The following is a 230,686-nucleotide window of genomic DNA, read 5'->3' on the forward strand; positions in this document are numbered from 1 at the left end:
GATTGCTTTCGCTGCTGTTGCGGCTGGGGGCGTAAATGCAACCTTTGCGATTATTTTGCTGCTGGTAATGGCTGTTCTTCAGGTCATTGTGCAGATGGGCTTCTGGATGCATCTAAAAGATAAAGGGCATCTTCTGCCGATTCTCTTCATGCTGGGCGGCTTCTTTATCGCTGGGACCTGTATTGTTATGTCGCTGTATTGGGTTTGGTGGAATTAACGGACGATAATGAAAGAGGTGGGCTGCGATGCCCCCTCTTTTTGATGTTTAGATATATGAATTCCTGCGCTAGGAGGTTGGGATTATGCTGGGATTAGAATACTTTAACTTTGCTGAACTATGGAGTCCGCTTTTTCTAGCGGTAATGCTGCTGCTGACAGCAGGTTATTTTGTGTGGATTGGTCCGATTGCTGGGCGTTATGCCGATTCATTACCGGTGCCATTTTGGCGTAGAGCGTTATTTGTCTGTGGGATGCTTGCCCTTTACCTGGCACAAGGAGGACCCATTAGCCTTTTAGGGCATATGATGTTTTCCTTCCACATGGTCAGTATGGCCTTGTCTTATCTGGTAGCGGTGCCGCTGATTATGCTTGGAATTCCAGATTTTATCTGGCGCAGGATACTAAAGGTGAATCCGCTTCGGCGGTTATCTTTTTTAGCTCATCCGGTAGTAGCTGCTCTATTGTTTAACGGACTTTTTTCCTTGTACCATATTCCTGTTATTCATGATTATGTGATGCTGCATTTTACTGTTCATCGTATTTATTACATTGTTTTGTTCCTGACCTCTGCTTTAATGTGGTGGACACTGATTAATCCGCTGCCGGAACATCGTATGGCGAGTGGGCTTGGGAAGATTGGATTTATTTTTCTGAACATGGTATTGCTGACGCCGGCTTGCGGGCTGATTATATTTGCCGATCATCCGCTCTACGCCACTTACAGTGATCCAGAGACTTGGGCGCGTGCTATGGGCTATTGTATCTCGGGAGACCCCTCTGTTTTACTTCAGAATTTTGGAGGTCCTGCATTCTTTGAAGTGATGTCGCCGAAGGTGGATCAACAGGTGGGAGGCATCGCGATGAAGTTCATTCAGGAATTTATTTTTGCCTCTATGCTTGCTTATGTGTTCTATCATTGGTATAAAAAAGAGAACGGACAAGACGACGATGAATTGTCGACGCCATCCTCAACACTTCAGGAGAGCAACTTGAACCGTGCATAACTGGTAGACTGCCGAGGGGGAGAATCATGGATATTTTCACAGTGTTTCCGACTATTAGTACGTCATTCATCGTGATCAGCGCGGTGCTGGTGGCTATAGGTTGGTGGCTCATTATCAAGGGCAAACGCGAGGCGCATAAGAAAACGATGATTGCTGCCGCTATCGCTGCGCTGCTGTTTTTTATTGTTTACGTATCGAGAACGTTGTTTGTGGGAAATACCTCATGGGGTGGACCGGATGAACTGAAGACAATTTATCAAGTGTTTTTGATCTTCCATATCGTTCTGGCAACCGTAGCTGCGGTATTCGGACTTACTACGTTAACACTTGGTTTCAAGGCGAAGTATTCCAAGCACCGTAAGTGGGGCAGAGTGACATCGATAATTTGGTTTATCACAGCGATTACAGGCGTTATGGTGTACGTGCTGTTGTATGTTTTGTATCCAGGTGGACATACCAAGCCGGTGTGGGAAGTTATTTTGGGAGCGTAAAATAAGTGCTTGAATAGAGCACAGAGTTTAGTGCGTTGAGCGAATGAACAGCACTAGAGTAGCAGAGTCGTAAATAGTTATGAAATAAGCCTATATATCTGCATGTTCCTGAGTAGGGATTGCGGGTGATGGGCTTATTTTGGTTTGTAGAGCTTCGGGATCTGTCCTGAAATTGAACGAAGTTAGCACGAAAAAGATGTAATTGGGGAAAACCTCCCTGAAAATGAACGAAAATAGCTTAAAAAGGCCATAATTAGGGAAATGCTCCCTGAAATTGAATGGAATTAATCCAATAACAGCGTAATAGCTGAAATTTTGGGGAGGATTTCCCTAAAAACTAATAATCTAAGCTCGGTTGGGCAGATTTTAGGGAGTTTTTCCCTAATGTTAATCCGCTCGGCAGTCGCCCATATCCCATACCTGAAACTGCACTAGCAGCCGAAACGGTATCCCACACCCGAAACCTGAACCAGTCAGCAGTCGAATCAGCACCCCACCCCCGATACCGCACCATCCGCCATACCCGCCTCCCTCAACACACATCACACCAACACGTTGCATAGAAGCAAGAGTGAGCAGTTACTACTTCATTTCCAGAATGAATTATCTAATAAACTCAATTATCCCAGTTACATTCGCCCCGTAGCATTCTGCCTCAATTCCCCCTCATTGTAGTTAATCTCAATTAATAAGCGTTACCTAACGTCTGAGAGTGTCTTCATAAGCTTGAAGTATGAGGTTGCCCAAACCTCCTATTTCTTTAGAATAATTTCCAGTTACAGGATTGACAATGAAAAACCAAGGTCATATACTGTGTATATAGATATATACAGTAAGCACAGGGATATGAACACCTGCTTCTGCTAGACGCTGAAGACATTGTAAAGCGAGGTTAGCATTAATGAGAACATTAAAAGATTCATGGTTTATGTTGCGCTCTGATTTTCGCGGAGACAAATTAAAAATATTAGGGACCCTCGTGATAACAGTTGTTTTTATGAGTTATCTTGGTGGACTGACTAGCCTGATAGCAAATGATGTACTAGGTGAGCAGGATCGGACGATGCTAGCGGATTTCTTATTTCTTTCCTTTATCCCCTTATTGGGATTAACATTCTCTCGCCGTTCCATGAAATATTGGAGTGAAGACTCATACACAAAAATGTTGGTTTACTTACGAACTTTACCGATTCCAGCTTCAGTAATATTATTGCGGAGAAAACTTCAGGGTGTGATCTCCTTTACTCTAAATGGCACGTTATTCTTCGGTATTATTTACTTGTTAGGAGAGAATTTCCGGGCAGAGCTGGCGGTTCCTTCGTACATAGCTTTTGCGATTACTTGGCTCGGCTTCGGATTCATGGTCTCAGGTCTATATATTTTTATTGAATATCTTTTTAGCGGCAAAGCTTATCTATGGCTAACATTGCTTATCGTAGTTTTATCGTGGGCAACATCGTTCTTAGTTACACTGGGCGGAGGCAGTTTGTTCTTATACAGTATCTCCTATTCGAAGGAGTGGGGGCTGTTATCTCCGATCATGTGGGGGTCACTTCTGCTGGGAACAATATCTGTGCAGTTATTCTCTAAATGGACTATACATCGGCTGAAAAGTCGCAATCTCATATAAAAAATCGGAAATGGCAAGGACTGCGCTCTAGCACGCTAGAGTGGAAGGCGAGGTGTAAATAATGTGGATACCGGTACAAATCAACGAAAATAGTGCAGAGCCCCTCTATCATCAAATAGAGACTCAGCTTAGATCATTAATCATTAGCGGAGTCATTACAGAAGGTACGCTGCTGCCCTCGATTCGTGAGTTCGCAGGAGATCTGAAATGCAGTGTAATTACCGTGCGGCGGGTATATCAGGATCTGGAGAACGAAGGTTTGCTGCGAACGCGACAAGGAACGGGTACCTTTGTATCCCATGTAGGTGACGGAGCCATGGAAGAATATAAACGTGAAACGGTTGGCAAAGCACTTGAGAGTGCAGTGGATATCGGCCGATCGGTACATTGCAGCAAGGATGAAATTGAACAGATTTTTATGGAGATTATAGAACGCAAGTATAGAGAAAAGGATTGAGAGGGGGCGCTTACTCATATGGTACAGATGGCTATAGAATTGCGGAATGTACTTAAACGGCGGCGAAACAAGACGATAGGACCGCTGACCCTGAATCTGCCTAAAGGATATATTACAGCTTTGGTAGGTCAGAATGGATCCGGCAAAAGTACGCTGCTGAATCTGCTGATGCAGCTGACTAATCCAGAGGAAGGCGAGATATATTGGTTCGAGAACAGGTATGATAGCGGGTTGTCTCTGGAGCTTCGCCAGACCATTGCCTATGTTCCTGAAACGTCAATTACTGAGGAGAACCACTGGAATGCAGAGGAGGCAGCGCGATTTCGGAAGTATTGGTATCCAAATTGGGACGATCAGTATTTTCACGAGCTGATGGATCGCTTTGAGGTTCCGTATCATACGAGACTTTCGAAGATGTCTAAAGGGGAGCGCCGGAAATTCGAAATTGCTGCAGCACTTGCGGCACGGCCAAGTCTGCTGCTATTGGATGAACCTTCATCGGGTCTTGATCCTTTTGCCTGGAAGATTATGATCGAGACACTTCGTAAATATATGGATGAGCACAACGCAACGATTATCATCTCCACACACATTGTGGATGAGGTGCGACGGCTGGCGGATTATATCGTCCTTATGCATCGGGGAGAACTGCTGGGTATGGCTGAAAAAGACAGTCTGTTCGGTGCTTGGACCGAGGTTTGGGTGAATGCTGCGGATGAAGAGGAGCTTGCGGAGTTATCGGCTGAGTTGCCAGGAGGCTTGCACTTTACCATGGATACACCGGGTGTAGCTTCTTTTATCATAGAACAATTTTCTGAAAACGAGAAACGCATTCATGACTTGGGCGTAAAGGTTATCAAGAGCCGCAGTTTGGAGCTGGACGAAATATTAAGTTTATGGACACAGGGTCATCGTCCTATTCTAATTGACCACAAGAGAGGGGACTAGAGAAATGGAAGCCTTAAAGCTGGAAAGTGTAGTTAAGCAATATGGAGAAAAAACCGCAGTAAACGGAATTAACCTAACCGTAGGTAAAGGGGAAATTTACGGATTACTGGGGGCGAACGGCGCGGGGAAAACAACCACGATGCGTATGGTGCTCGGCCTAATCTACCCTGATGAGGGCAAGATTTTGTATAACGGAAAACCTTTCAACAGTGAACTGCAGCAACTTATGGGTTATCTGCCCGAAGAACGTGGACTATATCCTAAGGTGAAGATCAGCGATCAAATCGTTTACTTGGCCCGCCTGCGTGGGATGTCAGCTAGTGATGCAGATAAGAGCTTGCGCTATTGGCTGGATCGATTCGAGGTTCCGGATTATTACAATAAAAAAATAGAAGAGCTTTCCAAAGGAAATCAGCAAAAAATGGGCTTTATCGCCGCTGTCGTTCATAAGCCGCAGATTCTGATTCTAGATGAAGCTTTCAGCGGGCTGGATCCAGTAAACGTGGAGCTGCTGAAAGATACGGTCAAAGAATTACGTGATTCGGGAACAAGTATCCTCTTCTCTACGCACCGGATGGAGCATGTGGAAGAGCTATGCCGTAACATTACGATTCTCGATCGATCCAATACGGTCGTTCAAGGGGATATCCGCACGATCAAGAATGGCTACCCGCGGGAAGAAGTATTGCTGCGTACAGCTAATGAGGTAAAAGGTCTGGAGTCCATCGCAGGTGTTACAGCAGTTAAACGGCTGGAGCGTGGGTATCTGTTATCGATCAGTGAGATCGGTGCAGCACAGCGTATTTTACAGCAGGCGATAGCACAGGGTGAAGTGGAGCATTTTGAAATCAAGGAACCTACGTTAAACCAAATCTTTATCAGAGCGGTGGGTGAATCTAATGAATAAGATGGGGACAATTATCGGCTTTACCTTTAAAAATAAAGTTAGAACGAAATCATTTATGATTACTACTTTGATTCTAGTATTATTGCTCAGCATAGGGATGAATCTTCCCTATATCATCGATCAGTTTAAGGGTGATTCGGCCAAAAGTGAAGTTACTCAAATTGCTGTGATTGCTGAAGAGGGAAATCAGGTTGCAGAATTGTTGAAGGCTTATACTGCGCCAGAGGGCATGCCACAGGCTAAGATAGTACAATATGCTTCTGCGGAGGATGCCGAGTTAAAGAAAGCATTAGATGAAGAGACCGTAGAAGGTTATGTTACTTTTGCGGAACCTACTGGTGAAGGGCTTCCACCCGTTACTTATCATAGTAATGATGGGGAACTAAACGGAGATGTGCAAGTTTATCTCCAAAATGCACTTCAGCAAGCAAACACACAATTCATCGTTGGCGACAAGCTGACCTCTGAACAGATTGCTGCAATGTCAACGCCTGTGCAGATTACTACACAACAGCTTAACGCAGGCGGTGGCAGTGAAAGCTCTCAGGAGGACACTCCGGCCATTAACTACATTATCGTATATGCCATGCTTATGTTGTTCTTTATGTCCATTATGATGACAGGCAACATGATTGCCGCAGAGATAACTTCTGAGAAAAGCTCGCGGATTATGGAGATTCTGATTACAAGTGCCTCACCTTTAGCGCAAATGTTCGGTAAAGTTATCGGTGTTTTCCTAGTAGGAATATTGCAAATTGGGATCTTTGTCGCAGCGATCGTCGTCAATTTGACGCTCCCGCATAATGCGACTGTATTGGCTGATTTTGATCTCGATTTAGGCCAGCTCAATATTAACTTGCTGCTCTATGGATTTGTCTTGTACGTATTAGGTTACTTCCTCTATGCCTTGATGTATGCGGCTGTAGGTTCGATTGTCAGCCGTACGGAGGATCTCGGTCAGGCGGTAATGCCAATCATGATGTTAGGCTTCGTAGCGTTCTATGTTCCACTGTTCAGTATCTCCAATGCAGATACTCTAGTGGTTAAGATAGCGAGTTATGTGCCTTTCACCTCACCATTGACGATGCTGCTCCGAATTGGTGTCGGCGAGGTGGCGATCTGGCAAGTCATTGTATCGCTGCTGATCCTGCTTGTGACTACCTTCATCTTCGGATGGCTGGCAGCCAAGATCTATCGTACCGGCGTACTGATGTACGGCAAACGCCCAAGTATTAAAGAAATCAGAAAAGCAATGAAAGCTTACAAGATCTAAGAAGACCTCATAATAACTTTTAAGGAGTGCTAATGATGTCTACAAGCGAACAATATACCATTATGCTTTTAATGAGTTCTGTATCGCTGGCTACAGTTAGTAGAATGCTTCCGGATGGCTCCACTTTTATGGATTTTGTTCAAGGCCTATTGACTGGTGTTGCTATAGTGGGGATGTTGGCGGGATTGTGGATGTACGGTAAGGCGCGTAAGAGTAAAGCGTAATAGTAAGCACTGAGTTTTCGGGGGTATCCCAACAACCATTTATGGTTGTTGGGATATCCCCGTTTTTGAGTTGGCAATCTCTTTGTATACGAGCTGATATAGCTAACGGACCCAGCAGCACTTAAATGCAACAATCATCGAGATTTAGCAAGATATCGGACACTATAGTCGCTATTGGCATGAAAAATGGTGAATTAGTAGCTCTTTTAACCAAATAGTTGCACTGGAGTCCGATACTATGCTCAAAAGGCGATAAACGTGTAAGTAACGTCATCTGGGTCCGTAAGCCTTGTCTTGGTGGAAGATGATTAGGGCTTGCTTTAAGACGATCCAAGACGCTCATCGCTCGAGATTTTTACTTTTGGACTCAGAAGGCGTTATTTGGCGATTTCAAGGTCTTTTGAAGGGGGTGCGGACTCCAGTGATGCTATTGAGTGGAAGTAGGCGTATATTTGGTGCTCTATAAACAATTAGTGACTCTGGAGTCCGAACGCCGACCATATTTGAGGAAAAGCTTCAATTAAAGGCTCCTGAGTCCGTTAGATGCTTCATGCGCTTAAAGATTGTCTGAATTCTAGTCAGTGACTAAATTATAGAAAGATTTGCGCTCGTTAGTATATCCGTTTGGGTGGTCATCTGCTCCCGTACAGCTCTAAGCTGTGTTTTCAGTGCGGGAACACTTTTTTGCAGAATAATGCTTATTTGAGAAAGAGGCAGCTTTAGACCGTACCACATGACCTTCACAAGCTGTTCCTCCCAAGGTAATGCCTTAGCCGATAGAAGCGAGCGCCGGGCAAAAGAATCAGCACACTGGCGAATACAAGTGCGGTAAGCGTGGATAGAGAATAACTGAGGATCGAAATCATCCTGACGATATATTTTATGAAGCTCTGTGAAGGTGCGGATAGTAATCTTGTCTGCCTCATTAGATTGTTCTAACAACATGGAACTAAGTACGTAGACTTCATTAGTATACTTTTGAACACACTCTGCAAATTTAGTACTGTAGGTGGACTCGGGAGGTAAGGGGTCAGGCATGGTGAACACGATCCTTTCAGATTGAGAGATTTGCTTGAATCTATAATATAGAAAAGTAAGAGATGGATTTATTGATGAGATCGGCGGTGTCTGGTTCCGGGCAACTGTGTTTCTGCTGGGAGGCACTGGATAAAGCTTTGGAAGGTTTGTAGTAGAGCCGTTCACTTCTGGAATTGCTCCCCCCTGCTGCAACACTGTACAGACGCCCTTGCTGAATATGCCCTGCCAAGGATTTACCCTGGAGCTTGGCCTTTAAATCCTGCAAAGCACCCTGAACTAGCTCAAGCTTAACCTGCTCCCAATCTGAACCTTCGCGACGGACCTTATCCAGCGCTTCCTCAAGACGGCAATGACAGATAGCCCGTAAAAAAGAACTCCATTTAATGAGATCGAAATTTTTGGTGTTGGCAGAGATCAGACAAGCCCCCCAACTGCAGCCTCCCTTACAGGTGAGCTTCAGAATACCATAACGGCAGCCTTCAGCCCCTTCCATTCCATAGTGAATAGGCTCGGGTTCATCCAATACAAATACTTCAATGCGGGATAGTCTGCGCTGGTCCATAGTAGGGTTCCTCCTTAGATTTCCAAAAGCTTTAAGTCAACATGATGAGTGACACTAGCCTTTTCTACACAAGCGAGCATCTCCATTTTATTCTCACAGACTGCGGTATGCTCTAGCCATAGTCGGAACTTCTCTTTTCGTATAACAGATAGATGTAAGGGAAAGGTGCTGCGGGATCTCAAGACATACCAACCGGCGCTTACATCTTTCCAAGGCTCCTTGAAGGCTGTAAACCACGGGAGCTTTTGGTGTGATGACCAATCCTGCTGCTGCTGTTGTTCTCGAATTTTTTTATATATCTCATATACAATCTTAGAGTCTAAACAGTCTTTACAAGAAGAAGGTGTGCTGAACTGGCGAAGGGCTTGGATCTGGTTCTGGCCAAATGCATAGCCTACAATGTACCTGTGATTATGTTCTTCGAACCACAAGGCCCCGAAACAAACGTAATTTAGACTTATCGGCTCAAGCAGTCCTTGATGTATCCCTAAATAATAGTGCTTCAAAACATTCACCCCATCCAGCGTGCTATCACCTAATAAGCTCAGGTAACGCAAAAACCGCAGCAAGAGGAGGACCTCTGCTGCGGTTTTGGATTACAGGCAGATATACCTGGGCCAAAGCGTGGCGGATCAAGGGTCTCTCTCTTTACGCTTACGAGGTTAGCTGTCGGATTCGGACGGTGAGAGTCGCCCTACCTATTGAGACTTATGCAGTCTCCTTTGGATTCACCCCAAGTAGGCCAGGTGGCCTGATGGTTCCCCCGTTCCCTGCGAATGCAGGAACTCAGCGTTGATTGTTTTTCATGAATTAGATTCAACCCGAATCATACTCTTTTCAAGATTTTCTGTAAAAAACGGAAAATGTTCTTTTAGAGCAATTTTAACCATATCCTGCCGACTACGACTGAAAAACGAGGTAAATAGGTATTTATGGCGTGTTATCGCGCCTCTTTCTCGCTCAGCCTCAGCTTCTTGCGTTTCTACCTATAATGGGAATTTGCAGTATTTTCGCTCTAAAAAGGTGAATAAAATCACATGGGTTATAGATAGCGATTAAACGCTCCAAACTCGAGTAAACAAGAGATATAGAGAGATTAGATATCAAGTAAGCGCTATCTAATGGGAAAATAGTTTTTAATTTGCATTATTTTGGCATCATTCAGGTTTTACAAGTCTTCGTGCATAAGAGTATGATTACTCCTGTTTCAACGACAATCGAATATTTGATCCGCTTAATTTCCGGTAAGGAAAGCGGGGGAACCAACAATCGGCAGCCGATGTGAGAGTCGGAAGCCGATTATGGGGTGAATCCTGTAGAGGGTGTGAGTGAGCTCGCATCTATACAGGTAGGGCGACTCTCACCGCCCGAATCCGACAGCTAACCTCGTAAGCGTATGGAGAGAGGATGAGTGCAATGTGACCGCTAGCGAGCCACAGAGGAGATCCTTTGTGGCTTTTTGCTGTGCTCTTAGAAGCAAAGCATTTATGGAGGCCTCCCCTAAGAGGTCGCTAAATTCATCATTAGCGGTATTTGTAAGGCAGCGTCTAATGACGTGACACAACCGAGCTTTAGGTTGTGCCCGAAAATGACGATAGGTCAACATCCTTTCGGAGATTTTCGTTGCCTCCTTGTTGTAAATGAGCAGGAGGAGAAAAAAAGATGACGGATCAGAATGAATATGTGCTTGTATGTGCGCCTACAAAGGCGGGAGAACATTTCATTAAACTTCTGAAGTTCAGGGGTATTAAGATGGCGGGATTAACCAACAATGTGGCTGAGAAAGCTTTACTTGAGGAGCTCGGGATTGAGCAGGTTATTCTAGTGGATACCCGCCATCAGAGCACTTGGTTTCGCCCATCGTTCCCGGTAGGCAGGGTATATCTGTTTGAGAGCAGCTTTCCGCTTTGCTGCCGCTATATTCAGATGTGCCGTACCTGGACGACACAGCCGATTTTTGTGATTACAAGTTCAATAAATCCTAGATTGGTCTATAAAAGACTTGGTGCGAGCTATGTAATCTATTCCCATAGTGGTGATGCTGATTTTCTAATCGATAGATCACCTCATCAAGGATAATGGAAGGAGTGCGGAAGATATGATGGATCTGTATATGGTGGCTTCGTTAGCTGTAATTTACGGGTTATTTTATGGCTTTATGCGCTGGTGCGCAGGTGTAGTTGAGGATACGGGGAGGGATAAGCTGTGATTCTAGTAATCGCTGTTACCCTACTGTTGTTTATATATCTGGTTTACGCGTTGATTCATCCTGAGAAATTTTAAGGAGGGGCATTCATGGGCATTTTGCAAATAGTCGTCGTAATTGTAATTCTCATCTTGCTGGTCAAGCCGATGGGAACGTATTTATATCATGTATTTTCTAACGAACCGAATCGTACGGATCGCTGGTTTGCAGGCACAGAGAAAGGTATTTATAAGCTGATTGGCCTGAAAAAACGGGACGGAATGTCCTGGAAGAAGTATGCACTCAGCTTTGTTTTAACTAATATCGTACTGGTTTCTTTCAGTTATATTTTTCTAAGATTACAGCGGGGATTGCCGCTGAACCCGAATGGAATTGCCGATATGGAACAGACGCTTTCATTCAATACGGTGATCAGCTTTATGACCAATACGAACCTGCAGCATTATAGCGGGGAGACGGGACTATCGTATTTTTCACAAATGGCAGTCATCACGATGATGATGTTCACGTCTGCAGCGAGCGGATTTTCTGTTGCGGTTGCTTTTGTCAGAGGGATTACAGGACAGAAATCAGTCGGGAACTTTTTCGAGGACTTCGTAAAAGCACATATTCGTGTATTCATTCCATTAGCTCTGCTAGTTTCATTGGTGCTGGTAGGATTGCATGTGCCACAAACGCTCAAGCCATCGCTTGAGGTCACTACACTCGAAGGGCAGACGCAACAAATCGCTATCGGTCCAGTCGCTTCTTTGGAATCAATTAAACACTTAGGTACGAATGGTGGCGGCTTCTTCGGAGCCAATTCAGCGCATCCTTTTGAGAACCCTAATCCACTTACGAACGTTCTGGAGATTCTCTCTATGTGGATGCTGCCAGCCTCTCTGCCATATATGTACGGATTGTTCGCTAAGAACAAACGTCAGGGCTGGGTGATTTTCACAGCAATGATGACCTTGTTCGTATTACTGCTGGGATTGAATTATTATGCGGAAACCAAAGGCAATCCAGCTATCAATGCGCTGGGGATCGAGTCTTCGCAAGGCAGCATGGAAGGTAAAGAGGTACGTTTTGGTATCCCGCAATCTTCGCTGTTCACTTCGGTAACAACGGCAGCTACGACAGGTAGTGTTAACAATATGCATGATACGCTGACACCGCTGGGTGGCATTACCCCTCTGGCCCTAATGATGCTCAACAACGTCTTCGGGGGAAAAGGTGTCGGACTAATCAATATGCTGATGTATGCCATCATGGGCGTCTTCTTATGTGGACTAATGGTCGGCAGAACACCAGAGTTTCTCGGGCGAAAGATAGAAGCCAAGGAGATGAAGCTGATTGCGATTGCTATCCTTGTGCATCCGTTCATTATCCTTGTACCAACAGCAGGTGCGTTCTTAACGGACTTGGGCAACGGTTCCATCACGAATCCCGGATTCCATGGACTTAGCCAAGTGTTATATGAATATGTCTCTTCTGCCGCGAACAATGGTTCAGGATTTGAAGGGCTTGCGGACAACACCACCTTTTGGAATGTTACAACCGGGATCGTAATGCTGCTTGGCCGTTATGTCTCTATAATCGCGATGCTGGCAGTTGCAGGCTCACTGATCCAGAAGAAGCCAGTTCCTGAGACGATTGGCACATTCCGCACAGACAATGGTCTGTTCACCGGAATTCTGATTGGTACCGTTGTAATTATCGGGGCTCTGACGTTTCTGCCGGTCATTGTGCTCGGCCCGATTGCAGAATATTTGACCTTACGGTAGGAAGAGGGAGAACAAGATGAGTACTGTAAAAAGAAAAAAGCTGCTGACGGGACCCATACTCCTAAGCGCTGTAAAGGATAGCTTTATTAAGCTTAACCCGGTGACGTTAATCAAAAATCCGGTCATGTTCGTTGTCGAAATCGGTACGATTATTGTATTACTTATGGTACTGGCCCCCGGATATTTTAATGCAGAGAAATCGGTAGGCTTCAATATCACAGTGTTGTTCATTCTGTTATTCACAGTGTTGTTTGCCAACTTCGCTGAAGCGCTGGCTGAAGGCCGCGGGAAAGCCCAGGCGGATTCACTCAAGAAAACGAAACAGGATATCACAGCTAACAAACTCGTTGGAGGGTCTGTGAAGACCGTTTCTTCTTCCGAGCTTCGTAAAGGAGATATTGTCATCGTCAGTCAGGGAGAACTTATCCCTGGCGATGGTGAAGTAATTGAAGGGCTGGCCTCCGTAGATGAATCTGCAATTACAGGTGAATCTGCACCTGTTATTAAGGAAGCCGGCGGAGATTTTGGCTCAGTCACAGGCGGCACCCGGGTAGTCAGTGATGAGATTAAAGTCAAAATTACCAGTGATCCCGGTGAGTCATTCCTGGATCGGATGATCTCCCTCGTTGAAGGGGCGAAACGTCAAAAGACACCCAATGAAATTGCACTAAATACACTCTTGATCAGTCTGACGTTGATTTTCCTGATTGTAGTAGTGACCTTGCGGCCTATTGCGACTTATCTGGGCGTTGATCTAGATATTCCTGTTATGATCGCTTTGCTGGTCTGTCTGATCCCGACCACAATCGGGGGACTGCTCTCCGCTATCGGGATAGCAGGGATGGACCGCGTCACACAGTTTAATGTCCTTGCTATGTCAGGGAAGGCCGTTGAAGCTGCCGGCGACATTAATACAATGATTCTAGATAAGACCGGTACGATTACTTTCGGAAACCGGATGGCGAGTGATTTTGTGCCAGTTGGAGATGAAACGGAAGCTGAGCTTACGGCTTGGGCAGCTATTAGTTCGCTAAAGGATGAGACTCCGGAAGGACGTTCGGTTATTGAGCTGGCTAAGAAGCTGGAACGCAGCTATGACAGCAAACTTGCTGAAGGCGGAGAGTTCGTAGAGTTTAAGGCTGAGACCCGGATGAGTGGTATAGATCTGCGTGATGGACGATCTGTTCGTAAAGGGGCAGTCGATTCCGTGAAGAAATGGGTACAGTCGAAGGGCGGAGTCATTCCCGCGAACCTCGACAGTAATTCCGATGCTATCGCTCGGATGGGGGGGACCCCGCTTGCTGTTGCGGTAGACAACCGGATTTATGGACTTATTTACTTAAAGGATACAGTTAAGCCAGGCATGAAAGAGCGGTTTGATGAGCTGCGAAAAATGGGAATCAAGACTATCATGTGTACAGGGGACAATCCGCTGACCGCAGCTACTATTGCCCGTGAAGCAGGGGTAGATGATTTTATTGCAGAGAGTACACCTGAGGATAAAATAGCGGTTATCCGCCGCGAGCAGAACGAAGGCAAGCTGGTGGCGATGACTGGTGATGGTACGAATGACGCACCTGCCCTTGCCCAAGCTGATGTGGGCTTAGCGATGAACAGTGGGACTACAGCCGCTAAGGAAGCAGCAAACATGGTTGATCTGGACTCCGATCCCTCGAAGATCATTGAGGTTGTAGCTATTGGTAAACAGCTACTGATGACGCGGGGCGCGTTGACAACGTTCAGTATTGCGAATGATATCGCTAAATACTTCGCAATTATTCCGGCAATGTTTATGCTCGCCATTCCTGAAATGGAAGCCCTGAATGTCATGGGATTGGGTTCACCTAGCTCGGCAATTATATCTGCTTTAATATTTAATGCGATTATTATTCCGCTGCTGATCCCATTGGCTATGAAAGGTGTCTCGTATAAAGCGATGAGTTCTACGAAGCTGCTGGGACGTAATATTTTTATCTATGGTTTAGGTGGAGTAGTCGTTCCTTTTGCGGGCATCAAGCTTATTGATTTGCTCGTAAGTGTATGGATATAACAACGGATTGACTAATCATTGAAAGGGTGAGAGCATCGTGAATAACAGAAAATCGATTGCGGACGCTGAAGAACAGTTGTCATCATCGAAGGGTGCTAATTTCTTTATTATATTACGGCTATGTCTAGTGTTTATTGTTCTTTGCGGAGTGATTTATCCTCTGACTACTACAGCGATTGCTCAAGTTCTGATGCCATCGCAAGCGAACGGCAGTCAGCTGAAGAATGACGCTGGAGTAGTTGTGGGCTCAGAACTCATCGGGCAAAGCTTTACGGACCCGGCAGTATTCCATGGCCGTGTATCCAGCATTGATTATAAAGCGGAAGCTTCAGGCTCCAATAACTACGGCCCATCCAACCCGGATATGCTGCAGCGGACGAAGGATTCTATCACACAGTGGCAGCTGGATAATCCGGATGTGCCTGTAAACAAGCTGCCGGTTGATTTAGTAACCAACTCGGGTTCAGGTCTTGATCCGCATATCACTCCTGCGTCGGCAATTGTGCAGATTCCCCGGATCAGTAATTTGACTGGGATTCCAGCCACGCAGCTGGAAGAGCTAGTGAATAAGCAGACCGAAGGTCGCGATCTAGGGCTGTTTGGTGAAAAGCGGGTAAATGTTCTTAAGCTGAACATGGAGCTGCAGAAATTAACGAACAAATAAATATAGCTAATATCCCTGCCCGATTGTTCAAACTGGGTCAGGGATATCTTGCTTTCTGGCATAGAAGAGTGAATGGATGAACGGGTTATTAAGGAGTGGTCTTGATGGGAACATATCGGAGGAAGACGCCGGAGGAACTGCTGCTCTCTATTTATGAGCTGCATCGTGGACGTCTGAAGATCTATATAGGTCCGGTCAGTGGATCAGGCAAGACCTATCAGATGCTGCGTGAGGGTCAGGCGCTGAAAGCACAGGGCATCGATGTTGTAATCTGTGCGGTTTCAACCAACCAAAGTCCAGAAACAAGGGATCAGCTGGGTGACTTGGAACGGATTCCAAGTATTCATTGGTTTCAGAAGGAGATCGAGAAGAAGGATCTGGACGTGGAGGCCATTGTGGCGCGTAATCCAGAGGTTGTACTGACCGATGGATTGGCTCATCATAATCGCGAGGGTGCGGAGAGATCAACTAGGCTGGAGGATATCAAATATTTATTGGGCTGTGGAATTAGTGTCATCACAACTGTAAACGTATACGAGCTGGAAGGCGCAGCAGATCTTGCTCGGAAGTGGACGGGGATTGAGGTGGAATATTCCTTGCCCGCGGAAGTGCTCACCCTTGCAGATGATATCGTTCTAATTGATGTGACTCCGGAAAAGATACTTCAACGTTTGTCCGAAGGACATTTGGGCAAGAAGCAGCGGACTTCGCTTTTTAACAAAGGGAATCTAAGCAAGCTGCGGGAGCTGGCGCTGAGAATGGTTGCGGAGGATGTTAATGGTTCGCTGGAGAAGCATCGGGAGGAGCAAGGATTGCTGGGGGCTTCGGGGATTGCCGAAAAAGTGTTGGTGTCTGCACAGTATTATTGGAATGGCTCGATTCATATCCGCCGTGGGCAGCAAATCGCTAAACGGTTAAACGGAGATCTGGCGGTGGTATCCTTCTGGAAGCAGGGCCTGACGCCCTCTAAGGAAGCAGCAACCTTCAAGCGATCCCTATGGAAGCTGACTGAGAAGATTGGGGCCTCGATGGAGGAGATTTCTTTTCGCTCGAAGAGGGAGATTCCGGGACTTCTAGTGAAATACGCTATCCAGCATAATATTACCCGTATCGTTATGGGTCACTCTAAGCAAACGGCGTGGCAGGAGCTGTGGAAGGGTTCGATTGCTAACTCATTGTTAAAGCAAATCCGCGGAGTAGATGTGTTTTTCGTGGCTGATCGTGCTGAGCGTGAGGGAGAACGTGTTCTTCCTACCCGGCAGAGCCGAAATGAGCGGAAAGCTGATGCTTATCACAGATTAAGCACTCAGGAAGTAAAGGATAAAATCGATGCGATTCGTGGGGGCACATTTAAAGTGTACATTGGTGCTGCTCCCGGGGTGGGCAAGACTTATAAGATGCTGCGAGAAGGAAATGATCTCTTAAAGAGAGGGATCGATGTTGTTATTGGACTACTAGAAACGCATGGACGTAAAGAAACGCTTGAACAGATCGGTGAGCTGGAGATCCTTCCGCGACTGAGCATTGACTATCGGGGGACTGTCCTTGAGGAAATGGATACGGCAGCTATTATTAAGCGTAATCCGGAGGTCGTACTGGTAGATGAACTGGCACATACCAATATGCCGGGCAGCAAGCATAAGAAGCGGTATATGGATGTTATGGAGTTATTGGATGCGGGGATCTCTGTAATCTCCACAGTGAATGTTCAGCATTTAGAAAGCTTGAATGATGCGGTAGAACAAATTACCGGAGTTAGAGTTAGAGAGACTTTCCCAGACAGCATTCTGCAACGGGCCGACGAAGTTGAACTTATCGATGTATCCCCCAAAACACTGCAAGAGCGGATGAAGGATGGAAAAATATATGCGATGACCAAAGTGGATCAGGCGCTGGGTGCTTTTTTCAAAATCGGCAATCTAATCGCCCTCCGTGAACTGGCGCTGCGGGAAATTGCTGATGATGTGGATGAACGTCTGGAGGCCTGGGAACGTGTCGGGTCGCTGCGGGGACCTTGGCGGCGGCAGGAAGTGATCTATGTGTGCATCACCTTAGGAGATCATGCGGAACGTCTGATTCGGCGCGGTTTTCGGATTGCCTATCGTCTAAAAGCTTGCTGGTATGTTACGTACGTACAGGAATATAAGCAGAGCGGGCCTTCTTACGATAAACGAATTAATGATTTGAAAGAATTGACGGAACGACTGGGTGGAACGTTTAAGATGATTCCTAACGTGCTCCCGGCACGAGTGTCTTCCTTGCTGCTTGAAAGGTCTCAAGCCTTACAGAGCACACAGATTATTATCGGCCAGTCCCAACGCTCATGGGTGCGCAAATGGCTACGCGGGGATGTCACTAAACAGATTTTGCGTTCGGCCAGAAATGTAGATGTACTGGTCGTGGCAAATCTTATGCGTGAGGAACCCTAAGCTTTAGAACAATGAAAAAAAGGGATTCCTTGCCGAGTGGCTGCTGGAATCCCCTTTTTTGTAAGCATATATCAAGTGCTAAATGATTAAACGGATGAATTACTGAGCAGCTTCGAGAAGTGCTTTCAGCTCGGGGAGATTGAATCCTTTGGTGGCGTGATCCCCTGCTACAGTAACAGGAACACCCATGAAACCAAGCTTTTCGACTTCCTCTTGATAGACTGTGCTAGTCATAACATCTCTTACTTCAAAAGGGATACCTTGCTCCGTAAGATATTGTTTGACCAGATTACAGTCGCTGCAGCCTGCTGTTGAATAAACAATCACTTGCTGGCTCATTGGTTCACAGCCTCTTTGATAGCATCTCTTGTGATCTTCCAGTGGGAAGTGTTCCAGCGAACCTCATTATCCTCAAGCAGGAAGAGCTGTGGAGATTCATGCTTAATCCCGAAATCCTCGGCAATTTGATTGGAAACTGGACGATCCTCGATGACTAGAACTACTGCTGCTGCAGTATCCGCATCCTTTAGATAAGCCTGGAATTCTTCATTAGCTTTAGCGCTAATCGGGCAGGTAGTGCTGTGTTTGAACAGCAGCTTCTTGCCAGGTTTAGCCACATACTGCTCAAGATCTTCCAATGTATGAAGTTGTTGAATAGACATAGATATCACCCTCCTGGGATCGTTATTTTACTAACCATTGTGTTGTTAACAACCTGTAATCATGATTGTAACATATATTAAATTTAAAACAAAAAGGATTCTGGAGCAGCTAATCCAAGGATGACCAAACCCTCATTTTAGCGCGTTGAAAAAAAGGGGATGGCATGCTAAGGTGAAAGGAAGACAACTTGCTTCAATAATTCTTACTAGGTAGGAGTGTTGATAAGAATGAACAGAGTCGCATGTGTGACTGGAGCTGATCGGGGTCTTGGATTGTCTCTTGTACACTCTCTTTTAGAGAAACAGTTCTCAGTATTTGCTGGACAATACATGAGAGACGCAGATAAATTGAAAGCGCTTAAAGAGGAGTATCCGGAACAGTTGGAACTTATTCCACTCGATATTGGTAGTAAGGATAGTGTAAAGCAGGCAGCAAGGGCTATCGCCAGCAGAACGGGGCATGTTGATATTCTTATTAATAATGCCGGAATTATTCATTTCGCAGATGATGCTACGATGCTGGTGGATATGGATGATGACGGCATGGCAGAGATTTATAATGTGAATACGCTAGGCGCGTTGAGAGTCAGCAATGCACTTATGGGACTTTTATTGCAAAGTAAGGATAAATTGATTGTTAATATTTCTTCGGAAGCGGGCAGCATTGGCAGAAATAAACGTATTAATATGTACGGCTACTGCATGTCTAAGGCGGCTCTCAATATGCAATCCTCCCTGATGCACAATCATCTAAAGACGCTTGGGGGTCAAGTGATGGTGTTTCACCCCGGCTGGATGAAGACTTATATGCATGGCGAAAAAAATGAGCAAGCGGATATTTCACCTGATGTGTCCGCAGACCAGATTATAAGTCAGGTTATGGAGTATAAAAAGCATCTAGGGGATGAGCCGGCCTATCTTGATGTGGATGGAAATACATGGCCTTGGTAGATGGTCTTCCCGTAATCAAAAAAGTACACGAAGAAAGGCGATGATAGGATGTCTACACTAAAAGCACTGGCACTCGGAAGTTATTCGGAGGTTAAATATCACCCATTTGCGGGAGTAGACCGGGAGATTGAGCGGATCCTTGCCAATGACCTGCAGGTATTCTCCTCGGAGGATTATGGGCTGCTTAATAAAGAAACATTATCTGATTACAAGCTGGTGATCTCTTATACCGAATTCTCCGATGATAAAATACCGGCGGAACAAAGCAGCGCATTGCTCTCCTATGTGGCTAACGGTGGCGGATTACTAGTGGTACATAACGGAATCTCCTTACAGCGTAATCAGGAGCTAGGCGCTATGCTGGGAGCGCATTTCACTCATCATCCAGAATTCACTTCGCTCCAGATGTCCATACCGGCACGGGAGCATCCCATTATGCAGGGGATCGAAGAATTTGTGATCGATGATGAGCCTTATTATTTTGAGCAGCATCCCTATTTCGAAACAACTGTGCTTATGGAATATCCTCATGATGGGGCAATGAGGCAGGCGGCTTGGTGCCATGAATTTGGTCTAGGCCGGGTTGTTTATTTAATGCCTGGTCATCATTTGCCGTCATTTTCCGTAGAGCCCTTTCGCCAGATGATTCTTAGAGGTGGACTTTGGGCGGCAGGATTATTATAGGATATAAGCGGATATACCTGTTGTAACATAAAACACGAGTCCAACTGCAGGTTAGCCGCGGTTGGATTTTTTTTGTTGACTCTAACATTGGTGTCAGGGTTTATACTGGGGTAGAACAATTCTCATGAACCCCGGGGAGAATGCTATGAAAATAGGTGAGCTTGCTAAACTGACGGGCGTAAGCGTCCGTTCACTTCGTTACTATGAGAGTCAAGGATTAATCTCGCCGATCCGTCAGGCCAACGGATATCGGGAGTATTCTTCACTTGCTGTAGAGACGGTAGAAACGATTAAACTATATTTGAACCTGGGTCTGTCGACAGAGCAGATCGCGGGCTTTCTACATTGTGTCTTGAAGAACAAAGAAGCTTTCTGCGCAGAAGTGATGCCACTATACCGCAGTAAATTGGAAGATATTGAACGTCAGCTTGTAGAGCTGAATCAGATCAAGAGGAATTTGGAAGAACGAATGGCATCTATTCTGCAGGAGCAGGATGAGAGCAAGTTGGGAACGTGTCCACTGGAGAACTTGGAATAGTACTGCTGGTGTTGAAAAATATGAGGAGGAATGGCAAATGTCTATTATAAATGCCGATAGTGCGGATTGGGTGCGGTCAGAAATACGTGGTGGAGGAACGGTACTGGTGGATTATGGTGCGCCATGGTGCCCCCCTTGTAAGGTGCTGCTGCCTGTTCTGGAAGATCTTCACCAGGAATATGGAGACGATGTTTCTATTGTTAAGGTGAATTGTGATGAACTGCCGGATTTGGCTGGAGAAGCGGGTGTTATGGGGATGCCTACAGTCATTGTATATAAAGAGGGGCAGCCCGTGGAAAAGCTGGTCGGTCTGCGTCCGAAAGCAGCCTACCAAGGCATACTGAACAAGGTTCTTCAAGCATAAGGCGATAATTTTAAAGATGAAATTAGGGAGACTCCATATTGTGGGGTCTTTTTTGCGTGCATGATTTACCCATCTTCGGTAAAAAATACGAACACAGTTATAAAGGAGGTGATGAGGGTGTGGAATATTATTCTAGAGATAATTCCTAAATGGAGTGTGATTTTCCAAGCTATTATGATCTTTTTCGTTCCGTTTATTCTAATCCGGATGATGAGTTGGGCTAATGTAAAGGAAGATACGATAAGTACTAGAGCAAAAAAAGCTGCCGGCAGCATAGGTGGTGGGGTTCCTTACGGAGAAGCATCTCTAGGTTCTAGCAATACGAAAAAGGTTACTAAGGCGGACGATTCCGTTGGAATCAGTGAAGAATCTCCTACAGGAGCAAGCTATAGCGGTCAATTTAGGGAGGATTTGCAAAGATTTAAAGAGATGAGCACAGATATGCATGATGTGAGTTTTCGGGAGTTGCGTATCGGAGGTATAAAGCTGCAAGCGGCCCTTATATTTGTAGATGGACTGACAGATAAAGATAAAATGGATCGCAATATTCTGAAGCCTTTAATGGATGCCTATAAGGTTTTTAAGGATCCCCATACGATACCGGAAGCAAAGGATCTAAAAGATATTCTCATTCATGAGATCGTGCTTATTTCGGAAGTTGAGTTTACGGATAATGTGAAGCTCTCCCTTCAAAAGGTATTGTTCGGCTCTGTAGTGCTGTTAGTAGAAGGGATACCGGAGGCTATTGTGCTCAGCACCCCGAAGGGGAACACAAGAGGGATAGAGGAGCCTGAATCAGAAGCTGTCTTGCGGGGATCTCGAAGCGGGTTTAATGAGACGTTAAGTGATAACACGGCATTACTGCGCCGACATGGGCAGAGCACAGAGCTAGCCATGATTTCTTTTACTGTAGGAAAGAGGATGAAGAAGGATCTGGTTCTAACTTATATCAAAGATATCGCGAATGATGAACTTGTCGAAGAAGTTAAACGAAGAATTAGGACGATTGATATAGATGATGTGCAAGAATCTGGTTATGTGGAGCAATTAATCGAAGATAATAGCTTCACTCCATTCCAGCAGATTCAGAATACGGAAAGACCTGACCGCGTAATGGCAGCGTTATTGGAAGGGAGAGTAGCTATCCTGCTGGATGGCACACCCTTTGCCTTGATCATGCCCGTGTCCTTCGGGATGCTGTTGCAATCCCCAGAGGATTATTACGATCGGTGGATGGTGGGGTCGTTGGTGCGCTTACTGCGTTTTCTCGCCGCATTGATATCAATGTTTGCACCGGCACTATATATTTCCTTCCTCTCCTTTCAGCCGGGATTGATTCCGACAAAGTTGGCCATTTCAATCATCAGCTCCCGCCAAGGTGTACCTTTTTCGGTATTAATCGAAGCTTTGATTATGGAGACCTCAATCGAAATATTACGGGAGGCTGGACTCCGGCTACCTAAACCTATCGGTCCCGCGATGGGGATTGTTGGCGGTCTAATCATCGGCCAAGCCGCAGTAGAAGCGGGAATTGTGAGTCCAATTCTAGTCATCGTTGTTTCAGTTACAGCAATCTCCTCCTTCACCATCCCTATGTATAGTGCGGGAATGACGCTGCGTATGCTCCGTTTTATAGCGATGTTTTCTGCAGCAGTCTTTGGATTATATGGAGTTGTGTTATTTTTCCTTTTCCTGAGTGCCCATTTAATCAAGCTAAAAAGCTTCGGCATGCCTTATCTTGGCATGTTTATACCGTATAAGATTAAGGATTGGAAAGATTTTATATTCCGTATGCCACTGCAATTTCTAACAGGCCGCCCTACGCTGTTGAAGCCGAAGGACCCCCGACGCAAAGGGTGAGAGATCGAAGTAAAGGAGGAAGCGAATATGAGTACCGAGGTGAAGGACCGAATTACTGCTGTTCAAGCGACGATCATACTAGCCAATTATACTATTGCGGCAGGGATACTTACACTTCCTCGGACGATTGTAGAGGCTAGTGAAACTCCAGACGTGTGGATCTCCGTTTTTTTAGGGGGAGTAATTACCTTTTTAACAGGTTTAATTATAGTGAAACTTAGCCAACGGTTTCCAGGTCAAACTATTTTTCAATTTAGCGGGAAAATCATTGGCAAACCACTTGGAGTGATGCTCTCTATATTAGTGATTGTTTATTTTCTGTGTATAGCCAGTTTTGAAGCACGTTCCGTACAGGAAGTGACCTCTTTTTTTCTGTTGGAGGGAACCCCTCCTTGGGCTATTGTTGCTGTGTTTATTTGGATAGCCTTCTATTTATGCAGAGGAGGACTTAATGCTATCACTAGCATGTGTAGGTTGATTGTTCCGATTACTTGGACAGTTTTTGTTGGAGTATGCTTGCTTAGTATTGAAGTTTTCGATATCGATAATTTGCGGCCTTTCCTTGGAGATGGTTTAGGACCGGTATGGAAGGGCATCAGGCCAACCATTCTGACTTTTACTGCTGGTGAAGCGATGCTGTTCGTTGTTGCTTTTATGGATAAGCCACAAAAAGCAGTAAAGGTAATTATTGCTGGATCATGTATATCAACGTTCTTTTATCTTTTAGCTGTTGTAATGACTATTGGTGCGTTTTCTATAGATGGAGTGGTCACAAGAACTTGGCCATTTCTTGATCTAGTGAGAAGCTTTGAGGTGAATTATCTTATTTTTGAGAGGTTTGAATCGCTGCTACTGGTAATTTGGATTATGCAAATTTTCTGCACCTTCTGCATCACTATTTATGCTGCTGCTTTGGGAGTTTCTCAAATATTTCATAAACGATTTAATAGCTGCTTATTGGCTATACTTCCAGTAGCCTATGTAGTTTCCAGAATGCCACCAAATGTGAATGCTCTATTTGCATTAGGAACAGTCGTAGGTAATTGGATGATCGTTTTATTTGGATTAATTCCATTGCCGCTGTTGATCATCGCACATTTCCGGAGGGCGGCTTCATGAAAAAATGGAGAGTGTCGATTACATTTCTTATATTATGTACTTTGTTGACTGGCTGCTGGAGCAGCACACCTGTTGAGGAGTTAAGTATGGAGATTGGTGTTGCCCTGGACAGTGCGGAGGAGACAGGGGATGAGGAGGCAACACAGCAAGGAGGTGGGGGAAATCCCATGCTTGCCCAAATAATGAGTACCTATCAGTTTACGATTCCTCAAGGCTCAGGAGGGTCAGGTATGAAGTCTGGGGCTTCCCCATCCTCAACCAGAAATTACTATAACATGAGTGAAGTAAGTGATTCGATGTTTGAAGCATTACGGGCACTTTCACTGCGTACTAGACGTACTCCAATCGGACATCACCTTAAGGTCATTGTGATCGGTGAGAAGCTTGCACGCTCTACCAAGTTTTCTGAGTTAATTGATTTCTTTAGCAGGGATAACGATATCCGTCCCAGTGTTCTACTATATGTCAGCAAGGGAAAAGCCAGAGATGTATTGGAAAATGCGCTGCCGGGCCAAACCCCGTCATTTGTATTAGAGGGGATTTTTGTGAATAGAAGTCGGAGCACGAGGATATGGGAGCCGGTTTCAATAGCTAAAGTGGCGGGTCCTTTGCATGGTAAAAGAAGTTTCATGTTGCAGAATGTAATTTCTTTAGAAAAAGAGAAGGAGACAAAGCTGGATGGAGCAGGCGTAATTAAAGGGAAAACGGGAAAGCTCGTTGGTTTTTTAGATGCATCGGAGCTGGAAGGTATGGTTTGGCTGACTGGAAAGGGAGAGGGGGGTGCTCTCAAAGCATACGACCCGTCTAACAATAAGCTCATTACCTATGAAATCAAATCTCTGGGTAGTAAGTATAAAGCTAATGTGAAGGATGGGAAGATCTCTTTTCATGTGAAAATAGAATCTACGGGGAGATATGGTGAGGCTTTTGCCAAGAGTGCAAAGAAGTTACATGACGGCATTGTAAAGGAGGATAAAGCAGTGCTAGAGAAGCATGTCTTAGACATGCTTCAGGTCACTGTGAAAAAAATGCAGAAGGAGCTGCATACAGAGGTTGCAGGTTTCGGCAACGCTTTGCGTATTCAACATCCAGCCGTATGGCGGAGCGTAGAGGATAACTGGGATGAAACCTTTAGTGAGATTCCGATTACCTATGAAGTGAAACTAAATATTGAAGAGTATGGTGCATCAGATACATCGGCTGAATAGAAAGGACCATTTGCAATTTACTTCGTTTGTGTCTGGATAGGAATGACATCATTATGATGCAGTGCATCGAGCACTTCATCCTTTAATTGCGACGTGAAGGCATTCCATGCTTTTTTACCGATGTCCAGCTCTTCACGTCCAATAGCATTCAGTGTTTCCAGCCATAGACGTTTGTCGTTAATCAGCCCAAGTTGATCTTGAATCTCCTTATAGATCTCCTCATGCGCATGAAATTTCTGATTTAACGCAAAATCGGCCGCACTCGCGGTATAACGAAGTTCCTTAGCAGCGATTCTTAGCTGGTGCAAAGCGTCGAAGGCTTCTTTAGATTCGGCATTGTCTTCATGGAAAATAGCTTTACAGGTTTTTTTCTTCTGCTCATAAGCGATCTCAAGCTCACGCATAACAACGTTAACATTCTTTTTGGCGGCTAGGGCTTCAAGCTGCTCGCTTAGGAAGGTCTTCCACTTTTCCTCGAGGTCTTCATTGATTAGTTCAGGCAGCTCCTTAGCGAGCTTCTTGCGGTAAGTTTTGCGCTTGTCCTTTTGGTAAGCAATCACTGCCTTTAACAGGTCTGCAGTTTTGGAATCTCCGTTCTCCTTCGCTTGCTTGCGCTTGTTCTTGAAAGATTCTATTAGAACATCTGCATCTCTCACTTTACCTAATCTCTTTTGCGCTTTTTTGAAAATAGGGTACAGGCCTGAAGTGTGCCGCGGATCAAGAATGGATAATAGACTTAGCAGCTTACGGCAGTTCACTCTTGCCTGGTGGATATCTTCATCCGCGAATTTATTTAATGCGTCATGGCTGTAATCCCAAAAGTTGATATAAAGGTGGTTAAGGGCTTGTTCCCATTGCTTTGTTTTGGTTAGCTGTCGTTCTTTGGTCAGCTTGTCTCCTGTCATGCAGCATCACTCCTTAACGTTTGGGATAGCATGAATTTAGGTCTTCCCCTATTATGCTCTGGGGCAAGTCCATTTACTATAAGAATAGCGTTATCATAACCTCATTTCAATTCTCTACTCACAGCATGGAGACAGATCGGTTACAATATTACTATCATTATTTATACGGATAGGCTTGGATCTTTAGCTGGTAGAGAATAGCAGGTCTCGTGGCTCATATTCGGGAAAGAGGGGCTTTGGTGGATACTCGTGAGTATGATTCAATATTTAGTAAACTTCCTTCAGAAATGGGGCTCTTTCAACATCTGAGTGCAAGGGATGAGAGCAAAGGTATAGAAGTAGATAGTTTAGAGGATATGCTGGTCCCATTCGCTTTTGAGGAAACCTTATGCCGGGATGTTGGAGCGGGACTTATACCTCCTAGCTTACATCTGTGGAGTCATTCTGGTGGTGTGGCACTTGGACTTCGGGACAGTAAGCTACCGTGTGCAGCTCAGGCGATGCTTACGCTTGAGGCGCAAGGGATTAGAACAGCGGTTAGGCATTCCGGCGGGGCTGCGGTGCCTCTGGATGCAGGGATCATTAATGTTTCTCTAGTTCTGCCCAAAGGACGTGGAAAGCTGGACTTTCATGATGACTTTAAGCTCTTGGCTGCTTTGATCACGGAAGCGGTTGCTATAAGTCATCCACAGGCTGCGGCGCAAATTGAGGCTGGTGAGATTGTTGGTTCTTACTGCCCTGGTGATTTCGATCTGGCCATTGGTGGCCGGAAGTTTTGTGGTATTGCTCAGCGTAGGCAGAACAATGCTTATTTTGTACATGCATTTGTTGTAGTTTCTGGCTCGGGACAAGAACGCGGTGAACAAATCCGCGATTTCTATGCGCGAGCCTCCGGAGGAGACTCCTCATTAGCTTATCCACGGGTTCGTCCAGAGACGATTGCTGGACTGGGTGAACTCGGTGGACCTGAAGTGGCGAAAGTGTTTGTGGAGGGGATTATTCAGGCTTTAATTCGTCGTGGGGTCTCTCTTAGAGCATCCCGCATTTTGCAGCAAGAGACAGGATACAGCTTGGACTATGATGATCCACGTGTGCTCGATGCAACGCGGGTGCTGCGCGAGCGGTATTCCTAAGGGCTGAGCATGGGTTGGAGTCTGTTAAAAAAGGACGTAACGGAAAGCTGGATAATGCCAGCCTACGTAACGTCTTTTTTAATATTCAACAATGACGCTCTTTTAATTATACAACTCAGGACGTCTGTCCGAAAAAATCGGAATTTGTTTCCTAATCTCACGCACCTGATGTAAATCGATCTCTCCGGTTAGAATTTCTTCCTCTTCAGAAGCCTCACACACAATATCTCCCCAAGGATCAATAATCATTGAATGCCCAGCAAAGATATTGGCAGGATCGCTGCCTGCACGGTTGCAGGCTACAACAAAACATTGGTTCTCGATGGCCCGGCTGATCAACAGCGCCCGCCAGTGGGACAATCTGGGCAGTGGCCATTCAGCGCAGACGAACAGGATTTCCGCCCCTTGTGCGGTATGGGCGCGAACCCATTCCGGAAACCGGATATCATAACAGATTAGCCCTGCACATAAAGTATCGTCTAATGTAAATAGTCCTTTGGCTTCTCCCGGCTGCAGATACAAATGTTCATCCATCAGCTGGAACAAATGCAGCTTGCTGTATTGTCCGACGAGCTCACCTGATCGATTAAATACATACATACGATTAGTTACACCAGTATCATTTCGGCTAGCGACAGAACCAGCGATGATATTGATGCTATATTGTTTAGCTAAGCTGGAGATGAATTCCTTGGTAATTTCTCCTTCCGGATCGCCAATATCTTCTAAGCGAGTTAGATCATAACCAGTGGTCCATAGCTCAGGGAGAATCAGACAATCGGGGGCAGCGACAGCGGCTTCTTTTATTTTCTGGGCAACAGCAGCATAATTCATAGCGGGATTGCCAAATGCTATATCCAGCTGAATCAGGGATATTCTCATAGGTATCCTCCTCTTTTGTTCAAGCGTATAGCACCGGATGAGGATAAGCAATGTTGATTTTTTAAAAATGATTTGATATATTAGTTGACGGGTCAATAATTATGCGTTAGTATAATTTCATACAAAACAATTGCATGCAATTGAATATAGAAAGGAGGTATATTTTGACGGAGTACTGTCCTGAGGAAGAACATATATTTGAACTGCTGCAGGCCTTAAACAAAGGAATCTCTCCAAAATTCGAACGTTGTGCAGGGATCAGTCCCACACGGCTTCGCCTCCTGCATGAACTGTTTCGGGTAGATGAAGTCAGCCAAATCAGTCTGCAAAAGGAAATGGATATTGATGCGGCAGCCGTCACACGTCATCTGAAGGGATTGGAAGAGAGTGGCATGATCGCTCGCCGCAATAACCCAGCCGATAACAGGGTCACATTGGTCTCATTAACCGATCAAGGTCGGGAAAGAATGGTTAAATATAGCGAAGAGAAAAGGCGGTTTATCGCTACTCTGCTAACAGGTTTTAACGATCAGGAGCGAGCAGTGCTCATTGATATGCTCAATCGTCTGCAATCTAATATCATTCTGTTGTAACTTACAAAACACACTCAAAGGAGAATTAATCATATGAACGCTACACAAACAAATGATTTTCAAGAAATTATTACAGGACGCCGCTCTATCCGCAAATATGATCCATCCGTTAAAATCAGCAAAGAAGAAATGACACAGATCCTTACCGAAGCTACACTTGCTCCATCTTCAGTGAACATGCAGCCTTGGCGTTTTCTGGTCATTGAAAGTGACGAAGCTAAAGCTACTTTAGCGCCTCTCGCTCGTTTTAATAACGTACAAGTAGAGACTTCTGCGGCTATGATTGCCATCTTTGGTGATTTGAACAACTTCGATTACGCTGAAGAAATTTACGGTACTGCTGTTGAACGTGGACTTATGCCTGCTGAAGTAAAAGAAAATCAATTAACCAGATTATCCGCTCATTTTGCTAACCTGCCACGGGAAATTAATAGAGACACCGTGCTTATCGATGGCGCACTTGTTGCTATGCAGCTGATGCTGGTTGCTCGTGCACATGGTTACGATACAAACCCAATTGGTGGATTTGAAAAAGACCAAATCGCTGAAGCGTTTGGAATGGAAAAAGATCGTTATGTTCCTGTAATGCTGCTCTCCATTGGTAAAGCTGTTGATGCAGGTTACCCCTCTGTTCGTCTGCCTATCGATAAAGTTGCTGAGTGGAAATAATTGTTAAAGTTAGTAAGCCAACACGCTACCATAAACACTAATCTTAGGAGGAATATACAATGATCATTATTCATGCTGTACTTAAAGTTAATCCAGAGCGTCGTGAACAGTTTTTGACGGAGTCTAAAGCATTACTGGCTGCTACTCATGCTGAAGAGGGTAACCTTTCTTATGAGCTATATGAGAATGCTGGAGAAGCCAACTCATTTATTATGATTGAGCAATGGCGTGATGCTGAAGCAGTATCCAGCCACAATACGAGCGCTCATTTCACTGCTTTCTCAGCTAAAGCTGGCGAATTCTTGGCTGCTCCTCTAGATGTTAAAGTATTTAGCGCAGAACAGGTAAAATAAGCTGTCTCCATTCTTAGCGAATTCTATTTAAACCTAAACAGGGATGATCCATAGCCATAAAGGCTGTGGGGCATCCCTATTTTGCATTTCACCCCGTTTATAAAAAGGAGATCTAGGGTATCTATCCTTACCTTGATTCAAAGGCATGCAATATAAACGATGGGGGACTTTACATATGAAGACACAGAGAAATATGATTGATTTCTTGAATTATTATCTATCCGGCGGATCGCTTGCCCGTATTATGGGTGTAGCAGGAGAAGAGGTGGAGCGTAAGCTTGAGGGGATAGACCTAGAGGCTGCCAGAGCCTATCGTCAGACGCTTGGCGGAGTCATTACGACAAGTCAGCAGCTATTCCAGCTTCCTGGATTTAGCCCAAGCTTACTGGAACAACTTACTGAAGTATTGGGCAGACTAGACTCAGGCAAGCTAAAGGTTCTGGCTCCGCAGACTACGTGGAATAATCAAGTAACACCTTACGTGAATGGTCCGGAGTGTCTAGGAATGATATTAGAGGAGATCAGAAAAGCGCAGCATTATATCCACCTGTCTGTCATGCTTTTTTTTAATGATCGCTCGGGCAATCTGGTTGCAGATGAACTGTTTTATGCTCTTAAGCGTGGCGTTAAGGTAAGGGTTATGGTCAATTACACATTGACGGCATTGGGGTACGGAAATAATCTGGAGTACGGCCAGTTCTCCAAGATTGCTGATCAGCTCGAGAATGCAGGCGCCAAGCTGTTGAATACCTTCAATTCGTATTATTCAGCTATTGAATGGCGGGTGAAACGAAAGGCGCTGGAGCAAGAGGGAGTGCCGGAAAGTATCCTGTTTCTGCAGGATAAAGTGCAAGAGGATGTTGAGGTCACAGGACTGAATGTCATCGATCATCGGAAGTTTATGGTCATAGATGGGGTAACCTCGATTATAGGCAGTGTAAATATTGGTGACCAATATACGTATGAGACCCCAGTGCAGGCATCCTCTGCAATGAGTATAGATGGACATCCACAGGGGATTCCTAGTAAAGAGGCTGAGTGGCATGATGGCTGCTTCCGGATTCGCGGCGCTGCAGCGCAGCCTTTGAATGCGATGTTCTATTCTCGCTGGCTGCTTCTAGGCGGAGATCATTTTGATGTGAATGATGTCTTTTATTATCCTGATGTGGATTATCATTTTGGTGAGGAAGAATGTACGCTGTTAGCAAGCTTTCCAGGTAACCCGGTTAACCTGATACAACAATATTATCTGGATTTAATTACTTACGCGGCTGAAGAGACTATCATCGTGAATCCTTATTTGATTGATCAGGATTTTTGGGATCGGCTCGGGCTGCTTGGTCCGGAATGCTCGTGTAATTTGAACATTTGTAACCCGCTGGAGGTTAATGATCATCCTACAAATCGCGCGGCGGTAAGAGGCAATATGTATATGCCGTTTATTAACGGTGTTTCCTTCTATGACTACAGTGCCACCGGTCGATTTTCCCATTGGAAAATTACCTATGATCATAGATCACAAGCCGTTTTTCATGGTTCATATAATATCAATGAAAGAAGTGCCTGCCACGATTTTGAGCTGGGAATGCTGGTAAAAGGGGAGGCCTTTGCAGAGCAGATAAAGTCTATGATCGATTATGACCTGAGTGTCTCGCGGAAGATTACCAGTAAAAGTGAGTTCTTTAAGCATCCTTGGCTACATCCTAGTACTTATCTGAATAAGGCAACCCAGAATTATACTTGATAAATTGGGCTAATTCTCATGATATAATGATCGTTATAAATCATTAGGGTGGAGTATGGGCTATGCAAATCAAAATTACAAAAAGTGGTTTGAAAAAGGACGAGGTATTTTTTCTCACAGAATTTGGGGAGGGCCGGGGAATCTGGTGTGGTGCTCCTGTGAATCCAGGGGCAGAAATGGATGTGGAATTCGAGCTTTCGGAGCTGCTTATGAGGTGGGTGGATATCCATCCTGTGCCTGCAGGTGAGTTCAACATCAGGCTCGAACAGGATAGGGTTATTTTTACGGGCGTGTTGGAGAATATTGAAGAAGATGGCACAGGATTTTTACGAATAGGTGAAGGGTTAGTGATGTTCGAGTGTCTCGGTGAACCTATGGCACTGGGTGTGTTCGTAGAATTGCAGGTCCGTGATGTGCGAATCTATCCCTTCAGTATTTGACGCTTCTTAGGGACTAAGATAACATACAAAGATAACATTAGATTCAGAAAGTTAAGCATGAGGAGTAGAAAGCTATGAACACCGAAATTCAGCAATTTAAGACCGAATTCTTCAAGGCGCTGGCTCATCCGATGCGTATTCGTATTCTGGAGCTGCTTAGCGAAGGTGAGAAGAATGTGAATGAACTGCAGGCTATTCTCGGCTCGGAAGGTTCTGCTGTATCCCAGCAGCTAGCTGTTTTACGCGCCAAAAATGTAGTAACCAGTGTGAAAGAAGGCACCACAGTCATTTATGCCTTGCGTGATCCTCTGATCAAGGACCTTCTGGTTGTGGCCAAACAAATATTTGATAACCATCTCGTGAATACCATTTCATTACTGGAAGGCATGCGCGGCGAGTGAAAATGGAATAGATTAACGTTATTTTGGCGTTGACAACAGTCGCGTCCTAGAGTAATGTTCTTCTTATATTCAAATAATCAGATATTTAAAGAAAAGAAGGTTTGAACATGACAGGGCGGGGTCGTTATAAAGGCTACAACATGAACGCTTTTCGCAAGGATTTGATATCAGGGACAATCGTCGGGGTTATTGCCATTCCTTTAGGGATGGCATTTGCTATTGCTTCTGGTGTAAAGCCGGAATATGGCATTTATACGACAATCGTTGCCGGTATATGTATTTCATTGTTCGGGGGATCGAAATTTCAGATTGGTGGACCGACAGGTGCATTTATTCCTATCTTGTTTGCCATTGGGATGCAGTATGGTTATGAGAACCTGCTGTTAGCGGGGATGATGGCGGGGGTTATTTTAGTCCTCATGGGATTGTTAAGGCTGGGTGTACTGATTAAATTTATTCCGAAGCCGGTCACGATTGGTTTCACAGCCGGAATAGCGGTTATTATCTTCACCGGACAGATTGCTAACTTCCTTGGGTTAAGGGATATTGAACGACACGAGAGCTTTGTAGATAACATGAAAGAAATTGGACTTCATCTATCGACGATCAATGGATATAGTATCCTGACCGCCGCGATTTGTCTGGCCGTTGTTATCCTAGCGATTCGCTTCGCTCCGAAGGTGCCGGGTTCATTGGTCGGTCTTCTTTGTGCGACTGTCATAGCAGCGTTATTTTTTAGCGGTAAGGTGACTACGATTGGTTTGGCCTATGGGAATATCCCTAATACACTGCCAAGCTTCCGTTTTCCGACCATTACCTGGGAGCGGATTACACTGCTGATTCGTCCGGCCTTTATCATCGCGATGTTGGGTGCTATTGAATCCTTATTGTCAGCTGTCGTAGCTGATGGGATGACGGGCAGCCGCCATAACAGCAACCGTGAACTGATTGGTCAGGGAATCGCCAATATTGCAGCTCCATTGTTTGGAGGAATTCCAGCCACAGGTGCCATTGCCAGAACCGCCACAAATATCAAAAGCGGCGCAGTTTCTCCGATCTCAGGGATCGTTCATGGGGTAGTGGTATTCCTAATTCTTCTGTTGTTTGCACCCTATGCTTCTAGTATTCCGTTGGCAGCGATGGCTCCTATCTTGATGGTAGTAGCTTGGAATATGAGTGAGCGTAAACAATTTCTTCATTTGCTTAAAATCAAAACAGGTGATTCTTTGGTATTATTCATCACCTTCTTGTTGACGATATTTGCAGATTTAACGCTGGCCGTAGAGGTGGGATTGATTCTTGCGGTGATTTTGTTTGTGAAACGGATGGGAGAGGTTCATCTGGTATCCAAAGTATTGCCTGATCCTAATTCCGTCAAGGTAGGAGCACATATGGTAACGGAGAGTCATGATTGCCCGCAGATTGGGATTTATACCGTGGAAGGGCCGCTGTTTTTTGGCGCTGCGTATAGATTTGATGACACCATGCCGGGTTATGGCTCCGATCAGCCGAAAATTATATTAATGCGGATGGGAAAAGTGCCATTCATGGATACTACGGGCGAATCCAATCTGGCGGAGCTGGTGCGGCATCTCCATGCTGTTGGAGGGAAACTGATGATCTCCGGTGTTCAGCCGCAGCCGCTTGAGCTACTTAAGAGAACCGGGCTATATGACAAAATAGGAGAGGCACAGTTCTATCATCATACCGGTGAAGCGATCAATGAAGCTCTTAGCAGTATTAATCACAATAAATGTATCGGATGCAGTCATGCGGCGTTTAGGGAGTGTACGGCATTATCCTGTCAGGAGGATGCAGGTGGACTACGAGGTCTGACAGGACGCAAGAAGCCAGCATTGCCTCTGAACTAATCAGCGGTACTTGAGCTTAATAAATAAAGTCGGCCTGGGCGCTATTCTTGCGTCTGGGCTTTTGTATTAAAATTGGACTTCGGAATTCTGAATTTGTACAATTAGGTATAAGTTTAATGTAATCAATATCGATAAGGAGAATATAAGCTCATGAAGGAATTGAATTATCCGAAGGTGTTTATGCTCTTGGCGGGATTGTCTGTCGCTACATTGGCGGTATATCGTGTAGTGTCACTTCAGACGGATTCGTTTTACGGTTTTTTAATTTGGAATTTGTTCTTAGCATGGATTCCGTTTTTATTCTCCATGGCTGCTTATGAGCTAGACAAAAGGAAGATAGGCGGTCTATTACTTCTTCCTTTGGGTGTCGCGTGGCTGCTGTTCTTTCCCAACGCGCCTTATCTCATGACTGACCTGGTGCATTTAACGGTAAGAAAAAGTAGATATATCGTGGAGGGAGCCATTCAGAATCGCTACTGGTATGACTTGGTCACTCTTTTATTGTTCACCTGGAGTGGATGGTTGACCGGTTTTTTCTCATTGTATCAGTTCCAGACGGTCATTTATCGTAAAAGCAACCTGCTGTGGTCATGGGTATTCGTGCTTGCGGCATGTATGCTCGGGGGATATGGTGTACTGCTTGGCCGAGTCTACAGACTCAATAGCTGGGACGTCCTGACGGACAGGCATCAGTTGTATCAACTTGTTCTGGATAGCCTGAATCTCCAGTCCGTATTTTTCAGCTTGTTCATTGCCTTTGTCCTGCTGGTCATTTACGCGACGATGTATTGTCTACTCAATGCTCTTGGCACAGGAGAAAGACGAAGAGTTACCAGAGGGTACTAATCGGCACACTCCGGCTCAAACTGGAATTGCTTCAGATCTACCACACCTTTTCCATTAAAACTAACTCCCTCTCCCTGTAGATAGAGCCTCTGGAGGGAGTTAGACTCATCCTCAGTTAGTGCGATCATTCCCTTAGCATTAATGACCCGATGCCAGGGCAGCTTATATTTTTTGCTCATGGAATGAAGGATGCGAACGACCTGCCTCGCTCCTCTTGGGCTGCCTGCCGCGCGGGCAACTCCTCCGTAAGTCATCACTTTACCTTCTGGTATAGACTGTATGATATGAATAACTCTCTCAGTAAATGGTGTCATAGTAAGCTCAAGCTCCTATATCTTATTTTTATCCAATGAACAACAGATAAATCAATTCTAAACGAAACGGGGGACGAACAGGAGGATTTTTTGAGAATAGCAAAAAAGGGGTTGCAAAGCAATAAATACGCGTGGTATATTTTAACTGTAAAAATAATCTAAACGTTTAACAACGTGATTAAAAGAGTTCCCATAATAAGATAGGAGAAGGTGTAATGAGGAAAACCAGCATTAAAGACATAGCCGCAAAGGCTAATGTTTCGATTGCTACAGTCTCCTATGTGCTTAATGGTACCCGCAATGTACGTTCCGATACAAGGGAACGAGTTGTTGCAGCCATTGAGGAGTTGAATTATAAGCCGAATGCTATTGCGAAGAGTCTCAAGCTCAACCGTACGAATACAATAGGTGTTATTGCAGAAGATGTGACGGTATTTAACACCCCCGATATTATCGATGGAATTAATGATTTTGGAGATCGTAATGATTTGCATATTTTACTGGTGAATCTTCGTTTGGACAAGCGTATCGGCCGTAACTTCTCGAATACGGAAGACTATCGAAAGTATGCCGCTAATGCGGTTGCCGAACTGCTCAGTAATCAAGTGGATGGGATTATTTATATCGGTGTTCATCCCCGTGATTTAACGGGTTTAATCGATACGGAAGGTAAGCCTATTGTGTATACCTACTCTTACACACAGGACGATATCTCTATCCAGTATAATGATGAGCAAGCTGCTTACCAAGCCATGTCCTACTTGGTTAACCAAGGACATAGCAGAATTGCTGTAATCAGTGGGTTGATGGATTCAATCCCTTCCAGATTAAGACTGAACGGTTATTACAAGGCCGTTACTGAATATCAATTACCGTTCGATCCACTGTTAATTAAGATGGGAGACTGGGAGAGGGAATCAGGGTATCGTCTTACCTCCGAGTTGCTCGCTTTGCCGGAGCCTCCAACCGCGATTCTTTCCATGAATGATGTAATGGTTGTAGGTATTTTGCAGGCGGCAGAGGAAAAAGGGTTTAAAATACCGGATGATCTGTCGGTTGTCGGTTTTGATAATCGTGAATTCAGTGATTACTTACGCCCGCGTATAACAACAATGGGACTTCCGCTACATGAGATGGGCTATCAAGCTATTGAGGTGTTGTTCAATTTAATCAAGGGGACGAAGATGGATTCACTGACCATGCCGGAGTGCCGGTTGATCGAACGTGATTCTGTGGCTACGTTAAAAAATGCTGTGAGACAAAAATAAGTTTCACAGCTCCTTTTTCCTCATAAATCTAAACGTTTAACTTAAAATATTGAAGAGGTGCTAGGCAATGACGATTCTAGGCAACGAAAATTTCAGGATGGAGTTAAGCGACCGCGGAGCGCTTCAGTCTCTGATATTACAGGGCGACCCTAGTGAAATGAATTGGGTAGTTGATCCGTCTTATTTGAAAGAGGCAGGTTATGCGGATACAGATAAGCTATTCGGAGAATGGACAATAGAGCTAGACGGGAATATCATAAAAAGCACTGATCTGTTGCCCAAAATCACGCCAGAAGGAAAAAACCGTGTATTTGTGGATTTTGAAGGTGCGCCGATTGCAATCAGACTTACATATTCTTTGGAAGATGAGCGACTAAGATGGACTATTGAAGCTATGAACCGCTCAACACAGTCTGTAAGAATTAATGGACTTCATGTGTGGTTTTCGCTCGCTTATGTCATGTACAGAGATGAAAATGTGCAGCGCAATATGAGTCAGTCCTGTGCAGTATTCCCCCATCTTGGTGGAGATTTCGCTAAAATTGCTGCCATTCGACGGAGCAACGAAGCACCACATCTGGGTGTTTATGGTGTTCAGGGCAGAACAGTAACCGTAGGTACTTATTGTAGTTATAAGAATCGTTTTCTTGAGCAGGTTTCCCCTTCTTTGGATGGTCTGCTGTATCATCGGCTATCGTTGGTGGAGGACGGATCATCTATGACCGAATCTGCAGCTGCCGACTGGATATATGGTGGCGCTTACAGTCCGCTGGATCTTGACGCTGGAGAGACCTCCAGCTGGGAATACATATTCCATCCCTGTCAGAATCGAGATGATTTCTATAGGCAGGGTATGGCCTATGGACATCCGCGCTGGAGCTATACGCCTGTATTAACCCGGGGAGGAAGGTTCGAAGCTGTTGTTGATCTGCCGCAGGGCCAGGCTCTACGTGAGCTGCGTTTGTATAGCACTTCAACGGCAACGGAGCTGATCCGCCAGGAGAATATTACGAACGAAGCTGTACGGTTGGAGTCAGGCAGCAGCTACACTATATCTTTACAGCGTTTGGAGCCGGGAGAACATAAGCTGGAGCTGGGGCTAGAAGATGGACGGACCGATATCCTGGTCTGGAATGTACTGGAGTCGATTGACCTGATTCTGGAAAAGAGAGCCGAGTGGTTGGTAAATAACAACTTTGGAGGGACAGGTGAGGCTGAGAGGCCATATGCCTTCCGTCCGCTATCGAATCAGGGAGAATCGCTGGGTAAGGTTGCTTTTCTTCTGATGAAGAATAGCATGGCCAAGGCTGTCCCCGAACAAGTAGCTAAGGCCGAGATTGCCGCAGTATTGGATGTGAAGGAGCATTGGTTTGAAGGCGGAGATTTCAATCATCCGCGTCCCTTGTATGGAGAATTCTACCGCATTTATGATCTGGATTATATTGGGCATGTCTTTTATCTATTGTCACGAATGGATGGTTCATTACTTAAAATTCATTCTCCTAGAGAATATCTACAATGGACTGCCGAAATCATGTGCCTTCGCCTAGACCCTGATCGGCATAGTGGGCAGCGTGAACAGGATGAGAGCCGTCTAAATGGTATATTTGTGCTCTATATTCTTGATTTATTAGAGGCACTGAAGCAGAGCGGTCTTTCAGAAGAGTATAAACGTCTACTTACCTTATGGGAGCAATTTGGCAGAAATCTGGAGACAGGGATACAGCAGTATGAGGGAGCTATAACGGAGCATTTTTACGATAATGCAGGATTTGGTCCTACCTGTGAAACATTGTGTCACCTTGGAAATAAAGAGGAGGCTCAGCGTTATGGGCAACTAATTCTGGCAAATATCGGATTCAGCAATGATTACAGAGTGCAGAATCCGGATCGTTGGTGGGAAGCTTTGTCGTATATGATTCATTCCCTTTGGGGTGGATTGGTAGCAGGTGCATCCCGGGTTGCCTATGAATTCCTTGGAGACCCTGAATATTTGGAAGCCGCTTACCGTTCTACGATGGCAGTATTCAATTGTTACGATTGGAATGTACGCTCTACTCCACGCCGTTTGTTGCCTGGAGAGGCAGCCTCTACATATAGTGTGGCAGCTCCTAACCTGAACATGCCAGAATTGTCGCGAAACCGTTTTGGGCAATCCGTATTTGTGGGGGCAAGTGATTCCTTGTTTGCTTCGCTGTTCTCGGGTGTGACAGGAGATGATTGGGATATGGGGGAGGAGCTAGTGGCCTATCTAATGGGCTTCGGGACAACCACATATTTGTACAGGGATCCACGCGGAAAGATGCGCTGTATTAACGGTTATATTGAAGAAGACTCGGAGGGCTGGATCGTAACAAGTTACGCTGCATATCCGTCAAGATATGTGCTGCTTGAGGATAAGCTCGAATATCGCACAACTGAGGGGATACTAGAGCCTCGCGTAAGACTGGCAGGCGGAGGAATATTCAGCCCTTGTCTGTAATCGCTAAGAATGACAAACCATGATGATTTTAGGCTAAAGCTTTAAATGCTTGGCTTGAAATAAATAGATATGAAAAAAAGGGAGGCAACAAACATGAAGTTTGGAAAACGTACTCTAGTTCTATCTTTAGCATCAATGATGGTTTTTTCCGCACTGGCAGGCTGTTCGGGCGATTCCAACAACGCGGCTCCAAAGGCATCTGAAGGGTCTGGAGCAGCCAACAAAGAAACTACGCCTGATAAAGATGTAACCTTGGAATTATTGTATTGGGGTGATGATGTACAGAAAAAGCTGGTAGAAGCGGCAGCAGAAAAATATACAGCCGACACCGGAGTGAAAATCAATGCACAAGTACTTCCAGCAGATGGCTCCTTTGATACATTTATTCAGACCCGGCTCGAATCCGGTGAACTTCCAGATATCAGTTATATGGGTGAAGGCGATATCCAAAAGTACAATGAGATGGGAATTATCGAAGATATCAGCGATTTATTAGCGGACGGAAGCATTCCTGAAAAACTATCAGCGATTACAATCCATTCACCTGAGCAAAAAGTGATCGGAGTCGGCCTATCCAACCAGTTGGAGCTGCTTTACTATAGCAAGTCCAAATTTGATGCAGCAGGCCTTGAATATCCACCCTCCAAAGTTGAAAATGCGTGGGATTGGGATACATTCGTAACAAACGCGAAAAAGCTAACGACAGATACTAAAGGAAAAACAGCGGCAGATGAAGGCTTTGATGCTGCTCTGACCGAGAACTACGGGCTTGGTATGACAGCGGGACGGGAGTTCCACCATTTCTGGGCAGCTTATGCCAACGGTGGCGGGATTGTTTCCCCGGATGGAAAGGAGTTTCAATGGGATTCTCCCAAAACGGTTGATGCCATCCAGAAGCTAGCTGATCTCGTTAACAAAGACAAGGTTGCATCCGCTTTCAATTACACTTGGAATTCTGGAATTGGTTCTGCGGTAGACGCTTTGAGTGGTGGTTATGCCATGGCAATCAGCGGCTCTTGGGATCTAGCTAATATCAAAGGTAATGAAGATATCGGCGTTGGCGTTCTGCCTAAGATGGAAAAGGCAGTAACGATGAACTGTGGTGCTCCGCTTGTTGTGTACAATACATCGAAGCACATTGAGGAAGCCAAGAAATTCTATGCTTACATGGTAAACCCTGAGAACAGTCTGGAGCTGCTGAAGAGTGGTGCGTGGTTGCCGAACCAGGCAGATTGGTATACCGATCCTACCTTGGTTGAAAAGTGGACCTCCGATCTTCCTGAAAGCGCAAAAGAAACTATCCTTAGTTATTCCACAACGAAAGACTCTATCGCACAATGGCCTGCATATTACGTTCCTGCCTACCTCAAGATGAATACTGAATATGAGAAATCTATTGATCAGGCGTTGGCAGGTAAGAAAAGTGTTAAAGAAGTCTATGACGCGATCATGCCAGCGATCAAGCAGTTGTTCGAGAGCGGCAAGGTTTCCTAATTAGAGCTTATATTTGAAAAGAGGGCTATTGCTTATGAACCCAGAGAGCAAAACCGAAACGGCTGCGGTCTATGTTAAAAAGCATGCCAGAGGTGTCACCAAAGAGGCGGTGGCTGGATATTTGTTTGCAGCACCGGCCATTATTGGATTTTTGGTATTGACGCTTTATCCGATGTTGGCCAGTTTGTTTTACAGCTTTCATAAAATAACGATTATGAGCGGAAGCCAAGTTATGGAGTGGATTGGACTGGATAATTTCCGGTACATATTCACCAATACCAGCTCCGAATTCAAGAAATCCATAACGGTAACCTTGATTTATGCCTTCATTAACGTGGCGCTTGTAATCACCTTTTGTCTGATTGTTGCACTCTTATTGAACCGTAAATTTATCGGCAGAAACTTGATGCGGGCTATATTCTTTCTGCCGTCTGTAGTTCCGATGCTGGCGACAACAATTGTGTGGCAGATGCTTCTACAGAACCAAGCCAAGGGTGGATTGCTTAACTGGATTTTATTGCAGATAGGAATAGCCCCTGTTGATTTCCTGACAGATCCCATCCGTATTTTTGAGACATTGTTTATCATGAGCTTGTGGACCTGTGGTGGGACGATTGTTGTGTTCATCGCTACGCTGCAGGATGTTCCGGGAGAATTGCTGGAAGCTATCGAGATGGACGGGGGAAATGCTTGGCACAAGTTCCTCAAAGTAACCTATCCGACGATCAAGCCTGTCCTCTTTTTCCAATTGATTATGTGCATGATGACCTCTATCCAGATTTATACGCAAAGTGTGGTGTTGTCCAGAAATGGTGCACCCGATCGGATGACTTATTTTATCAACGTTATGATCTATGACCATTCATTTGTTCAGGTAGGGATGCGCGGTTTGGCGTCTGCTGAGGCATGGGTCGTCTTCCTAATCACTATGGCCATTACTGGTGTGCTGTTCTACTTCCAGGGCGCATTTAAAAGGGACGATTCGATGGGCAAAAGAAAGAAGGCGAGATAATGGCGGCTACCGCAATTATGAATTATACAAGTATCCAGAAAAAAAAGAAAAGAGCTAAAGCCATCAATACCGGGCTGATTCTGCTCTCCTGTCTGCTAGCAGTGGTGTTTGCTTTTCCGCTTTATTGGCTGCTGCGAGGTGCCTTCGTGAGCCATACAGAAATACTGGCGCGGCCGCCTGTGTTTTTCCCTGAGTCACTAAATGTCGATAATTTTCGGCTTGGGTTGGAACGTATTCAGTTCCTGCGGCAGCTCTGGAATTCAGTTTCGATTGTAGTTCCTTATGTGATCGGGACGGTGCTGACGACAAGCTTTGCTGGGTATGCCTTTGCTAAGCTGAACTTTCCGCTGCGCGGGATGTGGTTCGTGCTGGTCATCAGTACGATGATGCTGCCTAGTGCCGTAACCCTGCTGCCACAATATTCTCTGTACACTTCTTTGGGACTAGCTGGCAAACCTGCTCTTATTATTCCGGCCTTTTTCTGTGCAGGCGGCAACGCGTATTTTGTCTTTTTGCTCCGGCAATTTTTCATGACGATTCCACTAGAACTCAGTGAAGCTGCCAAGATTGACGGTGCGGGTTATTTCCGTATCTACTCCCGCATCATGCTGCCGCTTATACGTCCCGCAATGATTGTTGTGGCGTTGTTCAGCTTTATCAACTGTTGGAATGAATTTTTCTACACTATGATTTATTTGAAGACTGAAGCAGATTATACGCTGCCTATGGGCTTGTATATTGTGAACGGGATGCGCATTCCGAACTATGAACAGGTCATGGCACTGGCGCTCGTCGTTACAGCTCCTTGTCTAGTATTTTTCTTGATCGGCAACAAATATTTTGTTGAGGGCATTACATTAACAGGAATCAAGGGATAAAAAGGAGGAATTCATCCAAATGACAAGTCATAAATGGCCCAGAAGAGCTTCTGTAGCGGCATTATGCGCGGCTGTGGTATTAAATGCAGGGATTGTTCCCGTATCGGCTAACTACACGACTGATTTCTATCATGAAGGTGTAGGCACCGATTACGGGCAGGCGAAGTGGAAGGATAATTCTATTGTTAAGGAAGGCGTTAATTTCAGCGATGTCACCGTCGGAGAAATGATGCAAGCGATTGAAGCTTTTGATTTTGAGGCTTTTGCAAAAGATAATTCCGATTTGCCTTGGCTTGACGCCTTGCTAGTTAACGAAGGTGTCATTCCGGATGATGTCAACGACGAAGTTAGCGCCAATACTCTGTTCAGCCGGGGAAGCGCTTTGTACATGAAGACTCAGGATAATACCAAGCTGGGTTTTGTGGGAACGGTGCATTACGCGGATACTTTGAACAAGGACACGATGTATAACATCACCCTTTCTACAGGAGACTTGGCGGAACAGAAAAATGTGCGGAAGAACTACCCGAGTCATGAGAATCAGACCTACACAAGCGGAGGCCTGGAGATTAACCAGCGGAAATTTATTTCCAGCTATAACAGTGCTGTAACGCTGCTTCAATTGAAGAATCCTACAGCCAGCGATATAACGTTGACGATGAAGGTTAAATCACCTTTCGTCTCAGCGGCTGAGGGTGATGAGCTGGTGGGTTACAGAGTGGCTGCTCCGCTAATGATAGGCAAAGCTGGGCAAAAGGTAGTTGAAGCAATGTCCTACGTGGATGTTCACCTGAGCGGAAACGGCATGAGTCCTTCCGGAAATGAACTGGTTAAAGAGATTACAGTGCCCGCCGGTGGCTCCGTTGACCAAAAGGTAGTCATGGGTTGGCTCGCGGATGAAATACCAGGCTCAAAGCTGCATTATGAGAGCTTTAAGGCTGCTGACAGCAATGATACAGCCTTTTCCGCACAGGTGCGGGAGTACAACGAGTGGTGGGCAGAGAACATTCCATATATCGATGTTCCCGATGAGAATGTGAAGAAGGTACTTTATTATCGTTGGTGGTGTAACCGCTTTAATTTGCTGGATGCCAACATTCCGGGCAATGACTGGCAGTTCCCGATGAACATGGAGGGCGTTCTTGGCTACAACAACGGGATTACGGTCAGTGTACCTTGGGCGATGCAGGATCTGAAATGGCTGCGTGATCCTTCCTACTTGTATGGAACCTGGCTGGCTCAAGGGGAATATTCCGAGAATAAGAACTATAAAAATAATCCCGGACGTCCTAACATCTGGACTTGGGATATGATGCAGAACACGTCGCAAGTAGGCTGGGATGCTTACAAGATTTACGGTGGTGGTCAGGAAATACTGAAGAAGTTCGCTGATTTTTCCGCCACTGATGTTACCGGCACACTTGAACATTTTAAAGGCACTAATCCAAATCTTGTTTATTATAACCATGGTCCGATTACAGGTAATGACGGAGATACCGTATCCATGCACTGGAATGGCAGTGGTAACTATGCCCGGCTGGATGGTTCTTCTACTACTTACGCCAATGCAGTGGCAACAGCGAAGATGTACGAGCAGCTTGGGGATACTGCGGGTGCAGCTAAAATGAACACTGTGGCGCAGAATATTAAGAATTCAATTCTGAATGAGATGTGGTACGACAAGGCTGACTTTGATGGTGACGGTGTGGCGGATACGAATGGTACAGGCAGCTTTTTGCACAAAAAAGTTGTGGGTGGTACCGATGTATTCAACCCTTGGCGGGATAATAACATGTTTGTCTTTAACTTTGGTGTAGTACCAACTGAAGGTGAAGAAGGATATGAGGCGAAATATTTATCCCAGTTGTCTGATTACGCAGATCCGAATTATTATCCGATCTTTCCCTTCTTTACAGCGGATCAGAACAGCATTATGAAGCGGGTGGAAGATTTCAAGAACGGCAAGACGGATGCCTTCGGTACAGACCAGTTCGCATGGTGTAACTTCGGCAACTATATTAATACCGTTCGTGCCTCTCTGCGCTATTATCCTATAGATAACATCAATAGTGACGTTTACAAAACACTGTTTGATTGGGGCGCTTGGTTGCATACAGTGGAGCCGGGCAATACGGACCACCTGGACTCTAATGAATTTTTCTGGCTGGAGGATTACTTCTTCGGTACGCCATGGACAAAAGACAATCCTCCTAACCCTAGTGGAGATATGGTACGGGCATGGATTCACCACGATACGCTTGGCATGATGAATTACACTGTGGTTGAAGATATGGCGGGTATTCAGCCACGGACAGATGACAAGATCGAGCTATGGCCGATTAATGTTGATTATGACTATTTTGCTGTAGATAACGTGCGTTATCATGATGCTAACTTATCTATCGTATGGCAGGATCCTGCTAAATACAGCGACAATCCTCATTATCAAGGTATTCCAGCAGGTTATTCGCTCTTCATTAATGATGAACTCGTAATGACAACTAACGAAATGTCCCATCTGATTTATGATACAGCTACTGGTAAGGTGGAAAAACCTTCAGGTGATGTAACTGGGGCTGTTGGCGATAACTCGAAGACACAGGTGTTATATGAAAAAGGCAGTGCTACGACACTTGCTGCGGCAGATCAAACATCCCTAGCTAGCAATGAGAAGACTGTCGATATGTTTAATAAAGCAGGCGTAGATATTGTTAATGAAGGTACGAATCTGGCTGTTGCTTCAGGCACTACTGTTGAATCGACTTATATCAAGAGCGGTTCGAACATCCGCAACCTGGCGGACAATTCGACAATCGCATCGATTAATCATACGTCAAACACAGCTTTATTCGGAGGTTCGCCGAATTCCGTCGATACGGTTACGTTCAAATTTGATGGAGTCCAGGCTGTGGACAATGTAAAAGTCTATTTCTATAATGACCGGCTTCTGAACGGTTATGGTACACCACAGACATTCGGTGTCGAATATCAGGATGCTGATGGAAGTTGGAAACCAGTGGAGGGGCAATTCCGCTATCCGGAGTATATTGCTTCCAACTATAACAATGTAGAGTTCCAAAAGGTTAACACTGCAGCGATTCGCATTCATGTGACGCATTCGCTGGAACTTGCGACCGCCATAAAGGAGATTCAGATCTACAACAATAATCTGGAGGTTAAGGCGGCTGCCAATCAGGCACCAAAGGTTTATCTAGAAACACCATTGAAGGTTGAGCAAAATGTGCCTCTGACGATTATGCCACAAATCGTTGATGATGGATTGCCAAGTGGCAAGCTGACTTATACCTGGGAGAAGATTTCAGGTGAAGGAGAAGTAGAGGAGACAGGGCTTGATAAGGCCATGCTGCAAGCAACCTTTAAGGCGACTGGTGAATACGAATACCGCCTGACTGTTAGCGATGGGGAACTTGAAACTGTCGTGAAGGTTCCAGTCACCGTATTTGTAGCTACTGCAGAACTGACAGAGATGATCGCGAAGTTTGCGGATCGGGATTCCGGCAGACTTGTCCGGAACAAGGATGATTTTACTGCGGCAACATGGCAAGAGCTGCAAGCTGCACTGACTGCTGCCAAGGCATTGCTGGCTCAGGGAGAATATACACTGGAAGAGATCAAAGTGGCAACGGATCAAATGCGGATGGCGGTGGATAACCTTAGATACAGAAATGCTGCCCTTTTGGCTACGCCTAGTGCCTCTTACACTTCGGCATGGGAGTCTGTGTATGGCATTAATGATGGTTATATCCCTTATACTTCAGCAAGTATTTACAATAGCGAAGCAGAAACTCAGTATGGGAACTGGGGCGGTCCCGGTGAAAGCCATTGGCTACAACTGACCTGGAAAGAGCCCGTGACTTTGTCAGGCAGCTCCGTGTACTTCTATGATGATGAAGGCGGTGTACAGGTACCGGGAGATTACAGCTTCGAATATTGGGATAAGGATGCCGGAAAATACGTACCGGTAACGGGCCTGAGCGAGAAAGGCAAAGCAAGAAATGCTTTTAACGAGGTAACCTTTGACGAGGTGAAGACGGATAAACTCCGTTTGATTCTTAATAAGCAGTCCACTAGTATTTGGACAGGCGTTAAGGAATGGCGGGCAATTTCGTCTAAGCCAGAAGGAGAAGTTCCTGCTCCCGGCGACCATGGTGCGATTGTAAGCATTGAACAGATTGCGGTGAGTACGACAGTTAACGTCGTGCCTACTCTTCCAGCTAAAGTTACGGTAACTTACGCCGATAAAACGACAGGCTTGGCAAGTGTGGTATGGGAGGAAATTCCCCTTAACAAACTCACCATTGCTACAGACTTCACTATATTTGGTAAAGTGGCGGGCACCGATATTGCTGCCAGCTGCCGCATCAGTGTGAGGTACGATAAATCTAAACTTAAAGCAGCCATTGATACAGCGGAAGATCCTTCGGTAAATGAAGAGAATTATACCGGAACGCCTGAGCAATGGGATGCACTACGCATTGCACTAGAGGCTGCTAAAGCCACTTATGCAAATGACGGTGCTACCGATGGTGATATTAATGTGGCATATTCCAATTTGAAAAATGCCTTTGAAGCCTTACAGCCTGTCGAAGCTCATGATGCAACGATCAGCGGAATCACAATTCCGGGCGGATCTATTGATCAGGTAGCCAAAGAAATTATTTTACCGGATACGACTACACTTGATGAGCTGAAGGAAGGACTTACTGTTCCGGTAGGGGTTACCTTCGCTGTGTACGAACCCGATAGCATTACTATTGCGGGAGAAATTCAAACGGGTTACAAGGTCATTGTGACGGCACTGGATAAAACAACGACCAGAACGTATACCTTAACATTAGTTTCTGTAAATCCACCTCTCATAACGGCAGCCTTGGAGGAGAAGCTTAGAGCAATAGAGGCTCTGGATAAGAGCCTTTATGTAGAGGAGAGCTGGAATACTCTTGAGAAAGAGGTAGCACGTGCAGTGATGTTGCTGGAGAGTGGAACTGCTACTCAGGCAGACATTGATGAGGCATTAAGTCAGCTTACTGCGGCGGTTGCGGGCCTGAAGTTGCTTTCAGAAGCTACGCCAACACCTACGCCACCATCAACACCTGCACCGACAACGACACCTACACCAACATCAACACCTGCACCGACAGCGACACCAACGCCAACGGCAACGCCGAAATCAACAGAGGCACCGGGTACTTATGTGCCGGTAGCCACGGCAAAACCTTCGCCTAGCGCGTCTGCGACAGCTGCCCCTGCTGTAAGCAATGGTAAAATCATTGTCCAGATGGTTATCGGAGCAGATGGAAAAGCATTGGCTGAACTCACTGCCGCAGATGTTGAAAAGGCAGCAAAGGATGCAAAGGATGGTATGCTGTCCATTGTCGTGAATCCTACCGGAAACGCGAAACAAATTGTAGTTGAGCTGCCACTGCAGTCACTGGCAGCAGCGGGGAATGTTAAATCCCTCAAGATTGATACAGGAACAGCAAGCATAATGCTGCCGGAAAGTTTCCTGAAGACTTACAAAGATGCTAAGAACAGCAAACTTAAGCTTATTGTGGGCACTGGAGATATATCCGGATTGCCACTTTCGGTAAGCAGTCAGATGAATGCAGGTACAATTAAAGACATCAGTCTTAGCGTAGATGGTGTGGTTATTCCAGGCGATGTACTGAAGACATCGGGGATCAAGCTGGCACTTCCTTATACGCTGAAGTCTGGTGAGAAAGCTCATAAAGTAGTGGTTTATTACTTGAACAGTAATCAGCAACTAGAGACCGTTAAGAACGGAAGATTTAATACAGGAACACAGATGCTTGAGTTAAATTTGCAACAGCTTGGCAGTTATGTAGTGGTTCACTCGAATGTTTCATTCAAAGATACCGCTACAGCTAATTGGGCGGTAAACAGCATTGAAGCACTCGCAGCACGAGGCGCAATCCAAGGGATGGATGCTGAACACTTTAATCCAAGTGGAAATGTGACCCGTGCAGAATTCATCAAAATATTGATGAACGCTTTTGATTTACTAGATGAGACGGCTGTAAGCACATTTACAGACGTTAAGGATGGGGCATGGTATGCCAGTCCGATTGCGAGCGCTCAAAAGCTCGGTATTGTTAAAGGCAAAGCGGATGGCAACTTTGGTGCAAGCGAGGAGATTACTCGTCAGGAAATGGCGGTCATGATTTATCGTTTGGCTCAGACGATTAATATCCCATTGACTGACGGAACAAATGCTTCTGGTGAAGCATTCTCTGATGTGAACCAGTTGTCTGCGGATGCAGCCAAAGCTGTAGAAGTGATGCGTATTAGTGGAATTATTAACGGTATGACATCCAACCAATTTGGACCAAACGGCAAGGCTACAAGAGCGCAAGCAGCGACCGTGATCTTCCGCCTGTTTGAGCAGCTTCAATAATCATGCAGCAATACAAGATATAAAAAATCGTGCAGCAATACAAGATATAAAAAAGACGCAGGTGTCCCGTAGTCATGATCATGACTGCTGGGCACCTGTGTTTTTTTGCTGCCAACCCCAAACGCCTAATCTCATGCTCGTATCCACCACGCTCTTAAAACAAACTTTGCTTCATGGTATGTAATTTGCACGCAAGAGATCGCTAACGGACCCAGGAGCCCCTAAACGTTGCATTTATCGACTTTTGGTGTGCTATCGGACCCCATAGTCGCTATTGGCATGAAAATCGCCCGATTAGAGCCACTTTTGATGAGATAGCTGCACTGGAGTCCGAAAATGTGCCCAAAAGGCGGTAATTGAGCCAATAACGCCTCCTGAGTCCGTAAGCGTCTGAGGATGCACTCGGTGTTATCGTATCTGAGTCCGTAAGCCTCAGGGGATGTGTCCGGTGTTATTGCGCTAGGTCAGTAAGCCCAAAGGATGAGTGTGATTCGGCGGTAACGGACCCAGTAGCCCCTAAACGTTGCATTTATCGACTTTTGGTGTGCTATCGGACCCCATAGTCGCTATTGGCATGAAAATCGCCCGATTAGAGCCACTTTTGATGAGATAGCTGCACTGGAGTCCGAAAATGTGCCCAAAAGGCGGTAATTGAGCCAATAACGCCTCCTGAGTCCGTAAGCGTCTGAGGATGCACTCGGTGTTATCGTGTCTGAGTCCGTAAGTTCCAAGGGATGACTGGGATGCGGCGCTAACGGACCCAGTAGCCCCTAAACGTTGCATTTATCGACTTTTGGTGTGCTATCGGACCCCATAGTCGCTATTGGCATGAAAACCGCCCGTTTAGAGCCAATTTTGATGAAATAGCTGCACTGGAGTCCGAAAATGTGCCCAAAAGGCGATAAACGAGCAAATAACGCATCCTGAGTCCGTAAGCGCCTGAGGGTTTACTCGGTGTTATCGTGTCTGAGTCCGTAAGCGTCTGAGGATGCACTCGGTTGTTATCGTGTCTGAGTCCGTAAGCGTCTGAGGATGCGTTGGGTGTTATCGTGGCCGAGTCCGTAAGCGTCTGAGGATGCACTCGGTGTTATCGTGGCCGAGTCTGTAGGCCTCAGGGGATGTGTTCGGTGTTATCGTGCTAGGTCAGTAAGCCCAAAGGATGAGTGTGACTCGGCGGCAACGGACCCAGGAGCCCCTAAACGTTGCATTTATCGACTTTTGGCGTGCTATCGGACTCCATAGTCGCTATTGGCATAAAAATCGCCCGAACAGAGCCACTTTGAATGAAATAGCTGCACTGGAGTCCGAAAATGTGCCCAAAAGGCGGTAATTGAGCCAATAACGCCTCCTGAGTCCGTAAGCGTCTGAGGATGTATGCGGTGTTGCGTGCCTGAGCCGAAAGTGTCTGAGGATGTATGCAGTGAGTCGCTATTGGCATGACCCCAAGGGCTGATTTAGTGACTTACCTGCGGAACCCAGCCTATGGAGCAGTCTCATTTTCTTTCTTGTTGATCCCTTTTCAGTATAATTTTGGCGGATAGGATTTGGAGAGACGGGGGATAATTTCTAGGAAACCTAATTCTGACAGGAGTGACTACTGTGGAGGAACGGCCAGCAGGTGGGAACAGCAATACGTCTCAAAAAAACACAAAATCTGAGCAGACTCTGAGTACGTCACTGGATGAAATGATGACTTTGTTTCGAGACATATTCAAGAACGATGGAACGCTTAGAATCAGAGTGTTTAGCAACATGTTTAGTGATAGTCTTCGCTTTGGATTAGTCTATGTTGACGGAATGGTTGACAAACATATGATCCAAGAGGGGATTATCAAGCCCGTCATGGCATTTGATTTTACCGAAAAGGATTGTGGCAATAAAGCCGAGCTGATGGAGAACATCCGGACTCAGGTCATTAGTATTAGCGATGTGGTTGCCTCTGAGAATTTTGATGAAATGATCTATGCGATTATAGCTGGCAAGACCTTACTGTTGATGGACGGTTATGCCGGTGTTCTGAACATTGGTGCACAGGGTTGGGAGACGAAAGCTCTTGCGGAACCGGTGACCGAAAAAAGTGTCAAAGGTCCAAGGGAGGGATTTACGGAATCACTGTTAGTAAATCTCACTCTTATTCGGCGCAGGGTACAAGATTCCGAGTTGAAATTTGTTTTTAGTTCACTGGGAACACGGTCCAAAACACCGATATGTATCTGTTACATGGAGGGGTTAGCATCACCGGCTATTCTCAAAGAATTACAGAATCGAATTGAACAGATTGACATAGATCTTATTCTAGATACGGCATCTCTGGCGGAATTAATTAGAGACGAGCCCTATTCGCCCTTTGAAATGACAGGAAGTACAGAGCGCCCGGATGCCGTAGTCAGTAACATGATGGAGGGCAGAGTTGCCGTGCTCATTGAAGGCAGCCCGTTTGCAATGACTGTCCCCTATGTATTTGTAGAGAATTTTCAAGCCAGCTCTGACTATTACATTAACTTTTATTTTGGTTCCTTCAATCGAATGTTGAGAGTTTTTGGAGCTTTTTTGTCGATCAGTATACCTGCTCTTTACGTAGCTTTAGTTACCTATAGCCAGGAAATGATCCCAACCATGTTGTTGCTCAGTATTTCTACAGCAAGAGTAGCAGTCCCTTTTCCTACAATAGTAGAAGCGTTATTCATGTTAACTATATTTGAAATATTAAGAGAGGCGGGTGAGCGGATACCTACCTATATAGGACAGGCTATCAGTATCGTAGGCGCTCTCGTGTTAGGACAAGCAGCAGTGGAGGCTAGAATAGTTAGTGCTCCAATGATTATTGTAGTCGGTTTAACAGGAATCATGACGCTACTTAACCCTAGGTTGACCGGTCCTTTAATTATCGTAAGAACATTGCTGCTGGGTGCGAGTTTTTTTCTAGGGATATACGGTTATTTTCTTGGAATGCTTGGTTTAGTAGTTCATTTGATGAGTCTGCGTAGTTTTGGGGTTCCATACATGCTTGGAGTAGGCTCAATCCGTCCTCAGGACATTAAAGATACAGCGATCAGGGCGCCGTGGTGGCATATGTATCTGCGTCCGGCGTTAATTGGGGCACGAAATATGAGGAGAAAAGGTTCCAATAAAATAAGGAGAAGACCATGAGCAAGCTGAAAAGGATACTTCTGATTGTTACATCCATGATGCTTCTGATCTGCAATACAGGCTGCTGGAACTACTTTGAAATTGACGATATGTCGATTGTTGCCGGGGTCGCGATTGATAAGGGGAAAAAAGACGGTCAGTTATTGGTGACAACAGAGATTGTAGATACGAAGGAAGGAATGAAATCAAGTCAGGCTGGCTTCAAAATGATCACGCTCGCGGGTGAGACCATGTTTGATATTGTGAGGGGAATGATCTCGATTACTGGAAAAAAGTTATTTTGGAGCCATTCTAAGGCGATTATCCTTAGTGAGGAGATTGCAAGGGAGGGAGTCACCAAAGTAATAGATTGGTACAACAGGGATACGGAAACCCGATCGGATGTGTATATTTTTGTCGCTAAAGAGAAGTCGGCTCAAGAAATCATAAGTCTCAGCAGTTCGACTGAGAGTATTATGTCCTATGCACTTGCACAGCAGATGAGGACTGAGAAAAATGTAAGTACAGCGCCGGTTGTGGAAATTTGGGACTTCATAGATAAGCTCGAGGCTTCTGGTGAATATGCCATCGCTCCATTAATTTATGTTCATGAACAAAATAAGACGAAGAATGCACGAGTTAGCGGAACAGCTATTTTCAGGATGGATAAAATGATCGGTATGATCAGTGGCGAAGAAACGAAATACATGTTGTTTGCCAACAATCAAATCCAGGGAGGTGTGTTAATCGTAAAGGATGAAAGTGGAGAACCTGCCTTTTCCCTCGAAATTTTATCCAATCGTACAAAAATAAAACCTGTATGGATAAACGGTAAGCTCCAAATAAAGCTTAATACACTGACACACGCAGGACTGGACGAGGTCAAATCTTCGGGGGAATTCAATAATCTGGACAGCAAGAAGACTATAGAAAGGTGGGCTGAAAAAGAACTGGAGGAGCAGATTCTCTCCGTTATTCATAAGGTTCAGAAGGATTACCATGCAGATATTTTTGGATTTGGAGAGCTTCTTCATGAGAAAATGCCACGGACCTGGGAGAAAATCGAGAAAAACTGGGGGAAGGAATTTTCCAACGTAGAGATAGTAGTGAATTCCAAGGTGATTATCGAGAGCAGTGCACAAACGTCAAGGTCTATCAAGATTCATCAAAAATAGGTGATAAAATTGGTTGTTGTGGTCATATTTATCTATGCGGTAATTGTTTTGAGTGATCCTTATGGTCTATGGAAACAGGGGATGAAGCGGGATTTTTATGTTTCTTCCGCACTATGTCTGGTATCATTCTGTATTGCTTTTGCATTGGCAATGAGATGGTCACTCCCTAGTCCTTCACCATACCTAGAACACTGGATTAAGATGCTATTTTAGGGGACAAGCCTAAGGGAGAATAGAGTATGAACAAAGAGATCGTATCAACAGGGCATGCTATTAGTATTGCTGTCTTGTTTATTATGGGGACTTCAATATTTATGGGTGTGCCGGGAGAATCCGGTAACAGTAACTGGATCGCCGTATTATTAGCCATGGTACTGGTGGTCCCACTGCTGCTGATATATGCCAGACTACACATCTTATTACCAGGCAAGGATCTATTTGATATGTTGATTACCGTGTTTGGAGGCGTCTTGGGTCGAATCATTTCTTGTCTCTATATTTGGTATACCTTTCATCTAGGGACACTAATTCTTAGGGTTTTTGGAGAATTCAGTAGATCCGTTACTTTAACCGAAACACCAATGATAGCACCTATGGCATGTCTTGGACTGTTGTGTATATGGATAGTTAAGGCTGGGATTGAAGTGCTGGGGAGAAGTTCTAAGCTTCTATTACTGTTCGCAATATTTGTTAATCTAGTCATTGTCACCTTAGCTTTTTCCAAAATGGAATATCATCACCTACTTCCGCTGTTGGATAAAGGCTGGAAGCCATTATTTAACGATACGCTGGGCACATTTTCTTTTCCATTTGCAGAGGTTGTAGTCTTTCTGGGGGTATTCGGTAATTTATCGAAGAAGAGCTCAGCGAAGAAGGTATTATTTGGTGGCGTAGCGATTGCTGGGGCAATTATTATTATGGCTACACTACGGAACCTATTGATGCTGGGTCCTGAGGTCTTGTCTAGTTTATATTTTCCGGCTTATGTGTCTGCAGGGCGTATTAATGTAGGAGATTTTTTGACCCGAATTGAAGCGTCATCGGCAGTGGCTTTTGTAATCACAACATTTATAAAAGGAAGTTTATGCCTTTACGTATCTTGCATTGGAGTAGCTAAAGTATTCAAGCTCAAGAGTTACCGCTCCGTTGTGCTTCAGATGGGACTACTCATGATCTATTTTGCGGATTTTGTGTACAAGGATATTATGGAAATGTACTATTTCTCTTACCATATTTATAAAATATACGCCTTTCCTTTCCAGGTGATTATTCCGTTGATATTATGGATTTGCGCTGAAATTGTTGTGAGCCGAGGTAAAAATAAACAGATAGCGCCGCAGTCGCAGCAATAGCTCTAAATAGGAGGATACAGGTGTCTCGTGAGCCATAAAAGGTGGCTGTTGGGATGCTTGTGTCCTTTTTGTTATGAGTAATTAGGTGAAATCCCACATTCGGAATCTTAGCGGAGCGCATAGTTGTTATTGATTAGCGTCCTCTGAGTCCGTAAGTTTCAGGAGAGGGCGATGATGCTATAATGATAGATACATAGAATAGAGGTTACTTTTTTTGAGAACAGGGGAGCTGATCCATCATTGAATACATATATTCTTATATATGATAGCTTTGTGCAGTTTGAGGTTACATTGGCAGCTTATTTTATGAAAACAAAGGGTGAGGTTTATACCTTAAGTTTGGAAGATAAGGCGTTAATCTCCTGCGAGGGTTTTTCTGTGAATCCATCCGTATTGGTTGAAAATGTGGACGTTAGCACCATAGATTTATTGATTATCCCTGGTGGGGAAACAGATAATTTAATAGGGCAGGAGGCTCTATTAGATTTAATCAGAAGCCTGAATCGAGCAGGCAAAGTCATCGCGGGCATTTGCGGTGGGGTATCCATTCTTAAGGCTGCCGGAGTACTGGATGGTAAGGTTTATGTGGACAATGAATCCGGCGTATCTAACGTCGTTGTCGATGGAACAATCATTACCGCTAAGCCGAATGGATATGTAGATTTTGCGCTTGAAATTGGGCGAGTAATGAGTATCTATAAAGATGAGGCAGATTTGCAAGAAACGATAGATTTCTTTAAACATTTTAAATCCGTCTAAGGAGTAGAAGAGGGGAAACATGTATGAACGTTAGCAATATCATTATGTCCTCTTATTGGGGTAGAGAGGTTAAACATAAATATATCACCCAAGGTTCCAAAGCGCTGGCTGTTATTTTTCCGGGTAAAAATTATTCAGCTGATCGCTCTCTGCTGGATTATGCGGCTAAAGCTGCCCGGGAGCATAATTGTGATGTTCTGCTTTTAGAATATGGTTACCAGAGTGCTAGGGTGGATTTCAAGCGTGAAGAAATGAGTATTATCATTGAGGAATGTAAAGCCGTGATTGCTTCTCTGCCGGATTATAAGAGGTTTCTTTTTATAAGTAAAAGCATGGGAGCTGTTATTGCAGGTAGAATAGCTGAAGAGCTAGAAATACAGAAGAAGACGTCTCATCTATATATCACCCCGTTGCCTGAGGCGGTGCCGCTGATTCAGCGGAGTCGGGGGACTGTAATTTATGGTGGCAGTGACCCCTTATTTGGTGAAGAGCATTCGGGTGAAATTAGTGGGCTGAATCATTTGAAGGTGTATAGAATCGATGATGCCAATCATTCGCTGGAGGTAGGCAGTGTCAACGAGTCACTAGCAATACTGCTGGTCATCATTAATTTCTATCATGAATTTTTCCGGGATGCTTTAAATTAATAACTTTAGGAGATGATGAGTGTGATTTTGGAAGCTGCGATGCTGCAAGTGAAGCCTGGTTTGACTACTGAATTTGAGCAAAGCTTCAAGGAGGCATCAAGCTTAATCTCCTCGATAGAAGGTTATATGGGCCATGAATTACAACATTGCTTGGAGGATGATCATAAGTATCTGTTGCTGGTGAAGTGGAGAACGCTTGAAGACCACACTGTTGAATTTAGAGAATCCAGCCAATATCAGGAATGGAAAGCACTCCTTCACCATTACTACGACCCATTTCCGGTAGTTGAGCATTTTACCCGCATTAATCTGGACTAAATGGAGGATGCCGAATGAAGGCAAAGCTTGTTGGGGAAGGCAGAACAGCGGAGATCTGGCAGCATGACGATCAGAGGATTCTTAAATTGTACCGGGAGGATATAGCAGAGCAACATGTCAGCCGGGAATATAAAATCAGCCAGTTTGTACATGCGCGGGGTGTTCGGACCCCCCAGCCTTTTGAGCTTATTTCTGAACAGAATCGACAAGGTATCGTTTTTCAACAAATTCAGGGTCCCTCTTTACTAAAGGTGATGGGTGAGAAGCCTTGGAAAGTTACCCAATATGCCAGGCTGATGGCGGGGCTTCATTGTGATTTGCATAAGCTTGAAACTACAGAGAAAATCGGCCAGCAAAAGGATATGCTGAAAAGTCAGATCATGGTTGCCCCTATGCTGAGCGAAGAGGAAAAATCCGTCATTTTAAAGTATCTGGAGAAGCTGCCGGAAGGTACTCGTTTATGTCATGGGGATTTTCATCCCGACAATGTGCTTATGGATGAACAGCTCTGGGTGATCGACTGGATGACGGGTGTAGTGGGAGAACCTGCTGGAGATGCTGCGCGTTCCGTAGTGATGTTCAGTTTGGGAGCTATGCCTCCGGGAGCTTCGGCCTTCTCCAAATTAATGTTAGGTTTTATAAGAAAAAGATTAACTAAGGGATACATTCAAGAGTATCTCAGATTATCAGGACACACTTATGAGGACGTAGACCGCTGGATTTTGCCGATCGCTGCCGCACGTCTGGTGGAGGGGCTTTCGCCTCCAGAGAAGGAGCTGCTGGTAAAAGAAGTTCGTAAACGTCTACACACCTTAGCCGCAGAGGTAAGCTGATCATGGCACAAAAACGGAGGCGTATTCTATGACTACCTATATAGCGCTGCTGCGTGGAATTAACGTGGGCGGGAACAAAATTATTAAAATGTTGGACCTGAAGGCGATGTTTCAAGCGCTTGGATTTGCAAATGTACGAACGTATATTCAGAGCGGAAATGTCGTGTTTGAGAGTGATGAAGGTTCGGTGAGCCTGCTTAGCGGAGTCATTGAACGTCAGATTCATGAGGTTTTTGGATTCGAGGTCTCTGTTATTATCCGTACTTTAGCAGAAATGGAGAATGTGATCGCTAACGATCCCTTTCAGCTGTCCGAGCCAGAGGAATTCAAAAGATGGTATGTTACTTTTTTACCAGCCGAGCCTTCAGCGGAAGCATTGGATAAACTGCGCACTTATGAGAAGGGACCGGATAAAGTGCGTTTTGTCGGCAGAGAGATGTATATATTATATGAGGTCAGTGTGAGCCAATCGTCGCTTTTTAAAGTCCCTTTTGACAAAATACTCGGGATGCCCATTACCGCACGCAACTGGAACACGGTGAATAAGCTTGTTGCCATAGGCAAGATGGAATAACATAGTTTGGATTGAACAGGGTACCGAAAGGCTCCACATTGTGGGGTCTTTTTTGCGTGCCGGCAGCCTCATTTATTCAGCAAACATTCAGCTTGCACTCATTGAGAGTTAAGGTATGGATGAAATAATACACCTACGGAAAGCTTGGGCCGGAGTTACAGAACTGCCGGCATATAGAATGATCAAGGGATAGGAGTGAAATGGAGATGAGTTTTGCTAGAAAAATAAGCTCGGATCTTATACTGTGGCTCATTTTAATACTCGCTGCTTTTTTGTACGGTTATGGAGTTTGGAATGACCACTATGTGAATACATACTACACCACTGCCGTGGGAAGTATGCTGCAAAACTTTCATAATTTCTTCTTCGCTTCACTCGACTCTGCAGGTTCAGTCACGGTGGATAAACCACCAGTCACCTTTTGGATTCAGACTCTTAGCGCACTCATTTTCGGGCTGCATGGCTGGAGTGTGATTTTACCTCAGGCGCTTGGGGGCGTGGGCTCCGTGTTGCTCGTATACCTTCTGGTAAAACCTACCTTTGGTAAAGCAGCAGCACGTTTAGCAGCGCTGGCCATGGCAACAACTCCAGTAGCGGCGGCTGTTAGCCGGACGAATAACATTGATGCTCTGTTAGTATTCACGTTACTGTTGGCGGTTTGGTTTTTATTTAAAGGAACGAAGAGTAATAAGCTGGGCAGTCTCCTTGCCGCATTTGCTTTAATCGGTGTTGGGTTTAATGAGAAGATGCTGCAGGCTTATATGGTTTTGCCGGCATTTTATCTCTTTTATGTCTTGGCTGCGAAAGTGAACTGGAAGCGAAAAACTGGAGTATTAGCGGCCTCGACAGCTATATTACTCGTGGTCTCGTTATCCTGGGCAGTGATAGTGGATTCGATTCCCGCTAGTAAACGACCTTATATCGGCAGCAGCGGTACTAACTCCGTGCTCAATCTTGCCTTTGGTTATAATGGTGTCGCCCGATTGACGGGTGATCGGGGGACAGGTGGTGGCGGAGGTGGAATGCCTTCAATGAATGGTGGTGAGATGCCGAACATGAATGGCGAGATGCCAGCTATGAACGGTGAAAGACCCGCTATGAACGGGGCAGATGCTGAAAATGGTACGGATAGCGGACGTGGAGCATTTTCGGGTCGGCAAGGTATAAATTCAACCTCAGACAGTCAAAATGGCGCCGATGATGGAGGTTCTCCAGGGCAACCACCCGGCGGTGGAACAGATAATCAAAACCGGCAATTTGGTGGTGAAGGTGGGGGCCAAGGTCAACGCGGCGGCATGAATGGCGGCGGTGGAGGAATGTTCAATACTGGAACCGCAGGTCCACTGCGCCTGTTCCAATCAGAGCTGTCAGGTCAGGCAAGCTGGCTGCTGCCTTTTGTATTGTTTGGTTGTATTGGATTATTCGCTAATCTGCGGAGAAGGAACTTTACGCAAGGGCATAAAGAAGCTCTATTCTGGTTAGCATGGCTGGTGCCAGTGATGGGATTCTTCAGTATTGCGGGATTCTTCCATCAATATTATCTGGTGATGATGGCTCCGCCGATAGCCGCGCTGGTCGGTGCAGGCTGGTCAAAGCTCTGGAGTCTGTATCGCGAGCACTCTGGTTGGCTGTCATGGCTATTGCCAGTTGCAACGCTGGTTACAGCAGCTTTTCAGTGGTACATTATTCATCCTTATGACGATACGATTGGCAGGGGCTGGTCGATTGGTATTTTGGCTGCCGGTATAGTTGTTTCTCTGGTGCTGGTCGTTCTTAAAGGCAAACAGAAGCCATTTGTTTTCTCGGCAAGTATTGTTGCTGTACTAGTATTGTTAATTGGCCCGCTCTACTGGGCAGCTACCCCAATTACTTATGGCCTGAACAGTCAAACCCCTGAAGCAGGACCAGGCAGCAGTGAGGGCAGAGGAGGAATGGGTGGCAATTCTAGCAACTTTGGACGTAATAGCGCCACAAGTGCGAATGAGAGTCTGTTGTCCTATCTGGAGGAAAATAATACTGGGGAGCCTTATCTGTTTGCCGTATTGGATTATGGCACAGCAGCTCCTTATATCGTCGATAAGGGGGCATCGGTTGTTATTCTGAACGGGTTTTCCAATTCGGACACAGTATATACCACAGATACCCTAAAGGCGTTAGTAGAGAGTGGAAAGGTGAAATACTTCCTGCTGAGCAGCGGCGGTATGGGGGGTGGACGTGGAGGGAACTCTACGCTATCTACCTGGATTACCGACAATGGTACAGAGGTTCCAGCAGCGGATTGGGCAGGAAACGATGCTGGTAACAGCGGAACGTTATACAAAGTTACAGTTAACTAGTTCAGTGTTTTAGAGTACGAAGCGTGCTAATACATTTGCAGGCACGCTTCAGCATTCAAATTAAAGGAGGAGCTGCTCATGAGCATCAACGTGCGCTATTCCATTATTATACCGATGTTTAATGAAGAGGCAGTCATTCAGGAAACGTATCGCCGTATTAAAAAAGTGATGGCAATGACGGAGGAAGTGTATGAGCTGATCTTCGTGAATGACGGCAGCACCGACAACTGTGCCCAGATGATCGAGGAATATAGCTACTGGGATGAGAGTGTGAAGCTGATCGATTTGTCACGTAACTTCGGACATCAGATCGCTATTACTGCCGGAATGGACTATGCCCTTGGGGATGCAGTTGTCATTATTGATGCTGATTTGCAAGACCCGCCTGAGCTGATCTTGGACATGATTGCGGAATGGAAGAAGGGGTATGAAGTTGTATATGCTAAACGGGTGAAGCGTAATGGTGAATCCTTATTCAAAAAGTGGACGGCCAGCCTCTTTTATAGAATTCTGCGTTATTCAACCGATATTTCTATCCCTGTGGATACGGGTGATTTTCGGCTCATAGATCGTAGGGTCTGCGAAGAGCTCAAACGTCTACCGGAGAAAAACCGTTTCGTGCGCGGACTGGTCAGCTGGGTTGGTTTCCGTCAGAAGGCGATTGAATATGAACGGGATGAACGTCTGGCGGGGGAAACTAAATATCCACTAAAACGTATGATCAAGCTCTCTTTGGACGGAATTACCTCCTTTTCCTATAAGCCGCTGAAGCTGGCAGGATATTTGGGCGCACTGCTGTCGGCTTCTGGTTTTCTGTACCTTATGTATGTTTTGTACCTGGTGATTTTTACAGAATCAGTTGTTAAGGGCTGGGCTTCGATGATTGGAATTACGCTGACCTTCAACGGATTTGTACTCATTATGCTAGGAATACTAGGTGAGTATGTCGGCCGGATTTATGACGAAACTAAGGGACGTCCGCTTTATATTGTCCAAGAGTTCTATGAAGGTAAGGAGCAGCAAAAGAACATTCGTGAGCACCCTGTGACCCATCTCCGTAAATAAACTGCAAGGGAGGGATTCATGATGAAGATTAGAAAAGCTGTCATTCCCGCCGCGGGCTTAGGCACTCGTTTCCTGCCTGCCACTAAGGCTCAGCCAAAAGAAATGCTGCCCATTGTGGATAAACCAGCGATTCAATATATCGTAGAAGAAGCCGTCCGCTCTGGTATTGAAAGTATTATCATCGTGACCGGCCGCAATAAGAAGTCGATTGAAGATCATTTTGATAAATCGGTGGAGCTGGAGCAGACGCTTTTGGAAAAAGGGAAAGAGGATCTACTTCGTGAAGTCCAGCTAATCAGTGAGCTAGCGAGCATCCATTACATTAGGCAAAAAGAGCCGCTGGGACTAGGCCATGCCATCCTTTGTGCGGAACAATTTATCGGTGATGAACCTTTTGCTGTTTTGCTTGGTGACGATATTATGGTTTCGGAGGACCCGGCGCTGCTGCAGATGATGAGATTGTATGAGCAAGAGGAGCAGACTATCGTCGGTGTGCAGCAGGTGCCACGGCAGGAGGTTAACAAATATGGGATTATAGCCTCCAGCGGCTCACTAAATGGAGTTCATGAAGTAAAAGGATTGGTAGAGAAGCCCTCGCCTGAAACAGCTCCTTCAGAATACGCCATTATGGGGCGATACATTTTGGAGCCTTCGATATTCTCAGTACTGGCTAACCTCGAACGTGGAGCGGGCGGTGAATATCAACTGACGGATGCTTTGCACGAGGTATGCCGGCAAGAAGGATTGCTGGCGCTGGATTTAATCGGCAAACGTTATGATATTGGTGATAAATTTGGTTACATTAAAGCCACGCTGGAGGTAGGTTTGATGCGGGAGGATTTGCGCCCATTATTGGTTCCGTATTTGCAGGAGCTGGCTGCTAGTCTTAAGGGAAGAGAAGAAGAAGTGGATTCCTTGCATTGGAGTATACACAGTTGAGGGAAAGGAACTGTTTCAAACGATCATAACATCGGCTTTGGCGGTGGGATGAGGTTTTGAAGCAGTTTTTTTGCGTGTGGTGTTCAAAAGACGGTGAGGGACGAGCAAATAAGTGTACTTTATACAATTAAAAGTATGGGGGGACAGCTGCAAATCGATTTAGTTGCACTTGATACATCTATATCTTCGCATTTTAGCTAGAATGCTCATTTAGTTTGTTTTTAGTTGCATAAAATACACTTAAAACAGCCGTGTGGGTGTTATTGTATGAAATAGCTGCATCAAGTGCAGTTATTTTTAAATTTCGTAACTTGGTTCTCCTGGGTGACGAAAAAATCCGAAAGACCGATTCCTAAGAATCATCCTCCGGATTTATGTTTTGAGTATAGATTAAGCTTTCAGCACATCATGATCAACGTAACGCGTACCATTTAACTCGCTAATTACATTAATAGCTACCTTCGCACCATCGCCTGCGGTAATAATGGCATGTACACTTACTCCAGCAACAGTACCAGCAGCCCAAATACCTGCGATATTCGTTTTGCCTTCAGCATCAACGGCTACTACAGTTTTGATTCTTGGCTCTGTACCATCCTTAGTCTCCACACCAGCTCTGGCAGCTAGATCTGTAAGGGCGCCTGTGGCAAGAATGACATGTTTTGCTTCATAGATAATTCCATCTTCAGTTTCAATGACAAAACCATTGCCGCTGGAGGTGAGGTTGATAGCCTGTTCGGAAACCAGCTCAGCGCCAAATTTAACGGCTTGCTTATGCCCGGTTTCTACCAGCTCAGGACCACCTACTTCGGAAATTCCATAAAAGTTCTCAAACCAACCTCTGCGGGTCATGCCCTTATCGTTGTCGATCAGCAGCGTTTTTTTGCCCGCCTTGGCGGCGAACAGGGCTGCGCTTGCACCGGCAGGACCGGCGCCAATTACGGCGATTTCGTACATGTATTTACCTCCTAAAAGTTTTGTGGAGCGATGCTCCTTAGAATGGACTACATAGCAAAACTGGCAACGAAATCATACGCTTGGTTTTGTGAAGCAAAACTCACTTCGAAAGCATACGCTTAAGTTTTGTGGAGCGACGCTCCAGTTCCTCTTAATTATAACGGTTGTTACTCTTCCTTGGCTAATCCTTCCTCGCAAGGCAGACTAACCGTAAACGTTGTGCCCTCGCCAACGGTGCTATTTACACTAATCTTGCCGTGATGTGCCTCGACAATAGATTTTGTAATGGAGAGACCCAACCCTGATCCGCCGTATTTACGTGTACGAGAGGAGTCACTGCGGTAGAATCGATCAAAGATATGTGGGATGTGCTCTCCGGGAATTCCGTAGCCATTATCCCGCACGCTTAATAGAGCCTGATTTCCTTCCGCTTGTAAAGAGAGATGAATGCTCCCTGTCGTGGCATTGGTATGCTGAACTGCATTGTGGAACAGATTCAGAATCACCTGCTTGAGCTTATAGGGATCATATTTACCACGGATGCCATAGGAGATATCAAAGGTAACTTTACGTTGATCTGCGAGCAAAAGCAGATGCGGCTTCATTTCGTGAATTACCTCGCTGAGAATCAGATCAGTCATCTGCAGTTGTGGAGCTCCATCCATTCGAGCGAGCAGTAGCAGATCCTCGACCAGCTTGTTGATCCGTTTCGATTCACCATGCATGCTCCGCAACGAGTTATATAACTGTTCTTTATTATCGGCGGCGCCCCGCAGCAAGACCTCAAGAAAACCGTGTATTGAGGTAAGCGGAGTTCTAAGCTCGTGGGAAGCATCGGCAGCGAACCTGCGCATCTGCTCCTTGGCCTCCCGTTCATTATGAAAGGATATTTCGAGACGTTCGAGCATACCATTGAATGAATGAGCAAGCTTGTCGATCTCGGCCTGTCCTTGGTCAACTGGAAACCGAATGTCCAAATTACCGGCATTAATGATCTCAGCCGATTCTCCCATATTAGATAGAGGAACTAACGTCTTTCGCAGGGCCGGCAAGTATAGGAATAATCCAGTCAATAAAGCAATCACTGACAAACCTGCGTAGATCAGCAGCTGCTGCATTATCACATCCGTCAATGGCCCCGTGCTCACACTCATTTGCAGCAGCAATCTAGTATTTCCAGGCCTATAAAGATTCATGAATATGGCTAGATGTTCAGTTCCGTCTTCAGCTTGGATGAGCTTGTAATTTCCTGTTGCCCTATCCGTGGTGTGAATCAGCAGCGCATCGTATTGCTCATTGGTCAGCCTGGGTGCTGCTATATCTGAGAGGGTTAATTGCTGTAAATCCCTGAAGGTGCCATCCGAGCTGTACATGGCGAGAGTTGTATGGGCATCAAGCAAAAGCGGACGCCGGTTCTCGCCAGTTCGCAGCCCACTTGGCATTTTATTCATGTCTTCTCTTTCCAACGGGAAATTGCTGTTAAACTCGTTGTTTGTGTCATTTATACCTGTGCTGTCCTCGTCATAGGAATTAAAAAAGTTAAAGAACATCTCACGGGGGACAGAACGTATTTGCGCTTCCATAGACTCGGCTCTATTGCTGTATATAAAATCTCGCATAAGGATATATTGTAAGACTCCAATTAGCAGCAGCAATCCTGATAGAATAAGCAGCGATGTGGCAAGCAGCTGTTTACGCAGGGAACGTGGTGCAGGCAGTCTGCGAAGCCATCTGAAGATGGGAGTGCTCATAGATCCACCCGGTAGCCTGCACCCCGCAGGGTACGGATAATACGGTGCTCCTTATCTCCGAGCTTCTCACGAAGCGAACGGATATAGACCTCAACAATATTTTCCTCACCGCCAAAATCATAGCCCCACACTTTATCAAGAATCATAGGCTTGCTGAGTACAAGGCCGTGATTGATAACGAGATACTGTAATAACTCGTATTCCGTAGGGGAGAGTTCAAGTACTTCCTCCCTGAAGCGAATTTCCTTTCGCCGACTGTCAATTCGGAAAGGACCGCAGCGGACCTCACCTAGCAGCCCCGGAAACTGATTCCGCAGCCGCGCTTGGATCCGCGCTAGTAATTCATCAAAGCTGAAGGGCTTGACCATATAGTCGTCAGCACCAATAGATAGTCCTTTTACGCGATCATCCACTTCGTCTTTTGCAGTAAGCATGATGACAGCTACCTCTGTCTCTTCTGAGCGCAGATAGTGACATACCTCGAATCCATCCATACCCGGCATCATAACATCCAGGATAGCTACATGGGGCTTGAATTCAGCTGCAATCGAAATGGCGCTTAGCCCGTCCGACGCGGTTCGTACTTCAAAACCTTCGTTAAGGAGACCCAGCTCCAGGAACTGTAATATATGAGGCTCATCATCTACGAGCAGAAGTCGAACTCCTTGTACTGCTTTCATCATAGGTTCCTCCAAATCGGTGATAGATAGCTTCATTATGCCATATCCGGTTGAATGTTTGCTGAAGACCGAATGATTCTTTTTCTAGAATAAATGAGTGAATTTCTTTCACATGGCTTTAAATTGGTTAATCTAGTTATAAGGAATATTAACGTGTTTAATGACAAACAGGGTTAAAAATTCCGGATTTTCGGAATTGCGATAAAGGGTTTTGACGAAGAATATAGAACACTTTACAATAAGGATAATCTCCTGATTCAGGCTCCTGATTTTGGAGAATGCTCTCCCTATTTTAGGTTAGATCATCCGAACGTGTAAAATTTCCTTCCTCGTTTTTTCAACTTTGTCATCTTCCTATCAAGGCTCATTTCTTTCTGGTGTATTTCTTTTCTAATTCACTTCTTTTTGGAATTCTGTTCATTCATCCTAGGTTTGCTGAACTTTATATTACCCATAAGTCAAGGGAGGCTTTTCCATGAAGAAAAAAGAAATGGTAGCCATGCTATTGGCTGGAGGCCAAGGCAAAAGATTGAAAGGTTTAACCAAATCGCTTGCCAAGCCCGCTGTCTATTTTGGGGGCACTTATCGGATCATCGACTTTCCTTTAAGTAACTGCTCCAACTCGGGCATTGATACTGTCGGTGTATTGACACAGTATGAGCCACTTATACTACATTCTTACATCGGAGTAGGCAGTGATTGGGATTTGAACCGTAAGAATGGTGGAGTATTCGTATTGCCACCGCATGAACGTGAGAATGGAAGCAGCTGGTATCGGGGAACAGCCGATGCGATTTATCGAAATCTTAAATTTGTAGATCAGTTCGACCCCGAGCATGTTCTTATTCTATCCGGTGATCACATTTATAAAATGGATTATCATGCTATGCTGCAATACCACAAGGAGAGAAATGCAGATTGCACAATTTCTGTGATTGACGTTCCGCTGGAGGAAGCAAGTCGATTTGGAATCTTAAATACGGAGGACGATCTGAAAATTTACGAATTTGAAGAGAAGCCTGCACAGCCAAAAAGCACGCTAGCTTCTATGGGTGTGTACATCTTTAAATGGGAAATTCTCCGCAAGCATTTACTGGAGGACGGAGAGAATATAGGGTCATCTCACGATTTTGGTAAGGATATCATTCCTTTGATGCTGGAAGACGGAAACTCTTTATTTGCGTACCCTTTTGAAGGGTATTGGAGAGACGTTGGAACGGTAGCAAGCCTGTGGGAAGCGAACATGGATTTACTGAGCGATAATCCACCGCTTAATCTAAATGATCCCAACTGGCGCATTTTTACACGTAATCCGAATCAACCTGCTCAATATGTCGCACCTGGGGCGAAAGTGTCAGGATGCATTATTAATGAAGGGTGCATTGTGCATGGTGAAGTGAAGCACTCGGTTCTTTTTTATGGCGTAGAAGTAGGTGAAGGCAGTGTGATTACGGACTCCGTAATTATGCCTAAGGTTAAGATTGGTAAGAACGTACGCATTCATAAAGCGATTATTAGTGAAAATACGGTAATCGACGATTATATGGAAATAGGCATCGAGCGGGAGAACGAGAACGAAATTCTGCTGATCGACAATAAAAGCAAAAAACGTAAATCAGCTGTGGCCAAAACCATATAATCAAGCTAAAACGCCTTCGGCGTCCTTCTAGGGACGGTAAGCGTTTATGCGAGATTTATAAGGATAAAGTATATAGTGAAACTTATACTTTCTTATAAATTATAAGAGGACGGTGGATTCCGATGAAGCAACTCATGGGTGTAATTAATCTGGATCATGAACTCGATAAACTAAATGAACTCACTTATTTCCGCTGTGGTGCAGCCGTACCTTTTGCCAGTCGTTATCGGTTGATAGATTTCGTGCTTTCCAATATGATGCGTGCGGATCTGGAGAGCGTGGGCCTGTTTGTTCGCCGTAAATACCGTTCTTTAATGGACCATTTGGGTGACGGGAAATCTTGGGATATGAATCGCAAGCATGGGGGACTATTTATTTTGCCTCCGGACTGGAATGATCCCACCGATACTTCTCTTGGCGACCTTCAGCATTATCATAATAATCTGGATCTTTTTAAACGGGGATCTGCTAAATATATTGTGTTTTCCGGCAGCCAGCATATTAATACTATCGATCTCCAGGACTTGTACAGCTACCATTTGGAGAAGGGTGCCGATGTTACAGTAGTATACAAAAAAATAGAGCAATTGCAGCCAGAGCATGAGTTATGCCAGCGTATTGAAGTGGACGAAGAGAATAATGTGACCAATATCCATCATGAGAAGGATCATCCCAATTTATATCTCGATATCTTCATTATGGAGAAAAAACTGTTCCTGGAGCAGGTGGAACATTGCATTGCACATGGGGAGAGTTACTTTTTCCGTGATGTCATTCAGAAAAACCGCCATAAATTCAAAATTGCTGCTTATGAGTATCATGGCTATCATGCCGTAATTAATTCATTGGAAAGCTATTATAAGAATAGTCTGGAGCTGCTTCAGCAGGAGAATTACTTTAGTCTGTTCAAAGAAAGTCCAGTGCAGACGAAGATTAAATATGAGGCTCCTACCCGATATTTAGAGAGCGCAAATGTCAGCAATTCACTGGTGGCTAACGGCTGCATTATAGCTGGAACGGTGGAGAACAGCGTGATCTTTCGTGGGGTTCAGGTACGTAAAGGAGCGAAGATCATCAACTCTGTAATTATGCAGAAGTGCATTATAGAGGAAGATGCTGTTATTGAGAATGTGATCATGGATAAGGACGTACATTTAAGTAAGAATCGAATTCTCGTCGGGGATAGTAAACGTCCATTTGTGATCGCCAAGAGCAGCAAAATATAAACCAACTGGATTAGATGAAACGAAACAGTATAACCTATCTGATCTACAGGCATAGTCTAATGCATCCCTAAAAAAAGCTTTTGTCAGGAGGAACCTGCTGTTGTTTAACGATAAAGAAACTTTCAAACAGGTGTTTCGCGAGACGCTCATCAGTAAATTGGGCAAACCTTTGGAGGAAGCCTCGAATGCTGATGTCTATAAAATATTAGGCAACATGATTCGCGAGAATGCCGGGAAAAATTGGGCGGATACCAATCAAAAGTACAAGACGGATAAGGATAAGCAGGTATACTATTTTTCTATGGAGTTTCTGATCGGAAGACTTCTGGGGAACAATCTGCTGAATATGGGCGTGCTGGAGGTCGTGCGTGAGGGATTGGCCGATCTTGGTTTCTCGCTGCAGGATATAGAGGAGGTAGAAGCCGACGCTGGGCTTGGCAATGGAGGACTTGGACGTCTAGCTGCTTGTTTCTTGGATTCACTGGCCTCCCTGCAATATGCGGGGCATGGTTGCGGCATACGTTATAAATACGGCCTGTTCGAGCAGAAAATCGTTGACGGGTATCAGGTGGAACTGCCCGATTACTGGCTGCAAAATGATAATGTATGGGAAGTGCGTCGTGAAGACAAGCAGGTAGAAGTAAGGTTCTGGGGTGTGATTGAGACTCGGGAGGAGAACGGGCGGCTTATCTTTGAGCATAGTCAATATGAGGCCGTTCGTGCAGTTCCGTATGATGTGCCTATCATTGGTGCAGATCGGCGGCATGTGAATACACTGCGCAACTGGAGCGCGGAGTCCATCACCCAGCCTACCAGAACCTTTGGCTCTTTTGCCGGATCAGACTATCATAAATTCCTGGAATATAAGCGTTCCGTAGAATCCATCTCGGAGTTCCTGTATCCGGATGACTCTCAATACGAAGGCAAGCTGTTGCGGTTGAAGCAGCAATACTTCCTCTGCAGCGCTGGCCTGCAAAGTATTCTGCGAACCTTTGGAAAGCTTGGACTCCCTATACAATCGCTGCCCGACAAGGTTGCGCTTCATATCAATGATACACATCCGACGCTTGTAATTCCTGAATTGCTGCGGATTCTGATGGATGTACATGGATTAGGATGGGATGAGGCGTGGAGTATTACAACTCGTATGGTGTCCTATACAAATCATACGATCTTGAGCGAAGCCCTGGAGAAATGGCCTATTCAAATGGTCAGGGACTTGCTTCCACGTATTTTTCTTATCATTGAAGAGATTAATGCCCGCTTCTGCGGCGAGCTGATGAGTCGTTATCCCGGCGATCAGGACCGGATTTCACAGATGGCAATTATTCATGACGATCAGGTTCGCATGGCTCATCTGGCGATTGTGGCGAGCCATAGTGTCAATGGGGTAGCAGCGCTGCATACAGAAATATTGATGAAACGCGAAATGCGGCTCTTTAATGAAATGTACCCGCACCGCTTCAATAATAAGACGAATGGGATTACTCACCGGCGTTGGCTGATGCATGCCAATCCGGATCTGGCTAACCTTATCAATCAATCGATAGGAACCCGCTGGATGAGCCATCCGCAAGAGATGATTGGTTTGATTAAATATTGTGAGGATGCTTCCTTCCAGGAACAAGTAGCCAGCATTAAACGGCGGAATAAGCTCAAGTTGGCTGAATACATTTACAGCAAGCATTCAGTACATGTAGACCCCGACTCTATCTTTGATGTTCAGGTGAAGCGCCTGCATGCTTATAAGCGGCAGCTGCTAAATATTTTGCATATTCTGCATATGTACAACCAAATCAAAGATAATCCTTCGATGGATATGGTACCGCGCACGTTTATATTCGGAGCAAAGGCGGCACCAAGCTATCATTTGGCGAAGCGAATTATCAAGCTGATCAATACTGTGGCGGAGGCTGTCAACAAGGATCCGGATGTTAAAGGCAAGATCCGTATCTTTTTCCTTGAGAATTATTCGGTATCCTTGGCCGAGAAGATCATTCCTGCTGCGGATATTAGTGAACAGATTTCTACAGCGAGTAAAGAGGCTTCCGGTACGGGGAATATGAAGTTTATGATGAACGGTGCATTAACCGTAGGTACGATGGACGGTGCTAACGTGGAAATGCATGAGATGGTAGGGGACAACAATATGTTCCTGTTCGGTCTTCGTGCTGAGCAGGTAATGGATTATTATCAGCATGGCGGCTATCACGCACGTGATATCTACAATGGGGATAGCCGTGTGAAGGAAGTATTGGATCAGTTGGTTAATCCGGGACCTATATGCTGTCATGGTGCGGAGTTTGAGACCATTTTCCATTCTCTTTTGGATAATAACGATGAATTCTTTGTGCTTAAGGATTTCGCAAGTTATGTCGAGACTCATGTCGAGATTGACCGGGCATACCGCAACCGTCAGGAGTGGCTGAAAAAGTCTATTATAAATATTGGTCATTCCGGTAAATTCTCAAGTGATAACACGATTAGCCGCTACGCCGCGGAGATTTGGAATATCAGTCCGGTACGGCTATAGGCTCAACAAGAATAGGCTGACTTATAAGTAGGAGATTCCTACAAATGAGACAGCCTATTTCTTATGCTCTATAGGGCAGAGCTGCTTTAGATAACTTCCGATACCAGGGCTGCGAACCGCTCCAGGAACCGGCGTTCCTCATCATCAAAACGATCTTTCAGCGGACTGTCGATATCGAGTACGCCAAGCAAACGATCATCCTTGATCAGCGGGACAACAATTTCGCTGTTTGAAGCGGCGTCACAGGCGATATGTCCCGGGAATGCATGCACATCTCCAACTACTAACGTGCGTCGTTCCGCAGCAGCCGTTCCGCAGACTCCACGAGACAACGGGATGCGGATGCAGGCAGGAAGACCTTGGAAAGGCCCGAGCACAAGCTCCTTGCCATCAAATAAATAAAAACCGGCCCAATTCGTATCCGGCATAGCGTGTTTAAGCAGTGCCGAAGCATTGGCCAGGTTGGCCGTAGCACTTGGTTCGTCCTTTACTAATGCTTCTAGTTGGATTAGAACCGCTTCAAACTGCTCGTTGCGTGTTCCATCGTAAGGCATAGCTTGAAACATGAAGCATCACCTTCCTGTACTTTAAATTCAAATATGAACTCATAACTGTAATTATCAACATAGTACAGCTAGACATAATACGTCAAGCGACAATACCAATCTGTAACAATATGGAATGTTCCTTGAAGTCCATGAAATGCGGAACAGCCACAATAATGTTTCCGGGGATCGGTCAGAGGGTAATGCTAGTATAAATACCGAAGGCTATATAGCCGGAAGAGGTGGAATATGCGCGCTGATGTACAGAACTTGTTCATAGGAATTCATATGCTTTATTGTGCACGGGATAAAGATGTGACGATCTCAGAGATGCTGCTCGGACTTGAAGATCTGGGGTATCGTGTAGGAGAACGCGAAGTGAAACAGGAATTGGAAAAGCTGACACTGGACAACTTTCTGACTGCCCATACCGAAGGGTACAGTATTACGGGGACTGGAATTGAAGAGTTCAAGGATATTCGAGCCAAACTTCAGGTGTTATGCAGTGAAGTTATTCATGAAGCGGAATGAAATCATTGTAGTTAAGTTTAATAAAAAGCGTCTGTATTTAGGGAGTGTTTGCTCCCTGCTGCAGACGTCTTTTTACGTTAACGCGTAGAATTTGTTCTTTTCAATGTTAAAGAATTTAGAACTTTTATCTTAAGGATATACTCTTGAATGATGTATAATTGATAAGTTGAAGGGGGGCAGAGACTTGTATAACTGCAATGGAGTGATACCCACACTGGTCGGCAGTAGAGTGAAGCTGTGTGCTATGACTACTGAACATGCTTCAGCATTGTATCAGATCTGGTCTCATCCAGAGGTCACCCGCTGGCTGGGGGCTCCAGCATTATCCTCTATCGAAGAGACTGAGCAACTGATTGCATTTTTATCACAGATGGCTCAGGAAGAGGACAGCTTACGCTGGAGTATTGTAGGACCCGGAGGTGAAGTTATAGGGAGCTGCGGGTATAACTATTGGCAGTTACAGGGAGCTTACCGCGGGGAAATTGGCTGCGATCTGGCGCCTGCCTTTTGGGGGCTTGGATATATGAAAGAAGCGCTTGGTTTAGTGCTCAACTTCGGCTTCAATAGGATGGGGCTGAATCGGATAGAAGCGCTGTGTCATCCTGATAATAATCGTGCGGAGAGGCTGGTTCAAACGCTCGGCTTTCAGAAGGAAGGTATACTGCGTCAATATCGTCAGACCCCTTCCGGCTTTCAGGATGTGACTCTACATGCGCTTCTGCGTGGGGAATGGCAATGATTTGATTACATAAAGAGAGGGTTTGGAACATTGAAGTCAACAGGGGATTTAGAACGTAAATTAATACTGATAGGGGTGCTGCTAGCTACCTTTTTGGCTGCGATTGAAGGAACGGTAACAGGACCAGCGGGTCCAGCTATCGTAGGTGAATTTCAGGGAATGCAGTGGCTTAGCTGGATATTCACTTCTTATTTGCTGGCAATGGCTATTACTACTCCTATTTTCGGCAAAATCAGTGACCTCTTTGGACGCAAGCCGGTGTTCATGTGGGGGGCAGCTGTTTTTTTATTAGGCTCATTATTATGCGGTATTTCGCAAAGTATGGAACAGCTGATCCTGTTCCGGGCAATACAGGGGATTGGCGCGGGTGCGCTCATTCCAATGACCTTTACCATTATCGGGGATATTTACAGTATTGAAGAGAGAGCGAAGACACAAGGATTACTTAGCTCTGTATGGGGGATTTCCTCTTTGGTAGGCCCTCTTCTTGGAGGATATGTTGTAGATTACCTAAGCTGGCGCTGGGTATTTGTCTTTAATCTGCCGTTTGGTTTACTAGCAATGGTATTTATTGCCCGTTATTTGAAGGAAGAAAAGGTACGCCGGAAAGCACAAATTGATGTGGCAGGTGTGCTGCTGTTCGCTGCTGGTATGGGCGCATTACTCTTCGGTCTCTCCACAGGAGGACAGAATCTGGAGTGGACATCCCCACTGCTAATCGCAACTCTAAGTGTGGCTGTTATCCTGCTAGTCTTATTTTTCTTTGTGGAGCGTCGTGCTCCTGAACCTATGTTGCCGCTGGGTCTATTCTCGAACCGCAACATAGCGGTGTCTACTGGGGCTAACCTGCTGGTAAGCACATTAATTATTGGGCTTTCTACGTATGTGCCATTATGGGTGCAGGGTGTATCCGGAAAAAGCGCCGCCATCTCAGGTTTGCTACTGGCGCCGATGTCGGTAGGCTGGATGTTTGGTTCGATCGCCGGAGGGCGGATGATTCTAAAAGCAGGTTCGCGTCGAACCGCAATGCTTGGATTGATTATGATCGCTGCCGGGGCTATTGGTCTGGCTTTCTTAACAGGAGAGTCTTCACAACTGCTGCTCTTATGCTTGATGCTGGTCTGTGGAGTTGGCTTTGGGTATTCTTCTACAGTCTTTACGATTATCGCGCAGTCCTCTGTTGCGTATGAGCAACGGGGAGCATCTACAGCGCTTAATGCGTTCACGCGTTCTTTAGGACAGACTGTTGGGGTGGCTATTTTTGGTTCCTGGCTGAACTTGAATATTGATAAGCTGTTAAGAAAACAACCGGATTCGAACATCTCAGGAGATGATATTAATAAGCTGCTTGGATCACATGCAGGAACCAACCTGTCTGGGGAAGTATCAAACAGTCTGCGTGATGCCCTTGAAGGTGGTCTTCATTCATTATTTATCGTAATGGCAGTTTTCGCTGTTTTGTCGCTGATAATATCCTGGGGTTTGCGCAAGGGTGTGCCTTCAGTAGAGGATGCTTCATCGTCCTTGAAAAAGGCATAACTTATTAGGTAGATAGCGTGTTAAAGTGGTTGAACCATACGAATTTACTCCCTGGAGTGGAGTACGGAGTGACGCATGGAATGACCGACGGTGTGGCATATGGAATGACGCATGGACTAACGGACGGAGTATCACATGAAATGACGCATGGAGTGACACATGGAATCACGCACGGAGTAGCACATGGAATAACGGATGGGTGGCACGCCAGATTGATGTAACCTCTAGAGTAGAGCGTCGATGGAAGCAGTGGAAGCAGTCGTTAGACATATTTAGTTGTATTTAGTACAACTATAATCCTGCCGTTAACTCTTCAATGGATATAGCTGTATTTAGTACATCTATTTTCTTGATTTACTCGCCTAGGGGTACTTTTTCTGGTTTTTAATTGTACAGAATACACTTAAAGTTAGAATAATCCGATTTGCATACGAAATAGCTGTATAGAATGCAGTTATTCCTTTAGCTACTGCTCAGGTTCCCATCAAGATCGGGCGCTGAAAATATAGCGGGTTATATCAAAAGTGGATTTTACTGAGAGTGGTAGTTACGGTCAGCTAGAAGGGACGTCCAATCGGAAGTGTGTTCGCCAAGTCCAATCGGAGGTGTGCTACGCCAAATCCAGTCGGAAGCGTGCACGCAAGTCATGCCGAATAAGGATGACGATGATCCGAGGTTTGCCAAAAGCGGACCTCAAGGTCCGTCTTCGGCATCGACTTACTGCCCTAACTGATCAGTTCCCAACTAATGTTCGGCTAACGGAGGCTGTAAAAAGGCACTCAAATTTTGCTCAGAGGGGTCATAAGGACTTATATCATCTGCTCAAGTAAACTGCCGCAGAACAAAAGAAAACCAATGGGCGATTCTCAAATAAATCGGAGAATCGCCTATTGGTTTTCTTTTTACCATTAACAGAAATCAACAACAGCTTGTCTAAAACACATAAATAAGCGACTCTTACTTACGAGGAAGAGGGGATAGCTTCTCAGCTTGTAGACCCATCTTTTTGAGCAGAACAATCATTTGTTCCTTCTCATCATCATTCAGACCGCTGAAAGCAAGATGCAGGCGTTCTGAATATTTCGGATACATCTCATTCATGAGACGTTCACCTTCCGTAGTCAGCTCCGCAAAAATCACACGGCGGTCGCTCGGACAAGGCTTACGCTGCAAATAGCCGCGTTCCTCAAGCTTATCGATTACGTAAGTAACGTTGCCGCTTTGCAGCAGCAGCTTGGCGCCAATTTGTTGAATGGGTTGTGGTCCCTTATAGTACAACACTTCCATAACGGCAAAGGCAGTCGGATTAAAACCTTCAATTTTGCTGCCGGTAACAGCATGTTCATTAATGCTCTTAAAAGACTTGGCAAATACCCGGTACAAATGTAGTGTTAATTGCGTATCACGTTCGTAAGATTGTATCATGCTTCTCCACCCTCTATCGTTAATCATGTGTGAACTCATCGCACAGTTTGCAATCAATAGTCATTAGTGCACGGGTTACCTGTGCAACGAACCTTGAGATAACCTTAGAATACGTGAAAGAGCGAATGAAGAACATGTGATTTGTCACAATGAGCACACTTTTAATTATTAAAAATCAAACAATTTTTTAAATACGATAAAAACGAAGGTTTTTTTGATTTCAGTCTTTGAAAGGATAAGAATTTCAGCCTTAGGTTCAAGCGCTATTTACGCCTCCAGACGGATGATTGATGTTCTCCAATATTTTACTATTACTTCATCGAGAAATAGTAACGGGGAGTGAAGTAAGATGGAGGAACGGCTGGCTCATGATTCAAAAGAAGGAAAGCTAACGGCGAATAAGCCCTTTATGCTGCTTATTGCCGCACAGCTTGTATCGAATGTGGGAGACTGGTTGCATATCCTAGCGCTACTGACAATGGTAGGTTTTAAATGGAATGCGACACCGTGGGAAATTACGGCTATATCTTTATGTATGGCTGTGCCGTTGCTCTTAGGAGGACCGTTCGCAGGTTATTTAAGTGATCGTTTTAACCGCAAGGCGCTGATGATTGGTTCGGATCTAGCTCGTGCCGGAATCGTTGTTTGTTTGGTATTTGCAGGTTCTCTCTGGCAGGTATATGTCCTGCTGGTGGCTAAAGGGATCATGGATGTACTCTTTTCACCAGCCAAAAGCGGAAAGCTCAAGGAGCTTGTCCCTGCGGCCCAGATGGATAAAGCCATGGCGCTTAGCTCATCTATCGAACAAATAACCAAAATTGTAGGTCCTGCTCTAGGTGGACTTCTGGTTGCCGCATTTGGTATTGCCGCTTGTTATGTGATTGACTCGGCTACCTTCATTTTATCGGCGGTCATCTTAATAGGACTGCCGCGTGCGGCTGCACTGAAGAAAGATGCAGCAGAGGATAGCACAGGGGAGAATGGTGCTCGGAAGTCTTTTCGCCAAGAAATGTCGGCGGGTCTGCAGGTGATCGTGGGAATGCCTGTAGTACTTTGCGGGATTGCTATGCTGGTGCTAGTGCTGCTAATGCTGCAAATTGGTGATTCGCAGATTGTAACGTTATTCCGGGAAATTCCGGGTGTGAACGGTGATCTGCTGGGTTGGTGTGTGGCAGCCAGTGGCCTTGGCACCTTACTGTCAGCCCTGCTTGTAAGCCGTATAGGCAGTGGTAAACATACGCTCGTCTTTATGGGATTGGGAGCTGTAATTATGGGGGTTGTTTTCTCAAGTGCAGGAATTGTAACTGACCACGGTCAGGCCGGATTATGGATGAACATCGCTTTATTTGGTTCTTTTATGTTTGCTGGTGTGGGAGCAGGCCTTGCGTTCATTCCCTTCAATTCTATGCTGCAACAGCGGACCCCTGCGGAATACACGGGCCGTGTATTTGGAACTATAGGCAGTCTAACAAGTGCGGCTGTTATCTTGGGACCTGTAGCCGGTGGGGCTTTAGTTACAGCGTCAGGACCTGTCCCGGCTTTCATTCTCTCTGGTTTGCTTACAGCCCTGCTCGGAGTGTTACTGTTAATGCTGCGTGGTAAAATCGAGCGTAGAGATGAAGCGGCAATTAAACGTGAAGAAGAAATTTCAGCAACAAATAACCTAGAGCTTCTGGGACAGACCTCTCTTTAATGGGAGGTTTCTTTTTTAAATAGGAGAGTAGTTCTCTGAGCTGTGAAAAAATCAGTTTGCTTCCTTGGAGAAAGTATATATAGTACGATTAGAGAAGCTATCTTTCTGGATTGGAATTTCGATAATAATATTCATTAGAAATATTTAGGAGTTGGCGAATATGGAGAATGTAGAAATAACAGGGGATACCGAGAGCGACGAAGAGATTGTACTCGATGTTGAGATCGATGAAGCAGGCTATGAAGCAGGTGCCCCGTGCATATTCGATATTTCATTTCAGGTGCGGCGTGGACAGCTGCTCGGACTGATCGGACCAAACGGTGCAGGAAAAAGTACTACAATTAAAACACTGCTCGGTTTGCTTAAGAATACCAAAGCTAAGGTCTCCTTTAATGGAGTTAATAAATCCTATGCTTATGTACCGGAGCAGCCGGTGTTTTATGAGGACCTGACCTTATGGGAGCACTTAGATTTGGCTGCTGCTGCTTATGGACTAAAATATGAGCAGTTTCAAGAAACGGCGGAGAGGTTACTGAAGCAGTTCGGCATGAATCATGTCCGTGATGATCTTCCAGCTGGTTTCTCTAAGGGTATGAAACAGAAAATGATGCTGATGCTTGGCTTTTTGGTACAGCCGGATGTTTATATTGTGGACGAGCCTTTTATCGGCTTGGATCCTCGGGCCACTAAAGATTTCCTGCGGCTGCTGGAAGCGGAGCGGCAGCGCGGAGCTGGTGTATTAATGTCTACGCATGTATTGGATACTGCTGAGAAAATTTGCGATGATTTTGTGCTGATCTCGGGTGGCAGGGTTGCCGCTGCAGGAACGCTCGAAGATATACGTGATTATGCTGGGCTGCCGGAGGCGTCGTTGTTTGATTGCTTCGACGAACTGACATGAGTAAGCAGAAGCAGCGAGGGTTTGCTTTTCCTACCTCCAAAAAGCTATTCTGGCGGCGATTATTTTCTCATTGGCGTGAGCAATCTGCTATTATTCGTACGGCTGCCGATTGGACTGTGCTGTTATATATACTGATTCCCGGGGGATTTCTGGGAGGACGGTTATATTACGGGTTCTGGAACGAGGCATTGCCAGCTTGGAGTGCAGATTTGCCGTTTATGCTCATTCCTTCATTATTAGTGCTCCTGCTCTGTAGAGGGGGACTGGTGCTATTATTGCAGGAAGGCGATCTATTATTTCTAAGACAACGGCAGCGATGGATAAATACGATTATGTTTCGCGGGTTGCTGTACAGCCTGATCGTAACATCGTTGAAGTTCTGTGTAGCTTTTGTGCTGTTATTACCTTTTCTGGTTCGGGGATATGGAATGCTGTCATCCGAGGTATGGGCGCTGTTCGCTCTGACTCTGGCATGTAGCTGGTGCATTAAATTACTGGGGCATATTGTAAAAGTACAAAAGCAAGGCTGGCGGCGCTGGCTGTGGCTGATCCTGGCCATCTCCGTTCCTTGTGGGATTTATTTCCGTGCAGCTGCGTTTTGGAACAACAGTCCAGTTTTTATGCTGCTGATGGCAGCACTCTTTGCACTCGTAGCGGTAATCGCTCTTCAGCGGCGTATAGTGATGCGTGGGACATTCATGAACGATGTGCGTGAAGATTATAAGCAGCGGATGAAAATAGCGGCCCTATTACTCCGCGGCGTACTGGATAAGCCACGTCCGACCCGCCATAAGCCGTGGATTTTCCGGAAATCACAGCCTTTGCTAAAATCAAAAACTGCCGAGAGTCGTTTCTCTGCGGCAGCGATTAAGGCACTTGTACGGAATCCGGCTCATTTAAAGCTCTACTTATCGTTTACTGCTGTGTCCCTTCTAGCGATATTTATCATTCCATCAGGGTTCAAATGGCTGGGCTTTATAGTTTTAGTTTCTCTCATGACCAATTGGCTGTTGTCGTTCTGGTCGTTATTCGTGGGAGATGATTACATCGGAATTCTGCCGTTTACAAAGGAACAAAAAGCCGAAGCGGGGCTGCGTGCGGTCCCTATCTTACTGCTTCCTTTTTCAATCATTTGTTCTGCGCTGATCTGTATTTCCTTATATGGATGGTTTGGGATTATCCTGTTCATCCCGCTAGGTTATATCGTTGCACTGTTTAGCTCTAGAATATTTGGAACATTTCGCTTAGCGAAATAAAGATATAAATAGAACGGAAGAGTGCCTCATAAGCCGTGAAAAGGCTGCTGGGGCACTCTTCTTTTTTTGTCTTGATTCGATCTATTGCACGCACGTACGTATGAGGTACCTAGCTAGCCTATCGGACACAGCTGCCCCTAAACATACTATTTTTCCACTTTTGGGATGCTAACGGACTCCATAGTTGCTATTGCCATGAAAAACACCATATATGAGTCTCGTTATAATGAATAGCGTCGTTGGAGTCCGAAACACTGCCCATAAGGTGATAAATTCGCAAATAACGTCATCTGGGTCCGAAGCCGCAGTAGCTGATTAGGACAGACGCTCCACATAGCAGCTGAGGAACCCAAAACAGAGGAGCGATTCTCCAATTAATGAGAGAATCGCGCAGACCGCCATTTTCAAAGTAGTAAGCTGCTTGGAGGATATTCACGTTGCATTAGAGATTATCCCAGTCGAATGTCAGCAGCGTGCTTGCCTGCTGTATATCCTGTTGAGAAGGCCGCTGTTATATTGTAGCCTCCTGTATAGCCATGGATATCGAGTACCTCGCCGCAGAAGAATAACCCCGGCATAAGCTTCGATTCCATTCTTTTGGGATCGATCTCCTTCAGGTTTACCCCGCCGCCGGTAACAAAGGCCTCGGATAGGGAACGGGTGCCATGCACATAAACCGGCATGCGTTTTAAAATCCCAGCCAATAGAAGCAACCCATTCTTGGAGACATGATAGCCAGTTGTATCCCCATCTAAGTCAGCTTTAGTCAGCAAGAGGGGGATGAGACGTTCTGGCAACAGTCCTTTCAGCGAATTGCGGATCGCTTTCTTAGGTTCCTGATCCAGCTTATCCTGCAACATTGATTCTACTTCCTGTGTGTTCAGATCAGGGAAGAGATCAATGGACATCTCCACCGTATCTGTGCCGGATTTACGTTGGACTTGTCTCAGAAATTGGCTGCACCGCAGTGCAATGGGCCCTGATAATCCAAAATGGGTGAATATCATATCTCCTCGATGAGAGATGACCTTCTTTCCTTTAGGATTCCACACAGTGAGGGCTACATCACGTAGCGACAGGCCTTGCAGCTCGCCTGACTTAATCCATTCTTCCCGTGAAAGAATCGGCACCTCTGTCGGAAACAGCTCGGTGATCGTGTGCCCTGCGGCTTCTGCCCAAGGGTAGCCATCTCCAGTGGAGCCGGTCTGTGGTACAGACTTGCCTCCGGTGGCGATGATAACAGCTGTGCAGGCGATCGTCTTGCCCGAGCTCAGCTGGACTCCCTTAACAGCCCCTTCGTTATAGATTATTCTTGAGACGGGACTGTCGGTCATAATCTGCACGCCTAGACTTCGTACTTTGCTAATTAAGGCAGATACGACACTAGAGGCCTTATCGGAAACGGGAAACATCCGCCCGTTATCTTCTTCTTTTAATGCAATGCCTAAACCTTCAAAAAAGGCGATGATATCCTGGTTATTAAAATGGTCGAAGGCACTATACAAAAAACGCCCGTTTCCTGGAATATGGGCGATTAGCTCGTCTCTTTCCTTGACGTTGGTAACATTGCAGCGTCCGCCACCGGATATTCCGAGCTTTCGGCCTAGTTTTGCTCCCTTGTCGATTAGCAGAACGGATGCCCCGTGTTCTGCAGCGGCCACGCTTGCCATTAGACCCGAAGGGCCGCCCCCAATGACGATCACATCGTAATTGCTCATGAAATTTTACTCCTTTACATGTTAAGACACGGAAGCGATTTCCGCGGGTATTCCTAACGGAATCATACCATTCTGATTCACATGTAACCAGTCTTGTCCAATCATTAGGTGATTATCGTTGTCAGGAGAGTAATCCTGTGCTTTAATCTAAGCATGTAGGGTAATTTGTCCATTTTGGGGTGTGATTGTAATTATTGGTGCGGTTAAGGATATCTTATTGCAAATATCGGCAGCATGCTCCTTTCTTTTTCTTTTTCAATGGTGGGTGGACCGTAGATTTGTGACTCGGAAAAAGGGGAAGCTCCCAAATGATCAGACCTTTTTAATTTTGGCGTGTACGTTTAGTCTTATCCTGTGCTCTCTTCTTTCGACAACTCTGTTTGGTGTAGCCTATTTGAATTTAGGATTAATCCCTGCGTATATTGGTATTTTATATGGAACTACCCGTTCGGGCATTTTGCTGTCCATTTTCTTGCTTATCTGCAATGTAATCATTGCGGAGCCTACAGGAATCAGTAATGTGATATTGAATTCAGGGGTTTTATTATATCCGCTGCTGTTTGGACTGGCCAAACCTTTTAAGAAAGGTACAGTAGTTGAGAAGATCGGTATGTTATGGATGATTCTTTGTCCAAGCATGCTATTTATTGCGTTAGTCCCGATTATAGGCGGGGAAAATATATATGAATCAAATTCCGTGCAAGCATTTCTGATTACGGTGTATCTGTTTTTTACCATCGCGCTAGGTGGTGTTTTTGTATATTTTGTTGAGATGGTTAGAAGTAGATTGCGGGATAAAGTACAAATGGAGAGTATCAGTGAAAGTTTCCAGTGGGAGTCCGAGAAGCTGCAGCAGATTACCAATGTAGTCCCTCTGAGTATTATGTCTCTGGATGAACACGGAGTTGTAACTGATCTTAATGATTGTATGTTAGGAATGATGAGGACTCATTATCCCAATTTGCGAAAAGAGGATATTATTGACGAACCGGTAAAAAAGTTTTTTCACAGCTCAGTGGATACACAGGCCTATATGCGGGTAAGTGATAATATCCGCTCTAAACGGCGTTCCAGTGAAAAAATGATTCATGAGTCGCGCATCTATCAGATTTATTCAGCGCCGTTAATGCATAAGAGCTCAGGGGTAACAAGTGGTGCTGTAATTATTGTGCAGGATATGACCAATGAGGAAAAACTACGTGTAGAGCTGGATCATGTGGAACGTTTGAGCTTGGTCGGGCAGATGGCTGCTGGAATTACCCATGAGATTCGTAATCCTATGGCGGTAGTTCGGGGTTTTTTGCAGCTGATGAGAGAAAAGAGTGCTCAAGAATTGGATTCTTATTATCAGATTGTGATGGAAGAGCTGGACCGCGCTAATAGTATTATTAATGATTTTTTATCCTTGGCACAGAGCCGGGTTTCTGATAAAGAGAAGGTGCTGCTGCACCATATTATAGAAGAAGTTAGTCCATTGCTGTGGGCTGATGCTAATCTTCGCGGTCAAAGTGTGGAACTGAAGCTGAGCCCATCACTGCATGAACTGGAGCTAAATGTCCGGGAAATCAAGCAGCTTATTCTCAATTTAGGACGTAATGGTATGGAGGCTATGGGACCCAAGGGGGTGCTGACGCTGGAGACACGCAGTACTCATGATAAAGTGGAGTTGATTGTCACCGATAGCGGTGTTGGTATGTCAGAAAGTCAACGCGAGAAGCTGTTTTTACCCTTTTTTACGACGAAAATTCAGGGAACAGGTCTAGGCTTATCCTTGTGTCTTAGTATTGTGGAGCGGCATAACGGTAAAATAAATGTAGAGTCTGTAGAAGGAGAGGGCACGGTTTTTACGATCTCCTTCCCATTGGATAAGGAGGAACCCAGCGGGGTTCGCTCGTAGATTGAATCACCCTCTACAGCATCTCTTGCTTTCACAGAGTATGAATGTATAATAAAGTTAGTAAGTACTGCTGTAATATTATCTGACAAACAGTTGAAATGTGAAGGAGAGTGCAGAGAAATGTCCATGTCTTTTAATCAATATATGAGAGATTCAATTCAGCCTATGCGTGATGACCTGACAAGTATCGGGTTTCAGGAGCTTATGACTCCAGAAGAGGTGGAAGCAACTCTTCCAACCGCAAAAGGAACATCGCTTGTAGTCGTAAATTCGGTCTGTGGTTGTGCTGCTGGACAATGTCGTCCAGGTGTAGCTCAGGCTTTGCAAAATGAAATCACTCCGGATCACTTGTTCACAGTGTTTGCAGGTCAAGAGAAAGAAGCTACTGCTAAAGCACGTGAATATTTTGCTCCTTATCCGCCATCCTCACCTTCCATCGCACTGATGAAGGATGGAGAACTCGTTCACTTTATTGAACGTCATGGTGTAGAAGATCGTTCGGCTGCTGAAATTGCTGCTGAATTGAAAGAAGTCTTCAATCGTTTGTGCCAGTAAAAACAGTTATTCCATATAATCTCGCATCAGCCGGTAAATCGGCTGCATGCGGGATTTTTCAAAATATAAGAGCAATAATGGGATAGAATATGCTTAGAAGCATGAGCTTCGTTTGGGTGGATATTTTGATGGATATGGAACCATTTCTGATGGAACGAGGTGTGTTTGGTGAGTTTACAGAAAGAAATTATTGCGGATCTTGGCGTGAAGCCAACGATTGATGTAGAGGTTGAGGCACGAAAACGGGTTGATTTCTTAAAGTCGTACGTGCTGAACGCAGGGGCTAAAGGATTATTGATCGCCATTAGTGGTGGAGTGGACAGTGCGGTAGCCGCGGGTCTTTGTAAACAGGCTACGGACGAGCTGTCGGCAGAAAAAGGCACAGAGTATATGACGCTTGGAGTATTCCAGCCTTATGGGGTTCAGGAAGATATTCAGCATAGCTATGATGTTGCCAAAGCTTTTAATCTGACTCATACTGTGGAGACCAACATTGAGGAAGCGGTAAATGAAATTGCCCTTGAAGTTGAGCATGGTCTGAAATCAATAGGCCAACACCGCCATATGACGCATCAAGGCAAAGGAAATGTTAAAGCCAGAACACGTATGGTTATGCAATATGCACTCGCTTTTGAGAACAATCTGATTGTAGTAGGAACGGATCATGCTTCTGAAGCGATTACCGGCTTCTACACGAAGTGGGGCGATGGCGCTGTAGATATTACACCACTATCCACACTTAATAAACGTCAGGTACGTCAATTGGCTGCACATATCGGTGTGCCTGCGGATATTGTCACAAAAGCACCTACGGCGGGCTTATGGCCGGGTCAGACGGATGAAACCGAGCTGGGCATTACTTATGACGATAACAGCGACTATCTTGAAGGTAAACAGGTTAACCCTGAAGTAGCTGAGAAGCTTGAGAATTATTACCGGAGAACGGCACATAAGCGTAATGTTATTCCGGGGATTTAGAATAGGTTGAACTAGAAATCGCCACGGGTCTGCGTAGCAGCAGCGCTCGTGGCGGTTTTTGTGAGTTGGATAGCTGGATAGACTAAGAAGAATAATTATTCTGTAAGCGTAAGTGTCTGATCGATAAAATTAGTTGTCGCAGCAATCGCGAGCTCTAATTGCGGAGTCGTGCCAGCAAAAGGATGCACAGTGTTGAACGTATGATTACCCTCAGGAACCTGCACCCAGCTAATATCTGGCCGAAGTTTGATGAGATGCTCAGATCCTTGGCGGAGATGTACTCCATCTTGACTGCCTTGAATAAGGACAACTGGGAAGGACGCTTTCTGTATGCGTTCAAGGATGTTATAGCGTTCTTTGTTGTTCTCCATGTCTTCTAAAATTACAGCATCCAGCGGCATTTGTTGGCCAGTACGTCCATTAAGGACATAGGTTCTTCCTGTTTCCTTCATCTGCTGCTTTTGTTCTTCCGTCAGCAAATCGAGTTTCGTAACCCCGTTCCAGGAGATTACTCCGCTGATCTCATTGGGATGATCAAGCGTGTAGACCAAACAAATTCCCCCTCCGAGACTGTGGCCGAGAAGGAATAACGGCAGGCTGCCGAATTTCGGGTGTTGACTAAGATAGGACAACAGGATTTCCATGTCCTTCAAGCTGCGGCGATAGGTGTTGCGGGCGAACTTCTCAAGTTCAGTGAAATGCAGCAGATCTTCCCCGATGCCAGCATGAGAGAAGTTAAAAGTAATTACTTCATGCTCTTGGCTGAGAGTTGTGGCTATGTAAGGAAACATTCCCCAATCTTTAAAACCTTTGTAGCCATGGGCTATAACTATAACGCTTTTGGCTTTGCCTTGGGCTGGGAAGTGTGAGCAGCGGAGAACAGCTCCGTCTCCGGCAGGTATTTCAAAATTACGATGATTCATAGGGTAATCCCCTCTCCATATATAAAAATGAAGTAAATCAGCTAGTCTATCGTGAAGTCGCTGGATAGTCTTATTAGACTTAGAGCGCATTTTCTTTTAAGATAGCAGAAAGAATCTTGCAGGACTATTACTTTTAATAATACTTCATATGATTGATCATACCATTATTGAAGCAAAATGGGATACACGTCCATAAGGAGCGTGAAGTGTTGATTTACGGAATCGGACATGATGTGTTAGAAATTGAACGAATCTCAGAGGTAATAAATAGAGGACTGGGTAAGAAATTTAACCAGCGGGTCTTAACAGAGCAAGAATATCAACTTGCTGAAGAGCGAAGCGGGAGGTTGGCTGAGTTCGTAGCCGGACGTTTTGCTGCCAAGGAAGCAGTTGTGAAGGCTTTAGGCTGTGGCATCGGCAATGTAGTTGGGTTTCACGATATTGAGATATTGCCTGATGTTAAAGGAAAACCAGAGGTAACTTTATCGTGTGAGGCTTGGAGCAGACTAGATCTGCCAAATGGACAGAGGTACACCATTCATCTTACGATAACACATGGCCGTGATTTGGCTTCGGCTTTTGCCGTCGTGGAAGGGCCAGGTTCATAAATTGAACCCTGATTATAGAAGGGCAAGGAGCGTTATAATGACACAACAAGATCTACAAGTTCAAGACGAACAGGAGCTGCGGGAGGCTAAGCAATATTTCAGCTATCATTTGCTGGAGTGGTATCAAGGGCAGAAACGGGATTTGCCTTGGCGTCGGCACCGCAATCCTTATTATATTTGGATTTCTGAAATAATGCTGCAGCAGACAAGGGTGGATACGGTAATCCCGTATTTCAATCGGTTTATCGAAAGGTTTCCTACCGTGGAGTCGCTCGCCGATGCACCAGAAGAGGACGTTCTTAAGTGCTGGGAAGGCTTAGGTTATTATTCTCGTGCTCGCAATATACAGCATGCGGCCAAACAGGTCAAAGAGCTGTATGGCGGGCAGGTGCCGAATGATCGTGAGGCTGTGTTCAGTTTAAAGGGAGTGGGACCTTATACGGCAGGGGCTATCCTTAGCATTGCGTTCAATCGGCCGGAGCCAGCGGTCGACGGCAATGTGATGCGGGTGTTGTCCCGATACTTCCTGATAGAGGATGATATCGCCAAGGGACCCACCCGCGTAAAAATGGAGCGCCTGGCAGCTGAACTGATCCCGGAGGGGGAAGCGGCATCTTTTAATCAGGCGCTGATGGAGCTTGGGGCGCTCGTATGCACTCCTAAATCACCGCGCTGTTTAACCTGCCCGGTGATGGAGCATTGCGCCGCGCGCCTGGCGGGCTGCGAGACCTCGCTGCCCGTCAAGACCAAGGCCAAGCCGCCGCGCCCTGAGGAGCGGCTGGCGGCTTTGATTGAGGGCCGCGGTGCCAACGCGGGCCAAGTGCTCATCCGGCAGCGGCCACAAAGCGGGCTGTTAGCCCGCATGTGGGAGCTGCCGCACTGGCCGGCGCCGCCTGTGGAAGGCGGCGCCAAAGGCGCGCGGCTGCCGGAAGCGGCGGCGCTGGACCGGCTACGCCGGTCACTGCGGGAGGCCGGGATCTCTGCCCGGCCTGAGAAGCACTGGATGGCTGCTGAGCATATCTTCAGCCATATCGTGTGGACGCTGCAGGTGTACCGCTGCAGCGAAGAGGACGCCCTTCCGCTGCCGATAGCGGCAGAAGGACGGGCAGTGTACAACGCGGAAGTGGACTTGTTCTCAGGAATCGACAGCAGCATGCCTATCGAGAGGTTTGAGGACGGGACCGCTAGTCCAGAGGACGGCGGAGCTGTGCGCTGGATCAGCCGCGAAGACATGGCTAACTATGCGTTCCCTAACGTTTTTCTGAAGCTACTGAACCTTTATTTTGATGAGCAGGAAGGGCGGGCGAAGCTAGAGAAGTAGAAGATTCGCCGTGTTGTGTTGCTAAAGTACTAAATGTACAAAACCTGAGTTTGATGTATGCACCTAAGTAGGGTCGTATGCACCTAGGTATGGTCGTATGCGCCTAAGTAGGGTCGTATGCACCTAGGTAGGGTCGTATGCACCTAAGTAGGGTCGTATGCACCTAAGTAGGGTCGTATGCACCCAAGCATGGTCGTATGCTTCAGTCTCTTCGTAGCAAATATTTGTTTATTTGGTTCAGATTAGTTCAGTCTTGTTCCAACTAAATTCTTCTGGTGTTCTATGGCTACGAGAGTGAATGAAATTTAATTAGGGAATTCTTCCCTGAAAATAGGTCGAATTGGCTTGTAATTGATCATTTTAGGGAGAACCTCCCTAATAATTGGGGAAATATCAGTTTTATGCCCAAAAAGGATGATTTTTAGGGAGTATTTCCCTAATTACTCGTGTTTATGGAGTATATCGCAGAATTTTAGGGAGTTATTCCCTAATCTATTGCTCAGCGACTCCAAACGCAGATTCTCGTAAGCCGAGTATAGATTTATTGCGATTTATTGCGATCTCTTCCGATTTATTCTCATCTATACCGATCTATTCTGATCTATACCGATCCAGCGCATCCATTTAAGCGACGCAAGCGGCGTGAAATGCGGTGTCTGGGAGGATCTCAACCAATCAATCAGTCAATCTTTATCTTTATCTTTATCTTTATCTTTATCTTTATCTTTATCTCTCTTTATCTCCAACCTAAACAAAGAAGGTATCCCTTAGCCTATTCGGCTCTGAGATACCTTCTTTTTTAGTTAAATGGCATAAGCCAAATGGAATTTCTTATTTTGCGCTTTCGTAACGTTTGCCAACTTCTTCCCAGTTTACTACGTTCCAGAACGCTTTGATGTAATCAGGGCGTTTGTTTTGGTAGTTCAGGTAGTAAGCGTGCTCCCATACATCCAGTCCGAGGATTGGAGTAGCGCCTTCGCTGATTGGGTTGTCTTGGTTAGGTGTGCTTGTTACTGCCAGTTTGCCATCTTTAACAACTAGCCAAGCCCAGCCGCTGCCGAAACGAGTAGTTGCTGCTGCTGCGAAATCTTCTTTGAATTTTTCGAATCCGCCCAGTTCTTTATCGATAGCTTCAGCCAATGCGCCAGTTGGTGCGCCGCCGCCGTTTGGTCCGATAACTTCCCAGAACAAAGTGTGGTTAGCGTGTCCGCCACCATTGTTGCGAACAGCAGTACGGATAGCTTCAGGTACAGCGTTCAGATCTGTAAGAAGCTCTTCAATGCTTTTGCTTTGCAATTCAGGTGCTTTTTCCAAAGCTGCATTCAGATTAGTTACATATGTGTTATGGTGTCTGTCATGGTGAATTTCCATCGTCAATGCGTCGATGTGTGGTTCGAGTGCGTTGTTCGGATAAGGAAGTGCCGGTAATTGAAATGCCATGGAAAAATCCCTCCTGAGTTATATTAGAATTTTGTTATAGATAAAGAATTCTGGCGAACTAACGTCAAAATCCTTTATTGTAAATATGTACTATAGGGTTTCGCCCAATAGGATACTTTAATTAAACCGTATCTAGACCAATAATGCAACACTAAACAAACATAAATGTTTATAAAGTATAATTGGAGAGGGAAAGGGTTTTACAATTGTATTTAGAATGTTAAAATAAATAGTCCCTAACCTATAGACATATATCCTTATTAATACCCTTTTAATGAAGAAATGAACCCCATCCGAAATGTAAACGCTTGATATTAAGCGCTTTCAAAAGAAAAATGATGATATCACGAGAAAAGTGTGCTTTAATAGATTTAAAAGCAGGTATTCCTCGATATTTGATGCTTTTTTTTATTTTCTCTATGTTAAGGGAACCCCTTCTTTTTGTTAAATTCATAAGCCATAGACAAGGGAGATTTTAAAGAATGCACGTTCGTTCCTTTCAATTAAGCGACGTTAGCCCTGTGACTGATTTGCTGCAAACCGCATTATCGGAAGAGTGTTTCGAGAACACTATCGAGCCTTTCTCCAGGCAGCTTTCTTGGGATTCAGATCTCATTGTAGTTGCGGAAGATGAAGAAGAAATTGTTGGAGCACTGATTGGTACAATTGAGAAAAACCACGGTTGTTATTTCCGGATTGCTGTACATCCTGATTATCGCCGCAGAGGAGTCGGTAGAAGTCTGGTATCAGCTATGGAATCCAGGTTTCAAGCTCGTAAAGTCAGTGGTATCTATGTAGCCGTCGATGAGCATAATTCTTTTGCTTTGCCATTGTATGAAGCTATGGGATATAGCGAGAATCAAATCTTCAAATCTGTCCGGAAGCTGAGCATTGTTGGGTAATTTTGATCACTCAGCTGCGAAAGCGGAAACATTTTCTAGAAAAAAGAACTATAGCTGACGATATAGTCTGTTTCATTCATACTCGAGCGTATTTTCCAGAAGTCCATTGCTAATGGCTGGGAGATATGCTTTTTTATTGTTATAATATCTGCAAGTATAGACTTCAATTATTGAGAACAGAGGTGACATATTGAATCAGGAGCCCCAAGTAGATTACACGAGAAATAGGAAACAAAGACATAGATCCTCCAGATCCAAGACTACCCTGGGCGGTCGTTTGGTCTCGGAAATGAAGGATTGGCTGCTTACAGCTGTGATTGTTTTTGCTGTGATGTCTGTTCTTAATGTTTTTGTGTTCAATATATCAACGGTTAAAGGTCAGTCTATGCAGCCAACGCTCTGGGAGGGTGAGAGGCTCTTCATTAATAAAATTTCATTGCTCTTCGTAAATCCAAAACATGGTGATGTTGTCATTCTTCATGATCCAAGTACTGGACCTAGTCATAAGGAGTATTTAGTGAAGCGAGTGATTGGCATACCTGGAGATATCATAGAGGTACGGAATCATCAGTTATACGTGAATGGAAAAATAGTGAATGAGCCCTATATCGATACTGAGATTGAAGATCCGGATTTTGCAGCGTTAACCGTGGAAAGTGGCAATTATTTTGTAATGGGCGATAACCGTCATGCTTCAGCCAGCAAGGACAGCCGTTACTTCGGCTCTATTTCACAGGATATGATTGTCGGCAGGGCTGATTATATATGGTGGCCTCTGTCAAAACTGAATAGATTATAAGAAAGTCAGCGAAGATATGAAAGGAGAAGGCGGAAATGACCAATACATTTCAGTCATCGTATGCTCCCCCGCCTTCCAAGTGGGCACAGCTTAAAGCAGAGATTCAGGAGGCTGCGACATCACTCGGTATTGATGATATCGGGTTTACAACAGCAGAACCTTTTTTATATTTAAAAAATATACTGCAAGACCACCGGGACAAAGGATATGAATCTGGCTTCGAGGAACCCGATCTGGATAAAAGGACAGTTCCAGCATTGTCTTCTGGAGACAAGCCGTTATCTATTATTTCGATTGCAGTGGCTTACCCTTCTAAAATGGAGAACCCTCCTAAATCTGAGCCGGGTGCACGTAGAGGCATCCTCGCCCGGGCATCTTGGGGCAGGGACTATCACCATGTGCTGAGGGAAGCCTTAAGTAAGCTAGAGGAATTTATTCACGAGCGTGTACCGGAGGCTGTGCTGGAAAGTATGGTGGACACCGGTGTTCTAGTAGATAGAGCGGTAGCGGAAAGAGCGGGAATAGGCTTCAGCGGCAAAAACTGTTCTATCATCTCACCCAAATGGGGATCATGGATTTATCTTGGGGAAATGGTTACGAACATTCCTTTTGCTCCGGATGAACCTGTTGAAGAAGGCTGCGGGGAGTGTACTAAGTGCATTGATGCTTGTCCGACCGGAGCGCTTGTGGGTCCGGGTCAGCTTAACGCACAGGCGTGTATTTCTTTTTTGACGCAGACTAAAGGGTTCCTCAGCGAGGAGTATATGACCAAGATCGGCAATCGTCTATACGGCTGTGATACTTGCCAGATTGTATGTCCCAAGAATAGAGGTAAGAACTGGAATCATCGCCCTCAGATGCAACCTGATCCTGAAATCGTGAAGCCGCTGCTGCTGCCGATCCTTGATCTTAGCAATCGTGAGTTCAAAGAGAAATTCGGCAATAGCTCAGCAGCCTGGAGAGGCAAAAAGCCGATGCAGCGAAATGCGATCATTGCCCTAGGCAATTTTAAGGAAGCCGGGGCTGTGCCAAAGCTATCAGAGATTGTTCTGAAAGAGCCGCGGCCAGAGATGCGGGGCACTGCTGCTTGGGCGCTTGGACGTATTGGCGGTGATGAGGCTCTAGCGGCTGTAGAAGCGGGTTTAGAGCGCGAGGAGGATAGCACGGTGAGGGAAATGCTAAGCCGGGCGCAGGATGTGCTCCTTACTGGGAAGAAGGCACGAGAGGACAGCGATATTAATGGAGGAAAAAGTTCATAGACAGGTTGCATATTGCCAATTGCTGTCCAGTTCCTGAAATGCTATGATAGATTCGCGTGCCATATGGCGATGCAGACAATAGAGTGTAGAGGTGGGCTTTAGATGAGTATCGCATTACCTATTATTACATTGGTCGTAGGTCTCATCGGTGGTTTTTTCATCGGTGTATATTATCTGCGCAAACAAATGACAAACATGCAGAATGATCCTGAAATGCTGCAAAAGGTTGCAAAGCAAATGGGTTATAACCTGAACGGGAAGCAAATGCAGCGTGCCCAGCAAATGATGAAGACTCAGGGACAGCCAGGTGCGCGCCCAGGAGCAGCTAAAGGGAATAAACGTAGAAGTAAGTAACCGGGTCCGGATAACATGTATACGGGTGCGGAAGGGGGAGACATCATGGGGAACATCAAGGAATATGTGAACGGTAAAGTTGCAGAGAACCGTGAGCAAATCGAGTATCACGTTGAGAAAATATTAGAATTAATCGGTGAAGATACCGGCCGCGAGGGACTGCTGGAAACACCGGCACGTGTTACGCGGATGTACGAGGAGATATTCGGCGGTTATTCGATAGATCCCCGCGAGGCGCTCGGCGTTACTTTTGATGAGTCTCATGAAGAGCTAGTGATCGTTAAGGATATCGTCTATTACAGCCAATGTGAACACCACATGGCTCCTTTCTTTGGTAAAGTGCATATAGGATACATTCCGAGCGGACGTATTGCTGGACTCAGCAAATTAGCTCGGCTTGTTGAAGCAGTAAGCCGGCGTCTACAGGTTCAAGAACGCATTACGGCGCAAATTGCTGATATTATGACGGAGGTGCTAGGCCCCCACGGTGTTATGGTTGTTGTGGAGGGAGAGCATCTGTGTATGTGTGCACGCGGAGTGAAGAAGCCAGGCAGCAAAACGGTAACTATGGCTACTAGAGGGGTCTTCCGTGAGGATGCCGCCGCTCGTGCGGAGTTTCTAAGCTTGATTAAGGAATAAATATCGGGGTGCATACCTCGAAATTGGAAGGACCCATCGTTCACGTAATGTGAATGATGGGTCCTTTTTGGTCAGGGTGTGGGAATAAGAGTGATGTTCACTGTGAATTGAAATAATATCAAAAAGGCTTCCAGGCCAGTTTACTGGCAGCAGCATAACGTTCTGAGACGTAAGGCCAGTTAACGACCTTCCACCAATCCTCAATATAATCGGCCCGATTATTCTGATGTTTAAGGTAATAGGCATGCTCCCATACATCCAGAGCCAGTAACGGAACCACGTCCCATTGTGACAGGTTCTGATGTTTCTCCGCAGTCAAAATCTCCAGTCTATGACTGCGTGGACTCCAGACGAGAATAGCCCAGCCGCCACCTTCAACCTTATTCGCAGCTTCTGTGAACTGTTTCTTGAAGCTGTCATAGCTGCCGAAGCTTTGTTCAATGGCTTCCAGTAAGGCTCCAGTTGGACGCCCGCCACCTTGTGGAGACATTACGTTCCAGAAGATTGTATGGAGATAGTGGCCTGCCCCATTAAAGGCTAGCTCCCGCTCCCAATGCTTAACGAGATCGAAATCTCCTTTCTTGCGAGCCTCAGCTAGCTTGTTCTCCGCTTTATTTAGTCCATCTACATAACTTTGATGGTGTTTATCGTGATGAATCCGCATGGTTTTCTCATCGATGTATGGTTCCAGCGCATTATAAGCATAAGGCAATGGAGGCAGCGTATGTCCGCCAATTGGCACAGCACTCATTTCACGAATATCAAGGATAGTATCTGTAGAAGGAATAAGTCCCTCATTCCGCGTGACATTGTCCTCTTCTGTTCTTACGACATAGTCGGCTGCTGTATAATCTCTCATAATTTGCGTGAGCTGTCCGGGCGAGCTCAGAGTGTGCAGTACGGCAAGGAAATACTCTGATTCGCGAATAATATGCAGGATCACAGTGGTTGCAAGGGGGACGGCTTTGACGGCTGCGCTACTTTCCATAATGGCAAAAAGCTGTCGAACAAATTCTTGGGATTGGGTACAGGAGATATGCAGCAGCTTTTCTGTTTCCGCAGTGAGTTCAGCCTGACTTGGTGGAGAAGCAGAGAGGGCAGAATTCAATAACTGCTGAGCGGCCATCTCTGTGGCACCGAAGACCACTGCCCATTCATCCAGCAGTTTAACATAGGGTTCCTCCAGGTTAGGTACGATTGCTTTGATAACCTCGGTATGCTCTTTCTCTTGTGTTTTCCAGAATACGATTTCTTCTAAAATACGTACTGGCAGCATCGGCCCGTATACATATAACATTCCAAGAAAACCTCCCGTGATATGTCTTCATCAGTCCATTATATGTGTGCTCATGATAGCTTATGAAGAGCATAAGAACGCGATAATAATATCGTTGACAACCGTTTGACATGGTGAAATAATACAGGAAAATAAAGGCAATGATACCGAAAGGTACAACCTCGCGAAAAGGAGGGTGTACCTTTTTTTTGTCGTGTGGACCGATTAATGAAATCCTATGGGGTAGTAGAAAAACTTTGAGAAATGAGATGAGGGTATGAACAAGCTTGAGAAGAAGCAATTTTATAATCAGCTGTTAAAATTAGCGGTACCGATATCCCTCCAAAGTCTAGTCATGGCGGTGCTGTATTTAGTAGATCAATTGATGGTAGGGCAGCTTGGGGGTGTAGCAATCGCTTCGGTTGGGATGGCTAGTAAAATCTATAGCGTGATTTCAGTGGTGCTGGCGGGTCTTGCTACGGGTCTTGCTATATACGCGGCTCAATATTGGGGGAGTAAAGACCGAAAGAGCGTCACACCACTACTGGGATTAAGTCTTGGAATTGGCCTGATCTTGTCGGGTTCATTTACGATATTTGTTTTTTTCAACCCTCGGCTATGTCTGTCTATTTTTACAACGGATAAAGAAGTGTTGGAGAAGGGGTACATTTTTCTGAAAATCGTTGCCCTCAGTTATATTCCAACGATGTTGACGATGCTCTATTCGGCGGTTCTACGAAGTTCAGGACATGTAAAGTATCCAATGATTGTTAGCATAGCTGCTGTAGGAATGAATATTATTTTAAACTATGCGCTTATTTTTGGGCATTGGGGATTTCCAGCGCTTGGACTTGCAGGTGCGGTATATGCAACGTTAATCTCACGTATAGTCGAAAGTGCTTTGATTGTCGGAGCCGTATATCGTGGAAAGCTGCCGGGTGCCGGAGGTATTAAGGAACTCAGTTCGTTTTCGAAAGCGCTGTGCATACCTTTTTTAAGAACGATAGCGCCTATTGTTTTAACGGAATTGGTTTGGGTCTTAGGGGAGGCTTGTTATTCCGTAATATATAGCCGTATGGGCACAGCAGAGATGACCGCTATGACAGTGACCTTTCCGCTGCAGGGGTTGACGATTGGGCTTCTGGCAGGGCTTTCTGGTGCAGCTGGCATTATGGTCGGACATAAGCTGGGAGAGAATAATAATGCAGGTGCTTTTCAGTATGCTCGTTTTTTTGTTCGAATAGGAGCAGGGATTTCATTGCTGCTTGGTGTTCTTATTGCTGTTCTTGCCCCGCTCTACGTCTCAGCCTTTAACTTAACAGTGGAAGAGCGCCGAATGGCCACTTCCGTTATCTGCTTTTTTGCTCTTTTTTTATGGATAAAGGTGGGCAATATGATGATTGCGGGAGGGATCCTGCAGAGTGGTGGCGATAGTAAATTCGTCTTTATTATGGAAGCCTCCACAACTTGGTTGCTTGGGGTGCCTCTAGGGCTACTGTTGTCATGGGGATGGAAACAGCCTCTTCCCTGGGTATACTTCTTTCTGTCCCTGGAAGAGGCTGTTCGATTGGTTATAGGTTACGTGCGTTTTCGCCGTGGTAAATGGTTGAAGCAGCTGACCCATCAGGGGACAGAGGCGGATTGTAGTGCTTAACTAGTTACTTGCCATCGCCGGCTGGTTGCCATTGTAGGTTTTGGCTAGTTGAACATTTCCTAAGAAAGCAGAGACTCGCCGCAAATACTCACGCGGGTGCTCACGGAATAGCAATTCATGATGGCTGCCCTCTACGACCCAGGAATCTGAGAACGGATTGCTTTGGTTCGCGGCCAGCTTTTCGGCAATAGGATAAGGAGCTTTATCATCTTCGGTTCCATGCATGAGTAGAATAGGGAAAGGATAATCTTCGGATTTGACCTTCGCATAAGGAATTTGATTCAGCCCCGTACCGTTCAGAACTGGGAACAGCATTTCCATAATCGCCAGGGAAGGCTGGCGGGGCAGATCAATATTTTGCTTAATATTATGATACAGCGTATCTGGTTCTAACAAAAAGGTGCTGTCCAGAATCATCGCGTCAATGTCCTCTGATACTAATCCTGTTTGCAGTGCTGTGCCTGCTCCCATGGAGAAGCCCCATACCACTAACTCCTCAGCTCCACGTTCCTTAGCAAAATCAATAGCGCCTAGAAGCTGCTGGGACTCTTTTTTACCTCCGGTTGCAATATCCTTGTTGCCTTGGGCAGCAAAGCCGTAATCAAACATCACGACATTGAAATTAAGACTGTGTGCATAGTGAGCGAGATCGTACATAGGTACCCAAGATTCTTCCCGGTTGGCGCCATAGCCATGGCTGAACACGATAGTTTTGGTAGCCCCTTCGGAGGGAATATACCAGCCGCTCATCATCCGACTTCCATCTTTAGCTGGAAACGTCACATCCTCGTATGCGAGACCTTTGGCCTGCATGGGATTGGAATACAGAGGTGCGACCGTTGGATTAGATAATACCCAGGCGATATAGCCATGAAGTGAGACAAAGCAGAAGGCTAAGAAGAAAAAAATAGATAATAGCAGTGCAACGATAATATGCTTCACACGAATCATCCGCAGCGATAGCCGGGACGAACTGCCTTGTTTAGGTAGTTTAGGTCGACGGGAGACGGTTGTGCCGGTTTGGCGAGTTGCCAGATCCATATGGTCCCCTCCTAAGAATGATGTGAGTACTAGTGCCTAGAAGAATTTGTAAAAATGATTCTAAAGCATCAGTAGATAATTTAATATGTTAATCGTATGAAAAAGCCCTTACAAAGTCAATGAATTAGACGCTTTTGTAATGTAACTGTAAAGTGCGGCCCAACCTTTTCCGGCACATTTTTGGCACAACTCCGGCGGAGTGAATATACTGGACTTTCCATAGAGTTTTGCACTAAGATAGAGTTAGTTATAATGTAACCGAGTTTCATTTGATGAAACACGAGGGGGAGATTGTCATGGAGGACCGAAAGCTTACAGTGCGTGCGGTAGAACGTGCGCTTGATATATTGCTTTGTTTTACGCAGGACAGAGATTTAGGGTTGACGGAGATCGCTTCAAAGATTGATTTACATAAAAGTACCGTCCATCGGCTGCTGGCAACCTTGGAGGAAAAGGGCTTCCTCATTCGTAATCCGGCCACTGAGAAATACAGTTTGGGTATACGAATTTGGGAATTGTCTACGCATTTGCCTGCTTTTGATGAGTCGGCCGCGGTATTATTGCCGTCAATGGAACGGCTGCGGGATCGGTTAGGGGAGACCGTTAGTTTATACTTACGCGACGGCATAGAACGTGTGCGGATTCAGGCGGTTCAGAGCCAGCAGGCCATCCGGCGAGTGGCGCAGATCGGTGCGAGATTGCCTTTATCTGTGGGCGCATCAAGTAAAGTGCTGGCAGCCTATGCTCCTCCAGAGGTGCTGAAAGAATTGCTGGAGAGTTCGGGATGGCCGGACTACGTTGAGAAGGATGTCTATCAAGAGCAGCTTAATGACATTATCCGGCTCGGATATGCCACTAGTTTCGAGGAACGCGAGCCCGGCGCGGCCGCGGTGGCGGTGCCTGTTACGGGCCGCGGTGGAAATGTGATCGCGGCGTTATCACTGTCCGGCCCAGTTAGTCGCCTATCCCGAGATACGCTAGTGGAATATGCCGCGGTACTGAAGGAAGCGGCTAGTGAAATGGGCATGATGATTCCTTAATTCGCTGGCTGAGACATACCTTGTTAAACAGCAAAGCAGCGATCTCTCCGTTACTGGAGGATCGCTGCTTTGCTTTTTTTGGGGAGGGACTAGCCTATTGTGGGTAAGTGGCTGAAAACTGATGGCTGATGGGTGAATGATGGGTAACTGATGAGTGGCTGATGGGTGAATGATGGGTAACTGACGAGTGAATGATGAGTGACTGACGAGTGGCTGATGAGTGACTGATGGGTAACTGATGAGTGACTGATGAGTGACTGACGAGTGGCTGATGAGTGACTGATGGGTAACTGACGGCTGACTGATGGGTAATCAACAGCTAACTGACGGCTAGCTAATGGCTAACGGCTCCCCTACCTTGCGTTGGTTTGGTGAGCTTCAGTGAATATACGTTTCTTTGGAATCCTCAGTAACTCGTAATGCTGAGGCTCGAGCGTTTGAACCCCGGGTCGAGATAGGCGGAAAGGCAGAGCCACAGAGAGGCGAGGCTAGAATCCACGAATGCACGAACCCAGGAACCTAGGAACGCAGAAACCCACGAACTCATGAACCCAGGAACGCAGAAACCCACGAACTCACCGAACCCAGGAACACAGAAACCCACGAACTCACGAGCCCAGGAACCCAGGTTCCCGCGAACATGCAAACCCGCGAACCTAGGAACACAGAAACTCACGAACTCACGAGCCCAGGAACCCAGGTTCCCGCGAACATGCAAACCCGCGAACCTAGGAACACAGAAACCCACGAACTCATGAACCCAGGAACGCAGAAACCCACGAACTCACCGAACCTAGGAACGCAGAAACCCACGAACCCACGAACCCACGTATCTCATAACTCGTACACAAGTAATCTCGGGTTGTTATTTAGATATTCCCTGAGGCTTCCGGACTCAGAAGACGCTATTTGCCCATTTAAAGCCTTTTTGGCAGAGTTTCGGACCCCAGTGCAGCTATTAAGCAAAAATGGGCTCATTCAGCGTGTTTTTCATGCCAATAGCGACTATGGAGTCCGATTACACGCCAAAAATTGGACAATCGAGCGAATAGAGTCATCTGAGTCCGATAGCATGGAATCCTAGGCGTCCCCTGGGGCGTGCGGACTCAGAAGACGCTATTTGCCCATTTAAAGCCTTTTTGGCAGAGTTTCGGACCCCAATGCAGCTATTCGACCAAAACGGGAACCTTTAGTATGTTTTTCATGCCAATAGCGACTATGGAGTCCGATCGCGCGCCAAAAGTCGGATAATCGAGCGTATAGGGTCATCTGGGTCCGATAGCGCCGAATTCTAAGCGTCCCCTGAGACGTGCGGACTCAGGGGACGCTATTTGCGAATTGACAGCCATTTTGGCGTAGTTTCGGACCCCAGTGCAGCTATTCGACAAAAACGGGCTCCTGTAGCGTGTTTTTTATGCCAATAGCGACTATGGAGTCCAATCGCACGCCAAAAGTCGGATAATCCAGCATATAGAGTCATCTGAGTCCGATCCCACGCCAAAAGTCGGATAATCGAGCGTATAGAGTCATCTGAGTCCGATAGCATGGAATCCTAGGCGTCCCCTGAGGCGCGCGGAATCCTAAATGTCCCCTGAGCCTCACGCAGCAATGGTGAAGGTCCAAAAGACAACAGACAGTGGCACCCCACCCGCCACAAATTGGCTGCTGGAACGACTCCATAAAAAAGGGACTGCTCACAGCCACTCATGGCCGTGAAACAGTCCCTTTTTAAGTTACTTTAAATCTATTCTACCGACACCGCGGAAGAGTCTGTAGCATCTGCCAGCATCTGGCGAAGAACAGTCTGCAGGATACCGCCGTTGCGATAGTAATCAATATCGACTGTACTGTCGAGTCGTGCAATGACAGGGAAATCGAATTGTGTGCCGTCTTCACGGGTAGCCGTGACAGTTAGCTCTTGACTTGGTGCCACGTTGTTATCGAGACCAGTAATGTTGAAGGTCTCGCGTCCGGTCAGTCCCAAGCTGCTCCAGCCGTGGCCTTCTTGGAATTGAAGTGGGAGTACACCCATACCGACCAGATTGCTGCGGTGAATCCGCTCAAAGCTCTCAGCGATAACTGCTTTAACGCCAAGCAGAAGCGTACCCTTAGCCGCCCAGTCACGTGAGCTTCCTGTTCCATACTCCTTACCAGCGATGACGATCAGATTTTGTCCAGCATCCTGATAGAGCATGGAAGCATCATAGATGGACATAACCTCGTCGCTTGGCAAGAAGGTAGTAACGCCGCCTTCTGTACCAGGAGCTACTGCGTTACGAATCCGAATGTTAGCGAACGTACCGCGCATCATGACTTCGTGGTTTCCGCGGCGTGAGCCGTAGGAGTTGAAGTCTGCACGTTCTACACCATGATCGCGCAAATATTCGCCAGCAGGACCAGAGGTAGAGATATTACCCGCTGGTGAGATATGGTCGGTTGTCACGGAATCAGCAAGCAGCGCTAGAACGCGTGCATCTTTGATATCCTTAATGTCTCCCAGACCGTCTGCCAGATGTTCGAAGAATGGCGGATTCTGGATGTACGTGGAATTATCATCCCACTCATACAGCTCGCCTTGCGGAACAGGAATCGAATTCCAACGTTCGTTAGCGGTGAATACATTTTCGTATTTGCTACGGAACATCTCCGGACTAAGGGAGAGACCAATGGCTTCACGAATTTCAGCAGTGGTTGGCCAGATATCTTTCAGGAATACTGGCTCACCTTGCGGATCAAATCCAAGTGGCTCAGTTTGCAAATCGATATTTACTGTACCAGCCAGTGCGTAAGCAACTACGAGCGGCGGTGAAGCCAAGTAGTTTGCTTTTACCTGAGCATGTACGCGGCCTTCAAAGTTCCGGTTACCGGAGATGACTGCGGCTACGGTCATGTCATTGTCAGTAATGGCTTGACTAACTTCTTCAGGCAATGGACCGGAGTTACCGATACAAGTGGCACAGCCATAACCAGCCAAGTAGAAGCCCAATGCTTCGAGTGGTTTCAGCAAGTCTGCTTTTTGCAGGTATTCAGTAACCACCAAGGATCCTGGAGTCAAGCTGCTCTTAACGTAAGCTGGTTTGGTCAGACCACGTTCCACAGCTTTTTTCGCCAAAAGACCTGCTCCAAGCATAACGCTAGGGTTGGAAGTATTCGTACAGCTAGTAATAGCTGCGATTACGACTGCGCCTGTGCTGAGCTTGCTGGTAGTATCATTTTTATGCTGTACTTCTACGACTTGAGCGATTTTCTCATCGCTGAGACCATAACCGCCTTTGTCTACAGGTGTACGGATAATACCTTCGAAATTTTCCTTCATATGCGTAAGCTCGATCCGGTCTTGTGGACGTTTTGGTCCAGCCAAGCTAGGAACGACAGAAGCTAAGTCAAGCTCAATCACATCGCTGAACTCAGGGTCTGGCGTATCCGAGGTACGGAACATCCCTTGTGCTTTGTAATAAGATTCAACCAACGCCACCAGATCATCCGGACGGCCCGTGCTGCGAAGATAAGCGAGTGTCTCGTCATCTACAGGGAAGAAACCGATAGTTGCTCCGTATTCTGGCGCCATGTTGGCAACAGTTGCCCGGTCAGCCAGACTGATGTTAGCAAGGCCAGGTCCGTAGAATTCGACGAATTTGCCGACTACACCCTTTTTACGCAACATTTCAGTTACTGTCAGTGCCAAATCCGTTGCTGTAGCTCCTTCGATAAGGCTGCCTGTAAGCTTGAAGCCCACTACATCAGGTGTAACAAAATAGAGCGGTTGTCCAAGCATTCCTGCTTCAGCCTCAATACCGCCTACACCCCAGCCCACAACACCCAGACCATTGATCATCGTGGTATGGGAATCCGTTCCTACAAGGGAATCTGGATAAACGACAGTTTCACCATCGATAGTTTTAGTAGTGGCAACGGAAGCTAAATACTCTAGATTTACCTGGTGCACGATACCTGTTGCTGGTGGAACTGCACGGAAGTTGTTAAAAGCTGTCTGTGCCCAACGAAGGAAACGGTAACGCTCCTCGTTGCGTTCGAACTCAACGTTCATATTGTATTCCAAGGCGTCTGCTGTACCGAAAGCATCAACCATGACAGAGTGGTCAATTACAAGGTCAACCGGGACAAGCGGATTGATCTGTTTAGGATCTCCTCCGGCTTTTTTTACAGTATCACGCATAGCTGCGAGATCCACGACTACCGGAACTCCGGTGAAATCCTGAAGCACGATACGAGCAGGGATAAATGGAATTTCTTTATTACGGTCAATGTCACCTGACCAATCGGCCAGTTGTTTCACATGTTCTTCAGTAATTGCCCGTCCGTCAAACTGACGTACAGCAGCCTCTAGTAGGACTTTGATCGAAAAAGGCAGGGAAGAAATAGAGCCCAATCCTTGTTCCTCAAGGGACTTCAGATCATAATAGCGATAAGATTTGCCGCCTGATTCCAGGGTCCGAGCCAATGAAAAATGATCCTTGCTTGGCATATATGCGCCTCCTTGTTTCGTCTAATGAAACCCAATTTCAAATTGCTTCTAGCTTAATTATAACGGTTACAAAGTGGGGAGTAAAGTTTTTTTTCCTACATCTAAAGCCCGAATTATGCCTGAGAAAATGCCAAGCTACCCTTCCATTGTCATATTGTATCGTTTCGGGATATTCTTTTTACCTCAAAAAGAGCCATTTAAAGGAGATAATACGAAAGAATTCACCGGAATCCTTGGTTTTACTTAATTATTAGGCGAAATACACACTGAATTTCTCTTCCTCAGTTATTAGGTGATAGGGTCCTCGTTGTCGATGTTGGATTGAGATGTCGGACTTGGGGTTAGAGTTTTTGCCTGAAACATCCTTAACTATTCAACCGATCTGTATAGCGGCCTGTTTCCTTTCATATACATAGAACAGCAGTTAAAAGGGAAAGAAGGGGCGCGAGTATAATGGAACAACAGTGGAAGCAAAGTCTTTATGTATATGTTGATCAAGTGAATAAGGCCAGGGTGGAGCCTAAGTCATCATCGCATACCGTTTCCGTATCCGTTAAAGATCCGCGTTTTCTGGTAGAACAAGGGGAGCGTTCAAGACGTCTTGCGGAGTGGTATAAAGAACGTGGGATAACTCCTTTGCGCGGAGAGACAGGGGTTAAGACTTTGCGGACCGTCCGGCAGACTCCGACCGAGGTAGTAGCAGAGGTTACACTGCATAGTGCCCTTTATTATGAAAAAGGCGGTGTTAACCACCGCGAGGATATTATCGAGCTGGAGCGGCTGACCTTTGTACGGGACGGTGGGGGCTGGGAGATTGCTGGTGTGGAACGAAGTGTCCCTGAAAGAAATACGGTTCATCGGGCAGAGGTAGAGCTATCGGGCAGACTATCCAAATGGGGAGAGGCTTTGCCGGCACCGCTGCCATCACAGCCCCTGCTAAACCGGAATGTCCTCGGAGAAATTGCAGGTTCAAGAGAGGTTCGTTATAACCGTGAAGAAGCTGTGGCGTATGCCGACCGCTGGTGGAAAGACGGCAATCCGGAGTTCGAAACCTTCGAGGTGGATTGCACAAATTATGTCTCCCAATGTCTCTTTGCAGGGGGAGCACCTATCAACTATACTGGTAAAAGAGAAACGGGCTGGTGGTACAAAGGTTACCAAGGCAAACAAGAATGGTGGAGCTATAGCTGGGCTGTATCAGACAGTCTGCAACGCTATTTGAGCGGAAGTCGGAGCAGTGGCTTGCGTGCGGAAGTCATGGAGCGGCCGGAGCAATTGATGCTGGGCGATATCATTCAATATGACTGGGATGGCAACGGGCAGTATCAGCACAGCACAATCGTCACAGCTTTTGATGCAGGAGGCATGCCGCTTGTGAATGCACGTACCGTTAGCAGCCGTCATCGGTATTGGGATTATCGTGATTCCTACGCATGGACTGATCAAACGAAATACCGTTTTTTTCATATTAACGACTACTTATAGTACAGAAAGAGGTTAAGGGAATGGGGAACGCAAAACTAACCGTAGGGCTGGTGTACGGGGGCAAATCAGGAGAACATGAGGTATCGCTACAGACGGCTTTTGCCGTGATGAACTCATTTGATTATGATAAATATGAGATTATACCTTTTTACATTTCAAAACAGGGATTGTGGAAGGTTGGAGAGAAGTTATCAGCTCCTTACAGCCAAGTGGAGCAGCTCAAGCTTGCAGAAGCGACCGAAGATATGGGCACAGCCCTGAACGTGGTATTTAGTGGATTATCGGGTGCTGACCAAACAGTGGACGTAATGTTCCCGCTGCTGCACGGCACGTATGGTGAGGACGGAACGATTCAAGGGTTGTTCGAAATGGCGAATATTCCTTATATCGGTGCTGGTGTTCTTGCCTCTTCGGCAGGTATGGATAAGGTGGTCATGAAGAAGCTGTTCGCTGATGCCGGTCTGGATCAATGCGAGTTTTGTTATTTCAACATCAGCGCTTGGAAAAGAAAACGTCATGAGTTGATTGTTGGTGTAGAGGATAAACTGGGATATCCGGTATTCGTGAAGCCTGCCAATCTAGGCTCAAGTGTAGGTATTTCTAAGGCTGCCGATAAGGATAGTCTTGTAAAAGCCATTGATTTTGCTTTCCGCTATGATACCAAAGTTATTATTGAGGAGTTTGTGGATGCGCGTGAGGTAGAGGTTGGCGTGCTTGGAAATGATGAACCAGAAGCCTCTGTTCCGGGTGAAATCGTTTCTTCTGGTGAATATTATGATTACGCAGCCAAATATACGGACGGCAAATCGCAAATGATGATTCCTGCACCAGTGGATTCTGAAGTGGCCGATCGTTTGCGGGAGTCCGCGATAGTTGCTTTTCGAGCGATTGAGGGCAGTGGAATTACCCGGGCAGACTTCTTCTTGCGAAAATCGGATGGTAAAATTCTAATTAACGAAGTGAACACGATGCCTGGTTTCACTCCTTACAGCATGTATCCGCTATTGTGGCGTGAGACGGGTGTATCTTATAGAGCTCTGTTAGACCGAATGATTGAGTTAGCCTTGGAGCGCTATAATTTTAAACAAGGTCTTAAGTACGACAACGAGTAATAGAAGCTATAGCGGGAATATCCCGACTGGAAGGAGAGAAGAAACATGGGTTTTCAAACAGAATTCAACTCCGTCTGCAAATTCAAGAGTGAACAAGAGCTGTACGAGCTGCTGGAATATGGGCGCACCAAAATGGTGAAGCAAGGCTTTCGTGTGTATCCGACGGGTCAAAAGGTTATTGCTTACACCCCTGAAAATGTAGCTGTAGCCATTGTCAAAATTTCAGCCTCGATTGCAGAGATTAATTTTCAAGGGCATGAGGTTACCGCGGTCGAGATGGAGCTTGTGCGTAAGCTGAATGAAGAAGAGTCCAGAGTGCAGACGGCTTTGGCTGAGGAAATGTTTTTTGGAGCACAGGGATGATTGTCCGCTTCGGATATGTAGCGATGTCCACCGTTATCAAAGACTGCTCCCCATCCAAGACAATGACGATGGCCTCTTTTAAGAAGCTGGATGACCGTGAAGCGGCACTTCGGCGTTTGGAGAACATCGCTAGAATGAATCTGCATAATACGCTGCGGTTGATGAAGCATAATGTGGCTTCGGACATCATGGTGTACCGCCTCACTTCCAAAATCATTCCTCTGGCGACGCATCCGGATTTGCAGGACTGGAATCCGTTTGCGGCGCTCGCCGAGGAATTTGCGGAAGTGGGCCAATATGTGAAAAAGCACGGGCTGCGCGTTTCTTTTCATCCAGATCACTTTACAGTACTTAGTACACCCCGTCCGGAGGTGCTGATAAACTCCGTACGGGATTTGCAGTACCATGTGGACATGCTGGTTGCTATGGGGCTTTCTGCCATGGCGAAGAACAATATCCATATTGGCGGAGCTTATGGGGACAAGCCTGTAGCGGCGAAGCGATTCGAGGAGCATTTCCGCGCGCTGCCGGCAGCGCTGCAGGAGCGTATAACGCTGGAGAATGACGATAAGACATTTACAGCTCCGGAGACACTGGCAGTCAGTCAGAGCGTAGGATTACCGATGGTGCTGGATATTCACCACCAATGGGTGAATAATGAAGGAGAGCTCCCTTGGGAGCTGTGGCCTGACATTTTGCAGACATGGCGAAGTGAGCTAGCACAGAAGGACGTTCCTTCTGGAAAGCTTTTGCCGCCTAAGATTCATGTATCCAGTCCGCGCAGCCCGTCTGATCCGCGCAGCCATGCGGATGGCGTGGAACCTGCGCCTTTGCTGGCTTTTCTGAAACGTATTGCCGCAGATACGCCTGCTGTCGATGTTATGATTGAGGCGAAACTAAAAGATGGCGCGTTATTTGGATTGATGGAGGCTATGAAGGAGCTGGCTGAGGCTGGTAACGGAATTTCCTTATTAAATGGGGCAAGCGTGAATATTGAACCTTAAACAATGAAAATAAGGAGATAGGTCCCGAATACGGGTCCTATCATGACTTGATATGTAACTTGAAATAGGGTACGTTGAATGAAACTTTAATCGCTTATCGTCTTTATATGGACCTGGGGCATTTATGCTCGCAGGTGAGAATTGGGTCCTCTTTTGGCGGAACTTTGGGAACTTGGGGAACGTTTTGACGTATTGCACGGTATTGTGAATAGGATTGCTTTAGAATTAAAGCCATTGGCGATTATGTTCAAGAAAGTGGAGTGAAGATATGAGTCCTTTAAATCCAGAGGGTAAGAATGAACGTGAACCCTATGTAGTAACAAGCAAGGGACATACGGCGGTGGCCATTAATGCGGCTGCCAAAGCAGGAGAATGGATAAAGAGCAGACAGGGTCTCGTGAAGGAGCTGAATACAAAAACTTCAGCACAAGATCTGGTTACGGAAGTTGATAAAGGCGTTGAGCAAATGATTCGCAGGCTGATCCTGACACATTTTCCCGACCATGCCATTCTCGGGGAAGAGGGGGTTTCGCCGGGAGCAGCAGCGGCTACCGCTGCATTGGAAGAAGCTCGTGAGCATGAATATTTGTGGATTGTAGATCCTGTAGATGGTACGACTAATTTCGTACACGGATTTCCTTTTTACTGTGTCTCCATAGCATTGGTGATTCGCGGTGAACTAACTGTAGGCGTTATTTATGATCCGACTCGTGATGAAATGTTCGTCGCTGAAAAAGGAAAGGGAGCTTACATGCACGGTGTTCCTACCTCGGTCTCTACGGAGACTGATTTTGGGGACAGCCTGATTGCTATGGGCTTTCCGCCGGATCGTGAGTTTGCACAACCTGTGAATATGGCCGGACTGCAAAGTATTCTTCCGCAGATTCGTGGTATTCGTGCCGGAGGCGCGGCTGCTCTACATTTAGCTTATGTGGCGGCAGGCCGTGTAGATGGCTATTGGGAAGTGGGCTTAAGCCCTTGGGACTGTGCAGCAGGAGTACTGCTTGTACTTGAATCAGGAGGCAAGATTACGGATACCCTAGGACGTTCATATGATATTGGTACACGCCATGTAGTAGCAAGTAATGGCCACATTCACGAATATTTGGTTTCGTCACTGAAGAATGCTGAAGCAACAGGATATAAGCTTTAGGGAGGACGATACAGCATGAGTGAGAAGGATGATTTGGAACGCAAGCTGAGCGAAATGTTGGTAGATGGTGAGATGGAACAAGGCGATCGTACGGCTAAGGAAATCCGGGAAATCTCACCTAAATATGAAATTCGTATTCAGACTACGCTCGATCCTATTGTGGAAGAAACATTACGTTATCGTAAGATTGGATATGAGCTGGATGACCGTTATGATAAATATCTGGAGCGTGCAGGGCAGAAGTTAGAGTCAGATGAAGATTCAGACAATAATAGCCAGTGATTTGCGAGGGGCGGTTTCCTGAATATAGGAGGCCGCTCTTTTGCGTTGCTATCCTGGATGGTAGAATGGAATTAGAACAATTTGGGAGGGATACGATGCTAGGCAATTGGAAAAAAATTTGGGCAGCTGGCATAAGCAGCCTGCTTTTGTTATCTGCGCTGATTAGCGTAGGAGCAGGCACGGCAAATGCGGCTGACACGACTGCGATACAAGACTCTGGGCAAGATGTCTTTCGCATCGTAGCTCTAGGTGATTCCATTACTGCTGGCTACGAGCCAGGAATGACGGACGTGAATACTAAGCCATACGGCTATGCGGAGAGATTGCTTGAGCAGGGCTGGTATCATGGCAGAAGTACACTTACTAATTATGGTATTCTAGGGCTGACTACAGCCGGATTACGTAATTACACAGGAGCGATCAAGGATGGTTCAGTGATTACTGCTGAAGGAGTTCAGGCAGGTCTCCCAGATCCACGAATAGAGCAGTTCGTGAAGCTAACTCCGCAGATCGCAGCAGAGCTTAAGGAAGCTGATCTGATTACCATTACGATTGGCGGGAATGATGTAAGCAGTCTGTTCTTGCAGTTCAAGGAGCTGACGGATGCGGATTTCCAAACACAGCTGGACCAGCGGCTAGCGGATTATCAAACAAATGTGAAGGCATTGCTGGAGAATATTCGTGCGGTAAGTCCGCAAACGACGATTATACTGGCCGATCAATATCAGCCTGCCCCTAAGGTTGCGCTTGGTCAAATGTACAACAGATTAATGACGGCAGCGGGCAAATTTACGGAAGCAGCGGATAGTGTAGCTGCAAGCGTGAACCAAGAGGGAGCGAAGGTGCTTGTAGCTCATGTTGCGGCAAAGTTTGCCGGGGTAGAAGGCTCGCTGACACATATTATTGGAGCAGGGCAAACTGATTTTCACCCGACGCAGCTTGGATACGAGACTATTGCTAAGGTCTTTGCGGAGTTACAATGGGGAGAGTATCGCGTTCCTAGTGTAGCTACAATGGCTACTGCATCGGTACCGATGTCGATTGTAGTGAAGGGCGTGGAGTTGAATACACCCAATAAGCCTATCCTTAAAAATGGGCAGAACTTTTTGGCGCTAAAAGATATTCTAAATGCCGTGGGCGCAAGCGGGAAGTGGGATAACAAAACCTCCAGCGCTACCATCGTGTATGGTGGAAGAACTGTTGTGATCACCATTGGCTCGAAATTTATTAAGGTGAATGGAGAGAACGTGGCTATTGATACTCCAGCTTTTCTGCAAAAGGTAGGCAAGGAGGACAAAACCTACTTACCCCTTGCCGCTTTGGCGACAGGACTTGGATTCGATGTTAATTACAGCAGCAAACTGCGAACTGCTTTCATAAATCCATAAAGCTGCATACTATACATCATAAGAAATTAAATTAAGCCCGTAAGGAAAAGGTGGATGGAATATTGTCTAGTTCAAAATATAATGCTGAATATATCATCACCATGGATGATATAGTGCGGGAGGGTCATCCCGTACTTCGTACCGTAGCGCAACCAGTGGAGCTTCCATTACAGGCGGAAGATCGTGAGGCTTTGCAATGTATGCTTCAATTTCTGAAGAACAGTCAGGACCCGGAGATTTCCGAAGAATATAAGCTGCGCTCTGGCGTAGGTCTGTCGGCGAATCAAATCGGACTGGAGAAGCGTATGTTCGCGATGTATCTTACAGACGAGAGAGGGCGGGCTGTAGAGCATGCTTGGGTTAACCCTAAGATCATAAGCCACTCCTTGTCTATGGTGTACTTACCAGAAAGCGAGGGCTGTCTGTCCGTTGATCGTCCCGTGCATGGCTTTGTACCTCGGTATGAAACCGTGAAGGTGAAGGGTTATGATCTGGAGGGCAAGGAGGTTATCCTTAAATTTAAGGGCTACCAAGCTATCATCATCCAGCATGAAATAGATCATCTCGATGGGATTATGTTCTATGACCGAATTAACAAGGAGAATCCGTTTAAGCTGCCTCAGGGCGTGGAGATCCGGAACTTATATGAGTAGGAGAGTAACTCTGAATTAAAAAGCGGGCGACCTTACAGCGTAAAGCTGATGGTCGCTTTTTTTTACCTATCGGCAAGATTATGATATTTCAAATATTTTACAAATCAATCGGAAGGATGTACCCTTACAATTAATAGATTTAAATTAGTAATAAGAGGAGGACCTTAAATGAACTGGAGCAGAATGCCAATTAGAGGATTCGCCAACGAATACAATGATGAGGTTAAAAAGATTGATGAGCAGATTTTGAGTCTGATTCAGGAACGTAAAGCTATAACAGGCAAGAAACGATTATCCCCTGATAGTAAGCTACTTGAGGAATGGGTAACTAGATTCGAGATGAACACTACTCAGATTGTGCAGCATTTGCATCTTATGAATGAAACTGTACCCAGAAGACAATATTGGGAAGAGCCTGGTTTATTGCTGGGAGTGCTTCCGATTGTGAAGCGGACGGTCGTTGAAGAATGCGAGTATATACTTACGCATGCTATGCAGTATGAAGCCTTCAGCATAGTTACTGTGGAAATCAAATATTTAAAAGAAGCTGTAGGACATATCCATCTTCGAACGGCTTTAACGCTTGAAGTGGCGGGTGAGAATGAATATGAAGTGCAGCCGCATGGTGGTCATGGAGGTGGAGCGCATACACAAATGCAATTCTTGGTCGCCCCAACGCTGCCGGAGCATCTGGAGGGTGTAGAGTTTTCACTAGTACCTGGGAGCGAGCAAATGTTAAGACCGTTAATGACTGAGATTACGTTGGACAAGCAGGTGGATTTTACATGAGAGCAGTAGAATATTTGGACTTCCAAACGCTGTTAGCGGATGAAATCCGTAGATAAAGGTGGTCACTATCGCTCACACTCTTACAAAACGATTCTTTCTTTAACCCCTAGAACTATATACGGTGTGTATTTGAGCTTTTTGCGGTGTGAGCTACAGAGCCATTAGGGAAAAACTCCCTAAAAATAACCTATATTCTCTGTAAATGAACAGAATTAGGGATTTTCTCCCTAAAAAACGGGGTAAGTTCCTTGTTTTCCACTAAATTAGCTAAATTATAGGGGGATTTCCCTGATTATCTATCGAAGCTCCCTAACCCTTGCACTAAACACGGGGAAGGTCCGGCGATCCCTGTTACGCAGCATATAGAAATTGACGCTTGAGATCGGCTGGCTTAAGCTTGCCACAAGCTACAGATGCAGGCCGTGGATGAGTAAAAATGCAGAGCAGCGATCCTCCAATATAGGAGAATCGCTGCTCTTTTAACATTTGCGGTTTATGGGACTGGGACAGCTCCTTAATCTATTCAGCTTTTTTTAGCTTATGAAGCACTGCCGTTTCAAAACAATCTTATTTCTCAGCCGCCATAGCGCGGAAGGATTCTTCAGCTGCGACAAGTGTAGCATCAATATCTGCATCAGTATGTGCTGTGGTCAGGAACCAAGCTTCGTATTTCGAAGGGGCAAGGTTAATGCCACGGTTCAGCATATGCCGGAAGAAGCTGGCGAACAATTCGCCGTCTGTATCCTGAGCCTCGTCATAATTCGTAACCGGATGATTACAGAAATGAGTGGAGAACGAACCACGGATGCGGTTGATTGTCAGTGGAATCCCATGACGGTCTGCAGATGCTTTAAGTCCATCGGCGAGGCGGATTGCAAGCCGATCCATTTCTTCGTATACACCCTCTGCACTCAGAACCTCTAAACAAGCAATCCCTGCAGAGATAGACGCAGGATTGCCCGCCATTGTGCCGGCTTGATATGCCGGTCCAAGTGGAGCTACCTGTTCCATAACATGCTTGCGGCCGCCGTAAGCGCCGATAGGCAGGCCGCCACCGATGATTTTACCAAGTGCAGTAAGGTCAGGAGTAATGTCCTCATGATTATCCAGCCCCGCATAGGTTTGTGTAGAACCATAATGGAAGCGGAAGGCAGTAATGACTTCGTCATAAATAACAAGGGAGCCATTATCGTGAGCCAGCTTGCAAAGTCCTTCGAGGAAACCAGGCTTAGGCATCACCATGCCGAAATTCCCCACAATCGGTTCAACCATAACAGCTGCGACATCTTCGCCCCATTTCTCCAGCGCCTCTTTCAGGCTGTCCAGATCATTAAAGGGAACGGTGATTACCTCCTGGGCGATACTGCTTGGAACACCGGCACTATCTGGAATGCCAAGTGTAGAAGGTCCTGATCCTGCTGCTACAAGCACCAGATCAGAGTGGCCGTGGTAACAGCCAGCGAATTTTACGATTTTGCTGCGTTTTGTATAGGCACGGGCTACACGGATCGTTGTCATAACCGCTTCGGTTCCAGAATTGACGAAACGTACTTTATCCATAGAAGGAATTGCTTCTTTTAGCATTTTAGCAAGTTTAATTTCGAGCTGGGTTGGGGTTCCGTAAAGAACACCATTTTCTGCTGCTGTAGTAATTGCTTTGGTAATATGAGGGTGGGCATGGCCGGTAATGATCGGTCCATAGGCTTGGAGATAATCGATATATTCATTGCCGTCTTCATCCCAGAAGTGAGATCCACTGGCGCGTTTCATAAATACAGGTGCTCCGCCGCCAACGGCTTTGAAGGAGCGGGAAGGGCTATTTACACCCCCAACGATATGCTGGAGGGCTTCGTGATAAAGTTGTTCAGATGTGGAACGATTCATAATGTGATCATCCTTTCGATTGTTGGTGCTCAAGGGAACGGGCGAACAACGGTGTTTTCCGTTGTCCGCCCGTATTATACCAAGTCACTGCTTTGTGTGCGTGTGAACTTTGCTTGTCAGGCCCTTAATGGGTCCCGCCAGAACTGCTATTGGAGGTGTTCTCCGATGTAGGGGTTGGTGTTGGCTCAGGACCATTTATGGTATCCTGTATAAATTCTTTTAGCTTCTTTTCGCTACGAATTCCGATAACCTGTGATCCGTCACTTGTAGTCTCCTCAGTGAGCAGATCCATTGGCGGAATTTGCTCACTGCCACCCATACTGCTATTATACCCTACGCTTGCCAGCTTCCACATATCATTAACTGACATATTGGTTTCAATATAAGGCGTAACCTGCGACAGGATATTTGGCAGCTTGACAATGGAGGTGGTGCTGATCAGTTTATCAGCCACAGCCTTGAGAAAACCGCGTTGGCGCTCGGTTCGAGTGAAATCGGAGGTAGCGTCATGCCGAAAGCGAACATATTGTAGCGCCATGTTGCCGTCAAGATGCTGATATCCTTTTTTTAGATCAATATCATATTCCGGACCGTCTGCAACGGTTTTGTAGACCATATCTTTTTCGACTTCATAATCCACACCCCCAACGGCATCAACCAGCTTGATGAATCCTTGGAAGTCCGTGTAGACATAATATTGAATTGGGATACCGAGCAGATCGCTGACGGTCTGCATCGCAGTATTAGGTCCATAAATAATCGCTGTATTAATACGTTTCTCGCCATGATCTGGAATCGGAACGTACGTATCTCTCAGTATTGAAAATACACTGATTTTCTTCTTCACAGGGTCGAGAGAAGCGACGAGCATTGTATCTGAACGGGGGATTTCCCCTTTCTTCACACCTCGGGCATCTACACCCATTAATAGGATATTAACAGGCTCTGTACCTTCCCACTTAGGAGGCTCAGGGGTGTCGACATCAACGGTCTCTGCATTTTGAAAAGGGGAATCTTCAGTATTCGACATGCTACCAAGCTCATTGTAAATGGTTGTAATGTAGAAAATGGCCCCACCGATAATAAGGAGGAGTATAATGGCCAGCGTCCAAAGCAGCGGTTTCTTTTTTGACTTACCAGTCTTTGCGTGCCTTTTCTTTCTAGGTGGCATTTCTCGTTCTTCCTTTCGCATTCACGTTGACTACATTATAATTTCTTTTGGGGATACGTGCAATTTAGGAATAATTCCCCAATCTTAAGAAGGAGTGGATATATCTTGATCGAAGTAGCTATTGGACAAAAAGTACCCAATTTCACCCTTCCCTCTTCCAATGGGCATGAGGTTAGTTTGAGTGATTTCTTGGGCCGAAAGGTCATCTTATATTTTTACCCTAAAAATATGACACCAGCCTGCACGCAGGAGGCCTGCGAATTTCGTGATGCTTTTGATCAAATCACGGCGGTGGGTGCGGTTGTTCTGGGCATTAGTCCGGACTCTTTGGCATCACACGCTAAATTTACAGAGAAGCATAGTTTGCCCTTTCCACTGCTGTCTGATGAGGATCATAAGGTAAGTGAAATGTTCGGCGTATGGCAGCTCAAGAAACTTTACGGCAAAGAATTTATGGGAATTGTGCGATCTACTTTTCTGATTGATGAGCAGGGGATATTAGTGGAAGAATGGCGGAAGGTACGGGTAAAAGGGCATGTCGCAAACACGATAGCAGGGATAAGCGAATCATAAATTTTACTAATTACTTTTTATAGATGTCTATTACATTTTTAACAGCTTATATAAGGTGTTGTCATGATATAGTTTCCTCATAATTGCTTCAAATTTGGAGCAAGAAGAGGTGGTGGAGTGATAATGCTGCATATTGGGCTTGATATCGGATCAACTACTGCTAAATTAGTTGTCATAGAGCGGGACATCATTGTTTATCAAGACTATGTAAGACATTATAGCGATATTAAAAAAGCGGCCCTCTCTCTTCTGTCTGATGTACGCGACAGATTCCCAGAGAGGGGAGCTAGGCTTACTGTAAGCGGTTCCTCGGGGTTGTCTTTATCCAAATTAGGTGGAGTTCCCTTTATTCAGGAGGTGATTGCCTGTACGAAGGCGATCAGTGCGCTGATCCCGGAATGTGACACGGCGATTGAACTGGGTGGAGAGGACGCTAAGATAATATATCTTCGGGGCGGCATTGAGCAGCGTATGAATACAGCCTGCGCGGGCGGAACAGGAGCGTTCATCGATCAGATGGCAGCGCTGCTGCAGACCGATCCGGCAGGCTTAAATGTTTTGGCGGAGAAGCATGAGCGAATCTATCCCATAGCTTCACGCTGTGGTGTATTTGCCAAAAGCGATGTACAGCCGCTGCTTAATGAAGGAGCGCGCCGGGAGGATGTGGCGGCTTCGATCTTTCAGAGTATCGTTAATCAGACGATTAGCGGTCTTGCTTGTGGACGTCCGATTCGAGGACGGGTGGCTTTTCTTGGCGGCCCGCTGACCTTCCTGCCTGCCTTGCGGCAGCGTTTTGCGGAAACGCTGGAGCTGGCGGAGGAGGATATCCTGTTCCCGGAACGCTCACAGTATTTCGTGGCGATTGGAGCTGCGCTCTCCGAAGCTGATCCAGTCGTATTGCCACTTTCAAGCTGGATCACGCGAATTGCGGCGGTTGATTTTACTGCGGATCGAGCTGCGGATGCTGAATTGCCTCCGCTTTTTGAGAATGCCGCTGAGCTTGCAGAATTTCGGCTTCGTCACGGCAAAGCCTCTGCAGCGAGATCAGATTTAGCCTTATATCGTGGACCTTGTTATCTAGGAATTGATGCCGGCTCAACCACAACTAAACTCGTGTTAACCGGTTCGGCTGACGAAATTCTCTATACCTTTTATGGCAGCAACAAAGGCAACCCGCTGCATTCGGTCAGCGATGCACTGAAGGAGATCTACCGGGTTCTGCCTGAAGGCTGCCATATCGCAGGATCATATGTGACAGGGTACGGTGAGGGGTTAATCAAGGCCGCTCTGCGGACAGATGGCGGAGAAGTAGAGACTGTTGCACACTACAAGGCAGCTTCCAAGTTCATGCCAGAAGTAGATTTCATACTGGATATCGGTGGGCAGGACATGAAGTGCATCAAAATCCGTGGCGGTGCTATCGACAGCCTTATGCTCAATGAAGCTTGTTCAGCCGGTTGTGGCTCTTTTCTGGAGAGCTTTGCCTCTGCCCTCGGACTTGGGATCGAGGAATTTGCCAAAACTGCACTCGAAGCGACTCAGCCTGTTAATTTGGGCTCGCGCTGCACGGTGTTCATGAACTCTAAGGTCAAGCAGGTTCAGAAGGAGGGCGCATCATTAGCGGATTTATCGGCGGGTCTTGCCTACTCTGTGATCAAGAATGCTCTGCAAAAGGTAATTAAAATCCGCAATCCGGAGGACTTAGGGCGAAATATCATCGTTCAGGGCGGTACCTTCTATAATGAAGCTGTATTGCGCGCCTTTGAGTCCTTGACGGGGCGGACGGTGGTTAGACCGGATATAGCTGGCGTAATGGGAGCTTACGGCTGTGCACTGATTGCGCGTGAGCAAGCAGGGGTTAACGGATCCAGTACGCTGCTTGGAGCAGAGGAGCTTGCCAGCTTTAAATATGAGGTCTCCTCAGGCCGCTGTGGCCGCTGTGGGAATAACTGTGCGCTGACGATCAGTCGTTTTCCGGATAAGAGCTTTTATGTGACCGGCAATCGCTGCGAACGCGGCGCAGGAGTCAAAAAAGAGAAAAATGTCCTGCCGAATCTGATGCAGTATAAATATGAACGGTTTTTTGAGTACGAGAGTTTACCGGAAACAGGGGCATGGCGGGGGACCGTCGGGATTCCGCGTACCATGAATATGTTTGAGAATTACCCGTTCTGGCACACTTTTTTCACCAAACTGGGCTATCGGGTGATTCTCTCCCCTAAATCAAGCAAGAAGCTCTTCGAAAGCGGCATGGATACGATTCCTTCAGAATCGATATGTTATCCTGCGAAGATGGCGCATGGACATGTGCAAAGCCTGATCGGTAAAGGTGTCGATTTTATTTTTTATCCAGCGGTGGTGTATGAGAAAAAAGAAGATGAAGCTGCGGATAATCACTTCAATTGTCCAGTGGTCGCCTCTTATCCCGAAGTCATTCGCAACAATATGGATGGGTTAAAGGACAATGGAATCAAGCTTGTCAGTCCATTCCTGACCTTCGATGATATTTCTGCGCTGACCAAAGGGCTGGTGAAGACATTTACCAGCATTCCGCGAGAAGAGATTGCGTCCGCGGTGCAAGCGGGACTTACAGAGGCTGATATCGCCAAAGGTGATGTGCGTACCAAAGGGGAAGAGACCCTTGTGTACCTAGCTGATACTGGAACCAAAGGAATCCTGCTCTGTGGACATCCTTATCATGCCGATCCTGAGATTAATCACGGGATAGCGGATATGATAACCGGGATGGGACTCGCCGTGCTGACAGAAGATTCTGTCTGCCATCTGGACCACAGCGAAGGGGATGTGGCTGTTGTTAATCAGTGGACCTACCATGCCCGGATGTACCGTGCAGCCCGCCTTGCTGCAGTCCGCTCGGATCTGGAGCTTGTTCAATTGACTTCCTTCGGCTGTGGGATCGATGCGATCACTTGTGATGCCGTACAGGATATTATGGAAAGACATAACAAGGTATATACATTGATCAAAATCGATGAGATCAGCAATCTTGGTGCAGCGCGCATTCGGCTTCGTTCATTGCTGGCGGCAATGCGTGAGCGTGAAAAAGGTAAGGTAGTGCCGCAAAAGCCGCCAAAAGTGCAGGCTAATGTGTTATTTACAAAGGAAATGAAAGAGACCTATACCATTCTTGCGCCACAGATGTCGCCTATTCATTTTGAATTGTTTGAGCAGGTGTTTCGCGATGCCGGATACCGCCTGAAGATACTTGAGACGACCGGACCCGAAGAGACAGAAGAAGGTCTGAGATACGTTAATAATGATGCGTGTTATCCGGCAATTGTGACGATTGGCCAGATTCTGTCGGCGCTGAAAAGTGGGGAATACGATCCGGATCGTACTGCTGTGATTATGTCACAGACGGGTGGCGGCTGCCGGGCTACGAATTATATTTCTTTGCTGCGCAAAGCCTTAAAGGATTCAGACCTTGAACAAATTCCGGTGATTTCACTCAATGCTTCAGGGATGGAAAATCAGCCGGGTTTCCGTATCAGTCTTAAGCTGGCGAATCGGTTGATAGCTGCCGCTTGTTACGGTGATCTTATGATGCGGATGTTAAATCACTTTAGGCCGCATGAGGTTGTTCCAGGAAGTGCTGAAATTCTATTCCGCAAAGGGATGGAGCGTTGCAAGGCAAGCTTATCCAACTTTTCATTCCGAGAATACAAACGCCTGATTCGTGAGATTGTTGCAGAGTTCTGCAAGCTGCCCGTTACAGGTGTTACTAAACCAAGAGTAGGCATTGTCGGTGAGATCCTGATCAAATTTCATCCGGATGCTAATAACCGCATTATAGAGATGATCGAGGCAGAGGGCGGGGAAGCGGTAATGCCGGATTTCCTGGATTTCATTTTCTATTGTGTATATAATCCGATCTACAAAGCTGAGCAATTCGGCAAAAGCAAACGGCTCGGCTATATCAATCCCATGCTGATCTCTTATCTGGAAATTTACCGTAAGCCGATTAAGGTTGCCCTTGAGGATGCGGGGCTGGCTAAAGGACGGGAGAATATTTATGGTCTTGCCGAGAAGGCCAGCCGACTGGTGTCCGTAGGGAATCAGATGGGTGAGGGCTGGTTTTTAACCGCAGAAATGATGGATTTGTTGGATAATGGTGTGAACAACATCGCCTGTATTCAACCGTTCGCGTGCCTGCCCAACCATATCACCGGGCGTGGGATGATTAAAGGTCTTAAGGAATTATATCCGGGTGCAAATATCGTGGCGATTGACTATGATGCTGGAGTTAGCGTAGTCAACCAAGCGAATCGGATTAAGCTGATGATGTCAATTGCCAGCAGCCAGGAAGAGACTAAGCCATCTAATTTAAAACTGCAGGATAAGCCTCAGCAGCAGACTTTACCTGAAAGTTCATACAGCTTAACCTGAGCATTGTTCAGACGAAAAAGCGGGCCAAGGATCTACCTTGGTTCGCTTTTTTTATGCTTTGTGCACTTATGTATGATTTTCATGTTTTTCCTGCAATATAAAATTAACTTTCAGAAAGTTACAGCAAAATATTGACCGAAATTTAGTTAAGGTGTAAAATAGTACGCATGCGAACTATTAGATGGTCTAACTAATTAATTCTTTGGAGGTGAAGATTTGGAAGATAAGGAGCAGCAATTAGATGATATATTCTCCTCTTTTCGCCGGATTAGCCATGCATTTCAGCAGTTGCTGTGGAAGGATGCTGAAGAGCTGGACATCACACCAACACAGTTGATGGTTCTCCGCAAAATATCTGCAAATCCCGATATTGGCATTACAGATCTTGCCGAGCTATTACATTTGGGGAACAGTGCAGCGAGCGGAGTAGTGGACCGGATGGTGAAAGCCGATTTGATCACAAGACAGCGCTCTGAGGTAGATCGGCGTATATACAACTTGGCGATTACTGAAAAGGGCAGAGAGATCAGGGAAAGAAGTAAGCAATCGCTCAGAAGACACTTACTTCCACTATCCAATATACCTGCCGAGGATGCAGGCGAATTACTTAGGATTCATACCGAAATCATTCAGATCTTAGAGCAGGGGAGAGACAAACAGAATTTATGAGTACAATTACAGGTAACGCTGCAGCGGCAACTAAGGGAATACGTAGAGGACCGATTATTGCAGCGCTCTTAATAGGTGCATTTGTCGCACTTTTGAACCAAACACTTCTTAATGTGGCATTGCCGAGCATAATGGACGATCTAAAAATCGCAACGAATACGGCACAGTGGCTAACAACGGGATTTATGCTCGTGAACGGTGTGCTGATACCGATTAGTGCGTTTCTGGTGGAAAAGTTTACGACCCGCCAGCTATTCATCACCGCGATGTCACTTTTTTCGTTAGGTACACTTGTCTGTGGAATCGGAACAGGCTTTGAAATGATCATGGTCGGCAGAGTCATTCAGGCGGTTGGCGCAGGGATTTTGATGCCGTTAATGAATATTGTGTTTCTTCGCATCTTCCCAATTGAAGAGCGGGGAAAAGCGATGGGGCTAATGGCGGTAGCCATGATTTTTGCTCCAGCTGTAGGTCCAACGTTGTCAGGGTGGGTAGTTCAGAACTATTCTTGGCGCGTATTGTTCTTTATCGTTCTTCCGCTGGCTATTCTTTCTACCTTGCTAGGTATGAAAACAATGCAAAATGTAGGGCAAACAACCTCTCCGAAGCTGGATAAAACGGGTGTTATCCTGTCTACAATTGGTTTTGGGGGATTGTTGTACGGCTTCAGTGATGCTGGAACCGATGGTTGGGGAAGTGCAACAGTCATTACCTGCCTCATTGTGGGTGTGATTGCACTGGCTTTATTCGTATGGAGAGAGCTTAAGGCTGAGACACCACTGCTTGAGTTCCGGATTTTCAGATACAATATGTATTCACTCACGACATTAATCAATATCATCATTACGATGGCTTTATATTCGGGTATGATTTTGCTGCCGATTTATTTGCAGACGATCCGTGGCTTTACGCCAATGGAGTCTGGTCTTATGCTGTTGCCGGGAGCCATTCTAATGGGAATTATGTCTCCAATCACGGGGATTATATTTGATAAAATCGGGGCAAGATGGCTGTCTGTGGTAGGCCTGATTATTACAGTAATTACGACCTGGCAATTCAGCCAGCTTACAGACAGTACGACGTATACGCATATGATTATTACTTACACGGTTCGGATGTTAGGCATGTCGATGTTATCGATGCCGATTGTAACGGCTGGACTTAACCAGCTTCCACAGCGTTTAAGCTCGCATGGTACAGCAATGTCGAATACGTTGCGGACGGTCGGAGGCGCGCTGGGAATGGCGTTGTTCGTCAGTCTAATGACCAATAAGACGAAGAGCACAATCACTGATACGCTTATGAGCGGAACGGTTTCGTTAAACGATAAAGCAGCGATGCTTAAGCTTACGCAAGAGGCTACAATTAGCGGGGTTACGCATGCCTTTAACATTGCTACCTGGATCACTGTAGTTGCTTTGGTATTGGCTTTCTTTATTAAAAAGACTTCACCGCAGCCAGACTTCCTGAAGACGGAAGAAGTGCAGCCACAGCAGGACAATCAATAAAAAACTGGGTTAACAAAGAATGGAAAAAGGAGCGTCCTACGAACTGTTATGGTTCCGTAGGGCGCTTCTTTTGTTGTGATGCTATTAGTTAGCTGGAGACACAGCTGCAGGATCGCTCCAACGTTTCAGATGTGGCAGCTGCTCCGCGAGAAGTTTACGGGCAACATTCTCATCCATTCCTTCTTCGACCATATAGCCTGTACAAATGTCAGCCATTTCTTGCAACGTGATGTTAGGCTGTTTGAATGCGCCATTCTCATAGCAGTACACGCAGTAATCTTCGATCTTGTTGCCATTCTGGTCCGTTCCAAGCAATTCCGCCGTAGGCATTGGCATCCCACAGCTTTGACAAATTTTAAGATCTCCTTGCTCTACATGTTCATGTCCCATATTTAACACTCCTTTAAAGGTATGCAAGCTCTCGAGCGCCCGCTTTAAGTTCAGTATAGAACAATAAACCTGACGGCATTCCGTCAGGTTTATTGTTAGGTTGTATATTTTGCTGCTATGCCTGCTGCAAGCTGCCCCAGCTTTTGCCGAATATGCGGTGGCTCTAAGATTTCTACATGCATCCCGAAGCTTAGCAGGAAACCATACAGCCATCCATCCTCAGGATAGTTGATGGTAACCTTGTAACCTCCATTACCGTCGGGCAGTAGCTCGGTAGAATCAAACCGCTCTTCCGCTAGATGTTTGCTTTCAGCCTTAAACTGCAAAACGATGGGTGTTGCTGTTGTTACGGTTGATCTCTGATACTCGTTGCTCCAAGGCAGCTCGCTTGCATCCACATCTTTTGCAATAAAAACTTGGGTATTCTTAACGAGCTCTTTCATGCGCAACAGCTTAAATAGACGGAAATCCTGACGATTGAGACAAAATCCATATAAGTACCATGCTTGCCCCTTTAGCACTAAAGTATAGGGCTCTACCGAACGCTGGCTTGTCTGACCCGCAGCATCCACATAATCAAAGTTTACGGTCACGCTTTCCTCAAGTGCTTCTTTTAGAGTGGCAAGCTTTTCTTCCAGAATACGTTGAAGACCCCATGGGGAGAAGTCGATGATGAGCTGAGTCGTTTTGCTGCGGAAGGCGGCGGATTGGGAGGGCGGGATTACGCTGCTGATTTTTTCCATGAGCAGAGTATGTTCATTTCCTCCATAAGACGAGACGCTCTGCAGAGCCGTGAAAATATCCGCCAGCTCACGATCCGTCAAAACATTGCGGTCCAGCCGGTATCCTTCCATAAGCCCGATCCCACCGTTCGCTCCCTGATAGGTAACGATAGGAATTCCGGCCCCATTAATGCTTTCAATATCACGATAAATCGTGCGCACAGATACCTCGAACATATCGGCTAGCTCCTTCGCCTGAATTAGGCGGCGGTTCATTAGCAGGATAACGATAGAGAGCAATCGATCTATTTTCAAAAGACAATTCCTTCTTTCCCGAAGATTTCCGTGAAGTAATGCTGTATTTCATCTTAGCAAATCCTTGAAAATAAAGCATTGTCATAAATTAATGATTCGATTAATATCTAATTAGATATATGTATAAATAGATGAAATGAGGTTTATTTAATGAATAATCACTCAGCTGTTGCGATGTTTAGGAGTCACAAGGGATATTCACGATTGTTCACAGCCGGCTTGATCAATGGAATTGGTGATCGTTTTACTAGCGTTGCAGTACTGGCGCTGGTTCTGCAGTTGACGGGATCAGGCATGGCGGTAGGGATTTCGTTAGGTGTGAGACTGCTTCCTTATTTATTTCTGGCCCCGCTTGGAGGCATACTTAGCAGCAAAATTCCACGCAAATATATCATGATAGCTACAGATATGCTGAGGGTCCCAGTAGCCTTAGCCTTTTTATGGGTGGATGGGGAGGAGAAGCTGTGGTTGTTATATATGGCAAGTTTTTTGCTGGCAGCGGGCGAAGCCATTTACAGCCCTGTTCGTAGGTCCACTATCCCCTTGCTCGTCACCAAAGATTCTCTGCTGACCGTCAACGGACTAGAGCAGTTAATGAGCGGCTGCGTGCTGATCCTTGGAGCGTTCAGTGGAGGGGTGGTGTCGATGTGGTTTGGTTCGGAGGCAGCGTTCATTATGAATGCAGTGTCTTTTTTAATCGCAGCGATGTTAATTTACGGTATCGATTTTCCACAACATACGGAAATGGTGACGGTGGCTAAGAAGGCTACATATTCTCCTGAGGGGGACTTAGAAAAATCCGATAAAGAAGCACAATACGGTCGGCTGCGTGCTCTGGGAATGGTAATTGGCGGAAGCTTAACGTTGCAGGTCATTTTCGGTTATGAGCTGTTGGTGCCGTTGCTAAATGGTCTGGATAATGTACTGATCAGTGTCTATGCGATACAGGTATTTCACGCGGGGGATATTGGAGTGGGGGCATTTTATGCGGCGCTTGGCATCGGTCTTAGCCTTAGTTTTTTTACCTCACGTTATTTAAAAAAGGGGCTGCTGATTGTAGCCATCGGAGGGCTTTTACTAGAAGGAGTATTATTGATGGGCATCAGTGTCAGCAATCATTTTGCGGTAGCATTTATGTTATACATCCTGCTGTCATTTGCCGGGGGGACGGGGAATGCCTGTCTGGATACGCTCGTTATGCAGGAAACCCCATCTGCTATGCAGCCCTTTGTGTTTGGACTCCTGTCTGCAGTAGGAAATACGCTGCTGGGATTATCTATGCTGTTCGGAGGGTGGCTATTAGAAGGGGTGGAACCAAGAATGGTAGGGTTTGCTGGGGGAGCGGGATTTGCCATAGTTGCGCTTTTACTCGCAGGATACGCGGGGGTACGCAGCAAGAAAAAACGCACTTAAAAAGGGCGGTGGCTTCACCGTCCCTTGGAAGTTTTTTTAACCTGAGTCTGTAGCTTTATGGCAGCTTTGCGCGGGAACAGGCGGATGCTTATCTTTTTGCGGTAGCGATACAGGATTACAAGGGCAGCTATAGCTACACCGCCAGAGATAATCCATAGTGCATATAACTCGAATAAATGGAAAATACCCATCCACTGCGGACCAAATACCCGTCCTATGCCAAGAAACAGCACTACCCAGAATAACGCTCCACTATAAGCGTAGAGGGCGAATTTACGGAAGGGCAGCGCAACTATACCAGCAAAATAGCCGGTAAAGTGACGAACGCCTGGAATAAAATATCCGATGGAAATAAGGATACTGCCGTATCTCTCGAACCATTTTTGCGTTTTATCCAGCTTGGCAGGGGAGAACAGCAACCACTTTCCGTATCGCTGGATGAAGGGCATTCCGGCTTTTAAGCCGACAAAATAGGTGAGGGTCATCCCGGCTGTGGTCCCAGCAAACGCCACTAGAATCAACGTTATGAAATCAAGTCTTCCCGTATAGGAAAGAAAACCTGCAAAAGCCATGGTAGTTTCTCCGGGAAACGGCAAGGCAACGAATTCGAGCAGCAATCCAAAAAACAATACGCTATATCCATATTTGCTGAATAATTCTTGTATAAAGTTCAGCATTTCCATAAGATTCTCACTCTCCAAGGGGCAGTTGCCTTATTCTATTTTGAAGCTTGTCTTCATACAATCTACCAAATGGCTTTTGAGCCAATAGAATGCTGGAGGTAGAGAAGATGAAAGGTAACAAAAACACTCACGGCCGCCGAAACTTGATAAGCGGATTGCTTGTTATGGTTGTAATCGTCATCGTAATGCTGGGATGGAACGCAGGGGAGAGTGTAGATTCTTGGATGAATCGTTCATTACAGTCCGCAAGTGCGGAGTCTGTCTCTGTTAAGAATAATCTCCCGTTAGTGGCGATGCAAGAATTGCCTCCTAAAGCAGAGTCCATTGTGACTGCTTCTCCAGAAGTTAAATTGAATTCCGGTACGGCACAAGTATCCAAGGTGTCGACAACATATTCAGCAATTGCGGCCGCAAAGAAAGCTTCAAAAACGGTCTATATTACATTTGACGACGGACCGAGTGACAATACCTTCAACGTTCTAAAAATTTTACAGCAGCAAGGTGTGAAGGCGACCTTTTTTGTCCTTGGTAATCAAGCGAAAAGCCATCCAGAGCTAATTAATGCCATATGGGAACAAGGACATGCTATTGGCAATCATACCTATAATCATAATTACCATGATTTATATAGTGGATTCACTGAATTTTGGAGCCAGATTAAAAAGACCGAAGAAATTGTTCGGGGCATTACAGGGGTTCGCCCACAACTTATCCGCGCCCCGGGCGGAACCTTTGATCACTTTGATAATACCTACTTCAATTTGTTGAAGCAAGCCGGTTATATCGTTACGGATTGGACGGTGGACAGCGGGGATTCTAAACGCAAAGGGGTACCGGCGTCAGAAATCTTAAAAGAGTCAACTGCAGATCTGAAGTCCTCTCGGGTTATTCTTCTGCTGCATGATGGCGGCGGCCATCAGGAGAGTGTTAAAGCACTGCCTGATATTATTGCGCGTTATAAGGCTGCTGGGTACAGCTTTGGCCTTTTAGATGAGACGGTGGAGCCTGTACAATTCAGAGTCTCCTCAAAAGCAAATAGCTTGGGCAGAGTGAAACCTTCGGAAGCTTGGATCACCTCGAATATCATACCGAATGCAGAGCTGTTTGCGCCCGGCAAACCTTTGGTGCTGGAGGTTGGAAAGCTGGAGACGAAGCTGGCGCCAGGTGAATATGCTCTGCAAAAAGGGAAATATATGGTGCCACTTCGCGCTGTGATCGAACGGCTGGGAGGGCAGATTAGTTGGGATGCGGGCAGTCGCAGTGGGAAGATTGCCTGGAACGGCAAAGATATCATCGCGGATGTGGCGAACAAGGAACTCCTGTTAAATCTTCCTGATCATGTTCAAAAGATAAACGGTGCCAGTGTGGAGATGATTGGCGGTTCTATCTGGGTATCGCTGCGTGAGCTGCTGGAGACAGCCGATCATCCTCCTTTAAATATAAGCGTGACGGAAGGTGAGCGCCGGGTAATAGCCTTCTGAGATTTAGCGCTCAGGCAGTTTTTTTAAAAGAAAAAAACAATGTCTGGGCACCCTTTTTCATGGGAAGAATAGATAGTAATAAGTTCCTCAGCTGGGAACAAGTCTAGACCCAAAGGAAGGGTGTTCGTTCCATTGTCCTCTTCAAAAAAAGTAGAACACAAATTAAATAACAAGACTGAAAGAGTTAGAAGCTATCCGCGTAGCCGTAGTGCGTTGGCTGAATGGCTGCGGATGCTGGCTGTGGCTGGAATTATAGGTGTTTTATATGCATGGCGCGGAGGCGCATCACTCTTATTTCTGCTGATCGCTGTAGGCGTTATCATGGTTGGCGGACTGATTGTTCAACTTTCAGGTCCACGGGCGATAAAGATTGAACGGACAATCACTCCAGTAAGACCGATAGCTGGAAGTACATTGCTTGTGAAGGTGCGGGTGAATTTCTCTGCCCGGCTTCCACTGCCATGGCTGACTATCGCTGATTTTTGGGGGGACAGAGGACATCACAAGCTACTGTTTCCGGGATTCAGACGCTCTTTTGAATACACCTACCTTCTTGAGAATATGCCGCGGGGACATCATCATTTGCAGGGCTGTAGAGTAACCTGGGGAGATTTGCCCGGCTGGTTCACAGGCCGATCTGAGCCTGCTGAAGAGCATAGCGTTAAAGTGCTGCCAGCCCCCCTATATTATGGCGGAGCAGTCCCGGACAGCGGCTTTATTAGCGGTGATTCGCGCTATTCTAGAAGGGGAAGAAGCAGCAATGATGAGACCATGGAATCGCGGGAATATGAGCCCGGTGATCCGCTTAGCCGAATTCATTGGAAGAACAGCGCCCGGCTAGGAAATCTGCAGAGCAAAGTTCCGGAGCGTGAAAAGGCAAGAATGAGCTGTATCGTGTTGGCTAATGATCCCAAAAGCTATGAGATTCCAGCCAATGCACTTACACCTCGTGGCAGTCGGGAGGAGCAGCCTCCGGTATTTGAGAAGGCGGTGTCAACGGCGATGGGGCTGATGCTCTTTGCTGAGCAGTCAGGTGCTTATGTCCAGTTATTTAGCGGAGGCTGGCCGGAAGGAATGGCTAGGCATGAAGGACTGGGTAAAATCCCAGGGAGAGTGCTGGATATTCTAACTGATATTTCTCCGAATGGAACAAGAACCCTGTCCGAGCTGTTGGAGGATGCTTCTAGAGGCTGGATTCCGGGAATGACCGTTGCTATAGTGACCGGAAGATTAGAGGAACAATCCGCTAAGGTTATCGCTAAATTCTTAGTGCAAGGTGTAAAAGTTGAGCTCTATTATGCTTGGGATCAGCCAGCTCCGCTGCCTGCTGAGGTAATGCTGCAGGAGATCCGCCAGCCTGTGCGGGGAACGGTCGGGGATAGTCTGGGTCGTCTGGGAGCACGGATGTTTTGTCTGGATGATGCATTGCCAGCTTACAGGCTCAGGGAGGTAGAGTACCATGAATCATCCGGAAAACCAACGCTACGGTAAGCGGATACCGGGTGACACAAGCTTCTCTATGAATGAGCACAGTGGGAAGGAACCAAAGCAGCTCCATTTGGAAAAACTGGAGAACAGTCATGCCGGTAAACAGAGAAAGATACCTCTGTATTATCGCATGCTGTTCTCTTTGGCTATTTTGGGGCTGTTTTTAGAATGGCTGCTCCCTTTATATAGAACGACTTCATTGGAAGATACTGCTAGATTGCTGCAGATTCTGATGATTTCTGCTGCCGTGCTGTTGATGTGGGGAATCCTTCAGATTCCCGGGTGGCTATTGCTAAGTATCCAATGTTTGATGATCGGAACAGCTTGGCTATATCTATGCAGCGAGAGCGTAGGGACAGGATGGCTGGGCATTTATGCAGTAGAAATTCCAAATGATCTGATTTTGCTCTTTTCCGGGCATGTTTCTCAGCTAAGCGAGATCAGCAGACTTTTGATTTTGATTGTTGGCTGGGGGCTGCTGGTATCTTCGGTGCAGCAGCTTGCACTTTTCAGAGGTAGTACGCTGCTGTTTACAGCGGTGACCCTCATTTATCTATTAGTTCTGGATATTGGCTTTGGCGTTAATACGACAACGGATGTTGTAATATCAGTCGGGCTTATTGTATGGATGCAAGCAATGAGTGGTTTGCTCCGTCTGCGGGAACGGGTGGGCAGCATTCACCTGCCGTATGCCCGATGGGGAGTTTTGGCATTAGCGGCTGCTATATTCGTCATGATGACAGCATGGTTTGGTGGGCAGGTATATGAAGTACGACCGCCTAACCAAACTACACTCCAGTCAACCTTTGAAAAGCTGCAGGAATGGGCTTCGGGCCATATGCCCGAAGATAATGAGGCTATACCTGCAGGAACAACAGGGTATAGTACAAATGATGGAGAACTGGGTGCTCCATTATCACGCAATACCGAGCCAGTCTTCACAGCGTTGACCAGTCAGCGTACCTATTGGCGCGGGGAGAGCATTGCCTACTATGACGGTCGCCGTTGGATCAGAGGTGGTGAGGAGTTTACTCCGCTTAACTTGTCCAGCCTGCCTCAGATTCCGGCGACGGTAACCACCACTAATGGGGGGCGGACTTTGCAACAGCGGATACAATTTGCTATTCCCTCTTCCGGTGGAATTCCTGTATTCAATGCGGGTACCCTAACAGATGTTGAGACAGTTCAACTATCCAATGGCAGCCAGCTTGGTTATGTTCTGGCGAATAAGGACAGGGATACCTTTCGTCTGCCAGATTCGGTGGGGTCAACTCGAATCACTGAGTATATAGTTGATTCTATACTTCCCGAGAGTAATCCAGTACTGCTGCGCGGGTTGGGTGACGCTGATCCACAAGAAATAAAGAATAAATACTTGCAACTGCCTGATTTATTACCTGAGCGAGTGAAAGCTCTGGCAGAGAAGCTCACAGCTTCCTCGGGCAACCGATATGATTCCGCAACCGCCATTCGGGATTATTTGCAAAACGGGTATTCTTACACGCTGGATACCATGGTTCCGCCAGCTGGGGCTGATTTTGTGGATCATTTCCTGTTTGAGACCAAACAGGGTTACTGTGTGCATTTTGCCACAGCGATGACCGTATTGCTGCGAAGCACAGGTATTCCAGCGCGGTATGTTCAAGGCTACGGACCTGGAACCCAGCAGGAGGAAGCCATGCCGGCGAAGTATTTAGTCACCCAAGGGGATGCGCATGCTTGGGTAGAGGTTTATTTTGCCGGCGCAGGTTGGGTTCCTTTCGATCCGACGCCGGGTCCTGCGCTTGCGGCTGGCTTCCCTGCGCCGGCACGGCCTGCGGCCGCAGCAGTCGCACCGCAAGCAACGCGCAGCGCGGAACTGCCCGCCCTGCCGCTGGCGGGCGGGCCCTTTTCAGCGCCGCTCGCTGCCGCGGCGCTGCTTCCCGCCGCCGCTTGGCGCTGGCGGCGCAGCCTGGCTCTGCTGCTGGCCGCGCGTCGCGGCAGCAGCTTGAGCCGGGAGAGGCAGCTGCGCGCGGCCTCTCTGGCTTGGCACGGGCTGGCGGAGCGGTTTGGACCGCCGCCGCCCGGCGTTACTGGCAGGGAGTATGTGGACTCCCTGCGGATTTACGATGCCGGACTAGACGTGGCCGTCCGGCAGTTTGTCCGCCAGTGGGAGACCCTGGCGTACGCGCCAGCTTCGGCCTCCACAGCCGTGATCTCTGCCCGCGACAATCCCGTAGACTCCGCTCCCGCCCTTGGCGGCGAACCTGCGGCTTCTGATGCGGCCGCGTTTATTCGCGAATGTCTGCTCATTACCTTCCGTTTAACATAAACGGCTAAGAACGCTTAGATCCGCTATCTAATTTATGCCATAGCAAGGAAGGTTCTGCATGAAGTTTTATCACTCTCTGATTATGAGAGGCGTGTCCTCCTTTCCTTGACGATGAGAATTAACCATGAGTATAATGAATCCAATAATCAAGGGAGGCACGTAATGAACAAGCCAAATGAAATTATCGTCGTTCTCGATTTTGGGGGACAATACAACCAACTTATCGCGCGCAGAATTCGGGACCTGGGAGTATACAGCGAACTTTTGCCGTACAATACGCCAGTTGACAAGATTAAAGCACTTTCGCCTAAAGGAATTGTCTTCTCCGGCGGACCTAGCAGTGTATACGCTGAAGATGCACCACACGTAGATCCGGCTATTTATGATCTAGGAGTGCCGATCTTCGGTATTTGTTATGGTATGCAGCTGATGGCTCATCAGCTTGATGGTAAAGTAGAACGTTCGGCTAAACGGGAATATGGTAAAGCTGATGTTGACTTTGCAGAAGGAACTGCTTTAGTTGCAGGATTGGAGAACCGCCAGACTGTATGGATGAGCCACGGTGACCATGTAGTTGAGCTTCCAACAGGCTTCAAGCTGGATGCAGGTACAGAAAGTGCTCCAATTGCAGCAATGAGCAACGCGGAGCGCAAACTGTTCGCTGTGCAATTCCACCCAGAAGTACGTCACTCCGTTCAAGGTAACGAGATGATCTCGAACTTCTTATACCAAGTTTGTGGTTGCGACGGCAAATGGACAATGGAATCGTTTATCGATGAAGCCGTTCAAGATATTCGCAATCAAGTCGGAGATAAAAAAGTACTCTGCGCTCTTAGTGGCGGAGTGGATTCTTCCGTTGTGGCTATGCTTATCCACCGTGCAATCGGAGATCAATTGACCTGTATGTTTATTGACCACGGCCTTCTGCGTAAAGGTGAAGCAGAAAGCGTTATGGAGACTTTCGTAGGCAAATTCGATATTCATGTAGTGAAAATCGATGCACGCGATCGCTTCATGAGCAAACTTGCAGGTGTTGAAGACCCTGAGCAAAAACGTAAAATCATTGGTAACGAGTTTATCTACTGCTTCGACGAAGAGTCAGCTAAGCTCGGAGATTTTTCATTCCTTGCACAAGGTACGCTTTATACGGATATCGTTGAGAGTGGAACAGCTACAGCGCAAACCATTAAATCCCACCACAATGTGGGCGGCCTGCCAGAAGATATGAAATTCAGCTTGATCGAGCCGCTAAACACCTTGTTTAAGGACGAAGTTCGTAAACTCGGTGAAGAGCTTGGCATGCCACGTGCGATCGTATGGCGTCAGCCTTTCCCAGGTCCAGGTCTTGCTATTCGTGTCTTGGGTGAAGTAACAGAGGACAAGCTTACCATCGTTCGTGATTCTGACTACATTCTGCAAGAAGAAATTGCTAAAGCGGGATTAGACCGTGAAATTTGGCAATACTTCACTGCCCTGCCTAACATGAAGAGTGTCGGAGTTATGGGTGATGCTCGTACGTATTCCTACACAGTAGGTGTTCGTGCAGTAACTTCCATCGATGGCATGACCGCTGACTGGGCACGTATCCCATGGGATGTTCTTGAGAAAATCTCTGTACGTATTGTCAACGAAGTTGAGAATGTAAACCGGGTAGTGTATGACATTACTTCGAAACCACCTGCAACGATTGAGTGGGAATAGTATATAGCAATAACAAACCTGCAGCTCCTTATTTATTAAGGGACTGCAGGTTTTTTTTATTAACCGTGAAGCTTGTGACGGACCCTATATAGCAACTTTAGAGAATGTGATAAACTGGGAAAAATAAACTTACAGGAGCCATTAGAATGGGATTCTCACTTATTGGAACACTAATAGCTATGGTTATTCTTGCCCCAAGTTTACTGATGATTAAGTTTCCGCCCGATCATGTTCCCAGCGGTTTAAAAGATGCCGGCATCGTCTACACTCTTTTGGAGAGAGTAGGGCAGTTGGGGTGTATAGCCATTCTTGCGATTTCAAAGGATAACTTTGAAAATGTAGAATTCGGGATCTGGGCTGCACTTATCTTTGTGTTTATCACGATTTATTACGGTTTATGGATTCGTTATATGGTTAAGGGACAGCAATTCAGATTATTATGGGCTCCATTATTGTTTCTTCCGATTCCCATGGCAGTTCTCCCTGTTTGTGCATTTGGATTTGCGGCTATATGGGGCAGATCTTTCTGGTTGGGTATTGCAGTGATTTGTTTAGCTATAGGGCATTTTGCTAATTCTTGGCATAGCTATCAGTATTCCAAAGGCCAATAAGCTAGGGAACATCGAAATTGTTTTATAGGGAAAAATACCCATTTGATAAGTCTTTTGATAGTTAATAAGCTGCATGATTTAAAGGATTTTGGGGTTGAAGTTAAAGATAAAAATGTATGAATTACGAACAATAGAAAAAATAAAGTCGAAAATGTTCGCTTTTTTCATTGACAACTTATGTGATGTCCACCTAAAATGATAAAGCACAACAACATAATTCTTTCGTATATTTCCGGGAATAGGCCTGGAAGTTTCTACGAGGTCACCGTAATGACCTGGCTACGATTAAGAAGAGCTGAGCAACCCGTATTGTCCTGAATCTAGGGCTATAGTCATGGGTGCTACTCTTTTTTTCGAGCCGGTGTCGATCAGATACCGGCTTTTTGTTGCTGTCAGCCACAACATACCTTAGGGGGAGAACAATTTGAATCGGTTTTTCAAGTTGAAAGAGAACGGCACTACAGTACGTACAGAGATAATGGCCGGCTTGACTACGTTCATGGCCATGGCTTACATCCTGTCGGTTAATCCGAGCACATTAACAGCATTTGGCCGCATCGATATGGGCTGGTACTCTGTATTTCTAGCGACTGCGCTGGCAGCAGGTATTTTCACCATTGCAATGGGCGTGTTTATAAACTTTCCAGTAGCATTGGCACCAGGTATGGGACTTAATGCATACTTTGCTTCCGTAATTTTGTCTTCTGCAACCTCAGAACATCCATTCACTTGGCAAATGGGTCTGACCGCAGTATTTATTTCCGGTTTGATCTTCATCCTGCTCACGGTTACCCGAGTACGGCAGATCTTACTGACAGCCATTCCTGACAGCTTGAAGCATGCCATTACCGTAGGTATCGGGATGTTCATTACAATCCTTGGGCTTAAGAACAGTGGTTTGATGACGATTGGTGTCGAAGCTGGTAAAGATATTTCCGCCAATACATTCACAGATGTCCTATCCTTTGAAACAATCATTCATATGGGTAGTCTAGAGAACACTGATGTACAGTTGGTAATTATCGGATTGCTTCTTATTTCCATCCTGATGGTACTGCAAGTTAAAGGTGCGATTTTATTCGGTATCTTGGGTACAACCCTCGCGGGTATACTGATGGGTGTAGTTGATTTTGGCTCTTTGTCCAGTCCGACAACCCCTTGGGTGCCTGACCTGACGCAATTGAACTTTTTCGAATTTGACTGGGATGGTATCCTGCACACCGGTATTGTTTCAGCAATCGCAACATTCACTTTTGTAGAATTGTTCGATACATTTGGTACACTTGTAGGTACTGCTCAACGCGCTGGTATTATGGACAACCCTGAAGAAGGTAACAAACGTGTAGGTAATGCAATGTTTGTCGATGCCATCGCTGTAGCTGGTGGTGCGGCATTGGGTACTTCCACTACTACTGCTTTTGTAGAAAGCGCGGCAGGTGTTGCTGAAGGTGGACGTACAGGTCTTACAGCTGTAACAACGGGTGTGTGCTTCTTGCTTGCGTTATTCCTTGCACCAATAGTGGCTCTGATCCCTGGATCTGCTACAGCCGCAGCATTGATTGTCGTAGGCGTGCTCATGGCACAATCGATTCGCGAAATTGATTTTCAAGATATGGTTGTTGCGATTCCAGCGTTCCTTACTCTAGTAATCATGCCTTTCACTTATAATATTGCTAATGGTATTTCCTTTGGTATCGTAACTTATGTAATCCTTGCTTGTGTAGCTAACCTTGCTGGCAAGAAAAAATACGATATTCACTGGATGATGTGGGTACTTGCTATTCTGATTATTCTCCGTTATGTATTTCTTGGTAGTGCGGGCTAACTCATATATAGCATACAGATGTGCATTCAACGGCTCCTTCATAACTGAGGGGGCCCTTTTTTTATATTTTTGTTGGCACTTAACCATTCAGGCTAGTCTATGTTTCTAGCTTTTCATCATCTATGATTTAGATTATATTGTTGAAGAGGTGATGTTCAGGACGAGGCAGCCTTGGCGTTAGAGTCCAATTTGTTCCCTCCTTGATCCTGATCTCTGTTTATTTTGTACTGAAAATACTTCAAACCCCTAGATGGTCCTATGGTCTTACCATTTTGTTAGTTCTCTCGCTTTATGCTGATAGAATGGCCTGTTTTTTTGCTCCGGTATTTGCTTTAGCCACTGCGATTCTTCTATTCTATATAAGAGTCTATATAAGAGCCTTGAAGCTTAGGGCGATCCTATGGAATGGAATATTGTGGATGGAAGGGTCTGCGATCCAGATAAGGTTAACATACCCTATATTTATATGCTCTTTTATGAGAAAATCAATCCAAATGATTTCTTAGCAACGGTGAAATACACTAATTCGGGAGTTGTTTTTCAGAAGGGATATGCTTTTGGCTGGACTAAGATGAATATAGGACGAGGTGAGGTTGGGACGATGATCAAGAGTACACGTGCGGCCGTAATGACTGTATTGATGCTGTTATTGTTTGTGCTTCCTGTAACAAGCATTTATGCAGAGGGGAATCTATTGCAGAACCCTGGCTTTGAGGAGGGGGGAGATGATGCGCCTTCTAACTGGACTAAGGATATGTGGATTTCAGGAGATAATTCAGGCCTACTTTCAATCCAATCGGAGGAAGTTCATTCCGGCAGCAAGGCGGCAGTCATTGAGAATATCGAGCCCAATCATTCGAAATGGGTGCAGACGATTGAGGCTACGCCGAATAGTTATTATAAAATCTCTGGATGGATCAAAGTAGGAAGTACAGCAGGAGAGGGAATGGGCGCCAACATTCTTGCCGTTGGAGTAGGCGGGGGGTATCCCAGCGTAACTGATACGGCAGGTGAATGGCAGTATCTTGAATATATCGGCCAGACAGGACCGGAGCAGAAGTCATTTGGCATAGGCGCAAGTCTGGGCGGCTACTCTAGCTTGATTCAAGGTAAGGCTTATTTTGATGATTTTGCTGTAGAAAAATTAGACGCGGCTCCTGAAGGGGCTAACGTCATTTCGCTGGATAGTTCAGCGGTTAGTCCAGATGCCGGCGACAAAAAGGCAGACACTCCACATAAAGTATCTCCAACTAAGATGTTGCTGATCTCAGCGCTGTTTAGCGTGTTTTTTGCAGTGCTTTATACTAAGGCATTCCGTAGTGAGAAGCTTATGAAGCAGCCTGAGAATATTTATTCCAAATGGCTGAGCATTGCCATCGGAATTGCTTTTATTCTGAGAGTGTGGATTGGTCTTACCGCGCAAGGATATCAGAATGATATGAATACCTTTATTTCTTGGGGACAGCGTATGGTGGATTTAGGTCCAGGCAAATTTTATGAAGAAGGTTATTTTGCCGATTATCCTCCTGGCTATTTGTACATATTGTACGTGCTTAGCGCCATTCGTGGCGTTTTAGGATTCACTCAGGGCTCAGGTGGAGAGAATTTGCTCTTCAAGCTCCCTGCGATCCTTTCTGATTTGGTGCTCGGCTACTTCATTTATCAAATGTCACGCAAAAAACTCGGCACAGGAATAGCTTTCGGCTTAATGCTGTTGTTTCTGTTTAACCCAGCGGTACTTATTAATTCAGCGGCTTGGGGACAAGCAGATTCATTCTTTTTGATCTTCCTGCTGCTCAGTATCCATGGCGGAGCGAACAAAAAGTTTGTTCGCTCCGCAATTTTGTTTGCCTTAGCGACGCTAATTAAACCGCAAGCGTTGATATTCACGCCGGTATTATTGTTTGCTTTTTATCATCACCGCGCTTGGAAGCAGCTTGGATTCGGAGCTTTGTATGGATTAGGGATCTTCGGATTGCTTGCGGCACCGTTTTTCTGGAATAACGGAGGTCTGGTAGGGATTATTGACCTTTACAAGAGTACGTTATCTTCCTATCCGTATTCTTCAGTGAATGCATTTAATCTGTATGCACTGACTGATCCGATGTGGTCATCCCTTGATCTAACCTGGCTTGGCATTCCATACCGTGTATGGGGCTTCATATTTATTTTAGTGGCTGTAGCTGTTGCGGCATTTTATTCCTTTAAAAAGGATCGCTTGGACCTGACCAAATCCTATTTTATCGGCATGGTGCTTATAGTAGTGGTCTTTGTGCTTGGCACCAAAATGCATGAACGTTATATGTTCCCTGCTCTTATTCTTTGTTTGTTTACTTATATAGAAAGTCGGGACCGCCGCTTTTTATCGCTATTTCTCGGATTCAGCTTAACGCAATACATCAATGTGGCGTACACCTTATCCCACCTGAATGCAGATGTTAGCCCGGGTGCAGACGGAATCGTATTAGTGACTGCTATAGCTAATCTAGCATTGCTGCTTTATATGCTGAATATCGGATACGATGTGTATGTCCGCAAGGGAATAAAACCTCTTCCAGCACCAATTACACCGGAAGAACAATATGAAGAAGATTTGAGAGTTGTCGGGCAAATTAAACCGCATCAGAAGGGAGGGCGATTTAACGATGAAGTTTAAGCGTATAGATTGGATATGCATAATAGCTATTACGGCCGTTTACGCAGCGCTTGCTTTATATAATCTTGGCTCTACTAAATCTCCAGAGACCTTATGGGAGCCTGCTGCCAGTGGTGAAAGCTTCTATGTAGATTTGGGGCAGAGTAAACCATTGGAACGGGTCAATATCTTTGGAGGCGTGGGCACGGGGAAGTTCAAGCTGGAATTCAGCGACAATCCTGAGGTCTGGAGCAGTCCGATGGATGTCAGTGAGGATGTCGGGAATGTCTTCATCTGGAAAAGCCAACCCCTGAACGTTACTGCGAGATATGTGAAGTTTACAGTTACATCTCCAGGGTTCACTTTGAACGAAATGGCCTTTTATGAGCAGGGGGGAGAAAGAATCCCCCTTCCTATTGCCGGTGTGACACCGGATGCTAACGCAGTACCTAAAAGAGGAGCAGCGGCCAATCTTTTTGACGAGCAGTCGCTCATTCCGGAACATTCTAACTTTATGAATAGCACTTATTTTGACGAGATCTATCATGCGCGAACAGCTTATGAATATACGCACGGGATTGTGCCTTACGAGAATACGCATCCACCGCTTGGTAAGCTGTTAATTGCCATAGGTATGGAGCTGTTCGGGGTCAATCCATTCGGCTGGCGTATTATCGGAACATTGTTCGGAGTTGCCATGTTACCTCTCATATATGTAATGGCGCTGCGTTTGTTTAAGAAAAGCAAATACGCCGCCCTCGCGGCGGGATTGTTTGCGCTGGATTTCATGCATTTCACACAGACAAGAATCTCCACGATTGACGTATACGGAGTGTTCTTCATTATGTTGATGTTCTATTTTATGCAGCGGTATTACACAATGAATTTCTACAAGCAGCCTTTAAGAAAAACATTAATTCCGTTATTCTGGTCTGGCTTATTCTTCGGAATCGGCGTAGCTTCGAAATGGATTGTGCTCTATGGAGGAGCAGGGCTGGCCATTATGCTGGCTATCTCCCTTTTTGAACGCTACAGAGAATACCAAGCCTCCGGACGCCTGCTGGCAGAGGGGAAGATTAAAGACAAGGAATTGCTGGGCACCTGTCGTGAAGCAGTAGATTCTTTTTGGAAAAAGACTATTATTACGTTGGCTAGTTGTATCGGGTTCTTTGTAATTATTCCAGTAATTATTTATAGCTTATCTTTTGTGCCGGGGTTATCTGCATCAGCAGAGGGCTTCACTATAAAAGGTTTGATTGATTCCCAAAAGAATATGTACAACTACCACAGCCAGCTTGTAGCTACACATCCTTTTGCTTCCTCATGGTGGCAATGGCCGTTTATGAAGAGACCGGTCTGGTTCTTTAGCGGTGGTGAAGGTTTGCCGGAAGGTCAGGTCAGCAGTATAGTGACTATGGGGAATCCGCTTATCTGGTGGACGGGTATTTTTGCAATGTTGGCAACACTGTGGATTACGCTGAAACGTAAAGATAAGAATCTCTACATGATCTGGATTGCCTTCTTCTCGCAATATGTTCCGTGGATGCTTGTCCCAAGAGAAACATTTATTTACCATTATTTTGCTATGGTGCCATTTATGATTCTTGGTATTGTATATATAATGAAGTTGCTGGATACTAAATTCCCTGAGGCACGTTACGTACAGTATGTCTATGTAGCTGTTGCTTTGCTGCTCTTTATCGCTTTCTACCCGGTACTGTCAGGGATGCAGGTCAGTGGAGATTACGTGAAAGATATGCTGCGTTGGTTCCCTACTTGGGTTTTCTAGGATTTAATAAAAATCTATAAAATAAGTTTATGCATGCAGCGTTATTATGAAGTGTAGATGGATGTAACGCTCCAAAAAGCTTGTAGGAGGAATAAAGGTGAAAGCCAGATATAGTGTGATTGTACCCATGTTCAATGAGGAGCAAGTAATTAGCCATACTTATGAACGTTTGAAAAAAGTAATGGACGAGTGCGGCGATACTTATGAGCTGGTCTTCGTCAATGACGGCAGTCGTGATCGTTCCGCCCAGATGATTCGGGAGATCTGTGAACGAGACGAGCATGTCAAGCTGATTGACTTCTCGCGTAATTTCGGACATCAGGTAGCGATTACAGCTGGCATGGACTATGCCGAAGGTCAAGCGGTTGTTGTTATTGACGCTGATCTTCAGGATCCTCCGGAGGTCATTTTGCAAATGATCGAGAAGTGGAAAGAGGGCTACGACGTTGTATATGCGAAACGCCTGAAGCGCCACGGAGAAACGATGTTCAAAAAGGTCACCGCGAAGCTTTTTTACCGCCTGCTCAGCAGTATGATAAGTGTGGATATTCCAACGGATACAGGCGATTTCCGTCTTATTGACCGTAAGGTATGTGATGTCCTGCGGGGACTTAAAGAAAAGAACCGCTATGTCAGAGGTTTGGTGAGCTGGGTTGGCTTCAAGCAGACTATGGTGGAATATGAACGGGAAGAACGTTTTGCCGGAGAAACCAAATATCCGCTGAAGAAAATGATTCGTTTTGCGTTAGATGGCATCACCTCTTTTTCACATAAGCCGCTTAAGATTGCTACGTATATTGGATTCTTTCTTTCATTCTCTAGCTTTCTCTATTTATTTTTCGTCTTGTTTCAAAAGATATTTTTTACCTCCTGGACGGTTCCGGGCTGGGCTTCCATTGTAGGCGTTAATCTGCTCTTTAACGGTATCGTTCTGATGCTGTTAGGTGTGATTGGGGAGTATATCGGACGGATTTATGACGAGTCTAAAGATAGACCGCTATATATTGTTAGTGAGACTAAAGGCTACCAGAACGAAGAACAACTGGACCGCCGGAAGGACCACAATGATGTCAGATAAGAACTTGCGCGCTGCATTCATACAGTTCCTCAAATTTAATGCCGTAGGTTTGCTCAATACGCTTATTGATTTTGTGATTTTCACATTGTTGAATTCTCTAGGGATGGTATACGCATTGGCGCAGGTGATCTCCTATAGTGCAGGCACGGCGAATAGCTTTATTTTGAATAAAAAAGTAACCTTTCGTGATCGCAACCGGGGGAATAAAGAAGGCTTCGACCGCGCGCAGCTGGTCAAGTTTATCGTGCTGAATCTGGTAGTGCTCGGAATATCACTGCTGCTAATGCATCTGTTGACAGACAAACTAGGTATTCAAGTCTTGATCTCGAAGGTGCTGGTTACCTTTATCACGGTGATCATCAATTTCTTTGGAAGTCGTAAATGGGTATTTTAAACATTAATTTCAGGCAGAAGGAGTTGCTATGCTTAAAGGCAAGTAGCTGTTTCTGCTTGATTTGTATATAACCATAGAAACAATATACGGAGGTGAATAACATTGCGTAAATTCTCCTATCTACTCATACTGGCTGGGATACTTATCATGTTATATCCGACAGCTAACGAATGGTACAACGACAGGCAGCAGGAGAAGTTATTAGAAACGGCTGAACTAAGCACTGCCGATAGTACTCCCCAGTCAGATCTGAGGAGCAGGTATGCTGAAGTTACTCAGCTGTTAGCAGAGGAATCGGTTCTGGATGCCCAGGCACAGCCCCAACCCCAAGAGACAGAAAAGCCTGAACCGGAGATTGAAGTCGGTGGCAAAGTAATCGCACTAATTGAAATCGATAAGATTGATTTGAAGCTGCCTGTATTAGAAGGGGCTACAAAAGCTAATATGAAACATGCTGCAGCCCATATGAAAGAAACGGCACCCCTTGGAGAGATCGGGAATGCTGCAATCGCGGCGCATCGGGCTCGAACTACGGGTCGTTTGTTTAACAGATTGAATGAGGTTGTTGTGGGGGATGTTATCACGGTAAAGACTAGTGATCAGGTGTTTAACTATGAGGTATACGATATTTCTGTTGTAGATCCGAGTGATGTCTCCGTTCTTGACGGGAATGACAAGGATAAGATTCTTACTCTGATTACATGTGATCCGCTAGTGAATCCAACGCATCGGCTGATTGTTCATGCCAAATTAACAAAATGAGAATAGTGAATGACAAGAAAACACAAATACCGGGAGATATTTATAAAATAATGGGTAATCTAGTAAATTAGGTCTTGTTCACAACTATAAATATGATAGTATTATACTATGAAAGCTAAACACGATAACGGCAAACCTTCCGAAAGGTAGGGACGCAAAGCTAAAGGGCCTTTTCCCGAAAGGATGGCAGCCAGCTACCGAATGAAGAGGCTTTTTTTGTTTGTTTCAAATGGATTCTATCAATTATATCTAGTAAAGCTAGAACAGATAGAGCTTATACGATAACGGCAAACCTATCGAAAGGTAGGGACGCAAAGCTAAAGGGCCTTCCCGAAAGGATGGCAGCCAGCTACCGAAAGGAGTTTTATCCGTGAAAAAGGTTTATTTTATGCTGGTGGCGTTGTTCGTCCTAATGACTTCAGTTTCGGTAAGTACAGCTCAAGCTGCAAGTGCAGATGCCAGCTGGTTGATTACATCCAAAGTGGCTCAAGGTGTTATTGGTATTAACTATGATATTCCGAAAGATAAAAGAATCAAACTCATGATCACCAAAGATAACAGCAGCTATACATATAACTTGTATGCTTCTGGACAAGCTGAGGACTTCCCTTTGCAACAAGGAAATGGGACTTATAAGGTTTCTGTTCTGGAGAATACAACCGGCAATAAATACAAAGCATTATATTCCGAAGTAGTAGACGTAACCATGAGTGACTCGAATTCCGTATATTTGGGCTCCGTACAGAATGTGAAATGGAGTTCTTCTGATAAAGCGATTGTCAAAGCTAAACAATTAGTACAAGGCAAAACAACAGACGAAGAGAAAGTTAAAGCGATCTATAACTATGTAGTTGCGAATGTACAATATGATTACTCTCTTGCTAATAGTGTAACTACTGATTATATTCCAAGCATCGATAAGACATTGACTACTAAAAAAGGGATTTGCTATGATTACGCTTCTCTTTTTGCCGCAATGCTGCGGAGTGTAGATGTTCCTGCTAAGTTGGTAATGGGGAATACAAGCTACGTTACGCAATATCATGCCTGGAACGAAGTGTTGCTTAATGGGAAGTGGGTTACCATTGATACTACAGTGGATGCAGGACTTTCAAAGAGTGATAAGAAAACCGATTTAATTAAAGCCTCAAGCAAATATACTGCGGCAAAATACTATTAAGTTCGTCGCTAGAAATATAACCCTATTAAATAAACAACTAGCTTAATTATTAAGCTAGTTGTTTATTTTTATATTAGGGGTTGCTTTTCTATTAATAGTTGGGGTATTATAGGTAAGCGTTGTTAGACAGCGTACAGGCGATATAGACGAGGCTGATAAAAAGCTTCGAAAAATAAAGCTTGCATTTCTGAAAACAACATGATATATTATAAGAGTTGCTGCTGAGACATTAAACGGCGCCAACGAGAACTTGATCTTTGAAAACTGAACAACGAGTGAGTAGGAAATCACGCAAGTGAAATCCAAAATTAGAGAATTAATTTTCTCGTCAGATGTTTCAAAATGAGCATATCGCTCTTTTCAATACTAATTGGAGAGTTTGATCCTGGCTCAGGACGAACGCTGGCGGCGTGCCTAATACATGCAAGTCGAGCGGAGTTATTTTGAAAGCTTGCTTTCAAAATAACTTAGCGGCGGACGGGTGAGTAACACGTAGGCAACCTGCCCTTCAGACTGGGATAACTACCGGAAACGGTAGCTAATACCGGATAATTTCTTTTTTCTCCTGAGAGAAGAATGAAAGACGGAGCAATCTGTCACTGAGGGATGGGCCTGCGGCGCATTAGCTAGTTGGTGGGGTAACGGCCCACCAAGGCGACGATGCGTAGCCGACCTGAGAGGGTGAACGGCCACACTGGGACTGAGACACGGCCCAGACTCCTACGGGAGGCAGCAGTAGGGAATCTTCCGCAATGGGCGAAAGCCTGACGGAGCAACGCCGCGTGAGTGATGAAGGTTTTCGGATCGTAAAGCTCTGTTGCCAGGGAAGAACGTCCGGTAGAGTAACTGCTACCGGAGTGACGGTACCTGAGAAGAAAGCCCCGGCTAACTACGTGCCAGCAGCCGCGGTAATACGTAGGGGGCAAGCGTTGTCCGGAATTATTGGGCGTAAAGCGCGCGCAGGCGGCTATTTAAGTCTGGTGTTTAAACCTTGGGCTCAACCTGAGGTCGCACTGGAAACTGGGTGGCTTGAGTACAGAAGAGGAAAGTGGAATTCCACGTGTAGCGGTGAAATGCGTAGATATGTGGAGGAACACCAGTGGCGAAGGCGACTTTCTGGGCTGTAACTGACGCTGAGGCGCGAAAGCGTGGGGAGCAAACAGGATTAGATACCCTGGTAGTCCACGCCGTAAACGATGAGTGCTAGGTGTTAGGGGTTTCGATACCCTTGGTGCCGAAGTTAACACAGTAAGCACTCCGCCTGGGGAGTACGGTCGCAAGACTGAAACTCAAAGGAATTGACGGGGACCCGCACAAGCAGTGGAGTATGTGGTTTAATTCGAAGCAACGCGAAGAACCTTACCAGGTCTTGACATCCCTCTGAATCTGCTAGAGATAGCAGCGGCCTTCGGGACAGAGGAGACAGGTGGTGCATGGTTGTCGTCAGCTCGTGTCGTGAGATGTTGGGTTAAGTCCCGCAACGAGCGCAACCCTTAACTTTAGTTGCCAGCAAGTAATGTTGGGCACTCTAGAGTGACTGCCGGTGACAAACCGGAGGAAGGTGGGGATGACGTCAAATCATCATGCCCCTTATGACCTGGGCTACACACGTACTACAATGGCCGGTACAACGGGAAGCGAAGCCGCGAGGTGGAGCCAATCCCATCAAAGCCGGTCTCAGTTCGGATTGCAGGCTGCAACTCGCCTGCATGAAGTCGGAATTGCTAGTAATCGCGGATCAGCATGCCGCGGTGAATACGTTCCCGGGTCTTGTACACACCGCCCGTCACACCACGAGAGTTTACAACACCCGAAGTCGGTGGGGTAACCCGCAAGGGAGCCAGCCGCCGAAGGTGGGGTAGATGATTGGGGTGAAGTCGTAACAAGGTAGCCGTATCGGAAGGTGCGGCTGGATCACCTCCTTTCTATGGAGAATCGTTCTCTGCAATGAGGACATTCAAATCGGAAGCTAAGCTTTCAAAACTCAGGTTTAGGCCTGTTACTCACTCGTTGCTCAGTTTTGAGAGTTTAAGCTCTCAAGTAAGACTTGATCCTTGAAAACTGGATACCGAAACGAATTTGCGTTTTAGAACATCTTTTAGCAACTTGTGCAAACAAGTAAATGTTATTAGTGAGATTTTTCTTCGGAAGAATCAAGGTTAAGCTAATAAGAGCACACGGAGGATGCCTAGGCGCCAGGAGCCGACGAAGGACGTGGCGAACAACGAAACTGCCTCGGGGAGCTGTAAGCAAGCTTTGATCCGGGGGTGTCCGAATGGGGAAACCCAGCTGTGGTAATTCGCAGTTACTCATTTCTGAATACATAGGAAATGTAGAGGCAGACCAGGGGAACTGAAACATCTAAGTACCCTGAGGAAGAGAAAACAATAGTGATTCCGTCAGTAGCGGCGAGCGAACGCGGAACAGCCTAAACCTAAGAGCTTGCTCTTAGGGGTTGTGGGACGTCTCACATGGAGTTACAAAGGAATATGGTAGGTGAAGAGGTCTGGAAAGGCCCGCGATAGAGGTAAAAGCCCTGTAGCCTAAACTGTATTCTCTCCGAGACGGATCCCGAGTAGTGCGGGGCACGTGAAACCCCGTATGAATCCAGCAGGACCATCTGCTAAGGCTAAATACTACCTGGCGACCGATAGTGAAACAGTACCGTGAGGGAAAGGTGAAAAGCACCCCGGAAGGGGAGTGAAATAGAACCTGAAACCGTGTGCTTACAAAAAGTCAGAGCCCTATTAATGGGTGATGGCGTGCCTTTTGTAGAATGAACCGGCGAGTTACGTTTAACATGCAAGGTTAAGCCGAGAAGGTGGAGCCGCAGCGAAAGCGAGTCTGAATAGGGCGAATTAGTATGTGGACGTAGACCCGAAACCGTGTGATCTACCCCTGTCCAGGGTGAAGGTGCGGTAACACGCACTGGAGGCCCGAACCCACGTACGTTGAAAAGTGCGGGGATGAGGTGGGGGTAGCGGAGAAATTCCAATCGAACTCGGAGATAGCTGGTTCTCCCCGAAATAGCTTTAGGGCTAGCCTCGGTATAAGAGTAGTGGAGGTAGAGCACTGATTGGGTGCGGGGTCCGCAAGGATTACCAAGCTCAGTCAAACTCCGAATGCCATATACTTATTGCCGGGAGTCAGACAGTGAGTGCTAAGATCCATTGTCAAAAGGGAAACAGCCCAGACCATCAGCTAAGGTCCCCAAGTGTGTGTTAAGTGGGAAAGGATGTGGAGTTGCACAGACAACCAGGATGTTGGCTTAGAAGCAGCCACCATTGAAAGAGTGCGTAATAGCTCACTGGTCGAGTGACTCTGCGCCGAAAATGTAACGGGGCTAAACACACCACCGAAGCTATGGCTAGATACGTATGTATCTGGGGTAGGGGAGCGTTGTGTAGGGGTTGAAGGTGTACTGAAAAGAGCGCTGGACACTACACAAGTGAGAATGCCGGTATGAGTAACGAAAAGATCAGTGAGAATCTGATCCGCCGAAAGCCCAAGGTTTCCTGAGGAAGGCTCGTCCGCTCAGGGTAAGTCGGGACCTAAGGCGAGGCCGAAAGGCGTAGTCGAAGGACAACAGTTTGAAATTACTGTACCACCGTAATCCGCTATGAGCGATGGGGTGACGCAGGAGGGTAGTGACGCGGACTGATGGATGTCCGTCTAAGCAGTGAGGCTGATGTGTAGGCAAATCCGCACATCGATAAGGCTGGGCTGTGATGGGGAGCGAAAATTGTAGTAGCGAAGGTCATGATCTCACACTGCCAAGAAAAGCCTCTAGCCAGGAGAAGGTGCCCGTACCGCAAACCGACACAGGTAGGCGAGAAGAGAATTCTAAGGCGCGCGGAAGAACTCTCGTTAAGGAACTCGGCAAAATGACCCCGTAACTTCGGGAGAAGGGGTGCCCCGGTAGTGTGAATAGCACGAGGGGGCCGCAGTGAAAAGGCCCAAGCGACTGTTTAGCAAAAACACAGGTCTGTGCGAAGCCGCAAGGCGAAGTATACGGGCTGACGCCTGCCCGGTGCTGGAAGGTTAAGGGGAGTGGTTAGGGGTAACCCGAAGCTATGAACCGAAGCCCCAGTAAACGGCGGCCGTAACTATAACGGTCCTAAGGTAGCGAAATTCCTTGTCAGGTAAATTCTGACCCGCACGAATGGCGTAACGACTTGGGCGCTGTCTCAACGAGAGATCCGGTGAAATTTTAATACCTGTGAAGATGCAGGTTACCCGCGACAAGACGGAAAGACCCCATGGAGCTTTACTGCAGCTTGATATTGAATTTGGGTACGATCTGTACAGGATAGGTGGGAGCCGTAGAAATCGGAGCGCAAGCTTCGGTGGAGGCGCCGTTGGGATACCACCCTGATCGTATCTAGGTTCTAACCTAGTGCCCTTACCGGGTACGGGGACCGTGTCAGGCGGGCAGTTTGACTGGGGCGGTCGCCTCCTAAAGAGTAACGGAGGCGTTCCAAGGTTCCCTCAGAATGGTTGGAAATCATTCGCAGAGTGCAAAGGCATAAGGGAGCTTGACTGCGAGACCTACAAGTCGAGCAGGGACGAAAGTCGGACTTAGTGATCCGGTGGTACCGCATGGAAGGGCCATCGCTCAACGGATAAAAGCTACCCTGGGGATAACAGGCTTATCTCCCCCAAGAGTCCACATCGACGGGGAGGTTTGGCACCTCGATGTCGGCTCATCGCATCCTGGGGCTGAAGTAGGTCCCAAGGGTTGGGCTGTTCGCCCATTAAAGCGGTACGCGAGCTGGGTTCAGAACGTCGTGAGACAGTTCGGTCCCTATCTGTCGTGGGCGCAGGAAATTTGAGAGGAGCTGTCCTTAGTACGAGAGGACCGGGATGGACGTACCGCTGGTGCACCAGTTGTTCCGCCAGGAGCATGGCTGGGTAGCTACGTACGGACGGGATAAGCGCTGAAAGCATCTAAGCGTGAAGCCCCCCTCAAGATGAGATTTCCCAATTAGTAAGACCCCTTGAAGACGACGAGGTAGATAGGTTGGAGGTGGAAGTGCAGCAATGCATGGAGCTGACCAATACTAATCGGTCGAGGGCTTATCCTATACGTAGAATGCAGATTCGTTTCGGATTCAGTTTTCAGGCATCAAGCCTGAAATACGCTTAGAAATTCATTGTCACTTCTGTGATGAACTGAATTTCACGCGGCAGCGTCTGTTTCACAGATGCATGTTTGGTGGCGATAGCGGAGGGGTTCCACGCGTACCCATCCCGAACACGACCGTTAAGCCCTCCAGCGCCGATGGTACTTGGACCGAAGGGTCCTGGGAGAGTAGGACGTTGCCAAGCACACGAAGCCATTGTTGATTTATCAACAATGGCTTTTTTGTTCCCTTTACCGCTTAATTTTAAAAATGTGGATAAGTTATGGGGAATTAACGAAATTATAAAAGTTACTAACATGTGGATGAAATAATAAAATATATTCAAAAATGAAAGTAGTCCCCAATTTATGTGGATAGAGCAGTGGTATATGTGGATACTTCAAGTAAATGCAAGGATATTTTGCATGGCAGGAGGATAAACAATGGACAACAGTAGCAATCTTGTGTGGATAGAAGATTTTTCTGTACATGCGAGCGACACGGATTATCGTTCGCAGGGTAAGTTATCCTTTATTCTGGATATCATGCAATGTGCGGCAGACTTCGCAGTGGGTAATTTGGGGATAAGTGTGGAAGAAATTCTGAATGCAGGAATGGGCTGGATGATGATCACGTTAGATCTTGATTTTAAGCGTATTCCCCGCCCGAATGATGTGCTTAGCGTACATACCTGGAGTAAAGGCACTAAAGGGGCACTGTGGCAACGGGATTATCGTATTTTCGATGCAGATCATATAGAAATCGCCACAGCACGATCCATATGGGCTTTAGTAGATATTGAGAAGAGAAAGATACTTAGACCGAATGCCCTTCCAGTTCAGGTTAAGCACTATAATGGCGATTCAGTAGGCGATATGCCTGTTAAGGTAACGATCCCTTCTGATATTACTATGGAAGAAGCTTATCGGTATCAGGTAAGATATAGTGGGCTTGACAGCAACGGACATTTGAATAATGCCCGATACGGGGATTTATGTTGTGATGCGCTCACTTTAGCGGAATGGGATAATGCAGAGTTCACACGCTTCCGGATTACTTATCTACAAGAAGCTAAGTTTGGGGATGAACTGACTATTTTACGTTCAGCTGTAACGGATGATGGTATATATGTACGCGGTCAGAATAGTGATACTGTATATTTTGAAGCATGTATAGCGTTAAAAGGTGTCCAATAGTACGAATAAGTAAGTGATTTATAAATATGGAATATTATTATAAAAGCGATTTCTCCGAACATCAATCGGGGCAATCGCTTTTTTTATTGAAAACGGATGATGTTTCTAACATATTTGGAAAATTTTTTTGAGCCTGTCACAATTAAAGGGATCACATTCGTTATATAGTTGTAGTCAATAACAAGGAGGTGATTCTTTGGAACGTCGCAGCCCCGGGGTCCAAGTGAATCAAACAATAATTGAAGAGGCTATCGATCAGGTACTTGCGGGTAACCGCGAAGCCTATAGAACTATAATACAAGCCTATGAAAGAAAGATTTATACGTATTGCTATTATATTTTGAGAAGTCATGAAGAAGCAGAGGATGCTGTGCAAGATATATTTGTAAAAGTGTATCAGGAACTCAGACGTTATGAGAAACGAGTCTCTTTTAGTGCATGGCTGTATAAAGTGGCCTATCATCATTGTCTGGATCAGGTTCGCAAACGCAAGCGAAGAAACCGTCTGTTGTCGCTATATAAAGAGCAGCAGCCCAAAGCCTATTATAATCCTAACGATGAGGAGCCATTGCAGAAGTTATTTATGGATGACCTGACAGCCGAAGAGAGCAATCTCCTGATTCTTAAGGTGGTTGAGCAGTACAGCTTTGAAGAAATGGGTCAGATTATGGATTGTAATTCAGCTACTTTACGCAAGAAATTTGAACGTCTACGCAAAAAGTTAGTCCGGCAAAGAATGAATGAAGGAGGCAGCCCTCATGGAGAAATGGCAAGATCGAACTGAAAGTCAGAAGATGGAGCACATTCGTCAAACATTCCAAAATCATGAAATGCCGGTAGACAGTTTCAGCGATTCAATTATGAAGCGAATAGGAGACGAGGGAATGGAAAAACGAGCGTCAAGAAAGAATGGAAATAAGTTTCTGAAAAAATCATTGGTGGCTGCCTCGGCAGCAGCAGTGTTGGGTGCGGGGATAATCGGTAGCGGATTTGTATCCCCGGTCATGGCTGAAACATTGAAGCAGATTCCTGTTGTAGGAAGTATTTTTAAGGGGATTGACGATAAAGGTCTAAATGCTGCTGAGGAAAAAGGATTATCTACTGCCCCTAACCAAAGCGTTACCCATGATGGAGTGACCTTAAAGGTTACCGATGCCTATTATGACGGCTCGCGGTTGGCTTTTGCGATTGAACGGGAAGGCATTGATAATGATAAGATGATGGCTGAGATGATTATTGAACCGATTGAGTTCGATCCATCGCTAACAGAACAACATGCGAAAGTGACAATGAACCAGTCCGAAAAAGGGTTGTTGGGTTCAGCAGAAGTGAAATTGCCGAATGGGAAAAAACTGGAGAGCCAAATGTCATCTTTTGGTGATGTTGAGGGAAAAAAGAATGCTATTTTATACGATTACAGAAATCTAAATAATATAGAGGCTTTGGGGGATGAATTTGAATTAAGCATCAGTGTGCCGGTTACACAAATTGCAGAGCCTTTTGTAATCAAGGTGCCGGTGAAAAAAGTAACGGAAGGAATTATCAAGCTTGATCTGAACCAAACAAAAGAGGCAGAAGAATTCAGTTATACGATTACCAAGCTGGAATTAACTCCAGCCACAAGCAGATTACAGCTCAGCGAAGAAGGTAAAGCGCCAACTGTGAAAGAAAAGGATGGATACACAACCTCTGAAATGTTCTATGAAATTGTTGATGAACTAGGTAATGCGTTCTCATCGGGTGGGTCATTTAACTTGCCAGCTATAGTCTATCCTTTGGTAGACAAAGATTTCATACCGTTCGCGCAAACACCAAAGACAATTACAGTTAAGCCGTTTACTTACTCCATTGATGAAAATCATAAAGCATTAAGGGATGAAGAAGGAAAACAAGTTAAACATTATTATCCGGAGCTTGAACAAACGATTCAGGTGGAGCAAAAGTAACTATTAATCCCATAAGCAAAAAAGCCCGTGTCTGCATAGCAGATACGGGCTTTTTGTTAAAAAATGAGAATTTATAAGCTGAAAAACTATAATATCTTTATATTTCTAAGAGTAACGGTTGTCATCTATAAAAGACGACAACGTAGTCTCTTCTTGTAAAAATTCTAATGGAATGTAGATTTCACTCACCGAGTTTTCGTTATCTGGTCCAAGGTACAATTCACCATAATATTCCAATTCAAATGGAATGGACATCCTGTATTCTGTTTTCGGCAGCCAGATTCCGTAGATATATTTATAGGTAGAAGGGATATCACAAGAGCGGCCTTTATGGATGAATTTCAGATAACGTATGGGTGGTAAGATCTGAAGGGGGAAAGTCTGATTGTGGTCTGCTTTTATAGGACTAAGTTCGCAGGCACACATGATCGAAAACCCATTACTCTCATAGTCATCTGGCCAGAAGCCAAGCTGATAATATTTTTCAGGCTGTATTCTATCCGATATAGTGGCTACCTTATTGAAAAGCAAAGGCCAAGTATCAGAAATGACGGAGAAGTCTAGGTCTACTTTAACTACGGGTCCTTGAAGTATAATTTCTCCGAAATCAACGAGCTGAAGGGAGAGATCACTATCAGAAAGGACTTGAAGTAGATCCTGTTCATATAGTCTAGGGAGCAAAGGGAGTTTCGTTTCAGTAAGTCTTTTTCGAACAAGAGAGGGAGTCGTGTGCAGCATTCTTTTGAAGGCACGGGTAAAGGTCTCATAGTTACTAAAGTTATAGTCTAATGAAATGTCCTGGAGTGAACGTTCTGGCATTCGATGAATGTCTAAGGCTGCTTCAGTGATTTTGCGTCTGGCTATATAGTCGCCGGGTGCTATCCCAGTGACTGCTTGAAATAGACGGGTGAAATGATAAAGGGAGTATCCCATTTCTTTGGAGAGGACAGCTACAGGAAGAAACGTGGTTAAGCGATCCTCAATGAGATCTAAGGCTTGAATGATTAGTTGGCGATTGTTCAAGAGATGTCCTCCCATAACAGTTAATAGAAATGGTGTCTAGCACGATTACTTCAATGATTTGCTGTCCAGTCGCCCCAAACAGCAGCCCAATCGGGAACTGTCACTTCCATTACGCGATCTGCACTAGGAAAATAGGCTTTGATGTCGAGAACAGGTGTACCCGGATAGGCATCAAGCCCGGCCACCTCCACTATTCCAGAGTCTACATCGACAGACAGGATTGCTGCTACACTTAGCCCAATCGGATTAGGGCGAATAGGGGAACGGGAAGCGAATACTCCAGTTAAGGTCGCATCATAAGGAGGCTGAATCTGTGTAGTCTGCCGGAAATGATCCTCTGCAAACTCATGCAGCCACCAAAGCACTTGGCAATGACTAAACTGAGATAAACCTTTAAGCGCTGGTCTGAATTCCGGGTTGATTTCAAGCCGCAAATTATGTGCTGTACCTCTAACCGATCCTATAGATAATATATTATAGCTTTCTTGTTCATTCATTGACTATGACTCCTTTCGGGTATCAGATATGATCTAGTGTATAACAGAGGCATACGGTAAAGCCTGACGATATTTGCTAACATTCATTTAATGCTATAATGAAATTTGATGTGGAAAGGGGAGCATTATGAAGACATTAGTATTGGCGGAGAAGCCGTCTGTTGCACGCGAGATTGCACGGGTCATGGGATGTAATAATAAACAGAAGAGTTATATTGAAGGTCCAAAATATGTGGTTACCTGGGCGCTGGGTCATTTGGTCGGCCTGGCAGAGCCAGAGGATTATAATAAAAAGTTTGCAACTTGGGCCTTGGAGGATCTGCCGATTTTGCCGGAGAATACTAAGCTGAAGGTGCTGCGGGAGACCAATCAGCAATACAAAGCTGTCCAGCATCTAATGAAGCGTCAGGACATTGAGGAGCTTATTGTTGCTACAGATGCTGCCCGTGAAGGGGAGCTGCTGGCTCGTTGGATTATGAATATGGCAGGGTGGAAAAAGCCATTCCGGCGGTTATGGATATCCTCGCAGACTGATAAGGCAATTAAAGAGGGATTTGCAAAACTCCGTCCGGGCCGGGAATTTGATCGGTTGTATGAATCTGCACGGTGCCGCGCAGAGGCGGATTGGATGATTGGACTGAATGTCACAAGAGCTTTGACCTGTAAGTTCGGTTCGCCGCTCTCAGCAGGACGGGTACAAACGCCGACATTAGGGATGATCATGGATCGTGAACAGGAGATTACGGGTTTCCGTTCCGTCGATTTTGAGACGCTGACTGCTGATTTTGGGGATTTCCAAGCGGCATGGCGGGCCAGTAACGGTGATGGTCGAATATTCGAAAAGGATAAGACAGCCAGCTTAAAGGATAAGCTTACAGGACGCAGCGGCCGTATTATTAAGGTACAGAAGAGTGAGAAAAGTGAACCTCATCCACTGGCTTATGATCTGACTGAACTGCAGCGTGATGCGAACCGGAAGTTCGGCTTCTCCGCGAAGCAGACCTCCAGTGTGCTGCAGCGGTTATATGAGCAGCATAAACTTGTCACATACCCGCGTACGGACAGTCGTTACTTAACTTCAGATATGACGGGCACACTCAAGGAAAGACTGGATAGTGTTGCGGTCGGTCCATATGCAGCGTTAGCACGTCCATTGCTGCGCAAGCAGCTGCCGATTACGAAGCGAATCGTGGATGACAGTAAAGTCAGTGATCACCACGCTATTATTCCTACAGAACAGACCGTATTGTTAAATGGTCTGAGTACTGAAGAACGTAAGTTGTATGATCTGATTGTGCGGCGTTTTATAAGCTTGTTCTATCCGCCAGCTCGTTATGATGCGGTAGCTGTAACCGTCAATGTGGAAGGCGAAAGCTTCCATGTCAAAGGGACGACAGTAAAAGATGCCGGCTGGCGCGAAGTATACGGCGGAGATATGAGTAGTGATGACGAGGAGGAATCTGCGGACGAGCCGGCAGCGGGCAGTGTAAAGCTGCCTGAGCTGCGCGAAGGGGCTGCTGTCACGATTGGCCGCTGTATGGTGCGTGCTGGCCGAACACAGCCACCGAAGCGTTATAATGAAGCTTCGCTGTTGACGCAAATGGAGAAGCACGGCCTCGGAACCCCGGCTACACGCGCGGATATTATTGAGAAGCTGGTAAGCTCTGATACGATTGAGCGGCAAGGTAATCTCCTGCATCCGACAGGAAAAGGTAAGCAGTTAATCGAGCTGGTATCCACTCAGCTACGAACCCCGGATCTAACCGCACGTTGGGAAGCTGAGCTGGAGAAAATAGCGCGTGGTCAAGGCAAACCGGAGCTCTTTTTACAAGGTATCCGCAGTATGGCACAGGAATTGGTAACAGGTGTGAAAACTAGCGGAGCAGAATATAAGCCGCATAATGTCTCTAACAGCCACTGTCCGGAATGCGGTACAAGACTGCTCGAGAAGAAGAGCAAACGAGGGAAGCTGCTGGTGTGTCCTGCAGATAACTGTGGTTACACCCGTGCAGGTGAGAAAAGACTATCGAATCGCCGCTGCCCACAGTGCCATAAGAAAATGGAGCTTAAAGAGGGTAAAGCAGGCATGTTCGTACAATGTCTAGGCTGTGGAATCACAGAGACCTTAGATAAGGATCACAAGCATGTTAATAAACGTGAACAGCAAAAGCTGGTGCAGCAATACAGTAAGCAGGAAAGCATTGGTTCTAACCTTGGGGAACTGCTGAAAGCAGCGCTTGAAGGACAAAAGAAGGATAAGTAGTAGGAATCATCGGATGATTAGCTTCAATTAAAACGAATGATTAGAATAATGAAGGCTGCTGAGTGTGCTCAGTAGTCTTTTTTCTATCCTAGTAAGTTTATGTGGTCTACGGATAGGCTTTGAATTAGAATGGAAAGCAAATGAGTGGAGCAGGTGATTAGGTGGCAGCTGAGCAGCAGGCGAAGCCGTTGAAAGCGGCAGATCGCCCACAGGGGCAAGGAAGCAGCAGGTTTTTCTTTTTGGTTATTGTATTTATGTTTTGGTTCTCTTCTTATATTTATGTGCCGGTGCTTTCACCATATGTTGAGCATTTGGGAGCATCGTATTTTATGGTGGGCATGGTGCTTGGGATATATGGGTTAATGCAGATCCTATTCCGTATACCCATTGGCATCGGTTCAGATTATTTAAATAGGCGGCGGCCGTTTATCTATCTGGGATTGATTGCGAGTGGAGTCAGCTGTTTTCTTTTTATGTGGGGAGCACAGCCGGGTTGGGCGTTGGCAGCACGTGCGGTATCCGGGATAGCAGCATCGGCATGGGTTGTGTACTCTGTGATGTTCGCAGGATATTTTCCAAAAGAGGAAGCTGGAAAAGCGATGGGCATGCTGCAATTCACTACAGTAATCGCCCAATTGACCAGCATGATGATCAGCGGCTATATGGTAGAGCATTGGGGCTGGAATGCCCCCTTCCTGATTGGTGGAATTGTAGCTATTGCGGCACTAATACTTGCGCTTCGGTTACCGGAACAAAAGCAGGAAAAACGGCAAAATGCCATACAGATCAAGGAACTGGCTGGTGTCGTAAAGGAACCTCTGCTGGTAAAAGTATCACTGTTGTCTGTGCTGGCGCACTGTGTGCTATTTATAACGATGTTCGGATATACTCCGAACCAGGCGCTGAATATCGGAGCAAGCAAAGAAAGCTTGGGCTGGCTAACACTCGCTTTTATGATTCCGCATGCCATCGCAACGCTCTACGGCTCACGTCTGTTTGGAGGGCTGCTGGGTGATAGAGGGAAGCTTATGCTAGGCTTTGCGGGAAGCGCACTGTTTACGCTGCTCATTCCTTCTATGCCGACGTTAGCGGCGCTTTGTCTGACTCAGGTGGGGAATGGTTTTATGCAGGGACTTATTTTTCCGCTGCTGTTGAGTAAATCCGTATCAGAAATAGATCCCTTTAAACGGGCTACAGCTATGGGCTTCTATCAGGCCGTTTATGCGATAGGGATGTCAGCAGGGCCATTCGTAGCAGGTTGGATGAGCTCTGTATATGGCTTGACCGGAGGATTCTGGTTAGGTGGAATTGCGGCGGTGTTGGCTACAATTTTATCCTGGGTATGGATGAAGGATACGAAGCAGAAGCAGCTAAAAGAAACTTAACAGACTTGGCAGAGCGTGTAAGGATGATTGGTTTTTTGTGCAAAAGGGGAATATAATAGAGATAGGAAGCAAGGAGGAGGAGCCCGGGAGAATGGTCAAGGTTGTAATGTTGTGGTTTGTGGTAATTAATATAATCGGGTATGTAGTGATGTCCGAGGACAAGAACAAAGCCCGCAAAAGGCGGGAACGTGTACCTGAGAAAACACTTTTTCTGCTGGCAGCCATGGGCGGTGCACTAGGTGTGCTGATTGCCATGTACCGTAAGCGCCACAAGACGCGTCATACATCCTTCAGGATCGGAATTCCGCTTCTGCTGCTGCTGAATATCTTTTTGTACAGCTATTTTTTAAGATAATAGTCTTTAGGATTACAAACTAGAAAAAGAGGTGGCGTACATGTTATTCTCTAAAATTTTGCTAGCCTATGACGGTTCAAAGGCTTCTAATCAAGCATTGGAGCGCGCAATTGAACTCGCTAAAGTCACACCAGGTTCTATATTGCATGTCGTACACGCATTTGAATTCCCAAGATTTTTTATCGGAGAAGCTCTTGCACCACTACCAGCTTCAGTAAATAAAGAATATTATGATTTGGCAGTGCAGACAACCGAGGAAGTGAAGGGACGCCTTGAGGCTGAAGGCCTGAATGCTGAGGTTGAGCTTTTACAAGGATCTCCTGCGGAAGTGATTTTGAAATATGCTAAGGAAAATGCTATAGACATCATAGTTATCGGCAGCCGCGGGCTTGGTGGTATACGTGAATTTGTTCTGGGCAGTGTCAGCCATAATGTAGTACAAAGCGCTCGTATTCCAGTGCTGGTTGTAAAATAATATAGAGTTCAAAGGGACGCTGATAGCGTTCCTTTTTTTCAATTTAAGGAAGTACGGGTCGTATTCTGGAGCTTAAACATCATAGAGCATTAGAGGTAGGAGTGTACGGAAAGAAGTCTTTCTTCACAAAATATAAGGTTATTGAGAATTCAAATCCGCCCAAAAGCGAACATTTATTATGGTGATTTTACCAATGTTCGTGTTTGAGTTGACATCATGTGTAGGGGATTGTTAAACTGATGTCATGAAGAGCTCGTATAAAACCGGGAATATGGCCCGGAAGTTTCTACCCGGGAACCGTAAATTACCGGACTACGAGGAAATAGGATGCTAGAATGCGATAATGCAGTCCAGATAATGGAGTGATGCATTGTGCAGCTTTCCGTGCTTAATGCCAGTTTGGCGAGAGGCAAGCGGGAGTGTTTTTTCCTAATTCCTTTACTAGTCCGATCCTCCCGCAGCAAAATGCGTCTGGACATCGGGCTTTTTTAATATAAGGAATAAGTTACACCTAATACATCAACCTTATATTATTAAGGAAAACGATAGTCATCCCTGAAGGACGAGAATGTAGTCTCTGCTTGTTCGGATTTACAAGATAAAGATATCTCATACTAGTGATTGGAAGGTAGGTCGAATCATGTCTGTGCAGGTAGCTGTCATCATGGGTAGTAAGTCGGATTGGGATACGATGGAGCACGCTTGTGGGGTGCTGGAAGAGCTGGGTTTGTCTTATGAGAAGAAGGTAGTATCCGCGCACCGTACACCGGACTTGATGTTCCGCTATGCGGAGGAAGCCGCTGGCCGCGGTATTCGCGTGATTATTGCAGGAGCAGGCGGCGCCGCACATTTGCCGGGTATGGTGGCTGCAAAGACGATCCTGCCAGTGATTGGAGTGCCCGTGCAGTCGAAAGCACTTAATGGGCTGGATTCGCTGCTCTCCATCGTGCAGATGCCTGGAGGCATACCGGTAGCAACGGTAGCTATTGGTAAGGCAGGCGCTGTAAATGCAGGCCTGCTGGCCGCACAGATCATCGGAGCGTTCGACCCCGAAGTGCAGCAGCGTGTGCAGCTGCGTCGGGATGCGATCCGCGATGAAGTATTGGAAAGCAGCGACAGCTTATGAGGCCGGAGGAGCTGAAGCTGCAGGAGGCTGGCGGCGCAGCTTCGCCAGCTGCACAAGCGTCCGGTGCGGACACCGTCCGGACGCTGCTGCCCGGCTCGACCGTCGGCGTGCTCGGCGGCGGGCAGCTCGGGCGCATGATGGCGCTGGCCGGCAGCGCCATGGGGTACCGCTTCGTGGCGCTGGATCCTGCGCCGGATGCGCCTAGCGGTCAAGTTACGCCGCAGATTACGGCGGCGTATAACGACCGGGACGCGGCGCGGGAGCTGGCCCGCCGCTCGGACGTCATCACGTACGAGTTCGAGAACGTCGACGCGGGCGTAGCAGCGCTGCTGGCGGAAGAATCGTACGTGCCGCAGGGCAGCGCGCTGCTGTATACCACGCAGCATCGGCTGCGCGAAAAATCCGCCATCGAGGCGGCGGGCGTTCCGGTCGCCCCGTACCGGAAGGTGGACAGCCTTGCGGAGCTAAAAGAGGCGGCGGCTGAACTTGGACTACCTTGCGTGCTCAAGACAGCCACAGGCGGTTATGACGGCAAGGGTCAAGCTGTGATTCGTCAGGAAGAAGAGCTGGAAGAAGCCTTCCGGCAGGTTGCACCCGGTGAGGTGATTCCGGAGCTGGTGCTTGAGAAGTTTGTAGCTTTTCAATGCGAAATATCCGTTGTTGCTGCACGTAGTGCATCTGGGGAGGTCAAAAGCTTCCCGCCTTCTGAGAACATTCATGTAAACAATATTTTGCATCTGTCCATTGTGCCTGCAAGAGTGTCAGCGGACATTCAGCGCAGAGCTTGCGAGCTGGCTGAGACTTTAATCGCAGGCCTGAATGCGGTTGGACTGCTTGCCGTGGAAATGTTCGTCACAGTGGACGGTGAATTGTTCGTCAATGAGCTGGCACCAAGACCGCATAATTCCGGCCATTACACCATGGATGCTTGCGTGACCTCACAGTTCGAGCAGCATGTCCGGGCGATTTGTAATCTGCCGCTGGGCGATACAACGCTTTTGACACCTGTAGTTATGGTAAATGTATTAGGTCAGCATTTGGATGGTGCGATTAAAGCGACCTGTACACATGAGGAAAAAGATAATAAGCTGGGTATTGTACCTAAGCTTCATATATATGGCAAGACTGAGAGTAAGACTGGTCGTAAGATGGGTCATATCAATCTGCTGTGCAAGGATACCGGAGACGGCCTATCCTGGGTGGAGCAATCTAAACTTTGGAGGAACTAAAGAATATGATCGAACGTTACAGCAGACCCGAGATGCGGGCCATTTGGACTGAGGAGAATAAATTCAAAGCGTGGCTGGAAGTGGAAATATGCGCTTGTGAAGCATGGGCGGAGCTGGGAGTCATCCCACATGAAGACGCTGCTAAGCTGCGTAAGGATGCTAAATTCGACATCGCACGTATTGATGAAATCGAACAGGAAACACGTCATGACGTAATCGCCTTTACTCGTGCGGTTTCCGAAAGCCTTGGCGCAGAACGCAAATGGGTACACTACGGCCTTACTTCCACAGATGTGGTGGATACAGCACTGGGTTACTTGCTGCGTCAAGCGAATGAGATTCTAGAGAAGGATATTATTAACTTCATTGAGATCCTTAAAGATAAAGCTATTGCTTATAAAGATACACCGATGATGGGCCGTACACATGGGGTTCATGCTGAGCCAACTACTTTTGGTCTGAAAATGGCATTGTGGTACGAAGAAATGAAACGTAACCTGGAGCGTTTCCGCCATGCTGCGAACGGTGTGCAATTTGGCAAAATCTCCGGAGCCGTGGGTACGTATGCCAACATCGATCCATTCGTAGAAGAATTTGTCTGCCGTAAGCTGGGTACAAGCCCTGCACCGATCTCGACACAAACTCTACAGCGCGACCGTCACGCTGAATATATGGCAGCTCTTGCTCTGGTAGCAACCTCGCTAGACAAATTCGCTACCGAAATCCGCGCTCTGCAAAAGAGTGAGATTCGCGAAGTAGAAGAAGCTTTTGCCAAAGGTCAAAAGGGTTCATCTGCTATGCCGCATAAACGGAATCCTATTGGCTGCGAGAATATTTCCGGTCTGTCCCGCGTGATTCGCGGACATATGGTTACAGCTTACGAGAACGTGCCGCTCTGGCATGAACGAGATATCTCGCACTCTTCAGTGGAGCGTATCATCCTTCCGGATGCAACGATGCTGCTGAACTACATGCTGAACCGTTTCGGAAACATCGTGAAGAACCTGACTGTATTCCCAGAGAATATGAAGCGTAACATGAATCGTACCTTCGGCGTTCCTTTCTCTGGCCGGATCTTAACCAAGCTGATTGATAAAGGCTTCAGCCGCGAGCAAGCGTACGATACCGTCCAACCACGTGCGATGCAAGCTTGGGAAGAGCAAAAGCAGTTCCGTGATATCGTGGAAGCTACACCTGAAATCACTAATGTCCTCACCCCAGAAGAGATTGAAGATGCATTTAACCCTTCTTGGCACCTTAAGCATGTGGATACCATCTTCCGCAAGCTAGAACTTATCTAAGAAAAGATAAGTTAGTGGTGAACTAAGGAGCTAGGAATAGTACGAGCGGTTAAGGTTGTGCAGAATTGAAATGCAACTGGTCGATAAGGAACGGAGAGAAATTTTGGAACTGTAGAAGCGTTAGCGTTCGCCTTTATCCTCGGATTTCTACCGCAGCAGCGGTTCAATCAGGAAATCTGAGGATAACAGCGATCGGAAGTCCAAACATTCCTCGGAAGTGCTTCCTCCTAGACCAGCCCAACTTAGGAAGATCATTAGTTCAAGGGAGGAAAGGTCATGACATCATCGGCCGTATCCACAGCCGTGGAACTCATCAATGCGCCGCTGCTCTACAAAGGGAAGGTTCGTGAGCTATACGATTTAGGGGAAAATGTACTGATCGTAGTTACAGATCGGATATCTGCTTTTGACTATGTGCTGGACCCGGCAGTCCCTGAAAAGGGCAATGTGCTTAACCGTCTGAGCGCGTTCTGGTTCGGACAGACTAAAGAGCTGATGGAGAATCATGTCGTTCATATCGATGTGGATCTGCTCGGCGACGTAGTTAAGGACAAAGAGGCTCTCAGAAACCGTGTCATGGTGGTACGCAAAGCGGAGCGTATTGATATCGAATGCGTAGTGCGTGGATGCATCACTGGCGGCGGCTGGAGACAGTATCAAGAAACCGGCAAGGTAAATGGTATTGAACTTCCTGCTAACCTCCGCAAAAACGCGCTGCTGGCAGAACCGATTTTTACTCCTGCGGCTAAAAATGATGTAGGTCACGATGAGGATATTCCGTTTGAGAAAATGCAGGAATTAATCGGAGCTGATCTGGCGCTTGAGCTGCAGGAAAAGAGCTTAAAGCTGTTCGCTTTTGCTAGAGAGTATTGTGCTGAGCGTGGGATCATTCTTGCGGACTGCAAATTCGAATTCGGCTTGTTGGACGGTAAGGTGATTCTGATCGATGAGATTTTTACACCGGATGCTTCCCGCTTCTGGGCTAAGGATAAATACGCGCTTGATATTGAAATTGATAGTATGGATAAAGAGCCTGTTCGTACGTATCTATCGGCATCTTCCTGGGACAAGAATAGTAAACCTGATCCGCTCCCACTGGAAGTAGTAGAAGAAACTACACGGCGTTATCTGGACATTTATCATCGTCTTACTGGCAAGTCTTTATAGTTCAACATAGTGTGTGCACTCATGGGAATAAATTAAGTATATATTTTTGAAGCTAAATGTACTCATTGTAGAATTTCAGTTTCAGAGGGTATGCTCATTAAAATTTAGGAGGAACTACAAGCATATGTTAAAAGCGACGGTATATGTCACCATAAAGAAAAGCGTTCTTGATCCACAAGGGGTAGCAGTACAAGGAGCACTTCATTCGGTAGGTTTCCAAGAAGTTGAAAGCTTGCGTATCGGGAAATATATGGAGCTGACTTTGGATACGGATAACCGTGCTGAAGCGGAAGTGCGTCTCAAGGAAATGTGCGAAAAGCTACTTGCCAACACGGTGATCGAGGATTACCGCTACGAATTGGAGGACTAAACGACATGAAATTTGCTGTACTTGTCTTCCCAGGCTCCAACTGTGATATTGATTGCTACAAGGCGGTAGAGGACAGTCTCGGCGAACCAGTCGATTATGTGTGGCATACAGCGACGGATTTGTCGGCGTATGATTGCATTTTGGTTCCAGGCGGATTCTCATATGGTGATTACCTGCGCTGTGGCGCGATTTCGAGATTTGCTCCTGTTATGGCGGAAGTTGCTAAAGCAGCAGAGCAAGGGAAATACGTGCTAGGCATATGCAATGGGTTCCAAATTCTTACTGAGGCTGGTTTGCTGCCAGGTGCGCTTCGCCGCAACATGTCGATGAAGTTCCGCTGTCACGATACAGTGCTTAAGGTTGTTAATAATGAAACCCCATTTACTATTGACTATGCTAAAGATGAAAAAATCATCATCCCAATCGCACACGGTGAAGGCAACTACTACTGTGATGACGAGACTTTGGCAGAGCTGAAAGCTAACAATCAGATTATTTTTACCTATAGCGATAATCCTAATGGCTCCGTAGCCGATATTGCGGGTGTTAGTAACGTACAAGGGAATGTGGTTGGCATGATGCCTCACCCTGAGCGCGCGGCTAATAGTTTACTTGGTTCAGAAGATGGCAAAAGAATGTTTACATCCATACTGAAGACTTGGAGGGATCGTCATGACGCAGCAAGTATCCGTTAAGGAACCGACCGCAGAACAGATTGCGGAGCAGAAAATTTACAGCCAGTTCGGTGTGTCGGACAGCGAATATGAGCTGATCAAGTCTTTTATGGGACGTTTGCCGAACTATACTGAAATCGGCGTATTCAGCGTAATGTGGTCGGAGCACTGTGCCTATAAGAACTCCAAACCCCTCCTGAAACGTTTCCCAATTTCCGGACCACGTGTCCTGATGGGACCTGGCGAGGGCGCAGGGATTGTAGATATCGGTGACAACCAAGCGGTTGTTTTCAAAATCGAAAGTCATAACCACCCTTCAGCGGTAGAACCTTTCCAAGGTGCGGCAACGGGTGTGGGCGGGATCATTCGTGATATTTTCTCCATGGGCTCCAGACCTATCGCAATCCTCAATTCACTACGTTTCGGGAAGCTGGAAAGTGATCGAGTGAAGTATTTGTTCGAGCATGTTGTGTCTGGTATTGCCGGTTATGGTAACTGTATCGGGATTCCAACGGTTGGCGGCGAAATCATGTTTGATGATAGCTATGACGGCAATCCGCTAGTTAACGCAATGTGTGTGGGTCTGATCGATCATGACAAAATCCAACGTGGTGTAGCTAAGGGTGTAGGCAACCCTGTCTTCTATGTAGGCCCTCCTACAGGACGTGATGGAATTCATGGTGCTACTTTTGCATCGGTAGAGCTTAGTGAGGAATCAGAAGCTAAACGTACCGCTGTACAAGTCGGCGATCCATTTATGGAAAAGCTCGTTATGGAATCTTGTCTAGAACTGATCGACAGCGGCATCGTTATCGGGATTCAGGATATGGGTGCAGCGGGTCTTACATGCTCTAGTGCGGAGATGGCAAGTAAAGCAGGCAACGGTCTGGAGCTGTATCTTGATCAGGTGCCACAACGTGAAGAGGGCATGACGCCTTACGAAATGATGCTTTCAGAATCACAAGAACGGATGTTGTTCGTCGTTGAGCCGAAGGATGAGGCCCAGGCACAAGAGATTTTTGACCGCTGGGGTGTTATCTGCTGTAAAGTCGGTAAAGTTACGGATGATGGTCGCTTGAAATTGTATCATCACGGCGAGGTTGTTGGTGACATGCCAGTAACGGCGCTCGTGGATGAGTGTCCAGTATATAACAAACCTTCTGAGGTTCCTGCTTATTATATTGCGAATGAAAAGGTAGATACCCTTCGTTATGAGGAAGTTACGGATCTGGGCGGTGCATTGCGTACAGTACTTGGATCACCAACCGTAGCAAGTAAAGCATGGGTATACAATCAATACGATTACATGGTGCGGACGAGCACAGCTGTACGTCCTGGATCTGACGCGGCTGTAGTTACCATTCATGGTACTCGTAAAGGACTTGCGATGACTACAGACTGTAATGGCCGTTATGTTCATCTTGATCCTGAAGTGGGCGGACGTATTGCAGTCAGCGAAGCGGCACGTAACATCGTTTGTTCCGGTGCTGAACCGCTGGCTATTACGGATAATCTGAACTTTGGAAATCCTGAGAAGCCTGATGTGTTCTGGCAAATGGAGCGTGCGGTTGATGGTATGGCTGAAGCATGTCGTGTGCTGGATACTCCGGTTATCGGTGGTAATGTCAGTCTTTATAACGAAAATACTACGGGTTCCATCTATCCAACGCCGGTTGTCGGCATGGTTGGTTTAGTAGCGGACACGGATCATATTACGACTCAAGGGTTCAAGCAAGAAGGAGATTCTATTCTTCTGCTGGGAGTGACCAAGGCTGAGCTGGGCGGCAGTGAATTCCAATATGCTGTTCATGGTGTGACCGAAGGTCGTCCTCCGGCTTTGGATTTGGCTACTGAGAAAAAACTGCTGAACGCAGTCCTTACCTCAATTCGTGGCGGTCTGGTGCGTTCCGCACATGACTTGTCCGAAGGTGGACTTGCCGTAGCGCTTGCAGAGAGCTGTATCAGCGGTGGAATCGGAGCAAACGTTGAGCTTTCAGCTAATGGTCTTAGATCTGATGTAGCATTGTTCAGCGAAAGCCAATCACGCATTGTGCTGACAGCAGCTCCTGAACGTGCGGAAGAGCTGAAAGCAGCGATTGCAGCCAGCGGTGTTCCCGTGGAAATCATCGGAACTGTAGGTGGAGACAGACTGCGCGTAAATCTGGACGGCGTGTCCACACTAGATGAAGCTGTAGCAGAATTGAAATTCGTTTGGGAGGATGCTATTCCATGTCTTATGAAATAAAGACCGGGAAAGAGCAGGAGACTCCTATCCTGTGGACTGGTGACTTTTACAATGAAGGAACGGGCTCGGGAGATATTTTTGACACATTAAAAGAAGAATGCGGCGTTTTCGGGGTCTTCGGACACCCGGAAGCGGCGTCCATGTCTTATTACGGCTTACACGCCTTACAACACCGTGGAGAAGAAAGTGCGGGAATCTGCGTAGCAGACGGCCGCGATTTCAACTATCACCGCGGGATGGGGTTAGTAAAAGAAGTATTCGACAAGGACAAAATTGCCTCATTGGTTGGAGACATGTCCATTGGGCATGTACGTTATTCCACTAGTGGAGACAGCCGTTTAACCAATGCGCAGCCGCTGGTATTTAAATATCGTGACGGCGATTTGGCAATTGCTACGAACGGCAACATAGTAAATGAACCGTTGATCCGCAAACAACTGGAGCAAAGCGGATCGATCTTTCAAACTACGAGTGATACAGAAGTGCTGGCGCATTTAATTGCCCGTTCGCCAAAGGATTTTGTTGAAGCGGCAAAAGATGCGCTGCAGCAGCTCGTTGGCGGGTTTGCTTTTCTGCTTATGACAAATGATAAGTTAATTGTCGCTTCAGATTCCCATGGCTTGCGTCCGCTAGTGATGGGACGGATTGGTGAAGCTTATATTTTTGCTTCCGAGTCCTGCGCATTAGAGGTCATTGGGGCACAGCTGGTTCGAGATATTGAGCCGGGCGAACTGCTAGTCCTCGACAAAAACGGTCTCTTGGAGGACCGTTTTACCGAACCCAAACGTAAAGCGCTGTGCGCGATGGAGTATATTTACTTCTCACGCCCAGACAGTGATATGAACGGCTCTAACCTGCACTCCGCCCGTAAGCGGATGGGTAGCCGCATGGCACTGGAAGCTTTTGTCGATGCTGATCTCGTAACCGGTGTGCCGGATTCCAGTATTTCAGCAGCCATCGGGTATGCCGAGCAAACGGGAATTCCTTATGAGCTTGGGCTCATTAAGAATAAGTACACTGGACGGACCTTCATCCAGCCGAGCCAAGAACTGCGTGAGCAAGGTGTGAAGATGAAGCTGAGCGCCGTGCGCAGCGTAGTTGATGGCAAACGTGTCGTTATGATCGATGATTCTATCGTTCGTGGCACGACCTCACGCCGAATCGTCAATCTGCTTAGGGAAGCGGGAGCTGTTGAAGTGCATGTGCGGATTACTTCGCCACCGTTCAAGAATCCTTGCTTCTACGGCATTGATACACCAGACCGCCGCGACCTCATCGCGTCCTACAAGACCATTGAGGAAATGTGCGAAGAGATCAACGCCGATTCCTTGGCATTTTTGTCGCCGGAAGGTTTAATCTCTTCCATTGGTGGACACAACAAAGACGACTACAAAGGCGGACTTTGCCTTTCTTGCTTTGATAATGATTACCCGACGCAGGTGGATTTTGGCGGGGCAGAGAAAGATGGCTGCTCGTGTTGACATCCCCCTAAGTCCCCCTTTCAAAGGGGGATTCCGAAGGGCTCTGCCCTCCGGCCACCCGAAAGCTCGGCGGTAGGAGTTAGGTTATAACTTGCTAAGAAGACTTGGGTACGAGTGCTCGCTTTGTCCCTGTGTGCTGCGCACGGACGGGACACGCTTTACGGCGCTCCGCCCCCCGGCTGCATCCGCCGCCGGGACTGGCTCGCCAAGCTTCCCTCTGTTTGCTTCGCAAATACGAGGACCGCTTGTCTCGCTAAGGTGGCGCTCGGTTGCACCCTAAGCGCCAAGAGCAGCTCTCCAAGCTCGTCCCTGTTTGCTTCGCAAATGCGGTACTCGCTTGTTTCGCTAGAAGAGGTTGCATGGCGCAGCTCATGCACCGAGGTCTTGAGGTCCGTGTGCAAGGCGCACACTGCGGCTTGCAGTAGGGACAAACCGGTGTTTGGAGGGAGTTATGGAGAGGAAGTTTGGAACTGTAGAAGCGTAGCGTTCGCCTTTATGGTTGGATTTCTACCGCGAAGAGCGGTTCGAATCAGGAAATCCAACCATAACAGCGATCGGAAGTCCAAACATTCCTCGCAGTAACTCCCCTACAATCACCCAAAAGCCGAATGCGCCCAAACGCGCTCTAAACTATTAAAAGATGAGGTGTCCAATAGTGTCGGAAGCTTATAAAAACGCCGGAGTGGATATTGCGGCTGGTAATGAAGCGGTAGAACGCATGAAAAAGCACGTAAAACGTACTTACCGTCCAGAAGTAATGACGGATCTTGGTGGGTTCGGAGCGCTGTTTGGCCTCAATAAAGATAAATATGAAGAGCCAGTGCTTGTATCGGGAACCGATGGTGTAGGCACAAAGCTCAAAATCGCGTTCGCGGCAGATCGCCATGACACGATTGGCATCGACGCTGTAGCTATGTGCGTGAACGACATTGTAGTGCAAGGCGCAGAGCCACTCTTTTTCCTCGACTATCTGGCTTGCGACAAAGTGGTGCCGGAGAAAATCGAGGCTATCGTAGCCGGAATCGCTGAAGGCTGTCACCAAGCGGGTTGTGCACTGATTGGCGGCGAAACGGCTGAGATGCCGGGTATGTATTCAGCAGGTGAATATGATATTGCTGGATTCACAGTGGGCGTAGCTGACAAAGCGAAGCTGGTAACAGGCGCTAACATCGCTGCTGGAGACACAGTGATTGGTCTGGCTTCCAGTGGTGTGCACAGCAATGGCTTCTCGCTGGTGCGCAAGCTTTTGCTTGAGCAAGAGGGTTATGGCCTGAATGACGTGCTTCCTGAGCTTGGCGCTCCGCTCGCGGATGTGCTCCTTGCACCAACTAAAATTTATGTGAAGCCTTTGCTGGCACTGCTGGAGCAGCTTCCGGTAAAAGGTATGGCTCATATTACGGGTGGCGGATTTATCGAGAATATCCCACGCGTATTGCCTGATAATGTAGATGTGGAGATCAATTACGGATCGTGGCCGATTCTGCCAATCTTCGGATTGATGCAGGACAAAGGAAATGTAAGCAACCGTGATATGTTCACTACTTTTAATATGGGAATTGGTCTTGTTCTCGTAGTTAGCGCTGCTGATGGAGAACGCGCTCTTGAACTGCTTAAAGCTAGCGGAGAAGAGGCGTATATCATTGGGAAAGTAACAGAAGGGGAACGCAAAGTAACCTTTACTGGAGCTGAAGTGTGATGCAATCAAGTCGAATCGCTGTTTTTGCTTCGGGGCAGGGCAGCAATTTTGCAGCACTGATCGAGGCACAGAAAGCAGGTTTGCTTGGAGACGGCAGGATTGAATTGCTTGTCTCGGACAAGCCGGAAGCGCCTGTAGCACAACGTGCGGAGGATGCGGGACTTCCCGCCCTCCTGCTGCGGCCAAAAGACTTCGCCAGCCGTGAACTCTACGAAGCAGAGATTGTAGCAGAGCTTCAGCGGCGGGAAATCGGGCTGGTTGTGTTGGCAGGGTATATGCGCCTCATTACACCAGTGCTTTTAACGCCGTATGCGGGTCGGATTATTAACATTCACCCATCGCTGCTGCCTGCTTTTGCTGGAAAGGATGCGATCGGACAAGCGCTGGATTATGGCGTGAAGCTGACGGGAGTCACTGTGCATTTTGTCGATGGAGGTATGGATACCGGGCCGGTTATTGCTCAGCGTAGCGTAGTTGTGTTGGATAACGACACGGCAGATTCATTGGCGGAACGGATTCATAAGGTTGAGTATGAGTTGTATCCTGAAGTGGTTGGCGCTTTTGCCAGCGGGAAAGTGGAACTGAGTGGAAGAAAGACGATTATCCGCGAAAAGTAAGCCACACTGTAGCCATTCGAAGTTTTGGATCGACATTTGGTGACAGGCGGAGAGATTTCAGGGTATTTCTCGGGAAATATTGCATAAGCGGCATTATGTGTCGTGTAGTAGGTAATAGAGTCAGATTCTTTCTTATAGTAATTTCCCAAGCTTTTAGATGTCATCACATTAAATCGCACGTACAACCCGAAGGAGGACTATTCAAAGTGAGTATCAAAAGAGCGCTAGTTAGCGTATCGGATAAACAAGGTATCGTGGATTTTTGCCGCGAGTTGTCTGCATTAGGCGTAGAGATTATTTCCACAGGTGGAACAAGCACGCTTTTGGCTAAGGAAGGTGTTCCAGTCATCGGTATTTCCGATGTTACAGGATTCCCGGAAATCATGGATGGACGTGTCAAAACCTTGCACCCGGCTGTACACAGCGGATTGCTAGCGGTTCGTGACAATGAGGAACACACGCGTCAAATGAAAGAGCTTGGTCTGGACTACATTGATCTGGTAGTAGTAAATCTGTATCCGTTCGCGGAAACCATTGCTAAAACGGATGTATCGTATGAAGAAGCCATCGAGAATATCGATATCGGCGGACCGACGATGCTGCGTTCTGCGGCGAAGAACCATGCTTTTGTAAGTGTAGTGGTAGATGCTAACGACTATGCTACAGTGCTTGAAGAGATTCGCGCAGGTGGAGATACAACGCTGGAAACACGCAAACGTCTTGCGGCAAAAGTGTTCCGTCATACGGCGGCTTACGATGCCTTAATTTCCGATTATTTGGCTAATGTTACTGGCGAACCGCTTCCTGAGCGCTACACCGTGACTTATGAGAAAATTCAGGATCTGCGCTATGGCGAGAATCCGCATCAAAAAGCGGCTTTCTATCGCAAGCCTTTGGCTGCGGGGGATACTCTTACAGCAGCTGAGCAATTGCATGGCAAAGAATTATCCTACAACAATATCAACGATGCTAACGCAGCGCTGCAAATCGTGAAAGAATTTGAAGAACCTGCTGTCGTAGCCATTAAACATATGAATCCTTGTGGTGTAGGTGTCGGTGAAAGTGTATACGAAGCTTATCAAAAAGCTTACAACGCAGACCCAACCTCTATCTTTGGCGGAATTGTAGCCGCTAACCGGATTATCGACGTGGACACTGCTACTCTGCTAAAAGAGATTTTCCTCGAAATCGTATTGGCGCCAGGCTTTACGGAAGAAGCACTGGAAATCCTTACGAAGAAAAAGAACCTGCGTCTGCTCAAAATCGGCAATCTCAGCACGGCTAACGCGCGTAAGAGCAGCTTCGTAGTTACCTCTATTGATGGAGGAATGGTTGTACAGGAGAGCGATGTGCATTCTGTGAACCCGGATGATCTACAAGTTGTTACGGACCGTAAGCCAACCGAAGAAGAATTGAAACAGCTGTTGTTCGGCTGGAAGGTAGTTAAGCATGTGAAATCTAATGCGATTGTATTAGCGGCGGATGATATGACAGTTGGCGTAGGTGCAGGGCAAATGAACCGCGTTGGCGCGGCAAAAATTGCGATTGAACAAGCTGGCGAGAAGTCCAAAGGATCAGTCCTTGCCTCTGACGCCTTCTTCCCAATGGGAGATACACTTGAAATGGCAGCCAAAGCAGGCATTACCGCAGTTATTCAGCCAGGCGGCTCCATTAAAGATGAAGAATCGATCAAGGTCGCGAATGAGTATGGAATTGCTATGGTCTTCACAGGCGTCCGTCATTTCAAACACTAGAACGCTGGGAGGATTTTATTCTAATGGATATTTTAGTGGTTGGCGGCGGTGGCCGGGAGCATGCGATTATTTGGAGCCTGTCCCAAAGCCCAAAGGTTGGTAAAATCTATTGCGCACCCGGCAACGCCGGGATCGCGCAGCTAGCAGAATGTGTGCCTATCGGTGTGTTTGAGTTCGACCGTCTGACGGCTTTTGCAAAAGAGAAGGAAGTAGGTCTTGTTGTAATCGGACCGGATGATCCGTTAGCAGGGGGCATTGTGGATGCTTTTGAAGCACAGGCTATTCCTGTGTTTGGTCCGCGCAAGAATGCAGCTGAGATCGAAGGCAGCAAAACCTTTATGAAGGATCTTTTGCACAAATATAATATTCCGACAGCAGCCTATGAAAAATTTGATGGCTATGAAGCTGCACTGGCTTACTTACGCGAGCAACCGCTGCCGATCGTAATCAAGGCAGATGGGCTTGCCGCAGGAAAAGGCGTGACCGTTGCCTATTCACGGGAAGAGGCAGAGCAGGCACTAGCTGATATTATGGTAACGAAAGTGTTTGGTGAGGCTGGCGCTCAGGTTGTCATTGAAGAGTTCCTAGCGGGTCAGGAAATGTCGATTTTGGCTTTTGTTGATGGAGAGACAGTTCGTCCGATGGCTGCCGCTCAGGATCATAAGCCCGCTTACGATGGAGATAAAGGTCCTAATACCGGTGGAATGGGTACCTATTCGCCTCTGCCGCATATCGACGAGGCGATTATCCAAGAAGCGATTGAGACCATCATTAAGCCAACAGCCAAGGCTATGGTAGCTGAAGGCCGTTCTTTCAGCGGCGTTTTGTTCGCAGGGCTGATGATTTCTCCAGAAGGTAAACCAAAGACCATCGAATTTAATGCCCGGTTTGGGGATCCGGAGACACAGGTCGTGCTGCCTAGATTGAAGAGCGACTTGTTAGAAATCTTTTTGGCAGTAACCGAGGGTAGACTTGCGGATATCGACATTGAATGGAGCGACGAAGCAGCGGTGTGCGTGGTTCTCGCTTCTGGAGGATATCCAGGCTCTTATCCTAAGGGAGTGCCGATCGAAGGGCTTGAGGACAGCCAAGGAGGGCTGATCTTCCATGCCGGTACAGCACGGGGGGCAGATGGCAGCTGGGTAACGAACGGCGGACGGGTCTTAGGCGTGGTAGGCCTGGGTGCTACGATTGCCGAAGCTCGTTCAGCAGCCTATGCTAGGGCTGAAGGAATCTCTTTTTCCGGGAAACAGAATCGCAGCGACATCGCTATGAAGGCTCTGGTATAAGGATAAAGCACTGTATCTAGCAATTTTTTGCGCTTTAAGTCCTAAAAAAGGACTGACAAGTGATAGAAGAAGTGCTATAATACTACACGTACGGGGGAAAATGTGCGGATATATACAGATAAGGGCCTTTCCGATCATGGGAAGGCCCTTTTAAATCGGAGTCCTTCAGACTTTGTGCAGTAACCTTATAAAGGATGCCTCGTGCCTGAAAATGTTGATACTTATAGTGCATACTAGCGATACGCTTATGGCGAATGGCTACTCACAGATTTAAGGGGGAATTCGTTTTGAGTAAGATTGGAAGAAATGATATGTGTCCTTGCGGAAGCGGGAAAAAATATAAGAAATGCTGCCTAGGAAAAGAAACTTCTGCAGTGGAATCCATCATGCGACTGGTAACAACGGAAGAATCCGCTGCTACTGTGGCTGTGGCCGAGAAACCAGAAGCGGCAGCCATTCCTGAAGCTAAGCTTACCCTAACTACGCTCAAAAAAAAGGTGTCACGTGATCTGAAATGGGAGCATCCGGCGCATGAACAATTGGCTCTGCATCTTATTGAGACCATGAGAGACAGCTATGACCGGGAGCTAATCTGGGAAGGTCTGGTTCTATGGAATGGTTATTCCCGTCACATCAAGCCTGCAGTGAAGAAAATGGGCTCCTTCTGTGCAGCTATCGAGTTTATCTTGTCTGAGGAATATGGATTCCTTCAAACTCAAGCTGATCTAGCGATCAAACATGAGGTTACTGCACCTACCATCTCCAGAAAAGTTAAAGAGATGCTTAATTATATCGAACAGTACGGCATGGGCGGGGCAGAGGAAGAATTACTTTTGCTCAACGTTTCAGGTACTCCGAAGGATCAGGAACAGGCTTTGCTGCAAAAAGCAATGGAAACTAAAGCATCCAATCGTCGGATCCAGCTAGCAGAAGCGGCATTGGAAGTTTATCCGGACAGTCCGGACGCCTATCTCATTTTGGCTGAGGAAGCCGAGAATGAAGCAGATGCCCGTGCTTATCTGAAAGCAGGGATGGAAGCGGGTGCGCGTGAGCTTGGAGAAGCCTTTTTCACTGAGAACAAAGGACATTTCTGGGGTCTTTACGAGACACGTTCGTACATTCGAATCTGCAAAAGCTACGCTGACTCCTGCTGGTTTAGCGGAAATGCAGAAGAAGCACAAAAGACGCTGGAGCACATTCTAGAATTGAACCCAGAAGATAACACAGGGGCACGTTACCTTCTAACGGCAACGTACCTTTACACCAATAAGCTTAAGAAGACCGAGAAGGTACTGGAGAAGTTCGGCAAGGATGCAGCAGCAACAGTAGCATATGACCGTATGGTTTTAGAATATAAGAAGAACGGGATTACTTCCCAGCTCAAAATGCTTTACCGCGTGGCGAAGAATGTGAACAAGCATGTGCCAGATTATCTGTTAGGTATCAAAAGATTGCCGCATAACCTGCCTGATTTTGTAGGCGTGGGTGACGCTAACGAGGCTATCGAATATGTTATTGTACATTCACGTTTGTGGACAAGCTTACCAGACCTGGTGAAGTGGATGCTGAAGCAACAGGACTAGTAGGTTTCATAGCGTAGGGATAGCAAATATTAGTAAGAGACTATAGGGTTCCTTTAGTCTCTTTTTCTTTATCACTGATTAGGATGCTTGAAAAAATGTCCTCGGGAGAGTATGTTACAAGAAGTAGAATAACAGATAGATAGTGAGGCGAGAGGGTTATGAGAGAAGAGGAAGACCGAATCGTAGGAATGGAAGATATTGTGCGGGCTCATCACGTACTGCGTGAAGTCATAATCCGGACACCCCTACAACGTGATGCTGTGCTGTCAGCCAAGTATGATTGTGATGTGTATTTGAAGCGCGAGGATTTGCAGATTGTACGTTCTTTCAAAATCCGCGGAGCTTATAATATGATTCGTAGTTTGTCAGCAGAAGATAGAGCGAAAGGCATTGTCTGTGCCAGTGCGGGCAACCATGCACAAGGCGTAGCCTATTCCTGTAAGGCGCTTGGAATTAAAGGCAAGGTCTATATGCCGAGCACTACGCCTAACCAGAAGGTTAAGCAGGTTCGGCGGTTCGGCGGTGAGTTTGTTGAGGTCATTCTGAAGGGCGATACCTTTGATGACGCTTATGATGAAGCACTGCAAGCTTGTATAGATCATGGGATGACGTTGATCCATCCCTTTGATGAGCCACGAATCATTGCGGGCAACGGCACCATTGCAATGGAAGTGATGGAGAGTCTGGACAACCCTGCAGACTTTATGTTCGTAACCATTGGTGGAGGCGGTCTGGCAGCGGGTATAGCCACCTATGTGAAGACAGTTAGTCCTTCTACCAAGTTGATTGGTGTGGAGCCACTCGGAGCAGCTTCTATGACGGAAGCGATTAAGCTTGGAGAAGTGGTGACTCTAAAGGAAATTAATAAGTTCGTGGACGGAGCGGCTGTAAAACGTGTTGGCGGATTGACGTACGATATTTGTTCCCGTCATCTGGATGACATCGTGATGGTGCCTGAAGGTAAAGCTTGTACCACGATTCTGGAACTATATAACGAGAATGCCATAGTGGTTGAGCCAGCAGGTTCGCTGCCTATCGCAGCGCTTGATCAATATCGTGATCAAATCCGCGGCAAAACAGTTGTCTGTATCATAAGCGGCGGCAACAACGATATTGACCGGATGCAGGAGATCAAAGAGCGTTCATTGATTTACGAAGGCTTAAAACACTATTTCATGGTGAACTTCCCGCAACGTGCAGGTGCGCTGCGTGAGTTCTTGGGCGAAATCCTTGGACCTCACGATGATATTACCCGTTTCGAGTATATCAAGAAGCATGATAAAGAAAATGGTCCCGCGCTTGTGGGCATTGAATTATTGTCAACGGATGCCTACGAACCTCTCATCGAACGGATGCAGCAGAAGGGCGTCGATTATGTAGAGATCAATAAGGATTCTAATCTCTTTAACATCCTTATTTAAGGCTCGCATCCACTTCATAATCACGTTAATGAACATAAACAAGCCCGTCCCTATTCATTTCAGGGACGGGCTTTTGTGGTTTCTTTATTAGAGAGGTAACGAAGTCTTACGATATTGCTCGACCTCATCGGTCAATTTATAGCTATTATCTTTCATTAATTTCATGAAGCTATCCAGCTTTTGTAGAAATGGGCTGCTGTCATTATTTTTGGTCAGAATACTGGAGTAAGCCTTTTGCGCCTCCAAATCCATTTCCAGATTGTCATAATGGAAGAGAGGAGTGTTATTCTGGCCGTAAAACGTATTATTCACATACATAGTGTACAAGGCTTTTACAGCAGAAATTCGGTTTGATTTCGGATGATTTTGAATGAATTGCTCTTGAGATAAAGCTCTGGCTGCTACCTCAGTCCAGGCGATAACTAGCCCGTTGTCCTTGGAAGAGGGCAGATCCGATTCGGTGGCCATAATGGTAATATAAGCGCTGATATCATTGGTGACGTATAGCTTGTACTTGCGGTAAGCCCCATAATCGATCACCGGGAAAAAAGTACCCTCAGCTGTCTCCAGCTTATATCCGCTTTCGCTGGCACTTTTCAGCAGTGTACGCAGTTGGAGATCATCAGTAATAGCGGCAAGAGAAGACATGCTGGCGCCTGCTTTATAAATGGCGGTGAGCTTCCGCTGGACAGCATTGGTACTGAATTTACTTTCCCAGGCTTGCAGCGCAGCTTTATGCAGATTCTCAAGCTTCAGGGTCAGCATTGTTGCACGATACGACCCTACCGCATACATATTGGAGTTCAAATATTTTATGGCTTCGGGTAACTTGTCAGAGGTAGATAACAGCGGTAATGCAGCTTTATAGACAGCCTCTGCATGATTATTGCTAGCTGCTTGAGGAATTGCCTTAGCGCCTTCCCCAGGAGGGCTGGTAGCACCTTCGGCGTGAATAGCACTGGGCACTATGCCTAGCCCTAAGGCTATAGCTAGAACGGAGTAGAGAATATGATGCTTCTTAATCATGGAAGTTTCCCCCTATCTATCGGATGGAATAAAGTTTTCAGCCTAGGTATTTATTTTTTGAAAAATATAAATTTCAGTCCCAACCCCCCAATGATGCACAGAATTAAACTTACCCACGGGGATATTGTAATGACCGGAAATAACCGATCGAGGAACATGCCGATAAATACAGCAGCTACTGCGATGCCAATATAGATGCCAAGGCTTTTTATATCAAAAGGTTTGGCACTGGGGGCATCGCTTTCCGACAAGGAAGACATCCATTTCATAATAAGTTCAATCAAGATAATGGAGCCTACTCCCACAGCGAGCAGGGTGAAAAGGCTGATCTGTCCGAACATTCCAGGTGAATCGTCAGTCCATTGGAAGAAGAGTCCACCAATTGCCAATATCCCAAAAAGACAGGTCAGAGCTGCGCAGGGAATCATCAAGTAATAGTTCCATTTACTGCGCACCGGGCGCCCGGGAACACTGTCTATGATTTCTTTAAAATAATCGTGCGGATTCTCGCCGAATACTTGCTTGGCATTTTTCCCTTTACGTTGTTCCTTCAACAGCAGCTTGGCCGCATCCAGCAAAAGTTCTTCTCCGCGCAGGGGTTCAATTCGACTGGCCCGCACCGCAAGAATCATATCTTCTAAATAGGAGCGATTGAAGGGCGTCAACTGCTCACGCAGGGCGTTATTTTCCTTAATCATATCTTTCACTTTCATAATTTGGATGTAAACCTCCAGTGTTGTTAATCGGTATAGTCTTTAACCTAGAGTATACGTTTGCATGACAGGTCTACGCAAGGACAACCATTTCTATGGCGATATGCATAATCCTTTTAGAAGAGTGAACACTGATAATGTTGTTGCTTGATCAATATAGCATTGGGAAAGGTTGGGAGCTTTATGGAACATGAGAACAAGAAAGAACAGGGAAGATCCATGGGCAACGGTTTCGAGCCTACGCCCAATAATTCAATGGGGGATTGGGGCGGCTCCGATGGATTCAGCATGTGGGATTCCGCAGAAGATGCTCCCGAGGGCTTGCTTAAGGATTGGGAAGGCAGCCATGAAACCCATGAGATGTTTAACGACAGCTACGATTGATTAACAACCCTGGTCATTCATCTCGAAAAAACAACAGAGCAGCGATCCTCCGATACTGGGATCGCTGCTCTGTTGTTTTTTGGTGGGGTTCTGAAACCCCGGAACCGCGGAACCCCAGAGCTCCCAGACCCCCGGTTGTCGTAGTATCCACCATCTTTCGGACTCAGATGACGTTATTAGCCAAATTATCGCCTTTTCAGCACAGTTTCGGACCCCAGTGACGCTATTGCTTGAAAAGTAGCTCTTATTTGCTGTTTTACAGGGTGATAGCGACTATGGGGTCCGATAGAATTCAAAAAGTGTGCTAAATCTGCGAATAGGGTCTTCTGAGTCCTATAGAGCCTGCTGAATCCGATGGATTCAGCAGCGGGATTTCCGCGGAAGATCCCCCCGAGGGCCTGCTTAAGAGTTGGCAAGGCAGCCATGGAACCCAGGAAACCCATGAGATGTTTAACGACAGCTACGATTGATTAACAACCCTGGTCATTCATCTCGAAAAAACAATAGAGCAGCGATCCTCCGATACTGGGATCGCTGCTCTGTTGTTTTTTGGTGGGGTTCTGAAACCCCGGGAACCCCGGGAACCCCGGAACCCCGGAACCCCGGAACCCCGGAACCCCGGAACCCCGGAACCCCGGAACCCCGGAACCCCGGAACCCCGGAACCCCGGAACCCCGGAACCCCGGAACCCCGGAACCCCGGAACCCCGGAACCCCGGAACCCCGGAACCCCGGAACCCCGGAACCCCGGGAACTCCGGGAACCCCGGGAACTCGAGAGCTCCCAGACCCCCGGTTGTCGTAGTTTCCACCATCTTTCGGACTCAGATGACGTTATTAGCCAAATTATCGCCTTTTCAGTACAGTTTCGGACCCCAGTGACGCTATTGCTCGAAAAGTAGCTCTTATTTGCTGTTTTATAGGGTGATAGCGACTATGGGGTCCGATAGAATTCAAAAAGTGTGCTAAATCTGCGAATAGGGTCTTCTGAGTCCGCTGGAGCTACTGAGTCCGCTGGAGCTACTGAGTCCGCTGGAGCTACTGAGTCCGCTGGAGCTACTGAGTCCGCTGGAGCTACTGAGTCCGAAGGAGCTACTGAGTCCGAAGGAGCTACTGAGTCCGAAGGAGCAGCTGAGTCCGATGAAGCTACTGAGTCCGAAGGAGCCGCTGAGTCCGCTGGAGCAAGTGAATCCGATAGAGCTGCTGAATCCCGGATTGGCGATTTCAATCCACTCGACGTGGGAGCCCTAGAGTCATGTTCATATCTTACGGGACACCCTATTTGTCGCGCAGACTCTAATGCCCAAATACTCCGTGCGTTTATTAAGAATTGTCCCCTTGCTGTTGACAATATGAACGAAATCTTTATAATTAGATTATAATTCATACTAAGTTAATCGGAATTCTAATAAATTAAAATAAATTAAATTATAAATATAATTATAGGAGGATGCGGCAATGGAACGGAATATTGTAATCCGGCATAACGGAGAAGAATTGACGGCGAGCATACATTACCCGAAAAAAGAGAAGGGAACCTCTTCGCGTTGCAAGGATAGACTGCCATTAGCCGTGATCTGCCACGGATTTGTGGGGAATCGGATTGGCGTAGACCGGATTTTTGTGAAGGCGGCTCGTGAGCTGGCACAAGAGGGATATATGGTTATTCGTTTTGATTATGTGGGCTGCGGCGAGAGCAGCGGGAATTATGGCGGCGAAGATATGGAATCGATGATCGCTCAGACTAGAGCGGTGCTTGATTACGGAATTAGCTCTGCTGATGTGGACCCACAGCGCGTGACGCTGATTGGCCATAGCCTCGGTGGCGCGGTGGCGCTGCTGACAAGTATTCGCGATCGCCGCGTGAAGAATCTCGTGTTATGGGCCTCTGTTGGTTATCCTTTCAATGATATTGTGAAAATTGTAGGGCGGGAGGCGTATGATCGTGCTGTGAAGAATGGATCAGCCGATTATGTGGGCTACTCGTTTACGCCGGTATATTTTAATTCTTTGGCGGCTTTTCAGCCCTTCCAAGAAGCGAGCAAATTTAGCGGCGATGTACTCGTCATTCATGGCACCTCTGATGATGTCATTCCGGTGGATTACGCTTTTCTTTACCAGAAGCTGTTCTGGACACGTCCCGAAGGACGTTGCGACAAAGAGATCATTTTTCAAGGGGATCACACCTTTTCTTCTGGACCGGCGCAGCAGCAGCTGCTTAAGCGGACTATAGAATGGATGAACGAACAAGAGCATCTGCAGACAGAGTGGCAGAATTGGATGATTTAGGAGAAGGTTTTTATTCGCATTAACTTGCAATAAGCGGTAAAATAAAGATGCACACCATATACTGGGTTATGGAGGTTGGCATCCTATGAAATTACCGTCATTTTTTATTGCGCACGGTTCTCCGCTCCTCGCACTGGAGGATAACGAGTATACCCGTTTTCTGGAGCGGCTTGGTCAAGAACTTGAAGCGCCACGCGGTATAGTAGTTTTCTCAGCGCATTGGGATAGCCCTGAACAGCTACTTACCGTTGATGAACTGCACGAGACACAGCATGACTTCTACGGATTCCCTGAAGAAGTTTACACGCTGACCTATCCGGCCCCGGGCGATCCGGCCCTAACAAGACGGATTTCTGAGCTCTTCAAGGATAACAATCTATCACATCAGCCCGTTCTGGGGCGAGGACTCGATCATGGAGTCTGGGTGATACTGAAAAAAATGTTCCCGAACGCCGACATTCCGGTAGTTGCTTTATCCGTCGATTCCCTGCGCTCTCCCAAGGAGCAGTACAATATCGGGCGGATGTTAGCACCGCTTCGTGACGAAGGCATACTGCTGATTGGAAGCGGTGGACTTGTTCACAATTTGCGGATGCTAAGTGAAAGTGAGCAGCCTGAGGATTGGGCACTTGAATTCGATGCCTGGATTGCCAAGGGACTAGAAGCCTGGGATTTGCCTTCACTTTTTGCGTATGAGAAAAAAGCTCCACATGTACGCGATGCGGTTCCTTCTTATGGAAGAGAGCATTTTGCACCTCTCTTTTACGCGATGGGAACAGCGGATGGCAGCAGGAAGCCAGAGCGGATTTTTCAGGCCTATCAGTATGGGACATTAAGTCTGAATTGCTGGAAGCTAGACTAACTGAATGAATAAGAGACCCGCAGGGTGCAGCCGCAATGGCTGTACCCTTTTTTTAATATAAGAATTTATCTATTCCATGCTATAAAATTTCCTTATGCTTGCTATGAAAAAAGGGAGAAGGTGATCAAGACAAATGGGACTGACTGTGATTAAATGGAAGGAATCAGTGAGTTTCATAAAACGTTTAGGAGGAACTACAAGCTTATGAAAGTAAATTGCTCTTCTTCCCGTCTGTTATCTGCCATTGTATTGACCACCCTATTGCTCTCCGCTTGCGGAACACAGAGTGCAAATAATGAGATCACCCCGACACAGCAGCCTACCGCAGAGCCCACGCCTATCGAAACGATTCAACCCTCACCTACTATTGATCCCGCTGCTGAGCTCGTATCCGGATTAACAGGTCTTCCAGTTTCTGAAGACAGTCTTCCACGTCCCTTGGCCGTAATGATAAATAATGCTCCTGCCGCCCGGCCGCAATCGGGGGTTAGTGAAGCAGATATTTTGTATGAGATTCTTGCCGAAGGTGGTATTACGCGTTTGATTGGTATTTTTCAGAGCCATACAGGTGTGGTGAAAATCGGACCGATTCGCAGCATCCGCCCCTATTTGCTGGATATTGGCGAGAGCTACGGCGGTGTGACGGTACATGCCGGAGGGAGTCCGGCGGCTTATGCCATTTTACAAAAAGAGAAAAAAGAAGATATGGACGAGATTGGCCGTGCCGGAGCTTATTTTTGGCGGGATAAAGCGCGAAAAGCACCTCATAACCTGTACAGCAACGCAGCCAAACTGCGGGAAGGTGCCGAGAAGCTTGGGTTTACGCAAAGTGTGAAGGTACCCGGGTATCTTTTTAACAATCCAGATTACATACCGGCGGACGGAGAGAAAGCCGCTGAATTTAGCATAAACTATCTACTCAAAAGTTATAAAGTTGACTATAAATATGATCCTAAACGTCAGACCTATCAGCGTTATGTGAATGACAAACCTCATTTGGATCTAAATAACGATAATCCGGTGGAAGCGGCCAATGTGATGGTTATAGGAGCCGATCACAAAGTGCTTGATGATGTCGGAAGACTTCAGATTGATGTGGAGCTTGGCGGGGAAGCGTTGCTTTTTCAGCGGGGACAGGTCACCAAAGGCAGATGGTCGCGTGAACCAGGGGATGTGATCCGCTTTGTGAGGGATGGAAAAGAAGAGCTGATGTATCCAGGAATTACCCATATTTTGGTGGTCCCTAATGCGCCTTCATTTAGCAGTCATGTGGTATATGGCGGGGCGGATGGTACAACATAAGAAAGTCGGAATATCCAGTGTTATACAGATTTGTGTTCGGAATAATGGGTATGTGTTAATAGAGTGTAAAAAAGTTCATTTCTATAGCTTCTATACCTTGTACGGATATGATAAGATAACAAGGGTTGTCATTCATTTTCATGCTTTTTACATATGAGTGGCTCTGTATTCACGGTAATTTTATGTAAAGGGGTTTAAAACAATGAAGTTGAGAAAAAAGGACATATTCTTTGAGACGCTGGAAAATATGGCCGATACTATTGTCCAAGCTGCAGATTATTTTGCTCAGAATATCACTGATCTCCGGAATAATGTCGATAATTTCGCTGCAGAGATGAAAAAGTACGAATCCCAATGTGATACTTACACGCACACCGTCATCAAAGAATTGAACAAGACGTTTATTACGCCGCTTGAACGTGACGACATTATGGACTTGATCACAAGCATGGATGATGTCATCGATGGTCTGGAGGCATCCGCCTCACGTTTCTATATGTACAACCTTCTTGACCCGGATGAATACATTGTGCAATTCGCCGAAATTCTTCGCCAGTGTGCTTATGAAATCCAAAAAGCGGTTCATTTGCTCTCCCAGAAGAAATTGTTGGCGATCCGTGAATATACAATCCGTCTGAATGACCTTGAGAATCAAGGGGACGAAGTGCTGCGTATTTGTACTAAGGTCCTGTTCGAAACTGTAAAAGACCCGATTGAGCTGATTAAACGCAAGGAACTGTATGAGCGGCTCGAGACCACTACAGACAAATGTGAAGATGTAGCCAACATGTTGGAATCGATCATCATGCGCAACTCATAAGGGGTACTAGAATATGGAAACATCTATATGGATTCTTGGAATTGTTATATTTCTCGCGCTTGCGTTTGACTTTATCAATGGATTCCATGATACGGCCAACGCAATTGCTACCTCTGTCTCAACACGTGCCTTAAAACCGCGAACAGCAATTATTATGGCAGCACTGATGAACTTTGTTGGGGCCTTGATGTTTACAGGTGTGGCCAAAAAAATCGGCGGAAGTATCACCGACCCGACCTTGCTTGAAAATGGGTTGGATATCATAATAGCCACGCTGATTGCTTCGATTATTTGGAATTTGATCACTTGGTGGCTCGGGATTCCATCCTCATCGTCTCATGCACTGATCGGCGCTTTAGCGGGTGCAGTATACGTGGGGGCAGGCTCAGCACACATCAATTGGGGCGGGTTTGTGGAAATTGTCGAAGGACTGATTTTCTCCCCAATCATTGCGTTTGTTATTGGTTATATTATCATGACCATCCTGAAATGGATCTTTGCTAAGCGTAGTCCACATACGGTCAACAAGGGCTTCCGCTCTATGCAGGTCCTTACGGCAGCGTTACAGTCGTTCACACATGGTACGAATGATGCGCAAAAAGCGATGGGGATCATTACTTTTGCACTCGTTACCTCAGGACGTCAAGAAACTATGGATGTTATCCCTTTGTGGGTTAAGATAGCTGCAGCTACGGCTATGGCGCTCGGTACCTCCATCGGTGGTTGGAAGATTATTAAGACTATGGGTACGAAGATTTTCAAAATCGAACCTATTAACGGTTTCGCGGCTGATATTTCCGCGGCATCTGTTATTTTCTCAGCAACGCTGCTGCATTTGCCAGTAAGCTCAACGCATGCGATCACATCAGCGATCCTTGGGGTAGGCTCTGCCAAACGTTTCTCTGCAGTGAAATGGGGAGTAGCCGGACGTATTGTGGTCACTTGGTTCATCACGATTCCAATCAGTGCGGTATTAGCAGGTCTGATTTTCAAAATCATTTTTTAAACACCCTTTAATAAAGATGTCAGTTAGCCATTGGGCTGCGGACATCTTTTTTTGTTGTTTGGACATGAGGAGAGTGAAGAATGTACGGTATAAATCCCGTAGAAATGACGGAGTTTGGCGATGGAGGGGGAATGTACGGTATAAATCCCGCAGAAATGGCGGAGTTTGGCGCTGGAGGGGGAATGTACGGTATAAATCCCGTAGAAGTGACGAAGTTTGGCGTCGGAGGGGGAATGTACGGTATAAATCCCGTAGAAGTGACGAAGTTTGGCGATGGAGGCGGAATGTACGGTATAAATCCCGTAGAAATGACGGAGTTTGGCGTTGGAGGGGGAATGTACGGTATATATCCCGTAGAAATGACGAAGTTTAGCGCTGGAGGGGGAATGTACGGTATAAATCCCGTAGAAGTGACGAAGTTTGGCGTCGGAGGGGGAATGTACGGTATAAATCCCGTAGAAGTGACGAAGTTTGGCGATGGATGAGGAATGTACGGTATAAATCCCGTAGAAATGACGGAGTTTAGCGCTGGAGGGGGAATGTACGGTATAAATCCCGTAGAAATGACGAAGTTTGGCGCTGGAGGGGGAATGTACGGTACAAATCCCGTAGAAATGACGGAGTTTAGCGCTGGAGGGGGAATGTACGGTATAAATCCCGTAGAAATGACGAAGTTTGGCGCTGGAGGGGGAATGTACGGTACAAATCCCGCTGAATTTACGAAATTCGAGGATGGTGACAAAAAGAAGAGCATAATTGCCCTAGAATTGGAGACACTTCGTCGAAGAAGCAGAAATAAGGGCATAAATGCCTTAGAATGACGGAACCTGACTTGTATGAGGTTGGACCAGCCCCGTGTAACACATTTCAAGGGAACCCAGCGACCCTAATCCAGTCCATCGTAAAGTAACCTAGATCCAACTAACTCAACTCAGCCCAATTTACCTCATTTCAGCAGAATCCAGCGCACCGAAGTCCAGCCCTGCATAAAGTAACCTAGCCCAAATTAACTCAGCCCAGTCCGACGTAACACATTCCAACGGAATCCACCGCACCACAGTCCAATCTTGCGCAAAGTAACTAGTCCAACCCAACCCAACCCAACCCAACCCAACCCAACCCAACCCAACCCAACCCAACCCAACCCAACCCAACCCTTACCTTTCTCCCTGCTTTTCTGCCGTCGAAGAATATCGCCTTATTTCCATTATCCCGCCCGCACTCAACTTTACAGTCAAGAATTGCATCCCTATCCCACGGTCACTATCAGTCCAAAGTAAAACATATGTTACTTACGGTAAATGAACGCGAGGCGATGAACTTAATCTTTTGCGAAATCAAGGTCAGTCTGCTTACGATCGAAGGGTTGTTTACCATTCCTAATGAGCACTTTTTCACCAACTAATTAGTAAAAATAGCGATAGTAATTCACAGCTATGAATTCATCTCACTCATAAACCCGATACCGACAGCAGAGAATAAGGATAGCTCGCCCCCCGCACAACCAACCTTACACAAATGAATCGAGCATTAACGAACGACGAAGCACCAAATGTTTCTTAGTCTAGCTTGAGCGGTGCTGCTGGCTATGTTTTTTGCTTTTTGGAAGAGTTGTCTTCTTGCTGTACAATAGAGGCGTGGAAGAAGATGAAGCGGAGGAACATTTATGATACGTACACTTGTTGTCACACATAAAGGTGAGGTGCTGACAGAGATCCCTCTGCAAAATATCCGGCTGGAGGATTATGCTTGGATATGGGCAGATTTTGCTACGCCTACGCCAGAAGAAACGCTTTTGCTGGATCAATATTTTCATTTTCACCCCTTAGCGATAGAGGACTGTATGCATGTGTTGCAGCGGCCGAAGCTGGATCATTATGAGAATGTGCAGTTTTTTGTGCTGCATGCGCTGAATGAGCGGACGTTGGATGCTGAGGAGGTTGACCTATTTTTAAGCGCGAACTTTCTTGTCTCCTATCACCATCAGGAAAAAGCAGAGATGAATGAAGCGTGGGAACAGGTGAAGAGCGAAATACATAGTCGAAAAGGTTGGTCGGGTGGGCCGATGGCAGCTGCATATACGGTGATGGACAAGCTGGTGGACAAGTATTTTCCATGTCTCTACAGTTTAGAGGACGAGCTTGCGGATCTGGAGAGCAGCGGCAGCAGTGAGTCGGTGGAGGAATTGATGAGCCAGGTGTTTGGCGTGCGCGGAAGACTCCTCAAAATGCGGCGGACGATTGTGCCGATGCGCGACTTGATGTACCGGATCGTGAATTCACAGCATGTCCAGAGCAATGGCGAGGAACGGATTTATTTTGGCGATATTTATGACCATCTGCTAAAGCTCTCCGATATGATTGAGGCTGATCGGGAAATGACAGCGGATTTGCGTGACAGCTACATTTCACTCAATTCCAACCGGATGAATTCGATTATGAAAACACTAACGGTAATCACCACCGTATTCATGCCGCTGACGCTTATCGCCGGGATCTACGGGATGAACTTTGTGAAGATGCCTGAACTAGAGTGGAAGTATGGTTATTTTGGTGTGCTGCTGTTTATGCTGGTAGTTGGTTTTGGGATGTTCCGATGGTTTCGACGGAGTGGCTGGTTTAAGTAAAAATAGAGCAGAAGCGCTAACAGCAAATCTCTTTCCTGCGAGAATTGCTGTTTTTCTGATACATAGCTAGAAAACGTCACCGCTATTTGCGGCGACGTTTTCCGGTGGAAGAAGTAGAGCGCCGGCGAGTAGTTGTAGTAGATTTGCGACGGGGTGAGGTGGAGCGCTTTTTTTTGCGGCGATTAGGACTGTACAGGGCAGCATCCTCTTCGGCGGCTAGTGCGCCTGCTGCGCCTTTGTTTTTACCGAAGCTACCCATGAACAGCTTAACCATTGGAGCCATCTGCTGGAAGCCGGACATCACCTTTTGTACTTTACCCATAGAGTTTACGATCCCGTCAATGCCGCCCATACGATCGATGATACCTTTGATTTGCTCCATATTCCCACCAATTCCGCCACCGCCGCCTAAGCCGCTGAGCAGTCCGGCAAGCCCGCCGCTTGCCTTTGTTGCAGCTTCGGCTGCAGGGAGCGCTAGCGCAGTTTCGGTGGCAGCTTCTGCTCCTAAAGCAGGAAGGATTCCGGTCTCACCTGGGAGAGCTGAGGGCGCATATGAACTGAGGCCGGGGTAGGCAGAGGCATTATACGAATCGCTCAGTGAACGCTGATTCCGGCGGGAATGATTATAGTAATGATCAGGCATAATATCACATTCCTTTGTTAGTGGTCTGCTATACTGTATGTCATGGGCGAACATACGGTATAGACGAATGCCCGGGTAATAGGGATAGGAGCGGAAAAGGGCGTATGCCTATAAACAGGTTAAAGTAGTGAAGAAACCGTGTACGAGCTTGATTTTCGGCGCTTTTGTAGTACTATAGTGTAGGCGATAATTCTTATATAGAGAAAAATACTTGTATTGGGGTACATAAATGGTGTGCGCGTGGGGTGGACGTTTGTCCATCATTTTCGTTCTTTACAGCGTGAAATCGTTAATGCTTGAAAAATGCGCTCCAGTGCAATATAGTAAAGGCAGGATAGTGACATTAGGTTGATGTTTCCGGAGCTAGTTTTGTACGGAGCTTAATCAGAGAAACTAATGCTGATAGAACTTTTAGGGGATGAAAAATTGATGCAACTTAAGAAGTTAAATGATAAAAGTATAGACCAATTATTTGAAGCCATTTTAACATTAAAGAATATGGAAGAATGTTATGTTTTCTTTGATGATTTGTGTACCGTGAACGAGATTCAATCGCTGTCGCAACGACTGGAAGTAGCGCGTATGCTTGGCAAAGGTTCGACCTACAATCAGATCGAAGCAGAGACAGGAGCAAGTACAGCTACTATTTCCCGTGTAAAACGTTGCCTGAACTACGGAAATGATGGTTATAAATTAACGCTGGAACGTTTGGGACGCTAATTTATGGTACCGGGCGTACTTATTATCAGTCACGGCTCCCGCGACGAGGTTTGGGTGTCGATCGTGGAAGAGGCCGTAAGCGAATTATCGCTAGATGAAGAGATGCCAGTGGTGGTCTCTTTTTTAGAGCTGGTAGAGGGCCGTCTGATTCAAGATGGAATAAATGAACTGGAACATGCAGGGGTCACAGATATAATTGTGATCCCATTGTTCGTTTCCTCGGGTAGCACACATGTCGATGAAATAGAATATGCACTAGGGGCTAAACCTGCACCTGAACGTGAGACCGATTTAGAGCCGTTCCACGTGAAGGCTAAGGTTCACTATGGTTATCCTGTCGACGATGACCCGGACATCGCTGTGATGATCTGGGACAAGCTCCATAAGCTGTCTACGGAACCTGAACGTGAGACGATTCTGTTGGTAGGTCACGGCAGCATTTATGATGGCTTCCGCCAGCGTTGGCAGCAGGGCATCTCTTCACTGGCAGGACGTGTACGTGAGGTGAGCGGCGTAGCAGCTGCCGATTACGGTCTGCTGAATCCGGACAGTGTAAGAAGCAAAGTGGAGTATTGGCAGGAGCAGGGTCACGAGGTTTTGGTGGCGCCGCTTTTTTTGAGTGAAGGTTATTTCACTAAACATGTGGTTCCGAACAGACTAAAAGGGTTAACCTATAAGTATTCTGGCCAGACGCTTTTGCCGCACCCGCTTCTTCCGCATTGGATTGAGAGACAGGTAGAGACACTCCTCGAACAGATTCGAAAAAAGAGTTAAAAAGCTTCCTTTTTAGCCCACTTAATCATGAAAAATAGTGCCCATTTCCGTGGATAATACGGGATTTGCTGCATAGACATATATATAGTTATTTTTGCCTAATAAGGTGTCGTGAATTGTTGTATAATGGAATATTTACGATAAATGTCCTCTGACATTGATTGTAGTGGTCCGAATTAGGTATAATCAATTAGGTTATTCTATTATAAAAAACAGGTGGCGTTCCGGTAATGAAAACTGCGAGATTGATTTATAATCCCACTTCTGGACGGGAAGAAATGAAGAAGCGGCTCGCCGACATTTTGGACCGGCTGGATACGGGTGGCATTGAAGCCTCCTGCCATGCAACGACCGGAGAAGGCGATGCTATGTTAGCTGCTGCGGATGCAGTAGAGCGCGGTTATGATCTAATCATAGCAGCCGGTGGGGATGGCACTTTAAATGAGGTTATCAATGGTATGGCGGAGAAACCTAATCTCCCCCCGCTTGGCGTATTGCCACTTGGGACTACCAATGATTTTGCACGTGCGATGGGGATCCCGAAGAATTGGGAAGATTCCGTTGATTTGATCCTTCGTCAAGAGTCGCGTCCGATTGATATCGGTAAAGCCAATGATCGTTATTTCATTAATATAGCAGGCGGTGGCAGTCTAACCGAACTGACCTATGAAGTTCCAAGTAAGCTGAAGACCATGATAGGGCAGCTTGCGTACTATTTAAAAGGTATTGAAAAAATGGTCAGCCTATCTCCTCAGGAACTAATCATTCGTGCCAATGGGCAGGAGGTTATTCATGATGAGTTCATGCTGTTCCTGATTGCAAATACGAATTCTGTTGGCGGCTTTGAAAAGCTTGCTCCCGGCGCTCGAATCGATGACGGTCTGTTAGATGTTATTGCGGTTAAAAAATGCAACTTGGCAGAGTTTGTCCGTTTGGTTAGATTGGCCCTTCGTGGCGAGCATTTGCAGGATAAAAAGGTTGTGTATTTCCGTACGGATGCAATGGATGTAATCTCTCCAGGGCATGTCCAATTGAACTTGGATGGAGAACTTGGCGGAGAGCTGCCGGGTCGTTTTCGGATTTTACCGCAGCATCTGCGGATTTTTGCTCAGAATAATTAGGGTTGTTTGAAAGTAAGAGTGGGATTATACAGCGATGATAATGAAAGAAGTGAACAATAAATAATGAGTAAACACCGCAGTGGACGCAGCACCAGCCGCCCAGCCGGCAAGGCGCCTGTCGCCGGACTGCCTGTGAATAAAAATGATGAGGTTATGCTCGATATTATCGGCATGACCCATGAAGGTGAAGGGGTAGGCCGCGTAGAAGGCTTTACCCTTTTTGTGCAGGGAGCCCTTCCCGGAGAGAAAGTCCGGGCAAGGGTGCTCAAGACCAAAAAGCAGTATGGCTACGCCAAGCTGCTGAATATAGTAGAAGCGAGCAGCGCCCGCATCGCGGCGCCTTGCGAGATCTATGACCAATGCGGCGGCTGCCAACTGCAGCATATGGACTACACTGCTCAGCTGGCGTGGAAACGGCAGCTGGTGGTGGACAACCTGGAGCGGATTGGGAAGCTTCGGGTGAGTGGTGGCGGGGATAGCGGAAAGAGCAAAGAGAATGAAGCTGTTGAGAGTCAGATAGATAGTGCTAACGATGGTGGCATCGTGGATGGTACGACTGATGGCGCTGGAGTAGCTCAGACAGATGGCATTCTTGTTCGCCCTACACTCGGCATGGACGAACCTTGGCGTTACCGCAACAAGGCTCAGGTACCAATTGGCGTAACCGAAGGTGGCCTTGTAGGCGGTTTTTACGCACGGGGAAGTCACCGTATCATCGATATGGAGACGTGCTTAATCCAGCACGAAGATAATGATGACGTTGTGCGCAAGGTGAAAGACATTGGCAGAGAACTTGGCATCTCTGCTTATAGTGAAGAAACCGGTCGTGGCCTGCTGCGTCATGTCGTCGTGAAGAAAGCTTTCCGCACCGGTGAAATGATGGTCGTCCTCGTAACCAACGGCCGCGACATCCCGCATCTGGACGCCTGGATTGGCAGCATCCGCGAACAGCTGCCGCATGTAGTCAGCATCTGCCAGAACGTCAACACTCAGCGTACGAATGTCATCTTCGGTGGCGAAACCCGCGTCCTGTGGGGCAGAGACGTCATCTATGACTACATCGGCGATGTACAGTTCGCTATCTCAGCGCGTTCGTTCTATCAAGTGAACCCGGCACAGACTGAGGTGCTGTACGGAAAAACCGTAGAATACGCCGGACTGACTGGCAATGAAACGGTTATCGATGCCTATTGCGGCATCGGTACGATCTCCCTCTTCCTGGCACAGCACGCAGCCAAGGTATATGGAGTAGAGATTGTGCCTGAGGCAATTGAGGATGCTCGGGCGAATGCGAAGTTAAATGAGATGAAGAATGTAGTGTTCGAGGTTGGTGCCTCTGAGGATGTAATCCCTAACTGGAAAGAGCAGGGGATTACGGCAGATGTTATCGTTGTCGATCCACCGCGTAAGGGTTGCGATCCGCGGTTGTTAGAGACGATTCTGGCGATGAAGCCGGAGCGTGTGGTGTATGTGTCGTGTAATCCATCGACACTGGCAAGAGACTTGCGGGTGCTCGAAGATGGCGGATACAAGACAGTGGAGGTAACTCCGGTGGACATGTTCCCGCATACGGTGCATGTGGAGTCGGTGGCGGTGTTGGTGAGGAACCTGTAGCCCCATAATAAACCCTTAGCATTTATAATAAAGTCACTACTATCCAACTCCACTCAGTTATAATAAAGTCTTTGCTCTTTTTCTCTCCCCATGCCTGCCCCATCAACGATTAGGGGGAAATAGGAGTATTAAATCTTTATTATAACTTGAGAAAAACGTGATAAAAAACGTGGGGAAAACCATGAGAAATCGGTCAAAATGAGAAGAGAATTGGGCGAAAATCGTGATTTGTAGCAAGACTTTATTTTAACGGGCAACGGTGGAATGCGGGTTCGCGGGTGTGAAGTAGTAGTGAGTTTATTATTACTGGACAAACCCTTGTCAAGTAGACACTAAATAATTGCTATAGTTTTAGTGATAGTACCAGAAAAGAAATGGGCAATATTAATTCCACTAACGGAGAACGATAAAAGAGCAGCGAGTTAGACGAGAGTAACCTCTAGGCTCCACCATAATAAACCGCCCTGTTCGCAATGTTGCGAACAGGGCGGTTTGCTATGTCATAGAGGGCAGCTTGAAAGTTAGCAGTCAACCGGCACTCTACAAGTTATCTTGCACGTTTTTAAGGCTAACTTATTAATAGAGCAGTTACACAAAAAATAAGATTACTCTGCTACAACTTGTTGGCCTGCAATCCGGCCGAATGTGAAGATATCAGCGATGGCATTACCGCCAAGACGGTTTGCACCATGAATGACCCCTGTTACTTCACCTGCAGCGAACAGCCCAGGGATGACTTCACCTTTTTCATTCAATACGCGAGTCTTCTCGTCGATCACCAAGCCGCCCATTGTATGGTGAACGGAGGGTACAGCTTTTTCGATGTAGTAAGGGCCTTTTTCAAGAGATTTCAATCCACCGCGATGTTTAAAATCAAGGTCTTTACCTGTTTTCGCATAATCATTTACTTTATTAATCGTTTCTTTCAAAGTGTTCACGTCAATTTTGAAGAAATCAGCCGCCTCTTCAATCGTATCGGCTTTAAAGAGCAAGCCTTGTTTAACGAGTTGATCGTATTCGTCTTGATGAACTTCGATCGTTTTACCGATATCCTCAATGCCTTGATTCCATAATTGATACGTATATCCACCCGTTTGGGCAAGAATTGCTTTAGAAATAACGTCACGACGTTCTAATTCCTCAACGAAGCGCTTGCCTTCTTGGTTAATCAGGATCGCACCATCGAAGCGGGAGTCTGCAACCAGAGAAATAACACCTGTCTCAGGATTACAGATTGGATACGTTTGAATACTCTCCATGTTTGTCAGTTTGGCGCCAATCGTTTCTGCCATAACGATACCATCACCTGTAGATCCTGGTGTATCGGTAGTCATATATTTTTCATCCATTTTAGGGTTATACTTCTTACGCATCTCTACATTGGATCCAAAACCACCGGTAGCGATGATGACGCCTTTGTTCGCATGGAATGTGATCTTGTCGCCAGTACCCGAAGTCGCAGTTACACCTGTTACTTTGCCGTTTTCGTCCTTCAGCAAGGTTTCGGCTTTCATATTCGTTTTGATTGTGATTTGATCAGCGTCTGTTTTGGCTTTTAACTTAGTAATCAATTCAACACCTGTATGACCTACAGGAATCAACGCACGTTTTCTGGAATGGCCTCCAAATTGGAACAGATGATCAGGTAAGAACTCTACCTTGATATCATCGCGCAGCCATTCGGCAGATGCTAGAGCATTGTCGGCAAGAATACGAACCATCTTTGGATCCCCGAGGTTGTCTCCGCCTTTCATCGTATCATTATAGAACAAGTCAGCCGTGTCATCAGTGATGCCAAGAGCACGTTCAACCCAGTTGTCCGGCGCATTCATCTCACCACCGGAGATCAATGTGTTGCCGCCAACAGCTGGCATTTTCTCGAGCAGAACTACATTAGCTCCAGCGCTCTTCGCTTCGATAGCCGCACTAAAGCCAGCACCCCCGGCACCGATGACGACAACATCATAGGTTTGCTCGACTTCTTCTTTGTCTTTGCTTCCACTGACTGCAGCGCCAGCGACAAGGGTAAGTCCAGACTTCGTAATTGCATCTTGAATGGCTTCGAGATATCCTTTGCTTGTAACTGTAGATCCGCTAATGGCATCAACTTTTGCGCTGTTAGTTGCCATGACCTCTTGCTTGAGCTGCGTATAAACAGGTTCTGCAAGTACTTCATTTTCCTTATGCTCTGTCACTTTAATGTCAGTGATCTTGTTATCTAATAAGGAGACTTGTACTTTAATATCGCCATGTTTACCTTGCCCAACTCCTTCAAAGACTTGAACTCCGTTTGCATCTGCAGCGGGCTCTGCATCTTTACTGCCGCAAGCAGCAAGCGTGAACATAAGACTGAGGACTAGTAGAATAGATAACAGCTTTTTCGTGTGAGTTCGCATAATATCTCCTTCATTCTGTTGTGGATTGGTTACATACACTAGGGAGAGGAAGATTTGCTAGGCAAATCCTTTATCTCTAGCCTAGACATGAATGTTATTTCATGTGAAAATATGCACAAGACCTATTATAGATTTAGTACAGCATTATGTATTTGCACAGATTAGTGTTTTTTTGTCTTTTTCGGGCATGTAAGAAACGGATATTGTGAAGGGCTATGATTACAATGAAATCAATTCACTTAAAAATTACGTTAATCGCAGGAGGCTGCTTCTTGCTGCTGTTCGTTGCATTGCTTGTAACAATATATTTGGAGATGAACCATACGGTTGTCCCTTTGAATAAGAACTTAACGCAGCAAGTGGTTACTGCACGCAGCGACCAGATTGATTATTGGTTTAATCAGCGCATTGGAGAGATAGACATGCTTGCTTCTCTAGCTTCGGACCATCAGTGGACACGAGATGAATTGCTGCAAGAGTTCGATAAGTTCGAGGCGAAGAAGAAAGTAGAGTACGAATCCATACGCGTGGTGGATATTCACGGAAATTCCTGGTCAGCAAGGGACAAGCCTTTTTCGATACTAAACCGACCCTACTATCGAAAACTGCTGAATTCAGATTCCAATTATGTGGTAAGCAATCCGATCGTATCCAAAGCGAATGCAGCCGAAATCGTCGTCATTCTTTATCGCGTGAATCCATCGGTGAATGATGAGGTAGCTTATATTGCCGCAGCCGTCTCCGTCAAGAAGATGAGGGAGATTGCTCAAGATGTAATGCTATATGACCAGTCAGGCCAGCTTATCGTCGATTGCAGAGAGCTGGGTGAAGAAGATGGAGCGGAGGATACAGCAGATAAGAAGAACATGAGTGTATTTGAGGCTCCAATTCAAAATGTGGAAGGCTGGAAGTTAGTACTCAAAGTACCGAATTCAAGTCTATCGTTAGCGGTGATCAAAACCCAGCGGACTGCATTGCTGGTAGGCGTTCTTATCGGTAGTGCGTTTATCGTCTTTCTGGTGCTGCTTGCTTCTTCCATTATTCGTCCAATTCAGTCGCTTCGCCAGGTAATGGAAAATGTGCAGAACGGCAACCAAACCATACGAGCAGATGTTACGCGCTCGGATGAGATCGGCGATCTTGGACGAAGCTTCAATGACATGCTTGTTCAATTATACGCTGTGGAGCAGGACCGAAAGGAGATGGAACTCAGACTGATTCATGAGCAGATCAAGCCGCACTTTTTATACAACACATTGGATACGATCCAGTGGATGGCAACGGAACATGGAGCAGACAATGTGGTGGAGATGGTGGAAGCGCTTAGCGCGTATTTCCGATTAGGGCTTGGCACAGGCAGTCCCTACATTCTGCTTGATCAGGAGTTGTACCATGTCGAGAGTTATCTTCATATTCAAGGTGTGCGATATGAGGAGATTCTGGACTACGAGCTTCGATATGATGAAAAGCTTGCTCAGTGCCAAGTCGTTCGCTTCATACTGCAGCCTTTGGTGGAAAATGCGATTTATCACGGGATTAAGCCACTTGGGGATCAAAAGTGCAAAATTTCGATTACAGCATATAAACAGGCCGATTATTTGGTCATTAAGGTTGAAAATAATGGGGTTATGATTCCGGAAGAGAAGCTTGAGCAGATAAATCAAGCCCTTTTTGATGATACATATGATCGTTCTGCCACAGGCTTTGGGCTATACAGTGTAAACCATCGCATTCGACTAGCTTACGGAGTGCCATATGGCCTTGCAGTGAAGAGCGAAGATGGCATTACCGTTATGGTCATTCGAATACCTTTGGACGGGGAGTGGAATGAAGATGTGGAAGATTGTCATCGTCGATGATGAAACGATCATTCGCAAAGGCTTGCGACAATACATTGAGGAGAGTCCGTATCTTTTTGAGGTTGCAGGAGAAGCGAAAAGTGCAAACGAAGCATTGAATATGGTGGAGGAAGCCCCACCACATGTATGTCTTGTGGACATCAACATGCCGAATATGAATGGGCTCGATCTGATGAATATATTGCGCGAACGCTGCCCGTCGGTTCTGGTTGTCATCATCAGCGGGTACGATAACTTTGAATATGCGCGTCAAGCCGTGCAACTGCAAGCATTCGATTATGTATTGAAACCTGTACCGAAGAGTGATCTGAACAAGCTGCTTCATCGGATCGATGAGCATCTTCAGGTAAAATATCCTTTGCATTCACATGAAGACAGGGTGGATAAGGAGCGGGAGCTTCCCGGGTATACAGGGGATGGAACAGTGCTTATCCAAAAAGTGACCGAGTATATTGACAGTCATTATCAGGATCCGGAGCTGTCTATTACTCGAGTAGCAGCGCTATTTCATATCAACCAAACCTATCTTAGCAAGCGTATGAAGCAAGAAATCGGTGCTTCATTCCTTGACTATGTCACCGAGCTTCGGATATCGAAGGCGAAGGAGATTCTGGATGACGTAATGCCGAATATCAAAATCGGGGATCTGGCCGTGAAGGTAGGGTATAAGAGCCAGTACTATTTTAGTCGTGTGTTTAAAAATAGAGTCGGCTCAAGCCCCTTAGAGTACAAAAAGCATCCGTTCGGTTATGGATAGGAGGGCTATTCTCGTCCCTCTGCAGCACGCCATAGATGCTATGCTCGGTTCAGATCTTCAAATTCCTATCAACCATGAAGAAATTGAAGCGGTTAGAAAAGATAGTAAGGGGATCATCCCGGAGGATCGGCTAATAGTCATTGCAAGAAGCAGAAAAATATCAGAACTTGCAAAGGAGCTTTTGTCAGCTCAGACATCATTAAGTAAATCGAACTTTATTGTTATAGCTACTAAGCATTTATCTATTTCCATAGAGGAGAGCTTAGAAAGCGACGATATCTTATTGAATATTCTAGCTTTAGTGGACAGACGAGTTGGAAAAAAGCGTATTTTAAACATGAGCGAGAAGATGAAGTTAAAGCATCCAATTGTGCAATATTTTTATGAACTAAGGCGTCAAGAGCAGATAAACTGTCTGGAAGTGTCTTAGGGCTCCTCATATAAGTTTGTTCACATTGTCCACCCACGCATGTGGAGAGTGTCGCTCTACTGGTAAGGAAGGATACAGTGCTATGAGATCCTTATATTTATTGGACTTTACGGACAAGTATGAGAAAAAATGTTGTTAAAGAGATGGCATCATTGCCGTCTCTTTTTTGTTTCACTTTTTTAGTATTGCACTGACTCTGGTTCCCGCTACCGCATCCTAGGATCACAAGCATGAACGACTGCACGAAAATTAACGTTGATGCTTATGTTTAAGCCCTCTCTACTCTGCTAGGTGACGGGAATCATAGACGTACTTACGTGAGGTTGCTACGATGTTCCATGGAAATTAAGTGAAAGTGATCACAAGAAATTACAGAAGGAGTTATTTATCGTGAAAAGAATCGTAACCCTAAGCACCCGCAAACTGATGGATACCGCAAAATACGGCGGATGCGGCGCATGCCAGACATCTTGCCAGTCCGCTTGTAAAACTTCCTGCGGCGTTGCAAACCAGAAGTGTGAAAATGCAATGAACAGATAGGATTCGGAATTTTACCGCCCATTGCTCTGCTGATGGGCGGCTATTTTTAAGAAATGGACGCTTCCTCTAAAGGATGGCAAAGCCGTTTCTACTAGTGTGCAAAAGGAGCTTGATTAGCAAGTATGATTCATCAATATAAACTAAATGGATACAATATCGTGCTCGACACTTACAGTGGCTCAGTACATGTTGTTGATGACCTAGCATATGAAATTATAGCGCTTTATGAGAAAACTTCTGTCGACCAAATCGTGACAATGATGTTAGAGAAATATAAGCATGATTCCAGCATTTCTGAGAGTGACATTCGAGAAACCATCGTGGATATCGAGGAGCTTATAAATGATGGACAGCTCTTTACAAAAGATGAGTATGAGAACCTCTCGCTTGATTTAAAAAAACGAAAAACTTATGTTAAGGCGCTCTGTCTTAATGTTGCGCATACCTGTAATCTATCATGCGACTATTGCTTCGCCAGCCAAGGGAAGTACAACGGAGATCGAGCGATCATGAGCTATGAGGTTGGACAAAAAGCTATCGATTACCTGCTTGAAAATTCGGGTCATCATCGCAACCTGGACATCGACTTTTTCGGTGGTGAGCCGCTTTTGGCCTGGAAAGTAGTTAAACAGATCGTAGCTTATGCAAGAAGCAAAGAACAAGAATACAAAAAGAAGTTCCGCTTCACCTTCACGACGAACGGGATGCTGCTGAACGATGAGGTCACCGAGTTTTTAAATCAGGAAATGTACAATGTCGTATTAAGCCTGGATGGAAGAAAAGAGGTTCATGACCGGCTTCGCCAAACGGTTAACGGAAAAGGCAGCTATGATCATATTCTTCCGAAGTTCCAGGAATTCGTTCGTAAGCGCGGAGACCAAGAGTACTATGTACGAGGAACTTACACTCGTAACAATGTCGATTTCACCAACGATATATTTCATATCGCAGACCTTGGTTTTGACAAAATTTCGATGGAACCGGTCATCTGTGATCCAAAGGAGCCCTATGCACTTACCGAGGAGGACCTGCCGGAGATATACAACCAGTACGAAATTCTCGCGAAGGAAATGATCGGTCGCGGTGAACAAGGCAAGGGTTTTACCTTTTATCACTACATGCTAGACCTCTCGGAAGGACCTTGCATCCAGAAGAGAATCACTGGCTGTGGGTCAGGAACCGAATATCTTGCCGTCACCCCTTGGGGAGAGCTTTTTCCTTGTCACCAGTTCGTCGGGGATGAAGAATACAGCATGGGAAACCTCTGGGATGGCATCACACAACCGGAGCTGCAATGTCAATTTAAAGAGAGCAACTGCTACTCGAAGCCGGAATGCAAGGACTGCTGGGCGAAACTCTACTGCAGCGGCGGTTGTCCTGCCAATGCGCTGCACGCGACAGGTTCCTTGGTCGGAACCTATGACTTCAGCTGTGACGTCTTCCGCAAAAGAGTCGAATGTTCCATGATGGTGAAGGTTGATGAATCTATTAGAGCGATGGAAGAGCAATCTAGCTAGTTAACGTAACGGGTGGATAACGGTAACCGAGAAATAGACACTTCAAAATGAAGTGTTCTTTCTCGGTTTTTTTTGTACGGAGAAGAAGGATTGTAAGACAAGAGAGACGATCAGTTTCTGCAAAGGGCAGATCACTGATAGTCTTTTAATCTGAATCTATGGAATGAATTCCGTGCGATAGGTTGGTATATCGTTGTTTTAGCAGTTGAGAGGTTTGCTAGCCGTGTTTTAGTATATTTATAATGAGCTGTTTGAAAAGGAATGGTCGCGTTGTGATTCGCTCATAAATGAAATCGACAGCTTCGGGAGGAATGATTTGGGGAAAGCGGGAAGTTATACAATTTTCAGAAGTATTTGAGAACGAGATAAAAATGAACAGGTGTTTGGAGGATGAATCATGAGGGTCAAAATATTTCTTATCGTGACTATATTTTCTGCCTGTTTGGTTGGATGTAGTAATGTATCGGTATTAAAAAACCAAGATGAGGAATTGCAAAGAATATCCCTACGATTGAACCATCAATAGATGCCGGAAAAGAAGATAATCTTATTCCAAGTAATACATCTAAACCTTTTGTAGGAAGTAAGGATTTGGATAGTGAAACTGAGAAGTTCTTCTATGGAATTTGGAAAGTTGAAAACCTTTTAGGATTTGCGAATTCTTATAATGATGCTTCAGAATATCTAACAGGGCAAAACGTTATTGGTGATGAAATTATAATCAATAAAGATACCTTTTTATCAAAAGGGTTTGAACACTATCCTGTTTATCAATATGAGCTAGAAGCTCCACTCCATGACATTACAGAAGTACATTATAATAATGACTCTTTTTATAGAGTTTATAAAATGGATATACCGAGTTTAAGCATGAATGATGAAGTGAAAGTATTAAGTATCTCCGACTCTTACACAGGACTTGCTATACCCGTAAATTTTTTGGATGTGAATAATGACAGACTTATCTTGATATTAGAGGCAACACAATTTGAACTTAAAAGAGTCACGGAGTAGAGGTTATGTAATGTTAGTCATTGATGTAAAATATTTTTAAGCAGCAGTTTTGTGTTCCGCCTACCAGCTTATAATTAAACCTGTTGCTGACCTTTGGTCGGCGTTCTTTTTAAACTCTACTTTTTGAATATATTGGGTGAGTATACTTCTTTCGGGGTTAAGATATACCACGCTATAACATGTTGTACGTGAAGAAGAAGCAGGGACGTAGACAGGCTGGTTTTACCACTTAGAGATAAAAATTTGTCCTGGTATTTCATAGAGAGGTTTTTGAAATGATAAAATAATTTTTGGAGTGATTTACCACGGCCCTTTTTTATACTGGTGCCCATGGAGGATGTGACGGGTGTTGTTTTCGCCATGTCGTAAGTGAAGCGGGCAGATCGGATGTGTCTTTTACAGAGATTGCGAATACAGAGAGCTATTGTCACCCGGAGGGGAGCTATGCTGTGCGCGGGCGTTTAACGTACATCAGAGGATGACAGCCCATTGTAGATATATGGGGAGATAAGCCGGAATACTCCTGTCAGATGAGCATAGGTATGGTCGAGAAAGGATTAGAAGCTATCGATATTAATATGGGTTATCCTGTAGCGAATATAGCAGAGAACGGGAAGGCTAGCGGTCTGATCTGCCTCCTGAACTAGCAGCGGAGATCATCCAGGACGGCAAAGCCGGAGGACTGCCCGTCAGTTTCAAAACCACGGCTCGGTTTCAGCAGCTGGTTAATCCATATTTTGAAGTAAGATTTTTTGAATCTGTCCATTCATCTGCGTACAAGAGGATGGATGGAACTCTACTTGTAGACAAATCTGAATTTAGTGGAATGGCAATCATAAAGTCAGTTGAAGGCGTAGATTCGATGATAGATGGTGAACTGCTAACGGTGTTTTCAAGAAGATAAGTGAAAAGTTTACTCAAACGGAGTTTGGGAGGCTTTAAGCTTACTGAGTGCTACGGGGCGGCTAGCGCTATTATTAAGAAAAGCAACGTGGGGATTAGGTAGACATGTTCGAATAGATCAGAAGAGACCAAGGGAGCAGTGCCGGAGGATCGCCCCTAATTAATGGACAAAAGCGAAAAAAGTAAAGAGCATGCTAAAGAGCTACTGTCCACACAGTTCGCATCGAACTTTATCGTCGTGGCTAATAAGTTCTTAACTATTTTTATCAAGAAAAGCTTAGAGAGCAATGATATCTTAATGAATATTCTGGCATGGGTGGATAAAAAAATGAGAAAAAGCAGATTCTAAGGATGTCGGAGAAGATGGAGTTGAAGCATCAAGTTGTGTGGTATGTTTATGAACTTCGGCGAGGGGTGTTGTTAAAGAAACTACTTCATTGAATACCCAAGAACATTCATTCGTTTATGTTAATGGAAGGTGAAGGCTATGTATACTTACACCATTTCTTTAACTAGGGCATAGGTTCATTTAACTGACCTTTTTCATTTACTAAATACGAATGAATTGTTTTATTTTCTTCGTAAAACAATCAATATATTACAAATACATCTTCTCTAGTACTAATAAAACTATTACTTATGAGTTAATCTGTGATAATATTAGATAAATGATATTTTTAAGCGAAAGCATCGCTAATTCTTGGACAAGGAGTGCCCTCGAATTAGTAATGCTTTTTTGCTTTTCATAGTGGTAAGCTTAATGAATTGTCTTAAAGACTGGGGTCGAGGATGTTGTAATTGAGGAGGTTAGATAATTATGTTGATTGTATAAAAATGTAATGTTTAAGATGACATAACACTTTTCTAAATATGAATAGTTAATGGGTCTTGAGGAAATAACAAAGCAACCAGTTAGGTTCAAACTCTAAATGGCTGCAGTATGTGGGCTGAATCAGTTAATTCTAAGAAATAGAAAGATATCATGTTGTATGTATTCCAAGATCTCAAATAGACTAATGCAAATGTTCATCTCATGACACAGTTAGAATTATAATTTCGTTCACATCTTTTAATCTATAGTATCGAAGATTAAACGAAAAATAATCGGTTTATTTTTATTAATCGGTCCAACCTTCGAATAAAATTGCTTCGAGATTTTCACTTGGATTGTTTGGATTTGGGATATATATTTCAGTTTTTTTTAGTCTTCCACTAGTGAAATGTATTGAAAAGTCGGGTTGTTCTTCCAGCGCAATGTAGTCCTTAATTAGCATGACTACATATATTTTTGATACATCTTTAGGAATACCATCTTGTGTAAGATATTTACTAAATACTTTATGAGGATGTTCCAATTCATACATTCCTCGAACTCTTAGATTTGAAAGTTTTAATGGATCAATCCCCTTGACACGTGCTAATTCTTTAGAAACCATTAATGTAGCATTTGTACTTGTTACTGCCTCCCTAATCTCATTAATCATGTTTAAATAAGTAGAACGGTCGGCTACCATTGTATTTCCATAAGCAAACCAAAGCGAGAGAAGTTTGTTATTTTGAACGTTTAAATTTCCAGCTACGTATATGACCTCTTTTCTATCCCATCCTTCCTCTCTAATCAATCTAGGTAAGTTCTGGCTATCTGGATAGATGTAATCTTTTGGGTATGAACTGTTTAACGGTAAAGAAGAATAACTTTGATCGTTTATTTTTTTCGGCTCAACACCAACACCACCTTTAATAATAAAATCAGGGAAGTTAGAGGAATTGCCTGTCCAACTTAGATATTCATTGTACTTTCTCATTTTTTCATGTTCGTGTTGATATTGACTAGCGCCTGTGCAGAACATATCTTTTACGAAAAATTCAAGGCTATCTCCAGCAGCATTTGCAGATCCATTTGACCGAAAGATTGGTGTGAGAACACTTGAATTCCTGTCGAGAATGTTTTTTAAAGCTACTAAAACATTTGTTGTAGGTGATTGTGTCATTCTAATTCTCCTTCTGTTTCACTAATATTTTCATAATCTTAGTTATAGTTGATGCTTATATATTCTCATAGATACAAGGACTGGCCAAACCAAAAATATTATGATAAAATGCTATGTATTCAAAAGGAGTGATTACTAGTGGAAGTTGCTGAAAGAGAAAAGAGAACTTTTGTGTCTTCGCTTACTTTCAAGCCGCAAGAAGTACAAGATATTCTATTCAAAAAAATTCGTGAAGAAAACGAATTTGTTAAGACAAATATTACTGAAAAAGACAGATTAGAAGAGAAAGAAATGATGAGGAAACTTCATTATGCCGAAGAAAAAATAAATATAGTCTCCTTGTTTTCTGGTGCAGGTGGTCTAGACTTGGGGGTAGAACTCTCAAGTATGGTCGTTCAATTTGGAGAAGAGGAAGCATACAAGGCATTTGAAAACAAAGAAGACTATTTGAAATTGCGAAGTAAAGTAAAATGCAATTTTGTTTATTCAAATGATATGTTTGCTTCGGCGAATTTAACCTATATTTCCAATTTTTCTACTACTGTTACTAAAGTTCAAAAGGATATTCGTAAAGTAGCAGAGTTTCCAAAATGTAACCTTATGCTCGGAGGATTCCCGTGTCCTGGGTTTAGCAGTTCTGGTCCTCGATTACTTGATGATTCAAGGAATTTTCTATACGTTCATTACATCCGTGCTTTAGTACAAAGTAAACCTCAGTTTTTTGTCGCTGAAAATGTAAAAGGTCTTATGACAATGGCAAAGGGGCAAGTTCTCAGTCAAATGATAGAGGACTTTAAAGCGGCAGGCTATCACGTTACCGCTCATTTAGTGAATTCTCGTGATTATGGTGTTCCACAACTCCGTGAAAGAGTATTTATTGTAGGAATTCGAAATGATATTCGTGAAAAGTATGGTTTTGAATATGAGGTTCCCGATGCGACACATGGAAAAGGAAAGTTACCATATGTCACTTTGAAAGAATCGATTAGCGATTTACCTCTAGTAGCTACAGACGTTTATGAGGGTTCGTTTTCAAGTATGTATATGAGTCGTAATCGTAAAAAGAAATGGAACGAGCAAAGTTTTACCATTCAAGCGAGCGGTAGACAAGCTCCAATGCACCCTCACGGTGAGCCTATGAAGAAAATTGGAATAGATTCTTGGGAACTTCAAGGTGATTTTAATCGTCGTTTGTCAGTGCGTGAAGTTGCCCGAATTCAATCCTTTCCTAACTGGTTTGAATTTTCAAGTGGCAATAAAGAAAACGTTACGAAAAATCATAAACTTAATGAACAATACAAACAAATAGGCAATGCAGTGCCGGTCTTACTAACTGAAAAAATGGTTCGTCCAATTATTAAGTTCTTGTATAAAAAAATTATTTAAGAAGAGATGCTCCAAAAAGCCAACTGAAGGATATCATTAACAGTCCAGTTAATGCTCTTTCGCAGGATTATATATATGAGTTCAGAAGATAACACCATAGGCTTTCATAGTAATATTCAAAGACAGCTAGGGAATGAAGAGCTAGAAAGTTAGAGAAGCTAGTTCTTGAGGAGCTAAAGTCATATAACGCAGTAGCTAATGACGAGAAAGTGGAAATATTGCCACGATTTACGGTTGAGGAATGGAAAGCAATTACGTCTCCTATCATGCTAGGTGGTCAAAGAATACAAACGGTGCTCTATACGAGTAAATATATTCTGGATCGTGCCTTGGAAATCGCGGAGCTTCGCTTAGAAACGGAGGGAGATCTTCGTGAATGGCGTGAGAAACGCCGAAGGGGCAGAGTGAAGGTGAAGTTGGATCATGAGCAGTATGTGGACTTGGGGAAGGTTGTTGAAGTTCGGAATATTTAAGGTTAGTGAAAATGAAGTAAGGGTTGTCTAATGAATTCCATAATTATGAATTTATTGTTGACAACCCCAGCGGATTAAAATATAGTAATCCCATCAGATTAATACAAATTATTGATGTTTAAATTTTAGTGATTGGGAGTACGAAACGGAATATGCTGACTGGTTCAACCAGAGGCTCAGGGGACAAACGCTAGTCGTTGTCATCTGAGCCTTTTTGGCGAACGGTCACTTTGCCGTAATAATAACTAACAGAGGTGAAGTCAATGGCTGCTGCTGAAAAAATCAGATTTGAGAGTGTCACCAAAACGTTCAGTGTCCGAGATTCTAAGCAAAAGGAGGGAACGCAGCAATTCACGGCGGTAAAAGAGTTGGACTTTTCCGTAAGAAAAGGTGAATTCATGACGATAGTGGGGCCAAGCGGGTGCGGTAAGTCAACTTTGCTTGATTTGATTAGTGGTTTATCATTCCCCACACAGGGTCGCATTTTAATAGATGGTCACCCAATAACAGGTCCAGGGCTTGATCGAGGTATTGTGTTTCAGCAGTATGCTTTATTTCCTTGGAAGACGGCGCGTGGCAATATTGAATTTGGGTTAGAGGCAAAGGGGATTCCGAAGCATGAACGTAGCGAGCAGGTTGGGCATTTTCTTTCGTTAGTTGGGCTTAGTGATTTTGGAGACCGTTATCCACATGAGCTTTCCGGGGGGATGAAGCAGCGTGTAGCCATTGCCAGAAGTCTTGCCTTTAACCCAGATGTCTTGTTAATGGATGAGCCTTTTGCCGCACTGGACGCCCAAACACGTGAATCTCTGCAAAGTGAGCTTTTACGGATTTGGCAGAAGACCCAAAAAACCATCATTTTTATTACGCATGGCATTGATGAAGCCGTTTATCTTGGGGAGCGGGTAGTCGTCCTGACACCAGGACCCGGGACGGTGAGGAAAATTGTAGATATTCCGCTAACATCACGATTGGAAGATGCGGATATTCGCTCACATCCTGATTTTGTGAAGGCTCGACATGAGGTATGGGGTTATTTGCATGAGCCTGAATACAAAGGTGCATATATTTAATCTATAAAGGGGGGGATTCCCATCGAATCCGTTAAGTCTGTTCATTCAACGTTACAGCTAAAGAAACGAAATCCTATTTCTTTTTCCGGCGTGCTTAAAGTGTTTAAACAGTCTATTGTTTTAGTCTTATTGTTCTTACTATGGGAAATCGCACCACGGGCGGGCTTAGTTGACGCAGCATTTTTCCCGCCTATTTCTGAGGTAATCACCGCCTTATGGAATTTGATAGCTTCAGGTGAGCTATTCACTCATTTCTTAGCGAGTATCATTCGCTCGTTCAGTGGATTTGCATTAGCGTTAGTGATTGCGATCCCATTAGGTTTATTAATTGGCTGGTATCCCTTAGCTAGGGAGTTATTAAATCCAGTGTTGGAATTGTTCCGAAATACAGCTGCGCTCGCTTTACTTCCGGTATTTATGCTGCTGTTAGGGATTGGTGAAACCTCTAAGATTACAATCGTCTTATTTGCTTGCACATGGCCTATTCTTCTAAATACGATTGCTGCTGTAGGTAACGTCGATCCCTTACTTATTAAAGCGGCTAAATCCATGAATATTAAGTCGTTCAAGTTATTTCTAAAGGTGATTTTGCCGGCATCCGTGCCAACTATTTTTACAGGGATTCGAATGGCAGGAACAGGGGCGATATTAGTATTGATTGCTGCAGAAATGGTAGGGGCAAAAGAAGGCTTAGGCTATTTAATCACTTATTCTCAATATAACTTTCAGATCCCTCAAATGTACGCCGGTATATTAACCATTGCTTTGTTGGGTTTGCTAATCAACCAAGGCTTGACCATGCTCGAGCGTAAATTTTCTAAATGGAAGCAACCGGTGAATGAATAGAAGGATGATTTTGAATGATATTTTTTCGGAATAATACCAACTAAACAAATTGAATTAATTACACTTAAAACAATCTAAAAAGGAAGAGTGGCGGAGGGAAGTTTGGAACTGTAGCTCAGGAAAATACAATTCATTTGGAAAAGGAGAAGTGAGATGAACAAAACAGTAGCACTGCTTATACTTGTAGGCTTGGTTAGTGGTATTTTATCTGGCTGCTCAGAGGGGAAGTCCTCCGCCAAAAGTGGAGAAGATCAGATCCTGCAATATCAGTCTGCACCTGGAAGTGTCTCTTTCCCAGAGTTGGCCGCCGATTTAGGTTACCTAGGAGATTTGAAGTTAGAGTCTATAGGTGACAGCGTGGGTGGTCCGGAAAGTATTCAATTAACCGCGACGAAACAAATTGACTTTGGTGCAGCATTCAATGGAGCCATTATTAAATCCTACGCCAAGAATGTGAAAATAAAGTCGGTCATTGGCTCCTACGGCAGTGATCAAAATACGTATGTAGGTGCATATGCCCTCGAGGGGGGAGCTATAAAGTCGGCTAAAGATTTTATTGGTAAAAAAGTAGGGGTGAATATTCTCGGTGCCCATTCGGAATTCGTCATTAAAGATTATTTACGCCAAGGTAACTTGACCGAAAAGGAAATTGAACAAGTAACCTTAGTGACAGTTCCAAGTTCTAGTGCAGAACAGATTCTGCGAAATCATCAGATCGATGTGGTTATGTTAAGCGGGATTGCCCGGGATCGGGCTTTAACAACAGGTGGGGTCGCAGAAATTTTTAAGGATATTGATGTGTTTGGCACAGAGTTTACTGCGGGTGATTATTTCTTTACAGATCAGTATATCAAGGATAATCCGAATACCGTCAGGCAATTTGTAGATGGAGTTGCAAAAGCCATTGAATGGGCCCGAACGACACCTAGGGAGGAAGTAATTAAACGATTCGAGGAAATTATTAATAAGCGTGAACGCAAGGAAACCACAGATAATCTTAAGTTTTGGAAGAGTACGGGCATCTCTGAAAAAGGCGGTGTGATCACACCCTCGGAATACGATGTCTGGATTGATTGGCTTGTGGCAAATGGGGAGCTAAAGGAAGGCCAAGTGAAACCGGAAGAGTTATATACGAACGAATTTAATCCATTTGCTAAATAATTTTTTATATAAGTTGACTCTACAACAATCTAAAAAGGGAGAGTGGCAGAGGGGAAGTTTGGAACTGTAGGAGCGTGAGCATCCGCCTTTGTGTACGGATTTCCTTAATAGAAAATCAAACAATAGGAGTGGTTAACATGACAAAAAAACAAATGAAATTAGGGGCATTCATTAATCTACCCGGTCATCATGTAGCAAGCTGGCGTCATCCTTCTTCAGGGGCAAGTCGGGCATTTGATTTGGAGTATTTAACGGAGATTGCACAAACGGCTGAGCGTGGCAAGTTCGATATGATATTTTTTGCAGATGTATTAGGTCAAAAGCTGTCCGGAAATGCACAATCATCATTAAAGCTAGATCCCGTTATTATTATCTCAGCACTTGCAGCAGTGACTAAGAATATCGGGCTAACGGCCACGTTGACTACTACCTATAACGATCCATACCATGTAGCGCGTAAATTCGCAGCGATTGATCATTTGTCCAAGGGGCGTGCCGCCTGGAATGTAGTAACATCAGCCAATGAGGGTGAAGCTCTCCTGTTTGGTAAAGATAAACATTTGCAGCATGCGTCCCGCTATGAACGTGCTGAGGAATTTGTGGAGGTTGTCAAACAGCTCTGGTTGTCTATTGAGTCTGAGGCGCTTGTTATCGACAAGGAGCAAGGTCGGTATTTAGATGTAGAAAAGGTACATCCTGTTGATCATCAGGGAGCTTGGTTTAAGGTACAGGGTTCACTGGATTCATCAACCACACCACAAGGGCATCCCGTGATTGTTCAGGCCGGATCGTCTGAATCTGGAAAAGAGTTAGCCGCGAAGACCGCAGAGGTTATTTTTACAGCATGGCAGACGCTTGAAGAAGCGCAAACCTTTTATCGTGATGTGAAAGGGCGGTTGGCTAAATATGGACGTAAACCGGAGGACTTGAAGATTATGCCGGGTGTGTTTATTACTGTAGCGAAAACAGAGGAAGAAGCTTTGCTGAAGCAGCAGCAATTAAACAGCTATATTTTACCTGAAGTAGGACTATCGTATTTGTCGTCTTTCACTAACATTGATCTGTCAGGGTATGATGTCGAAGAACCACTTCCGGAATTCAGTTCAATTGAAGATGACACCAATCCGCGGATCCGCTACAACATTATTCGTGATATCGCCAAACGTGAGAATCTGCAATCTATTCGTGCAATCTATGAGCGTATCGCTGGAGCACGCGGACACCGGGAAATCGTTGGAACCCCTGAACAAATCGTAGATCAATTAGAAGAATGGTTCTTAAACGATGGTGCAGATGGATTTAATGTGATGCCTCCCCATTTCCCGGAGGGCTTTAACGATATTGTTGAATTAGTGATTCCTGAATTACAGCGTAGAGGCTTATTCCGTACTGAATATGAGAGTTATACGCTTCGAGGAAATTTAGGGCTATCTGTACCTGTTGTAACAACACTTGAAAAAGCACTAACCGGTGCGAGTACAGGAGGGAATGTGTAATGAGCAAAGCAGTCATTATTAATGGAGGAAATACTAGAAAATCTCGATTAACAGCTATTCATCAGCAGGTTGAAAGATTTCTAACGCAAGAGGGGATTTGGCATCATTCGATCTATGTACATGAGTTACCAGCGGACGATTTGCTTACGGCCAATTTCGCCAGTGAGGCGATTCTGCGGGCCAATGCGCTAGTGGAAGAAGCGGATATTGTCGCCGTATTAACGCCTATCTATAAAGCCTCCTATACGGGAATCTTGAAGACCTATTTAGATCTCCTTCCGCAAAAAGCGCTGGTTGGTAAGCGAATTGTACCTATTGCTATTGGGGGTTCGTTAGGCCATCTTCTAGCGATTGAATATGCATTAAAACCCGTCTTATCTGTACTGGGTGCTACTGAGATTTTAAATACGGTTTATTTCTTGGATCGGCAAATTGAACGTTTAGAAGCTGATGGGTATCGTATTGATGAGGAAGCGGAGCAGCGGCTAACCGTGGAATTACTAAAGCTTGCACCTGCAAAAATAACTAATTAGACTAGGGAGAACAGGAAGTTAGGGGTTAACATTAACGCAGCCTTTCGGGGTTGCGTTTTTTGTGTTGTGATTGTTAATCTCATGAACCAACGTTGAAAAAGGTCCCCAGTCTCCATTTGGTGAACTATAAGTTGTATGATGGTTTTTTGCCATTCCACGATTACATCAAAAGATTTGTTAATGGTTTGGGCGTTTCTCCGTATTAACATATGTAAGTTTCTTCACAACAAATTGCGCAATTTGTTTAGCTTTTCGATGAAGGTGAGTGGAAGGAGGGTGGAGATGGAGGTTATCCAAGGTAAAGTGGAGCGTTACATGAATACCGAAAGATCACGTGAAGCTATCATGTCCAAAGAGGAATTTATCCGGATGTATGATACGTACTACCAACGTGTTTACAAATATATCTGTTATCGGATTAATAACCACCACGCGGCAGAGGACATATGCAGTCAGGTGTTTGAGACTGTGATGTGTAAGTATTATAGTTTTTCACAAGAAAAATCCAATTTTGAGGTGTGGCTGTTTGCCATTGTAAGAAATGCTGTGACGGACTACTTTCGGGCGCAGAAGAAAAGAAGCTATACCTCACTGGATTCGTTGCTGGAGCTTATATTTCCCAAGCCGTCTCCTGAGGAGCTGGCGATCCGTGAGGATAATAATCAAGCACTGTTCAAGGCGCTCTCCAAGCTGCGTGAGAAGGAACGAAATATCATTGCAATGAAATATGGGGCTGGGCTGAAAAATTCCGAAATTGCACAGATCATGGGAGTTAGTGAGTCCAATATCGGTGTCGTAGTATATAGAAGCTTGAAAAAACTGCATATTTCCTTAAAGGCAGGAGGGTTCAAAAATGAATAAGAAAGATGATCTCACCAAATTCAACAAGACCATAGAACTGCTTGAGAATGCCGAACAGGGCAGCACTACCGCCAAAGAAAGAATCTATAACCGCTTGATATACAAATTGGACCATGGGGCACTTAACCCCCAATCAGAGATAAAGGACGGGATAACGATGAAAAAAAGCAGCTGGAGAAATGCAATAGTGATTGGCAGTGCAGTAATTTGTCTGGGTGGAGCATTCTCTGCAACCTCCTATGCACAGGATATGTTCCAGTCGATCATGGCAAAGTTTGAAGTGGGAAATCTCGAAATCACACAATACGATAAGGAAATCCCATCGGCTGCACAGTCAATGACTCCATCTGAAGATGCCCAAGGTGGGGAGAATGCGGTCATTGAATTGCCGGTTGCAGCTAAGTTGAGCCTAGATGAAGCACGTGCAGCACTTGGCATGAACTTCCCGGCACCCGATTGGATGGGAGACTATGAGTTTGTGAATTGTGTTCTTCAGGGGACCAGCATGGTTGAAGTGCAGTATAATTCCGGTGAGAATGCTGTGAATTTTCTAATCTCCAAGGGCGGGGACAATGGGATCAGCACTACGGAAGAAGTGAAGACAGAAGTAATTAACGGGACTAAGGTTTATTATGCAAATGGAATTGTGATTTGGGAAGAGGATGGCTATACAGTAGAGTTGTATTCCCAAGTAGACTTTGACCAAGCTACACTAGGGAAAATCATTGATAGCTTTAACATTGGTGCGCCTGTTCAGCCTTTAGAGCAAGGTCAAGTGAAGGAGAACTCGCAAAAGAATGGCGCAGCAGTTGCAGCTCCGGCTCCGGCTCCGGCTGTAGATTCAAAATAAAAGACTTACTCTGGGCAGCAGCAGCCTATAGTTACAGACAGAAGACGCGAGGGGATTAGTCCCCTGAGCGTCTTCTTTTTTGAGCACACTTTTATAGAACGTTCCCCAACCATTGCCACCCCCCAAAAACAAAAGTATAATTGATAATGATTATCAATTGATGAATGAATAAAGAGTTAAGTGCATTTATATAAGCAGTAAAGAGGTGACAGAATGCAAAAACAATCGCAAAAGACGGATTTAAGCGAGGTTAGAAAATATATAGAAGAGAATTTCACGAAGCACCTGTCTTTAGCACATTTAGCTAATCTTTCTGGTCTTAGTTCCAGTTATTTTTCCTCGGCGTTTAAACAGGAATATATCCAAAGTCCAATGGAATACGTTACCCAGCTGCGGATTCAAAAGGCTAAACAATTATTGCAAAAGGAAGACGTTCGCTTGAAGTTTATAGCAGAAGCGGTTGGATATAGTGATGAGTTTTATTTTAGCCGAGTGTTCAAAAAGGTCGAAGGGATATCCCCAACGATGTATTCCAGCCAGCAAAAATCTCATATCGGTGTTGTAACTGGGAACATGATGGGGTATCTACACGCGGCAGGGATCATCCCGTTTGCTGCACCTTTAAGTGCAAAGTGGACACCGTACTACTATAATTTGTGGGCGCAAGAAATCGAGCATAAGGTAACCTTGACGCAAAACAAAAATTATTGCAGCCCCAATGAGCTATTGCATTTGCCAATTGATCTTCTAATTTCTCCCAAAGATTTGTCGTCAGAGCTGGTAAAACGGATAGAGGATCATTTTCCAATCTATTGGCTGGATGATAAGCAAGATTGTTTAGTAGCCTTAACTGAACTTGCTGCCCGACTAAATAAACAAGAAGAAGCGAAACAGTGGATCACACAGTATAGGGCAAGATTGGAAGACGTTCGGCGCAGGTTAGACTGGACCTCTACACCATCTAAAGTTCTAGTTATACGTATCTATCAGCAGCAAATCTTTGCTTATTGTAATACAGGCATTCAGCATCTTTTATTTCAGGATTTGGGAGCGGAATCTAGTTATGAGCAGCCCGGTCTATATAATGCAGAGATTACTTTTGAAGAGTTAAGTAGATTGAAGGTAGATAAGCTGTTTACGATTATTTGCCCCGATGATGAGTCACGAGCAACATGGCATCATTTGCAGAGAGAGGTTGGGTTCAGACAGTTAGAGGCTATTAAGCAGCAACAAATCTATGTTATTCACTCCGATCCTTGGTTTGAATATTCGCCTGTAGCTTTAAAGCGGATGCTAGAGGAAGTTGCAGTAATGATGATACCTTGAAAATGTACATGTCTAATCATAAGATGTTACATGGTCAATGCGTCCTATCTCTTATACACTCAATACTGAGAATGATTATTATTGAGAATATAGGAAAGAGGGAAGGTCTATCATGAAGGGGTTTAATACAAAAACAATAAGTTATGTTGTAATGGTTGGTTTATTATCCATTCTACTGACAGCTTGCGGCGGCAATAATACAGCTGATCAGCAAGCAACAGATACTCCAGTAACAACCAGTGAAGCGAGTGCAACTGCAACGGAGGAACCCGCTGTACAAGAACCGGAAGTAGCGGCTAGAGAAGCGTTTGTAGTAACTGACCAAGTAGGCAATACAGTAAACATTCCGGGGACTGTACAAAAGGTGTATGCCCCTGGTCTAGAGGATTACTTAGTTACCCTTGGTGTAACCCCAGTAGCCCAATGGTCCACGGGTGAAAGACCGCAGCAGTATCTACAGGATACGTTAAGTGGCGTAAAAGAAATCAGCTTCGCTAATGGTGTTCCCTCTCCAGAATCTGTAGTAGATTTGGAGCCGGAATTAATTATATTCCCCACTGCTTTTTATGCACAAAATGGTGTTTATGAAAACTACTCGCAAATTGCTCCAACTTACGTGTTTAAGAATGCACTCGGCAATGTAGTGGAGGCCACAGAAACGATTGCGAAATTGCTAGGTTTAGAGGATAAAGCAACAGAAGTTATTGCTGCTTACAATACAAAGCTAGAAGCAACTAAAGCAAAGTTAGCCAGCGTTTCTGCCGGTAAAAAAGCAATTTATATTAATGCGAATGCCCGTGCGATCTTTTTAGTGGGTAACTTCCATTACGGGGGTTATGTGCTGAGTGAGCTAGGCTTTGCTCAAAGTGCTCTTGTAGAAGGAGAAATGTCCGCTGATATTTCGCTGGAAATGTTGTCTGATTTAGACGCGGATTATATCTTTATTAACGATAATGATGGTCTGGGAGATGCTTTCCTGGCAGACATTAAAGCTAGTCCTTTATGGAAGGCGCTGCCTGCAGTTCAAGCAGGTAAAGTGTTCGATGTGGATGGCGATCACTGGAGATCCAGTGGATTAATTGCTTATCAAAAAACGATGGACGATATTGTAGCGTTCCTGCTGCCATGATTATCAAACCGTACGTAAAACCAAACTATGAAACGATGCTGATCACGAGTAAAGCTAATCATAAGGACTATGAAATTTTTATTGCCAAACCTTTGGATGAGCCTGCAAAAGATGGCTACGGTGTCATTTATGTTCTTGACGGTAATGGACTTTTTGAAACCGCTGCTGAAATCACCCGATTGCTGACGCGTAAGCCTAAAGGCTATCCACCCGCGATTGTTGTTGGCATTGGTTATCCTGGGGGTGAGGCGTTTGATACCGTGCGTCGAACCTATGATTTAACCATGCCAGCCGAGCTCGCGAATTTACCGAAACGTCCCAACGGGGAGCCTTGGCCTGAATTTGGCGGGGCAGATGAGCTGCTAGCTTTTTTTGAAAAAGAGTTAATGCCAGCCATTGCCCAGCGGTTCGTTATCAATAAGCAGAAGCAAGCATTGTTTGGTCATTCCTTTGGCGGATTATTTGTTCTGCATGCGTTGTTTACACAACCCACCTTGTTCTCACATTATATTGCAAGTAGTGCTTCCATCTGGTGGAATGATTACGCACTTTTAAAGGAGTATGAGAATTTTAAAGCTGATTTACACAGCAATACGCTAAGTCAGTTACCTAAAACGCTTATGATTGCTGGTGGAGAAGAGCTGGATTATATGGTCAAGGCTAGCTTGGATTTATGTAACAGCATGATGGCCTTACACCTTCCAAGCTTTGAAGTAAGCTGGGCATTGCTTGAGCAAGAGGAGCATGTGAGCGTAATCTCGGGTGCGATTAGTCGGGCCGTCAAATTTTTGCTTACCACATCCTCTGACTTAAGTTAGATAGAAATCATATTCGTTTGCATCTGAGCTGGCCCTTGGCTGGCTCTTTTTGTAAAGTGAAGGGAAAGGGTTGGAAACATTGGCCGCAAATGTTCAGAAATCATCACTAGCAGGAGAAAAAAAGTTCTCCTTTTTATTATTGCTAATCCTCATGCTCCTCCTATTAATAGGCGTATTAGTGCTTGCTATGGCCCTTGGCGCGAAAAAAATACCCTTCGCAGATGTATTCATGTCGATCATCGCTTTTGATGATAAGGCGTCTACTCATCAGGTGATCCAGTCGATTCGTTTGCCCCGGGTACTTGCCGCTATGGCAACAGGCGCTGGATTTGCAGTAAGTGGAGCGATTATTCAAGGGATTAGTCGCAATCCTTTGGCCGATTCGGGGATTCTTGGATTAAATGCTGGGGCCGGGGTCACGTTAGTTATTGCTATGGTTTTCCTGCCGACGATTTCATTCACAGGTACACTTTGGCTCTGTATTCTAGGTGCGGGATTGGGCGCAGGTTTAGTCTTTAGTGTGGGCTTATTAAGTAAACGAGGCATGACGCCTATTCGGCTTGTATTGGCGGGTGCTGCCATCTCTGCTATGCTAACTGCCCTAAGTGAAGGAATAAGTATCTTTTTTTCAGTGGCTCAGCAGGTGGCTTTTTGGTATGGAGGAGGTTTAAGTGGCATTAGTATGGCTCATCTACAGCAAATGTTGCCTTGGATGCTTCTTGCGCTATTACTTGCCATCGTAATTTCAAAGTCGATTACTATACTTTCTGTAGGGGATGAGACAGCGGAAGGGTTAGGCGTTAATATAAAACTTATCAAAAATCTTTCGCTTTTAGCCGCATTCATGTTAGCTGGGATTTCATGTGCTTTAGCCGGATCTGTAAGCTTTGTGGGCTTAATTGCTCCGCATTTGGTACGTTACATAGTGGGTGTGGATTATCGTTATATTATTCCATTATCCGCAATTCTGGGAGCCACCCTTGTTGTGCTTGCTGATTTAGTGGCACGAATCGTAAATGCCCCTTATGAAATACCTGTAGGTGCTGTAATTGCGGTTATTGGTGTTCCGTTCTTTCTATATTTGGCTCGTAAAGAAAGGCGGGAGCTATAGTGAAGCTAAGATGGAAGTTTATAATTATAGCAATCATTTTACTGCTAGGCTTTATATATAGTGTATCTACTGGTCAAAGCAGCTTAAGCTTACAAGAGTTATGGCAAACCGTATTGGGAAATGGAACACCGAGGCAGGAGCTTGTACTTTTTCAGTTCCGTATTCCACGTATGATCTTGGGTTTTCTAGTAGGTGGCGCGTTGGCAATAGCAGGAATGCTGCTGCAAGCCATAAGCCGAAATGCTTTAGCAGACCCGGGCATATTGGGGATAAATGCTGGTGCTGGATTATCCATGATGTTATTTTTGCTGTTACAAAATAGCTCAACCGGCTTACATACTTATGTTCAGCCACTGTATGCTTTATTGGGCGGATTTATCGTTGTTGCTCTATTATTTATGCTTTCTTATGATCGCAATCAAGGCATTATTCCCATTCGATTAATTTATACTGGTATTGCTGTTGCGGCTGCGATTAGTGCATTTATGATTGTGTTAACCTTCGTACTAGATCCTTCGCAATATCAGATGATTAAGGTGTGGCTGGCAGGGAACATAGGGAATAGTAATTGGAGTCACGTGTATGCTATGCTGCCTTGGTTACTTCTTATTGTGCCTTTATTAATTCGGAATCATCTTATATTGGATGTACTAAGGCTTAACGATCCTGTAGTCATTAGTTTAGGGGTATCTCTAAATAAGTATCGTGTTTGGTTTTTAGTGTGTAGTGTATTATTGGCGGCACCAGCGGTTGCTGTCAGTGGGAGCATTGGATTTGTAGGACTAGTAGTTCCACATTTAGTTAGACGACTCTTTCGTGGCCATAAAATAATGATTCCCGCATGTTTATTAATCGGTGGCGGATTAGTTGTTATTGCAGATGCGCTTGGTAAAATGGTAGTAGCCAATACTGAAATACCAGCAGGAGTAATCGTGGCTTTAATCGGAGCTCCATACTTTTTATATTTATTGATTAAAAGTGAATAACTGAAAAAAGCTATTGTGTGATTGGTGCTGGAAATAAAAAAAGAATGCCTTGATTATGCTATAATCCAAGGCATTCTTTTTATATCGTTTTCGTTTTCAGCTTTTCTAAAAGAACTTTCCACCAGTGTATAGATTGCTCAAGTTGAGAAGCGTAGTAGCTTTCCATGAAATCTACACTTTCACGAGTGGAGCTATCTACATCTATTTGCTGGTAGATTTGATTTAATTGATCTTTTTTTATAAGTGACTGTTCAATTTTCTTCTCGATAATCGGGATCACTTTATCAGTCTCTACAAAACGAAGATTCACAAGAGCGACAATCATATCTGAAATAGATTCTGCATCTTCTATTACCTTATAAATTTTGAGCGGGAGCTGCTTGCGCCCTTTATCGGTAATGGAAAACACCTGTTTGTCTGGACGATGTTCTTCTTTGATAATCTCTACCTGTTCAACTAAGCCCTGCTTCGAAAGAGATTCAAAGTGATAATACAGTTTGCTTTCAGATAGATTGAGCAATTTATCAAAAGGAATAGGGGTGGATAGTTCTTTTTTTAATTTATAAGGATAATTATTTTCATCCATTAACTTACTTAAGATATAAATTTGAATTGACATCACAGAACCCACTCCTAATTGTTGGCTAAACTCTATCTTACCAAACCTAGGCGGTTATTTCAGCTGTATTTTTAACTTCAACGGGCAGTATAGTTTCTTTAGTCACAGGTACAGGTTTATGAACAAACCGGACGATTACAATGTTAATCATCATAGCCCCGGCAAATACGCCTGCTAATCCCCATAAGAAGGGGGCTGGACTAATGGAACCAAACATTTGTGCCAAATAAGCTTGCACAGAATAATACATCGGGGTGATGCGGCCGAACCAATCGTATGGTGTATACATCATATCACGAGGCATGGTAGCACCATTGGCGATGGTTTGCATGAGCAGGATTGGAATATTTAAGACCATACCGCCTTCGCCAACTAGGAAGACCATAATCGCACACACGTTGAATGCAGCCATATACATTAGAATTTGTTGAGCAGCAACTGGTAACAGTAAGGATAGGTCTACATCTGCAACAGAGAAGGCAATGGTTAAAGCAACGACTGTTGATAATACAGCGATTAATAAAGCTGTGAATTGAACGAACATAAACAGTTTTGTCTTGCTTGCTTTCCCGCGGTTCGCTTTAAAAGAAGCAACTAATTGCATGGAGGCAATCATTGCCCCAACATAACCAGCCATAGTTAAGAACATAGGTAACATGTTGTTGTGCATGCCGTCCGGAACATCATTGATGACAACATAATTCCCGACATAACTATTTTCAATTTGTGTAGCCATTGCGGTGGCTTGTTCTTCTGGTACGTTAAAGTTCATTAACACACCTTTTGCGGTTTGCTCTGAGAAGTTCGCGCTTAATTGTTTGTTAATTTCTCCTACAACGGAAGACATGGCTGAAGATACCATGGTGGCAGAAGCTTCGTTGACTGTGAAATCAATACTTGCGGATACCTTACCGCTTTGAACGTTGGCTGAAAATTCTTCTGGAATATGGACAACTAGAGCTAACTTATTATGTTCTAATTCATCCATCGCTTTTTTATTCGATACATCGGTTTTTATCGTTTTGAATGGTAAACTCTCCGAGAACTGACTCGAAATCTGAGCCCCATATTGACCTGCATCATCATTGACAATAGCAATTTTTAAATCATCCATGTTCCCTGGAAGTGCTGTATACCCTGGTAAGAAAATACCAAGCATCGCAATGGCATAGAACACACCCATAAAAATAGAACCAATGGCCCCTTTGGACTTCAAAAACTGTGAAAACTTCAACTGTATTCCTTCTTTCTTCTGAATAACACTTTTATTTTAGTACTCCAATTAAAGTACTTTTAACTGAGTGAAATTTATAGTACGATAATTCATTATAAATGTCAAATTTAAGATACAATGGGTAAGTAGTGAATGATTAAAAAAATGAATAACTGAAGGGACTTCGAATATGAACAAGGTTATTGTAATTGGTGCAGGCATATTAGGGGCTTCAGCAGCTTATCAGCTAAGTAAGTTAGGTGCTGAGGTCATCATTATAGATCGTAAGGATGTTGGACAAGCAACGGATGCAGCAGCAGGGATTATTTGTCCATGGTTGTCTCAACGCAGAAACAAAGCATGGTATCGTCTTGCTAAAGCGGGAGCAAGCTTTTATCCGGCACTTATTCAAGAGTTGGAAGAGGCTGGAGAAACCGAGACTGGATACGCAAAAGTTGGAGCGATATGTATCCATGAGGATTTGAAAAAGTTACTCGCGATGAAAGAAAGAGCGGAGCTGCGCAGAGAGGACGCCCCTGAAATAGGGGAACTTACGATGCTGACGGATCTTGAAGCGCAAGAGAAGTTTCCCTTATTGTCGGAAGGTTATCATGCGCTTCATGTATCCGGTGCAGCAAGAGTGAACGGACGTGAATTACGTGATGCTTTGCTAAGGGCTGCTCAGCGTAATGGTGCGCAAATGATTGAGGGAGATGCTATTTTAGAACATGATGAACATGAAATTAAAGGGGTTAGTGTAGGAGAACAGACATTCACAGCGGATGAAGTGATTGTGTGCGCAGGGGCTTGGTCTAACGCTTTGCTTCATCCGCTTGGGATCATGCTTCAGGTGCGTTATCAAAAAGCTCAAATTATGCATTTGAAGCTTGCTCAACAAGCGAGTACAGAGCAATGGCCTGTGGTAATGCCGCCTACAGATCAATATATACTCGCATTTGCGGATCAAAATATCGTGGTAGGTGCTACTCACGAAAATGATGTCGTAGGTTATGATACTGCTGTAACCGCAGGAGGAATGCAAGAAATTCTAAATAAAGGTCTTCAAACGGCTTCCGGTCTTGCGGATTGTAGCCTAAATGAGATAAGAGTAGGGTTCCGTCCATTTACAGCAGATTTTCTTCCCGTGTTGGGCAGGGTTCAAGGATGGAATAAACTAATTGTTGCTAATGGACTAGGATCATCCGGATTAACGATGGGACCCTTTCTTGGTGAGCAGCTGGCCAAGCTGGCCATGAATCAAAAGGTAGATATTCAGCTTGAAGACTATGCATTAGAGCATGCGATAAATGAGTAGTAAAAAAGGAGGTCAGCGATTCGATCCGCTAAAGTGCCACCATACGTATTCCTTAAAACGACAGAGATGTCGTTTTTTTTAACTAAACATTTATTCCTGCTTATTGTAAGACGCTCTTAATAAAGCTACTTCTCTGTAAACTCGTTGTCCTTCTGCTTGGCATTAGTCTACTTTAGATGCCTCTTCGAGAGAATGAATGAGAAATCTATGATCTATCGGTGAAGACATAACAATCAGGATCGTATAGGTTCCATACTTATCACATTGATTGCCAAACTCTTCAAGAGCATGTGTAGATTCGGTCACTACTTTTAATAAATAGCTGTGTTCTCCACTTATACGGTGGCACTCGGCAACTTGAGGAGAGGCATGGACAAAGTCAAGAAATGCCAGGCAGTCTCTAGTCCGAAACAACATATAGGCTGCCGTATTTTTCCCGATTTTTTCAGGGGAGATGATGGTGCGATATTCCTCAATGATTCCTTTCTCTTCCATTCTTCTAACTCGTTCCGTAACCGCAGGTTGAGACAGACCTACGGATTTCCCCAGTTCTGTCATTGAAATCCTCGCTTGATTTTGAAGATAGAAGAGAATTTGTTTGTCTACATGATCCACTTTGGATGGCCTCCTTTATATTTAAGGTAATTCATTAAAACTCCTTTAATTACTTTGTTAAATCATCATAATTGATTGATTATAATATGTAAAATGAATAATTTACATTATATAATATGACTCTCACCAAAATGATGATCTACACTTGGAAAGTTAGAGAGGATGGCTACCATTGAGAAAATTTGATTTAAATAAAGTAGGTACAGAAGATTTACAGGCACGTATTGATGAGTCTGGAGGAAACTCCCAATGAGACTCTCCCACTCCCGCAAAAATATAATCACATTAGCTGCTATATGTTTGTCCGCATTGATGTTTGGCCTCGAAATTTCCAGTGTGCCTGTGATACTGCCTACCCTGGAAAAGGTACTGCACGGTAGCCTCAAGGATATGCAATGGATTATGAACGCCTACACCATTGCCTGTGCGACAGTTCTGATGGCTGTTGGAACGCTGGCTGACCGGTATGGAAGGAGGCGTATTTTTATTATCAGCCTTATCTTGTTCGGTATTACATCTTTGATTTGTGGCTTGGCGCAAAGCACATCGGTTCTGATCGCCAGCCGGTTCCTTCAAGGCGTGGGTGCTGGCGCGATGCAGATTTGCCAGATAGCCATTCTTTCACATCGGTTTCAGAAAGGAGAAGAACGCAGCAAAGCCTTTAGCACATGGGGGATCGTGTTTGGTATCGGTCTCGGTTTTGGACCTATCATTGGCGGTATGATCGTGGCTGTATTGAACTGGCATTGGGTTTTTCTGGTCCATGTCCCGCTGACCCTTTTTACTTTGATCCTTGTCTTCAGCGGCGTGGAGGAGTCCAGCGATCCACAGGCAAAAAAGCTGGACATTATCGGCATCGTCACGCTTTCGTTGACGGTTTTTGGCCTGGTCTATTTTATCACACAAGGGTCGGAACTTGGTTTTACCGGTACAGCATCCCTCAGCATCCTTGTTGCAGTGGCAATAAGTTTCATAGTATTTCTATTTGCGGAGAAGCACAGTACTCATCCAATGTTCGACTTTTCCGTATTCAAGATACGTAATTTTTCTGGTGCTCTCCTTGGCTCCGTCGGGATGAATTTCAGTTTTTGGCCATTCATGATCTATCTTCCAATTTATTTCCAGAGCGGGCTTGATTACGACATCGTAAGTGCCGGGTTGTCTGTTCTGGCTTATGCACTGCCCACCCTGGTAATTCCGCCTCTGGCAGAGCGATTTTCGCTCCGCTACCAACCGCGCATAGTTATCCCATTGGGTCTATTCGTTATCGGCTTGGGCTTCATTTTGATGAAGTATGGCAGCAGCGGTGATCACGCCAGCTGGTTGACTATGCTCCCCGGCTCTCTGTTGGCTGGTATTGGGCTGGGATTAACCAACACGCCTGTCACCAACACGACTACCGGCTCGGTACCTAGTACTCGTGCAGGTATGGCTTCCGGCATAGACATGAGTGCCAGATTAATCAGTCTAGCCATCAACATTGCCGTAATGGGCTTCATTTTACAGGAAGGCATCTTTTCTTATTTGAAGAAAGCTTTTCCTGAGACTGTCGATGTTTTACAATTGCGATCTTTGGCCGAAAAAACAGCTGCCGGAAACACTTCGTCTCTCAATCAGGGTTTTCCAGAACTATCCTCACTGGATGCATCTGGAGCTATCGTCCATGCCTCGCTTGTACACGGCTTTGGTTTGGTGATGCTCTATGGCGGTATTGGTGTCTGGGTGTTGGCCGCGATCAGTTTTATAATTTTTGGACCCAAGAGAGCATTGTTGCAAAAGTAGAGAGTGAAGACTATCGCGCCCACAAGCGATTCGTGAGTCTCAACTGATTAAGCCGCTAGTATTATCACGTAAAGTCGTTGTATTATTGCTTTGGAACAAAACTGAAAAGAAGTAACGTTAAAAACCCCTTCTAGCGAAGCTTTTTTTTATCCTTTATACTGAAAAGACCAATTAATCTTCCTAGGAGTTGTCTAACGAATCATGATAAAGAAAGAAGTCGCGCATATACGCAAGCAATTTAAGCTGGATCACGATTTAATGAGTATTTACGATATTCTCAACGTGTATATTATGAAGGAAAGCAACGAGATCTATCATTGGGAGCGCCAGCCATTTGGAATGGTGGACAGAGAGAAGCAGGAGCTGTATATGGGCAATTTCAAAAAACTCCTGACCGGTGAACTGGATCAGAAATTGTTCGAGTTGAAGTTTCAAGCGGAAGCGGAGGAGCCAGCGCAGGTGATGCTTCATCAAGCTTTGGTGACAGGGGATCCAGATGAATGGCAGGACCTGATGCTACTGTTGGTGGACAGAATGATGGCGGATACTCATTATGAACGGGATACGGTGATCACTTTCGTTCGAGGACAGTATTTCCGCCCGACTAAAGATAGAAACGATGAAGCCGAGGAAAGTGAGAAAAACGAACTATTCGCGCATCCTTTTATCCTATGCAGCGTGAATTCCACGGAGAAACAACGGAAGGCTCTCTTGTTTGATTACGTGGAGCGGGAGTTCAAGTACAATGTCATTGTAGATCCGATCGTCAAGTTAAGCACACCGGAGCAAGGTTTCTTTTACCCAAGCGTGACGGACAATTATTCCGATGTGAACCGCATTCTGTATTGTACGGGGAAATCGAACTTTCCAGATCCGCATTTTGTCGGAGAGGTCTTGAATGCCGAAAGATCCAATACGGCTCTGGAAGAGAGAGCTATATTCGAAGACATCGTGAAGGAAGTGGCGGGCGAACAGCTTGATGCAACCACTCTCGCACAGGTGTACGAGGAGATCCATCAGGTCATCGAAACCAACGACGATAAGGAAGAACCTCCAAAGCTCGATTATAGAGACCTGGAACGTGTACTAACGGTAAGTGGCGTTGAGAACGTGACAATGGAAAAAGTGGAACGGGCGTTCGAAACGATCGTTGACGATAAGCATTATGAGATGAAGGCGAGCAGCGTAATGCCGAAATTCACTACCAAATCGATTAAGATCGATACAAAGGTAGCTACGATTTCGGTCAGCCCGCAGGATTTAAAATATGTGAAGCAAGTGAATTATCATGGGAGACGCTGCATTTTGATTGAGGTTGACGAAGATGCCGTGATCGAAGGATTCACCCTTACTACAGAGAATCTTTAGACCGCTTCAACAATGCTATGGGCTATCCTTAAAGTCTTTGAACAAGACTAAGGATAGCCCAATTTGTTTTGTGTCAAATACGGTGATTAAAGATATATTCGATATATTCTTTTGCGCTAGTATTAATTTCTTCATCGCTGGCTTGAAATGAAGCTCCAAAAACAGCAAAGTACGGTAGGGCTTCTGCGCCTACATGTTTGGCACTGGCGTTAAAGGGTGCGATCACTTCGTCTACGGTAAAAGAAACAGAGCCCTCTGGTTGATAATTTTCTTTTTTATCACCGATGGACAGGGCCAGCCCTAACTTTTTCCCGTTAAGCTTGTTCCCGTTTGATCCATAAGCCCATCCGTAAGCCAACACATCGTCAAACCATTTTTTTAATAGCGGCGGATAACTGTACCAATACAACGGGAATTGAAAGATCACTTGGTCATATGTTTCCATTAGATTCTGCTCTCTAGAAACATCAATATTCCAGTCAGGATACTCTTTATAAATCTCATGAAGGGTAATATCGTTGGGATATAACAGCAGTTCTTCTTTCCAGCGCTGGTTGACCCTCGAATTCTCAAGGTTTGGATGCGCCAAAATCACTAGTGTTTTCATGATGAATCTCCATTCTCAGGCCTATATTATTTATGAATATTATTATTATCTTGCAGGTTGTAAAAAAAGAAAATACACACAATAAAGTAAGATGGTTACTTCGAGGTGTGTACTGGACTCCGAAAAAAATATATGCAACAATGAAGTTTTGAGTAAGCTTAATTTGATCAGCATGAACGAGGTGTTATTCTATGAAACAATATCATTTAGGGATAGAGGCAACACTAGAAATCATCGGTGGAAAGTGGAAAGCTTTGATCATTTGCTTTTTGATGTCCGGTGCCAAAAGAACAAGTGAATTACAGCGTAATATTCAAGGCATCTCACAAAAGGTTCTGATCCAGCAGCTTCGTGAACTTGAGAGGGATGGGCTTGTCAAAAGATTCGTGTACCAGCAGATGCCGCCAAAAGTTGAATACAGCCTCACGGAATATGGCGTTACAGCCAATAAGATCGTGGATGTTATGTGTTCTTGGGGAAAAGAAAATATAAAAATAAGACAAAGACGAGGAGAAGAGATCGTCTTGTTGGAGGATACATGTCCTGGAGCAAATTAAAGCAACAACTGGAGAGTTTTCTATGTCCCGCGTTATCCGGCAAGGTTGAATATCGCGCAAGCAGCTACCGTTATTTACCTGATAAATCAGGGAGCTGTTATATTTCGGTAGATAAAAAGAACGTACTTAATATGAATGATAGAACTAACTCAATCAGATGGTATCAGACGGAGCAGGAGATTAAGAATGATTCAGAACTCCAAATTCCAATCCACCCTGAAGACATTGAAGCGGTTAGAAAAGATAGTAAAGGGAACATCCCGGAGGATCGTCTAATAGTCATTGCAAGAAGCAGAAAGATATCAGAAGTTGCAAAGGAGCTTTTGTCAGCACAGACGTCATTAAGTAAATCGAATTTTATCGTTATAGCTAATAAGTTTCTATCTACTTCTATAGAGGAAAGCATAGAGAGCGATGATATCTTATTGAATATTCTGGCTTTAGTGGACAGACGGGTTGGGAAAAAGCGGATTTTAAACATGAGCGAGAAGATGCAGTTAAAGCATCCGATTGTGCAATATTTTTATGAACTACGGCGTAGTACATTGTGAATATAACTAAACTCTCCCTTGCTCAATGGCACCTGCTTCATCCATTATAAATAGGTAATCATCTCCCCCATAGAGCGTATCTTTACCTGTATCCATAAAGGAGAGAAAATAGGATGGAACTCAAAAAAATAAATGACTCTATTTATTATTTGGAAAGTGTCCGAGAAACAGACAGACCTGTTTTGGGATATGTTGTAGGTGACAGCTTTTCAATTATGATTGATTGTGGTAATTCAAAATCGCATTTAGATGCCTTTATAAAGTGTTTAGATGATAACAATCTGCCACGTCCCAAATATGCTTTGATCACGCACTGGCATTGGGATCATACCTTTGGTATGCATGCTTTTGACGGGGAAACTATAGTCTCTTCAGCAACGAATGAGGCACTAAAGCGCCTGAAAGAATGGGAATGGGATGAAGAAGCTGTGGTAAAACGCTTAGAGACCAAAGAAGAAATAGCATTCGCCTATAACTGTATGAAAAAAGAATATGATACGTTTGATAAGATTAAGGTTAGCACAGGAAATATTATGTTCGAGAATGCTTTAACGCTGGATTTAGGGGGCACCACTTGCCAGATTATAAAGGTAGGAGGGCCACATGAAGACGATTCTTGTGTTGTATATATAAAAGAAGCGGGAGTATTATTCGCAGGCGATGCACATAGCGGGGATTATTATCATGGAGAAGGTAAAATTGATCCGATAAAAATGAAAGAATATATTGAGCTTTTATCGACTCTTTCATTTACTACGTATATCCCGGGGCACGACGCCCCTATGAGCAAGGAACAAATCATTCCCTTGTTAAATAGATTTTGTGAGGTCAAGTAAAGGCTAGCCTTACCACATAACAGCTTATTTTATTTGGCGACTTGTTAGGTATGAATTCGGTAGTGTACCGGACGCATGCCTTTTTGTTGTGCCTGATGGGGCAGTTCATAGAGGGGGCTTATTTGCGTTTATTGGGAAGCAGGGTTACGATTAACCATAAGCAGCCTTGCTTCAGACCCCTTCCGAGCTATTAGAAATCTTAGACGAATTATACATCGATGGCTGGGGACTTGTACAGAAAGGGAAACAGAAATGGATAAGAAAATAAGCGTAGAGAATCTAAAACTGACACCACAAAATGATACTTATTATATTGCTTGGAGTATCGGAGTCGATAAGAAGTATAAAAAGCATATGAAAAAAGAAATAAAGAGCCAACTCACAGACGTTCTAGGATCCATGACTCAAAATAATGCTGTGGAGGATATTTCAGTTTACAGTCATAACAAAACAGCCGAAAAACATGGAGAATTCATTATATGGGATTATCTTATCCTAATGCAGATCAAGGAAAAAGAAGATGCCGAAATCATTTTACCTAACTTAAAAAATGTGAATATACCTTTCGTGCTCGAAACAATACGTATGGAGTTACTTGTAACCACACCAAACAGCACGTACCCTACACCAGGGGAAGGCGCGCGAAAACGGCATGTAAAGCCCTTTTATGCAATTGAATATGTCGATGTTCAGCCTAATCATTTAGATGAATTCCGAGACATAATGATTAACAATAACGGACCGGCAATGAAGTACATAATGGAGGAAGCGAGATGGTGTCATAATTTTTATGCATTAGAAACGCTGACTGTCTTCTATCATAATTCAAGTTATCCTACTTGGAATCAGATTCATGTCATAGGTTTGTATTTGGAATCAATTTTTCTATATAAAAAAGATTTCTCAAAAGGGCTGGCACTGACCCACAGCATTTCATTTGAAGAAAACTTTGCGCAGTTAAAGAAGATAAGAACCATGTTATATAAAACGATCGGGAGAAAGATGATCTAGAATAGACCAATGGATCAATGGATCATACCCACCCCGTAAATTCCAATATAGACGCTTTAGCGGATTGTGCTTCGGATTGTGCGCCTTTACGCCATTGTTTAGGTGACTCACCCATAAGCTTGGAGAAACATCGGTTGAAGCTGGATATGGACTGAAAACCGACTTGCTCAGAGATGGAGAGAATGGAATCATCCGTACTTTTTAACTGCTTGCAGGCCTCTTCAATACGGGTACTGTTTAGGAAGTCGAGAGGTGCGGACCCCATAATCTCATGGAATTTCCTGCGAAAATGAGTAGTACTTAGGTGGCACAGATCAGCTAAAAAATCGATAGTAATTGGCATCATGTAGTTTTTAGTGATGTATTCCAGAACGGGTGAGATGACAAAATCGCCCTTCAGGCTATGCTCTGTGTCTTGATTAACCAAGGGTTCATTCCGGGAATGAATTCTAAGAAGCTCTATATAAAGCGATAATAATAAGCCGTAAGCACTTTCTTGATAGTAAGGATTTTTTTGTTTCAATTCCTCTACGACCGATGTCGCAAGGGTATATACCTTGGGATGTTCCTCTTTATTCAAAATACAGTTTGTTCCCTTAATTGCCCACAGATTCGGCTCAAAGTTGCTGTAAGCGCTTTTGAAGGATTGCTGAAAAAGATCCTCAGGCGAAAAAAAGATATAAGACCACAGACTGGCTTCATTCGGCGAACTATAAGTTGTATGAGGGAGATACCTAGGGATGAAGGTCACATCTCCGGCTTTAAAAGGCACAGATTCTCCTTTGATCTCCATGATGCCGCTATCCGAATGGCAAATGCCAATCTCCAAATGATTATGGAAATGCAGATGTTCACTTTTAATATCAGAAATCTTCCAACGTTCACCGCTTAACAGCAAGATAGGAAAGTTTATCGGTAAGCTGTAGTGGCGGTATTCAATGATGGGTTTCTTTTTTCTGGGCATATTCTCAATACTCCCATTCTTATTACGTAGGTTGAGTAGATTATAGGTTAACGTTATATCAAATTCAACTATATAAAGAGAACTTGATATTATACAATTTGAGGAAAAGTGGCGGAGGAGAATCTTGGAACTTTAGGGGCGTAGCGTCCGCCTTTGTCTCCGGATTTCAACCGCTAATAGCGTTACAAATCAAGAAATTCTTACGACAACAGCGGCCGGAAGTCCAAATATTCTCTGTAGTCACGGCTAATTCCAAGATATAGCGAACAAAAGTTAATGGTTGAAATTGCACAGTTTAGTTATGAATATGCTTAGAATCAGACCATTTTACTACTTACAATAGAGTTAGTAAAGCGTTTACAATATGGACGGACAGCTCTCAAGCGCCTTTGGGGGCGTGTGCGAAAGAGAGGAGAAACCAGATGCTTCAATTAACTTATGACAGAGAAGAGATTTTAAGGGTCATCGACAAAGTGGTCAGAAAAACAATGGCGATGGATTTAACATGGGACTGGCCTTGTGGTGTGGCTTATTATGGGGTAACCAGAGCTTATGAAACTACAGGAAATAAAGAGTATTTGGATATGCTTGTCCAGTGGGCAGATGAATATATCGAGCTGGGTCTGCCGGATTGGACGGTAAATACCTGTGCCATGGGCCATATGCTGATCACTTTGTATGAGGAAACAGGCAATCAGAAATATTGGGATATTGTGATGAGCAAAGTAGATTATCTGCAGAACAATGCGCTTAGATTCGGAGATCATGTGTTGCAGCATACCGTCTCTATTTCTAATGATTTTCCAGAACAGGCATGGGCGGATACCTTGTTTATGGCGGCATTTTTCCTGCTCCGTGTAGGAAGCAAATTAAAGGATCAGGAAATGATTCAAGATGCCTTGAATCAATATTATTGGCATATCAAATACCTGCAAGATCCTAGCAGCGGGTTTTGGTACCATGGCTACAATAATGTGAAGCAGGATCACATGTCTGGACTATTCTGGGGCAGAGCGAATGCTTGGGGCGCATACACCATGTCGCAAGTTAAAAAGCTTTTGAAAGAATGGTATCTGTATCCGCAGTGTATGGACGTGGAGTGTTCGCTGCGCGATCAGCTGGCCGCACTCAAGCTGGTGCAAACGGAGAACGGCCTGTGGCGGACAGTACTCGATGACGAGGAGTCTTATGAAGAAGTATCCGCGTCTTGCGGCATTGCGGCTGCTATGATCAATAACGGCAATCCGCTGCATACCAAATATGTGCAAAAAGCCCTAAAAGGTATTTTGAACAATATCAGCGAAGATGGACGGGTACTGGGTGTCTCTGGCGGAACAGCGGTTATGAAGGACCGGGAAGGATACCGCAATATTCCAAAAGACTGGATTCAAGGCTGGGGGCAAGGCTTAGCATTAGCTTTTCTATCCGATATGCTTAAATAGGAGGGATCCAAGTTGTCCAAACAAACAACGGGGGCCTTTACACTGCCGGGAGAATCCGGTTATGAGGCATTGACCCTGGAATTAGCTGAACGTTGGGGTGCCGATGTCATCCGTGACAGTGACGGCACACAGTTGTCCGATGAGATTATCAACGCAGGATACGGCATTTATTCTACAATCTGCATCATCAGAGATCATAACGAATGGGCGTCACAGAATTCAGACAAACTGCAGCAGAGCTTTTTAATAACTAATCCGAAGGTAGCGGTACAAGATTATTTATCCATCTATCTGATGGAGGATTTTTTTGCTGAACAATTCCGAGTGAATGATTCCAAAGAGGCGTTTAAGTACTGGCAGGTTTTTGACCGAACGACGGGCGAAGAGGTTCCAAGAGAACTGTGGAATTATGAGCGGGAATCGGGAAATGTAGTCATTACTGGAATAACGCCTTGGCATAAATACACAGTCAGCTTCATGGTCTACCGGATTTGGGAAGAGATCTCCATGTACAATCACACCACGAATCACTGGGAAAAAGAGCATCTGATGCAGATTGATCCCATCTATGTAGAAACGCAAAAATATTTACTCCATTGGATTGAAGATTGGTGTCGTAAGCATAAGGAAACAACAGTGGTTCGGTTCACCTCCCTCTTTTATAATTTCGCCTGGATCTGGGGCAGTGATGAGCGCAATCGCCATTTGTTCTCGGACTGGGGTTCATATGATTTTACGGTAAGCTCAAGGGCGCTTGATCTGTTTGCCAAGAAATATGGGTATTCGCTCACGGCCGAGGATTTTGTGAATGGTGGGAAATATCGGGTCAGTCATATCCCGGCGCAGCAGCGGAAGCTGGACTATATGGCATTTATCAATGATTTTGTCATCGAATTTGGTAAGCAATTAATTGATATTGTGCATAAGCACGATAAGCTGGCGTATGTCTTCTATGATGATAGTTGGGTTGGCATGGAGCCTTACAATGACCGTTTTGAGGAGTTTGGTTTTGACGGGATGATTAAATGTGTGTTCTCAGGGTATGAGGCAAGGCTTTGCTCTGGTGTAAAAGTAGATACCCATGAGATTCGGCTGCATCCCTATTTATTTCCGGTTGGATTGGGAGGGCTTCCTACGTTTATGGAGGGAGGTAACCCTACGCTCGATGCCAAAAAGTATTGGATTAATATCCGGCGCGCCTTGCTCAGAGAGCCTATAGATCGGATTGGACTGGGCGGATATTTGCATCTTGTAGAGCCTTATCCGGATTTTTGTGATTATATCGAAAAGATCGCGGATGAATTCAGAGAAATTAAAGAGCTGCATCATAAAGGCAAACCGTATCACATTAAGACGAAGGTAGCCATTTTGCACGCTTGGGGCAAATTGAGATCGTGGACCTTGTCCGGACATTTCCATGAAACGTATATGCATGATTTGATTCATATCAACGAGGCTTTGTCCGGGTTGCCGGTTGAGGTGCAGTTCATTGATTTTGAAGATATCCGTAAGGGAGTATTACAAGAGTGTGATGTAGTGATCAATGCCGGCTCGGCAGGTTCAGCATGGAGTGGTGGAGAATATTGGAGTGACCATAAGTGCGTGGACTTACTGACAGAATGGGTTTATGAGGGCGGTACTTTTATAGGTATCAATCAGCCTTCGGCGCTTGATGGTTATGACAGCTTTTTCAGAATGGCACATGTGCTTGGTCTGGATGAGGATACAGGCTCCAAGGTAGCTCATGGAAGATGGACATTTGAGGCTAGAGATGAGCAAGGTTTAGTGCCTGAAGGAGCCAGCATAACACCTAAAAATAACATCTATCTTACGGATGGCTCAGCAGCGGTATTGTGTGAAAAGAGTGGGATGATAACATTGTCCACCCATGCCTTTGGTAAAGGAAAGGGGATCTACCTGCCTTCTTTCACCTTAAGCTTTGAAAATACAAGATTGCTATTAAATGTGATTCGTTATGCCGGGAATGAGTTAAAGGAAACAAAGTACATTACGGATAATTTATATACAGAGTGTGCTTATTATCCAGAAAGTAAAATACTCGTCGTGATTAACAATAGCGACCAGCTTCAAAAAACTACGATTGATACGGAATATGGACAACAAACCCTGGAATTAGATCCGTTTGATACTATTATCCGAACTATTGGCGATTAATCCCATTAAAAAAGCTCAAGCCAGCGGCTAACTTGCCGATGCTTGAGCTTTTTGCTGTGAGGCCTATAGTATCTGTTATCTACTTATTTTGCTTTTATGAATTCAGCAGATTTGATCCCGGCTTGACGACCAAAAATAATGATTTCTGCAACAGAGTTGCCGCCAATCCGGTTTTGTCCGTGTAAGCCGCCTGTAACTTCGCCTGCCGCAAACAGACCAGCGATAGCTTCACCATCTTTATTTAGAACCTCTGTGTTCGTATTGATCTTCACGCCACCCATGGTGTAGTGAATCCCAGGAGCAATTTTAATAGCGTAGAAAGGACCAGTGGACAGGTCATTGTCCATTCCTGTAGTTCTGCCAAATTCGGCATCCTTTTTATTCTTAACGGCGCTGTTCCAAGTATCAAGCGTTGTTGCCAGCTTATCCTCTGGA

The 230,686-nt window shown here is 45.5% G+C and carries 198 protein-coding genes, 3 rRNA genes, 3 pseudogenes and 6 riboswitches (2 of these 210 running past the window's edge); of the genes and pseudogenes, 165 read left to right on the forward strand and 39 right to left on the reverse strand.

Going from position 1 to position 230,686, the window contains the following annotated elements; genetic code table 11:
* The 9 genes from MHB56_RS17080 to MHB56_RS17120 form a co-directional block, all read left to right on the forward strand.
* Positions 1-217 carry the 3' portion of a cytochrome C oxidase subunit IV family protein gene (locus MHB56_RS17080; protein WP_036682505.1) on the forward strand. It extends 110 nt beyond the left edge of the window, so 217 of the gene's 327 nt are visible here — the last part of the coding sequence; its start codon lies beyond the left edge, outside the window; it ends in the stop codon at positions 215-217.
* An 85-nt stretch (positions 218-302) separates the two neighbouring features.
* Positions 303-1,223, forward strand: coding sequence for a cytochrome c oxidase assembly factor CtaG (gene ctaG / locus MHB56_RS17085; protein WP_248549082.1), 921 nt, complete (start codon positions 303-305; stop codon positions 1,221-1,223).
* 26 nt (positions 1,224-1,249) lie between these two features.
* Complete coding sequence (locus MHB56_RS17090) at positions 1,250-1,714, forward strand: DUF420 domain-containing protein (RefSeq protein ID WP_076124485.1); 465 nt, start codon at positions 1,250-1,252, stop codon at positions 1,712-1,714.
* Positions 1,715-2,615: 901 nt separating this feature from the next.
* Positions 2,616-3,344 (forward strand): hypothetical protein, encoded by a 729-nt coding sequence (locus MHB56_RS17095; RefSeq protein ID WP_076185183.1) that lies wholly within the window; start codon positions 2,616-2,618, stop codon positions 3,342-3,344.
* 61 nt (positions 3,345-3,405) lie between these two features.
* Positions 3,406-3,801 (forward strand): GntR family transcriptional regulator, encoded by a 396-nt coding sequence (locus MHB56_RS17100; RefSeq protein ID WP_076185182.1) that lies wholly within the window; start codon positions 3,406-3,408, stop codon positions 3,799-3,801.
* Between the two features lie 18 nt (positions 3,802-3,819).
* Positions 3,820-4,749 (forward strand): ABC transporter ATP-binding protein, encoded by a 930-nt coding sequence (locus MHB56_RS17105; protein ID WP_339171016.1) that lies wholly within the window; start codon positions 3,820-3,822, stop codon positions 4,747-4,749.
* A 4-nt stretch (positions 4,750-4,753) separates the two neighbouring features.
* The gene (locus MHB56_RS17110; RefSeq protein ID WP_036676693.1) at positions 4,754-5,656 is read left to right on the forward strand and encodes an ABC transporter ATP-binding protein; all 903 of its coding nucleotides are present in this window, start codon (positions 4,754-4,756) and stop codon (positions 5,654-5,656) included.
* Entirely contained in the window at positions 5,649-6,929 is a 1,281-nt protein-coding gene (locus MHB56_RS17115) for an ABC transporter permease (protein ID WP_076124479.1), read from the forward strand. The genes MHB56_RS17110 and MHB56_RS17115 overlap by 8 nt, the downstream gene beginning before the upstream one ends.
* A 35-nt stretch (positions 6,930-6,964) precedes the next feature.
* Positions 6,965-7,153, forward strand: coding sequence for a hypothetical protein (locus tag MHB56_RS17120; RefSeq protein ID WP_076218888.1), 189 nt, complete (start codon positions 6,965-6,967; stop codon positions 7,151-7,153).
* Between the two features lie 585 nt (positions 7,154-7,738).
* On the opposite strand, the gene MHB56_RS17125 is transcribed toward MHB56_RS17120, so the two are convergent.
* From MHB56_RS17125 to MHB56_RS17135, 3 genes are read right to left on the reverse strand one after another with little or no spacing between them, the layout of a single operon-like run.
* The gene (locus MHB56_RS17125; RefSeq protein ID WP_076185178.1) at positions 7,739-8,191 is read right to left on the reverse strand and encodes a hypothetical protein; all 453 of its coding nucleotides are present in this window, start codon (positions 8,189-8,191) and stop codon (positions 7,739-7,741) included.
* Positions 8,192-8,231: 40 nt separating this feature from the next.
* Positions 8,232-8,753, reverse strand: coding sequence for a hypothetical protein (locus tag MHB56_RS17130; protein ID WP_076185177.1), 522 nt, complete (start codon positions 8,751-8,753; stop codon positions 8,232-8,234).
* A 14-nt stretch (positions 8,754-8,767) separates the two neighbouring features.
* Positions 8,768-9,322: a hypothetical protein gene (locus MHB56_RS17135; RefSeq protein WP_076124474.1), complete on the reverse strand. Its 555-nt coding sequence runs from the start codon at positions 9,320-9,322 to the stop codon at positions 8,768-8,770.
* Between the two features lie 68 nt (positions 9,323-9,390).
* Positions 9,391-9,555: riboswitch (cyclic di-AMP (ydaO/yuaA leader) on the reverse strand.
* Between the two features lie 419 nt (positions 9,556-9,974).
* A riboswitch (cyclic di-AMP (ydaO/yuaA leader) is annotated at positions 9,975-10,164 on the forward strand.
* Between the two features lie 251 nt (positions 10,165-10,415).
* Here MHB56_RS17135 and MHB56_RS17140 point away from each other — a divergent pair.
* The 6 genes from MHB56_RS17140 (at position 10,416) to MHB56_RS17160 (ending at position 17,868) form a co-directional block, all read left to right on the forward strand.
* A complete protein-coding gene (locus tag MHB56_RS17140; RefSeq protein ID WP_076124472.1) occupies positions 10,416-10,832 on the forward strand; it encodes a hypothetical protein in 417 nt (138 codons plus the stop codon).
* A gap of 126 nt (positions 10,833-10,958) precedes the next feature.
* Positions 10,959-11,036 (forward strand): K(+)-transporting ATPase subunit F, encoded by a 78-nt coding sequence (gene kdpF / locus MHB56_RS29870; RefSeq protein ID WP_076101420.1) that lies wholly within the window; start codon positions 10,959-10,961, stop codon positions 11,034-11,036.
* Between the two features lie 12 nt (positions 11,037-11,048).
* On the forward strand, positions 11,049-12,725 hold the full coding sequence (gene kdpA, locus MHB56_RS17145) for a potassium-transporting ATPase subunit KdpA (RefSeq protein WP_341143785.1): 1,677 nt from the start codon (positions 11,049-11,051) through the stop codon (positions 12,723-12,725).
* A gap of 16 nt (positions 12,726-12,741) precedes the next feature.
* Positions 12,742-14,775, forward strand: coding sequence for a potassium-transporting ATPase subunit KdpB (gene kdpB / locus MHB56_RS17150; RefSeq protein ID WP_076138246.1), 2,034 nt, complete (start codon positions 12,742-12,744; stop codon positions 14,773-14,775).
* Positions 14,776-14,851: 76 nt separating this feature from the next.
* Positions 14,852-15,439, forward strand: coding sequence for a potassium-transporting ATPase subunit KdpC (gene kdpC, locus MHB56_RS17155; protein WP_445667759.1), 588 nt, complete (start codon positions 14,852-14,854; stop codon positions 15,437-15,439).
* A 104-nt stretch (positions 15,440-15,543) separates the two neighbouring features.
* On the forward strand, positions 15,544-17,868 hold the full coding sequence (locus tag MHB56_RS17160) for a histidine kinase (RefSeq protein ID WP_076220122.1): 2,325 nt from the start codon (positions 15,544-15,546) through the stop codon (positions 17,866-17,868).
* Positions 17,869-17,967: 99 nt separating this feature from the next.
* Here the strand turns inward: MHB56_RS17160 and MHB56_RS17165 are convergent, their stop codons facing one another.
* Both MHB56_RS17165 and ytxJ read right to left on the reverse strand, forming a co-directional pair.
* Entirely contained in the window at positions 17,968-18,207 is a 240-nt protein-coding gene (locus MHB56_RS17165; RefSeq protein ID WP_076124465.1) for a glutaredoxin family protein, read from the reverse strand.
* Positions 18,204-18,530, reverse strand: a complete 327-nt coding sequence (gene ytxJ, locus MHB56_RS17170; protein ID WP_042123836.1) for a bacillithiol system redox-active protein YtxJ — start codon at positions 18,528-18,530, stop codon at positions 18,204-18,206. Before ytxJ ends, MHB56_RS17165 begins: the two co-directional genes overlap by 4 nt.
* 228 nt (positions 18,531-18,758) lie before the next feature.
* Between ytxJ and MHB56_RS17175 the strand changes: the two genes are divergently transcribed.
* From MHB56_RS17175 to MHB56_RS17205, 7 genes are all read left to right on the forward strand, one after another.
* On the forward strand, positions 18,759-19,481 hold the full coding sequence (locus MHB56_RS17175) for an SDR family NAD(P)-dependent oxidoreductase (RefSeq protein WP_341143786.1): 723 nt from the start codon (positions 18,759-18,761) through the stop codon (positions 19,479-19,481).
* A gap of 48 nt (positions 19,482-19,529) precedes the next feature.
* Entirely contained in the window at positions 19,530-20,165 is a 636-nt protein-coding gene (locus tag MHB56_RS17180) for a ThuA domain-containing protein (protein WP_248549076.1), read from the forward strand.
* Between the two features lie 145 nt (positions 20,166-20,310).
* A complete protein-coding gene (locus MHB56_RS17185) occupies positions 20,311-20,703 on the forward strand; it encodes a MerR family transcriptional regulator (RefSeq protein WP_076185170.1) in 393 nt (130 codons plus the stop codon).
* Positions 20,704-20,740: 37 nt separating this feature from the next.
* Complete coding sequence (locus tag MHB56_RS17190; protein WP_076124458.1) at positions 20,741-21,067, forward strand: thioredoxin family protein; 327 nt, start codon at positions 20,741-20,743, stop codon at positions 21,065-21,067.
* Between the two features lie 111 nt (positions 21,068-21,178).
* Positions 21,179-22,927 carry a spore germination protein gene (locus tag MHB56_RS17195; protein WP_143763881.1) on the forward strand — a complete coding sequence of 583 codons (1,749 nt, stop codon included), beginning with the start codon at positions 21,179-21,181 and terminating at the stop codon, positions 22,925-22,927.
* Positions 22,928-22,954: 27 nt separating this feature from the next.
* A complete protein-coding gene (locus tag MHB56_RS17200) occupies positions 22,955-24,046 on the forward strand; it encodes a GerAB/ArcD/ProY family transporter (RefSeq protein WP_076179795.1) in 1,092 nt (363 codons plus the stop codon).
* A complete protein-coding gene (locus MHB56_RS17205; RefSeq protein ID WP_341143787.1) occupies positions 24,043-25,254 on the forward strand; it encodes a Ger(x)C family spore germination protein in 1,212 nt (403 codons plus the stop codon). The genes MHB56_RS17200 and MHB56_RS17205 overlap by 4 nt, the downstream gene beginning before the upstream one ends.
* 17 nt (positions 25,255-25,271) lie before the next feature.
* Here the strand turns inward: MHB56_RS17205 and MHB56_RS17210 are convergent, their stop codons facing one another.
* Complete coding sequence (locus MHB56_RS17210; protein ID WP_076124450.1) at positions 25,272-26,159, reverse strand: CHAD domain-containing protein; 888 nt, start codon at positions 26,157-26,159, stop codon at positions 25,272-25,274.
* 239 nt (positions 26,160-26,398) lie between these two features.
* On the opposite strand from MHB56_RS17210, the gene MHB56_RS17215 reads away from it, so the two are divergent.
* Positions 26,399-27,292 (forward strand): lipoate--protein ligase family protein, encoded by an 894-nt coding sequence (locus MHB56_RS17215; protein WP_341143788.1) that lies wholly within the window; start codon positions 26,399-26,401, stop codon positions 27,290-27,292.
* Positions 27,293-27,394: 102 nt separating this feature from the next.
* On the opposite strand, the gene MHB56_RS17220 is transcribed toward MHB56_RS17215, so the two are convergent.
* Entirely contained in the window at positions 27,395-28,180 is a 786-nt protein-coding gene (locus tag MHB56_RS17220; RefSeq protein WP_341144379.1) for a carbon-nitrogen family hydrolase, read from the reverse strand.
* 158 nt (positions 28,181-28,338) lie between these two features.
* Between MHB56_RS17220 and MHB56_RS17225 the strand changes: the two genes are divergently transcribed.
* From MHB56_RS17225 to MHB56_RS17260, 8 genes are all read left to right on the forward strand, one after another.
* Positions 28,339-28,767 carry a MarR family winged helix-turn-helix transcriptional regulator gene (locus MHB56_RS17225; protein ID WP_076304354.1) on the forward strand — a complete coding sequence of 143 codons (429 nt, stop codon included), beginning with the start codon at positions 28,339-28,341 and terminating at the stop codon, positions 28,765-28,767.
* A 33-nt stretch (positions 28,768-28,800) separates the two neighbouring features.
* Positions 28,801-29,436 (forward strand): nitroreductase family protein, encoded by a 636-nt coding sequence (locus MHB56_RS17230; protein WP_076101373.1) that lies wholly within the window; start codon positions 28,801-28,803, stop codon positions 29,434-29,436.
* Positions 29,437-29,495: 59 nt separating this feature from the next.
* Positions 29,496-29,789 carry a putative quinol monooxygenase gene (locus tag MHB56_RS17235; protein WP_036676736.1) on the forward strand — a complete coding sequence of 98 codons (294 nt, stop codon included), beginning with the start codon at positions 29,496-29,498 and terminating at the stop codon, positions 29,787-29,789.
* 175 nt (positions 29,790-29,964) lie between these two features.
* Positions 29,965-31,533, forward strand: coding sequence for a phospholipase D-like domain-containing protein (locus MHB56_RS17240; RefSeq protein ID WP_339281626.1), 1,569 nt, complete (start codon positions 29,965-29,967; stop codon positions 31,531-31,533).
* 62 nt (positions 31,534-31,595) lie between these two features.
* Positions 31,596-31,973, forward strand: coding sequence for a hypothetical protein (locus tag MHB56_RS17245; protein ID WP_076185165.1), 378 nt, complete (start codon positions 31,596-31,598; stop codon positions 31,971-31,973).
* A 74-nt stretch (positions 31,974-32,047) separates the two neighbouring features.
* Positions 32,048-32,374, forward strand: coding sequence for an ArsR/SmtB family transcription factor (locus tag MHB56_RS17250; RefSeq protein WP_036676741.1), 327 nt, complete (start codon positions 32,048-32,050; stop codon positions 32,372-32,374).
* Between the two features lie 107 nt (positions 32,375-32,481).
* On the forward strand, positions 32,482-34,245 hold the full coding sequence (locus MHB56_RS17255; protein ID WP_076185164.1) for a SulP family inorganic anion transporter: 1,764 nt from the start codon (positions 32,482-32,484) through the stop codon (positions 34,243-34,245).
* A 150-nt stretch (positions 34,246-34,395) separates the two neighbouring features.
* A complete protein-coding gene (locus tag MHB56_RS17260; protein ID WP_038568569.1) occupies positions 34,396-35,091 on the forward strand; it encodes a DUF1361 domain-containing protein in 696 nt (231 codons plus the stop codon).
* Here MHB56_RS17260 and MHB56_RS17265 read toward each other — a convergent pair.
* Positions 35,088-35,405 carry an MGMT family protein gene (locus tag MHB56_RS17265; RefSeq protein ID WP_341143789.1) on the reverse strand — a complete coding sequence of 106 codons (318 nt, stop codon included), beginning with the start codon at positions 35,403-35,405 and terminating at the stop codon, positions 35,088-35,090. The genes MHB56_RS17260 and MHB56_RS17265 overlap by 4 nt on opposite strands.
* 215 nt (positions 35,406-35,620) lie before the next feature.
* Here MHB56_RS17265 and MHB56_RS17270 point away from each other — a divergent pair, with 215 nt between their 5' ends.
* From MHB56_RS17270 to galU, 17 genes are all read left to right on the forward strand, one after another.
* Positions 35,621-36,673, forward strand: a complete 1,053-nt coding sequence (locus tag MHB56_RS17270; protein WP_076193723.1) for a LacI family DNA-binding transcriptional regulator — start codon at positions 35,621-35,623, stop codon at positions 36,671-36,673.
* Between the two features lie 67 nt (positions 36,674-36,740).
* A complete protein-coding gene (locus tag MHB56_RS17275; protein WP_076185162.1) occupies positions 36,741-39,155 on the forward strand; it encodes a hypothetical protein in 2,415 nt (804 codons plus the stop codon).
* Positions 39,156-39,248: 93 nt separating this feature from the next.
* Complete coding sequence (locus MHB56_RS17280; protein ID WP_076124434.1) at positions 39,249-40,649, forward strand: extracellular solute-binding protein; 1,401 nt, start codon at positions 39,249-39,251, stop codon at positions 40,647-40,649.
* A 34-nt stretch (positions 40,650-40,683) separates the two neighbouring features.
* On the forward strand, positions 40,684-41,661 hold the full coding sequence (locus MHB56_RS17285) for a carbohydrate ABC transporter permease (protein WP_081383334.1): 978 nt from the start codon (positions 40,684-40,686) through the stop codon (positions 41,659-41,661).
* Positions 41,661-42,539, forward strand: coding sequence for a carbohydrate ABC transporter permease (locus MHB56_RS17290; RefSeq protein WP_081383335.1), 879 nt, complete (start codon positions 41,661-41,663; stop codon positions 42,537-42,539). The genes MHB56_RS17285 and MHB56_RS17290 overlap by 1 nt, the downstream gene beginning before the upstream one ends.
* Before the next feature lie 19 nt (positions 42,540-42,558).
* Positions 42,559-48,975 carry an S-layer homology domain-containing protein gene (locus MHB56_RS17295; protein WP_341143790.1) on the forward strand — a complete coding sequence of 2,139 codons (6,417 nt, stop codon included), beginning with the start codon at positions 42,559-42,561 and terminating at the stop codon, positions 48,973-48,975.
* A 1,599-nt stretch (positions 48,976-50,574) separates the two neighbouring features.
* Positions 50,575-52,125 carry a spore germination protein gene (locus tag MHB56_RS17300; protein WP_341143791.1) on the forward strand — a complete coding sequence of 517 codons (1,551 nt, stop codon included), beginning with the start codon at positions 50,575-50,577 and terminating at the stop codon, positions 52,123-52,125.
* Positions 52,122-53,279, forward strand: coding sequence for a Ger(x)C family spore germination protein (locus tag MHB56_RS17305; protein ID WP_076220460.1), 1,158 nt, complete (start codon positions 52,122-52,124; stop codon positions 53,277-53,279). The genes MHB56_RS17300 and MHB56_RS17305 overlap by 4 nt, the downstream gene beginning before the upstream one ends.
* A gap of 239 nt (positions 53,280-53,518) precedes the next feature.
* Positions 53,519-54,631: a GerAB/ArcD/ProY family transporter gene (locus MHB56_RS17310; protein ID WP_076303404.1), complete on the forward strand. Its 1,113-nt coding sequence runs from the start codon at positions 53,519-53,521 to the stop codon at positions 54,629-54,631.
* 240 nt (positions 54,632-54,871) lie between these two features.
* Positions 54,872-55,390, forward strand: coding sequence for a DJ-1/PfpI family protein (locus MHB56_RS17315; protein WP_340397694.1), 519 nt, complete (start codon positions 54,872-54,874; stop codon positions 55,388-55,390).
* A 23-nt stretch (positions 55,391-55,413) separates the two neighbouring features.
* A complete protein-coding gene (locus tag MHB56_RS17320) occupies positions 55,414-56,037 on the forward strand; it encodes a hypothetical protein (protein WP_076138393.1) in 624 nt (207 codons plus the stop codon).
* 21 nt (positions 56,038-56,058) lie between these two features.
* Positions 56,059-56,355 carry an antibiotic biosynthesis monooxygenase family protein gene (locus MHB56_RS17325; RefSeq protein WP_341143792.1) on the forward strand — a complete coding sequence of 99 codons (297 nt, stop codon included), beginning with the start codon at positions 56,059-56,061 and terminating at the stop codon, positions 56,353-56,355.
* A gap of 14 nt (positions 56,356-56,369) precedes the next feature.
* Entirely contained in the window at positions 56,370-57,188 is an 819-nt protein-coding gene (locus MHB56_RS17330) for a phosphotransferase family protein (RefSeq protein ID WP_341143793.1), read from the forward strand.
* Between the two features lie 28 nt (positions 57,189-57,216).
* The gene (locus MHB56_RS17335; protein WP_341143794.1) at positions 57,217-57,762 is read left to right on the forward strand and encodes a DUF1697 domain-containing protein; all 546 of its coding nucleotides are present in this window, start codon (positions 57,217-57,219) and stop codon (positions 57,760-57,762) included.
* A gap of 206 nt (positions 57,763-57,968) precedes the next feature.
* Positions 57,969-60,098 carry a glycosyltransferase family 39 protein gene (locus MHB56_RS17340; RefSeq protein WP_341143795.1) on the forward strand — a complete coding sequence of 710 codons (2,130 nt, stop codon included), beginning with the start codon at positions 57,969-57,971 and terminating at the stop codon, positions 60,096-60,098.
* A gap of 78 nt (positions 60,099-60,176) precedes the next feature.
* Positions 60,177-61,163 carry a glycosyltransferase family 2 protein gene (locus tag MHB56_RS17345; RefSeq protein ID WP_341143796.1) on the forward strand — a complete coding sequence of 329 codons (987 nt, stop codon included), beginning with the start codon at positions 60,177-60,179 and terminating at the stop codon, positions 61,161-61,163.
* An 18-nt stretch (positions 61,164-61,181) separates the two neighbouring features.
* Positions 61,182-62,102, forward strand: a complete 921-nt coding sequence (gene galU, locus MHB56_RS17350; protein WP_179089473.1) for a UTP--glucose-1-phosphate uridylyltransferase GalU — start codon at positions 61,182-61,184, stop codon at positions 62,100-62,102.
* A 390-nt stretch (positions 62,103-62,492) separates the two neighbouring features.
* Here galU and MHB56_RS17355 read toward each other — a convergent pair whose 3' ends face one another.
* The 3 genes from MHB56_RS17355 to MHB56_RS17365 all read right to left on the reverse strand — a co-directional run bounded on the left by MHB56_RS17355 (position 62,493) and on the right by MHB56_RS17365 (position 65,490).
* Complete coding sequence (locus tag MHB56_RS17355) at positions 62,493-63,059, reverse strand: FAD-dependent oxidoreductase (RefSeq protein WP_341143797.1); 567 nt, start codon at positions 63,057-63,059, stop codon at positions 62,493-62,495.
* Positions 63,060-63,226: 167 nt separating this feature from the next.
* Entirely contained in the window at positions 63,227-64,810 is a 1,584-nt protein-coding gene (locus MHB56_RS17360) for a sensor histidine kinase (RefSeq protein ID WP_076186276.1), read from the reverse strand.
* Positions 64,807-65,490 carry a response regulator transcription factor gene (locus tag MHB56_RS17365; protein ID WP_038568592.1) on the reverse strand — a complete coding sequence of 228 codons (684 nt, stop codon included), beginning with the start codon at positions 65,488-65,490 and terminating at the stop codon, positions 64,807-64,809. The genes MHB56_RS17360 and MHB56_RS17365 overlap by 4 nt, the downstream gene beginning before the upstream one ends.
* A 475-nt stretch (positions 65,491-65,965) precedes the next feature.
* On the opposite strand from MHB56_RS17365, the gene MHB56_RS17370 reads away from it, so the two are divergent.
* The 3 genes from MHB56_RS17370 (at position 65,966) to MHB56_RS17380 (ending at position 70,888) form a co-directional block, all read left to right on the forward strand.
* Positions 65,966-67,129 carry a glucose-1-phosphate adenylyltransferase gene (locus tag MHB56_RS17370; RefSeq protein ID WP_076278140.1) on the forward strand — a complete coding sequence of 388 codons (1,164 nt, stop codon included), beginning with the start codon at positions 65,966-65,968 and terminating at the stop codon, positions 67,127-67,129.
* Between the two features lie 122 nt (positions 67,130-67,251).
* The gene (gene glgD, locus MHB56_RS17375; RefSeq protein WP_036676786.1) at positions 67,252-68,355 is read left to right on the forward strand and encodes a glucose-1-phosphate adenylyltransferase subunit GlgD; all 1,104 of its coding nucleotides are present in this window, start codon (positions 67,252-67,254) and stop codon (positions 68,353-68,355) included.
* A gap of 100 nt (positions 68,356-68,455) precedes the next feature.
* The gene (locus MHB56_RS17380; RefSeq protein ID WP_036676789.1) at positions 68,456-70,888 is read left to right on the forward strand and encodes a glycogen/starch/alpha-glucan phosphorylase; all 2,433 of its coding nucleotides are present in this window, start codon (positions 68,456-68,458) and stop codon (positions 70,886-70,888) included.
* Positions 70,889-70,974: 86 nt separating this feature from the next.
* Here MHB56_RS17380 and MHB56_RS17385 read toward each other — a convergent pair whose 3' ends face one another.
* On the reverse strand, positions 70,975-71,454 hold the full coding sequence (locus MHB56_RS17385) for a GAF domain-containing protein (RefSeq protein WP_036676791.1): 480 nt from the start codon (positions 71,452-71,454) through the stop codon (positions 70,975-70,977).
* A gap of 228 nt (positions 71,455-71,682) precedes the next feature.
* On the opposite strand from MHB56_RS17385, the gene MHB56_RS17390 reads away from it, so the two are divergent.
* The 4 genes from MHB56_RS17390 (at position 71,683) to MHB56_RS17405 (ending at position 74,463) form a co-directional block, all read left to right on the forward strand.
* Positions 71,683-71,964, forward strand: a complete 282-nt coding sequence (locus tag MHB56_RS17390; RefSeq protein WP_036676794.1) for a hypothetical protein — start codon at positions 71,683-71,685, stop codon at positions 71,962-71,964.
* Positions 71,965-72,148: 184 nt separating this feature from the next.
* Positions 72,149-72,703 (forward strand): GNAT family N-acetyltransferase, encoded by a 555-nt coding sequence (locus MHB56_RS17395; RefSeq protein WP_248549067.1) that lies wholly within the window; start codon positions 72,149-72,151, stop codon positions 72,701-72,703.
* Between the two features lie 30 nt (positions 72,704-72,733).
* A complete protein-coding gene (locus tag MHB56_RS17400; protein WP_076124409.1) occupies positions 72,734-74,242 on the forward strand; it encodes an MDR family MFS transporter in 1,509 nt (502 codons plus the stop codon).
* Between the two features lie 17 nt (positions 74,243-74,259).
* Positions 74,260-74,463 (forward strand): hypothetical protein, encoded by a 204-nt coding sequence (locus MHB56_RS17405; protein WP_341143798.1) that lies wholly within the window; start codon positions 74,260-74,262, stop codon positions 74,461-74,463.
* Positions 74,464-75,199: 736 nt separating this feature from the next.
* Here MHB56_RS17405 and MHB56_RS17410 read toward each other — a convergent pair.
* Positions 75,200-75,667, reverse strand: a complete 468-nt coding sequence (locus MHB56_RS17410) for a MarR family winged helix-turn-helix transcriptional regulator (RefSeq protein WP_036676802.1) — start codon at positions 75,665-75,667, stop codon at positions 75,200-75,202.
* Positions 75,668-76,016: 349 nt separating this feature from the next.
* Between MHB56_RS17410 and MHB56_RS17415 the strand changes: the two genes are divergently transcribed.
* The 3 genes from MHB56_RS17415 to MHB56_RS17425 all read left to right on the forward strand — a co-directional run bounded on the left by MHB56_RS17415 (position 76,017) and on the right by MHB56_RS17425 (position 79,517).
* Entirely contained in the window at positions 76,017-77,360 is a 1,344-nt protein-coding gene (locus MHB56_RS17415; protein WP_248549064.1) for an MFS transporter, read from the forward strand.
* A 160-nt stretch (positions 77,361-77,520) separates the two neighbouring features.
* On the forward strand, positions 77,521-78,261 hold the full coding sequence (locus MHB56_RS17420) for an ABC transporter ATP-binding protein (RefSeq protein WP_036676805.1): 741 nt from the start codon (positions 77,521-77,523) through the stop codon (positions 78,259-78,261).
* Entirely contained in the window at positions 78,240-79,517 is a 1,278-nt protein-coding gene (locus MHB56_RS17425) for an ABC transporter permease (protein ID WP_280753256.1), read from the forward strand. Before MHB56_RS17420 ends, MHB56_RS17425 begins: the two co-directional genes overlap by 22 nt.
* 449 nt (positions 79,518-79,966) lie before the next feature.
* Here MHB56_RS17425 and MHB56_RS17430 read toward each other — a convergent pair whose 3' ends face one another.
* Positions 79,967-81,235 (reverse strand): BaiN/RdsA family NAD(P)/FAD-dependent oxidoreductase, encoded by a 1,269-nt coding sequence (locus MHB56_RS17430; protein WP_340393286.1) that lies wholly within the window; start codon positions 81,233-81,235, stop codon positions 79,967-79,969.
* 394 nt (positions 81,236-81,629) lie between these two features.
* Here MHB56_RS17430 and MHB56_RS17435 point away from each other — a divergent pair, with 394 nt between their 5' ends.
* The 3 genes from MHB56_RS17435 (at position 81,630) to nadE (ending at position 84,665) form a co-directional block, all read left to right on the forward strand.
* Positions 81,630-83,132: an ATP-binding protein gene (locus MHB56_RS17435; protein WP_081393520.1), complete on the forward strand. Its 1,503-nt coding sequence runs from the start codon at positions 81,630-81,632 to the stop codon at positions 83,130-83,132.
* Between the two features lie 120 nt (positions 83,133-83,252).
* Positions 83,253-83,687, forward strand: coding sequence for a BrxA/BrxB family bacilliredoxin (locus MHB56_RS17440; RefSeq protein ID WP_036676813.1), 435 nt, complete (start codon positions 83,253-83,255; stop codon positions 83,685-83,687).
* Positions 83,688-83,855: 168 nt separating this feature from the next.
* The gene (gene nadE / locus MHB56_RS17445) at positions 83,856-84,665 is read left to right on the forward strand and encodes an ammonia-dependent NAD(+) synthetase (protein WP_076124401.1); all 810 of its coding nucleotides are present in this window, start codon (positions 83,856-83,858) and stop codon (positions 84,663-84,665) included.
* Between the two features lie 95 nt (positions 84,666-84,760).
* On the opposite strand, the gene MHB56_RS17450 is transcribed toward nadE, so the two are convergent.
* Entirely contained in the window at positions 84,761-85,588 is an 828-nt protein-coding gene (locus MHB56_RS17450) for an alpha/beta hydrolase (protein WP_036676817.1), read from the reverse strand.
* Positions 85,589-85,797: 209 nt separating this feature from the next.
* On the opposite strand from MHB56_RS17450, the gene acpS reads away from it, so the two are divergent.
* A complete protein-coding gene (acpS, locus tag MHB56_RS17455) occupies positions 85,798-86,196 on the forward strand; it encodes a holo-ACP synthase (protein WP_076186292.1) in 399 nt (132 codons plus the stop codon).
* A gap of 37 nt (positions 86,197-86,233) precedes the next feature.
* Positions 86,234-87,517 carry an A/G-specific adenine glycosylase gene (gene mutY / locus MHB56_RS17460; RefSeq protein WP_341143799.1) on the forward strand — a complete coding sequence of 428 codons (1,284 nt, stop codon included), beginning with the start codon at positions 86,234-86,236 and terminating at the stop codon, positions 87,515-87,517.
* 831 nt (positions 87,518-88,348) lie between these two features.
* Here the strand turns inward: mutY and MHB56_RS17465 are convergent.
* Positions 88,349-88,957, reverse strand: coding sequence for a superoxide dismutase (locus tag MHB56_RS17465; protein ID WP_036676820.1), 609 nt, complete (start codon positions 88,955-88,957; stop codon positions 88,349-88,351).
* 482 nt (positions 88,958-89,439) lie between these two features.
* Here MHB56_RS17465 and MHB56_RS17470 point away from each other — a divergent pair, with 482 nt between their 5' ends.
* From MHB56_RS17470 to folE, 5 genes and pseudogenes are all read left to right on the forward strand, one after another.
* On the forward strand, positions 89,440-89,859 hold the full coding sequence (locus MHB56_RS17470) for a GNAT family N-acetyltransferase (protein ID WP_036676822.1): 420 nt from the start codon (positions 89,440-89,442) through the stop codon (positions 89,857-89,859).
* Positions 89,860-90,049: 190 nt separating this feature from the next.
* The gene (lepB, locus tag MHB56_RS17475; protein ID WP_076101394.1) at positions 90,050-90,658 is read left to right on the forward strand and encodes a signal peptidase I; all 609 of its coding nucleotides are present in this window, start codon (positions 90,050-90,052) and stop codon (positions 90,656-90,658) included.
* Positions 90,659-90,693: 35 nt separating this feature from the next.
* A pseudogene (gene queG / locus MHB56_RS17480) lies at positions 90,694-91,890 on the forward strand (tRNA epoxyqueuosine(34) reductase QueG); the annotation flags it as partial.
* A 129-nt stretch (positions 91,891-92,019) separates the two neighbouring features.
* The gene (locus tag MHB56_RS17485; RefSeq protein ID WP_036676828.1) at positions 92,020-92,271 is read left to right on the forward strand and encodes a YneF family protein; all 252 of its coding nucleotides are present in this window, start codon (positions 92,020-92,022) and stop codon (positions 92,269-92,271) included.
* 45 nt (positions 92,272-92,316) lie between these two features.
* Positions 92,317-92,910, forward strand: a complete 594-nt coding sequence (folE, locus tag MHB56_RS17490; RefSeq protein ID WP_036676830.1) for a GTP cyclohydrolase I FolE — start codon at positions 92,317-92,319, stop codon at positions 92,908-92,910.
* 118 nt (positions 92,911-93,028) lie between these two features.
* On the opposite strand, the gene MHB56_RS17495 is transcribed toward folE, so the two are convergent.
* A complete protein-coding gene (locus MHB56_RS17495; protein ID WP_076138416.1) occupies positions 93,029-94,207 on the reverse strand; it encodes a Fe-Mn family superoxide dismutase in 1,179 nt (392 codons plus the stop codon).
* A 256-nt stretch (positions 94,208-94,463) separates the two neighbouring features.
* Here MHB56_RS17495 and MHB56_RS17500 point away from each other — a divergent pair, with 256 nt between their 5' ends.
* Entirely contained in the window at positions 94,464-95,840 is a 1,377-nt protein-coding gene (locus MHB56_RS17500; RefSeq protein WP_340033916.1) for an MATE family efflux transporter, read from the forward strand.
* Here MHB56_RS17500 and MHB56_RS17505 read toward each other — a convergent pair whose 3' ends face one another.
* Complete coding sequence (locus tag MHB56_RS17505) at positions 95,841-96,881, reverse strand: alpha/beta hydrolase (protein WP_139329954.1); 1,041 nt, start codon at positions 96,879-96,881, stop codon at positions 95,841-95,843.
* Positions 96,882-97,177: 296 nt separating this feature from the next.
* Between MHB56_RS17505 and MHB56_RS17510 the strand changes: the two genes are divergently transcribed.
* Positions 97,178-97,921, forward strand: coding sequence for an IclR family transcriptional regulator (locus tag MHB56_RS17510; protein ID WP_076124389.1), 744 nt, complete (start codon positions 97,178-97,180; stop codon positions 97,919-97,921).
* Between the two features lie 1,744 nt (positions 97,922-99,665).
* Here MHB56_RS17510 and acnA read toward each other — a convergent pair.
* On the reverse strand, positions 99,666-102,407 hold the full coding sequence (gene acnA, locus MHB56_RS17515) for an aconitate hydratase AcnA (protein WP_038568617.1): 2,742 nt from the start codon (positions 102,405-102,407) through the stop codon (positions 99,666-99,668).
* A gap of 453 nt (positions 102,408-102,860) precedes the next feature.
* Here acnA and MHB56_RS17520 point away from each other — a divergent pair, with 453 nt between their 5' ends.
* The 9 genes from MHB56_RS17520 (at position 102,861) to MHB56_RS17560 (ending at position 110,636) form a co-directional block, all read left to right on the forward strand.
* Positions 102,861-103,892 carry an amidase domain-containing protein gene (locus MHB56_RS17520; protein ID WP_080742388.1) on the forward strand — a complete coding sequence of 344 codons (1,032 nt, stop codon included), beginning with the start codon at positions 102,861-102,863 and terminating at the stop codon, positions 103,890-103,892.
* Between the two features lie 20 nt (positions 103,893-103,912).
* Positions 103,913-105,004, forward strand: a complete 1,092-nt coding sequence (locus MHB56_RS17525; RefSeq protein ID WP_076130522.1) for a D-alanine--D-alanine ligase — start codon at positions 103,913-103,915, stop codon at positions 105,002-105,004.
* Between the two features lie 45 nt (positions 105,005-105,049).
* Positions 105,050-105,367, forward strand: a complete 318-nt coding sequence (locus tag MHB56_RS17530) for a hypothetical protein (RefSeq protein WP_036679853.1) — start codon at positions 105,050-105,052, stop codon at positions 105,365-105,367.
* Positions 105,364-106,371 carry a UV DNA damage repair endonuclease UvsE gene (uvsE, locus tag MHB56_RS17535; RefSeq protein ID WP_341143800.1) on the forward strand — a complete coding sequence of 336 codons (1,008 nt, stop codon included), beginning with the start codon at positions 105,364-105,366 and terminating at the stop codon, positions 106,369-106,371. The genes MHB56_RS17530 and uvsE overlap by 4 nt, the downstream gene beginning before the upstream one ends.
* Positions 106,372-106,639: 268 nt before the next feature.
* Positions 106,640-107,524 carry an inositol monophosphatase family protein gene (locus MHB56_RS17540; RefSeq protein WP_036679857.1) on the forward strand — a complete coding sequence of 295 codons (885 nt, stop codon included), beginning with the start codon at positions 106,640-106,642 and terminating at the stop codon, positions 107,522-107,524.
* 15 nt (positions 107,525-107,539) lie between these two features.
* On the forward strand, positions 107,540-107,806 hold the full coding sequence (locus MHB56_RS17545) for a hypothetical protein (protein ID WP_076130524.1): 267 nt from the start codon (positions 107,540-107,542) through the stop codon (positions 107,804-107,806).
* A gap of 95 nt (positions 107,807-107,901) precedes the next feature.
* Positions 107,902-109,194, forward strand: a complete 1,293-nt coding sequence (locus tag MHB56_RS17550) for a stalk domain-containing protein (protein WP_340916365.1) — start codon at positions 107,902-107,904, stop codon at positions 109,192-109,194.
* A 101-nt stretch (positions 109,195-109,295) separates the two neighbouring features.
* Positions 109,296-109,847, forward strand: a complete 552-nt coding sequence (gene def / locus MHB56_RS17555) for a peptide deformylase (protein ID WP_076282520.1) — start codon at positions 109,296-109,298, stop codon at positions 109,845-109,847.
* A 168-nt stretch (positions 109,848-110,015) separates the two neighbouring features.
* Positions 110,016-110,636 carry a hypothetical protein gene (locus tag MHB56_RS17560; protein WP_038568624.1) on the forward strand — a complete coding sequence of 207 codons (621 nt, stop codon included), beginning with the start codon at positions 110,016-110,018 and terminating at the stop codon, positions 110,634-110,636.
* Positions 110,637-111,203: 567 nt separating this feature from the next.
* Here the strand turns inward: MHB56_RS17560 and MHB56_RS17565 are convergent.
* Both MHB56_RS17565 and MHB56_RS17570 read right to left on the reverse strand, forming a co-directional pair.
* On the reverse strand, positions 111,204-112,520 hold the full coding sequence (locus MHB56_RS17565; RefSeq protein ID WP_248549055.1) for a glutamate-1-semialdehyde 2,1-aminomutase: 1,317 nt from the start codon (positions 112,518-112,520) through the stop codon (positions 111,204-111,206).
* Positions 112,521-112,644: 124 nt separating this feature from the next.
* A complete protein-coding gene (locus tag MHB56_RS17570) occupies positions 112,645-113,691 on the reverse strand; it encodes an LCP family protein (protein WP_076307387.1) in 1,047 nt (348 codons plus the stop codon).
* Positions 113,692-113,796: 105 nt separating this feature from the next.
* On the opposite strand from MHB56_RS17570, the gene bcp reads away from it, so the two are divergent.
* From bcp to MHB56_RS17590, 4 genes are all read left to right on the forward strand, one after another.
* Complete coding sequence (bcp, locus tag MHB56_RS17575; protein WP_076186308.1) at positions 113,797-114,264, forward strand: thioredoxin-dependent thiol peroxidase; 468 nt, start codon at positions 113,797-113,799, stop codon at positions 114,262-114,264.
* A gap of 123 nt (positions 114,265-114,387) precedes the next feature.
* Complete coding sequence (locus MHB56_RS17580) at positions 114,388-118,671, forward strand: acyl-CoA dehydratase activase-related protein (protein ID WP_341144380.1); 4,284 nt, start codon at positions 114,388-114,390, stop codon at positions 118,669-118,671.
* 216 nt (positions 118,672-118,887) lie between these two features.
* A complete protein-coding gene (locus tag MHB56_RS17585; RefSeq protein ID WP_076130529.1) occupies positions 118,888-119,340 on the forward strand; it encodes a MarR family winged helix-turn-helix transcriptional regulator in 453 nt (150 codons plus the stop codon).
* The gene (locus MHB56_RS17590; protein ID WP_076106051.1) at positions 119,337-120,848 is read left to right on the forward strand and encodes a DHA2 family efflux MFS transporter permease subunit; all 1,512 of its coding nucleotides are present in this window, start codon (positions 119,337-119,339) and stop codon (positions 120,846-120,848) included. Before MHB56_RS17585 ends, MHB56_RS17590 begins: the two co-directional genes overlap by 4 nt.
* An 84-nt stretch (positions 120,849-120,932) precedes the next feature.
* Here MHB56_RS17590 and MHB56_RS17595 read toward each other — a convergent pair whose 3' ends face one another.
* Both MHB56_RS17595 and MHB56_RS17600 read right to left on the reverse strand, forming a co-directional pair.
* Positions 120,933-121,238, reverse strand: coding sequence for a zinc ribbon domain-containing protein (locus MHB56_RS17595; RefSeq protein WP_052096752.1), 306 nt, complete (start codon positions 121,236-121,238; stop codon positions 120,933-120,935).
* 95 nt (positions 121,239-121,333) lie between these two features.
* A complete protein-coding gene (locus MHB56_RS17600; protein WP_076130530.1) occupies positions 121,334-122,275 on the reverse strand; it encodes a helix-turn-helix transcriptional regulator in 942 nt (313 codons plus the stop codon).
* 150 nt (positions 122,276-122,425) lie between these two features.
* On the opposite strand from MHB56_RS17600, the gene MHB56_RS17605 reads away from it, so the two are divergent.
* Entirely contained in the window at positions 122,426-123,688 is a 1,263-nt protein-coding gene (locus MHB56_RS17605) for an MFS transporter (protein WP_341143801.1), read from the forward strand.
* A 14-nt stretch (positions 123,689-123,702) separates the two neighbouring features.
* Here the strand turns inward: MHB56_RS17605 and MHB56_RS17610 are convergent, their stop codons facing one another.
* Complete coding sequence (locus tag MHB56_RS17610) at positions 123,703-124,371, reverse strand: DedA family protein (RefSeq protein ID WP_076305526.1); 669 nt, start codon at positions 124,369-124,371, stop codon at positions 123,703-123,705.
* A 107-nt stretch (positions 124,372-124,478) separates the two neighbouring features.
* Between MHB56_RS17610 and MHB56_RS17615 the strand changes: the two genes are divergently transcribed.
* The 18 genes from MHB56_RS17615 to MHB56_RS17700 all read left to right on the forward strand — a co-directional run bounded on the left by MHB56_RS17615 (position 124,479) and on the right by MHB56_RS17700 (position 149,891).
* On the forward strand, positions 124,479-125,852 hold the full coding sequence (locus tag MHB56_RS17615) for a polysaccharide deacetylase (protein ID WP_076305525.1): 1,374 nt from the start codon (positions 124,479-124,481) through the stop codon (positions 125,850-125,852).
* A gap of 132 nt (positions 125,853-125,984) precedes the next feature.
* Positions 125,985-127,343, forward strand: a complete 1,359-nt coding sequence (locus MHB56_RS17620; RefSeq protein WP_076280428.1) for a DUF58 domain-containing protein — start codon at positions 125,985-125,987, stop codon at positions 127,341-127,343.
* On the forward strand, positions 127,312-129,651 hold the full coding sequence (locus MHB56_RS17625) for a transglutaminase family protein (RefSeq protein WP_076277882.1): 2,340 nt from the start codon (positions 127,312-127,314) through the stop codon (positions 129,649-129,651). Before MHB56_RS17620 ends, MHB56_RS17625 begins: the two co-directional genes overlap by 32 nt.
* A gap of 162 nt (positions 129,652-129,813) precedes the next feature.
* Positions 129,814-131,352: a glutamine-hydrolyzing GMP synthase gene (guaA, locus tag MHB56_RS17630; protein WP_036679874.1), complete on the forward strand. Its 1,539-nt coding sequence runs from the start codon at positions 129,814-129,816 to the stop codon at positions 131,350-131,352.
* Between the two features lie 146 nt (positions 131,353-131,498).
* Entirely contained in the window at positions 131,499-131,963 is a 465-nt protein-coding gene (locus tag MHB56_RS17635) for a hypothetical protein (protein ID WP_076106071.1), read from the forward strand.
* A gap of 202 nt (positions 131,964-132,165) precedes the next feature.
* Positions 132,166-132,265, forward strand: a riboswitch (purine riboswitch).
* 122 nt (positions 132,266-132,387) lie between these two features.
* On the forward strand, positions 132,388-133,788 hold the full coding sequence (locus MHB56_RS17640) for an NCS2 family permease (protein ID WP_036679893.1): 1,401 nt from the start codon (positions 132,388-132,390) through the stop codon (positions 133,786-133,788).
* Positions 133,789-134,188: 400 nt separating this feature from the next.
* Positions 134,189-136,444 (forward strand): glycosyltransferase 87 family protein, encoded by a 2,256-nt coding sequence (locus MHB56_RS17645; protein ID WP_341143802.1) that lies wholly within the window; start codon positions 134,189-134,191, stop codon positions 136,442-136,444.
* A complete protein-coding gene (locus MHB56_RS17650; protein ID WP_076277885.1) occupies positions 136,434-138,212 on the forward strand; it encodes a phospholipid carrier-dependent glycosyltransferase in 1,779 nt (592 codons plus the stop codon). Before MHB56_RS17645 ends, MHB56_RS17650 begins: the two co-directional genes overlap by 11 nt.
* Positions 138,213-138,309: 97 nt before the next feature.
* Positions 138,310-139,290: a glycosyltransferase family 2 protein gene (locus MHB56_RS17655; protein WP_341143803.1), complete on the forward strand. Its 981-nt coding sequence runs from the start codon at positions 138,310-138,312 to the stop codon at positions 139,288-139,290.
* Positions 139,277-139,684, forward strand: coding sequence for a GtrA family protein (locus MHB56_RS17660; protein WP_341143804.1), 408 nt, complete (start codon positions 139,277-139,279; stop codon positions 139,682-139,684). Before MHB56_RS17655 ends, MHB56_RS17660 begins: the two co-directional genes overlap by 14 nt.
* A gap of 102 nt (positions 139,685-139,786) precedes the next feature.
* The gene (locus MHB56_RS17665) at positions 139,787-140,446 is read left to right on the forward strand and encodes a class D sortase (protein WP_280753245.1); all 660 of its coding nucleotides are present in this window, start codon (positions 139,787-139,789) and stop codon (positions 140,444-140,446) included.
* Positions 140,447-140,565: 119 nt separating this feature from the next.
* A riboswitch (cyclic di-GMP riboswitch) is annotated at positions 140,566-140,648 on the forward strand.
* 74 nt (positions 140,649-140,722) lie between these two features.
* Positions 140,723-140,803, forward strand: a riboswitch (cyclic di-GMP riboswitch).
* 13 nt (positions 140,804-140,816) lie between these two features.
* Positions 140,817-141,626 carry a transglutaminase-like domain-containing protein gene (locus tag MHB56_RS17670; protein ID WP_341143805.1) on the forward strand — a complete coding sequence of 270 codons (810 nt, stop codon included), beginning with the start codon at positions 140,817-140,819 and terminating at the stop codon, positions 141,624-141,626.
* A gap of 367 nt (positions 141,627-141,993) precedes the next feature.
* Positions 141,994-143,551, forward strand: a 16S ribosomal RNA gene (locus MHB56_RS17675).
* Between the two features lie 232 nt (positions 143,552-143,783).
* Positions 143,784-146,710: ribosomal RNA gene (locus MHB56_RS17680) — 23S ribosomal RNA — on the forward strand.
* 127 nt (positions 146,711-146,837) lie between these two features.
* Positions 146,838-146,954: ribosomal RNA gene (rrf, locus tag MHB56_RS17685) — 5S ribosomal RNA — on the forward strand.
* The 16S, 23S and 5S rRNA genes sit together here, the layout of an rRNA operon.
* Before the next feature lie 238 nt (positions 146,955-147,192).
* Positions 147,193-147,945: an acyl-[acyl-carrier-protein] thioesterase gene (locus tag MHB56_RS17690; RefSeq protein WP_339281644.1), complete on the forward strand. Its 753-nt coding sequence runs from the start codon at positions 147,193-147,195 to the stop codon at positions 147,943-147,945.
* 196 nt (positions 147,946-148,141) lie between these two features.
* Positions 148,142-148,729: an RNA polymerase sigma factor gene (locus MHB56_RS17695; RefSeq protein WP_076128449.1), complete on the forward strand. Its 588-nt coding sequence runs from the start codon at positions 148,142-148,144 to the stop codon at positions 148,727-148,729.
* A complete protein-coding gene (locus tag MHB56_RS17700) occupies positions 148,704-149,891 on the forward strand; it encodes a DUF4179 domain-containing protein (RefSeq protein WP_076128451.1) in 1,188 nt (395 codons plus the stop codon). Before MHB56_RS17695 ends, MHB56_RS17700 begins: the two co-directional genes overlap by 26 nt.
* Before the next feature lie 105 nt (positions 149,892-149,996).
* Here the strand turns inward: MHB56_RS17700 and MHB56_RS17705 are convergent, their stop codons facing one another.
* Both MHB56_RS17705 and tsaA read right to left on the reverse strand, forming a co-directional pair.
* Positions 149,997-150,914: an AraC family transcriptional regulator gene (locus MHB56_RS17705; protein ID WP_339189441.1), complete on the reverse strand. Its 918-nt coding sequence runs from the start codon at positions 150,912-150,914 to the stop codon at positions 149,997-149,999.
* Positions 150,915-150,964: 50 nt separating this feature from the next.
* Positions 150,965-151,411, reverse strand: coding sequence for a tRNA (N6-threonylcarbamoyladenosine(37)-N6)-methyltransferase TrmO (gene tsaA, locus MHB56_RS17710; protein ID WP_076148050.1), 447 nt, complete (start codon positions 151,409-151,411; stop codon positions 150,965-150,967).
* Between the two features lie 127 nt (positions 151,412-151,538).
* On the opposite strand from tsaA, the gene MHB56_RS17715 reads away from it, so the two are divergent.
* The 13 genes from MHB56_RS17715 (at position 151,539) to purF (ending at position 165,482) form a co-directional block, all read left to right on the forward strand.
* Positions 151,539-153,674 carry a DNA topoisomerase III gene (locus MHB56_RS17715; protein WP_341143806.1) on the forward strand — a complete coding sequence of 712 codons (2,136 nt, stop codon included), beginning with the start codon at positions 151,539-151,541 and terminating at the stop codon, positions 153,672-153,674.
* A 161-nt stretch (positions 153,675-153,835) separates the two neighbouring features.
* Positions 153,836-155,059, forward strand: a complete 1,224-nt coding sequence (locus MHB56_RS17720) for an MFS transporter (protein WP_341143807.1) — start codon at positions 153,836-153,838, stop codon at positions 155,057-155,059.
* 91 nt (positions 155,060-155,150) lie between these two features.
* Entirely contained in the window at positions 155,151-155,414 is a 264-nt protein-coding gene (locus MHB56_RS17725; RefSeq protein WP_036680925.1) for a DUF1294 domain-containing protein, read from the forward strand.
* 40 nt (positions 155,415-155,454) lie between these two features.
* Positions 155,455-155,889 (forward strand): universal stress protein, encoded by a 435-nt coding sequence (locus tag MHB56_RS17730; protein WP_036680923.1) that lies wholly within the window; start codon positions 155,455-155,457, stop codon positions 155,887-155,889.
* 233 nt (positions 155,890-156,122) lie between these two features.
* Positions 156,123-156,224, forward strand: a riboswitch (purine riboswitch).
* Between the two features lie 305 nt (positions 156,225-156,529).
* A complete protein-coding gene (gene purE, locus MHB56_RS17735) occupies positions 156,530-157,015 on the forward strand; it encodes a 5-(carboxyamino)imidazole ribonucleotide mutase (RefSeq protein WP_036680920.1) in 486 nt (161 codons plus the stop codon).
* On the forward strand, positions 156,984-157,220 hold the full coding sequence (locus MHB56_RS17740; RefSeq protein WP_254848781.1) for a hypothetical protein: 237 nt from the start codon (positions 156,984-156,986) through the stop codon (positions 157,218-157,220). Before purE ends, MHB56_RS17740 begins: the two co-directional genes overlap by 32 nt.
* Positions 157,123-158,244 (forward strand): 5-(carboxyamino)imidazole ribonucleotide synthase, encoded by a 1,122-nt coding sequence (gene purK / locus MHB56_RS17745; protein ID WP_341143808.1) that lies wholly within the window; start codon positions 157,123-157,125, stop codon positions 158,242-158,244. The genes MHB56_RS17740 and purK overlap by 98 nt, the downstream gene beginning before the upstream one ends.
* A 5-nt stretch (positions 158,245-158,249) precedes the next feature.
* Positions 158,250-159,545, forward strand: a complete 1,296-nt coding sequence (gene purB / locus MHB56_RS17750; protein WP_036680917.1) for an adenylosuccinate lyase — start codon at positions 158,250-158,252, stop codon at positions 159,543-159,545.
* A gap of 276 nt (positions 159,546-159,821) precedes the next feature.
* Entirely contained in the window at positions 159,822-160,712 is an 891-nt protein-coding gene (locus MHB56_RS17755) for a phosphoribosylaminoimidazolesuccinocarboxamide synthase (RefSeq protein ID WP_076279486.1), read from the forward strand.
* 124 nt (positions 160,713-160,836) lie between these two features.
* Complete coding sequence (gene purS, locus MHB56_RS17760; RefSeq protein ID WP_036680912.1) at positions 160,837-161,082, forward strand: phosphoribosylformylglycinamidine synthase subunit PurS; 246 nt, start codon at positions 160,837-160,839, stop codon at positions 161,080-161,082.
* Between the two features lie 5 nt (positions 161,083-161,087).
* Positions 161,088-161,777, forward strand: a complete 690-nt coding sequence (gene purQ / locus MHB56_RS17765; RefSeq protein WP_341143809.1) for a phosphoribosylformylglycinamidine synthase subunit PurQ — start codon at positions 161,088-161,090, stop codon at positions 161,775-161,777.
* Positions 161,755-164,001 (forward strand): phosphoribosylformylglycinamidine synthase subunit PurL, encoded by a 2,247-nt coding sequence (gene purL / locus MHB56_RS17770; RefSeq protein ID WP_076187236.1) that lies wholly within the window; start codon positions 161,755-161,757, stop codon positions 163,999-164,001. Before purQ ends, purL begins: the two co-directional genes overlap by 23 nt.
* Positions 163,986-165,482, forward strand: a complete 1,497-nt coding sequence (gene purF / locus MHB56_RS17775) for an amidophosphoribosyltransferase (RefSeq protein ID WP_036680905.1) — start codon at positions 163,986-163,988, stop codon at positions 165,480-165,482. The genes purL and purF overlap by 16 nt, the downstream gene beginning before the upstream one ends.
* Positions 165,483-165,640: 158 nt before the next feature.
* On the opposite strand, the gene MHB56_RS17780 is transcribed toward purF, so the two are convergent.
* Positions 165,641-165,883 carry a hypothetical protein gene (locus MHB56_RS17780; RefSeq protein WP_341143810.1) on the reverse strand — a complete coding sequence of 81 codons (243 nt, stop codon included), beginning with the start codon at positions 165,881-165,883 and terminating at the stop codon, positions 165,641-165,643.
* Positions 165,884-166,137: 254 nt separating this feature from the next.
* On the opposite strand from MHB56_RS17780, the gene purM reads away from it, so the two are divergent.
* The 6 genes from purM (at position 166,138) to ilvA (ending at position 173,842) form a co-directional block, all read left to right on the forward strand.
* On the forward strand, positions 166,138-167,178 hold the full coding sequence (gene purM, locus MHB56_RS17785) for a phosphoribosylformylglycinamidine cyclo-ligase (protein ID WP_076136912.1): 1,041 nt from the start codon (positions 166,138-166,140) through the stop codon (positions 167,176-167,178).
* On the forward strand, positions 167,178-167,795 hold the full coding sequence (gene purN / locus MHB56_RS17790) for a phosphoribosylglycinamide formyltransferase (RefSeq protein WP_341143811.1): 618 nt from the start codon (positions 167,178-167,180) through the stop codon (positions 167,793-167,795). Before purM ends, purN begins: the two co-directional genes overlap by 1 nt.
* 206 nt (positions 167,796-168,001) lie before the next feature.
* A complete protein-coding gene (purH, locus tag MHB56_RS17795; protein ID WP_341143812.1) occupies positions 168,002-169,549 on the forward strand; it encodes a bifunctional phosphoribosylaminoimidazolecarboxamide formyltransferase/IMP cyclohydrolase in 1,548 nt (515 codons plus the stop codon).
* A 23-nt stretch (positions 169,550-169,572) separates the two neighbouring features.
* Positions 169,573-170,838 carry a phosphoribosylamine--glycine ligase gene (gene purD / locus MHB56_RS17800; RefSeq protein WP_076142419.1) on the forward strand — a complete coding sequence of 422 codons (1,266 nt, stop codon included), beginning with the start codon at positions 169,573-169,575 and terminating at the stop codon, positions 170,836-170,838.
* Between the two features lie 287 nt (positions 170,839-171,125).
* Positions 171,126-172,421, forward strand: coding sequence for an SEC-C metal-binding domain-containing protein (locus tag MHB56_RS17805; RefSeq protein WP_076128473.1), 1,296 nt, complete (start codon positions 171,126-171,128; stop codon positions 172,419-172,421).
* A gap of 158 nt (positions 172,422-172,579) precedes the next feature.
* Positions 172,580-173,842, forward strand: a complete 1,263-nt coding sequence (ilvA, locus tag MHB56_RS17810; protein ID WP_076104158.1) for a threonine ammonia-lyase IlvA — start codon at positions 172,580-172,582, stop codon at positions 173,840-173,842.
* A gap of 87 nt (positions 173,843-173,929) precedes the next feature.
* Here the strand turns inward: ilvA and MHB56_RS17815 are convergent, their stop codons facing one another.
* Both MHB56_RS17815 and MHB56_RS17820 read right to left on the reverse strand, forming a co-directional pair.
* Positions 173,930-174,868, reverse strand: coding sequence for a hypothetical protein (locus MHB56_RS17815; protein WP_340011895.1), 939 nt, complete (start codon positions 174,866-174,868; stop codon positions 173,930-173,932).
* A gap of 50 nt (positions 174,869-174,918) precedes the next feature.
* Positions 174,919-175,581 carry a DUF1129 family protein gene (locus tag MHB56_RS17820; RefSeq protein WP_076187230.1) on the reverse strand — a complete coding sequence of 221 codons (663 nt, stop codon included), beginning with the start codon at positions 175,579-175,581 and terminating at the stop codon, positions 174,919-174,921.
* 183 nt (positions 175,582-175,764) lie between these two features.
* On the opposite strand from MHB56_RS17820, the gene MHB56_RS17825 reads away from it, so the two are divergent.
* The 8 genes from MHB56_RS17825 (at position 175,765) to MHB56_RS17860 (ending at position 183,063) form a co-directional block, all read left to right on the forward strand.
* On the forward strand, positions 175,765-175,965 hold the full coding sequence (locus tag MHB56_RS17825) for a hypothetical protein (RefSeq protein WP_036680885.1): 201 nt from the start codon (positions 175,765-175,767) through the stop codon (positions 175,963-175,965).
* Between the two features lie 1,456 nt (positions 175,966-177,421).
* Positions 177,422-178,252, forward strand: coding sequence for an alpha/beta hydrolase family protein (locus tag MHB56_RS17830; RefSeq protein WP_076187226.1), 831 nt, complete (start codon positions 177,422-177,424; stop codon positions 178,250-178,252).
* Positions 178,253-178,337: 85 nt separating this feature from the next.
* On the forward strand, positions 178,338-179,114 hold the full coding sequence (locus MHB56_RS17835; RefSeq protein WP_341143813.1) for a DODA-type extradiol aromatic ring-opening family dioxygenase: 777 nt from the start codon (positions 178,338-178,340) through the stop codon (positions 179,112-179,114).
* Positions 179,115-179,318: 204 nt separating this feature from the next.
* Positions 179,319-180,416, forward strand: a complete 1,098-nt coding sequence (locus tag MHB56_RS17840) for a DUF3048 domain-containing protein (protein WP_341143814.1) — start codon at positions 179,319-179,321, stop codon at positions 180,414-180,416.
* A 202-nt stretch (positions 180,417-180,618) separates the two neighbouring features.
* Positions 180,619-181,236 carry a DUF47 domain-containing protein gene (locus MHB56_RS17845; protein WP_036686871.1) on the forward strand — a complete coding sequence of 206 codons (618 nt, stop codon included), beginning with the start codon at positions 180,619-180,621 and terminating at the stop codon, positions 181,234-181,236.
* Positions 181,237-181,249: 13 nt separating this feature from the next.
* A complete protein-coding gene (locus MHB56_RS17850) occupies positions 181,250-182,242 on the forward strand; it encodes an inorganic phosphate transporter (RefSeq protein ID WP_036686873.1) in 993 nt (330 codons plus the stop codon).
* 80 nt (positions 182,243-182,322) lie between these two features.
* A complete protein-coding gene (locus tag MHB56_RS17855; RefSeq protein WP_341143815.1) occupies positions 182,323-182,727 on the forward strand; it encodes a hypothetical protein in 405 nt (134 codons plus the stop codon).
* Positions 182,728-182,730: 3 nt separating this feature from the next.
* Entirely contained in the window at positions 182,731-183,063 is a 333-nt protein-coding gene (locus MHB56_RS17860) for a hypothetical protein (RefSeq protein WP_341143816.1), read from the forward strand.
* 120 nt (positions 183,064-183,183) lie between these two features.
* Here the strand turns inward: MHB56_RS17860 and MHB56_RS17865 are convergent, their stop codons facing one another.
* Positions 183,184-183,396: a hypothetical protein gene (locus tag MHB56_RS17865; RefSeq protein WP_341143817.1), complete on the reverse strand. Its 213-nt coding sequence runs from the start codon at positions 183,394-183,396 to the stop codon at positions 183,184-183,186.
* 512 nt (positions 183,397-183,908) lie between these two features.
* Between MHB56_RS17865 and corA the strand changes: the two genes are divergently transcribed.
* Positions 183,909-184,868 carry a magnesium/cobalt transporter CorA gene (gene corA, locus MHB56_RS17870; protein ID WP_076136897.1) on the forward strand — a complete coding sequence of 320 codons (960 nt, stop codon included), beginning with the start codon at positions 183,909-183,911 and terminating at the stop codon, positions 184,866-184,868.
* An 82-nt stretch (positions 184,869-184,950) separates the two neighbouring features.
* On the opposite strand, the gene MHB56_RS17875 is transcribed toward corA, so the two are convergent.
* The gene (locus MHB56_RS17875) at positions 184,951-185,511 is read right to left on the reverse strand and encodes a hypothetical protein (protein WP_038568686.1); all 561 of its coding nucleotides are present in this window, start codon (positions 185,509-185,511) and stop codon (positions 184,951-184,953) included.
* A 429-nt stretch (positions 185,512-185,940) separates the two neighbouring features.
* Here MHB56_RS17875 and MHB56_RS17880 point away from each other — a divergent pair, with 429 nt between their 5' ends.
* The 4 genes from MHB56_RS17880 (at position 185,941) to rlmD (ending at position 189,740) form a co-directional block, all read left to right on the forward strand.
* A complete protein-coding gene (locus tag MHB56_RS17880; protein WP_019913624.1) occupies positions 185,941-186,231 on the forward strand; it encodes a YerC/YecD family TrpR-related protein in 291 nt (96 codons plus the stop codon).
* Between the two features lie 3 nt (positions 186,232-186,234).
* Positions 186,235-187,005 (forward strand): sirohydrochlorin chelatase, encoded by a 771-nt coding sequence (locus MHB56_RS17885; RefSeq protein ID WP_341143818.1) that lies wholly within the window; start codon positions 186,235-186,237, stop codon positions 187,003-187,005.
* A 230-nt stretch (positions 187,006-187,235) separates the two neighbouring features.
* The gene (locus tag MHB56_RS17890; RefSeq protein WP_036680719.1) at positions 187,236-188,126 is read left to right on the forward strand and encodes a diacylglycerol kinase; all 891 of its coding nucleotides are present in this window, start codon (positions 187,236-187,238) and stop codon (positions 188,124-188,126) included.
* A 63-nt stretch (positions 188,127-188,189) separates the two neighbouring features.
* The gene (gene rlmD / locus MHB56_RS17895) at positions 188,190-189,740 is read left to right on the forward strand and encodes a 23S rRNA (uracil(1939)-C(5))-methyltransferase RlmD (RefSeq protein ID WP_341143819.1); all 1,551 of its coding nucleotides are present in this window, start codon (positions 188,190-188,192) and stop codon (positions 189,738-189,740) included.
* A gap of 605 nt (positions 189,741-190,345) precedes the next feature.
* Here rlmD and MHB56_RS17900 read toward each other — a convergent pair.
* Complete coding sequence (locus MHB56_RS17900) at positions 190,346-192,136, reverse strand: flavocytochrome c (RefSeq protein WP_341143820.1); 1,791 nt, start codon at positions 192,134-192,136, stop codon at positions 190,346-190,348.
* Between the two features lie 272 nt (positions 192,137-192,408).
* On the opposite strand from MHB56_RS17900, the gene MHB56_RS17905 reads away from it, so the two are divergent.
* The 8 genes and pseudogenes from MHB56_RS17905 (at position 192,409) to MHB56_RS17940 (ending at position 199,505) form a co-directional block, all read left to right on the forward strand.
* Entirely contained in the window at positions 192,409-193,995 is a 1,587-nt protein-coding gene (locus tag MHB56_RS17905) for a histidine kinase (protein WP_341143821.1), read from the forward strand.
* A complete protein-coding gene (locus MHB56_RS17910; RefSeq protein WP_076128491.1) occupies positions 193,970-194,752 on the forward strand; it encodes a response regulator transcription factor in 783 nt (260 codons plus the stop codon). Before MHB56_RS17905 ends, MHB56_RS17910 begins: the two co-directional genes overlap by 26 nt.
* Positions 194,753-194,807: 55 nt before the next feature.
* A pseudogene (locus MHB56_RS17915) lies at positions 194,808-195,182 on the forward strand (SF0329 family protein); the annotation flags it as partial.
* Between the two features lie 390 nt (positions 195,183-195,572).
* A complete protein-coding gene (scfA, locus tag MHB56_RS17920; RefSeq protein ID WP_341143822.1) occupies positions 195,573-195,722 on the forward strand; it encodes a six-cysteine ranthipeptide SCIFF in 150 nt (49 codons plus the stop codon).
* 122 nt (positions 195,723-195,844) lie between these two features.
* Positions 195,845-197,239, forward strand: a complete 1,395-nt coding sequence (gene scfB, locus MHB56_RS17925; protein WP_341143823.1) for a thioether cross-link-forming SCIFF peptide maturase — start codon at positions 195,845-195,847, stop codon at positions 197,237-197,239.
* A 591-nt stretch (positions 197,240-197,830) separates the two neighbouring features.
* Positions 197,831-198,253 (forward strand): hypothetical protein, encoded by a 423-nt coding sequence (locus MHB56_RS17930; protein ID WP_341143824.1) that lies wholly within the window; start codon positions 197,831-197,833, stop codon positions 198,251-198,253.
* Between the two features lie 330 nt (positions 198,254-198,583).
* Positions 198,584-198,996, forward strand: a pseudogene (locus MHB56_RS17935) (tRNA-dihydrouridine synthase); the annotation flags it as partial.
* A 323-nt stretch (positions 198,997-199,319) separates the two neighbouring features.
* Entirely contained in the window at positions 199,320-199,505 is a 186-nt protein-coding gene (locus MHB56_RS17940; RefSeq protein ID WP_341143825.1) for a hypothetical protein, read from the forward strand.
* Between the two features lie 769 nt (positions 199,506-200,274).
* On the opposite strand, the gene MHB56_RS17945 is transcribed toward MHB56_RS17940, so the two are convergent.
* The gene (locus MHB56_RS17945; RefSeq protein WP_341143826.1) at positions 200,275-201,147 is read right to left on the reverse strand and encodes an NgoPII family restriction endonuclease; all 873 of its coding nucleotides are present in this window, start codon (positions 201,145-201,147) and stop codon (positions 200,275-200,277) included.
* 138 nt (positions 201,148-201,285) lie between these two features.
* On the opposite strand from MHB56_RS17945, the gene MHB56_RS17950 reads away from it, so the two are divergent.
* The 14 genes from MHB56_RS17950 to MHB56_RS18015 all read left to right on the forward strand — a co-directional run bounded on the left by MHB56_RS17950 (position 201,286) and on the right by MHB56_RS18015 (position 215,196).
* Positions 201,286-202,533 carry a DNA cytosine methyltransferase gene (locus tag MHB56_RS17950; RefSeq protein WP_341143827.1) on the forward strand — a complete coding sequence of 416 codons (1,248 nt, stop codon included), beginning with the start codon at positions 201,286-201,288 and terminating at the stop codon, positions 202,531-202,533.
* A gap of 218 nt (positions 202,534-202,751) precedes the next feature.
* Positions 202,752-203,006, forward strand: a complete 255-nt coding sequence (locus MHB56_RS17955) for a hypothetical protein (RefSeq protein ID WP_341143828.1) — start codon at positions 202,752-202,754, stop codon at positions 203,004-203,006.
* A 263-nt stretch (positions 203,007-203,269) separates the two neighbouring features.
* Entirely contained in the window at positions 203,270-204,079 is an 810-nt protein-coding gene (locus MHB56_RS17960) for an ABC transporter ATP-binding protein (RefSeq protein ID WP_081392598.1), read from the forward strand.
* A gap of 75 nt (positions 204,080-204,154) precedes the next feature.
* Positions 204,155-204,925: an ABC transporter permease gene (locus MHB56_RS17965; protein WP_254848782.1), complete on the forward strand. Its 771-nt coding sequence runs from the start codon at positions 204,155-204,157 to the stop codon at positions 204,923-204,925.
* 153 nt (positions 204,926-205,078) lie between these two features.
* Entirely contained in the window at positions 205,079-206,086 is a 1,008-nt protein-coding gene (locus MHB56_RS17970) for an ABC transporter substrate-binding protein (RefSeq protein WP_076128516.1), read from the forward strand.
* 137 nt (positions 206,087-206,223) lie between these two features.
* On the forward strand, positions 206,224-207,582 hold the full coding sequence (locus MHB56_RS17975) for an LLM class flavin-dependent oxidoreductase (protein WP_076302886.1): 1,359 nt from the start codon (positions 206,224-206,226) through the stop codon (positions 207,580-207,582).
* Positions 207,582-208,115 (forward strand): NADPH-dependent FMN reductase, encoded by a 534-nt coding sequence (gene ssuE / locus MHB56_RS17980; protein WP_076185145.1) that lies wholly within the window; start codon positions 207,582-207,584, stop codon positions 208,113-208,115. Before MHB56_RS17975 ends, ssuE begins: the two co-directional genes overlap by 1 nt.
* Before the next feature lie 282 nt (positions 208,116-208,397).
* Entirely contained in the window at positions 208,398-208,976 is a 579-nt protein-coding gene (locus MHB56_RS17985; protein WP_081392599.1) for a sigma-70 family RNA polymerase sigma factor, read from the forward strand.
* On the forward strand, positions 208,969-209,826 hold the full coding sequence (locus MHB56_RS17990; protein ID WP_312148555.1) for a hypothetical protein: 858 nt from the start codon (positions 208,969-208,971) through the stop codon (positions 209,824-209,826). Before MHB56_RS17985 ends, MHB56_RS17990 begins: the two co-directional genes overlap by 8 nt.
* Before the next feature lie 213 nt (positions 209,827-210,039).
* Positions 210,040-211,152 carry a helix-turn-helix domain-containing protein gene (locus tag MHB56_RS17995; protein WP_248549411.1) on the forward strand — a complete coding sequence of 371 codons (1,113 nt, stop codon included), beginning with the start codon at positions 210,040-210,042 and terminating at the stop codon, positions 211,150-211,152.
* A gap of 112 nt (positions 211,153-211,264) precedes the next feature.
* A complete protein-coding gene (locus tag MHB56_RS18000) occupies positions 211,265-212,281 on the forward strand; it encodes an ABC transporter substrate-binding protein (protein ID WP_076302890.1) in 1,017 nt (338 codons plus the stop codon).
* Entirely contained in the window at positions 212,278-213,099 is an 822-nt protein-coding gene (locus tag MHB56_RS18005; protein ID WP_341143829.1) for an alpha/beta hydrolase, read from the forward strand. Before MHB56_RS18000 ends, MHB56_RS18005 begins: the two co-directional genes overlap by 4 nt.
* A 70-nt stretch (positions 213,100-213,169) precedes the next feature.
* Complete coding sequence (locus MHB56_RS18010) at positions 213,170-214,210, forward strand: FecCD family ABC transporter permease (RefSeq protein WP_036684813.1); 1,041 nt, start codon at positions 213,170-213,172, stop codon at positions 214,208-214,210.
* Complete coding sequence (locus tag MHB56_RS18015; protein WP_162164281.1) at positions 214,210-215,196, forward strand: FecCD family ABC transporter permease; 987 nt, start codon at positions 214,210-214,212, stop codon at positions 215,194-215,196. Before MHB56_RS18010 ends, MHB56_RS18015 begins: the two co-directional genes overlap by 1 nt.
* Positions 215,197-215,275: 79 nt before the next feature.
* On the opposite strand, the gene MHB56_RS18020 is transcribed toward MHB56_RS18015, so the two are convergent.
* Both MHB56_RS18020 and MHB56_RS18025 read right to left on the reverse strand, forming a co-directional pair.
* Positions 215,276-215,815: a PadR family transcriptional regulator gene (locus tag MHB56_RS18020; RefSeq protein ID WP_076302891.1), complete on the reverse strand. Its 540-nt coding sequence runs from the start codon at positions 215,813-215,815 to the stop codon at positions 215,276-215,278.
* Positions 215,816-215,861: 46 nt separating this feature from the next.
* Positions 215,862-217,049, reverse strand: a complete 1,188-nt coding sequence (locus MHB56_RS18025; protein WP_076185138.1) for a YhgE/Pip domain-containing protein — start codon at positions 217,047-217,049, stop codon at positions 215,862-215,864.
* A gap of 169 nt (positions 217,050-217,218) precedes the next feature.
* On the opposite strand from MHB56_RS18025, the gene MHB56_RS18030 reads away from it, so the two are divergent.
* Entirely contained in the window at positions 217,219-218,343 is a 1,125-nt protein-coding gene (locus tag MHB56_RS18030) for an NAD(P)/FAD-dependent oxidoreductase (protein ID WP_076302892.1), read from the forward strand.
* A gap of 162 nt (positions 218,344-218,505) precedes the next feature.
* Here MHB56_RS18030 and MHB56_RS18035 read toward each other — a convergent pair whose 3' ends face one another.
* Complete coding sequence (locus tag MHB56_RS18035) at positions 218,506-218,958, reverse strand: Lrp/AsnC family transcriptional regulator (protein ID WP_076128537.1); 453 nt, start codon at positions 218,956-218,958, stop codon at positions 218,506-218,508.
* Between the two features lie 249 nt (positions 218,959-219,207).
* On the opposite strand from MHB56_RS18035, the gene MHB56_RS18040 reads away from it, so the two are divergent.
* Positions 219,208-220,740: an MFS transporter gene (locus MHB56_RS18040; protein WP_076302893.1), complete on the forward strand. Its 1,533-nt coding sequence runs from the start codon at positions 219,208-219,210 to the stop codon at positions 220,738-220,740.
* Between the two features lie 201 nt (positions 220,741-220,941).
* Complete coding sequence (locus MHB56_RS18045; protein ID WP_076128541.1) at positions 220,942-222,108, forward strand: DUF4317 domain-containing protein; 1,167 nt, start codon at positions 220,942-220,944, stop codon at positions 222,106-222,108.
* Between the two features lie 73 nt (positions 222,109-222,181).
* Here the strand turns inward: MHB56_RS18045 and MHB56_RS18050 are convergent, their stop codons facing one another.
* Positions 222,182-222,715: an NAD(P)H-dependent oxidoreductase gene (locus MHB56_RS18050; protein WP_076302894.1), complete on the reverse strand. Its 534-nt coding sequence runs from the start codon at positions 222,713-222,715 to the stop codon at positions 222,182-222,184.
* 191 nt (positions 222,716-222,906) lie between these two features.
* Between MHB56_RS18050 and MHB56_RS18055 the strand changes: the two genes are divergently transcribed.
* The 4 genes from MHB56_RS18055 to MHB56_RS18070 all read left to right on the forward strand — a co-directional run bounded on the left by MHB56_RS18055 (position 222,907) and on the right by MHB56_RS18070 (position 225,670).
* The gene (locus MHB56_RS18055) at positions 222,907-223,272 is read left to right on the forward strand and encodes a winged helix-turn-helix transcriptional regulator (RefSeq protein WP_076128545.1); all 366 of its coding nucleotides are present in this window, start codon (positions 222,907-222,909) and stop codon (positions 223,270-223,272) included.
* Positions 223,254-223,823 carry an SF0329 family protein gene (locus tag MHB56_RS18060; RefSeq protein WP_076185132.1) on the forward strand — a complete coding sequence of 190 codons (570 nt, stop codon included), beginning with the start codon at positions 223,254-223,256 and terminating at the stop codon, positions 223,821-223,823. Before MHB56_RS18055 ends, MHB56_RS18060 begins: the two co-directional genes overlap by 19 nt.
* 113 nt (positions 223,824-223,936) lie before the next feature.
* Complete coding sequence (locus tag MHB56_RS18065) at positions 223,937-224,659, forward strand: MBL fold metallo-hydrolase (RefSeq protein ID WP_076302895.1); 723 nt, start codon at positions 223,937-223,939, stop codon at positions 224,657-224,659.
* 252 nt (positions 224,660-224,911) lie between these two features.
* Complete coding sequence (locus MHB56_RS18070) at positions 224,912-225,670, forward strand: hypothetical protein (RefSeq protein WP_076104110.1); 759 nt, start codon at positions 224,912-224,914, stop codon at positions 225,668-225,670.
* Between the two features lie 22 nt (positions 225,671-225,692).
* On the opposite strand, the gene MHB56_RS18075 is transcribed toward MHB56_RS18070, so the two are convergent.
* The gene (locus MHB56_RS18075) at positions 225,693-226,634 is read right to left on the reverse strand and encodes an AraC family transcriptional regulator (protein ID WP_341143830.1); all 942 of its coding nucleotides are present in this window, start codon (positions 226,632-226,634) and stop codon (positions 225,693-225,695) included.
* A 422-nt stretch (positions 226,635-227,056) separates the two neighbouring features.
* On the opposite strand from MHB56_RS18075, the gene MHB56_RS18080 reads away from it, so the two are divergent.
* Both MHB56_RS18080 and gnpA read left to right on the forward strand, forming a co-directional pair.
* Positions 227,057-228,076 (forward strand): glycoside hydrolase family 88/105 protein, encoded by a 1,020-nt coding sequence (locus tag MHB56_RS18080; RefSeq protein WP_076128555.1) that lies wholly within the window; start codon positions 227,057-227,059, stop codon positions 228,074-228,076.
* A gap of 12 nt (positions 228,077-228,088) precedes the next feature.
* Complete coding sequence (gene gnpA, locus MHB56_RS18085) at positions 228,089-230,251, forward strand: 1,3-beta-galactosyl-N-acetylhexosamine phosphorylase (RefSeq protein WP_076302897.1); 2,163 nt, start codon at positions 228,089-228,091, stop codon at positions 230,249-230,251.
* Between the two features lie 83 nt (positions 230,252-230,334).
* Here the strand turns inward: gnpA and MHB56_RS18090 are convergent, their stop codons facing one another.
* Positions 230,335-230,686 carry the 3' portion of a flavocytochrome c gene (locus MHB56_RS18090; RefSeq protein ID WP_076302898.1) on the reverse strand. Its footprint extends 1,172 nt past the window's final position, so only the last 352 of its 1,524 coding nucleotides appear in the window; its start codon lies beyond the right edge, outside the window; the stop codon is at positions 230,335-230,337.

The organism is Paenibacillus sp. FSL H8-0315, assembly GCF_038005365.1.
GTDB classification, from domain to species: domain Bacteria; phylum Bacillota; class Bacilli; order Paenibacillales; family Paenibacillaceae; genus Paenibacillus_AQ; species Paenibacillus_AQ odorifer.

Bases quoted from the DNA above. Each gene is read 5' to 3' on its own strand.
- MHB56_RS17755 (WP_076279486.1), top strand. From the start codon at position 159,822: ATGACATCATCGGCCGTATCCACAGCCGTGGAACTCATCAATGCGCCG.
- MHB56_RS17910 (WP_076128491.1), top strand. From the start codon at position 193,970: ATGTGGAAGATTGTCATCGTCGATGATGAAACGATCATTCGCAAAGGC.
- MHB56_RS17290 (WP_081383335.1), top strand. From the start codon at position 41,661: ATGGCGGCTACCGCAATTATGAATTATACAAGTATCCAGAAAAAAAAG.
- rlmD (WP_341143819.1), top strand. From the start codon at position 188,190: ATGAGTAAACACCGCAGTGGACGCAGCACCAGCCGCCCAGCCGGCAAG.
- MHB56_RS17510 (WP_076124389.1), top strand. From the start codon at position 97,178: ATGGAGGACCGAAAGCTTACAGTGCGTGCGGTAGAACGTGCGCTTGAT.
- MHB56_RS17625 (WP_076277882.1), top strand. From the start codon at position 127,312: ATGAATCATCCGGAAAACCAACGCTACGGTAAGCGGATACCGGGTGAC.
- MHB56_RS17330 (WP_341143793.1), top strand. From the start codon at position 56,370: ATGAAGGCAAAGCTTGTTGGGGAAGGCAGAACAGCGGAGATCTGGCAG.
- tsaA (WP_076148050.1), bottom strand. From the start codon at position 151,411: ATGAATGAACAAGAAAGCTATAATATATTATCTATAGGATCGGTTAGA.
- MHB56_RS18040 (WP_076302893.1), top strand. From the start codon at position 219,208: ATGAGACTCTCCCACTCCCGCAAAAATATAATCACATTAGCTGCTATA.
- MHB56_RS17195 (WP_143763881.1), top strand. From the start codon at position 21,179: ATGAGGGTGTGGAATATTATTCTAGAGATAATTCCTAAATGGAGTGTG.
- MHB56_RS17090 (WP_076124485.1), top strand. From the start codon at position 1,250: ATGGATATTTTCACAGTGTTTCCGACTATTAGTACGTCATTCATCGTG.
- MHB56_RS17470 (WP_036676822.1), top strand. From the start codon at position 89,440: ATGCACGTTCGTTCCTTTCAATTAAGCGACGTTAGCCCTGTGACTGAT.
- glgD (WP_036676786.1), top strand. From the start codon at position 67,252: ATGAAGCAACTCATGGGTGTAATTAATCTGGATCATGAACTCGATAAA.
- MHB56_RS17125 (WP_076185178.1), bottom strand. From the start codon at position 8,191: ATGCCTGACCCCTTACCTCCCGAGTCCACCTACAGTACTAAATTTGCA.
- MHB56_RS18045 (WP_076128541.1), top strand. From the start codon at position 220,942: ATGATAAAGAAAGAAGTCGCGCATATACGCAAGCAATTTAAGCTGGAT.
- MHB56_RS17120 (WP_076218888.1), top strand. From the start codon at position 6,965: ATGTCTACAAGCGAACAATATACCATTATGCTTTTAATGAGTTCTGTA.
- MHB56_RS17590 (WP_076106051.1), top strand. From the start codon at position 119,337: ATGAGTACAATTACAGGTAACGCTGCAGCGGCAACTAAGGGAATACGT.
- MHB56_RS17100 (WP_076185182.1), top strand. From the start codon at position 3,406: ATGTGGATACCGGTACAAATCAACGAAAATAGTGCAGAGCCCCTCTAT.
- guaA (WP_036679874.1), top strand. From the start codon at position 129,814: ATGAACAAGCCAAATGAAATTATCGTCGTTCTCGATTTTGGGGGACAA.
- MHB56_RS17285 (WP_081383334.1), top strand. From the start codon at position 40,684: ATGAACCCAGAGAGCAAAACCGAAACGGCTGCGGTCTATGTTAAAAAG.
- MHB56_RS17205 (WP_341143787.1), top strand. From the start codon at position 24,043: ATGAAAAAATGGAGAGTGTCGATTACATTTCTTATATTATGTACTTTG.
- MHB56_RS17975 (WP_076302886.1), top strand. From the start codon at position 206,224: ATGACAAAAAAACAAATGAAATTAGGGGCATTCATTAATCTACCCGGT.
- scfB (WP_341143823.1), top strand. From the start codon at position 195,845: ATGATTCATCAATATAAACTAAATGGATACAATATCGTGCTCGACACT.
- MHB56_RS18065 (WP_076302895.1), top strand. From the start codon at position 223,937: ATGGAACTCAAAAAAATAAATGACTCTATTTATTATTTGGAAAGTGTC.
- MHB56_RS17345 (WP_341143796.1), top strand. From the start codon at position 60,177: ATGAGCATCAACGTGCGCTATTCCATTATTATACCGATGTTTAATGAA.
- MHB56_RS17265 (WP_341143789.1), bottom strand. From the start codon at position 35,405: ATGACACCATTTACTGAGAGAGTTATTCATATCATACAGTCTATACCA.
- MHB56_RS17605 (WP_341143801.1), top strand. From the start codon at position 122,426: ATGAATAATCACTCAGCTGTTGCGATGTTTAGGAGTCACAAGGGATAT.
- MHB56_RS17140 (WP_076124472.1), top strand. From the start codon at position 10,416: ATGACGGATCAGAATGAATATGTGCTTGTATGTGCGCCTACAAAGGCG.
- MHB56_RS18055 (WP_076128545.1), top strand. From the start codon at position 222,907: ATGAAACAATATCATTTAGGGATAGAGGCAACACTAGAAATCATCGGT.
- MHB56_RS17105 (WP_339171016.1), top strand. From the start codon at position 3,820: ATGGTACAGATGGCTATAGAATTGCGGAATGTACTTAAACGGCGGCGA.
- MHB56_RS17845 (WP_036686871.1), top strand. From the start codon at position 180,619: ATGAAGTTGAGAAAAAAGGACATATTCTTTGAGACGCTGGAAAATATG.
- MHB56_RS17960 (WP_081392598.1), top strand. From the start codon at position 203,270: ATGGCTGCTGCTGAAAAAATCAGATTTGAGAGTGTCACCAAAACGTTC.
- MHB56_RS17260 (WP_038568569.1), top strand. From the start codon at position 34,396: ATGAAGGAATTGAATTATCCGAAGGTGTTTATGCTCTTGGCGGGATTG.
- MHB56_RS17295 (WP_341143790.1), top strand. From the start codon at position 42,559: ATGACAAGTCATAAATGGCCCAGAAGAGCTTCTGTAGCGGCATTATGC.
- MHB56_RS18060 (WP_076185132.1), top strand. From the start codon at position 223,254: ATGTCCTGGAGCAAATTAAAGCAACAACTGGAGAGTTTTCTATGTCCC.
- MHB56_RS18070 (WP_076104110.1), top strand. From the start codon at position 224,912: ATGGATAAGAAAATAAGCGTAGAGAATCTAAAACTGACACCACAAAAT.
- MHB56_RS17530 (WP_036679853.1), top strand. From the start codon at position 105,050: ATGGGTTTTCAAACAGAATTCAACTCCGTCTGCAAATTCAAGAGTGAA.
- MHB56_RS17945 (WP_341143826.1), bottom strand. From the start codon at position 201,147: ATGACACAATCACCTACAACAAATGTTTTAGTAGCTTTAAAAAACATT.
- MHB56_RS17560 (WP_038568624.1), top strand. From the start codon at position 110,016: ATGAACTGGAGCAGAATGCCAATTAGAGGATTCGCCAACGAATACAAT.
- purF (WP_036680905.1), top strand. From the start codon at position 163,986: ATGTCTTATGAAATAAAGACCGGGAAAGAGCAGGAGACTCCTATCCTG.
- MHB56_RS17835 (WP_341143813.1), top strand. From the start codon at position 178,338: ATGAAATTACCGTCATTTTTTATTGCGCACGGTTCTCCGCTCCTCGCA.
- MHB56_RS17385 (WP_036676791.1), bottom strand. From the start codon at position 71,454: ATGTTTCAAGCTATGCCTTACGATGGAACACGCAACGAGCAGTTTGAA.
- kdpA (WP_341143785.1), top strand. From the start codon at position 11,049: ATGGGCATTTTGCAAATAGTCGTCGTAATTGTAATTCTCATCTTGCTG.
- purQ (WP_341143809.1), top strand. From the start codon at position 161,088: ATGAAATTTGCTGTACTTGTCTTCCCAGGCTCCAACTGTGATATTGAT.
- mutY (WP_341143799.1), top strand. From the start codon at position 86,234: ATGACACAACAAGATCTACAAGTTCAAGACGAACAGGAGCTGCGGGAG.
- ilvA (WP_076104158.1), top strand. From the start codon at position 172,580: ATGAGAGAAGAGGAAGACCGAATCGTAGGAATGGAAGATATTGTGCGG.
- ssuE (WP_076185145.1), top strand. From the start codon at position 207,582: ATGAGCAAAGCAGTCATTATTAATGGAGGAAATACTAGAAAATCTCGA.
- MHB56_RS17740 (WP_254848781.1), top strand. From the start codon at position 156,984: ATGAAGTATTGGAAAGCAGCGACAGCTTATGAGGCCGGAGGAGCTGAA.
- MHB56_RS17855 (WP_341143815.1), top strand. From the start codon at position 182,323: ATGTACGGTATAAATCCCGTAGAAATGACGGAGTTTGGCGATGGAGGG.
- purN (WP_341143811.1), top strand. From the start codon at position 167,178: ATGCAATCAAGTCGAATCGCTGTTTTTGCTTCGGGGCAGGGCAGCAAT.
- MHB56_RS17250 (WP_036676741.1), top strand. From the start codon at position 32,048: ATGAACACCGAAATTCAGCAATTTAAGACCGAATTCTTCAAGGCGCTG.
- MHB56_RS17525 (WP_076130522.1), top strand. From the start codon at position 103,913: ATGGGGAACGCAAAACTAACCGTAGGGCTGGTGTACGGGGGCAAATCA.
- MHB56_RS17420 (WP_036676805.1), top strand. From the start codon at position 77,521: ATGGAGAATGTAGAAATAACAGGGGATACCGAGAGCGACGAAGAGATT.
- MHB56_RS17890 (WP_036680719.1), top strand. From the start codon at position 187,236: ATGAAAACTGCGAGATTGATTTATAATCCCACTTCTGGACGGGAAGAA.
- MHB56_RS17645 (WP_341143802.1), top strand. From the start codon at position 134,189: ATGGAATGGAATATTGTGGATGGAAGGGTCTGCGATCCAGATAAGGTT.
- MHB56_RS17320 (WP_076138393.1), top strand. From the start codon at position 55,414: ATGAACGTTAGCAATATCATTATGTCCTCTTATTGGGGTAGAGAGGTT.
- MHB56_RS17485 (WP_036676828.1), top strand. From the start codon at position 92,020: ATGAGTATCGCATTACCTATTATTACATTGGTCGTAGGTCTCATCGGT.
- MHB56_RS17900 (WP_341143820.1), bottom strand. From the start codon at position 192,136: ATGCGAACTCACACGAAAAAGCTGTTATCTATTCTACTAGTCCTCAGT.
- MHB56_RS17465 (WP_036676820.1), bottom strand. From the start codon at position 88,957: ATGGCATTTCAATTACCGGCACTTCCTTATCCGAACAACGCACTCGAA.
- MHB56_RS17505 (WP_139329954.1), bottom strand. From the start codon at position 96,881: ATGGATCTGGCAACTCGCCAAACCGGCACAACCGTCTCCCGTCGACCT.
- MHB56_RS17730 (WP_036680923.1), top strand. From the start codon at position 155,455: ATGTTATTCTCTAAAATTTTGCTAGCCTATGACGGTTCAAAGGCTTCT.
- MHB56_RS18075 (WP_341143830.1), bottom strand. From the start codon at position 226,634: ATGCCCAGAAAAAAGAAACCCATCATTGAATACCGCCACTACAGCTTA.
- MHB56_RS17885 (WP_341143818.1), top strand. From the start codon at position 186,235: ATGGTACCGGGCGTACTTATTATCAGTCACGGCTCCCGCGACGAGGTT.
- MHB56_RS17875 (WP_038568686.1), bottom strand. From the start codon at position 185,511: ATGCCTGATCATTACTATAATCATTCCCGCCGGAATCAGCGTTCACTG.
- MHB56_RS17825 (WP_036680885.1), top strand. From the start codon at position 175,765: ATGGAACATGAGAACAAGAAAGAACAGGGAAGATCCATGGGCAACGGT.
- MHB56_RS17275 (WP_076185162.1), top strand. From the start codon at position 36,741: ATGACGATTCTAGGCAACGAAAATTTCAGGATGGAGTTAAGCGACCGC.
- kdpB (WP_076138246.1), top strand. From the start codon at position 12,742: ATGAGTACTGTAAAAAGAAAAAAGCTGCTGACGGGACCCATACTCCTA.
- MHB56_RS18020 (WP_076302891.1), bottom strand. From the start codon at position 215,815: ATGTCAATTCAAATTTATATCTTAAGTAAGTTAATGGATGAAAATAAT.
- MHB56_RS18000 (WP_076302890.1), top strand. From the start codon at position 211,265: ATGAAGGGGTTTAATACAAAAACAATAAGTTATGTTGTAATGGTTGGT.
- MHB56_RS17635 (WP_076106071.1), top strand. From the start codon at position 131,499: ATGGGATTCTCACTTATTGGAACACTAATAGCTATGGTTATTCTTGCC.
- MHB56_RS17520 (WP_080742388.1), top strand. From the start codon at position 102,861: ATGGAACAACAGTGGAAGCAAAGTCTTTATGTATATGTTGATCAAGTG.
- purS (WP_036680912.1), top strand. From the start codon at position 160,837: ATGTTAAAAGCGACGGTATATGTCACCATAAAGAAAAGCGTTCTTGAT.
- MHB56_RS17550 (WP_340916365.1), top strand. From the start codon at position 107,902: ATGCTAGGCAATTGGAAAAAAATTTGGGCAGCTGGCATAAGCAGCCTG.
- ytxJ (WP_042123836.1), bottom strand. From the start codon at position 18,530: ATGTCTATTCAACAACTTCATACATTGGAAGATCTTGAGCAGTATGTG.
- purB (WP_036680917.1), top strand. From the start codon at position 158,250: ATGATCGAACGTTACAGCAGACCCGAGATGCGGGCCATTTGGACTGAG.
- MHB56_RS17365 (WP_038568592.1), bottom strand. From the start codon at position 65,490: ATGAAAGCAGTACAAGGAGTTCGACTTCTGCTCGTAGATGATGAGCCT.
- MHB56_RS17840 (WP_341143814.1), top strand. From the start codon at position 179,319: ATGAAAGTAAATTGCTCTTCTTCCCGTCTGTTATCTGCCATTGTATTG.
- def (WP_076282520.1), top strand. From the start codon at position 109,296: ATGGATGATATAGTGCGGGAGGGTCATCCCGTACTTCGTACCGTAGCG.
- MHB56_RS17340 (WP_341143795.1), top strand. From the start codon at position 57,969: ATGAGTTTTGCTAGAAAAATAAGCTCGGATCTTATACTGTGGCTCATT.
- MHB56_RS17715 (WP_341143806.1), top strand. From the start codon at position 151,539: ATGAAGACATTAGTATTGGCGGAGAAGCCGTCTGTTGCACGCGAGATT.
- MHB56_RS17615 (WP_076305525.1), top strand. From the start codon at position 124,479: ATGAAAGGTAACAAAAACACTCACGGCCGCCGAAACTTGATAAGCGGA.
- MHB56_RS17565 (WP_248549055.1), bottom strand. From the start codon at position 112,520: ATGAATCGTTCCACATCTGAACAACTTTATCACGAAGCCCTCCAGCAT.
- MHB56_RS17690 (WP_339281644.1), top strand. From the start codon at position 147,193: ATGGACAACAGTAGCAATCTTGTGTGGATAGAAGATTTTTCTGTACAT.
- MHB56_RS17650 (WP_076277885.1), top strand. From the start codon at position 136,434: ATGAAGTTTAAGCGTATAGATTGGATATGCATAATAGCTATTACGGCC.
- MHB56_RS17970 (WP_076128516.1), top strand. From the start codon at position 205,079: ATGAACAAAACAGTAGCACTGCTTATACTTGTAGGCTTGGTTAGTGGT.
- ctaG (WP_248549082.1), top strand. From the start codon at position 303: ATGCTGGGATTAGAATACTTTAACTTTGCTGAACTATGGAGTCCGCTT.
- MHB56_RS17200 (WP_076179795.1), top strand. From the start codon at position 22,955: ATGAGTACCGAGGTGAAGGACCGAATTACTGCTGTTCAAGCGACGATC.
- MHB56_RS17495 (WP_076138416.1), bottom strand. From the start codon at position 94,207: ATGTTATATGTATACGGGCCGATGCTGCCAGTACGTATTTTAGAAGAA.
- MHB56_RS17545 (WP_076130524.1), top strand. From the start codon at position 107,540: ATGAGTGAGAAGGATGATTTGGAACGCAAGCTGAGCGAAATGTTGGTA.
- MHB56_RS17230 (WP_076101373.1), top strand. From the start codon at position 28,801: ATGAACGCTACACAAACAAATGATTTTCAAGAAATTATTACAGGACGC.
- MHB56_RS17815 (WP_340011895.1), bottom strand. From the start codon at position 174,868: ATGATTAAGAAGCATCATATTCTCTACTCCGTTCTAGCTATAGCCTTA.
- MHB56_RS18050 (WP_076302894.1), bottom strand. From the start codon at position 222,715: ATGAAAACACTAGTGATTTTGGCGCATCCAAACCTTGAGAATTCGAGG.
- MHB56_RS18005 (WP_341143829.1), top strand. From the start codon at position 212,278: ATGATTATCAAACCGTACGTAAAACCAAACTATGAAACGATGCTGATC.
- MHB56_RS17310 (WP_076303404.1), top strand. From the start codon at position 53,519: ATGAACAAAGAGATCGTATCAACAGGGCATGCTATTAGTATTGCTGTC.
- MHB56_RS17210 (WP_076124450.1), bottom strand. From the start codon at position 26,159: ATGACAGGAGACAAGCTGACCAAAGAACGACAGCTAACCAAAACAAAG.
- MHB56_RS17360 (WP_076186276.1), bottom strand. From the start codon at position 64,810: ATGAGCACTCCCATCTTCAGATGGCTTCGCAGACTGCCTGCACCACGT.
- MHB56_RS17940 (WP_341143825.1), top strand. From the start codon at position 199,320: ATGGACAAAAGCGAAAAAAGTAAAGAGCATGCTAAAGAGCTACTGTCC.
- MHB56_RS17570 (WP_076307387.1), bottom strand. From the start codon at position 113,691: ATGCCACCTAGAAAGAAAAGGCACGCAAAGACTGGTAAGTCAAAAAAG.
- acnA (WP_038568617.1), bottom strand. From the start codon at position 102,407: ATGCCAAGCAAGGATCATTTTTCATTGGCTCGGACCCTGGAATCAGGC.
- MHB56_RS17595 (WP_052096752.1), bottom strand. From the start codon at position 121,238: ATGGGACATGAACATGTAGAGCAAGGAGATCTTAAAATTTGTCAAAGC.
- MHB56_RS17190 (WP_076124458.1), top strand. From the start codon at position 20,741: ATGTCTATTATAAATGCCGATAGTGCGGATTGGGTGCGGTCAGAAATA.
- MHB56_RS17990 (WP_312148555.1), top strand. From the start codon at position 208,969: ATGAATAAGAAAGATGATCTCACCAAATTCAACAAGACCATAGAACTG.
- MHB56_RS17610 (WP_076305526.1), bottom strand. From the start codon at position 124,371: ATGGAAATGCTGAACTTTATACAAGAATTATTCAGCAAATATGGATAT.
- MHB56_RS17355 (WP_341143797.1), bottom strand. From the start codon at position 63,059: ATGTACGAAATCGCCGTAATTGGCGCCGGTCCTGCCGGTGCAAGCGCA.
- corA (WP_076136897.1), top strand. From the start codon at position 183,909: ATGATACGTACACTTGTTGTCACACATAAAGGTGAGGTGCTGACAGAG.
- MHB56_RS18080 (WP_076128555.1), top strand. From the start codon at position 227,057: ATGCTTCAATTAACTTATGACAGAGAAGAGATTTTAAGGGTCATCGAC.
- purE (WP_036680920.1), top strand. From the start codon at position 156,530: ATGTCTGTGCAGGTAGCTGTCATCATGGGTAGTAAGTCGGATTGGGAT.
- MHB56_RS17830 (WP_076187226.1), top strand. From the start codon at position 177,422: ATGGAACGGAATATTGTAATCCGGCATAACGGAGAAGAATTGACGGCG.
- MHB56_RS17110 (WP_036676693.1), top strand. From the start codon at position 4,754: ATGGAAGCCTTAAAGCTGGAAAGTGTAGTTAAGCAATATGGAGAAAAA.
- MHB56_RS17415 (WP_248549064.1), top strand. From the start codon at position 76,017: ATGGAGGAACGGCTGGCTCATGATTCAAAAGAAGGAAAGCTAACGGCG.
- MHB56_RS17440 (WP_036676813.1), top strand. From the start codon at position 83,253: ATGTCCATGTCTTTTAATCAATATATGAGAGATTCAATTCAGCCTATG.
- MHB56_RS17335 (WP_341143794.1), top strand. From the start codon at position 57,217: ATGACTACCTATATAGCGCTGCTGCGTGGAATTAACGTGGGCGGGAAC.
- MHB56_RS17410 (WP_036676802.1), bottom strand. From the start codon at position 75,667: ATGATACAATCTTACGAACGTGATACGCAATTAACACTACATTTGTAC.
- MHB56_RS17185 (WP_076185170.1), top strand. From the start codon at position 20,311: ATGAAAATAGGTGAGCTTGCTAAACTGACGGGCGTAAGCGTCCGTTCA.
- MHB56_RS17370 (WP_076278140.1), top strand. From the start codon at position 65,966: ATGAAGAAAAAAGAAATGGTAGCCATGCTATTGGCTGGAGGCCAAGGC.
- MHB56_RS17860 (WP_341143816.1), top strand. From the start codon at position 182,731: ATGTACGGTATAAATCCCGTAGAAATGACGGAGTTTAGCGCTGGAGGG.
- MHB56_RS17850 (WP_036686873.1), top strand. From the start codon at position 181,250: ATGGAAACATCTATATGGATTCTTGGAATTGTTATATTTCTCGCGCTT.
- MHB56_RS17540 (WP_036679857.1), top strand. From the start codon at position 106,640: ATGAGTCCTTTAAATCCAGAGGGTAAGAATGAACGTGAACCCTATGTA.
- MHB56_RS17880 (WP_019913624.1), top strand. From the start codon at position 185,941: ATGCAACTTAAGAAGTTAAATGATAAAAGTATAGACCAATTATTTGAA.
- MHB56_RS17660 (WP_341143804.1), top strand. From the start codon at position 139,277: ATGATGTCAGATAAGAACTTGCGCGCTGCATTCATACAGTTCCTCAAA.
- MHB56_RS17165 (WP_076124465.1), bottom strand. From the start codon at position 18,207: ATGAGCCAGCAAGTGATTGTTTATTCAACAGCAGGCTGCAGCGACTGT.
- MHB56_RS17130 (WP_076185177.1), bottom strand. From the start codon at position 8,753: ATGGACCAGCGCAGACTATCCCGCATTGAAGTATTTGTATTGGATGAA.
- MHB56_RS17160 (WP_076220122.1), top strand. From the start codon at position 15,544: ATGGGAACATATCGGAGGAAGACGCCGGAGGAACTGCTGCTCTCTATT.
- MHB56_RS17985 (WP_081392599.1), top strand. From the start codon at position 208,398: ATGGAGGTTATCCAAGGTAAAGTGGAGCGTTACATGAATACCGAAAGA.
- MHB56_RS17235 (WP_036676736.1), top strand. From the start codon at position 29,496: ATGATCATTATTCATGCTGTACTTAAAGTTAATCCAGAGCGTCGTGAA.
- MHB56_RS17270 (WP_076193723.1), top strand. From the start codon at position 35,621: ATGAGGAAAACCAGCATTAAAGACATAGCCGCAAAGGCTAATGTTTCG.
- MHB56_RS17305 (WP_076220460.1), top strand. From the start codon at position 52,122: ATGAGCAAGCTGAAAAGGATACTTCTGATTGTTACATCCATGATGCTT.
- purL (WP_076187236.1), top strand. From the start codon at position 161,755: ATGACGCAGCAAGTATCCGTTAAGGAACCGACCGCAGAACAGATTGCG.
- MHB56_RS17820 (WP_076187230.1), bottom strand. From the start codon at position 175,581: ATGAAAGTGAAAGATATGATTAAGGAAAATAACGCCCTGCGTGAGCAG.
- uvsE (WP_341143800.1), top strand. From the start codon at position 105,364: ATGATTGTCCGCTTCGGATATGTAGCGATGTCCACCGTTATCAAAGAC.
- galU (WP_179089473.1), top strand. From the start codon at position 61,182: ATGATGAAGATTAGAAAAGCTGTCATTCCCGCCGCGGGCTTAGGCACT.
- MHB56_RS17255 (WP_076185164.1), top strand. From the start codon at position 32,482: ATGACAGGGCGGGGTCGTTATAAAGGCTACAACATGAACGCTTTTCGC.
- MHB56_RS17115 (WP_076124479.1), top strand. From the start codon at position 5,649: ATGAATAAGATGGGGACAATTATCGGCTTTACCTTTAAAAATAAAGTT.
- MHB56_RS17450 (WP_036676817.1), bottom strand. From the start codon at position 85,588: ATGAATCATCGTAATTTTGAAATACCTGCCGGAGACGGAGCTGTTCTC.
- MHB56_RS17175 (WP_341143786.1), top strand. From the start codon at position 18,759: ATGAACAGAGTCGCATGTGTGACTGGAGCTGATCGGGGTCTTGGATTG.
- MHB56_RS18030 (WP_076302892.1), top strand. From the start codon at position 217,219: ATGAACAAGGTTATTGTAATTGGTGCAGGCATATTAGGGGCTTCAGCA.
- MHB56_RS17240 (WP_339281626.1), top strand. From the start codon at position 29,965: ATGAAGACACAGAGAAATATGATTGATTTCTTGAATTATTATCTATCC.
- MHB56_RS17390 (WP_036676794.1), top strand. From the start codon at position 71,683: ATGCGCGCTGATGTACAGAACTTGTTCATAGGAATTCATATGCTTTAT.
- MHB56_RS17580 (WP_341144380.1), top strand. From the start codon at position 114,388: ATGCTGCATATTGGGCTTGATATCGGATCAACTACTGCTAAATTAGTT.
- purD (WP_076142419.1), top strand. From the start codon at position 169,573: ATGGATATTTTAGTGGTTGGCGGCGGTGGCCGGGAGCATGCGATTATT.
- MHB56_RS17280 (WP_076124434.1), top strand. From the start codon at position 39,249: ATGAAGTTTGGAAAACGTACTCTAGTTCTATCTTTAGCATCAATGATG.
- MHB56_RS17500 (WP_340033916.1), top strand. From the start codon at position 94,464: ATGAACAAGCTTGAGAAGAAGCAATTTTATAATCAGCTGTTAAAATTA.
- MHB56_RS17245 (WP_076185165.1), top strand. From the start codon at position 31,596: ATGCAAATCAAAATTACAAAAAGTGGTTTGAAAAAGGACGAGGTATTT.
- MHB56_RS17180 (WP_248549076.1), top strand. From the start codon at position 19,530: ATGTCTACACTAAAAGCACTGGCACTCGGAAGTTATTCGGAGGTTAAA.
- MHB56_RS17430 (WP_340393286.1), bottom strand. From the start codon at position 81,235: ATGAGCAATTACGATGTGATCGTCATTGGGGGCGGCCCTTCGGGTCTA.
- MHB56_RS17725 (WP_036680925.1), top strand. From the start codon at position 155,151: ATGGTCAAGGTTGTAATGTTGTGGTTTGTGGTAATTAATATAATCGGG.
- folE (WP_036676830.1), top strand. From the start codon at position 92,317: ATGGGGAACATCAAGGAATATGTGAACGGTAAAGTTGCAGAGAACCGT.
- MHB56_RS17095 (WP_076185183.1), top strand. From the start codon at position 2,616: ATGAGAACATTAAAAGATTCATGGTTTATGTTGCGCTCTGATTTTCGC.
- MHB56_RS17995 (WP_248549411.1), top strand. From the start codon at position 210,040: ATGCAAAAACAATCGCAAAAGACGGATTTAAGCGAGGTTAGAAAATAT.
- MHB56_RS17700 (WP_076128451.1), top strand. From the start codon at position 148,704: ATGGAGAAATGGCAAGATCGAACTGAAAGTCAGAAGATGGAGCACATT.